Raw genomic sequence first — 230,686 nt, forward strand, 5'->3', positions numbered from 1 at the left:
GATTTCTGCCAGTCCTTTTCGCACTTCCTGATCCCGTTCCGCCCCGTTGCAGACATCCAGTGCAGCCATTTGCTGATATTTAAGTCTTGCTTCCTCAAACTTTTTATCCTGAGTTAACTTTTTGGCATCCGTCAGATAACCTTCAAGAGTACGCGCAGTTGCACCCATTTGACTGATGGAATCCTGCAGACTCTGGTAAGATTCGAGCAGGTCGTTTTTCTGTTCGCAATTTCCAAGCTGCCTGGAAATATTGTCCCATATTCTTTTGGCCTCAGACGGCTTGCATGCTTTCAGGTGCTCTCTTACGATGATGATTCCGCGGTTAAAAGCAGGTGCCCCGGCACACGGCGCCGGCGCTGCATCGATATTTACTTCCTGGCCTTGTGCAATGGCTTCGTACTTTCTGGCAACACTCACATTGCCCGATTTCCGTGCCTGATCCGCATATGCTTCAAAAGTCCTGGTTTTGTCATTTCGAATGCATTCCTCAAGACTGGCTTTTACATCTTCCGGCAGTTCTTTAATGGATCTCACCATACTGTCAATGCTGAAATAGGCACTTTTTACCGTTCTGGAATTTTCCGCGCTGGACTTTAACATGCCTATTTTATACTGGATGCTTTTGTACTGGCTCAGTGTATTGACGAGCGATTGGGAATACGCAAGCTGCGACTGGTTCTGGCTGATGTAATTCAGCAGCAGATCGGTTTCGCAGTTTTGTGCATAGCTCAGCATGGAATTGCTTCCTTCTATTTTTGCAATAATTTCCTTGGTCTTAGTTTCCACCGTATTAATTACCGGAACGCCCTTGATTCTGCGGTAACTTTCCAGCAGTTCCTTTTCCTGTTCAAGCGACAATTTCTGCGTCTTCAACATCCTGTATTTCTTTCCCCATTCGCGCAGTTCTCTTGTAATTTTCAGACCTTCTTCATACTGCTCCTTCAGCGTTGCTGAAAAATTGCCGCCGTACTTTTTAGCCATGCTGTAATCTCTTTCCGCGCCCAGCGTATCCAGATCGCGAAGCTTTTTCTGGCCTTTATAAGCCAGTTCGCTGGCCAGGATTCTTCTTTCAAAATCTTTTGTGCCCGAATTGTTCGGGCCTGCCATTTGTGCAATACATTCTTCAATTTTCGTGTCAAATGCCGTCAAACTGCCTACGCCTTCAAAATTCCTGTGTTTTTTATAAACATTAATCGCCTCCGGGTATTTGCCTGCTTTCTGAAGTCTTTGTCCTTCAATGTAAAGTTTTTTCAACCCTTCGGCTTGTTTCAGCCGGTACGAAAAACTGGGTTCGTAAGCGCGGTATAAAACAATGGCATTGTCAAACTGACCGGCTTCCAGCTTCTTTTCGGCTTCTTCCCATACTGCCCACAATTCGCCGGATTTGTTAACCGGCTTTTGCGCCATACCCGAATTGATCCACAAAAACATTCCGGCAATCACGTAAATTACTACTCGCATACTTTTGGTTCAGAATGGGTTAAAGAAGCTGCATATTCGTAATATTCATTTGCGATATGATACAGATGCGGTGCATTTGCAGCTTTAAATGCCTGACATTTTTCATCTCCCTGTTTGTTGTAAAGTTCTGCCAGTTCCTCTTTGGAAAGGCTTTTGTTTGATTCTTCAATGGAACTGATCCGGCTATCGACCGGAGCTTTCACAATATTTTTCTCGCTTTCCATTTTCACTGCATCCGGTTTTTCACTTTCTTTTTTTACCGCATTTTGTTTTATACTTTCCGTTTTCACTGCATTCGGCTTTTCCGCAGGACGCTCCACAGACGTCAACGACGCAATCTGTTCTTCTTCTTCAGGAAGCCACGTTTTCAGATCCTGCTTTTGCTTGTCGTTCAATGCAGTTGCCGAAAGTTTTTGCTCGATTACATTTTTCCATTCCGGATTGTCCACCAGATCTTCTTCATATTGCTGCCATACGCCTTTTATTTCTCCGTATGATCTTGCTTCACCCAGCTTTTCCTTTGCCATTTCCAGTACCGACGGACGCACAAAAAGCCAGACAACAAAGCCAAGCATGATGAACAATGAAACTAAATACTTTAAATATCTTAATCTGAAACGCATGTTGGTTAATTGTTGATTGACAATTTAAAATAGCAGACTATTCCAGTTGCCAAATATTACTTTGAATTAGGTACTTTAAAAAAATTGCAAACCTGAATTTAATATGACTTTTTGTTATACTGAATTTTGAATATTTGCAGAAATACGTTGAATTATCGAACTAGTTAGCATTATAGATAGTAATATTTTTACAATTTATAATCTTAGTTTTTAATCATTCATAAAGATTGTTTTACACCATTCAATTAACTGTAACTTCCTCACAACCAGCTTAAAAAACCATTCCTTGTTCAATTATAAAGCGTAGGAAGCAAAAAAATGTATTTCAAAAAACAAAAGTAAAATATATCCGCCAGAATGATTCCGAAATAAACAATTCATATTTCATATACAACGGTTTATTTCTGGCGATAAAAGCAATTTGTCCCAGCTTAATCTTTTACGAATTGATGCCGTCTGTATTGTATTGATTTACGTTTTTCAGCCTCAAAACGATCTTTGTTTATCATTTTAAAACCCGGCATTTAATCATTTTACTACGAAAAGCAGCCGGTAAAGCGAATGTCAGAACCGGATAAATCAGATCTTTTTTTTGTAAAAGAGACACCAATATTTAATAAATAGTCAAAGCAGACATTGGAGCTGAAAAACAGGATTACAAAAAAATTTCCCTGATTTAGCTGCTGACCAATCAGGGAAATCAGGGAACAAAAACTAAGTATAAAGAAGCAGTTCAGAATTCTTTTTCTCCGAATTCGCTGGCTGGAAGTTTTGATTTTCTGGAAGTCTGGTTCAGGTTAAAAACAAGGTTCAACTGAAAAATATCCGTTTCCTGAATGTAATTGGTTGTCGTAAAAAAATCGCTTCCGGATGTTGTAATCTGCTGCTTGTTCGTACCGAGCCATCCGAGATCTATATTTTGCCATTGCAGCGTTGCAGCGAGTTTTCCGTTAAGAAATGTCTTTCTGGCCGAAATTCCCGGTGTAATAAACCGCGAGTCCTCCCCCTGCGCAGTCACTCTTCTGGAAAGGTAATTATACGATCCCTGAAGCTGGAAAGAGGACGAAATCCTGAACGTTGTATTGGCATTGACCGTGTAAACCAGACTGGCCGTATTTACCTGGACATCCTGGTTAAACAAAGAACCTTTTATACGGTATTGATACACATTTGCACCCGCATAGAACTGCCACCACTTTGCGATATTCAGCGTGCTGCCTGCTTCCAGCCCCCACGAGGTGGCCAGGCCGGCATTGGTATAAATCCGGTTCAGAATGGTGTCATTGTAGACAGAATTCACGCGGTTCACAACGTTTTTTATTCGCTGGTTGTAAACGGTTGCAAAAACGCTTCCTTTGCTGAAATCCTTGGTTATGCCCACTTCGCTCAGGTCAATGAATTCCGGCAGGACATTAGGGTCGCCGGATTCGAGCGTCTCGGAATGTTCGCGCTCGGGAAACGGATTGAGCTCACTGTTTGTCGAACGCTGCACTCTTTTGCTATACCCGGCTTTGGCTCTGAACGACTTGCTGAACTGGTATTGCACATTAAGCGTCGGAAAAAGATTGGACAGATCAAGATTGCGCACAGGCGCACTTCCGGCTGTAAATGCGCGCGTGGCATACTCGTAACGAAATCCGGCGATATATTCCAGTTTTCCCGATTTGGCAGCATACTGGCTGTAAACCGAATGAATGTGATTGACAACCTCAGTGTTGCTGCTGAACTCCGGAACAATCTGAAACAAACCGCTTTTCATATCCAGGTCGAGGTACTGAAAATTCCCTTTCTGATCCTGATTTCTGAACTGATAACCTGTTTCCAGCTTGCCTTTCCCCAAGTTCAATGTGTAATCCGCTCTGAGCCTCCACGCATTCAGCGGATTTTTGCTCGGGTTTCTGCTGCTCTGCAGTATTTCCTGCCGGCCAGGCAGTGAAAGATTCTGATTGGTTGTCAGCCCGTCCAGATCCGCTTTTTCAAATAACCCGGAAAGTGTCAGCGCCGATTTATTGGCAAAAAAGTGTGTGTAGTCCAGATTTCCCAGCATAATATCGCCTGATTTTTCGGCTACATTGGAATTGAAATACGTAATCTGTCCGATGGTTTTGCCCGTTAAAAGATCCGTTTTGGTATTGTTATAAACAATGTCCGCGCGTCTCGATTGTGAACGGAAACCTTTGTAAAAACCGGCTGAAAATACATGGCGCGAACTGGGCGTGAAGGAAACAGCAGCACGCGCAGTGTAGTTATACCTTATAAAACTTCTTTCGCCCTCGGATGGAAATGTGGTCAACACATTCCCGATTGTCGTATGCACGTCTCCGATCCGGCGGCCGGCGATGTCATTGCGCAGGTAATTGGCGCTTGCGCTGAAATCCCATTTTTCAGAACGGGCGTTAAAAGTGGCATCCGCTCCGAAACGAAGCGGATGATGAAGGTTGCTATACGTATACACTGCCGGCAACCCGCCCATTATGCCCGCTGAAAACGAACGTCTGCCAGGCTGTGCTGTTTTCGTGGAAATATTGATGATTCCTGCTTTTCCATCCGGATCAAAACGTGCCGAAGGCGAAGTAATCACTTCCACATTTTCGATCGTATTGGCCGGAATCTGGTTCAAAATGGTTGCAGCATCGGCCTGAACGGGATTTCCGTTCACCAGTACCAGAAATCCGGAAGATCCGCGCAAAGTAATTTCACCTTCACTGTTAACCGTCACAGAAGGCGTATTTCTGAGCACGTCAATGGCCGTACCGCCCTGACTGTTCAGGAATTTATCCGCGCGGTAAACCTGACGGTCTATTTTGTTTTCAACGGTTTGCCGTTCCGCCGTAACGTTCAGTTCCTGAAGTGTCCTCACATCAGGTTCCAGAACAATGGTTGGCAGATCAACGACGGGTTTTCCAGGTGACATTTCAGGCAATGCGACAACGGATTTGCTGTATCCGATATACTGCGCTACTATATAATATTTCCCTGAAGGAACGCTTTCAAAAACAAACCGGCCACTTTCGTTCGCAAGCAGGCCGTTCACACTGACTGAATCCAGTGCTTTAAAAAGTGCAACGGAGCAATACGCAAGCGGTTGTCCGGAACGGAGGTCGGTTACTAGTCCGGTTATGGTAAAATTTCCCTGTGCATGGACTGATAAAGCAGGAACAAAAATGCCAAAGATCAGCAGAAGTAATTTCATTGCGGGTAAAGGGTAAGTTGCCTTGTATGGTGTTTCATAGAATGGCAAATATAACCCTACCGAATCGCTAGACTTTGTACAATCGTGCCGATTTCTGGTATATTCAGGAAATTCCCCTGCGGTAAATACCCGGCAATACGCCCGTCTGGCGTTTGAAAAACTTGTTGAAATGCGATGGATCTGTAAATCCAAGCTCGTACGCAAGCTCGGTCAGATTTTTGTGCGAATACAAAAGCTGCTTTTTTGATTCTACGGTTAACCTTTCATTGATCATGGCACCGGCCGTTTTTGCAAGATATTTTTTGCATGCAGCATTTAGTGTCTTGGCCGTCACATTCAGCTGATCCGCATAAAATCCGATCTCATGCCGGGTTCTGAATTCCAATTCAAGCAGTTCAAAAAATTTCTGCAGCAATAAAGGATAAGGCAGCGCATCATCCGATTGGATATGCCTTTTCAGGAGATTGAACAACAGCAACAAATAAGTTTGAATAACCGCCTGATAATTGAATTCGCGCCGGTTATACTCAGCTTCCATGTCATTGAAAATCCGGGCAAATGCTTCATTTTCGTCACCTATCTGAAAACCGCTTGGAAATGGCAATGGAAAAGCCTGAAACAAGGCGTTATACAACGGATGATCCAGCAGAAAATCCTTTTGCATCATGGCCACAAACCCTTTTGGAATTTCGGTTAATTCCCAGCTGTGAATCTGCCCGGGCATCACCAGGTAAAGGCTGTTTGGCTGAACGGGAAAGCGGTTAAAATCAATCTGGTGAATTCCGGCCCCTTGCTGAAGATAAATAATTTCTAGATAATCCTTATGTCCGTGCGGATCAGTCGTTTTTATTACTTCCTTCATTCTTTTGATCCTGAAAAGCTCATTTTCATGAAGCTTGTTCTTTATTGGAACGTCCATCGGCAACTTTTTGGAAGATATAATCATTTCAGAATTCAACAGGGATTACTTTTACAAATGACTTCAAAATTCAGGATTTAGCATGAACAATTTCTGTTCCAATGTGATTATGCATGCATGATTTTTGCTAATTGCTCATAGCGGTCAGCGAATTGCGATTAGCTTTTTAAAAATATAATGATGCATGATTCAATAAGATTTACTCGTAGCTATCAGCTTATAGCTTTCTGTTTGTAGCCAATTGGATACGGTATTTTATTTTTTGCTCCGCAGGAGCATTCTGTTCATTGCAAAAGAAAACCCCGTCCGGGGTTGCGGTTCACATTCATGCATTCTTTTTTCTATAAACAGGATACCGCTCCGCGGTATTAAAAGCTCCGGAGAACGCTGAACAAAATGGTCCGTTTTTCCAACTTACTCGTAGAATAAGGGCCTGCCAAGCACAAACTTGCCTATATTCATTATCCGTTCGCCGAAGTGCAAACGCAGCCTTCGGATGCAGCGGCGCATTACAAACTGTTGAAAAACATTATTCTTCCGGATGAAACGCGCTTTGTTGCCGGATTTGTTCACGAAAAAAACGACCTTGACAGAAACCGTCTGATCAGAGACAGCATTGAGGAAGGAAGAGGCCATCCGGTAGCTATTGCATCCAGCTGCGGGCCGGGCCGCCGTTCGCCGGAAGACTGATGCAATACATGGAAAGGCTTTGTGACTAAAAGCTTATTTTAGATCCGGAAATATCAGAAGACGCTCTGAAAAAGCTGTTTAAGGTTTGTTAATCGGTTGCCAAACTTTTTACGGGGTTCATCAATGCTGCTTTTACTACCTTGAAACCGACGGTCAGAAAGGTTACAGATAAAATCAAAATTCCGCCCAACGCTAAAATCCACCAACGCAATTCAATCCGGTATGCAAAGCCGTTGAGCCAGTTATTCATTACATAATAGGCGATCGGTGCCGCTATGATGAATGCTATTGAAACAAGAAACAAAAACTCTTTTCCAAATAGTAAAATGATATTGTTTACGCTCGCGCCAAGCACTTTCCTGACGCCGATTTCCTTTGTTTTTTGCGTAACCATAAAAGAAATCATTCCATATAAACCGAGGCAGCAAATTAAAATCGCAATCAGTGCAAAAGATCGGATCAATGTGGCAAGCTGGTCTTCCTTTTCGTAAAATTTTTTAATTTTTTCGTCCACAAACTGATAGGTAAAAACCGCTTGCGGATAGATTTTCTGCCAGGCGTTTCGAATATGCAAAAGCGATCTGGAAAAATCTTTAGTATTCAGCCTGATCGCAGCTTCCTTGTAAAGTTTGGGATAGTGAAAAATAGCACATGGCTGAACTTCTTCCTGTAATGATTTCAGATGAAAGCTGTTTGCAACACCAACAATTTTACCTTCCAAACCGGAATTGCCATCCACAAGCTGCTTTCCGAGCATGTGCTCCGGATTACGGATTCCTGCCTTTTGCATAAACTCCTTATTCACCACAAATTCAGTAACGGAATCACGTATGATCAAATTACGTCCGGCCAGCAAAGGGATTTTGTATGTATTCAGATAACTTTCATCACCAAACCGGTCACTGATCATAAATTTTTCCCAATCTGCACGATGATCAAACCGGACAGAACCGCCGTAACCCATCGTGGACATAGGTGCTTCATGCTGATAACTGACCGATTTGATATCCGGAAATTGCAGCAAACGGTTCTTTAATGACGACCTGATCTCCTGAATGGAATCACTGGCAGGAAGCGGAATTGTAATGACTGCATTTTGGTCAAAACCCGGATTTGCATTCCGGAAAAAATTCAGCTGAAGAATCAGTACCAATGTACCAATTACCAGAATTTGTGCAATAATTAATTGCAACGCAATGAGAGAACGTCTTAATCCAAAACTCCCTGACTGCTGGATTCCTGCTTTATTTTTCAATGCAATTACCGGATTAAAACCGGAAATAATTACAGCCGGATAAAACCCCGCAGCCATTATCACAATGATCGTTGTTAATAGCCAGAAAAGCAGAAGTCCGGGCTGAAACAATACTGCGGAATCAAAGGCATATGTATTTGTCCAATCATTCAAAAAGGGTAAAAATACGGCTGAAAGCGCAAGTGCAAGCAACGCCGAACCTGTTGTCAAAATGGCCGTTTCCAGCATGAATTGCCAGAATAGCTGACTACCGGTTCCGCCCAGAACCTTTCTGACTCCAATTTCCCTCGAACGTTTCAATGCCTGCGCAGTTGCCAGATTTACAAAATTGATGCATGCGATCAGCAGCAGAAATCCTCCGACACCGGCCAGAATCCACAGGATGGAGCGACGTATTTTTCCGTCATATCTTTCATCAAAATGCACTTCGGACAAAGGCTGTAATTTATGATTGTAATAGCTTGCAATTTCACCGTAATATTTATTTCCATTGACACGGATCTGCTTTTCCGTTCGTGCAGCTTGATCTGCATTTTTCAGTTTTACAAACGTTTCGTTACGCGTGCTTAACCAGCTGAAATTATCCATTTCATACGATGGATCAAACTTTTTCAATGTGGGTAGTGAAATGTAAATTTCATTGTTCAGATCGGTTGGAAATGCATTGTTTTTAATGATGCCCGCAACGTTCAGAACCAGTTTGTTATTCAGTCGTAAAGTCTGGCCCAACACGTTTTTATTTCCGAAATATTTCTTTGCCTGCTTTTCACTGATGACAACATGATACGGTTCTTTCATGATTGCAGGACCTGACTTTTCCAGCCATTCAAAGGCAAACATGTCCATGAAATCCTGATTGGCAAAAGCAATTTTATCCTTTTCGATAAAGCGGTAAATACCATTTTCCTGAACCGAAGAAAGCGTAGCATCCGGCAATTTCCGGATCAATCCGGCCCGTTCAATCTGTGGATAATCTTGCGCTAGTGACATGGCTAACGGAACAGAAGAATCCGTTCCGCGCTGTATTCCTTCATCCAGCATCATATCCAGAACTACCCGGTATATACGGTCAAAATCCGGCTGATGCTTGTCTGTTTTTAAATGAAACTGCAGGAATAAAAAGATGAGAACGGCACTGCACATTCCCATACTCAGGCCTATTGTATTCAGCAGAAAATAGGATTTGTTTATCACCAGATTCCGTACTGCAATTCGAATGTAATTTTTTATCATTTTTTTGGATCATGATTAAATCAGGCCGGTGTACAATGATAAATATATTCTATTCGGCATCCGAAGCTGAGCAGTTTGGAAAGCCGTTTTTAACATGATTTAACAGAACAAATACCGTTTATACCTGTTTTATGCTGCTCTTTTAGAATCCTGAATTTTTATATGCTGCAAGTTCCGCAGGCATTTTGTTTCTGCTATTTACCACCATACCGGATACAGCAGGACAGTCGGCTGACTTTATACCAATATACTTACAAATAATATAATTCCAATCTTTAATAGAACTATATTTATCCAACTTATGAATAATATCATTATTCAATGATTTAGCATTCATTATTTCTACTTCGCATTTTCATAATCATTACCTAAATCCTTAACAATGAATAAAAACGTATTCAGAAATAAATCAGCTTCCATCAGAATTATCATTATTTCAAGAACAAGTATTCATGTTTGTTAAACCTTAACCTTTCAAGCGTATGAATTTACATCGACTTTCCAAATTCAGACCGTCTGCCAAAACTTCAGTTATGCCGGCACTTTCATGGATATGGCTGTTACTGACAACCATTCCGGTGAGCGCGGCAAAGGAAAATCCCGGCATCAAAAAAATGGAGCGTATAAACCTGATCGTTGACAAACCCATTTCCGGTAAAGTCAGTGATGAAAAGGCAACGGGTTTGCCGGGTGTCAGTGTGATTTTAAAAGGTACGAGTACAGGAACCGTGACGGATGCGGAAGGAAATTACTCCATTAATGTTCCCGAAACCGGAAGTTCCGTTCTTGTTTTCTCGTTCGTCGGGTACCTACCCAGAGAAGTTCCGGTCGGCAGCGGATCCACCATGGATATCCAGATGACCGTGGATAACAAGGCCTTGGAAGAAGTGGTGGTGGTCGGTTACGGAACGCAGCGGAAACGGGATATTACGGCCGCTGTTTCGGTCATCAGCATGGAAGATATCGGCGAGGTTCCCAAATCCAACGTCACAAGAATGATTCAGGGACAGGCTCCGGGCGTCATTATCAAGCAGAAAAGCGGCGCGCCCGGCCAGCAGTTCGAAGTAAAGGTACGCGGGATCAGTTCGCTGGGCGCAGGCAGCGACCCGTTGTATGTAATCGACGGCTTTCCGGTCGGGATTTCGGTCGGGCAAAATCTTAACCCCAATGATATTGAAACGATTACAATCCTGAAAGATGCGGCTTCCACGGCCATTTACGGTGCGAGAGGCTCCAACGGCGTGGTGCTGATTAAAACAAAAGGCGCAAAAGCTGGAAAAACAAGTCTGAATGTTTCTTTTGATTACGGCGTCCAGAATGTTCCGGATTCCAGAAAAACGCATGTTCTGAACGGACGGGACTTTGCGCAGTTCAAAAAGGAAGTTTTTATCGGGAGGTACGTGCTTGCCAACAAAGTGCAGCCGACCAACGACCAGATTCCTGAAGATTTCAGAAATCCTGAAAACACAAAGTACTCCACAAACTGGTACGACCTTATCCTGAATAACAATGCGCCTTACAAGGACATTAACGTAACGCTGACTTCGGGAAGCGGGCCGGTGAAGTCGATGATTTCCGCAGGTTATTATAAAGAGGCCGGCTCGCTGCAATACACCGGATATGACCGTGCCTCCGTCCGTGCAAACCTGGCCGGCGATGTGAACAAATTCATTACGCTGGGCCTGAATGTTGCCGGAAGCTACTCCAAGTCCAGCCTTGCCAATACGGACGGCCGCAGCAATGTAGTCGGTCTGACGCTCATCAGTGACCCGCGTTATCCGGCGTATGATGAAAAAGGAGAACTGATCCCGTACTACAACGGCGTTGGCGATATTTTCGGATTTCCGAACCCTTTGTACATGCTGAAAAACATCAAGAGAAACCGCTATATCGCGGACGTTCTTGCAAATGGATACGTAGAAGTCAATATTGCCAAAGGTCTGAAATTCCGGTCATCGCTGAATACCAAGATCAATTACAATACTTATAAGGAATACGTGCCTTCCACCATCGGGCTTGCCATTGCAACCGGCAGTGCCGGTGCACCGCCAAGGATCGCCACCGAACGGGACGACTCGGAAGAGCTGATCAATTATTCTGCCGATCAGCTGCTTACTTACAATACGAACTTTGGCGAGAATCACCATTTTGATGCATTGCTGGGTTATACCGCACAGCAGGAAACGGTAAAAGGGCTTTATGGCTCGGGCAATACTTTTCCCGACGACCTTACACCCTATCTCGGCAACGCGACCATCCGTTCCTCCAATTCCATTGAAAGAAAATGGACGATGATTGCTTACGTAGCCCGTCTGAATTACTCCTTCAAGGATAAGTACCTGCTTTCCGCCACCATGCGCCGGGAAGGAAGTTCAAGGTTCAGTGAAGGACATAAATTCGGGAATTTCCCGGCAGTTTCACTCGGATGGAGACTTTCAGAAGAATCCTTTATTCCAAAAGCGGCCTGGCTGACGGATTTCAAACTCCGGGCCAGCTGGGGTATGACTGGAAACAACAGCTACTCCGTCAGTGCAAACAACAACTTTGGCATCGGACAAAATGCCGGTGACGACGGCAACTATGCAAGTCTGGCTTTTCTGGGAATCAACAACTACATTCTCGGAAATACGCTTGCATCGGGGAAAACGGTGACACGCTTTGCAAATTCGGAACTTACGTGGGAAAAATCGGATCAGCTGGACGTCGGCTTCGACCTTTCCACATTCAACAACCGCCTGATCTTTACCGTGGAATATTATAAAAAGATTACAGACGACATGCTGCTGGGTTACAACATTCCCGCTGTTTCAGGATTTACAACTACTCTGAAAAATCTGGGTAAAGTTCAGAATCAGGGCGTCGAAATTGCAGCAACGTACCGCATTAAAGTCGGGGCAGTTAACCTGAGAACCAACGCGAACATTACTTTCAACCGAAACAAAGTACTTGCGATCCGGGGCCAGAACGATTTTATTCTTCAGGGAAGCCAGTACGGCGGGTACAATATCCAGCAGGTCGGACGTCCGATCGGGATGCTTTTCGGTTATAAAAAACTGGGCATATTCAACACGCAGGCAGAAATTGACGCTGCGCCAAAACAGGACGGCGCGGTTCCGGGTGCCATGAAATTTGCCGATCTGCACGGCGCACCCGACGGCGGTCCGGACGGGATTGTTTCCTACGACACGAAGGATATGACCGAAATCGGTAACCCGAATCCCAAGTTCAACTGGGCCTGGACCGTAGGCGCAGATTACAAGCGCTTTGACCTGAATGTCCTTCTGATGGGCGCTTACAAATTTGACGTTTACCGGAATATCGAAGCCTCCACGATGAACATGGACGGCGTTTTCAACGTGCTGGAAAAAGCCAAAGACCGATGGAGATCGCCTGAACATCCGGGCTCCAACCCGAATGCCAAAAACTCGCAGGGCGGAACCGATTATTTCAAATGGTCGCGCGAAAGCAGCGAGCGGTATGTTTACGACGGCACGCATATGTGGATCAAAAACGTCACAATCGGCTATACGCTTCCGAAACTGGCAAATGTACTGTCGGATGCGCGTGTGTTCGTGAATGCGGCAAACCTGCTGATCGTAACCAAATATCCCGGAAACAACCCGGATGCAGGCGTAAGAGGCGGAACGGAACTTAACAATGACGACGAATCCTACCCTGTTCCAAGAACATTCTCTGCCGGTATCAAACTTAATTTCTAACCTTGATGAACATGAAAAATATAACCGCCATTGGTATCATTGCATTGATGCTGCTTCATACTTCATGCAGTGAGGATTTTCTGGATCAGACCGATCCGACGAAAGTGGGCGTTGACCTGTTTTATAAAAATGAAGCGCAGGCAAAACAGGCGCTGAACGGCGTTTACGGCTCGCTTCAGAATATTACAAATAATGCGTATCTGTTCGGTGAATTTCAGACGGACAACACCACCGTGGACCTCAATCCTTCTGACCGCGGCGGTGCCGGCGGCTGGGAAGCTTTTGAATTTTCGACTGTAAATTCCGGAAACGGTGAAATTGCAACGCTCTGGAATTCCTATTATGCGGCGTTGTACAACCTGAACCTCACGCTGGAAAAACTGGCAACGGCGACGATGGATGACACACCCAAAAAGGAAATTGAAGGGCAGCTGAAATTTCTGCGGGCATACCTATACTTCAATCTTGTCCAGTACTTCGGTGACGTTGTAATTGTTACTTCTACTTTGGCCGTGCCCGATCCGGCATTTGATCTGGTTCGTTCGCCGCAGGCGGAAGTATGGGCGCTGATCGAGAAAGACCTTTCCGAAGCCGTTGCCCTGCTGCCGGCTGCTTACTCCAGTGCTGCGGACAAAGGAAGGGCTACAAAAGGCGCTGCGCTTGGCCTGCTCGGAAAAGTGTATCTCACCAACAAGAAATATGCCGAAGCCGTAACAACCCTGAAAGAAGTAACAACCCTGGGCTATTCCCTGAACGCGAACTATGCGGACAACTTTGATCCGTCACCGGCCAAAAAAAACGGTCCGGAATCCTTGTTTGAAATTCAGTATCAGGGCGATAACGATCTTGGCGAACAAAGTTCATTTGAATATGTATTTGCGCCGAGGGTTTCCAAAGGTGCTGTGACCGGTTATTCTGCCGGGGCCAATGGCGGCAGAAATGCACCGACAAACGACATCATCGCGGCTTATGAAAAAGGGGATCTGAGAAAAGACCTGTCACTGAAAACCGGATTTACACTCGACGGCGTTTTTTACCCTGTGACGTATGTAAGCAAATACAATTATCCGCATACCATTGTACAGCGCACCAATACGAACTGGCCGGTGCTGCGTTATGCCGATGTGCTTTTAATGCTTGCGGAAGTCATCAACGAACAGTCCGGGCCTACTGCCGAGGCACACGGTTATCTGAATCAGGTCCGGAAACGTGCAGGGCTGGCTGATGTGACCGGGCTTGATAAAACAACTTTCAGAACGGCCGTTCTGAAAGAAAGAAGAGTGGAACTGGCATTTGAAAACCACCGCTGGTTTGATCTGAAAAGAACGATGACACCGGCTGAATGGGCTGCGTTCATGAATGCACATGGCGCTAAAGAAAGAGCAAACCCGACCATTGCAAGAGGAAATGTACCTTTTAACACAACCGATTATGTGTATACCGAAAACGAATATTATCTGCCGATCCCCGCTCCCCAGATCCTGATCAATGCCAAGCTGACGCAAAATCCGGGTTACTGAAAGGATGCTCATTGTGATTAGATTACGCATAAAAATGCTTTTGAATGGATATAGCCGGGAGAAATTTCTCCGTTCCGGATTTCTCCCGGTTTTTTAAACTATAATGAAATTATTTCGTTAATAATTTATATTCTTCAAATAGCTGTCCGAGAATAATTACTAACGGGCAAATTCATTAAGATCCTAAAACCCTTAACTTTTATTATTGTGTTACTTCAGGCAAACGAAACTTTCTGGCTCTGGCAACTTTTTGGAAGATTACACCCGCTGTTTGTGCATTTTCCCATCGGGCTTCTGTGTGTCGTACTTTTACTTGAAATCCTGGAATGGAGAGGCAAATCGGGCCGTTTGCGTGATGGCATCCGGATCCTGGTCTGGATCGGTGCAGGAAGCTCTGTATTGGCCGTTATTTTCGGCTGGCTGCTCGCCAGTGAAGGCGAATACAGCGGCGACAGCCTGGAAATTCACCGCTGGGCGGGAATTGCCACGATGGTTTTGTCCGTTATAACTGCTTTTTCACTTCGCACCAATCTTTTTGGAATTTACCGTTCGCTTCTGTTTCTGACTGTTTTCGGTGTTTCCTTTGCCGGGCATTACGGCGCCATGCTGACGCACGGCGACGATTATATTTCAAGCGTGCTGCCTTCTTCACAAAAATACCTGGCGGCCACCACCGAAGTTGATTTTGTCGCAAACAATTCCGGTCCGATGAGCGAGCAGCAGATTCAGGACCTGAATGTACAGGTACGGACCATTCTTGCGCATAACTGTTACAGCTGTCATGGCGAAGGCAAAAGCAAGGGCGACCTGCGGCTGGATTCCAAGGACGGCATCATGAAAGGCGGGGAAAACGGGTTTGTAGTCATAAAAGGCCATCCGGAACAAAGTGAGCTGATCCGAAGGGTTTCACTTCCCAAAAGCGACAAGGAAGCCATGCCGACCAAGGGCAAACGTCTCACAGAACAGGAAATCAAGGTTCTTCAGTACTGGATTGAGAAAGGCGCTGTATGGCCGGAAGGAAAGGAAAAAAGTATTTACCGCGTCGCTGCGCTTGAACCGCGCATGCCTCAGGTTCCGGCTGCAACGGGCGATCTTGTAAAACCCGTTGACCTGCTTGTGAATGCTTACTTTGTCAAAAACAAAATCGGCTGGAAACCGGTTGTGGACGACCGGATCTATATCCGCAGGGTTTATCTGGATATCATCGGTTTGCTGCCGCCGCCGGAAAAAGTGGAAGCATTTGTTGCCGATACCCGCCCGGACAAGCGCGAAATCCTTGCGAAAGAATTGCTGAACAGAAATGACGATTACGCCCAGCACTGGATGTCGTTCTGGAACGATGCATTACGGAACGATTATTCCGGAACGGGCTACATTACAGGCGGAAGATTCGACATTACCAAATGGCTTTACAGATCTCTGCAGGTCAACAAGCCGTATAACTGGTTTGTAAAAGAACTGATCAGCCCGAACAAGGCGTCGGAAGGATTTATAAAGGGCATCAAATGGCGCGGAACGATCAACTCCAGTCAGCGGACCGAAATGCAGGCGGCACAGAATGTTTCGCAGGTTTTACTGGGCCTCAACCTCAAATGCGCTTCCTGTCACGACAGTTTTATCAGCGACTGGAAACTGGAAGATTCGTATGCATTCGCCAATATTTTTGCAGATACTTTACTGGAAATCAACCGCTGCGACAAACCCACAGGAAAGATCGCCGGCACCAGAATGCTGTTTCCGGAACTTGGCGAAATCAGCGTAAATGAAAGTACGGAAAAACGCCTGCGCCAACTGGCTGATTTTCTGGTGCAGCCGAAAGACGGACGGCTTTACAGAACAGTTACGAACCGTATCTGGGCGCAGCTAATGGGCCGCGGCATCGTGGAGCCGGTCGATATGATGGACAACATGCCGTGGAGCGAAGATTTACTCGACTGGCTGGCGTCCGATTTTGCGGCCAACGGCTACGATATTAAAAAGCTGATTTACACGATTGTTACTTCCAGGACGTATCAACTGCCTTCTACTTCGGTCAAAGAAGCCGGGGATATCATGGCCAATGAATACAAATTTACGGGAATGGTCAGGCGCAGGCTTACTGCGGAGCAGTTTACTGATGCGATCAGTTTTGCATTCAATCCGATGTATGCGGATACCGCCATTGTTACCGATCTTTTGCCAAAAGACATCAAGAAAAAACTGCCATTTCCACGTGCCGGGTTTGTCAAGAACGATCCGTTCCTGACCTCACTCGGAAGGCCGAACCGTGAAACCGTAAGCACAAGCCGGACTTCACAGGCTAATTTGTTGCAGGCACTGGAACTCACCAACGGCAATAAATTTACCGAAACGCTGAAAACCGGTTCCAAACAATGGCGCGAAAAATATCCTACTTCCGAGCTGCTTGTGACGGAACTATACAGAAAATCACTGGGACGAACGCCTTTGCCAAAGGAAATTGCCGTAGCAAAAAAGATTCTGGGACCGGTACCAAGCGAGGAAGGAATTCAGGATCTGATGTGGGCAATCGCACTTATTCCGGAGTTTCAACTGATTTATTAAGTACAGAAATAAAAAAGACATTTAGCTGACTTTCAAGCATTCACCATCATGAATACCAACTGGAACCGAAGAGAATTTTTACAGCGTGCCAGCGCAGCGACCATGGCGGCACTGGCTGCAGGTGCTCCCGTTTCGGGTCTGCTTTCCGGGTGCAAGCGTTTTTCCGGACCTGATTCCACGGCCGATACCGTTATTTTGTTATGGATGGCCGGCGGGATGGCGCATACCGAAACTTTCGATCCGAAGCGTTATACGCCTTTTGAAAAAGACATGGAAGGCAACCGCGTGCTGAGTACGTTCAAATCCATGCCGACTATTCTGGACGGAATCCATTTTTCGGACGGACTGCAATCCATCGGGAAAGTAATGGATAAAGGAACGCTGATCCGCTCGTATGTAGCAGCCGATATGGGCCATATTCTGCATTCGCGGCATCAGTATCACTGGCATACGTGCTATGAACCGCCGCAAACCGTTGCCGCGCCGCATATCGGTTCGTGGATCGCAAAAGAACTCGGGCCGAAAAATCCGGTTATTCCGGCTTTTGTAGACATTGGTCAGCGCTTTACGGTGGGCGAAGCTGAAGAACTTAAAGCTTTTCACACAGCGGGATTCCTTGGAAATGAGTTCGGGCCGTTTTTTATTCCCGATCCCAGTCAGGGCCTCGACAGCGTGCGACCGCCCGTAGGAATGGATGCCAAACGTTTTGAAAGGAGAAACCAGCTGTATAACGAACTGGTCAACAACAGCCCGATCGGGGAATTTGGCAGTGATTATCAGCGTGAATCTTTGAAACGCTCGATGGAACAGGCTTATGCATTGCTCAATTCACCGGAATCCAAGGCATTCGACCTGAGTTCTGAACCCAAGGAAAGCTATAATATATACAATACGGGAAAGTTCGGGCTGGGTTGCCTGCTTGCACGCCGCCTGACCGAACAAGGAGCCCGGTTTATCAGCGTGACAACTGAATACGAGCCGTTCAAAGGCTGGGATACACACGAAAACGGCTACACGCGGCTGATTGAAATGAAAAAGCAGATTGACGGCCCGATTGCGCAGCTTGTTAAAGACCTCGATCAGAAAGGCCTGCTCGACAGAACCATGATTGTACTGGCCAGTGAGTTCAGCCGCGACATGATGGTGGAAGGGAAACCGGATGCAAAAGTGCTGGAACAGGTTAATCAGCCGGACATTTTATCCGATCTGAAATTTTACGGCATGCACCGCCATTTTACGGATGCCGGTTCCATGCTGCTATTTGGAGGCGGGATCAAAAAAGGGTTTGTGTACGGAAAGACAGCCGACGAGCGGCCTTGCAAAACGATTGAAAACCCGATCAAAATTGATCAGGTGCATCAGACGATCTATCATGCGCTGGGCATTACGGGCGATACGCATTACGAAGTTGAAAAACGGCCATTTTACACCACTCCCGACGGAAAGGGAATGCCTGTGATGGAATTGCTGGCATAACTATCAGAATTTAGCTTTCAGCTTTTAATTATTGATACTCCTGTTTTATTCCTATTATTCTTATGAAAGCCGGCTTCAGATGCCGGTTTTTTGCGTTAATAATACACATTATTGGGTTAACCCCATTTATTACGGTAGTCACCACAGTAATTACAGGTTTGAACAATCTATGCAATATCTTTCTGAAAGTAAACCACCCGCAGCTATTCTGTAAATCCTCTTTTCAACAAAATCACCAATGCAAATCATCAACGCTTTACTAGATCCGGCCCGCTTGTTTTTTCACCAGTATTACACTGAAGTGTACTTTGCAACGTGTGCAATTATGCTGTCTTTTTTTGCAGTAATGGCAATTTTTGCAAATTCCGACGGGAAAAGAGTTTGAAAGTCTCATGCACTTTTCAGTTTCGTGCAAAAATAATCAGCTCCACGCGGCAACTGTATTTTACTTAAAACAATTACATTCACAACGTTTCCGCTGAGGAATCAGATACTGTATTCCTCAATCTTGCGGTAAAGCGTAGCAATGCCGATTTCCAGCAAACGCGCCGTTTCAGCTTTGTTTCCTTTACAGTGATTCAAAACTTTCTGAATATGCAGTTTTTCGGCACTTGCCATTGAAAAAGCGGACATGTATGTGTTCCTGGAAGAAATGGATTGCTGGATTTCAAACGGCAGGCTTTCCGGCTGCAGTTCGCCGTCACTGATGATAATGGACCGCTCAATGACATTTTTCAGTTCGCGGATATTCCCGATCCACTCATAATTTTCCAGCAGTTGAAGGAATTCTCCTGAATAGCCGGGATTCTTTTTGTTTGTCTGCCTGGCAAAGTAATTCAGGTAATATTCAACAAGCAGCGGAATGTCCTTGACCCTTTCCCTGAGCGGCGGCAGCATAATCTGGAATACGTTCAGCCGGAAGTACAGATCCGGCCTGAATCTTTTCTGTTCGGACTCCACCTTTAAATCACGGTTTGTAGCGGCAATCAGGCGAAAATTGGATTTAATCGGTTTTGTATCACCCAATTTAATGAATTCGTGCGTTTCCAGCACACGAAGCAGCCGCGCCTGCAGTTCAAGCGGAAGTTCGCCGATCTCGTCCAGAAACAAGGTGCCGTTATGCGCTTCTTCCAAAAGGCCCTTTTTATCTTTAAGTGCACCGGTAAAAGCGCCTTGCCTGTAACCGAACAGCTCACTTTCCATCATTTCCCGCCCAAATGCGCTGCAATTGAGCGCAACAAAATTCTTGTCCGCACGGGAGCTTCCGTGATGAATGGCCTGTGCAAAAACTTCTTTTCCGGTTCCTGTTTCGCCGGTGAGCAATACAACCGTATCGGTAGGCGCCACTTTTCTGGCAAGATCAATCACATTTTTCAGCGTTTGGGAATGCCCGATAATGGCGTCGAATGAGAATTTGCTGGAAACCAAGGATTCCAGCTTCTGAAGCTTTTTCTGCAGATGCGCTTTTTCCACCGCTTTGGCAAGTAGCGGCAGGATTTTGTCGTTGTCATCCCCTTTCACAATGTAATCCATCGCCCCGTTTTTCATTGCTTTAACGCCATCTGCAATATTTCCGTTGGCCGTTAAAAGGATGATTTCTGCATGCGGATTTTTTGCTTTCAGCAACCCGATCATTTCGACTCCGTTCCTGTCCGGAAGCCTTACATCACAAAGCACGGCATCTATTTCCTGATTCTCAATCTGTTTAAGACCGGAATGGCCGTCGGCGGCTTCCACCACCTCGAACCCTTCGCCTTTTATGATCCTTGCAAGCAAAGACCGAAGTTTGTCCTCGTCATCAATGATTAGTACGGTCTTCAATTTTTGACTGTTAAAGGTAAAATCTTATTAAACGGTTCTGTAAACCGCAAAGCTGGTTTACAACCATGCAAAGATTGTGCAAACCGGCCGGAATATTTTATCATAATCCTCATTTCATGACACATTCATGCATTTTACACCCAACTTTTACATTTTCACCTCCATACCCGGCCACTGCCGTGCACAATTTAATCCAATCATACAACCAAACTATTTTTCGGAACTCATATCCAACAACTTTTATAACGTGTAGAATTATTACTTTTTCAATAATTCATATAATAAATTCAATTGCGTATAGCGTTTTTATTGCTATTTTTATTTTGAAATCACTCAACGTCTATTTTGGCAAACTTACTTACATCCAGCCGGGGTACTTTATTATTGTCTGTTATTCTGTTTGCCTTTGTATTACTGACCACTTTTCCGAAATACCTAGAAATCCTTGCTGACCCTTCTCCTTTCAATACTTACTCCTATTTTTTTCATAAAGTAAACGAGCCTTTGAAAGCGGTTCAGATTGCACCGGACACGCACGGTGGCAAAATCGCATTCAGGCTGACCGTACCGTTGCTGGCGAAGGTACTTTTCGCCGGAGATTTCGGCAGTGGCCGCAGGATTGTTTTTTTATATCTTATCCAGTCTTTTCTGCTCATTCCTTTTTTTTATGTACTGATCAGGCTTTTAAAAAGATTTACCAATTCCTCCACTTTACTTTATTTTTCAATTGCCTGTTCGTCGGTTTATTTATCGAAAGCGTTTTTTTGGGATTATGATTTCTGGTTTGACGGATTCGCCTACTTTTTTCTGTTGCTTGGCATGTATTTCCGTAATAAAACAGGCATTTTTTGTGCCTTGCAACTGGCTTGCTGGACCGATGAGCGTGCCGTCATTGCATTGTTTTCCATTTATCTTTTTCATTTGCTTCAGGAAAACAATTTCAGTTTATCCGGTGCCGGGCAGCTATTCAATCAGGAAAGTTTTAAAAAACCCTCTTTCATAGTTATACTCGCCGGCCTGACTTATGGACTTACGCGTATCCTGCTTGCTTACCGGTTTGACCTGCATACGCCATACGGAGAAGGTTCGGGCGTGGCATTAAGCCTGATTCCCTATCAGTTCAAACATCGTCTGATCGGGATTTTTCTTGCATTTGAAGGATTGTGGCTTTTGCTTTTGTCGGCGGCACTGATCATGTATAACCAGCGCAGATCGTTGCTGCTGCTGTTGCTTACGGGTATTTTAATCCTGCATATTATTGTTGCTTACAGCGTCTTTGACATTACAAGAAGCTTGTCGTATGCCTTTCCGGTGTTTATCATTTCCGGCATTTACGTTTCAATAAACCGCACCCAGGTTCACCAACGGATATTTCTGATTACTGCGGCACTTTGCCTTTTAATGCCAACCCAGTTTCTGATTTATTTCCCCCGGCAAATTCCTTGGACAATCCTGTCGTATACGGAAATAAAAAAGATTTATGACTCCAGTCATGAAAACGGGGAAGGGTATATTTCCGGAAGTTACAAGAAGTAACGTTTTCCAAATCAGGTGAAGGTTGATCAAAAAACGGTTTCAAACCAATCGGCCAAACAAAAAAACAGGCTGCTTTCATTGAACGAAAGCAGCCTGTTTTTGTAAATAATTTAAAGGAATTTGCGGCTATTCTTTTACCACTTTCAGGATTTTCATCTCTTCACCGATCATTACATTCAGCAGATACATGCCTGGTGCAAGCTGCGGTAAACCGTTCAGTACCGCTTCACCCGAAACGGACATGCCGGAAATAGGACGCCGGAAAATCTCACGTCCGTTCATGCTCGTTAACCAAACCTGCCCGGTTCCGGTAAGCGGCGTCTTTGCAAAGCGAAGTGTAAGAATGCTGCTGCTGCCAAATGGATTTGGTGACACGGAAATGGCCTGATCCGCCAGAAGATCATTTGGTCGGATGGCAATCATTTTGGTATAATCCTGTTTTCCGTCTGTATCCTGTTGCCTGATCCTGTAATAAAGCGTGGCTGTTCCTTGCGGCAGCTGGCTGTCCAGAAAGCGGTAATATTGCACCTGATTGCTATTGCCAGCCGATTTTACACGTCCGATTTCTGAGAAGTTCCTGCCGTTTGCCGAACGTTCCACTACATAAATATCTGCATGGTCCTCCGTTGCAGTGGACCAGTTCAGGATATTTCCTTCTATGGAAGATTGGCCTTCAAATGAAATCCAGGTAACCGGCAGCGGCTGCCCGTCCAGTTTCAGAACCGTGGCTTTTCCCTCATTGCCGTAATCCGCATAAGCAACATACGGCGTACCTGTGCTGTTTATCGACATGGACAAATAATCTGCTTCTCCTGCTGAAAATGCTGCGGAAGCAACGGTTTGCCAGCTTGTGCCGTTGAATCTTTTTACGGTTGCCTTGGATGCATTGGTAACTTCGGTATAGGCAACAAACGGAGTTCCGGAAGCGTCCAGCGCAAGTGTTGAGAAATCTGCGCTTCCTTCGGAAATGCTCTGAGCGCCTACTGCCGTCCACTCCGTGCCACTGTATTTCAGCACCGTAACTTTACCCTCATTTCCATAATCCTTAAAAGATACGTAAGGTGTGCCGGAAATATCCAGGACCATAGTGATGTAAGAAGCACTGTCAGCCGATAAACCGGCTTTGCCCAACGTTTCCCAATCGGTACCGCTGAATTTGGCCACTGTCACTTTGCTCCCGTTTGCTGCATCGGAGTAAGCCAGAAACGGCATTCCGAAGCTGTTTACAGAAAGCGAAACGTAATTGGCATTTCCTGCCGAAAAGTCGGAAGTACCAACCGGCACCCATGCTGTGCCGTCGAACTTCATGATGTTGATCCGGTTATTGTCTGCCGCATTGGTATACGCTACGTAAGGAATACCCGAATTATCCAGAACCAGCAAAGTTCTGGAAGCAGTGCCGGTCGAAAATCCTTGTGCCCCGACAGCTTCCCAACTGCCGCTTCCAAACTGCATTACGGTAACTTTATTATCGTTTGCGGCGTCTGTAAATGCCACAAACGGCGTACCGGATGCATTCAGCGCCAGCGTGGTGTAGCCTGCGGAATCCATGGAAATGCCCGGTGTCCCCACCGGCTCCCATGCATTTTCGCTGAACTTCATGACGGTTGCCCTGTATCCATTTCCCTGATCGGAGTAAGCCATATACGGCGTGCCGGAAGCATCCAGTGCCAGCGAGGTATAAAGTGCCGTTCCTTTGGAAAAACCTGCATTTCCGGTTACCTGCCATGTCCTTACATTATTGAAAGCCGGCGTATTTACGGTTAATGCCGCTGTATCAGAAATCAAAACATTGCCGTTGCTTACCTGTACACGAAACTGGTATCCGTTCAGGGAAACCGGTGCGTTGATTACATTCAGAGTTGGAAGATTGGCCCCGCTGTAAATACCGCCGTTGCTGATGTTGGTAAATGTGTTGCTGTTGTCGTAGCTGACTTGCCATTGATACGTCAATGCATCATCGTCTGCCATTGCGTTGACTGAAAAACTGGTACCTTGTCCGCCGGTAATGGTTCTGGCAACCGGCTGTGCCGAAATGGCGGGCATGACCGGCGTCACCAGTTTCATGACCGTTGCTTTACCGCCGTTACCATAATCCGAATAGGCAACGTACGGAATATCAAAGTTGTTGATCACAAGCGAGAAGTAATAGGCTTCCCCTGCTGAAAATCCGGCTTTACCGACGGTTTCCCATGCCGCTCCGTTGTACTTCATTACCGATGCTTTGCGGTCATTGATAACTTCGGTATAAGCTACATAAGGTATGCCGGATTTGTCCAGCGCAAGTACAGGATAATCCACGTCGCCTTCCGAGAAGCCGGGTGAGCCTACCGTTATCCAGCTGTCGCCGTCAAACTGCATGACGGTCACTTTACTGTCGTTTGCATCATCTCTGAAAGAAATGTAAGGCTTTCCGGAATTGTCCAGCACCAGAGAAGTATAGGGTGAGCTGCCGGCAGAAAATCCAGCCTTGCCTACTGTTTCCCAATCGCTGCCGTTATACTTCATAACTGTGGCTTTATTGTTGTTGCCGTAATCAAAATAAGCAACATACGGCGTTCCGGAACCATCCAGTTTAAGGGAAACATAACCGGCATAATTTTCGGAAAACCCGGCCATGCCCACCGGAACCCATGCTTCTCCGTCAAATTTCATGACGGTTGCCTTGTAACCGTTTCCTGCATCTGTATAAGCTACGTAAGGTGTGCCGTTAGCATTCAGAACCAGCGATGTACTGGAAGCATTGCCGTTGGAAAAACCGGGCGTTCCAACCGGCTCCCAGTCCGAACCGTTAAACCGCATCACCGTTGCCTTGTTGTCGTTGCCTGCATCTGTAAATGCCACATAAGGAGTTCCTGATTTGTCCAGTGCAAGGGAAGTATAATACGTCTCGCCGATTGAAAAGCCGGGCGTTCCTACGGCATACCATTTGGAACCGTCAAATTTCATAACCGTAACTTTATAGCTGTCTCCTTCATCGGAGTAAGCTACATAAGGCGTTCCGGAATTATCCAGAACCAGCGATGTATAATATGCCTCGCCTGTGGAAAAACCGGCTTTGCCCGCAAGCTGCCATGTTTGCCCAAAAACCTGACCATCAATCAGAAACAAAAAGAAGAGCGGTAAATAAACGTGCGTAAGCGGCCTGCATACAGACCTAAAAAAAAGGGGTACTGATATGTTCATGTTGAGTAAGTATGTATTGATTACACAAGTTAGATATTGTTCTACAAATTATTACAAAGTATTAGATTTTATACAATCTATTCTACAATAAATACATTTATTACGATGTAGCAAACGGCCACTGCGCTGTCTTTATATACACACCGGATCATACGCTACAATCACTCTTTTCAATGCTTGCCTTTTGGTGCACAGAATTCTCTTTGTGCACAAAATGATTTTCCGGGAATTTTTATACAAGATTAATCAAACATGTAAATACAAAAGTCCGGCAGCCGGAAAAAACTAATCAATGTCGGTTTTCAACGTGACCGAAGTCATAATTTCAGTTCTGTTGCATAACTAATTTTGATGCCATGCCTGATACGATATAATAGTTGCTGACAGGCATAAGTATCAAATAGAAACGGACTCATCATTAATGAAAACTATGACACATGAAAAAATAATTACCCTCAAAACCGGCAGATCGGTGAAGGTGATCGTCCATGAAACAAAGCAGCTGGAAGTTTCAGAATTAAATATCGATGTGTTGATCAAGGAACCGAATGAACCCGAATTCAGGCGGCCCATTAACGATATTCATCCGCAATACTGGAAGCTCCGGAAATTGGATCATCAGCATGCCAGCAAGTTACAGATCGTGTACAGCGGCATCAAGAAAAAACATATCAAATCGGCTATTAATGAATTTTATGCCGTAAATAACTGGGACAGTTACATGCACCGGAATTAACCATTTCTGACATTATTTCTTGTATTACCCTCCTCTACTTTTTTTCAGAAAAATATTACAACATTACATGGATTTGTTTTCTACTTTGAAAATAAGGTGCATTCTGTTTTTTTTACTTTTTGTATTTGTCCTGCGTACTTATGCTCAGAAAGAAACGGTTATCTGTGGGCTAAAAGATGATGTTCCTACAAAAGAAATAGCCGCTCAAATGCAAATGCTTTCCCAGATCGTAAAGCAGCAACAGGCAAGAACTTCAGCAGGGGAAATGATGATATGCCGCTTTGCAGTTGACATTGATTCTGACACCTATCTCGAATATAAAAAAGATACCGCAGCCATTATTCACAAGGTACTTGACAATATTGAGAAATGCTCTCAGATTTTCGAGAAGGAGATAAATACCCGTCTTGTCGTCACACAAATCAGAATATTCAAAGACACAGAAGTAGATCCTTACAGAAATGACAATGTGAGTTATTCGCTGCTGAATATTTTACAAAGCAGAGATCATGGCATTCAGAACTGGGATAAAAGGCTTTATCTGTACACTAAACCATTGTACGGTTATGAAACAGGTGCAGCCAATCTTGCCGGTGCCTTTATGATTTCCCAGCTTGAATATGTGCCATCCATTTTACATGAACTTGGCCACGGCTTCGGATCACCTCATACCAACAGCTGCTACTGGCCCGGCGGCCCTATCGATTACTGCGCAAGTATCGAAGGGAATTGTTATGACAAAAGCCTGGAAAGCAATTCAAATGGCACTATAATGAGTGCTTGTTCCGGTAAAAAGACTTTTCATCCTTTAAGCAGGGCTCTGATGAGGAATCATGCTGAAAGCACATTAATGAAAATAACAGCTGCTCCAAAGGCGGTGATACTTGGTGGAAACATGACCATTGCAAAGGGTGATTTTTATACTTGGCCGGCATCCGAATCAGCAAATTCCTATCAGTTCTGTTTTTCAAAAAAGTCCAACTTCGAAGGGCAGACGATACAGGATTCTCCTTATAATGGTCTGTATTTACACCAGATGGCCCATGGCAGCGAATACTATGTCAGAGTTCGTTCTGTTAATTTGTCCGGAATTTCATCCTGGTCCAATACAATCAAAATCAAGATTGATCCCGATCAGCCCGATACGCCTGCGCCGCTTGCTCCTGAATACGGGAAAAGGGTAGCAGGGTTCGAACCATTAACCATTTCATTTTCTCCTGTTTCAGGTGCAACCAGTTATCAGGTTCAGATTGTAACTGTTGAAGATGTTGACTTTAAATATTCTTTAAACCTAACGATTTCGGAAAATCAATTCACTTACAATCCTGAACGGGGTGCAATAAAATGGCGTGTAAAAGCAATTCAGGGAAACAAAGAAAGTAAATGGTCTGCCATTTCTGTTTTCTATGCCAATCCAAAATTGAATCACGTTGGCTTGTTTATGCCCATTGCGCCCAGTTTGACAGATGTTCCACGAACGGTTCCGTTTCTTTATTATGCTTCCTATCAGGCTGATGTCCGGATTACAGTAGCAGATAATGAAAAGTTCACCAAACCGTTGTTTCAAAAAGATTATACAGCGTATGCGGAAATATCAGATGTACTGAAAAATCTTCCGGCAAATAAGGCTATTTACGTCAATTTAAAAGAGCATAACAGTGACCGCAGTGTTTTTCCGGATGCGGTTATTGCAGACTATACATTCAAATTTACAACCGGCAGCAGATCCGTGCCCGCAGGTCTGACCATGATGAATGAACTGCACCCGTCTGCTTTCGCAATTACGCTTCCAAAAATTGTCGTTTCAAATGAAAATATCTGGTTTGCAAAACCGAATCACGGATACATTAAGCTGAACCAGGAAAATCTGACTTTTAATATTTACAACAGGACCAATACAGACGGGCTTTTGGGTTCAGGAAACGACATGAGCCTTCATACCGACTCAAAGTCTGACCTGCATATATTAAATATCGGAGGTTACAGTGCATATCGAAAGATAAAGCTGGAAAATGAGGTTCCGACGTCCAGTTCCGAAGTCAGACAATTTTACTCAAGTGATTATTTCCAGGATTTCAACCCCGAGTATAAGCTATACTGGACTCAACATGAAATTTACCAGGATTTAGGCGACCGCTTGCATTTACTGAAACAGATTCCCGATGACCAGTTTATTTATAAAGTTAAAGTCTATGATAACAAGGCATGGATCATTTTGATCAACTATGCCCCTTATTCAAGCGAAGTCATGTACATGGATCTTGCCAGTCCAGACAATAATCAGTATTTCAGCAGCAAGACCAACCCGATATTTGCTTCCTTTATATACGATATACAAATTCAGGGCATAGGAAAAATATGGCTGAGACAAACCGATGAAAGTACCGGTCAAAATTCAATAGCTTACCTGAACGGTGTGACATGGACCGTTTTTAACCAATTCAATTCACCTTTGGGCAATCAGATATCGAGTATCTGCCTTTCGCCGGCAGGTGTTCCTTACGTACTTACCAGTGATTCTGAATTGCGGATTTTCAAATACAGTAATTCGGCATGGGAAAAGGTTGGAGAATCCTTGCCATACAATTACCTGTATGGCGAGCTTCAGATTGACAAGCATGAAAATGCCTGGATTTCAACCATCTATGGTTTGGCCCGACTTACAACATCGTCGCCTCCGCTGCCGGTTACAATTGTCCGGTTCGATGCAGAGAAAGAATCCGGCTCTATTTTGCTGAACTGGAAAGTTGCTGACGAAATCAATATTGCAAAATACGTAGCAGAGCACAGCAACGATGGTAAAACTTTTTATCCGATCTCAGAAACTACTGCTATGAACAATACTTTTTACAGCGCCACTCACCGCAACCCGGCAAACGGTATCAACTATTATCGTCTGAAATCTGTTGAAACTGACGATCAATATGCTTACAGTAAAGTTATTGCTGTTCATTTTTCCAATCCTAGTGAAACCGCTTTCTTTCCAAACCCGGCTGTCAATCAACTTAACGTCAGGATAACGCCGGATCTGATCGGCCATTCGGGCAGGATTAAAGTAGTTGCTACAAACGGGAAAGAAGTAATAAGTAAAAGGATTGCAGAGATGAAGGAAACGGAAACCGTTGATCTTGTAAATGTACCAAACGGTATTTATGTCATCCAGGTCGAAAATAACCAGGGAACCACTGCACGGACTATTCGAGTGAATAAATAATCTGCCGGGGTCTTACATTTAAATACCAAAAAGCCGGCTGTATCTTCTGAACATCCAGAACATACAGCCGGTTTTTTATTTACAGAATCTTTATTCCGTTGGTGGAAAACCTTTTTTCAATAAACCTGCCAGTTCTTTTGATATAACAGATTGCGAACTGTCCTTGGCCAGATTATTGAATTCATCCGGGTCATTCTGATGGTCGTAAAGCTCCACTCCTGCTCTGCCTTCGTCCCATTCTGTATACCTGAAACGTTCCGTACGTACGCTGCGTCCAAAGATCTGATTTCTTCTGACCTGTGTATAAGCTGGTTTGTCCCAGGCCGCCTCCGGATTTTCAAGCAGCGTAACCAGACTTTTCCCCTGTAATTTTTGCGGCGGAGCAAGGCTGCACAGCTCGGCCAGTGTCGGGTAAATATCCAGCAGCTCAACCGTCCGCCCCGAAGCTTTTCCTTTTGTTCCGCCCGGAACGGAAATAATCAGCGGGACCCGTGCCGAATTTTCAAAAAGGCTCTGCTTCATCCATTGTCCATGCTGCCCGACATTGTATCCATGATCGCTCCAGAAAACAATGATTGTGTTATCCGTCAGCTTGTTTTTTTCCAGCGCGTCCAGCAACTTGCCGACTTGCGCATCCATAAAGGAAATCGTTGCATAATAAGCACGCAAAGCTTCTCTTCTTTCCGGTTCGGCCAGTCCCCAGTGTGCGGGTTTGGTGAATAATGCCGCTTCCGGCACATCGTCAAGGTCATTGGCAATTTCTTTCGGCAGCGGTACTTTTTCTACGGGATATAACTCAAAATACTTCTTTGGTGCAACATAAGGTGAATGCGGCCGGTAAAAGCCAACGGCCAGAAAGAACGGTTCTGACTTCTTTTCTTCCATGATCCTGATGGCTTCATTGGTAACCATGCCATCGGTATGCTCGTCGTCTGTACCTTCGGTGGCAAGGTATGCAAGCGCACTGCCCAGCGGCCGTGCAGGCGTCAGATTTTTGACAAGCGACTCTTCTGTTTTGTCTCTTCCCTTCGGGTTTACTTTATGGTCCCATGAAACCGGATCATCCAGCCCGTCTGTTCCGATCTGTCCCGGAACGCCGTAATGATATATTTTGCCGACGCGTGCACTGTAATATTGGTTGTTTTTAAACAGCTGAGGCAATGTTACTACATCGGGAAGGTTTGTACGAAAATGGGTTTGCAACTCGTAAATTCCGGTAACATCCGGCCGCTGACCGGTCAGAAGCGAAGATCGGCTGGGACTGCAAAGCGGAAACTGGTTATAGGCGCGGTTAAACCGGACCCCCATCTTTGCCAGCCTGTCAATATGGGGGGTTTTTACAAATGTATTGCCATAGCATCCGATATCATTATTCAGATCATCCGCAGCGATGAAAAGAATGTTGTATTTCTTTTTGGACTTCTCTTCTTTTTTCTGCGCCGAAATTTCTGAAAAAGGGAATAAAATCAATGCATGGATCCCAAATGCAACGGGTATAATTTTCGGATTTTTTTTCATTTATATGGATAATTTATTTTTTCAAATTATGCCGTATACATCATTTTTAACGGAATTTGGCGGCTCTGCGTTTAATTTGTTTTTTCGTTTTCTCTAACGAGATTTGGCCGCTCTGCGGCTGGTTGGTCTTTTTTGCCTTTATTCCTTTTGCCCATTCATCCTTTTTTCTAACGGGATTTGGCCGCTCTGCGGCTGGTCTTTTTATTGGCCATATTGGTGCTGCTACTTGGGTGGTTGAAGATAAATTTGGTCCGGGAATACGGATCAATGTATAACAGATTAACGGCAGAAGTTACACCCGCTGCCGTAACTTGCTATACGCAGCATTTCAAAATAATCTGTTTAATTAAAAATAATGTGTTTTAGCCATTGCCGGACCAATCTTATTTCACAGCCGAGAATCTTTCCAGCTTTTCCTTTTCATTCTGGAGACGTTTTGGTTCCGGTTTCAGATAACCAAACTGGCGAAGGTCCTGCTCACCGTGCGATGCAACCCAAAGCAGGAATTTTTTTGCTTCCGGGTTGCTGTTGTTTTTGGCAATGGACAAATGAATGTATTCAACCGGAACGTTCCTGACCTTGTCGGTTTCGAGTTTGTCAATAATCTGATCAAGATTGTCAACCTGTTTTTCTTCCTTCGTAATCCGGCCGTTATTATCCTGATCAACCGGAATGACCGTGATTCCATCCACCGGTTTGCGGGTATTCAGGTCATAGGCAAGTCCCGGAACTGTGTATGTAATGCCGGTTTCATCTTTCAAAAGCGCTTTGATCAGGTGTTCGTCAGCGCCTGCAATGGTTTTCCCTTTGATCTGCTGCTGTTCGTAGCCAAAGTACTTGGCAAAGGTTACCGGCGCACCGGCTTTCTGCAAACGGGTATAAACCGTAAAAGGAGTTGTAATGGATTTATCTTTTTCAGCATAGATATCATGAAAAAACAGTTGTTTGTAAGTCTTTTCATTTAACCCTTTTTCGGCATACTCTTTGGCAAATTCCGATTTTGAATTGGCAACGGGCAGCAATGCATACCGGCCTATCGAAATCACTTCCCTTTCTTCCTTTATAATACGTTCCTGATCATACGCTTCAATCAGAACGTCATATTTTTCCGGATCAGTAATCGTCCGTGTTTCAATGATAAGTTGTGCCTGAGGATTTTCTGAAGAATAGGCCTTGATCCATTTTTCAAGCAGTGGATACGCAAAACGAACACCGGTAATAACTACTTTGTTCTGTGACAATTCTTGCGCATACAGGAACGGACCGGACAGCAGAGCCAGGCCGGCAGTGAACAGGAGTGAATTCAGTTTTTTCATGATGTTATAGCAGATAAAATGATATGTGGTAAGGACCGGCAATTTTATAATGACCGGCTAAACAGATTTAAATAGATTGAAGTATAAACCGCAGAAACGGTCAGAAACGGGTATCAGCAACAACAGCTGGTGCAGAAAAGTCTGAAAGCTGAAACCACCCGGGGCGCAAACATTTGCTGCGAAGAACATGTATTCATCGTTATCCTGTTTTTTAAACGAATTCCGGAATGCTCTTTCTTACCGGTGGTTAATAAGAGGAACAATACCCTACTATATTGATAGACAAAGTAAGTTTATTGCTTTTTTATAAACAAATGTTTTTTTGCTTTTGTTTGATGACGGAACAAATTGAGTCGTCCGGCATTGGCTAACTGGGAAATGTTAAACGGATTCAATCATACATTTGTATATTAAGCGGAAACATGGGTGCTTGAAATCACTCAAAAACGGCATTTAAGACTAAGCCAGCTTGGACAATACAAAAGCAGTAAGAAACCCGATGACCGTTATGATTCCAATGATGTTATGGCCCTTTTCAAAAGCTTCCGGAATCATGGTGTCTGAAAGCATTGTCAGGATTGCTCCTGCTGCCACGGCAATGGTTGCCGCAACAATCGTGTGCGGCAACTGGCTGAAAACCGAATAGCCCAGGACTGAAGCAATGCCGGTCAGGATCGCTATGATTCCCCAAACGCCAAATATAAAGAGCTTTGACCTTCCTGCATCTTTCATACCGGCGGAACTCGACAAGCCTTCCGGAATATTGCAAATGAAAATGGCTATCACCGTGGCGAAACTTACTGCGCCGCCTTCAATCATGCTTATTCCAATGGCAATAGCCTCAGGAATTCCATCCAGCAATGCACCCAATGCAATGGCCAGCCCGCTTCCGGACTGATTCTCTTCAGTAGATTGATGCGCTTTGCTTGAACGCTTCCGATGTTTTGCTCCTTTTGCGGAAAGAAGATAGTTAGCCGCGGAGTAAATGATGGCACCGGACAAAAATCCAATGGCCGTTGAAGAAAAACCTCCTGTTTTATAGGCTTCATCCATTAATTCAAAAGACAGTGCAGATATCAATACGCCTGCGCCAAAGCCCATGATAATCGCTATGAACTTCTGGGAAATGTTCAGGTAATATCCTGCCAAAGAACCTAAAACCAGCGCCGAGCCGGACAAAAGTCCCCAGAAGCCAGCCACCATCCATTTTTCCATACTTCCAAAATTTATTATTCTGTTCTGTTCAAAGTTTTCTGTACGAGATTATGCTGTACAAGATTATTGAAAGCGCTTTTCTCAAAATATTCCCGAACTGCTTTCACGATAGTCCGGCCTACTTCTCCTGCTTTCATTAATGCTTCTTCTGTTCCATCCAGCGTCTTTGCTCTGTAATGTTCTTCATAATTTTTTTGAATATTGATCTTGTTCCGTACGCAGTCGCAACTTTTGTTATGTCACCAGCCATTGCTGCAGATGTTAAATGTTCCAACCTGCTATCAAAAAGTATACCCTGACTTCGTATTATTCGGGCGGGAAACTGGTTAGTACTGCAATTCCTAGGGTCCTATTTACCGGTTATATGGTGGGAGTAACAAAATAATACCTATTTTGCTTATATCCTTCCAATTAAAATATATTCATTATATGATACCGGCTGAACACCAGAATTTTGTCGATTCTCTGGCTGAAATACTGATCCATGATGCTCAATATGTAGGGCTGGCAGCTGGCAGTTCCTGGATCGACGGTCAAATGGATCATTTTTCAGATGTTGATCTGGTTATCGTTCACAAAGCCGATTTTCTTTCCCTTTCAGAGCGCAAGTCGCTCGCCGGATCTGCGGGCAATTTACTGGCTGGTTTTACAGGTGAACATGTCGGAGAGCCAAGATTGCTGATTTGTCTGTACGATGATCCTCTTCTCCATGTTGATCTCAAATTTGTTTCCTTGTCTGACATGCATACCCGTGTGGAAGATCCGGTTATCATCTGGGAACGAGATGAGGCGATTACGGCTGTTTTACAAAATTCCGGAGCAGAATTTCCGCATCCCGACTACCAATGGATTGAAGATCGTTTCTGGGTCTGGATTCACTATGCCGCTGCCAAAATCGGACGGGGTGAACTTTTTGAAACATTGACTTTTATTTCTTTCATGCAACAAAATGTATTGGGTCCGCTGGCATTGATAAAGAACGGGTATTTACCCAAAGGTGTACGCAAACTGGAAATGCACTTGCCCGAATCTGATTTACTCGTCATGCAATCAACCCTGGCCCGTTACGACCGGTCTTCCTGCCTGAATGCATTGTATCGGATTGTAGATTATTACAAAACCCTGCGAGAAGCCGTTATGCCCGATACGGTTGAACGTAATTTGCCTGCAGAAAGACGCGTCATGCTTTATCTCAAGGAAACAGATTCAGTTCAAAAATAGCTTTTCAGGTAGATTTTACTCCTGGATACGGATTAAATTAAACTGTCACTATAATTCCATTGCATGTGAACTTGCTGTTAATTATCGCCACATTTCGCCTTATCGGGTACCTTGTAACCATGGTTTTATAAATTTGGTAACCTGCGGCATAACGATCCATGTTAACAGTCCAACCATGCAAGCAGCAATGATCAGCGCACGTAGCATAACCGGAAAGCTTTGAACAAAAGGTCCTATTGTAAACGTTAAAAACAAGCTGGCAGGATAAACACCGCATAAAGTAGCCACAGCCATTTTCCATCTCGGAGGCGGTACCGGCGAGCGAAACCATGCTTCCAATCCGGTTAGCTGACGATACTCAGGTTCTTCAGTAAGCGTGGACGCATAAGCTTCCCATTCTCTGAACAAATCAGAATGGTAGAATGTGTCACGTTCTGCCTCATCCGCAAAAGTTCGGAGAATGCCTATTTCCTGTGCATCCGTTCCGGGTAAAGAAGTAATCATCGCTGCTCCCTGTACGCCACCGTGCAAAAAAGATTCTCCGAGAAAGCGACGGAGCGCCTCCTTGAACTCCTCTTCTTTTCCCGGAAGTACCTTTCGCGTAATTGCAACATGTATGGGCATTTGTCCTTGCTTTTTGACTTTCGATTTTAGGATGCCGCAGAAGTAATACTGATCATCCAATTCACTCCAAAGGGGTCGGTAAGCATTCCAAAGAAATCACCCCAGAATTGTTTGACAAGCGGCGCATTTACGTGGCCGTTTTCAGATAGTTTTTTAAAATAGCCGGTTAATAAGGATTCATTCGAACCTTCCAGAGATAAGCTGAACTGGCTTGTACCGGAACCCGGCGTACTGTACGGACTATCGCTGGCCAAAATCACAAAATCACCATTCAGTTTTGAGTACATGATTTTGTCTTTCATCTCGTTACTATTTGCCTTTGGATCCTGATGTGCATCGGCAGGGCCTTCACCATAAGTAGAGAACGTCAGTTCTCCACCGAAAACGTCCTGATAAAATTCCATGGCCTGGCGGCAATTTCCTCCAAAAAAAAGGTATGGATTGAGTTTTGTAGTTCCCTGAGTCATGATTAACGGTTAGATGCGTTGGTTTGATCAAGTAAATGTATGTTCCCAGTTTAATATACTATAAAAAACGTATATTGATTTACAATATCCAAATCTTGCCTGGATTTCATACTGCATTGTGGATCAGCAAATATTCAGGAGGCTCCTCCGGAGCGCAATAAATGGTCTGGTGAATTGCTGTATGACTACAAACAGAAGGCCGCTCTGCGGCCGTAACCTGATGACCCAAGCTCCGGAGCAGCAACCTGTCTGTAGATTTTTATTTTGCATGACTGAATGGGGCTCCGCAGGAGCCTCCTGATGGATGCATTTGGCCTTCAAACACTTGCCCGGCTTTTCTCCGGCAACTTTTCTGTCCCGGATACTTTTTCCGCCACTATTCTTTTCATGATCCGATTCGTTGATTCTGAATAGGTTGATCGGTAGCTTATCAGATTGAAGTTACCTCCTGAAGCGGTACGACATTAGTTATTGTTCCGTCTACGCTAAAAAAGATTTATCTGCGACTTGCGGCATCTAATTTAAATTGTAGTTTTGCATCACAAATCACGGCCAGGTGGTGGAATTGGTAGACACGCTACTTTGAGGGGGTAGTGCCCGTTCGGGTATAGGAGTTCGACTCTCCTTCTGGTCACAAACCGCGTCAGGAATTTCTCCTGCGCGGTTTTTTTATGCTGTATTCTGCGTATTTGATGATGATTTCCAAGGACAATCTTCTGATTCTGAATTATACAACAGAATAATTCTGCTTTTGCCAATGCTGCATTAAACCTGAAAAAGCATCCAGATTATAAGCCTTGATGTAACTAAATACAATTAACTTTATCCGTACATTTCTATTTTACCGGATTAATTTTATAATTGTATCAACCCTGTTGAAGACATCAGGCTCAAAAGAAAATTCGCTATGAAAAAACTTTATTTATCCGGCTTCCTGATGCTGCTGACATTCCAGTTCAGTCATGCTCAATGCAAGGAAAAGACAAGCAGATCAACCAAGCAGAAGATTTATTATCAGGATGTATTACTTTCCGGAACACATGAATTCATTACGCTTTCCAAAACCGGAGAAGAAAAAATATTTACCTATAACAATAAACTGATTGAACTCATCTTCCACGTTCAGACTTTCACAGAAATCAAATTTACTTCCACAAAAGGGAATTTCACCTTGTTTACAACGGCATCAAACCGGAATTTCTGGAATAGTTCATTCACGCTTTCTTCACCTGTTACCCCTGATGAAATTGAAAAAATGAAAGGCGCAGTCAAGATCGAAATCATGCTTCCGGAAGAAACCAAAATCTATTCGATTGGAAGTCAGAAAAACAACTTGCTCAATAAAGCTTTACAGTGTATTATTTGATGAACCGGGGAAAATTTAACTTAAATGTAAAAAAGTTCTTTACTCAGTTTTGAAACAATGAATTGAAAATCGTTCGGATTAGAAGCAAAATCCATCTGGTTTACGTCTATTTCGATGATTTTTCCGTGATCGTAATTCTTTGTAAAATCTTCATAATAGTTGTTGAGGTTCTGCAGGTAATCAACCGAAATATCCGACTCAAATTCTCTTCCTCTTTTCCTGATCTGCGCCACAAGCTTTGGAATATCCGCTTTCAGGTAAATCAGAAGGTCCGGCTGTGAAACTGTTTTGATGATGGTTTCAAAAAGCAGTAAATAGGTTTGATAATCCCGTTCGGTCAGTACGCCGGAATCATGCAGATTTCTCGCAAATATAAAGGCATCTTCGTAAATGGTCCGGTCCTGAATAACGGTCGAATAGGTTGCGGAACGGATTTTCTGGACTTGCGCAAACCTGCTGTTCAGGAAATAAATCTGCAGATTGAAAGCCCAGCGTTCCATATCCTGATAAAAATCAGCCAGATAAGGATTGCCCTCTACTGCTTCATACATGACTTCCCACTTGAAATATTCTCCGAGCATCTGGGTTAAAGTCGTTTTCCCCGCACCGATGTTGCCAATGATCGCTATATGCATAAGGTTTGAAAAGTTAATTAAATTTCGGAACGGATGATTGCAAAAGTATGGATTTCACCACAGAATTTCCCCGGAATCCGGCTGTTTTTTGATTTCCTATAAAGCGCAGCAAGTTGTATATTTGTGGTTAATTTCAGAAAGAGAATTCGGTTAAACGACACTCTTTTTCTTTGTTCAATATATCCGAATTAAAATAATGAAGCCTTTCCGGGTAATACTATATTACTATTATGCACCGATTGCGGATACCGAAACGTACCGCGACGAGCATCATTTATTTTGTGTGGAACATCATTTGCTGGGCAGGATCATCATTGCTCCCGAAGGACTTAACGGTACGGTTTCCGGAACACCGGAAGATTGCGAATCCTACATGAATTACATCCGTTCCGATGAACGGTTCAGAAATGTGCAGTTCAAGGTGGAAGAGCATGACAAAATTGCTTTTCAGAAACTGCATGTCCGTGTAAAGGATGAAATAGTCAATTCCGATCTGAATGTCAATCCGCTCGTGCGTACGGGAAAACATCTAGAACCTTCTGAATTCAAACAAATCCTCAATGATCCGGATGTAGTGCTCGTGGATATGCGGTCGGATTATGAACACGAAGTCGGGAAATTCAAGGGCGCTGTTACTTTCAACATGCACAACCTGCGCGAACTTCCGGATCATGTTCATGAAATCGAGCATCTTAAGGATAAAAAAATAGTTACTTATTGTACCGGCGGTATCAAGTGTGAAAAAGCAAGCGCATACTTGCTTGAACAGGGTTTCAAAGATGTTTACCAGCTGCATGGCGGCATCATCCGCTACGGACTGGAAGAAGGTGGCGAGAATTTTGACGGAAAATGCTATGTGTTTGACAACAGGATTACGGTAGACGTAAACAGTGTCAATCCGACTGTAATTTCAAAATGCTATATCTGCGGAGAGCCTTGTGACCGGATGATCAATTGCTCCAATGCGGAATGCAACACGCACGTACCGGTTTGCCATAGCTGCGCGGAGCAGATGGAAGGTGCCTGCTCGCCCGAATGCAAGGCGCATCCCGGCAAGCGCGCCTATGACGGAACGGGTTATTATGTGAGCAACAGCAACCATTACCATCCATTGCAGGGACTCAAAAGTCAGAAGAAGAACCTGAAAAAGATGAAACTGGCTGCCAGAACCGAAGCGTAACAATCAGCTCAGGTCTTTTTCCAGAATGTAGTCGTTCATCCAGTACGGGCCGAATGGAATGTCCTTTTCTTCCGTTACGTAAAAGCCCATTCTTTCGTAAAAAGATCGGGCTTTGTTAAACCTGTTTACGTTGAGTATCAGCTTGCTTCCTCCTTCGGAACGGATGTAATTCTCAATTTCATTCAGCATATATTTCCCGGCCCCGGAACCCTGCAATGACGGAAGTACATAGATTTTATGTAATTTGAAAGTTTCGGGACTTTCTTTGGAAACCGATGCAAAACCTTCGGAATTTCCGTTATTTTCAAGCATCAGAAACCGATGCTTTTCGTTGAGCATCTGATGGTTCAGCGAATCAGGCGAATATATTTTTTCAAACATATAATCAATCTGCTCTTTGCTGAGAATATCCTTGTAAGTAGTTTCCCAGGTCTTTTCCTGTATTTTAATAATGTCAGGAATATCATCAACGGATGCATGCTTTATTGCGAATGAAGGCATATTGCTTAATTTTGGCGTACAAGGAATGCAAATAAATAGTTTTCACTCTTAAAAACCACACGGCTATTCAGCAAATCAGAACTTAGCTGTTACGAGCCTGCAAGCTGACAAGTAGAAATATATGAAACCCCTTATTTTAGTTACAAATGACGATGGAATAACGTCCAAAGGAATCCGGACTCTGGTGGAAATCATGCAGACAATTGGTGAAGTGATCGTGGTTGCCCCGAACAGTCCGCAATCCGGTATGGGCCACGCCATTACGATCGGTGAACCTTTACGGCTTTATTCCACGCACATTTTTGAAGGCGTTACCGAATACGAATGCTCCGGAACGCCGGCCGATTGTGTCAAACTTGCAAAAAATTACGTTCTACAGGACAGAAAGCCCGACCTTGTTGTAAGCGGCATCAATCACGGAAGCAACAGTTCCATCAGCGTGCTTTATTCGGGTACGATGTCGGCAGCCATTGAAGCAGCCATTGAAGGTATACCGGCAATCGGATTTTCTTTATGCGATTTCCGCGAGGATGCGGATTTCAGTCATGCGGTTCCTTTTATCAAATCCATCACGGAATCGGCGCTGAAAAACGGGATTCCGAACGGCATCGCACTGAATGTAAATATTCCGGAGAAAACCAGTTTGCCCTTGAAAGGCATTAAGGTATGCCGTCAGGCTCATGCCAAATGGCAGGAGAAATTCGATTACAGAGTGGACCCGAACGGAAGAGGATACCTCTGGATGGCCGGAAACTTCGTCAATTTTGATACTGAAAAGGAAGATACCGACGTATGGGCTTTGGACAACAACTATATTTCAGTCGTTCCGTGTCAGTATGACCTCACCGAGTACAAGGCACTGGAACAGCTCTCGACGTGGGATTTATAATTAAATAATCAGCTATGGCATTAGTAGGCAGTTTATTAAAAAGAGGAATCCATTTCAGCAATATTGTTGCCAACCGCAGAAAGGCGGGACTTCATCAGCAGCAGAAAAAAACGCTGGCCAAGCTTCTTGCCAAGGCGAGATACACCGAATTTGGTGAAAAGTATAATTTTGACGAATTGCTTTCTTCCATTTTGTTCGGTGAAAAGGGCGCGTTTTATGAACTTTATAAAAAATCGGTACCTGTTTACGATTATAATAAAATATTCAACGAATGGTGGCATAAATCACTTGAAGGTAAAAAAGATATTTGCTGGCCCGGTCAGATCAAATATTATGCGCTGAGTTCCGGCACGTCCGAAGCTTCTACCAAACATATTCCGGTCACAAAGGCCATGTCACGGGCCATTCAGAAGACCAGCATCCGGCAGATTCTTTCGCTTGGCCATTATAAAAACCTTCCGGACAACCTGTACGAAAAGGGTTTTCTGATGCTGAGCGGAAGCACGAACCTCAACAATCAGGACAAGCATTTTGAAGGCGACCTCAGCGGAATTCAGGCCAAACAGATTCCATACTGGTTCCGGCCCTATTACAAACCCGGCGAAAAAATAGCCGCTCAGAAAGACTGGGGCCTGAAACTGGAAGAAATTACAAAGCAGGCCCACGAATGGGATATCGGCTTTATCGTAGGCGTTCCGGCGTGGATCCAGTTACTGATGGAAAAAATCATTGCGCACTACAATGTAAAAACGATCCACGACATCTGGCCCAATCTTCAGGTTTTTGCACACGGCGGCGTTTCTTTCGAGCCATACCGCAAAGGATTTGAAAAGCTGCTTGCACGGCCGTTGATTTACATCAATACGTATCTTGCTTCCGAAGGTTTTATTGCGTATCAGACACGCCCGGGCGCGACGGGAATGGAGCTTGTTTGCGACAACGGCCTGTTCTTCGAATTTATTCCTTTCAATGAAAAAAACTTTGATTCGGAAGGAACGCTTCAGGCGAACCCTGAAACGCTGATGGTGGATCAGGTGGAAGAAGGCAAGGAATACGCACTGCTGCTATCCACTTGCGCAGGCGCATGGCGGTATCTGATCGGCGATACGGTTAGGTTTGTGGATAAGGCCAAAGGGGAAATCGTCATTACGGGCAGGACAAAGCATTATCTCAGCCTTTGCGGCGAGCACCTTTCGGTTGACAATATGAACAAAGCCGTTGATCTTGTTGCGGATGAAATGGGCCTTACGGTAAAGGAATTTACGGTTTGCGGCGTGGAATACGAAAGTCTGTTTGCACATCACTGGTATATTGGTGTGGAAGAAAACGATGTGGATGCCGAGGTTCTAAAATCAAGGCTGGATGCGAGACTGGCAGAACTGAACGATGATTATGCCGTTGAGCGCAGGCATGCGCTGAAAGAAATTTTCGTTACCGTGCTTCCGAATAAAGCATTTTACGACTGGATGAAATCAAAGGGGAAAATGGGCGGACAGCATAAATTTCCCAGGGTTTTCAAAAATTTCCTGATCGATGACTGGAAAGGCTTTCTGAAAAACAGCGGGTATACCGCTTAGCTGAAAATAACTATTTTATAAAATTCGCGTAGGCAATCTGGCAGGCAATCAAAATAAAAACGATGCCTGTCACTTTGTTGAAAATCGTGACAACTCTCGGTGTAAAAACGCGTTTAAGCCGGTGCGCAAATACTGCAATGGCACATTCCACCAGAAAAACGGCAATCACGCTCGCACCAAAAAAAAGCAGAACCTGATTGTAATTGTAGTGCAGATTGGTGCGGATATAAGATGCAATCGTGACCCAGCTGATAAAATTGACGGGATTGAGGCCGTTCAACAAAAAACCGGTTGTAAAATAGTACAGCAGGTTTCCGAGACTCGTTTTGGGATAAGCCACTTTCGGCTGGCCTTTGATCAGGTTGCTCAATCCCAGAATCAGCAGAAAAACGACGCCGGCGCCGGCCATCCATTTTTTAAAATCCGGAATGTCGGGTAGCAGCGAGGTTCCGAAAATGGCAAAAAATACAAAGATCAGATCGCATATAAATACGCCGGCTGCAATTTTGATCCCGGTTTTGTAACCATTGTCAACGCTGTTCTGAACGAGTGAAAAAAATACCGTCCCAAACGTAAGGCACAAGGCTATTCCCGTAAGCGTACCATAAAACAAAGATTCCAGCATATCAGATTCCCCTCAGCCTTGCTGTCATTAAAATGGCACAAACGGAAAGTGAATCGGTTATTTCAGAGCGCATGACCATTTCCACAGCTTCTTTCAACGGTACTTTCCGGATCTGAAGATCTTCCGTGTCTTCCGGCTCGGCTTCTTTTTGAGTCAGTTCTTCGGCAATGTACAGGAACCCTTCTTCGTTGGTTGCGGAGTTGGAAGTATGGATACGTGCCAGTTTGGTCCATTTGTTTGCAAAAAGCCCGGTTTCCTCTTTCAGTTCCCGCCTGGCAGCTTCCAGCGGATCGGTACCCAGCAAACCGCCGCCTTCGGGGATTTCCCAGGAGTATTCGTCAATGGCATAACGGAACTGTCCGACCAGATAAATATTTTCTTCTTCATCCATCGGAATTACGCCGATTGCCTGATTTTTGAACTTTACAAGCCCGTAAATACCTTTATTTCCAGACGGGTTAATGACATCACGGTGACTGAGTTCCAGCCACGCATTTTCATATACAGTTTCGGAAGAAAGCGTTTTCCAATTATTTTCTGTGGACATAACCCGTATTTTCTTAGTATTTTTAACGCCTGAATAACAAATCCCAAATGCAAATAAACCAAAATAAGCTTAAACAACGTCTCATCCTGCTGTCTTTTATAGCCAGTATCCTGCTGACGGGCTTGAAGTTCTTTGCTTATTATCTTACATCTTCCAATGCCATTCTGAGCGATGCGCTGGAATCCATTATCAATGTGATTGCAAGTGGTTTTGCCTTTTACAGCATTTACCTTTCTTCACAGCCGAAAGACAAAAATCATCCGTACGGACATGGAAAAATAGAATTCTTTTCAGCAGGTTTTGAAGGAGCGTTGATCATGATCGCCTCGCTGTTCATTATTCTGGAAGCAGTAAAAAGAATCATGGACCCCGCTCCCATCCAGAATCTTGCGCAGGGTTCGGGTTTTATCCTTTTTACGATTGTGGTCAATACGGCCATTGGCTACAAACTGCTGAGCGAAGGAAAAAAGGCCAATTCGCTGGCGCTTGTTGCCGACGGAAGGCATCTGATGACCGACAGCATCAGCAGTCTGGTGCTGATCGTCAGCGTCGGGCTTATTTTACTGACAGGATATGTCTGGATCGACAGCGTTGCTTCGCTGCTCTTTGGCATTTTTCTGGCTTACAACGGATTCAAGCTCGTCAGCAAATCGGTAGCCGGATTAATGGACGCCAGCGACGAACATTTGCTGGAAAAAGTTGTCAATACGCTGCGCAGCCACAAGAATCCCGCATGGATCGACGTTCATAATCTTCGCGTACAGCAATACGGCTCCGACCTGCATATTGATTGTCATCTTACTTTGCCGTATTATTGGGAACTGCAGAAAGTGCATGAAACAATTCATGATCTGGAAAATATTTTAAAAAACAGCCATAACGGTGAAACGGAGGTCTTTGTACACGCCGATCCGTGTTTGTACCAGTGCTGTTACTTCTGCCGAATTGAGAATTGTCCTGTACGGCAGCACGATTTCATTCAGGATATTGAATGGGATGCGGCCAATCTGGTCAAAAATGAAAAACTATATACCGAAGCAAGCATTCATATTCAGGAATAATAATCAATCTAAATTCTAACCAAAATGTACTTTTCGCGACGCGATTTTCTGAAAAAAGCAGGCGTTACCGCACTTGCCGCTACGACAATGACCGATTTGCTGGCAGAATCTGCCGCTAAAAAAATGTGGTTTGATATTTCACTGGCCGAATGGTCGCTGCACAAAGCACTTTTTGCAAAAAAACTGACGAACCTTGACTTTCCTGAACTGGCAAGAAAAGAATTCGGGATTTCAATCGTGGAATATGTAAACCAGTTTTTCAAGGACAAAGCGGAGGACAAAACGTATCTTGCCGATTTGCTGAAAAGATCCAAAGATAACGGCGTAACCAATAACCTGATCATGATCGACGGCGAAGGCGGATTGGGCGAGCTGGATGCTGCGGTAAGGAACAAAGCCGTTGAAAATCACTATAAATGGGTGGAAGCTGCAAAATATCTGGGCTGTAAAACCATTCGTGTGAATGCATTCGGAAAAGGTTCGGATGAAGAAATTGCGAAAGCTGCCGTGGACGGTTTGAGCAAGCTCGGAGAATTTGCCGCCAAAACCGGCATCAATGTCATCGTTGAAAATCATGGCGGTTCTTCGTCCAACGGACAATGGCTTTCAGGCGTTATGAAGCAGGTGAATCTGAAGAATGTGGGTACGCTTCCGGATTTCGGGAATTTCTGTATCGTGAGAAAAGAAGGTGGCTGCGCAGAATCTTACGACCGTTATCAGGGCACCAAGGAACTGATGCCATTTGCAAAAGGAGTCAGTGCCAAAACGTACGATTTTGACGAAAAAGGAAACTGCATCGAAACGGATTATACGAAAATCCTGAAAATCGTGAAGGACAGCGGCTTTAAGGGAATTGCCGGCATTGAATACGAAGGAAGCAAACTTTCCGAATACGATGGCATCAAGGCTACAAAAGCATTGCTTGAAAGAGTAGCACCAACCGTTTAGAAAAATAGATTTTTTATTGAAAAGATGTCAGCTCAGGACTGAAATATGTTCCTGAGCTGACATCTTTTTATTTTCCAAGGTAACTCAGAAACTCCTTTCGGGTGTTTTCATCCTGAAATTTTCCGCCGTAAAAAGCCGTAACCGTTGAACTTCCCGAATCACGGATTCCGCGGGACTGCACGCACATGTGCTGCGCATCAATTACAACAGCAACATCTTCGGTTTTCAGTGCACGTTTCAGTTCATCGGCAATCTGGACAGTCAATCTTTCCTGCACCTGCGGGCGTTTGGAAAAATATTCAACGATCCGGTTCAGCTTGGACAACCCGATCACTTTTCCGCTGGAAATATACGCGATGTGCGCTTTTCCATAAATGGGGACAAAATGGTGCTCGCAATTGGAAAAAACGGTTATATCTTTCTCAACAAGCATCTGATCATACTTGTATTTATTATCAAACAACGTGACAGAAGGCTTGTTTTTGGGATCAAGTCCGCTAAAAACTTCTTTGATATACATTTTGGCAACACGTTTCGGCGTGCCTTTGAGGCTGTCATCGTTCAGGTCGAGGCCCATGATTTCCATGATGTGCCGGAAATGCTTCTCAATCAGCTCTATTTTCACCTCATCTTCCATGGCAAATGCATCTTTCCGCATCGGCGTCTCCAAGGAAGACTGTAAATGATCGTCGCCGATTTCTTCTGTTTCGATCATGTCATTCAACTGGATATTCGACAAAGTTCCGTTCCGTTTCATATAATCTTATTTTCAGAGCAAGCCCCGGATCAATTTTATTTCTCAAAATAGTATAAATGACAATGGCGATATTCTCCGCTGTCGGGTTCAGTTCACGAAATTCTTCCACATCCAGATTCAGGTTTTTATGATCCAGCCTGTCCAGAACCAGTTCCTTGATATACGCACTCAGCAATTTCATATCCATAACAAAACCCGTTTCCGGATCAACCTCGCCCGTTACCTGCACGATGAGTTCATAGTTATGACCGTGAAAATTGGGGTTATTGCATTTGCCAAAAACAGCTTCGTTCTGTTCGTCCGACCATTGCGGATGATGCAGACGATGAGCCGCGTTAAAATGTTCTTTGCGGAACACCGCCACTTTATGTGCCATATTTCAAATCACTTATGTATAATGCTGCCTTAAATGTCGTAACAAAGTATGTGTTCAACACACTTAAAGCCATTGAGCGCAACAGAAATGCCCATGGAAGTCACTTGCTTTCCTGTAACGCCATATGATTTCAATTTGTTCACTGTACTGCGAATTCGTTCAGACATCAGACGACAGCGAATCTGTTTTAATAAATTAAAAAAAATTAAAAATCTCGTTATTGAGTGTAAATTGCAAAGCTGGAAAGATTTTATCCACGGCTTTTCCGTATTCCTATTTCAACCTTTCTATGGATAGACGCCATTTTATTCAAAAAGCTACTCTGGCAGGATCCGCCGCAGGAATCTTTCCATCGTTTATATACAAGGAAAACAAGCCGCTTGACAAAGTCCGCATGGGCTTTATCGGCGTGGGTTTGCGGGGGCGCAGCCACGTTGAGCAGGCATTGTACCGCCCGGACATTGAAATCAATGCGATTTGCGACATTGATCCGGCTGCCGTTGACATTACATTAGATAAGATCAAAAAAGCCGGCAAAAAAGCGCCGGCCGTGTATTCCAAAGGCGATGAAGATTTTCTGAATCTTGTCAAACGGGACGATCTGGACGGAATTCTGATCGCAACGCCTTGGCACTGGCACGTACCTATGGCCGTAGCCGTTATGAATGCCGGCAAATACGCCGCCGTAGAAGTTTCCGCAACGGTTACGCTGCAGGAATCGTGGGACCTGGTTAATACGTATGAAAAAACCGGCTCCCATTGCATGATCCTGGAAAATGTATGTTACCGCCGGGATGTCATGGCCATTCTGAAAATGGTGCGCGAAGGCATGTTCGGTGAAATGACTTACGCGCATTGCGGTTATCAGCACGATCTGCGGAGCGTGAAATTCAATAACGGGAAAAGTGACGGCGGTGTAGGCGCGGAATTCGGTGAGAAAGGGTTTTCCGAAGCAAAATGGCGTACGCAGCATTCCGTGGACCGGAACGGCGATATTTATCCGACGCACGGACTCGGACCCGTTGCGCACTGGCTGGACATCAACCGAGGAAATTGCTTTACGCATTTGACTTCTACTTCTACCAAATCGCGCGGACTGCATAAATACGTTGTGGATCACGGCGGAAAAGATCATCCGAATGCCAAAGTCAATTTCAAACTGGGCGATATTGTTACAACAGTTATTCAGTGCCATAACGGCGAAAATATCGTTCTGATCCATGATACCAATTCTCCGCGTCCCTACTCGCTCGGCTTTCGTGCACAGGGAACCAACGGAATCTGGATGAACGATGGCAACAGCATTTATCTGGAAGGCATATCGCCGAAAGAACATACTGCCGAGCCCGACAAGGCATATCTTGAAAAAAACGATCATCCGCTCTGGAAAAAGCACGCCCGGGAAGCTGAAAATGCCGGACACGGCGGCATTGATTACTTTGTTTTAAGAGGCTTTGTGGAAGCCATCAAAAACAAAACGGCTCCGCCGATCGATGTGTACGATGCGGCAGTATGGAGCGCCATAAGCCCGCTTTCCGAAATGTCCATTGCACGCGGAAGCGCACCGGTCGAAATTCCGGATTTCACGCGTGGAAAATGGAAAACCAATCCGCGTATTTTCGGACTGAATGATGCTTTTTAAATTATAAAATCACAAGATATCCTTCATACTTTTTAACCCTGACCAACCCAATTTATCAAATTAAATGAACAACAAGAACAACAACTACCTTGGCCCTCTTTTAATAATCGGACTTTTATTTTTTGTTATGGGTTTTATCACCTGGGTAAACGGTACGCTCATAACATTCTTTAAAAAAGCATTTTCACTGGACAACACGAGTTCCTACCTCGTTACCTTTGCCTTTTTCATTTCCTATACGGTCATGGCGATTCCGTGTTCCATGGTTGTAAAAAAGACAGGCTTTAAAAACGGCATGTCGCTGGCATTGCTGGTCATGGCCGCCGGAACGCTGATTTTTATTCCTGCCGCTGAAATGGCATCTTATCCTCTTTTCCTTGTCGGACTTTTTACGATCGGGATCGGGCTTACCGTTCTGCAGACTGCTTCTAACCCATACGCTACGATTCTCGGACCGCGCGAAAGTGCCGCGCAGCGGATCAGTATCATGGGGATTGCAAACAAAGGAGCCGGAATTATCAGTCAGATCGTGATCGGAAAACTGCTTCTGGCCGGCGCCACTTCCGGAGATCCGAAAGAGCAGCTGGATAAAGTAGTCGTTCCATATCTGATTCTCACGGCCGTTCTTGTAGGATTTGCGCTTCTGATCTGGTTTACAAAAGGGCTTGTGGAAGTAAGCGAAGAAGAGGAGGAGCCTTCCGCAACACAACAAACTGCGGTTCAGAAAACAAGTGTATTCCAATACCCAAACCTTGTGCTGGGTGTCCTTGCATTGTTTTGCTATGTTGGCGTGGAAGTAGTTGCGGCGGATACCATTATCAATTACGGCGTTTCGCTCGGTATTCCGGAAGATGAAGCCAGGATATTCGGAGCTTATACGCTGGGCGGAATGATGTTCGGTTATGTACTGGGCATTGCGCTTATTCCAAAATTCGTTTCTCAGCAGGCATACATGATTTTCTCGGCATTTCTGGGCGTAGCTGTTACCGTTATTGCCATTTTCACAAGCGGTTTTACTTCGGTGATGTGCATTGCCGTTCTGGGGTTTGCCAATGCGGTAATCTGGCCGGCATTATGGCCGCTTGCATTAAGCGGATTAGGCAAATTCACCAAAATCGCTTCCGCACTGCTTGTTATGGGTATTTCGGGCGGTGCCGTTGTTCCGCTCATTTATGGCGGTATTGCCGATTCCATTGGCAGCACGCAGAAAGCATACTGGATTCTGGTTCCGCTTTATTTATTTATTCTGTATTTCGGTCTTGTCGGCCACAAAAAGAAAAGCTGGTAATTCATGAGGATTTCGACTCCGGGCCGTATTTGTTTGTTTGGCGAGCATCAGGATTATCTTGGACTGCCCGTCATAGCGGCGGCAATTTCGCGCAGGATTGGTATTGACGGCGATTACAGGAATGATGAAAATATTATTTTGCATTTGCCCGATCTCGGCTTCCAGATTCAGTTTTCTTTAAAAGAAACTTTCCCGTATGTAATCCAGCGTGATTATTTTCGCAGCACCATCAATGTGCTGAAAAGGAAAGGACTTACTTTTTCAAAAGGGTTTGAGTGCGTGATCCGTGGAAATATTCCGATCAACTCGGGTACTTCGAGCTCGTCTGCACTGATTGTTTCATGGGCGCATTTTCTGGATAAAATGAGCGATAATCCGTTTAATTTTTCCCAAAAGGAACTGGGTGAAATCGCGAATGCGGCAGAAGTGCTGGAATTCGGCGAGCCCGGCGGAATGATGGATCATTATTCCACGGCTATTGGAAACGTGATTTATCTGGAATCCACACCGGAAATCAAGGTCGAAGCACTGACACCCAAACTGGGAACGTTCGTCCTCGGCGATTCACTCGAACCTAAAGATACGCTTGGAATCCTGGCCAGATGCCGTTACGGAATGGAAGATGTGATCCGGAAAGTAAAAGCGTACGATCCTGAATTTTCCATTTTCAACACGCCGATTGAGAAAACAGCCGACTATTTACACGAGCTTACAGAAGACGAAATGAGCCTTTTAAGAGCCAATGTAGAAGACCGCGATATTCTGATTGAAGGGAAATCTCTGTTAACAAAAGGCAGTTATTCTTCTGTTAATGAAGAGTTTGACGATCAGTTCGGAAACCTGCTTTATAAACATTACAAAAATCTGCGCGACCATAAAAGGACTTCAACACCAAAAATTGAACGCATGATGAATGCCGCCCTGAATGCCGGTGCGCTGGGCGGGAAAATCAACGGTTCCGGCGGTGGCGGCTGCATGTTTGCCTATGCGCCGTCGAAAGCGGAGGAAGTGGCGGAAGCCATTGAAAAGGAAGGCGGGAAAAGCTACATTATCACCGTGGATTCAGGAACAAGAATTGAATTATGAAGCTTAAAATGCACGAATGTAATTCCGATTGTGTTTTACTTTTATGACATTTGCATACATTACGTCCGACGATCAGCAAACCAATCGGGATGCCGGACGTAAATCATTTATGACAATTCCATGAAAGTGAACACAGCTCCTGAACAAAATTCGAATCTGTACTGCCCATCTCTGACAGCTTATCAAAGACGTGAAACAATCACGATAAACATTGGCGATATTCCGATGGGTTCTGCCTATCCGATCCGGGTGCAGTCCATGACCACCGTGGATACCATGGACACGCAGGGTTCTATTGAAGAAGTGATCAGAATGGTCGATTCGGGATGTGAATACGTGCGGATTACAGCACCCAGTGTTAAAGAGGCACAGAATCTGGAAAACATACGGAACGGTTTGCGCAGGTCTGGCATTCATGTGCCGCTGATTGCCGATATTCATTTTACGCCCAATGCGGCTGAACTGGCTGCACGCATTGTGGAAAAAGTCAGGATCAATCCCGGAAATTATGCGGATCGCAAACGCTTTGAGATCATCGATTATACCGATGCATCCTATGCCGCAGAACTGGAAAGAATACGGGAAAAATTCATTCCGCTTGTCAAAATCTGCAAGGAATATGGTACGGCCATGCGCATCGGTACCAACCATGGTTCCCTTTCCGACCGGATTCTGAGCCGTTACGGAGATACACCGCTCGGTATGGTGGAATCGGCACTGGAATTTCTTCGGATTTGTGAAGAATTCAATTACTTCAACATTGCCTTGTCCATGAAATCCAGCAATACGCAGGTGATGGTGGAAGCGTACCGCCTGCTTGTGCAAAGACTGGATCAAGAAGGGCTGAAACCTTATCCGCTGCATCTGGGTGTTACCGAGGCCGGCGAAGCCGAAGACGGCCGGATCAAATCGGCGGTGGGCATCGGAACGTTGCTGGAAGACGGCCTTGGCGATACGGTGCGTGTTTCTCTAACCGAGGCGCCTGAAAAAGAAGCGCCTGTGGCGCGTGCTTTGATTGAAAGATACACCATGCGTACTCCGCACGATTTTATAGAACCCGTTGAATCCTGCCCGATCAATCCGTTTCAGTATGCCCGCCGCGATACGGTCGAAGTGTACAATCTGGGCCATATGAACGTTCCGCGCGTCATTGCAGATTACTCGCAAATCAAAGTGCAGGAATTGAGTGATTTGAAAAGTATCGGGCATTTTTTTCTGCCTGTTCCGGACAAATGGGCTATGAATGATCAGGGTGCGGATTTTATTTATTCAGGCAAAAATCCGGTTCCTTTTATGCTGCCGAATGGCCTGAGAGAAATCCTTGATTTTGAACATTGGCGAATTCATTCGGAGCAACCTAATAAATTTCCTTTGTTTACTGTAAATGAATGGCTTGAAGCAGAATCTGAAAAGGTTTCTTCTTCACTTAATTTCATCAGAGGAAATATACATACGCTTAATACCGACTTTCTTGATAATATCCGATCCGCCGGCAATGTTGTTTTGATCGTGCAAACCGACAACGCACATGCCATGCCGGAACTACGTAGATTTTTCTACAAACTGGTCGAAATGAAGATCAGGGTTCCGGTAATTATTCAGAGAAAATACCCTGTTTCCAGACCCGACGAGCTGACCTTATATGCCGCAACGGATATCGGCGGATTATTGGTGGACGGCTTTGGCGACGGCACACTTTTGATGCCTCAATTCAATGGCTTTGAGGGTCATGCAGAAAAACTGGGTTATGCTGCCGGTTTCAACAGCATTGCATTCGGAATTCTGCAGGCAGCCCGAACCCGGATGTCCAAAACCGAATACATTTCCTGTCCTTCATGCGGCAGAACATTGTTTGATTTACAGGAAACAACAGCCATGATACGCAAGCATACCGAGCATCTGAAAGGCGTGAAAATCGGCATTATGGGCTGTATCGTAAACGGTCCCGGTGAAATGGCCGATGCAGATTATGGATACGTAGGCATGGGAAAAGACAAAATTGCCTTGTACCGCGGTCAGGAAGTAATAAAAAGATCTGTAACGGCAGCAAAAGCAGTAGAAGAACTCATTGAGCTGATCCGGGAAGACGGAAGGTGGATTGAACCGGAAGAACGCGAAATTCTGGTTTAGTGTAGCTTGTTCACAGTTAACTATACAATTAATCATATGAGAAAATACTTTCAGTTAGGTGCAGTATTTTATTATTTCGTAAGGGTTTTCAAGAAAAAAGACCCCAATGCACCGGATTCCTTTAACCTGCGCATGATGCATGGCATCAACCGGATTTCCATCATTATGTTTCTGATTTGCGTTATTGTGATGATCGTAAGAGCAATCATGCGATGAATCTGGAATTACTGCGCGATTTTGCACTTGCTTTGCCGGGCGTAACGGAAGAGCTTCCGTTCGGACCGGATATACTGGTTTTTAAGGTTATGGGTAAAGTGTTTCTGCTTGCTCCGCTGGATTCAGCAGACTTGCAGTTTAATGCCAAGTGCCATCCTGAAAAAGCCGATGAATTGCGGTCCCGTTATCCGGATGTGAAACCGGGTTATCATATGAACAAAAAGCACTGGAATACCATTATCGTCACTGGAAGTATTCCAGGTGACTTATTGTTCAGCTGGGTAAAAGATTCCTATGATCTTGTAGTAAATAACCTGCCAAAAAAGCAGAGAGAAGAACTGGCGGCTGGTGTTTAGCCATTAGCGGTTAGCTGTTAGCGACTGAATTTTTACAAACTGCTCGTTACGTGTGTTTAGCAATTAGCTTTTAACAATAGAATTTCAATCTGAATTCGAAGCTAAAAGCTAATCGCTATGAGCTAACAACTCTCTACTTGGCAGCTTTCATTTCCTCGTCCAGACGTTTGCTAAGCGTCTCACAAACGCCTTCAATGGCTTCTGCCATGGCGTTGTCGTTGGTTGCAGTCAGTAAAGTATCTGCAATGCCGCTCATCAGTTCTATGTAGAAACGCTTCATTTCAAACACTTCCATATCTTTTGTCCAAAGGTCAATTTTCAGCGTGCCTCTGTGGTAATGATCCCATACCGCAATTGCAATTGCCCTTGTATCGTTGATTCCTTCGTTCGGATTGTCCGTCGCTTCCCAGAAAATCTTATCGGGTATATTCTGTTCGTCCAGCTCAACGGTAAAATGTATTTCTGACTTTTTCATAAAGGTGTTAAATTTTCTATAAAAGTAACCAATTGCCCGATAACTAGCGTCCGGAAGTTACTTTCCTGCCTGACTGAACACTTTTTTAAGCAAAGCAGTTACCCGTGCACCCGGATTTTCACGTATTTTTTTCTCTTCCTGCGCGATGAGCGTATACAATCCGTCAATCGTTTTTTGCGTTGCATATTCTTTCAAATTCGGATTTACCTTCTTTACAAATGGCAGCTTGTTATAGGTATTGACAATATCCGTGTAGTATTCCGTGGTTTTATTCAGGTTCAGCGTACTGTCCACGACCGGGAAAAATGTTTTGAACAATTCATCGTTCGTCGATTTTTTCAGATACTGCGTAGCTGCATCGTCCGTTCCTTTCAGAATGCCCAGTGCATCCGGAACCGTCATGGAAGTAATGGATTTCACAAAAATCGGTTTCGACTTTTTAGCCGCATCTTCGGCCGCACGATTGAGTGACAAAGTGAATTTATCTACTTGCTCGCCCAGGCCCATCTTACGCAACGTTTCGGCAACTTTCTGCGCCTCCGGCGGAACTGCAATTTTAATCAGTTCATTTTTAAAAAAACCGTCTACTTTCGAAGCTTCTGCCGAGCCATTGGTTATGCCCACATTCAAAGCTTCTTTCAGACCGTTCACAATTTCATTTTCACTAAGCTTTCCGGATTTCTTTCCAAAGGACTCCATTACTCTTCCCAAATTGAACTGAGCGTGTGCCATCGTGCTGCAAAAGAGCCAAAATAAGGTAACAGATAAGATTTTTTGTTTCATTACGATTCAGTTTGTTAATGCTGCAGTACGGTTTAAACGTACTCAATAACGATTAATTTTACTTATTTTTGAGAAAATAACGGTCTTATTCAATCAACGTTGCACTATGGTTTCCACAATCCGGGCAGAAATATTAACGATCGGAGATGAAATTCTTTTCGGACAAATTACAGATACCAACACGCAATGGATTGGTGCTCAGTTAACTGATATCGGCATTCGTCCGGTCAGAAAAACATCTGTCGGCGATAACAGACAGGATATTCTGGATGCATTCAAAGAAGCAAGCCAGCGGGCAAATGTAATTATCGTAACAGGCGGCCTCGGTCCTACCCGGGACGATATCACCAAACAGACTTTCTGCGAATATTTCGATACGGAACTGCAGATTAACGCAGCTGCACTGGAACTGGTTACCGGTTTTTTTGCCAAAAGAGGCAGAACCATGACCGAGCTGAACATTCAGCAGGCCGCACTTCCTCTGAATTGTACCTACATTCCGAATCTGTGGGGAACTGCGCCGGGCATGTGGTTTGAGAAAGACAATGTGATTTACGTTTCGCTTCCGGGCGTTCCGTATGAGATGAAAAATCTGATGGAATTTGAAATCCTTCCCAGGCTGAAATCCAGATTTGTTACTACTATTATTCAGCATAAATCGGTTCGTACCATCGGGATCGGCGAATCTTTTCTGGCTGAAACCATAGCCGGTTGGGAAGATGCGCTTCCGGAACATATCAGGCTCGCTTATTTGCCGCATTTTGGACAGGTAAAATTACGGCTGACCGCAACCGGAACGAATCAGCAGCTTATTGATGCGCAGCTTCAGCAACAAGTCGATTTGCTGATGCCCCTTATTGAAGAGTACGTTTTCGGATTTGATCAAGATGAACTGGAAATGGTGATCGGATCGTTACTGATGAACAGCAATGCAACGCTGGCCACTGCGGAAAGCTGTACAGGCGGATATGTGGCCAGTCGGATCACGAGCGTGCCGGGTTCCTCGCGCTATTTTGAAGGATCGGTTGTAAGTTACAGCAATGTTATCAAAATGAATGTATTGGGTGTTTCTGCAGAAATACTGGAACGTTACGGGGCAGTAAGCGAGCAGACTGCACGTGAAATGGCGGAAGGTGTACGAAGGACTTTAAATACAACCTTCGCCATCTCGACAACCGGCATTGCCGGACCGGACGGCGGAACAGCTGAGAAGCCCGTAGGAACGGTGTGGATTGCATGTGCAACGCCGCATGAAACATTTACACAGCTGCTGACATTAAGAAATGACAGAAAAATCAATGTGGAGCTTACAAACTCATACGCATTGAATTTGCTCAGAAAATCCATTTTAAAATATAATCCGGCTGTGAAAAGCGGATCGTAAGTTACAAATACAGGCAGCCTGGCCAAAGTAAACGGTTGCCGGCGAAAATATGCAAGTATGAAAATTGTTGAAATGGTAATGCCTCCGATGGGAGAAAGTATAATGGAATGCACCGTGCTCAACCTGCTTAAAAAAACAGGTGAAACCGTGTCTGCAGACGATTCCGTACTGGAGGTTGCAACGGATAAAGTGGATACGGAAGTGCCGTGTCCTTTTAACGGCAAACTGACGGAATGGCTTGTAAAGGAAAATGATGTAGTTGCCATTGGCAGCGTTGTGGCACATTTTGAAGTAGAGGACGACGTTCCGGCATCCGACAAGCAACCTGCAGCCCCTGAAACGCAGGAAGAAATCCCTGATGCGGAAACCATGGCTGCCATGCTGGAAAATGACTTTCTGAAAGCCGTTGACAAAACTCCCGAGCCAGTTTCTGATCACGTGAAAAACGATCTGCAGGGAAATATTTTTTACTCACCGCTGGTTCTGAGCATTGCACGGGAAGAAAATATTTCTGCCAGCGAACTTGCCGGCATTCCGGGAACCGGCGCCGAAAACCGCGTTACCAAGAATGATATTTTTGCTTTTATCAGTAACCGTAAAAGTACACCTGTAAAACCGGCACCTTCCGCCGCCGTTTCGCTGAACGGCAGCAATGAAATCATTGAGATGGACCGCATGCGCAAAATGATTTCCCAACGCATGGTCGAGTCAAAAAGGATTTCAGCCCATGTTACTTCTTTTATAGAAACAGACATGACGCCTATTGTTAACTGGCGGGAACAGGTGAAGACGGAGTTCAGGAAACAAACGGGCGACAGCATTACGTTCACGCCGATTTTGATTGAGGCCGTTGCCAAAGCAATCAGGGACTTTCCAATGATCAACATTTCGGTGGACGGTGAAAAGATCATCCGTAAAAATGACATTAACATCGGCATGGCCGTCGCTTTGCCGGACGGGAACCTGATCGTTCCGGTCATTCACCATGCCGATCAGTACGATCTGCCCGGTCTCGCACGCAAAGTCAATGAACTCGCCAGAAGAGCAAGGGAAAACAAGCTGAAAGCGGATGATCTCGCCGGCGGTACTTATTCTGTTTCCAATATCGGTGCTTTTTCCAATCTGATGGGAACGCCGGTTATTGTTCAGCCGCAGGTCGCGATTATGGCATTCGGTGCCATCAAAAAGAAACCGGCTGTGCTGGAAACCCCGCAAGGTGACCTGATCGGGATTCGCAGCATGATGTTCATTTCACATTCCTATGATCACCGCGTTGTGGACGGTTCCCTCGGCGGCATGTTTCTGAAAAGGGTCAACGATTATCTGGAAAATTTTGACATTCACAGATCTTTAATCTGATGCTGAGACTTACTCTGGATATGGATGACGTGCTGGCTGACACCCACGAAAAGCTTGTGGAAATCATTCTCAATGACTTCGCAACAATCCGTACCGAAAAAGAGTTAAAATCCAAACCGTTACGCGAGCTGCTGCATCCCAAGCAGCTTGCCAAGCTGCACAAGATCATGGATACGCCGGGTTTTTTTGCAGATATCAAAGTAAAGGAAGACGCAGTGGAAACGGTAGCACGGCTCTCGAAATTTTACGAGATATTCATCGCAACCGCATGCATGGAATTTCCGACTTCTTTCCATGATAAATTTGAATGGCTGCACCGGCACTTTCCGTTTATTCCCTGGACCAATATTATTTTCTGCGGTTACAAAAGCATTATCCAGTCTGATTATCTGATTGATGACCATGTACGGAACCTGACTTCATTCAAAGGCAAAGGCATTCTGTTTACAGCACCGCATAATCTTAAAGATACCTCTTTTCAACGTGTTTCAAGCTGGAAAGACGTTTCTGAACTTTTTCTCCCGATTTCATGAAATTACTGCTGATCGAAGACGAGCCCAAAACATTACAGTCTATTAAACAGGGACTTGAAGAAAATGGATACGAAGTGGACATTGCATATGACGGGCTGATCGGCAAGCAACTGGCTAAAAATAACACGTATCAGCTCATCATCAGCGACATTATCATTCCCGGTATTAACGGCATTGAGCTTTGCAGGGAAATCCGCAGCTGGGGCGACGAGACGCCGATTCTGATGCTTACTGCTCTGGGAACGACAGACGACAAGGTAACAGGACTGGATGCCGGTGCAGACGATTATCTTGTAAAACCTTTTGAATTCAAGGAACTTCTGGCCCGCGTGCGCGCCCTGACCAAACGCGGAACAACCGTTTCACATACGGCACAAGTTCTCCGTTTCGCCGATCTGGAAATTTCACTGGACGCCAAGACGGTTCACAGGTCCGGAAACAAAATCAATCTGACAGCAAGGGAATTCAACCTTCTGGTTTATCTCATCAGAAATCAGGGGCGCGTCATTTCCAAAGTCGAGATTGCGGAACAGGTCTGGGATATCGGTTTCGACACAGGCACCAATGTGATTGAGGTTTATGTAAATTATCTTCGTAAAAAAATCGATAAAGATTATCCTGTCAAACTGATCCATACGCAGTTTGGAATGGGTTATGTGCTTAAAATAGAGTAGTATGCAGATCCGCACCCGACTTACGGTCCAGTTTTCCCTGTTGGTGAGCGGGATTCTGCTGATTACGTTTCTGGCCATTTACTTTTTTTCTTACTATAACGTTACCGAAGATTTCTACGACCGCTTGCGTTCCAAGGCGAAGTCACAGGCCGAGCTGCTGCTGAAAGTCCCGCAGGTTAATACGGAAGTGCTCAAAGCACTGGATGAAACGAACCGCGATCTGATCTATGATGAAAACACATTCATCTTTGACGAAAAAAACCGTCTGATTTACAGTAATCTAACCAATGCGGACAAAAAATCCATTCATGTCTCCAATTACTGGCTGGACGAAATCCGGAAATCCGGACAAATCCGCTATAACGATGGCGATTACAAAGTTGTAGGGCTTTATTACAAATATCCTTTCAACCGGGCTGTCGTGATGCTCGGCGCCAAAGACTTGTACGGCCAGGCCAACCTTTCCAACCTGAGTACGCTGCTGACGGTCCTGTATTTCATTGTAACCATTATTGTGGCTATTGTTGGCTGGATCTTTTCCAAACGTGCATTAAGGCCCATTTCAAAAGTGATGAATGCAGTGGAAGGAATTCTGCCGCAAAAACTCGACACAAGACTGGAAGTTCCGAATCAGAAGGACGAAATCGGCCGGTTAACCACAACTTTCAACAAGCTGCTTGACCGAATTGAAACGGCTTTTCAAATGCAGAAAATCTTTGTCGCCAATGTTTCGCATGAACTGAAAAATCCTCTAACAAAAATCAGGTCGCAGCTGGAAGTAAGTATGCTCAAAGAGCGTAATACAGCGGATTATCAACTGACGATCCAGTCGGTACTGGAAGATATCCAGGAACTTGCGCAATTGTCAAATACTTTGCTCGAACTTGCCAAAGTCAGCGAAGACCAGCGTGATCTGCTGACGGAAACCGTGCGTGTGGATGACCTTATTCTGGATTGCCGGCAAAATCTGGCGCAGGCCAACCCGAATTACAACATCCTCCTGAACTTTGACGAACTGCCCGAAGACGATACATGGCTTGAAATAACCGGAAACTCCACTTTGCTGAAAACGGCATTCATCAATCTGATGGACAATGCGTGTAAATTTTCGGATAACAATACGGTAAGTGTCAGTTTGCAGTCGTCTGGAAACTCGTTAAAACTTCGTTTTTCGGACAACGGCAAAGGCATTCCGAGTGAAGACCAGAACCTGGTTTTTCAACCCTTTTACAGAAGCGATAACACGGCCAACATCAAAGGTTACGGAATCGGGCTTTCATTGGTGGAGCGGATCGTCAAACTGCATAACGGAACCGTAACGATTAACAGCAATCAGCCGAAAGGCACTACTTTTCTGGTCACATTTTCCCGGCTCTAAGTAAATTCTAACTTTGTATTAACCTCATTTTAAGTATTGTAATTTTACTTTGTATGGTAAGCAGCGCATGTGTTGCAAAAGACTTTAAGAGATTTCATTTTTTGTGGTGTTAATAAGCAAACTTGGCAGGTGTTTCTCACATCTGCCAAAGTTTTTTACAGGGTATATCCAATTGTATGGAACAGCTGGTCTAATTAAAATTTTGTTTGCAGCAAAAGCCTTTTTTAACATCGGAACAAAAATCCGATCATAAAAAAACCCTTCGATTATCAGATGATCGAAGGGTTTTTCGCAGGAAGTTATATATTAATGCTTCTTTCGGATTTCAATAATTTTAAGCTTGTTCAGCAACTTGATGACCGGATAAGTCGGGTCCACTTCAAACCATTTTGCACCGAAATTGATGGAATTAGGCTTTTTATGATGATTGTTCTGGAAAAGCTCGCCCATCATCAGAAAGTCAAAAATCAGCGAATTCTTGGATTTGTCGTCATTATCGAAGTTCTGATAACCGTATTTATGGCCACTCCAGTTTACGATAGCACCGTGAATCGGGCCCATCAGAAAATGGATCGGAAGCAGAAAGAAAAATGCCCAGTGCATATCCAGATAAATATACGCAAGCACATAGAATGCAAGATAAAGCAAAGCCCATCCCGCTCTTGAAAACCATGAATCGCCCAGTTTTTCAATAAATCGCCATTCCGGATAATTTCTTTCAAACTGTGATTCAATCGCTCTTTTCCGGTTCAGAACGGCATTATAAATATTCTTGGTTTCCCACATCATGGTAAAAACGTTTTTTGTATGATGCGGTGAATGCGGGTCACGTTCGGTGTCGCTGAAAGCATGGTGCATGCGGTGCAAAATCGCGTATGCTCTCGGGCTCAGATAGGAAGAACCTTGCGAAAGATAAGTAAGAAGGTAAAAAAACCGCTCCCAAGGTTTGCTCATTATGAACATTTTATGAGCGGAATAACGATGAAGGAAAAAAGTTTGACAGAAAAGGGATAAATACCAGTGTAAAAAAAATACAGCAAGAACTATATACATATGCGGATGAAATTTTAGGATATTAAACTTTGTACAAAAGTAAGTGTATGCGGTCAGAAAAACGAAAGAAGGAAAGCCAATTTGTAATATATTTATAATCTGACTGCATTTATTTTTTTATTTAAAACACTGAACCGCAATCGGATTACAATATCATAAACGCATAGCTCAGAAGATTAGCGCCCATCTGCAATGCTTTTCTGCGCATTTCCTCCGGATCGCCATAAACGCTCTGATCTTCCCAGCCGTTTCCAAGATCGGTTTCGTAGCTGTAATAGCAAACCAGCCGTCCCTGCCAGATCAGCCCGAAGCCTTGTGGCTGCTTGCCGTCATGCTCATGTACTTTCGGAAGCCCTTCCTGAAAATTGTATTTGATATGATAAACCTGATGATCATACGGCAGTTCCACAAACGACAATTCGGGAAATACTTTTTTCATTTCCCGGCGAATGAATTGATCCAAACCATAATTGTCATCAATATGCAGAAATCCGCCGGATAACAGGTAATTACGCAGGTTCTGAGCCTCGGCATCGGTAAAAACCACATTGCCGTGCCCCGTCATGTGAACGAACGGATACGTAAAAATATCCGGACTTCCGACTTCCACAACATCTTCAACCGGATTGATATTCATTTTTAGTTCTGAATTGCAAAAACGGATCAGATTGGGAAGCGAAGTTTTATTGGCATACCAGTCACCGCCGCCGCCGTATTTCAGCTTGGCAATTTTAAGCGAAGACTGCGCATTCGCACTTTGTAAAATGCCTGTTACTGCGATAAGAAAAATAAATGTTATAGCAGAAAATGATCGGAGCATAAAAATTCAGGTTTAATTTAAAATCTGCGCCAGATTGATTGCGTGGCAGCCGGCAATGGCAGCAGTTTCCGTCCGTAATCTGGTCGGCCCGAGTGAAACGGTTGAAAAGCCGTTTTCCATGGCAAAGGCAATTTCCTTTTCGCTGAAATCACCTTCGGGACCAATAAGCAAAGACGTGCTGCTGTCCTTTCTAACCTTACTAAAAACGTGTTCCACGGTATTCTGATCCGGAACATAGGCAATCAGTTTTACATCTTCCTGCCTGCTTCTGATAAACGAATCATATTTGTTATTTACTGTGATCTCGGGAAGATAAAATTGCTGCGACTGTTTCATGGCGGCAGCCGCAATGCGGTTCAGTCTGTTCAGGTTTACAACGCGGTTCAGCGTTTCCGGATTGGTATGTTCCGTAATCAGGAAGTCAATGCGTTCTACGCCTATTTCCGTCATTTTTTCCACCATCCATTCATTTCGTTCCGCTTTTCGCGTCGGAGCAATCGCAATGTGTACGGCAAAGCTTCTTCTCGGGATCATTTCCGATCCGATCACTTCATAACCTGCTTTATTCTTGTGCATATTCAGAACACATTTCTGAAGCAGTCCTTTTCCGTCCGTGACATGAATGATATCACCCGAATTAAGCCTCAGAACTTTTGAACTGTGCCTTGTTTCCTCTTCGTCCAGTTCATAAAGATTTTTGTTTGGCTGATAGAATAAATGCATATGAAAGTAGTAATAATTTAATGCAACTAAGAACAATCTTTAATCAAAAATAGGGAATAATAAAAGCGGTCGTCAAACTATCCTCTCAGAATTACTTAAATTCCAAAAATGCAGGCTTTCAAGCACATTTCTACAACTAATTTCAACAAAAAAGCGCTGCAATTAAAATATTGTCAATAAACGCACAGATGCGCAATCTAGGATTTTTTGGCATTTGAGAGTTCAAAACCCGGGATTATTAAAATAATACAGATTTTAATGCAAATACTGATATACTCCTAATATTATTCTGCATAAAGTGAATTTTTCTTATTATTTGTTTTTGGGAAATACATTTTTACATTAATATTGTGCCGTTATAAATATTCGTCACCACTTTATTTAGTACTGTTATGTCAAAATCCAAGCTGGAATATATTTGGTTGGATGGCTATAAGCCGACCCAAAGTTTACGCAGCAAAACCAAAATTGAAAATGATTTCAGTGGCAAACTGGAAGATTGCGGAATGTGGTCGTTTGATGGTTCATCCACTGAACAAGCTCCTGGTGGTTCTTCAGACTGTTTGCTAAAACCTGTTTACATTATTCCGGATCCGCAACGCAAAAACGGCTATCTGGTAATGTGCGAAGTATTGAATGCCGACGGAACTCCGCATGAATCCAACGGCCGTGCAACAATCGAAGATGATGATAATGATTTCTGGTTTGGTTTCGAACAGGAATATTTCCTTTGGGATGTTGAAACCAACAAACCGCTTGGTTTCCCTGTGAACGGATATCCGGCTCCACAAGGCCCTTACTATTGCTCAGTGGGTGCTAAAAACGCATTTGGACGTGATATAATTGAAGAACATCTTGACGCTTGTCTGGAAGCCGGCCTGAATGTGGAAGGTATCAACGCAGAAGTTGCTGCCGGACAGTGGGAATTCCAGATTTTCGCAAAAGGTGCACAAGAAGCAGGTGACCAGATCTGGCTTGGACGTTATCTGCTCGAAAGAATCGGTGAAAAATACGGTGTTTCAATCAACTGGCATGCAAAACCGCTTGGAGCACTTGACTGGAACGGAAGCGGCATGCACGCCAACTTCTCGAATTCAGCATTGAGAACCGCAGGAAGCAAGGAGGTATTTGATAAAGTTTGCGAATCTTTCCGCCCGGTTGTAAAGGAACATATTGAAGTTTATGGTGCTGATAACCATTTGCGTCTGACCGGAAAACATGAAACGGCAAGTATTCATGATTTCAGCTACGGCGTTTCTGACCGCGGTGCATCCATTCGTATACCCGTAACAGTTCCTGCAAAAGGATGGAACGGCTACCTTGAAGACCGTCGTCCGAACTCTGCTGCCGATCCTTATAAAGTAGCAGCGCGTATTATCAAAACCGTAAAATCTGCTTTGTAATACAGGTTTTAAGATATACTACAAAAAAAGCCACGCTAGCGTGGCTTTTTTTGTAGCTCCAATCATTTTATGATCAATCTTCTTCTTCGCTTCCGGAAAAAGAATACAAGGTCGGATCAAGCTGTAATCTGCCGGTGTTGAAACGGAGAATGAAATCATTGATCACTTTCTCGTTGATCTCGGTTTTGTTCAATCCGACTTCCAGCCCGACACCGTATTCAAATTCGTCGTCCACTTCAACGTGCTCACGAACGGTAATTTCTTCGTTTTCTTCGATTTCTTCGATGAATTCGGTCAGCAGCAATTCCGCTTCTTCATCGTCTTCCTCGCTGATATTCTCGTTTCCGGTTCTTTCGTCCCTGGATATATAGCCAGGAATTTCCTTTTGCACCCTTTCCAGCGCCGCGTCATAAACCAGCGTAGAATGATGCAGCCTTAATGTATAGATGAGAGCGTCATAGATAACTTCCTTTTCCTTGTAAAAACCGACAAACTGAACATGCGCGTGTTCGCTGTTTTCATCTTCTTCCTCTTCCAGCTCGTCATCAACATAAATAAAGTTCAACCGCTCAGCCTTACATTCGTTTTTAAGCTGGGCAATTTCTTCTGGATCAAATCCCGGATTCATAATCGTTGTTATAGTTTGTTTTAAAGAATCTCTGCAAAATTACTCCAAAAATAACATTTCGCGGTACTTTGCCAAAGGCCAGTCTTCGTCATCGATCAATAATTCCAGCTTATCCACGTGATACCGGATATTTTCGAAGTACCCTTTTACCTCCGAACCGTAGAATTTGGCCTTTTCCAGCAGGTCCTCCATGCTGTTTGCCGTTTTCCTGCTTTCGGTCATTTCATGCACAAGGCGCTTGATAATCACGATGTGCGAGGAAATATCCTTGATGATTTCCTTGATCGGCTCCGCTTCTTCCAGCATTTCCAGATCGGTGAGCGAACGTGCCGTCTGCGCCAGCTTGAACTGGTATTTTACAACCGTTGATACAATATGGTTCAGAGCCAGATCGCCAATGACACGTGATTCGATCTGAAGTTTTTTGATGTAGTTTTCAAGTTCGATCTCATACCTTGCATGCAATTCCCTCGAACTCAGGATACCCATTCTTTCAAACACATGGACCGTCTTGTCGGTAATATAAGCATGCAATGCCTCGTACGTTGCACTGATGTTGCTCAAACCCCGTTTTTTAGCCATTTCAATCCATTCTTCGGAATAGCCGTTTCCTTCAAACAGGATATTTTTTGATTCAGTAAAATATCTTTTCAGGATTTCAACCGTAGCGACTTTTTTCTCTTCTCCCGCCGCAAGCCTTTCGTCCATTTCTTTTTTGAACTCCATCAATTGTGCCGCTACAATCGTATTGAGGACAATCATTGGCGAAGCGCTGTTCTGTGAACTTCCGACTGCGCGGTACTCAAATTTATTTCCGGTAAAACAGAACGGAGAAGTACGGTTCCGGTCCGTGTTGTCGCGCTGAAGATGCGGAATACGCGTAATGCCGAGCTTGTAATAGAAATTTTCGCCTTTTTCCAGCGTAATCTCGCCTTTGCTGACGAGTTCTTCCAGCATAGCCGTAAGATCTTTGCCGAGGAAAACAGAAACAATGGAAGGCGGCGCTTCATTGGCGCCAAGACGGTGTTCATTGCCCGCAGAAGAAATCGAAGCCCGGAGCAGATCCGCATGATCGTGCACGGCTTTGACCACATTCATCAGAAAAGTAAGAAACCGCAGATTTTCCTTCGGCTTAGATGTAGGCGCAAGCAGATTAATGCCCGTATCTGTGGAAAGGGACCAGTTATTATGCTTGCCGCTGCCGTTTATTCCTGCAAAAGGTTTTTCATGAAAAAGCACCTGAAAATTATGTTTGTCGCCAACTTTCTGCATCAGGTCCATCAAAAGGGCATTATGGTCAATGGCCAGATTGATTTCTTCAAAAGTCGGTGCGCATTCAAACTGTCCCGGCGCCACTTCGTTATGCCTTGTACGTACCGGAATTCCCAGTTTCAATGCTTCAAACTCAAAATCGACCATAAACGCATTGACGCGCGGCGAAATGGAACCGAAATAATGATCGTCCAGCTGCTGCCCGCGTGCCGGACTATGCCCGAAAACCGTTCTGCCGGCCATCAAAAGGTCCGGACGCGCATAATAAAGCGCTTTATCAACCAGAAAATATTCCTGCTCAATGCCCAGCGTCGGTGTCACTTTATCTACATCGCGGTTGAAAAACTGGCATACGGCCGTTGCAGCTTTATCCAGCATCACCAGCGAACGCAACAGCGGTGCCTTGTAATCCAGCGCCTCGCCGGTATAGGAAATAAAAACGGACGGAATGCAGAGCGTCTTCCCTCCTGCCCCGTTATCCATCAGAAAAGCCGGCGAACTCGGGTCCCAGCCGGTGTAGCCTCTGGCTTCAAACGTTGCGCGAAGTCCTCCGCTCGGGAAAGAGGACGCGTCCGGCTCCTGCTGCACCAATGCACTCCCTTTAAACTTTTCTACGGCTTTCCCGTCGATCGTCAGATCAAAAAATGAATCGTGTTTTTCGGCTGTTGTACCCGTTAACGGTTGAAACCAGTGTGTATAATGCGTGGCTCCTTTGGAAATGGCCCAGGATTTCATGGCGGCGGAAACTTCGTCGGCAACTTCCCTGTCGATCGTGGAACCGGAACGGATGGCATTCGAGATCTTTGTATAAGCCTCTGCGGAAAGCAAGGTTCGCATCACATCGTCACTGAATGTATTGCTTCCATAAAGGTCCGCAACTTTTTCGGCGGGAGGAGTTAAAACGGGGGAAATACGTCCCTGAGCAATCTCAAAAGCTTTGGATCGAAAAGTCATTATGTATTGATTTATATTAATTCTCCTCAAAATTATTTATTTAACCGTACGAACAACAATTATGCGGTACATTTTCATTTATTGTCTTTTCTGTTATCATTTGATTAAGCATTTTTCGGAACTTTGCAGATTCGTTTATTTGCCATGATTAAAAGATTAAAGTTCCTTTTTATATACGGATTGACCTGGATTGTCTTTTTCCAGTTTCTGCGGGTTATATTCTTTGCCTATCACTACAAAAAAGCGCTTGAACTTCCGTCCTATCTATGGGTCAGCAGTGCTTTTCACGGTTTGAGAATGGATGTTTCTTTTGCCGCATACATGCTGGTGATACCTACGTTACTGATTGCATTCACCGCAGGAAAGTGGAACTGGTACAAAAAAACAGCCATTATTTACAGCATCATCATTTCGTTTCTGATCACTTTGCTTTCCGTTGCCGATCTCGAACTTTTTCGTGCATGGGGATTCCGGATCGAAGGTTCCATTCTGCAGTATCTGAAGACGCCGACCGAAGCGCTTGCTTCCATGGGCGCGGCGCCTGTCTTTCCGCTTGTACTTCTGTTTGCATTCATTTTTGTCCTCATTTCAAGCCTTTTAACAACGGTCATCCGCAGAAGCGTAAGTGCATTTGAGCGATTCGGCTTTTACTTCACGATTCCTGCTTTTATTCTTCTGACAGCCAGCCTTATCGTTCCGATCCGCGGCGGATTTCAGCTTGCTCCGATGAATGAAAGCGCGGTTTTTTTCAGCAACAAAAGCTTTGCAAACTATGCGGCCGTGAATGTGCCGTGGAATTTTATGAGCTCGGTTATAAACGCTACGTATAGTACGAAAAACCCGTTTGTTTACTTCAAGGAAAATGAAGCAGAAAAAATGGTTTCCTCCTTGTATGGTACCGGCGGGGAAACGGAAAAAATCATCAGGTCCGGAAAAGATGTAAACATCATTCTCATCATCTGGGAAAGTTTTACGGCCAAAGTTGCCGGAAATCTGGGCGGCATGAAGAACGTTACGCCGGAATTTGAAAGATTGTCGAAGGAAGGAATGCTGTTTACAAACATTTACGCAAGCGGCAACCGCAGTGACAAAGGAATGGTGGCCATTCTCAGCGGATATCCGGCACAGCCGACTACCTCGATTATCAAAATTCCGAAAAAGACCGTTACGCTTCCGTCTTTGCCGGGCGTATTTCACAAAAATGGCTGGAATACTTCATTTTATTACGGCGGTGAAACGGAGTTTGCAAATATGAAATCCTATTTTCTGCAGCAGGGTTTTGATAAAATCACAGACAAGGAACGTTTTGATGCATCGGAAATGAATTCCAAATGGGGCGCGCATGATCATATTGTCTTAGACCGTCTGTTAAGTGATCTTGATACCCAGAAACAGCCGTTCTTTTCAACACTTTTTACGCTGAGCAGCCACGAACCTTTTGAAGTCCCGGTAAAAACCGTCATTCCGGGCAACGATCCGGAACATCTTTTCCTGAATGCGCATCATTATACCGATGCATCCATCGGCAATTTTATTGAACAGGCCAAAAAGAAACCGTGGTGGAAAAATACGCTGGTCGTCATCATTGCGGATCATGGCCATCCAATGCCTGAAACGCATAAAACAAAACCCAGCGAATTTTACATTCCGATGCTATGGCTCGGCGGCGTGCTGGAAAAAAGAAATACAAGGATCGATACACTGGCTTCACAAACAGACCTGGCTGCCACTTTGCTGAACCAGTTTCATTTGCCTTCTTCCGAGTTTATGTGGAGCAATGATATTTTTCGCAAGAACAGGATTCCGTTCGCCTATTTCGCGTTTAATAATGGGCTGGGCTGGATGAGGCCATCCGGTTTTCTGGTGCGTGACAACCTCGGGGGAAATATTACCGAAGAAAAAGGGAAACCGGAGAAGTCTGAAGAAGCGTTGGGAAAAGCTTATTTGCAAGCTTCTTTTACGGATTATTTAAAGCGTTGATTATAAAAGATGTAATTTTGCAGAATATTTGATAACAATGAAAAAAGTCGCTTTTTATACATTAGGCTGCAAACTCAATTATTCCGAAAGTTCTTCCATCGCCAGGATGTTTGAGCAGAAAGGATATTCCAAAGTGGAATTCAACGAGTCGCCCGATATATTTATAATCAATACATGTTCTGTTACCGAAAATGCGGATAAAAAGTGCCGCAAGATCGTTCGAGAGGCACAAAAGATCAATCCGGACGGCTATGTGGCCATTATCGGCTGCTATGCACAGCTGAAACCAAAGGAAATTTCAGAAATTCCGGGTGTTGACGCGGTTCTGGGTGCTGCTGAAAAATTTCGCTTGGCCGATCTGATCGGGACATTTAAAAAAACGCCTTCCGGACAACCTGCGCAGGTGCTTGCATCACATATTGACAATGCTGTTGATTATCATACTTCTTATTCCTTAAACGACCGCACGCGTACATTTCTGAAAGTACAGGATGGCTGTGATTACCCGTGTTCTTACTGCACCATTCCATTGGCGCGTGGAAAAAGCCGTTCCGATACGATCGGAAATATCGTAAAGGCCGCTTATGAAATTGCAGCACGGAACGTAAAGGAAATTGTACTTACCGGCGTTAATATCGGTGATTTTGGGTTGCAGAATGGAGAAAGAAAAGAAACTTTTCTGGACCTTGTAAAAGCTTTGGACGAAGTGGAAGGCATTGAACGTTTCCGGATTTCTTCCATTGAACCCAATTTACTGACGGACGAAATCATTGAATTTGTGGCACAGTCCAGACGTTTTGCGCCGCATTTCCACATTCCGCTGCAATCGGGTTCCAATAAAGTGCTGGGACTGATGAAGCGGCGTTACAAACGTGAACTGTATGCCGAACGGGTGGCGAAAATCAAGTCGCTGATGCCGGATTGCTGCATCGGTGTGGATGTGATTGTCGGGCATGCCGGCGAAACGCAGGAATATTTTGAAGAAAGCTACAAGTTCCTGAACGAACTGGATATTTCCTATCTGCATGTTTTTACGTATTCGGAAAGGGAAAATACGGCTGCGCTGGCCATCCGCCCGATTGTACCCAAAGCAACACGAAGTGACCGTTCCAAAATGCTTCACATTCTGTCTGAAAAGAAGAAGCGCCATTTTTATGAACAGCAAATCAATAAAAAAGGAACCGTACTTTTTGAAGATGAAGTTGATAACGGACAAATGCTCGGGTTTACAGAAAATTACATCCGCGTTGCCGTCAAATATGATCCTTTATTGATCAACGAAACCAAGGAAGTGCTTTACAGCAGCCTGAATGAAAACGGATTCATGGAAGTTCAGGAAGTGGAAGAAGTGCTTTTGCATGTATAAAAGCCTGATTACTGATAAGATTCCCGATTTGTTATAAAAGCAAAAAGCCCGCAATCCGGGCTTTTTGCTTTAAACGTCAAGTAAATTTATGCTTCTACAAGAAACTCATCGTGCTGGCTGATATCCAGACCTGCTTTTTCGTCAATTTCAGATACACGAAGCGGCAGGATCAGATCTGTAATTTTAAGCAATGCCAGTGATCCGACAAATGCGAACACCGAAACGCCGACCAATGCAATCACGTGATTGATGAACAAAGTAGTTTCACCAAATGCCAGTCCCTGATCCGTAACCAGTGCATTAACGCCACTTGTCGCAAAAACGCCTGTCATCAGCATACCAACCATACCGCCTACGCCGTGGCAAGGAAATACGTCCAGCGTATCGTCCAAAGTAGAACGGGTGCGCAGGTGAGCAATATAATTACTGATTACCGCTGCAACCGTTCCGATAAACAATGCGGCAGGAACGGTTACAAAACCGGCAGCAGGTGTAATGGCAACCAGACCAACAACTGCACCGATGCAAAAACCAAGTGCGGATACTTTTTTACCTCTTGCCACGTCAAACAATACCCACGCCAGACCAGCAGCACCGGCAGCTGTATTCGTTGTTGCAAAAGCGGAAACGGCAAGCGGAGAAGCAGATAGTGCGGAACCTGCATTGAAACCGAACCATCCGAACCAAAGCAAACCGGTTCCCAAAAGTACAAACGGGATGTTTGCAGGAGGCAATACATGATCTTCCATTAAAGATCTGCGTCTTTTCAGATAAAGTGCGCCGGCGAGTGCAGCCCAGCCAGCAGACATATGTACAACGGTTCCGCCCGCAAAATCAAGTACGCCCATTTTGAAAAGGATTCCTTCCGAATGCCACGTCATATGCGCCAGCGGAGAGTAAATAAAGATACAGAACAGGATAATAAACAATACATACGAACGGAAATTGATACGTTCGGCCATTGAACCTGTAACCAGTGCCGGCGTAATTACCGCGAATTTCATCTGGAACATGGCGAACAAAGCGAAAGGGATTGTTCCGAAAACCGGTCCGTCCAGAACGCCTTTAAACATGAAGTGTGTCGTCGGACTGCCGACAAACCCGCCGATGTCATCACCAAATGCAAGGCTGAAACCAATTACGACCCAAAGCACACTGATGACACCCATGGCAATAAAACTCTGAAGCATGGTGGAAATAACATTTTTGTTATTAACCATTCCACCGTAAAAGTAAGCAAGTCCCGGAGTCATCAACAATACAAGTGCAGCAGACACGAGCAGCCACGCAGTGTCACCTGCGTTGATGCCTTCGGTAATGATTTTAGTAGGAACTTCTCCCGCGAATGCACCTAACATGCTGATAGCGAGTAGAATAATTAATGGAACTAAATTACGTTTTTTCATTGTAGTAAATTGTTATTATAATAATAGATTAAGAAGGTATATGATTAAAATTTGTAGATAAATGCGAGTCCGAAAGTGGTCTGGCTGTTCTTGGTATAAAATCCTTTGGAATCCTGAAATTGCTGCCTTTCGCCTGATCCATTCACTTTTGGATATGCATCCAGACGAAATTCCGGTTTCAGCAGAATGTGTCCGTCTGCAAGGCTGATGTTTCCTGTCAGCGTTACTGAATTTACGCTTGTTCCGGCACCCGAACCGGTAACCAGTCCGCGTACGGCATTGTCATTGTTGAAATATTCGTAACGTGCACCGATTCCGAAGTGGTCGGTAACCGCTGTATTCGCATAAACTGCTACGCCGCCCCAGGTTTGTGCATCAGCTGGTCCGCCGTATCCTTGATAATCACCTTTTTGCGAGCCGTAAGCGGCATTTAGTCCCAGCAGAAATTTTTCAGTGATCTGATAACTGGTTGTAATATCAAAAACACGGTAATGTGCATCCGGCTGATTTCCAGCACTGTCCGGATTGGCTTCATTGCTGTTGATGAAATTCAGGTAAACGTTCCAGTTGCTTGCAGGAGAAAAATAAAACTGTCCGATAATTCCCTTTTTGCGGTTGTTGTCGCCAAGTCCGTCCACATTATTTACAACGCCGAGCATTAAAGATGCCTTGTCGGTAAAAGCATAGGTTGCTTTCACACCCGCATGATAAAATGGTCCGTTATTAAAAAGATTGGAAAGCGAATAGTTGAAATTGGCAGGTGCATCAATCACTTCATAACCGATATGCGTTCCGAACTGGCCCGCAGTCATGGAAAACTTGTCGGTGAATTTATAAGTAAAATAGGCTTGTTTGATGGCGAGCGCCGTACTTGTACTGATGCCGTCCATCGGGCTCAGTACATTTCCGTAATTGCCGTAATCCGCATTAGGGCCGAAAGTAAGGTCTACAACGGCTTCCGATTTAGCGTTTGCATATGCAACTCTTGCCTGAACAAGTCCGAGTGAAAACTGGCCGGCTTTGCGGTCAAAAACCCGCGCCGTTCCTGCAACACCCATATTGGAACGTGAAGCGGGCTTATTGAAGTTGGCCATATAATAGGAATCCAGGTAACCTGTAAAGGCAAATGCACCTTTGGCTTCTTCATCTTCCTTCACCTCCACTACTACTGTCGTATCTGCTTTTACTGCTTTTTTGTCTTCCTCCGTCTTGGCAAAACCAAGTAAGGGAAGCATCAAAGATAATACTGTACAATAGACTTTTCTCATAATTATATTCTGTTTAAGTTAATATTACGCTCCGGCAGGATTATCAGATCAAATATTGTACTTAAATTATATTTTTCAAATATAAAGAACATAATTAATGAGTTTTAGTCAAAAAATCATGGTTTTTTACTCTTTTTTATATCTAAAAAGCTAAAAAATGATAAAAAAGCTGTTTTATGGATATAAATTAATATTCTGTATTTTGTAACCAAAACAAAATATTATTACAAATGACAGCTACCCGTTATTAAGAAATTTTATTAATTTATTTACATTTTCAGGTAGCAGGAGCAAAAAAAAAGCCTGCTAATCAGCAGGCTTTAAAATCTTGATGGTTCAGCAGGTACTATTCACCATGCATCCATGCTTTCTTTGCAAGCAATGTATCTTCCTCTTCTTCGTTATCCGGATCAGGAACGCAGCAATCCACCGGGCAAACCGCAGCACATTGTGGTTCTTCATGAAAACCGACGCATTCGGTACATTTATCTGAAACTATATAGTAAAACTCGTCTGAAACCGGAGATTGTTTTTCTTTGCCGCTGACAACGGTTCCTTCGCCAAAATCCACTTCGTCCAAACTTGTTCCATCTCCCCAGGTCCATTCCACGCCTCCTTCATAAATTGCCGTATTCGGGCATTCTGGCTCGCACGCCCCACAATTTATGCATTCATCGGTTATCATTATAGCCATAGTCGCCGGATTGTTTATATTTGTTGCTATTTCTTCTGTTTAGAATAACAAATATAAATATTTATAGTTTCCCGGCAATCACAAAATTTAACATGCCGTTTTTAATTAAATAATTCAGAGCTACCCTATAATGATATCAAGAAACCAACGAATAAATGCCTTTGTAAAGCTCGGAAAATTCATCAGCAACCCGCAAAATGCATCTGTCATCGAAAACTGGATTGATCATGCAAAAAGCAAGAACAACTGGTTTACACCTGAAAATACCGCGCAGTCGCTGAATGCAATTGCTTCACAATACCTGGATGAAGACAAACTGACCCAGTGGGCTGCACAATATCCGGAACCGGAATCTGCCAGGAAAATCGGCATTGTCATGGCCGGAAATATTCCTGCGGTGGGTTTTCAGGATGCGCTTTGTGTACTCATCAGCGGACACATCCTGCTGGCCAAACCCAGCTCGGACGATTTTGTGCTGATCAATGCACTTCTGAACAAACTGATTGATCTGGAACCGGCGTTCGAAGATTACATCCGCTTTGTGGAGCGCCTGAATGATGCAGATGCGTACATTGCCACCGGAAGCGACAATACTGCCCGGTATTTTCATTATTATTTTGCCAAAAAACCGCATATCATCCGCAAGAACAGAACTTCTGTGGCTGTACTGACAGGCAATGAAACGGATGCAGAACTGAGTGCGCTTGGCCATGACATTTTACAGTACTTCGGGCTTGGCTGCCGCAATGTTTCCAAATTGTATGTGCCGGAAAAGTATGATTTTACCAGGTTCTATCATGCCATTCAGGAGATGGACAAAAACTATCTGCATCATCACAAGTACTTTAACAATTACGAGTATAACAAATCCATTTTTCTTGTAAACGCCGTTCCGCATTACGACAATGGCTTTCTTTTACTAAGTGAAAGTGAAGTGCTTGTGTCGGCCATAAGCGTGCTGCATTATGAAACGTATCGCACAATGGATGAAGTAAGCGGCAAGCTGGCAGCTTCTTCGGAAAAAATCCAATGCATTGTCGGAAGCAGCCATCCGCCTCTGCCACAAACCGTTGATTTCGGCAAAGCGCAGATCCCCGGTCTTTTGGATTATGCCGATGCCGTGGATACGATGGCTTTTCTGGCTGCTTGCTGATTACCGGTTTTCCTTTCCGAATGCCCATTGCAAAAACTCGGGCAGAACCGCTGACCAGGTTTTCTGGTTATGTTCCCCGAGTTCCACTTCTGTGTAAAATACATCTTTTTGCCAGACAAAACCTTTTCGTTCCAGTTCCGAAATGCATTCCAGCGTATCCTGAATGGAATCAATAACGCCGTCATTATCGCGGTCGTCGTATTCGTCCAGCGATCCGCACTGGAACCAGATCTTCAGCGCTGGCTTTGATGCCGTATTCCGGATCTGCGCATGCATAATGCGGTCGGCATCGCTGTAACCTTCGTGCAGTGCTTTTTGACGCCACCATAACGCGCCTGAAAATATTCCGGCTTTCGAGAACAGTCCGGAATGGTTCCAGGCCATATCCAGCGCCATCAATCCGCCCAGCGAAAATCCGGCATAGGTGATTCCGGATGATTTTATATGAAAATGTTCCTTTAAATAAGGCAGCAGTTCATCCGTAACAAAGCTCGTAGTTGCCTGCGCTTTGCTGCCCCGCCCTGCATAATCGGGCATCATAGCAGTCCCGTACTCAAATATCCTTTCCTGGCCGGCGTGAATTCCGGCAACAAGCACCGGAGCCATACGGTTCTCCACCTGCATCCGGGTCAGGATTTCATGCATATGCAACGCCTCGAAATCCTGCCCGTCGTTAAACAGCAGCAAAGGATAAGTTACAGACGGATTGTAATCCAGCGGAAGAAAAATGGAAATGGCCACTTCTCTTTCCAGAAAAAAGGAATACAGGTTTTTATGCTGGAATAGGATTTGCTGTTCAGAAAAACTCAAACGCACTGCCGGTTAATGATTCTTGAAAAAACGGACGGCAAGTTATTAATTTGCTTCCTATGATTTGTTTTGTATATTTCATTTATCGTCGTATTCTGTAAAATTTGTCATCTATTGGAAGAGAAGCATTTTAAATATTACTCTCATCATCTCGACAGAGACGTTGATATGCTTGTTTACGGAAGCTGGGGCTATCCGGTACTTGTTTTCCCTACAACCCTCGGCCGCTATTATCAAGCCAAAGATATGGGCCTCATCGACAGCGTGCGCAAACAGATTGAGTCCGGAAAATACAAGCTGTACTGTGTAGATTCCATAGATGCGGATTCCTGGTATGCAAAGCATCTCAATCCGCAATATCGGGTTCTGAATCATATGCAGTACGACAAATTCCTGCACAACGAACTGGTTCCTTTTATCAAAAACGAATGTAAAGTGGAAAAAATCGGCGTTGCGGGATGCAGCTTCGGAGGTTTTCATGCTGCCAATTACGCCTTCCGTCATCCGGACATGGTCGCTTATCTGATCAGCATGAGCGGTGCATTCGATATCAGGAGCTTTACCGATGGATTTTACGACGACACGGTCTATTTCAATAATCCCGTCGATTTTATGCCGAATGAACAGGGCTGGCGGTACGGGCATATGAAAATCGTGCTCGGAACTTCGGACTGGGACATTTGCCTGGACAGCAATTTGAAAATGTCAGGCATTCTCAGCAACAACGGAATAGATCACTGGCTGGATGTGCGCGGCTGGGAAAAGCACGATTGGCCGCTCTGGCATAAAATGTTTCCGGATTACTTGTCACGTATCATGTAAAACCGTATTTACAGATATTTCCATTAAAAAGTGAAAATGCTGGCTTAAACATAACAGTACTATTGTATGAAAAAAATCGGAATATTGTTTGGAATGGAAAATACGTTTCCGAACGCATTTATTGAAAGAGTAAACAGTAAAGCCGTGGACGGGATTATTGCCGAAGCTGTATCCATTGATAAAGTTGTTCAGGCGGATCCAACGGAATATGCCGTTATCATTGACCGTATTTCACAGGACGTGCCGTTTTACCGGGCATATCTTAAAAATGCAGCCTTGTCCGGGACTGCAGTTATCAATAATCCGTTCTGGTGGAGCGCCGACGAAAAGTTTTTCAACAATGCACTCGCCGAAAAAATCGGGGTTCCGGTTCCAAAAACCGTACTGCTGCCTTCCAGGGAACGTCCTGAAAATACTTCCGAAACTTCTTTCCGAAACCTTGCCTATCCCATGGCCTGGGAAGAAATTTTTCAGTATGTAGGTTTTCCGGCCTATATGAAGCCGCATGACGGCGGAGGCTGGAAAAGTGTTTATAAAGTTGTGAACCCGCAGGATATGTGGCACAAACACCAGGAAACCGGACATCTTGTTATGATGTTGCAGGAAGAAGTTGTTTTTGATGACTATTTCCGCTGCTACTGCATCGGGCAAAAAGATGTGCTCATTATGCCTTACGAACCCAGAAACCCGCATCATCTGAGGTATGCTGCCGAAATAAAAGCCACGGGCGAAGAAAGAGAAAAACTGCTCGAAACCGTTCGTGATTATACTATGAAGCTGAATGTGGCCTTGGGCTATGACTTCAATACCGTAGAGTTTGCAGTACGCGACGGCATTCCGGTTGCTATTGATTTCTGTAATCCTGCACCGGACGCGGACATTTATTCCGTAGGTCCCGACAATTTTGAATGGGTTGTGGAAGCCGCGGCAAACATGGCCATTGAACGTGCTCAAAAGCATGTTCCCGGACAATCAAACCTGACCTGGGGAACATTTGTGAAAGATGCAATTGGCACGCCGCAGATGGCTGCCCAGTCGACGGCTGCACCGGCACCGGAACCGTCTGCAAAAGAAGTTAAAGTAAAATCTGTCGCGCCTAAAAAAGCACTGAAGCCGGTTGAAGACAAAGGATTTGAAACAATTACGGAGCCTGCTCCTAAAATTCCAACCAAAAAGGCAGCTGCTACCAAAGCGCCGGCAGAAAATTCCAAGTTGAAAAAATCCTAACCAATCATTTCAGCGCAGCTTTTTATTATGGCAACTTTCACTCTGGGAATTGAAGAAGAATTTCAGACCATTGATCCCGTCACGCGCAATTTGCGGTCGCATATGTCCAAGCTTGTGGAGGACGGGAAAATCACACTTAAGGAAAGAGTAAAAGCAGAAATGCATCAGGCGGTTGTGGAAGTAGGGACAAATATCTGCCATAATATTCAGGAAGCGCGTGAAGAGGTCACTTACCTAAGGAAAATGATTCTGGACCTTGCGGAAAAACAAAATCTGCAGGTTGCCGCAGCCGGAACGCATCCTTTTGCCGACTGGGTGGAACAACTCATTACGCCCGATCCGCGCTATGACGAGATTATTGATGAAATGCGCGATGTCGCTCGCGGAAATCTCATCTTCGGCCTGCATGTGCATGTCGGGATTGAAAGCCGGAACGAAGGCATTGAGATTATGAACGCCGTACGGTATTTTCTGCCGCATATTTATGCATTATCGACCAATTCGCCATTCTGGTGCGGCAGAAATACCGGTTTCAAATCCTACCGTTCCAAGGTTTTTGATAAATTTCCAAGAACCGGAATTCCTGATTTTTTTGCAAGTGCATCGGAATACGATGAATATGTCGCATTGCTGATCAAGACCAAATGTATTGACAACGGCAAGAAAATCTGGTGGGATATCCGGCTGCACCCGTTTTTCAACACCATTGAATTCCGTATGTGCGACGTTCCCATGCGAACGGACGAAACCATTTGTCTGGCCGCCATTATGCAGGCGCTTGTGGCCAAAATTCATAAACTGCACCGTATGAACCTCAGCTTCCGGCCTTATCACCGGATGCTGATCAATGAAAACAAATGGCGCGCTGCACGGTACGGAATTCACGGCAAACTCATTGATTTCGGTAAACAGGAAGAAGTCGAATACAGTATTCTTGTGGAGGAACTGCTGGAATTTATTGATGACGTTGTAGACGAACTCGGCAGCAGACATGAAATCAGTTACATCCATGAAATCATGCGCATGGGCACCGGCGCGGACCGTCAGCTTGCTGTTTTTGATCAAACCGGAAATATGAGCGCCGTTGTGGATTATATTGTTTCTGAAACCAAAGTCGGGTTGTATTAAAATTCAATCGGAGTGTGAATTTATTGACCATAAATGTGTTAACCTTATTTACACTTTCTTAAAACTAAAAGCTGAGTGCATTGCATTCAGCTATTATAAAATGAACACGAACCATAAACATTTCCATATTGCGATCCTCGATATGTACAGCGGGGTGGACAATGAAGGAATGCGCTGCATCAAAAAGATCATTACGGCATTCGGTGAGCAGGAAGCCATTCCTGTAACTTATACAATTTTCGACGTACGACAGAAGCTTGAAGTTCCGGGCATGGAATTCGATGCCTACATTTCAACCGGCGGGCCCGGAAATCCGTCGCCAGTCGGCGAAGCATGGGAACGCAAGTTTTTTAATTTTCTGGACCAGCTTCTGCACTTTAATCAAAACCGCCGCAACCGCACCAAAAAACATCTGTTCCTGATTTGTCATTCCTTTCAGATGGCATGCATTCACTGGCAGCTTGCAGCAGTAAGCAAAAGAAGAAAAACGTCATTCGGTACTTTTCCTGTGCATAAGACACTTGCCGGCAGAAAAGATCCGCTTCTGAACGCACTTGAAGACCCTTTTTATATTGTCGATTCCAGAGATTTTCAGGTGACGCAGCCGAATCAGCAAGTGTTTGAAAGCATGGGCGCCAAGCTGCTTTGTCTTGAAAAAATCCGTCCGCATGTCCCGCTGGAACGCGCTGTGATGGCGATCCGGTTCAGCAATGAGATTGTGGGAACGCAGTTTCATCCCGAAGCAGATGCCGAAGGGATGCTGCGGTATTTTTTAAGAGAAGACAAAAAAACAAGTATCATTGCCAATTACGGCGAGGCCAAATACAGTGATATGATCCGTCATCTGAATGACCCTGAAAAAATTGTGCGGACCGAAGCAGTTATCATTTCGTCTTTTCTGAAAAATGCTTACCTGAAAACTGCTGTTCCGCCAGTAGACGCACAACTGGCTCAAACTTTGTAATCAATTCAAGCTGATAATATGCAAAAGGAAGCACGCGAGGCTTACAATCAATCGTTTACGGAAAACAGATATCAGGAATTTCTGAACGCTTTTGAAGTTGATTTTCCCGGACAGCTGGATTTCAGAATTGCAGAAACGCCTGTTTTTATTCCCGCTGAGCTCAAAAACAAGATTATACAGGCTTCGGATGAAATTATAGATTCGCTACTGTCGCCGGACTTCAAAGAAAAAACAGACCGTGCAGTTCCTGTAAATGAATCGGTGCCGAATGAAAATGCGCATACTTCTTTTCTGGCCATTGATTTTGCAATTTGTAAAAACGATTCCGGCGAATTGTTTCCCCAGCTGATCGAGCTTCAGGGATTTCCGTCTTTATACGGTTATCAGGCTTATTTGTCTGAACAGTTCCGAAAATACTTTGATACGCCTGCCGATTTCCAGTACTGCTTCGGCGCAGAATCCTATGAAGCATATGTAAGTAAACTACGGAACCTGATCGTTGCCGGCGAAAACCCGGAAGAAGTTATTTTACTTGAAATTTTTCCGGAGAAACAAAAAACCCGCATTGATTTTGCCATTACGGAACGAATGCTGGGCATCAAGGCGGTTTGTTATACCAAGCTGATCCGCGAAGGAAGGAAGTTGTATTATGAAAGCAACGGAAGAAAAATTCAGGTCAAAAGAATTTATAACCGGCTCATTTTTGATGATCTAAAAAATTATCCGGACCTGGAAACCAGCTATCGTTTTACCGATGATGTGGACGTGGAGTGGGTCGGGCATCCCAACTGGTTTTTTCGGATCAGTAAATTTGCCTTGCCGTTCCTGAAAAGCAGTTTTGTCCCGGAAACCGATTTTGTCAGCAATTACAACGGCCGCTTTCCGGCAGATCTGGAAAGTTATGTGTTGAAACCATTGTTCTCCTTTGCCGGCTCCGGCGTTCAGCTGCATGTCTCGCAAGAGCTGCTCAGAGCAATCCCAGACCCTGAAAATTACATTCTGCAGAAAAAAGTAAGATACGAACCGGTTATTCAGGCCCCGGACGGACTGGTCAAATGCGAGATCAGGATGATGTACGGCTGGAACGATTCCGCAGAAAAACCGGAATTGCTGATTAGTTTAAGCCGTTTGAGCCGTGGAGAAATGATCGGTGTGGATTATAATAAAAATTTCACCTGGGTCGGAGGAAGCGCTACATTTTTCGAAAAGTAACATCATGCACATTACACATCGCCAGCATTTTTTTGATCATTTGGCACAAACATCTGATTATCCGCTGGCACTGGAAATTGATAAAGCCGAAGGCATTTACATGTATAGTCCGGATGGAAAGCGTTACATGGATCTTATTTCCGGAATTGCCGTCAGCAACGTCGGGCACAGGCACCCGAAAGTGCTTGAAGCCATTCATAATCAGCTTGACAAACACATGCATTTACTGGTTTACGGCGAATTTGTCCAGAGTTCCCAGGTGCAGCTTGCAGCTTCTCTGGCCAGTACACTGAATTCTGCACCGGAAACTATGTCGCCGTTCGGAGCTATTGATAATGTCTATTTTACCAATTCGGGAGCCGAAGCGGTGGAAGGCTCCATGAAACTGGCCAAGCGTTTTACCGGACGTTCGGAATTCATTTCCTGCTACAATGCCTATCACGGCGCGACACAAGGCGCCCTGAGCCTTGCCGGAGCCGAGTTCTTTAAAAACAGTTTTCGTCCGCTGCTTCCGGAAACCAAGCATATCAGGCATGGATATATACCGGATATTGAAAAAATCACTGAAAAAACAGCAGCTGTTGTCATTGAAGTAATCGGCGGCGAATCAGGCGTAAGGATTCCTGGCTCCGAGTATTTTCCGGCATTGCGCGCCCGGTGCACGGAAACCGGCACGTTGCTGATCGTGGATGAAATCCAGACCGGATTCGGACGTACGGGCACTTTCTGGGCATTTGAACAATTCGGTTTTTACCCTGATATTTTGCTGAGCGCCAAAGGCATGGGCGGCGGAATGCCGATCGGCGCCTTTATGGCTTCGCATGAAATTATGCAGGTTCTGAAATCGAAACCTATTCTCGGGCACATTACTACATTCGGCGGCCATCCGGTAAGCTGCGCTTCTTCACTCGCCGCTCTGAACGTCACGCTGGACGAAGATCTTGCTGCCAAGGCAGTGGAAAAAGGGGCGCTTTTCAAATCCCTGCTTGTTCACCCGAAAATCAGCGAGGTAAGAGGAAAAGGGCTGATGCTTGCAGCGCAAATGGACTCTTTTGAAATCTTGAAAGATACGATCGATCAATGCATTGAAAAAGGCGTGATTACGGACTGGTTTTTATTTTGTGACAATGCCATGCGCATTGCGCCTCCGCTGACTATTTCAGAAGAGCAGATTACCGAAGCGTGCCATGTTATTCTTGAAGTTCTGGATAGCTGAAAATGTGTTACTGCAGGCGGCCATGAGGTGTCTTCACCGAATGTGTTCGCCGCGTAAATCACAAACAAACTAAAGATCATTTATAAGCTACAATTCATTGTCAAAAACATGGAACATTCGATTGAAAACGACTTTTTAAGAATTTCAGTTAAGCAGGCCGGAGCTGAACTTTGCAAAATTCAGTCCGTAAAATCCGGAAAAAACTTTATGTGGAATGCCGATCCGGATGTTTGGGCAAGTTCTGCACCTGTCCTTTTTCCGGTAATCGGAGCAGTCAAAAACGGGTTTGTAAAGTACAAAGGCAATGATTTTGCAGTTCCCAGGCACGGCATTATCCGGAATAATGCCCGGGTTGAATTGGTTCATCAAACGGAAAATACCCTGACTTTCGGAATGAAATACAGTGAGGAAACCTTAAAGATTTATCCTTTCGAATTCGAGTTTCAGATATCATACCGGCTTGAAGCGCATATAATAGTTGTTAGCCATCAGGTTATTAATCATGGAACGGAAGAAGTGCTGTTTTCCCTGGGCGGGCACCCGGCATTTAAATGCCCTTTGCATGAAGACGAAGTTTATGAAGATTATTATCTGGAATTTGAAGCGGTTGAAACCGATTCAACGTGGCTGCTGGAAGACGGACTGGTGAGTAAAAATACAAAGCCCGTTCTTGAAAACACCAATGTACTGCACCTTCACAAGCATTTGTTCGATCATGACGCTCTGATATTCAAGCATCTGGTGTCGAAAACGGTAAGCTTGCGCAGCACCAAGTCGCCGGAAGTGGTAACGGTGCATTTTAATGACTTTCCTTATCTTGGAATCTGGGCAAAGCCGCAAGCCAATTTTGTATGTATTGAACCCTGGCTTGGCATTGCCGACAGTATCGATTCTGACCAGAACTTTGAAACAAAAGAAGGCATTTTAAAACTGGCTCCCGGTCAGACTTTCGAGGCTTCTTTTACGATTGCGATATACGAGTAATTTATAGTTCAATAGCCAGCAATTCATTTCCGAGACGGTGTAGCGCCGTCTCAATTTTTTTGATCTGTACAGCCCGTGGTTTTTTCAAACCGGAAGCATAATGATTCAACTGCTTTTCATTAATACCGGTCAGTTTGGCAATGCCCTTTTGATTGAAAATTCCTTTGTAATATTCAAGGAGACTTTCAACATCCAGTTTCCAGACTATTTCGTATTCACCTTTAAGAACCGCGGGAATATTCTTTGCCGGAAAAGTTTTAATCAATTCAATGCATTCCAGTACTGAAGCTTTTGCCTCCTGTACGGTATCCCCCGCTCCGGTAATCATTTTCACATTTTCAGCAAATGCTGCATAATTATCTTTCCCGCGACTGATGATAACTTTTATTTTCTTCATAACTCATTTCAAATCCATTTCCTTCAAAATCTTTTTCCTAAGCCCTTCATGCATTTCCTTGGCGCCGTGAAAAGGTACCGGATAAATCATTTCATTCTTTTGATACACGTAATGGCTCCCTGATGTACGGATATGTATCCATCCATTTTTCTTGATAAGCCTGTGAAATTCTGAAGACTTCAAAAATAGTGTGCTGTATGGTATTCCTTCAAAGATATACAATTATATACCTTTTTTAATATGAAAAATCAACAGATTAGTGTATTAAAGTGATTTAGTAAAGGCATAAAACAAAAAAGGCTCCAAACGGAGCCTTTTCATTATCTCAAATTGCTGTACTTATACAGTAGCAACGATCTGAGCATTCAATTTATCTTCCAAAGTTGTTTTTGGAACTACACCGACAACTTTGTCAACCAATTGTCCGCCTTTGAAAATCATCAATGTCGGGATGCTGCGAATACCGAATTTAGCAGGTATCGATGAGTTCATATCCACGTCCATTTTACCAATAACGGCTTTTCCATCATACTCGCCGGCCAGCTGCTCTACAACAGGTCCGATCATCTTACATGGGCCACACCATTCTGCCCAAAAATCTACAAGTACTGGTTTGTCGCCCTGGATAAGTTCTTCAAAGGTGCTATCGGTAATCTCAATTGCTTTTCCCATGTCAAAAATTGTCTAATGTTTTTTTATTAATCTGATGCTATAAGGAAATATACGGACTAAAAGTTCCGGATTCCTTCAATTACAAACTTAGTTTAAAGAGAATTTTACGCCGTGAACTCCGCTTAGTACTTTGAAGAGTTCGTTGGACGGAGAAACCCTGTAACCGCGTGATACCATTTCTACTTCCAGATGCGTTTCCGGATCCGTAACCACCATATTTACAGCGCATTGGCCCGGATGATTACCAAAAGTATCATTCAGCAAATGAATAAACTGCGCATCAATCTGATCCAGTGCCAGGTTGATTTTTATTTTTCTGCACATTTTCTCACGGATTTCAGGCAGCAGCTGAATCTGTGTGATCTTGAACTCAAACTGATCTTCTTGTTTCCACCGGTTCTGGACTTTTCCTTTGATGTACAGAAACTGCCCGACCTGAAGATAATTCTTGAAACGGATGTAATCCTCGCCGCCCAAAAGCATTTCCATGGAACCGCGGTAATCCTCCAATTTAAAGATCATGAAAAGACTTCCGTTCCGGGACATCCTTTCCATGGCGCTCGTAACAATTCCGCCGACGCTGATTTCCTTGCCAAAATATTTGGGTGACTTCTCGCCTTCGGCTATTTCCATCACCTTGTCCAGCGTACAGTTGCAGAAGTTGTCGAGTTCCACCCGGAAAGTATCCAGCGGATGACCTGAAATATAAAATCCGACCACTTCCTGCTCGTAACGAAGCTTTGTCAGATCGTCCCACGGCATTACTTCGGCAGCTCTTGGTTTGGCCAGCATGGAACTGCCCATTCCCATCGAACCGAACAAGGAAGCCTGAGCCGAAGATTTTTCCGCATGATAATTATTGGCGTATTTGATCAGGCGTTCGATAAATGTCCCGTTTTCTCCGGGTTCAGCGGCAAAATACTGTGCACGGTGATATTCCGGAAAACAGTCAAAACTACCCGCATAAGCAAGGCTTTCCAGTGTTTTCTTATTAACCGTCCTTAAATTGACCCGGGTTATAAAATCAAAAATATCTTTATAAGGCCCGTTTACATTGCGTTCTTCGATAATCGATTCCACCGCCGCATCTCCGCTACCTTTTACGCCGGCAAGCCCGAAACGTATTTCATTCTTGTTATTGGCATTGAACTGCCGGTCCGATTCGTTGATATCCGGCCCGAGCACTTTGATTCCCTGCGCCTTGCACTCTTCCATAAAGAAGGTGATCTTTTCAATGTTTCCCAGTGAACTGGTGAGTACCGCAGACATGTATTCTGCCGTATAATGCGCTTTGAGGTATGCAGTCTGATACGCAACAAAAGCGTAACACGTTGAATGTGACTTGTTAAAGGCATAAGACGCAAATGCTTCCCAGTCCGTCCAGATCTTTTCCAGCTTTTTGGCATCCAGCCCTTTTGCAGTTCCGCCTTTCATGAAATCGCCTTTCATTTTGTTCAGCGTTTCAATCTGCTTTTTACCCATGGCTTTACGCAAAGTATCGGCTTGTCCTTTTGTAAATCCTCCGAGCTTCTGGGACAAAAGCATCACCTGCTCCTGATAAACCGTAATCCCGTAAGTATCAGCAAGATATTCTTCCAGTTCGGGCAAGTCATATGTAATTTCCTCCTGACCGTTTTTTCGGCGAATGAAGTTCGGGATGTAGGCAATCGGGCCGGGTCGGTACAACGCGTTCATAGCGATAAGGTGCTCAAACCGGTCTGGAATAAGGTCGCGCATGTGCTTTTTCATCCCGTCTGATTCAAACTGGAAAATGGCGTTGGTTTCTCCACGCTGGAACAGCTCAAAAACCTTCGGATCGTCCAGCGGAATGTCGTCAATGACAATATCCACGTCATGATTTTGCTTGATGAGCCGCAACGCTTCCTTGATAATGGTCAGGTTTCGGAGCCCCAGAAAGTCCATTTTGATTACACCGGCATCTTCAATGATTTTTCCCTGATACTGCGTAATCAGGAAATCGGAATCCTTGGAAGTACTCACCGGGATAATTTCGGTAAGATCACTCGGCGCGATGATAATTCCCGCAGCGTGAATTCCGGTATTCCGTACCGTTCCTTCCAGCCGACGAGCTTCCTGCAAAACACTGGCTTGCAAATCGGTTCCGGAAGCAATCGCACGCATTTTCTTGACGTTATCCAGCTCATCGGGCTGAATTCCTTCTTTCTTCATCAAGCTTCCCTCTCCTTCCAGCGGCGCAGTAAATATGCGGTTCAGCGTCATGTTGTAAGTCGGCTTGTCCGGAACCAGTTTGGCCAGTGCATTCGCATCGGCAAGCGGAAGATCCATCACGCGCGCCACATCCTTGATCGCCGATTTGGCAGCCATGGTACCATAGGTTACAATCTGTGCAACCTGGTTATAACCGTATTTTTTAACCACATAATCGATTACTTTCTGCCGGCCTTCGTCGTCAAAATCCGTATCAATATCGGGCAATGAAATCCGGTCCGGGTTCAGAAAACGCTCAAAAAGCAGATCATACTTGATCGGGTCGATGTTCGTGATTCCGGTACAATACGCCACCACGGAACCCGCCGCGGAACCACGGCCCGGACCTATAAATACGCCCATATTCCTGCCGGCTTCAATAAAATCTGCAACGATCAGGAAGTAACCGGGAAAACCCATGTTCCGGATCGTGTCCAGTTCAAAGTTGAGGCGTTCTTCAATTTCGGGTGTTACCGTGCCGTACTTTCTGCGCGCGCCTTCAAAGGTCAAATGCTTCAGATATTCCCACTGGTTCAGAACATCAGCCGTAAGCTCTTTTTTTCCGGCCATTTCCGACAGCGTATGCGTCTTGAATTCCTCGGGAATCGGAAAGTTGGGCAGCAGAATATCTTTTCTTAAATCAAGCGTTTTTATCTTGTCAACGATCTCATTGGTATTATCCAGCGAGTGAGGCAGGTCGTTGAACAGCTTCATCATTTCACTGGTGTTCTTGAAATAAAACTGGTCGTTGAAAAACGCAAAACGCGAACCTTTCGGAATGCCTTTGTCGTCATCAAAATCCTTGGCCGAAGGCGTACTCTGCTTGTCGCCGGTATTGATACAAAGCAGAATATCGTGCGCGTTCCAGTCTTCCTGATCTACGTAATGCGAGTCGTTTGAAGCAATAATCTTAACATTATATTTCTTGGCAAACCTTACAAGCACTTCATTGACAATGTACTGATCCCGGATTTCATGGCGCTGCAGTTCTACATAAAAATCATCCCCAAAGAGATTCAGCCACCATCTGAACTCCTTTTCAGCTTCTTCTTCGCCCTTTTTGAGAATGGTTTTCGGGATAATGGCACCAATGCAGCAAGTAGTTGCAATAAGCCCCTGATGGTATTTGACAATCACCTCTTTGTCGATCCGCGGGTACTTGCCGTACATGCCCTCGATAAAGCCGAGCGAACACATTTTCACCAGGTTTTTATAGCCGATTTCATCTTTTGCAAGTAAAAGCTGATGATGGCGAACGTCCTTTTTGTCTTTTGTAAACTGACGCACATGCCTGTCTTCCACGACGTAAAACTCGCAGCCTACAATCGGCTTGATGCCTTGCTTGTTGCCTTCCGCAACAAACTCGAACACACCGAACATATTGCCGTGGTCTGTAATGGCAACAGCCGGCATGTTGTCTTCCTTGGCCTTTTTAAATAGTTTCTTTATATCCGCCGCACCGTCCAGCAGTGAAAACTGGGTATGGCAATGTAAGTGGGAAAACTGCATGTTATCAGATAAAATGAGTGAACTGCGGACTTTCAGAACGAAATTTCAATGACCTGAAATCATTGCTCCGTATGCTGTTCATATAATATATAATTCATATAATCGGTAAAAGGTTTAAGGATTCGAACACCTTTTAACACTTTTTCACCAAAATCTTTGGAAGCCACTTCCTTATCCGTAAAACGGTGCATAAAGAAAAGCTGTTTACGTTTGAGCAGCTCAATTTCGGGATGATCTTTCGGGTAACCTTTGGGCATGGTCTTGAGTGACTCGCCGGATATTTCAGGAAAAAAATCTCTGAATTCCTTTTGCTCGATAATGGTTTTCAGTTCGTCTGCATTATAATCGATTTCCTGACGGTAGCGTGCAATCTGTTCGGAAGTGGTTTCCCACATTCCTCCGCCCAGAAAAGTCTGATCGTGCGGCTGGATCTGAATATAGTAATCAATTTTGCCCGAACTTTTACCGCCCGGACCAATTCCTGCGCTGAGGTTATTTTTATACGGTGCCTTGTTTTTGGAAAACCGGATATCGCGGTTTATGCGCAAAAGGCATTCTTTTACCTGAAGATTTCCAAGGTCCTGAAACTTTCCGATCTGCTGAATCAGATAACCCACCAGACTTTCCATGTCTGCTTTGGCGGCGTCGTAATCTTTCCGGTGCTCCTGAAACCAGTCTCTGTTGTTATTTTCTGCTAATTGGCTGAGGAAGTGAAGTGTTTGGGATTCCATTGTGATTTATTGCAACTATAAAATTCAAATCTACTACGTTTTCTTGTTCAATTTAACGAATTTTGGCAAATAGAAGCAGGAATGTAATCCTCAAAAATGCTAACTGACTGAAAGATATGAACGTCCAATTTTTGTCAAACGAAAAAGGAAAAAAGACCGCCGTTGTGATACCGATCAAGGATTGGGAAGAGATTCAGAAAAAGCTGAAGAAAGAAAAACTCGTTGAATCTTTAAGCCAGTCTGTCAAGGAAATGAAAATGATGAAAGCAGGCAAAATGGCAGAACCTGAAATTAACGATCTGTTTGAATGATTAAAATCACTTACACACCAGAATTTAAAAAAGAATACAAAAGACTTTCTAAAAAATTTCCATCTCCTGAATCTGATATAAAACTGCTTATTGAAGAATTGTATAAAAATCCGACACTTGGAAAATCACTCGGATCGCACGCTTACAAGATAAGATGTCAGGTTAAAAGCAAAGGAAAAGGCAAAAGCGGCGGAGTAAGGATTATCACGTACTATCTTGAAGAAGATTACAAAATTTATTTATTAAATATCTACGACAAATCTGAAAGACAGTCGATTTCAGCCAAGCAGATTCGCGATCTGATCCAATCTGTAACGGATTAAAGTAAAATACCAATAACAAAATTATCTAAATGGCCAGAATCCTTACAGGCATTCAAAGCAGCGGGCGTCCCCATCTGGGAAATATTTTGGGAGCGATCCTGCCCGGAATCGAATTATCAAAAAATCCTGAGAACGAGTCGTTTTTCTTCATTGCAGACCTGCATTCGCTTACTTCGCTGAAAGACGGAGCACTGAGAACGGAATATGTACGTGCCGTTGCTGCGGCATGGCTTGCACTCGGGTTTGATTACAAGAAGAATGTATTCTGGCGGCAGTCGCGCATTCAGGAACATACGGAACTGGCCTGGTACCTGAACTGCTTCACGCCTTTTCCCATGCTGGCGAACGCAACTTCGTTCAAGGAAAAATCGGAAAAACTGGCTGATGTAAATGCCGGGCTTTTTACATATCCTGTTCTACAAGCCGCAGATATTCTGCTTTATGACGCCAATATTATACCGGTCGGCAAGGATCAGAAGCAGCATCTGGAAATGACCAAAGACATTGCAAACCGTTTCAACCAGCTTGCAGGAGAAGATATTCTGATATTACCGGAACCACAGATTGACGAAGCAGTCATGACGGTACCCGGCATAGACGGACAAAAAATGAGCAAGTCATACCATAACTACATTGACATTTTTGTGCCGGAAAATGACCTGAAAAAGGTTACAAAAAAGATTGTTTCCGATTCGACGGCACTGGAAGATCCCAAAAATCCGGAAACGGATATTACTTTTAAACTGTACAGTCTGGTTGCATCGCCGTCCGACGTAGCTGCCATGCGTCAGAACTATGAAAAGGGCGGTTATGGATACGGACATGCCAAACAGGCACTGTTCGAATGCCTGCTGGAAAAATTTGCCGAACCACGCAAGATTTTCAACTATTATATGGAAAACGAAAGCGAACTGGAAGCAATACTGAAGGAAGGCGAAGAAAAAGCCAGAGCCATCGCACAGCAAACCATTACCAAGGTCCGTAAAGTTCTCGGATTCAGCTCATGATGCATGCAATTGATATGTTGATCCGTTCCGATCAGGAATTGTTCCTGTGGCTGAACAGCATGCATACGCCGTGGCTGGATACGCTGATGTACTGGATTACATTCAAATATACATGGATTCCGCTCTACCTTTTTCTGATTGTACTTACGATGCGCTATAACAGAAAAGAAGGTTTTGCAACGATTGCAATGGTTCTGATTGCTGTGATTATTGCGGATAAAATTACGTCAGGATTTATGAAGCCGTACTTCATCCGCTTCCGGCCCTGTCATGAGCCTTCTTTACGGGGCTTGTTTAATCAGGTAACGGACTGCGGCGGACTCTACGGGTTTGCCTCTTCGCATGCTTCCACCAGTTTTGCAGTGGCTTTTACATGGTTTGCTTTTCTGAAAGAAAAAGTCCGTTATATGGGCCTGATTTTTTTATGGGCTATCGTATATTCATACAGCAGGGTATATGTAGGCGTGCATTATCCGGGCGATATTCTGACCGGTGCACTGATCGGAATGCTGATCGGATGGCTTTGTGTTAGGCTCTACAATACTTTTTTGGTAAAATATTACCGCAATTAACTGATTTTACTTAATTTTGCGCAAATTTTAGTTTGGCCAATGGGTTCATTCAATACAGTAAAAATATTCTCGGGAAGTCAATCCGAGTATTTGGCCAAAGACATAGCCAGGTATTATGGCAAGGAACTGGGTGGATATACGTTAAGGAAATTCAGCGACGGAGAGTTATCCCCTAGTTTTGAGGAATCAATCCGGGGCTGCGACGTTTTTCTGATCCAGTCCACATTTCCTCCGGCCGATAATTTACTTGAATTATTGCTGATGGTCGATGCGGCCCGTCGTGCTTCTGCGCATTATGTAACCGTTGTAATTCCTTATTTCGGCTATGCAAGGCAGGACAGAAAAGACAAGCCGCGGGTAGCGATTGCTGCTAAGGTTGTAGCAAATCTGCTGACGTCCGTAGGCGTTGATCGATTAATGACTGTTGATCTGCATGCCGGACAAATCCAGGGCTTTTTTGATTTGCCCGTGGATCATCTGGAAGGAACTTCCATTTTTGTTCCTTATATCAAATCCCTGAACCTTAAAAACCTGCTGATTGCATCTCCGGATATGGGCGGCGCTGCGAGGGCCAGAAATTTTGCAAAGTTCCTGAATGTGGACATGATCCTTTGTGACAAACACAGGAAAAGAGCCAACGAAATAGCCAGCATGCAGGTAATCGGAGACGTGGAAGGCATGGACGTCGTGCTTGTCGATGACCTTATTGACACCGGCGGTACGCTCTGCAAAGCAGCCGAAATAATTCTTGGAAAAGGCGCCAATTCGGTAAGAGCCATTAGTACTCACGCAATTATGTCCGGAAAAGCGCACGAAAATATTGCAAATTCTGTTCTGGAGGAGCTGATCATTACAGACACGATTCCGTTGAAGCAACAGAATGCAAAAATACGCGTATTGTCCGTTGCTGAGCTTTTTGCAAAAGCGATCGGTCGTATCCGTGATCATGAATCTATTAGTTCATTGTTTATAAATCATCAGTAAATTTATTTTTAACTATATTTTAATTTAATATTCTTATGAAAAAGCATGAGATTGTAGGGTTTAAAAGAGCGAATCTCGGCAAGATGGAGGCCCAGGAATTACGTTCACAGGGTTATGTTCCATCTGTGCTGTACGGAGGTAACGAGCAGGTACATTTTTATGCACCGGCCATGTTGTTCCGTGAATTGCTTTTCACACCGGATATTTTTAACGTGACGCTTAATATTGAAGGTACATTATATAATGCCATTCTTCAGGAAAAACAGTATCACCCGGTTAACGATTCTTTGATCCACGCGGATTTTCTGGAAATCGTTGACGGAAAAGAGATAAAAGTGGAGGTGCCGGTAAAACTGACAGGTACTTCAACCGGAGTAATGAAAGGTGGTAAAATGAACCAAAAATTGCGTAAATTGCGCGTACAAGGTCTGGCCGAGAACATTCCGGACTATGTTAATGTTGATGTAACAGAACTGGATTTAGGAAAATCTGTGAAAGTGGGAGCTATTAAGGCAGAAAATTTTGTTATATTAACAGCCGGAAGCAATCCGATCGCTTCGGTAGAAATCCCTCGTGCACTTCGCGGTACACTGGGCAAGTAAGTATTTTATTTTTCATGGCTAATAGATGCAAACGTGCCGACCTTTGGTCGGCATTTTTGTTTGATAACTGTCAGCTTGTGATTTTTACTTTAAAATACAGGCGTAGCGACTTTCAGCCATTCTGCAATCTGTTGCACAAGAACTTCATTGATCCGTACATAGCTTTCATGTGTCCAGCCGCCGATATGTGGCGTGAGCACCACCTTATCCGAAGTACGCAGGTAATCAAACGCAGTTTGCTGCGCCGGAGACAACTTGCTGATTTTTTCGTTTTCAAGAACGTCCAGACAAGCGCCTTTTATTTTTCCTGACTGAAGTCCGTGTACAACCGCATCCAGGTTCACGATTTCTCCGCGTGAAAGATTCAGCAGATAAAACGGTTTTAAGAAATTTCCAATAAAATCCTCATTGATCAGATACCGGGTTTCTTCGGATAACGGAATGTGAAGGCTGAGTATATCGGCTTCTTTGGTCATTTGTTCAAGCGTACATTCCGCTGCAAATTCGTCTCCGTAATGATCCCGGTATTTGTCATAAGCCAGAACGCGGCAGCCAAAACCGCTCAGCCTTTTTGCCGTTGCCGAGCCGTTGTTTCCATATCCGATTATCCCGACTGTTTTGTTCATCAGTTCCACACCGCGGTTTCCCTCCCGATCCCAGATTCCCTGACGCACTTCGCGGTCTGCTTTGGTGATGTTGTTAAACAGGCTCAGCAGCATTCCAAGCGCATGTTCCGCTACGGCATCACGGTTTCCTTCTCCTGCATGAAAAACCTGTATACCGCGTGCTCTGGCTACATTCAGGTCAATAAGGTCCAGGCCCGCTCCTGCCCTGGCAATGAACCGCAGCTTACCGGCGGGAGCCAGCATTTCTTTGTCCAGAAAAGTTTTACTCCGGATTACAATTCCTTCATAGTTTGAAATAGCCGCTTTTATGTCTTCCCGACGATATTCCGGATGATATGTAAAATCCCAGCCTTGCTCCTGCAGCATGGTAAAAAGAGAAGAATGCATCGTGTCTGCTATCAGGATTTTCATGGGAGCACAGGATTTTTTGTAACTTGCCGGTCAAACGTTTGGCAAAAGTAATACAGAATTACTCAGAAGCACAGTTACAACCGCATTTTACCTCCATGAGCGATCAAAATACCGATAAACCAATTATAGGAATAACCCTTGGCGATTATAACGGCATCGGGCCCGAAGTAATCCTGAAAGCACTGGAAGGCAACCAGCTGGCAAGATTATGCACGCCTGTCATATACGGTTCGCTGCGTGTGCTAAATCAGTACCGGAACCTGTTTGAAATGAAAGACTGGACTTTGCACGGGATCCAGCGGCCGGAACAGGCCAACCCGAAATTAACGAATGTCATCACCTGCTGGCCGGATCAGCAAACGGAAATCCAGCCGGGCAAGATCACGCCTGAAGCCGGACAAGGTTCCCTTGCAGCTCTTAACCGGGCCGTTGAAGACCTTAAATCGGGCAGCATTCAGGCTTTGGTTACCGGTCCGATCAATAAAGACAATATACAAAGCGAGACATTCAAATTTCCAGGCCATACGGAATACCTTGCCGAAGCTTTTAACAAGAATGAAGCCCTGATGTTTATGGTCGCAGGAGAACTGAGAGTCGGTGTTCTGACAGGCCACATTCCGCTTGGAAAAGTAGCTTCACAAATTACACCTGAGAAACTGAGCGCCAAGATTGAACAAATCCTGCAATCCCTGAAAGGTGATTTTGGCATAAAAAAACCTAAACTGGCCGTTCTCGGACTAAATCCGCATGCCGGAGAAAACGGTTTGCTCGGCAGTGAAGAAATTGAAATTATTCAACCGGTAATCAGGCAGTTCAAGGAAAAAGGGCATCTTGTCATCGGACCATTTCCAGCGGATGGCTTTTTTGCGGCCGGCACTTACAAGCAGTACGACGCCGTACTGGCCATGTATCACGACCAGGGCCTTGTTCCTTTCAAAACACTGGCCTTTAATGAAGGCGTTAATTTTACTGCCGGACTTTCCATTGTGCGTACATCGCCGGATCACGGAACAGCATATAACATTGCCGGAAAAAACATTGCGGAGCCCGGCTCTTTGTTACAGGCCATTTACCTTGCATGCGACGTTTCGAGGTTCAGGATCGTTAACAGTGAACTAAATAAAAATGCCCTGATCTCCAAACCACAGCCTTCGGAAAGCCAGCATCCTGCAAAAGCGGGCGGCAAGCAAAGGTTTTAAGCCGATTCATTTCTGCCGCTGGATTTCAGTACCAAACAACTTCTTTTTTTAAAAGCGATTCATCATGTTAAAATCAATGACCGGATACGGTGTATCCAACATCGAGTCCGACTCAATCAATGTAACGGTTGAAATAAAAACCCTTAATTCCAAATTTCTGGATATTTACTGCCGCATTCCCAGAAATTATTCGGACAAGGAAATCGAAATACGAAACCTGATCACGCAATCGCTGGAAAGAGGAAAGGTTGAATTTACGCTTTCCGTGCAGCCAGTCGGCAAAACCGTAGCTTCGACGTCTGTCAACAAGCCGCTTGTCAATGCTTACTTTGCGGATCTTTCAGCCACCGCAACGGATCTGGGATTTTTACCTGACATGACCGAGCTGTTACGCATTGCGCTGCAAATGCCAAATGCCTATAATAACGAAGCTGCGGAAGATTCGGACAAGGAAAATGACTGGGCACAGATTAAAGTAGCCGTCATGGAAGCACTCCGGAAATGCAACGTTTTTCGTGAACAGGAAGGCAAAATGACTTCCGACAAGTTTGTTGAGTACATCAAAACGATCAGCGGTTTGCTGGACAGCGTTTCCGAACAGGATAAATTACGGATCCCTGCCGTTCGTGAACGCCTTGAAAAACAAGTAAGGGAACTGCTGGCTGACGACAATTTTGATACAAACCGTTTTGAACAGGAACTGATTTACTATGTTGAAAAATTTGATATTTCAGAAGAAAAAATACGGCTTGCCAATCACCTCACCTACTTTACCGAAACATTGAAGGCAAGTGAAAGCAACGGCAAGAAACTCAATTTTATCGCCCAGGAAATAGGCAGGGAAATCAATACGATCGGATCAAAGGCCAACGATGCAACCATTCAGCATTTTGTAGTGCAAATGAAAGACGAACTTGAAAAAATAAAGGAACAAACCATGAATATCATTTGACCTTCACACGAAAAAGTGGGTACTTATCATCCTTATTGTTATTTTAAAGGCGCGGTTTGAACCATTTTCCGGATTTAGCACAGCAACCAGACAGTACCTGATCCTTAATTCATGACATGCCGAAAACGCGAATAATGTTCCCGATTCATTTTCTATCTTTGACATGTCAAATAAAATACCGGATGTGTACCATGAAAATCCTTTACAATACGCGGCCTGCCTTTAAGCCTGCCCGATACGGTTTTCCTCTTTATGGCTAATCTATACAGGCTGACTACTCTTTTTCTTTTGACCCTCTTACTTTCAGGAAGCCAATGCAGTTTCTTTCAGAAGGATGAGAATCATACGGCTAAAAAGTCAAACATTGTCGCTGCGCTTCCGCGTGAAAATTTTGCGGAGGATACCCTATTGATCCTGAAATACCACAAACTCTCCTCGACTTACCTTTTTCAGGATGCCGAAAGAGCCATGTTTTATGCCAAATATGTATTGCGCCTTTCACAAAAGCATGAGTGGAGCAAAGGTAAAATACTGGCATACAACTTGTTGAGCACCTATTATTTACTGGATGGAAGTTACGACGTGCTACGGGAGCTTTCCAATGAAACAATGATTCTGTCCAGACAGATCGGTATGCCGTTCTATACGGCACAGGCAATGCGTTTTCTGGCCGACAGTTATTCCGAGTACCGCCAATGGGATTCTGCAAGAGTCAATTACAGTCATGCCATCCGGATTTTTAAAACATTGGGTGCGGACAGCGCCAGAGCCATATGCCTTGAAAATATGGGCAACAGTTTTCGGGAAAAAAAGATGTACGATGAAGCTATACCGTACTATGATCATGCCTATGCATTATTTGATACGCTACATTCGGACTGGGGAAAAGCTACGGTACTTCAAAGCAAGGGTTATTTGCATGTCCTTCAAAGTGAGCATGCACAGGCGGAGGAATATTTTGAAAAATCGCTGGTTTTGTTTCAGAAAATCAATAATCTGTACGGTGAACTGAACGTATTGAATGATCTTGCAAACACATATGCGCTCAGCGGCAAGTATGATGAAGCCATTAAAACTTCGCTGAAAGCACTGGATTACTCCAATATCTACCACTCTTCACAGCAAACCAACTGGGCATTGTTATCGCTTTCAAAAGGGTATAAAGGGAAACACATGTACTTGGAAGCACTGGACTATCTGGAAAAAGTCATTTTTAACCGGAGAATGCTTCATAATGAAACCGTTCAGCGGCAGTATACCATGTATCAGCTCAGCTATGACAATCAGCTGATGGATTCCAAGTATCAGGAAAAACTGGTTAGCGAACAGCGAACAGCGCTTCAGATTCTGATTGCATTTTCCATACTGATTATCGGTTTTGCAGCTTTTTTATGGTTTAACAACAAAAAGCTGAGAAGAAAGAATGCGGAAATCAATGAAGCGCTGATCCGCGGGCAGGCTATTGAAAGAAAACGCGTGGCCGCAGAGCTGCATGACAATCTGGGCGGTACGCTGGCTTCACTGAACTGGTACTTGTATGGAATTGATAAAAAAGTTTTATCATCCGAAGAAGAAAAGATTTATGACAGTGTGCATCAGATGGTAAGATCTGCTTACAGGGAAGTAAGAAGTCTGTCGCACAACCTGATGCCGCAGGAACTGGAAGAACACGGGCTTGTCATGGCCATGCACCGGCTAATCGACAAGCTGAACGAGAACAAGAATATTTCATTCATCCTGAACATTTCGGGGCTGGACCAGCGGCTGAATAACAAAATCGAATTTGAACTGTACAGCATTGTTCTGGAATTAACGAATAACATCATCAAACATTCCGGAGCAACGGAAGCTACTGTAGTACTTAAGGAAAATCTCAAGAGCATTCAGTTGGTAATCCGTGATAACGGCAATGGAATGATGGATCAGTCGAAACAGGGAATCGGACTCAGAAACATTAAAAACAGGCTTGACAGCCTGCGCGGAAAACTGAATATCCACTCAGAAAAAGATATAGGTATTACCGTGGAAATAGAGATTCCCAAGCCTGCCATAAAATGAAATCCAGATCCGGATCAAACTGTACAGGAGCTTTTGATGTTACAGAGAGGAAAGTAAAATACAACTCATGAATATTGCTGAAAAGAAACAGGATTATATAACTGCGTTCGAGCAAAGTCTTCAAAATGATACCTTCATCAAATTATCACTTGGCCATTACAAAGGCGCAGAAGAAAATCTTAAAAATATCTATATAAAAAAGACGCTGATCAAAAGGGAAGAAAAATGCAGCTTCACATTCCGGTACAAAACCAAGGACATAGTTAAAAATTTCAGTCTGCAGGAAACGGTGGCGTATGTACTGAACAAACTCGCAACCGACTTCCATGCAGCAACGCTGCAGACCACTGCTTCCGACCTGCAATTTGAACTGCTCAAGAATCAGAAAGTTTTGTTGAAAAAGACGGACACGGCTGTGAGGACACAGCCTTCACTTGAACACGACAAAGCTAAAAACCGCCTGCTTACTTCCAAAAACAAGCCGTATTTGCACCAGCTGAAAATAACGGACGAAAACGGGAATGTTTACAAAAATGCGCAGGACAAATACCGCCAGATCAATCATTACGTAGAAATCCTGAGCAGCCTGATCCGGGACATTCCGACCGAGGGAAAGCTGAAAGTGGCCGACATGGGCTCGGGAAAAGGTTATCTGACATTTGCATTGTACGATTATCTGATTAACGTCCTGAAAGTGGATGCCCATGTAACGGGCATTGAATTCCGGAAAGACCTTGTGGATTTGTGCAACCAGATCGCCGGAGAAAGCGGTTTTGAGCAGCTTCATTTTGAGGAAGGGACCATTGCAGATTTTAACAGCAGCGGAACAAACATGCTGATCGCGCTGCATGCCTGCGATACCGCAACGGACGATGCGATTTACAAGGGGATTACAGCAGGGTCCGACCTGATTGTGGTTGCGCCGTGCTGCCACAAGCAGATACGCAGAGAAATCGAAAAGAACAAAGCAGAAAATGATATCGGCTTTTTAACACGATACGGTATTTTTCTGGAAAGGCAGGCAGAAATGGTTACGGACGGAATCCGGGCTTTGGTACTCGAATATTTTGGTTACAAGACCAAAGTTTTTGAGTTTATATCCGATGCACATACGCCTAAAAATGTTCTGATCGTTGGAATCCGAAATCAGCGGGACGTGCCGAACCGGGACATGATCCTGAAAAAAATACACGAAGCCAAACAGTATTTCGGCATTGATTATCATCATCTGGAAAAAATAGCCGGAATCTGAAAAAGCCTTTCAGGAGCTGATTTTAAAACGGTTTAACTGATTTCAATTTCTGGATCATAATTTGCAGGTTCAGGTTTACGATTTATAAAAACCCGTTATAATCTTTAAATGCCTGCCTCGTGCGTATATTTGCAACTTTTTGTGGAAACCTGATTTATTTATATGTGGAATAAAATAGCGACTTACATTATCCGCTACCGGCTTTTGTGGGTTGCATTGGTGTTGGTATCAACAATCTTCATGGCTTATGAAGCCAGCAAAATCGAACTCTCCTATCAGTTTGCGAGAATACTTCCTTCCAGCGATCCGGTCGAGAAAGAGTATCAGGATTTTCGGAAGTTATTCGGTGAAGACGGCAGTGTCATGGTGATTGGCTGGCAGGACCCGCAGCTTTTCGAAATCAACAAATTTCGTGACTGGTGCAAGCTTTCGCAGGAAATCAAGGAAACACAAGGCATCAAAAATGTGCTTTCACTTGCCAATGTTTATAAAATTGTCAGAAATGACAGTCTTCAGCAATTTGATTTCTCACCCGTAATCCGGCAGATCCCGTCTACACAGCAGGAAGTGGACAGCCTGAAAAAAGAAATTGCAAACCTGCCGATCTATGAAGGATTGGTGCTGAACAGCAAATCAAACGCCACGCTGATTGTAGTTACCTTCAACGACAAAGAGCTGAACAGCAAACGTCGGCTTACGATTGTAAGCGACATTGAAGCTATGGCTGAAAAGTTTGCCGAGAAATACAATACAGACCTGCACTATTCCGGAATGCCCTATATCCGGACGGTGAACATGAAGAAAATATCGGGTGAAATGAAGCTGTTCATGGGTCTTGCCGTGTTTGTAACACTCCTGATCCTGTGGGCTTTTTTCCGTTCGCTGCGGCTTACCTTGCTTTCCATTGTTGTTGTGCTTATCGGGGTGATATTTTCCGTCGGGATTTTACACCTTTTTGATTACAAAATTACCGCATTGACCGGCCTGCTTCCGCCGCTGCTGATTGTAATCGGCGTTCCGAACTGCGTTTTTCTGATCAACAAATATCAGTCGGAACTCAAAGCGCATAATGACAAGGACGAAGCGTTGCTGGAAATGATCCGTCAGATCGGGTTGTCAACTTTTCTGGCCAACATGACAACGGCAATCGGGTTCGGGGTTTTTTATTTTACAAACAGCATTCTGCTGGTCGAATTCGGCGTTGTGGCTGCCATCAGCGTGATGGTTACGTATGTGCTGTGCCTGCTGCTGATTCCGATAACGCTGCATTACATGAGCACACCGAAGCCACGACACCTCAAACATCTGGAAGGAAAATGGGCATCCGGTTTTTTGAAAAAAATAGATTTTCTGGTTCATAACCGCCGCAAACAGATCTACATGGCCATGGTCCTGCTGATCATCATTTCGGCCATCGGCATGACCAAGATCAAAACGATCGGGTACGTTGTGGACGACCTTCCGAAAAAAGATGTGGTTTATACCGACTTGCGGTTTTTCGAAAAAAACTTCAATGGCGTGCTGCCGTTTGAAGTGATGATCAATACTAAAAAACCTAACGGTGTTTTTGCAGATCAGGCGCAGACTTTATATAAGATCAAGGCATTTCAGAACGAAATGGCCAAGATGCCGGAATTTTCAAAACCGATTTCAGTCGTTGAAGCTTCGCGCTTTCTTTACCAGGCTTATCGTGGCGGCGACGCCCGGTATTTTGCTTTGCCGGGCGTACTGGAACTGAATAAACTGACCAATTATGTTCAGGGAAAACAAAATGCATCCAAACAGCTCAATACTTTCCTGAACGAAGACAAAAGCATTACAAGGGTCAGTTTTCAGATGGCGGACGTAGGCTCCGAGCGAATCAAGGAACTGATGCAAAAAATCAGGCCGAAAGTGGATTCCATTTTCAGTCCGGAGCAATACAAAGTCAGTCTGACCGGACACAGCCTCGTTTTCCTGAAAAGCAATGATTATCTGCTCAGCAATTTGTACGAAAGTCTTTTAATTGCCATTTTACTGATTGCCATTGTGGGCATGGTACTGTTCCGTTCCATCCCCATTATCCTGCTTTCCAAGCTGCCGTGCCTTATTCCGCTTGCATTGACGGCCGGTATTATGGGTTATTTCGGAATTTATTTCAAGCCGACAACGATCCTTATTTTCAGCATCACATTCGGGATTGCTTCGGATGGAACGGTTTATTTCCTGACGCGTTACAGGCAGGAATTGTATAATAACGGCTTGACGCCGTCACAGGCGGTTACACAATCCATTTTCGGAACCGGATTGAGCATGATTTATACGGCTGTGATCCTGTTTTCCGGTTTTATCATTTTTGCAGCATCCAGCTTTGGCGGAACCGCCGCAATGGGCGTTATGGTTTCCATTACCTTGCTTGTCGCCATGTGCACCAATCTGATTTTATTGCCTGCACTGCTTTTATCCATTGCAAAAAGACAAGGCAAGAATGTAAATCCTTCATAAACAGTATATCTGCTACTCTTCGTTAAACAATACGTTTCATTAAACAAAAAGAACTGGCTCACAGGAACCAGTTCTTTTTGTTTGTTTTACAGGATTGAAATCGCATTTCAGCCATTATCAATAACCTCAAACGGCTTATCCATCCAGTCTTCCGGAATATCGTCGAGTGCCTGCTTTAATTTATCAGCCCATATCTCGGATATTTTTTCCATATCCTTTTTCTCATACCGGTGCTCGATGATGGAAAAACTGTCTTTTTTGTAAAGTACAATGTCAATCGGGAAATCAACGTCGTTATTGCTCACACGCGTGGAATCAAAAGACAGAAATCCGGCTTTAAGTGCCTGTTTCATTGTAGAATATTCGTTCAGTACCCGGTTCAGGATCGCTTTGCCCTGACCGGAATTCCCGATGATCACATAAGGCGAACCTTCATCCAGCTCCACCCAGTTTCCTTCCGAATAAAGCAGGAACAGCTTGTGTTCGGCATCGTCTTTCAGCTGGCCGCCCACAATCGTGTTCAGGTTAAACTTAAAACCCGAGCGTTCCAGATTGGCCCTGTCCTCTTCCGCAACGCGTTTGATCTGTTCGCCAAAGGCATTTACAGCTTTATACAGTTTGTTGTAAACAACGCCTTCGTTGATCAGCTCCTCAAAATAATGCACCGCCTTGTCCCGCACGGAACGAAGTCCGCTGGTCATGATAAACAGCGAGTAACTATCCTTTTGCGTTACATACATTTTCTTTTTGACCGTCGTGTTGGTTCCTGCTGTAATGCGGGTATCAGCCAACGCAACCAGTCCTTCTTTTACTTTTATTCCCAGGCAATAAGTCATTTTTATCTCTGATTAGGTTAAAGCAATGGCTGTTTTCTGTCAGGACAACATCGCTTGTAACTACTTGAATCCGGTCCAAATGTACCAAAATGAGCGGTTTGGATTTAAAACTCAGCCTTTTACTTTTTGAGTTTTGACAATAAACAAAATACAGAATGAACTAAATGCCTTCTAATCAACAAGTTGAACAATACACCTTTGTGTACTAATCTTTACAGACTCAACCAGTTCCCATGCAGATTTGAAATGTGGTCATTGTTTCCCTGCATTACCCAATAACAGCATCATGATAAAACTAAAAACCTTCGCAGAGGATCAGCGAAGGTTTATGTACTATTATTCCAAAATTCTAAAATCTTAATTAACTATCCTGCAGTGCTTTTATGCGGATCACAAGTCCGTCCATATGATCATCCGGCCTGAGCTGGCAGGAAAGGCGGCTGTTTATGTCCACATCCGGCAAAGTATCCAGTGTAGCCAGTTCGCTGTCGTTTGATTCCGGCAGTTTGTCTGCTCCTTCCAGCACTTCAATATGGCATGTGGCGCAAAGTGCCATTCCACCGCAAGTGGCCTGGATATCGTATTCATATGCTTTGAGAACCTCCATCAGGCTCAGTCCCATATCCACCGGAACTTCCAGCTTCCGCCTTTCGCCGTTATATTCTTCAACTGTTATACTGATCATGACTAAAAAGGATTGACCCCGTTAACGGTCGTGTATTTAAAACTTAATTTCTGATCGGGATAAATGTATTTGAAAGCGCTCTGCATCATGATTGCCGCTTCATGAAAACCACATAGAATCAGTTTCAGCTTTCCGGGATACGTATTGATGTCACCGATTGCATAAATGCGCTCAATGTTTGTCGAGTAATCGAAAGTATCGACTATAATTGCTGACTTTTCCACGCCCAGGTTCCAGTCAGCAATGGGGCCGAGTTTCGGACTGAGGCCGAACAACGGAATAAAATGATCTGTCGGGACTTTGACAACCGACTTGTCATTTCCGGTAATGGAAACCTCCTTAAGAACGCCATTGCCGCCCAGGCTGCTGACCTGCGCTTGCAGGATCAGATCAATTTTTCCTTTTTCAGCAAGTTCAAACACTTTTTCAGCTGAATCCGGAGCGCCGCGGAATGTGTCGCCGCGGTGTACAAGCGTTACGCGAGACGCAATGCCGGCCAAGAAGACAGTCCAGTCCAGTGCCGAATCGCCTCCGCCTGCAAGCACAACGTTCTGATCTCTGAACTGTTCGGGTTTCCTGACCATGTAATGAACGCCTTTTCCTTCAAAGTATTCCAGTCTTTCAACCGCCGGTTTTCTGGGCTCGAAACTGCCGAGCCCCGCTGCAATCACAACAACCTGGCAATGAACTTCCGTACCTTCGTTTGTTTTTACGAGGTAACTTTCATCTTGCTGTTTTTCCAGAAATTCCACTCTTTCACCCAACGTAAAACCCGGCTTGAACTCTTCAATCTGCATGTACAGGTTTTTGACAAGATCCTCAGCAATGATTCCCGGTGCACCCGGAATGTCATAAATAGGTTTCTGCGGGTAAATTTCGGCAAGCTGGCCGCCGATAACAGGCAACGCATCTATCAAATGGCAGCGCATTTTCAGCAATCCTGCTTCAAAAACAGCAAACAGGCCGACAGGTCCGGCGCCTATGATGCAAATATCGGTGGTTATCATGTTCAGTTTCTGTTTGAATTCCGGAATAATATGCTACAAAAGTACCTTGTGAATGTCGTCCGTTCTAATCACAATTGGTTATCTACGATAACCTGAGGTTATGGAAAATCCTTTTTCAAATGGTTTCCGGATCAGGCAGAATGCGGGATTTAACAAGCGGCTGCTGGTATAAAGTATCCTGCCTCCTGACAAAACTTCGATTAAATGCGTTATTTTTATTGCTGTCTTTCCGGCTCGTTTAAGGGGTAGAAACCTGAAAAGCCCGTCTTCTTCGGTGACAGACATTCATTTTACATCTGAACCCGAAGAAATTTTTAATCCTCACTATGAAACAAACCAAAATCGGCAACTATCGTTGGGTAATCTGTGCTTTATTATTCTTTGCAACTACAATCAATTACATCGACCGGCAAATTCTCGGACTGCTGAAACCTACGCTGGAACTTGAATTCAACTGGTCGGAATCGGATTACGCCAATATTGTCATGGTATTTGCCGGCTGTTACGCACTGGGTTATCTTATTTTCGGGAATTTCATTGATAAGATCGGTTCCAAAATGGGTTATTCCATTTCCATTATCGTCTGGAGCATTGCTGCCATTCTGCATGCATTTGTAAAAAGCACATTCGGGTTTGGAGCTGTACGGGCACTTCTGGGACTGGGTGAATCGGGCAATTTTCCGGCTGCCGTAAAAGCAACGGCAGAATGGTTTCCGAAACGCGAACGTGCACTTGCCACCGGCATTTTCAACTCGGGAACCAGCATCGGAGCAGTAGCAGCGCCTATTCTGGTTCCGTGGCTGCTGGGCGCTTACGGCTGGCAGGAAGCCTTTCTGATTACCGGCGCACTTGGTTTTATATGGCTTGTTTTCTGGTGGCTTCTGTATGAAATTCCGTCCCGTCACAAGAAACTGACCGCAGAAGAAAATGCCTACATTCACAGCGACAACGAACTTTCCGACGGTGAAAACCAGGCTCCTATTCCCTGGTCAAAACTGCTGCAATTGCGTCAGGCGTGGGTTTTTATCATTGGCAAGATACTTACTGACCCGATCTGGTGGTTTTTCCTCTTTTGGCTTCCGTCCTACTTTGCAACTACTTTTTCCCTAGATCTGAAAAAGCCGAGTCTTCATCTTGCGATTGTTTACACGGCCACTACTTTCGGCAGCATCGGCGGCGGTTATTTGTCTTCGTATCTTATCAAGAAAGGCTGGGCGCCGCTGAGAGCAAGAAAAACAACTTTACTGATTATGGCATTTGCGGTCATGCCGATCATTCTGGCCAAATATGCTACGGATATCTGGGTTGCAGTAGGAATAATCAGTATTGCGGCTGCGGCGCATCAGGCGTGGAGTGCCAATATTTTCACGATTGTTTCCGATATTTTCCCGAAAAGAGCCGTCAGTTCCGTGGTCGGGATCGGCGGGATGGCTGGTTCCATCGGCTCCACTTTGTTTCCGTTACTCGTTGGTTCTCTGCTGGATTATTACAAAGCAGCAGGAAATATTAGCGCAGGATACAACGTTCTGTTTATAATATCCGGCCTTGCTTATCTGGTCGCATGGCTTATCATTCATTTTCTGACTTCCAACATGAAACCGGTTGAAGAATCAATAAGGAAATAACGTTCCTGAAAGTAAAATTCAGCCTGATTCGCAGCTTCATTAACCATCGCCTGACAGATCAATTTCAACAATGAAAAAGTACGGTTCTCATTTTCTTTTCCTTGCCATTTCCATTACCCTGTTCTATTGTAAAACAAACAAGAAGGTTGTCACGCAGCAGACTACGGCTACTACGGAAATTGTAAAACCCGATACCGTGGCGCCTGTTCCCGGAACATCCCCTTTTATCCGTCCTGAAAATACGATTGCCAGAATGCAGGTTGAAAACGGGTTTGAAGTAAAGCTCGTTGTGGCCGAACCGCTTGTCAGTGCGCCCGTAGCCATGCAGTTTGACGACAAAGCCAGAATGTGGGTCGTGGAAATGACCGGCTACATGCCGGATACGATCGGAACCGGCGAAGATATCCCGAACGGTAACATTGTGATTCTGGACGACAGGAACAAGGACGGCGTGTACGACGAACGGATCGTTGTTGTGGATTCCCTGGTGCTTCCAAGAGCGATTTGCCTCATTGAAAATGGCATTCTGGTTGCGGAACCGACCAATTTATGGTTCTACGAAATAAAAAACGACAAAGCGGTCAAGAAGACTTTGGTAGATGACAAATATACCGAAGGCGGCAATGTAGAGCACCAGCCAAACGGCCTGTTGCGTGCCATGGATAACTGGATCTACAACGCCAAGTCGGATAAACGCTATCGTAAAAGAGGGAATAAATGGGAAATCGAGCATACGCATTTTCGCGGCCAGTGGGGCATTACGCAGGATAATTACGGACGACTTTATTACAACAACAATTCACAGAACCTGCTCGGCGACTACTTTCCGGCGGGACTTGGCGCTTTTAACAAAAACCAGAAAGGCGTTGCCGGCTATAATGAAAAATCAGTTGCCAATAACAAGGTTTATCCGATCCACCCGACTCCCGGCGTAAACCGAGGGTACATGAAAAATATCCTCGACGACAGCCTGCGGCTGAACGACTTTACGGCAGCTGCCGGACCGGTTATTTACCGCAGCGCCTTGTTCGGTCCGTCTTACGAGTTCAACGCGTTTGTGCCGGAACCGTCTGCCAATCTGATCAAACGGAATATTCTGGATGAAAGAGGCTATGTTGTAAAAGGAGAACAGGCATATAAAGGAAAGGAATTTCTGGCCAGTACCGACGAACGTTTTCGTCCCGTAAGCCTTTACAATGCACCCGATGGCGCCATGTATGTGCTGGATATGTACCGCGGAATCATTCAGCATAAAACATACCTCACGCCTTACCTGAAAGACCAGATCGGGAAAAGAAACCTTACGCAGCCCCTTTCCAGCGGACGCATTTACAAGATCGTTCCGAAAAATACAGAATCCAGGCCCGTAACCATTCCTGACAAAGCGGACGAACTTGTAAAGCTGCTCGGACATGCCAACGGATGGGTACGCGACAGGGCGCAGCAGAAACTGATTGACGGAAAATACAACCAGACGCTCCCTGCACTGCGGGAAGCTGTAAAGCAAAAAAACAATCCGCTACTTGCCATTCATGCATTATGGACGCTGGAAGGACTTAATTCGCTTAAATCCGAAGAGGTTGTGGCCTGGCTTTCTTCGCCGGAATGGACCTACCGGATGCAGGCACTTTCCGTGGCGCCTTACATGATGAATCCGTCCTCGTACCGGCAGTTTGCCTCGGCTTTTGAAACTATGGTGAATGAAAATGACACGCTTTCAGCGCCGTACATAGCTTTTATCTGCAAATCAATGGAAACCTTTGATTCGACTGCTTCGCATAACCTGCTGACGAAACTGGCTGTCAAATATCCCTCCAACCGTTATGTTTCCGATGCTGTGATCAGCAGTCTTCAGGATAAGGAAGAATTGTTCCAGAACGAGATTACAGCCTCGCTTGCCGATCCGAACATACTGTTCAACAAACAGCTGCAAAAAGCCATTGCCGGTATTAAAAATGCGCAGGGAAACCGGAACCCGGAAACGCTGAAAAAAGAATTCCCGAAAGGCGAAGCGTTATTTACTTCCATTTGCCAGACTTGTCACGGACCGGATGGCGGCGGCGTCCGGTCACTTGCGCCGCCTTTGAACCAGTCGGAATGGGTCACTGGAAACAAGGATAAGCTGATTTCTATTGTACTATTTGGTCTTACAGGCCCTGTAAAGGTGAACGGACATGTGTACCAGACCCCGGAAGTGAGCGGCGACATGCCGGGAATCGGATATGACAAAGACATGCCGAACGAAGATATTGCGCAGCTTTTGAGCTTTATCCGCAAATCCTGGCGCAACAATGCGGACAAAGTTACAACCGAAGAAGTTGCCCGCACACGCCAGAAACTGACAGGCCGTGAAAAAGCCTTTACAGAAGCCGAACTGAACGGAATATAAGTTTAAGAATAATGATTTCACAAGGCTGTTTTCTTTCAAAAGGAAGCAGCCTTTTTATTAATAAGCCGGACACTTTCGTATTAACTTTCATTAAATCTCTTTTAATGATCAGATTTGGTTTTCTAAACCGCTAAGTTTGCCGGTATAAATACAGCTTTGCCGTTATCAGGTTATTGATTAAAATTAGTTAAGCATCTTGATTTTGTAATTTGCTCTTTTCAAAACATGAACTTCTTAACAGCTAACAGCTGATTGCCAGTAGCCACTTAGCAGATTTCACATGTCTTTTTTTACAACTTCCGCGCCGATCACCATTACTTGCCACAAACGCCTCGCGCCGTATCTGGAGCAGGAAGTCAAAAACCTGGGATTTGTTATCGAGGAAGCGTTTGTAACAGGTGTCCGCATCAAGGGAACCATCAACGATTGCATCAAGCTGAATCTCAATCTTTACTGCGCCAGTCAGGTTTTGTACAGCCTGGGAAGTTTTACCGCCAGCCATCCGGATGATGTTTACAACTATGTCCTGAACGTAAATTGGGAAGACATTCTTGAAAACGAAGGTTATTTCTCAGTGACGAGCAACGTTCAGAATCCGACGATCAACAACAGCATGTTTGCCAATCTGCGCGTGAAAGATGCCATTGTAGACCGTTTCCGCGAACAGAAAGGAACGCGTCCTTCCACCGGATCCGATCTTACAGGCGCTGTTGTGCACTTGTTCTGGAAAAATGAACATGCCGAACTTTTTATGGATACTTCCGGCGATTCACTGGCGCGGCATGGTTACCGCAAAATTCCCGGGCGCGCACCGATGCTGGAAGCCCTTGCTTCGGCCACCATCCTGGCAAGCCGCTGGGACCGGGCTTCTGCTTTTATCAACCCGATGTGCGGTTCGGGAACGCTGGCGATTGAAGCCGCTTTGATTGCCACCAACAGCCGTCCGGGTTTGTTCCGCAACAACTATGCGTTCATGCACATTCAGGGGTTTGACGAAGAAATCTACTTTGCCGAACAGGATTTGCTGGACGAGCAGATTATTGAAGTTCCCGGCCTGCGGATCATCGCAACGGATTACAGCAATGTAGCCATCGCCAATGCCAAAAAGAATGCCATTGCTGCCGGCGTTGCGGATCTGATCGAATTTGCAGTGTGTGATTTTGCCGATACCGAAGTGCCGGCTGAAAACAAAGGTGTATTTTTCATCAATCCTGAATACGGCGACCGGCTTGGAAATCTGGATGAACTGGAAGATACTTATGCGCGAATAGGCGATTTTATGAAAAAGAAATGCGGCGGCTATTTTGGCTACGTATTTACCGGAAATCTGGAACTGGCCAAAAAAATCGGGTTAAAGGCAAAGCGCAGAATTGAATTCTATACAAGCACCATTGACTGCCGTCTGCTGGAATATGAACTGTACGAAGGCACCAGAAGAGAAATGGCAAAGGAAAACGGACTGGCATAATATTTTTTGATTATCATTCAGAATCAAAATTCTGAACTCATGAAACAGTCACAATCGGGAAACGGGCAACAAAGCCAAAGTTCCCAAACCAGAACTGAAAACAAGGATAATCTGGACAGCAGACATCAGGAAGAAGAAACTGTAAAAGGCGATCATATTACGCATAACAAACAAGAACAACATAGTTCCGGTAAAAGCCAGAAACAGCAGCAGAGCTAAGGTCAGGCTTTACATTTCGGAGTTGATTATTTAAAAGAACCGGGCAAGAACATTCACTGTCCGGTTCTTTTTGTAAAATCTTTAAATCAGAACAGAATCAACAATCCAGTACTCTACTTTCACATCTCACATCTCATTTTGTAAAAAACATGATCGTCAATTATCAGGAAAAAGGCTGGCAGATTATTTCACAACGTGCACATGGCTTGCTAGCCGGACAATTCTGCTTCTACTGGAAAAATGACATGCGCCCGGAACGCTGGCTGGAAACGATTATTGCTACCACAGAACATGACGATGCATTCAACGAATTTGTGAATGACGATAACCTGATCAATGAGAACGGCGGGCCGATCAATTTTAAAATGCGTGTGTTTGAAGAGGCAAAATGCGATGAACTGCTGCAACTTGCGTTATCCAAAAGTCGTTATATCGCCTTGCTGACTTCACGCCATATTCAGTTTTTATACCAGCATTCGGATCAGAAAGATGCAAGGGAATTTTGTAAAATGCTGGAAAAATGGGACCGCAAATGGCTGAAAGAAACAGGCTTGAAAAAAGAGGAAATTACATGGGCTTACGCTGTTCTGGAATGGTGCGACGCACTTTCGCTATTGATTTGCCAGCAGCTGATCCAGCCGGAAAACAGAAAAATTGAAATCAGCGGCGGTCCGGACAATCTGCAGTATCAGTTATGGTCCAAGAATGAATCCGAGCTTACAATTGAGCCCTGGCCTTTTATAAAGGACAGCTTCACCATTACTTACGAATCGAAACTGGTTTCCAAACTGACCTTTAAAGATGTGAAGGAATTCAGGGAAGATCTGAAAGATGCGCCTTTGACGATACACACCTTTCAGATTTCCAGACGTTGACTTTATATGCCGGAAAACAATGTGAATGATTCCGGCTGCACATTTACAGCATTGGCATCTTCGTTGTCCGGCAAGGTTCCCAAGCCGTTCCATTCTTCATCCGACGACGCGATCAGCTTCTGCCACTGACTTACAGCTTCCGGCAAAATAACCGAACGAACGGACTTTGAAAAGTTGAGAACCCCGGCAACATGCGTATCTCCGGACCAGCGGTGAATAATGATTGTTTCTTCTTCAGGATTTGCCTCCACTTCAATGGCATTTCTGTCCGGGCTGTTCAGTGCCGGCATTTCTTTTCTCAGCTCAATCAGTTTTTTGTAATACCGGAACATGGTCTGATGACTTTCTTTTTCCAGTAATTCCCACTGAAGCTTCGAGTTGTTGAAGGTTTCTTCCGAAACCGGGTCCGGTGCTTCACCTTCCAGATGAAAGGCTGCGAATTCGCTTTTTCTTCCTTTTCTCACTGCTTCTGCCAGTTCCTGATCGGTATGGCTCACAAAGTACTGGAACGGGTTGCTTTCGCTCCACTCCTCGCCCATAAAGAAAAACGGCTGATACGGACTAACGATCACAGCGCCGGCCAGCAGTTTCTGCATTTCATAACTTACAAGCTGGCTCGTTCTTTCGCCAAGCATGCGGTTGCCGACATGATCATGGTTCTGTGAAAAAACCACAAACTGGCTGCCCGGATTTCCTTCTGCTTTTACTCCGAACTTCCTTTTGCGGTGTTCCGAAAATATTCCGTCAAATACATATGCGTCTTTGTACGATTTGGCAAGCGAAGTAATGGGTTCAAAATCAGAATAATAACCATTTCGTTCCTGACCGGACGAAACGCGCAGCGCATGATGAAACTCATCAATCCACTGTGCATCCATTCCGTAGCCGCCTTTTGAGACCGGATTGATGAACCGCGTATCATTCAGATCCATTTCCACAATCAGGTAATGCGTTTTTCCGGATTCTTCCATGTATTCGTCCAGCCTCGTCCTGATTTCTTCCAGCAGATGCACCGGACTGAAATCCTTGATGGCATGAACGGCATCCATACGCAGCGCGTCGATATGAAAATCGCGGAACCACATCAGCGCATTTTCGATGAAATATTGTCTTACGCCATCGCACCACGCGTCATCGAAGTTGATGGCATTTCCCCACGGCGTATTGTATTTATCCGTAAAGTAAGGTCCGTACTGTGAAAGAACGTTTCCTTCCGGCCCGATATGGTTGTAAACAACATCCAGAATAACAGCCAGTCCTTTGCGGTGACAGGCATCCACCAATTGCTGAAGACCTATTGCGCCGCCATAGGAATCCTGCACACAATAAGGAAAAACACCGTCGTAGCCCCAGTTTCTGCCGCCGGCAAATTGTGAAACCGGCATGATTTCAATGGCTGTGATACCCAGTTCTACCAAATGATCCAGCTTTTCCTCCATCGCCGCAAACGTACCTTCCGGTGTGAAAGTGCCGGTATGCAGTTCGTAGGTGATATAATCTTTGAGAAATGGATTTTCCCAGTCATGGTCATGCCATTTGTACGCCTGAATGTCAATGGCCTCCGATGGACCATGAACACCTTCCGGCTGCGAAAGCGTTGCCGGATCGGGAAGCGGATCTTTTCCGTCTATGATAAAATGGTACAGATCACCGGGCCGTACGCGTTCGGTTTCCAGCTGCCAGTAACCGTAACTTTCTTTCCGAAGCGGTAGTTTCAGTTCTTTATTAACAAGCTGGATTTGTACCTGCTCTGCTTCCGGTGCCCATACAGCTATGGTTGCCTGTCCATCTTCATCAAACCTAACTCCGGGTATTTTATATAGTAATTGCTCTGAATTCATTTTAAAACAAGATATTTTTAAAAACCATAACGGATCTGCTGTCAACGGTCACTTCTGCACCTGCATGAAATACCGGCCCGTTCTCATCGATTGTTCCTTCACTGGTATCAATCACTTTATGCCATTCCTGACCGTATTTTTCAGGAGGCAAAACATACGTAACGGGTTCGTAATGCGCATTGAAAACCAGATAGAAATTGTCATCGTAAATAGGTTCACCTTTTTTATTTACGTGGCGGATTCCTTTGCCGTTCAGGTAAATTCCAAGCGATTTGGCATAATCATGGTTCCAGTTTTCGTCGGGCATCTCTGTACCTTCAGGCAGAAACCAGGCGATGTCTTCGAGTCCGACTCCTTTGATCGGCAAACCTCTGAACCAGTCTTTACGCCGGAACGAACGGTGTGCTTTACTGAATGCAACCAGTTTCTGTGAAAACTCAAGTAGTTTCGTATCCACATGTTCCCAGTTAAGCCACGAAATCTCATTATCCTGGCAGTAAGCATTGTTATTTCCTTGCTGGGTACGTCCCCATTCGTCACCGGCGACAAGCATCGGAACGCCTTGGGACAAGAAAAGTGTAGTCAGGAAATTTCGTTTCTGCTTGTTTCTCAGTTCAATAATTCCGGGATCGTCCGTCGGGCCTTCCACGCCGCAGTTCCATGAACGGTTATGACTGTCGCCATCCATATTGTTTTCGCCATTTGCAATGTTACGCTTTTCATTATACGAAACCAGATCATTAAGGGTAAATCCGTCATGTGCCGTAATGAAATTGATACTTGCCGTCGGGCGTCTGTATTCCCCTTTGTAAAGATCTGAGCTTCCTGTAAAGCGTTCTGCAAATTCGGCAAGCATGCTGTCTGCTCCGCGCCAGAAATCCCGCATACAATCGCGGTACAGTCCGTTCCATTCCGCCCAGCCGATCGGGAATTTACCGACCTGGTATCCGTTATGGCCAACGTCCCACGGTTCGGCAATCAGTTTTACCTGCGAAATAATCGGGTCCTGATGTATAATATCGAAGAAAGCACTCAGTCGGTCCACTTCATGTAGCTCTCTGGCCAGCGTGGATGCAAGGTCAAAACGGAATCCGTCCACATGCATTTCCGTGATCCAGTAACGCAGACTGTCCATAATCAGGCGCAGAACGCTCGGAAGCCTTGCATTGAGCGTGTTTCCGGTACCGGTATAATCCATGTAATAGCGTCCGTCCAAAAGCCGGTAATAGGATGCATTGTCAACACCTTTGAACGAAAGTGTCGGGCCCATGTGGTTTCCTTCACCGGTATGGTTGTAAACTACATCCAAAATAACTTCAATTCCGGCCTTGTGAAGTTCTTTCACCATGTTTTTAAATTCCAGCACCTGATCGCCGTGTGTTCCGGAACTGCTGTAGCGTACATCCGGCGAGAAAAAGCCGATGGAATTGTATCCCCAGTAATTGGTAAGTTCGCGTTCTTTCAGATGGCGGTCTGCAATGAAATGATGCACCGGCATCAGCTCAACGGCATTTACACCCAGATTCTTAAGATATGCAATCGTGGCCGGATGGCCCATGGCTGCGTAAGAACCTCTGATTTCTTCGGGTATTTCCGGGTTCAGGTACGTAAAACCTTTTACATGGGTTTCATAAATGATGGTGTCATGGTACGGAATATTGGGCGACTGTACACCTTCCCAGTCAAATTCCGGGTCCACAACAACCGATTTTGGAATATAAGGTGCACTGTCCAGTTTACTGTAACTCAGATCTTCGTTCTCATCTCCGATGACATAGCCAAAAAGCGCATCGTGCCACTGGATTGTTCCCGAAATGGCTTTTGCATACGGATCAATCAATAATTTATTCGGGTTAAAGCGGTGGCCTTGTTCGGGTTCAAACGACCCGTGTACGCGGTAACCGTACAATTGTCCGGGTTTGAGGCCCGGCACATAAACATGCCATACGTGATGCGAGACTTCCCCAATTTCAATTTTAATATTCTCAGACAGGCTTTCCGGGCTATCAAACAGACACAAATCCACGCCAGTCGCATTTTCTGAATACAAGGCAAAGTTCACTCCGATACCGTCATATGTTGCGCCTAAGGGGTAAGGTTGCCCGGGGTAAACAATTACATTGTCCAGTACGGATTGGTCAACTACTTTCTTGTTAGAAATTTTTCTCATTTTATATCATTTTAATCCCAAAAAAACGATTTCGACAACGTGTCTAAATCTGCTTTTCCAAATAGCTTGCTCACTTTAATCATGAGCGAAAATTCTTTGAGTACACCTTTTGCTATAAAATTATGCCAACGGTCGGAAAAGATCGCAGGGAAGAAATTCCACAATCACCTAACAACTAATTGGAAAAATGAATCAGGAAATACAGGAAGCACTCAAATTGTTCAGAGTAGCCAATCCGCTCATGCTGTCGCACTTGCCCGAATGCACTGAAGATGATTACCATAATGCAACGGAATTACTTGCAGAACACGGACTGGCAAATGTCCACAAATCCGAGATTACACTTAAAAACAGAACCGCAAGCCTTACAGAAGAAGGAGAACAAGCCTTGCAGTCCATGAACTAGCCACATAACCCCATTTCACATGCCCGTTCCAACCAACCTTTCAGAAGATCTTCTTTCGGAAATGTACCTGTTTCTTGAAGAAGTAAGTGAAGTCAACGAAGATACCGAATATAATCCTTCCAAAGAATATCTTGTCAAGGCCATCCAGCAACTTGTCAGGGAAAAAGGACTTACTTCCATTGATGAGGATTTTGAAACGCCTTTCGTTCATCCGATGATCACGATCCAGAAATGGGTGGAGGAGTTAAAAACCGCTGTCAAAGAAACTTTACTGAAAAACCCGCATTAATCAGGCACAATGCAGCATCCGCTAAAATGCCCTGGATCGATGTTTTTTGGTATGGTTTTTATGGAATTTTGAATGGTTCCAAATAGATTCGGAACGGAAATATCCTGGTTTCAAGAAATCGAATTTACTGCACCTGGTTAGCAAGGTTCATACGGGCTGGGCAAATTTTGCATTTTACTTAGTATGAAAGCTCCGGGATTTGCTACTTTCGCACTTTATCGCAGTCATCGATTTCAAGAAATTAGCATTTTTACCAACAATTTATGATTCTGATTGTCGACGACAGGCCGGAAAACATTCTTCCTTTAAAAAAGATACTTGAACTGCACCAATTCAAAACGGATAGTGCAGGTTCAGGTGAAGAAGCATTAAAAAAGATCCTGAACCAAAGCTACTCCGTAATCATCATGGATGTGCAGATGCCCGGTATGGACGGGTTTGAAGTAGCAGAAGCCATTTCAGGGTTCAGCAAGGCAAAAGACACACCGATCATTTTTCTATCAGCGGTAAATAAGGAGAAGAAATTCATTACAAAGGGCTATTCCTCAGGCGGTATCGACTACCTTACAAAACCGGTTGATCCCGATATCCTGCTGCTGAAAGTCAAAACGTTCAACAAGCTTTTCCAGCAGCAGCAGGAACTTAAGGCCATCCAGCATTCGCTTCAGAATGAAATCGAGATCCGTAAAAATGCGCAGGAAGAACTTGCATTCCGGATGCATGAACTGCGTTTTATACTGGAATCCCTGCCCCAGATTGCGTTTACCGTCAACGTGGAAGGCAATATTGATTTTGTGAACGAACATTGGTTTCAATTTTCGTCCCTGGCCAGCGTATTTCCTGAAATGCACCCCGAAGACTATTTCACAGAACGTTGGTCTGAGCACTTTGCTGCCGGACAGGAATTTACACGTGAAGCCAGACTTAAGGCCCTTGAATCTGCCGAATACAAATATTTCTTGCTTAAAATCATTCCGATTGTCCAGAATGGAGCCATTGTGCGGTGGGTGGGAACATTCACCGATATTCATGAACAGAAAATGGCGAACGAACTGCTGGAACACAAAGTGGAATTGCGTACGCGCGAGCTGCTGGACAAAAATACCGAACTGGAAACCACCAATCATGAACTTCAGCAGTTTGCATGGGTCGTGTCCCACGACCTTAAAGAACCGCTCAGGAAAATTCAGACGTTTAACCATCTGATCAAGGAAAAATTTCTGACCGGGAATGAAGAAGCCATTTCTCTCCTGAACCGCTCGATCAACTCCTCGGCAAGAATGTCGCGGCTGATCACCGATCTGCTGGAATATTCCAGGCTTTCTGTTAAAGCAAACTTTCAACAAACTGACCTTAACTTCCTGATTGAAGAGATTTTACTGGACTTTGATGAAGTTATTGAAGAGAAAAATGCATTGGTTCAGGTTCATCCGTTACCTATTATAGATACCATTCCGAGCCAGATCAGACAAGTATTTCAAAACCTGATCGGCAATGCCCTTAAGTTTTCCAAACCGGGAACGCCACCCTTGATCACGATCTCGTCGGAATTCATTGAATTCAAAGAAATGGCCGGGCCTGCGGTAACAAACGGAAATTTCTGCCGGATTGTCATCGCCGATAACGGGATCGGGTTTGATGAAAAATTTCTGGACCGGATATTTGTGATCTTTCAGCGGCTTAACAACATCAGCACATACGAAGGGACCGGCATCGGACTTGCGATTGCAAAGAAAATTATGGAGAAACACAACGGTCTGATTTCTGCCCGAAGCATGGAAAACGAAGGTTCACAGTTTATCCTCGTACTGCCGCTGGTTCAGGAAAATGACATCACCGAACCTTAAATCAAATTGAAATTCAGCATTACAGTACCTATGACAAAAACCTCTAATTCAATCATACAGCAATTACGGATTGTATTTTCCTTTTCCGTCCTGCTTTTGTTTTTCAGCCTTCTGGCATCGTATTACAGCACACAGAAACTGATCAATAATTCCCGGCTGGTAAATCATACAAACGAGGTACTGATTGAAGCAGAAAGCATTATTTCGCATATGAAGGACGCAGAAACCGGCCAGCGTGGATTTCTGATCACGTCCGATCCGGCATTTCTTGATCCTTACAAAGGGGCCTACGAAAAAACCACCGACAGCTATAACAACCTGCAGGAACTGACTTCCGAAAATCCTGTACAGCTTAAAAACCTGCGTGAAGTAAAAGCGCTGTACGAGGCCAAATTCGGCCAGATGCAGTACATCATTGATCAGGCCAGAAAAAATTCTTCTTACGTCGATGATACCGATGCGCGTTTAAGGGAAATGCTGAAAGGAAAGAAACTGATGGATGACCTCCGGTTAATGATTGACAGGATCAAAAAGGAGGAAAACCAGATTTTACAGAACAGACTGGAACAACAGCAGATTTACATTACATACACGCCGGTTCTGTTGATCATTGCCGCTCTGATTTCCATACTGATTACCTTCTTTGCCTATATCCGTATTAAAAACGATATGGATAAACGCATTGCCATTCAGAAAGTTGAAGAGGAAAAATACAGGGAAACGCAAAAAAGGATCGCGCATATTGAACAGATTACCCAGGAAGTTTCAGCCGGGAATTACGATGCAAAAAGCCTGGATGAAAATGAGGACGAGCTGGGACGGATCTCCTTGGCGCTGAATTCCATGACGGAATCGCTGAAAGTGACTTTTGATGATCTTAACCGCCAAAACTGGTTACAGAAAGGCACTGTAAGCATCAGCGATGCGATCCGTGGTGAAAGAGTACTTAAAAAGCTGGCTGCCAATCTGATGAAAACAATCACGGATTATGCCGGTGCGCAGATCGGAACCATTTACATTGTAGAAAACACCTGGAACTATAAACTTACCGGTTCGTACGCCATACAGCATGCACCTGAAAACCTGAAAACAGGCGAAGGGCTTGCCGGACAAGTGATTGAAAGCAAAAAACCGCTTTTTTTACAGCATATTCCGGAAGATTATCTGAAAGTGACTTCCACACTCGGAGAAACAAAGCCCGCTGCCATTGCTATTCTGCCGCTGACTTATGCTTACGAATGCATCGGGATTATTGAACTTGGCTTCCTGGAAAAGCCTGAACCGATTGTGGTTAAATTCCTGGAAGACAATCTTGAATCCATGGCAACCGGAATCAACTCAGCGCTGGATTATCTGAAACTGCAGAACTTCCTGGAAGAAACGCAGACACAGGCCGAAGAACTTCAGACGCAGCACAATGAACTTGAAAATCTGAATGCGGAACTGGAGGCGCAATCGCAAAAACTGCAGGCTTCCGAAGAAGAACTCCGCGTGCAGCAGGAAGAACTTCAGCAAACCAATGAAGAACTGGAAGAAAGAAGCGGGCTCCTCGAAGAAAAGAATTTTGAAATCCAGAAAAAAGCCGAAGAACTTGAACTTACAACCCGCTATAAATCGGAGTTCCTGGCCAATATGTCGCATGAACTCCGTACACCGCTGAATTCCATTTTGCTTCTGAGCAGATTGCTGGCAGAAAACAACGATGAAAACCTGAACGACGAACAGATCGAGTATGCAACCGTCATCCAGTCTTCGGGCAACGGACTGCTCGGTCTGATTGATGAAATTCTGGATCTTTCCAAGATTGAGGCGGGCAAAATGGATCTTGAATATGCCAGGATTTCGGTCAGCGATATCAGTACGGATATGAACGCCTTGTTTGCTCCGGTAGCAAAGCAGAAAGGGCTTGATTTCAGAATCAACATTGCATCCGGAGTTCCGCAGGTCATTGAAACGGACAAAATGCGTCTGGAGCAGATCCTTAAAAATCTGATTTCCAATGCACTTAAATTCACTTCAACCGGATTTGTAAAGGTTAACATGCAGCTCAGGGAAGACGATCAAGGCATACTCTGTATTTCTGTAACCGATTCGGGAATCGGCGTTGCACCCGAAAAACAGCAACACATCTTTGAAGCTTTCCAACAGGCAGACGGTTCTACCAAAAGAAAATATGGCGGCACCGGACTGGGCTTGTCCATCAGCCGCGAACTTGTAAAACTGCTTGGCGGTGAAATCACCCTGACCAGCGCTGTGAACGAAGGCAGCGAATTTGCCCTTTGCATTCCGCTTGAAAGAAGGGATGAAACGGAAGAATCGGTACCTGAAAAAACCACTTTCCCGATCAGCCACAAAGACGAACCGCAAACCAAAATAATACCGGACTTTCACGCACAGTTCAGAAGCTTGGTTATTCCGCCTGACATTGCAGACGACCGGGACCAAATTGAAGAAAATGACAAAGTAATCCTGATCATTGAGGACGATACGGTTTTTGCCAAATCCTTGCTTGAATACACCCGCAGGCACAAGTACAAAGGCATCGTATCGGTAAGAGGCGATGAGGGGCTTTTACTTGCCGAGAAGTTCAGGCCGATGGGTATTCTGCTGGACATACAGCTGCCGGTTATGAGCGGATGGGAAGTAATGGACAAGTTGAAGGAAAACCTAAATACGCGGCATATTCCCGTTCATATCATGTCGTCACACCGCATGAAAAATGAAAGTCTGATGAAAGGTGCAGTCGATTTCATTGACAAGCCCGTTGCACTGGACAAAATGCAGGAAGTATTTAAAAAGATTGAATACATCATCAGCCGGAAGACGAGTAAAGTACTGATTGTGGAAGACAATTCCATGCATGCCAAGGCACTTGCGTATTTTCTGGGAACTTTCAATATCAACTCCGAACTGAAAAGCAATATCAATGAAGGTGTACAGGCGCTGAAAAACAACGAAGTGGACTGCGTGATCCTGGATATGGGCATTCCCGACAAGAAAGCTTACGATATGCTGGAAGAAGCCAAAAAGAATCCGGGGCTTGAAAATATTCCCATCATCATTTTTACCGGTAAAAGCCTTTCCATGCCGGAAGAACTCAGGATCAAACAATATGCAGATTCCATAATTGTCAAGACAGCTCACTCCTATCAGCGCATGCTGGATGAAGTTTCGCTGTTCCTGCATGTGGTGGAAGAAAATAAAATTAATTCCAAAAAAGCCAATGAACAGAAAAAGCTGGGCGGACTTAGTGAAATCCTGAGTAATAAAACGGTTCTGATCGCAGATGACGATGTCAGAAATATTTTCTCGCTGACCAAATCGCTGGAAAATTACAAGATGAACGTCATTACTGCACTGGACGGAAAAGAGGCTTTGCAGAAACTGAAAGAAAATCCCGCAGTAGATGTGGTGCTGCTGGATATGATGATGCCGCAAATGGACGGTTATGAAACGGCCAAACGCATCCGTGAGAATTTCCAGTGGCGCAACCTGCCGGTTATTGCCGTTACTGCCAAGGCCATGACGGGCGACAGGGAAAAATGCATCAATGCCGGCGCTTCTGATTATATTACCAAACCGGTGGATATCGATCAGCTGATTTCCCTGTTACGGGTATGGCTTTATGAAAAGTATTAAACCAAGGCAATTGCCGGAAAAAGGAAAAATGAACAGCTTGAATAATTTTGTTTACTGAACATTATTCCAAAAAGCCAAAAGCTAATAGCTAACAGCTAACAGCCAACAGCTGCATAAACCAATTTATATACAACGAAAACTTGCGGAAACGAAGCCGACGGTATGGGTAAAAAAAGAATACTGATAATTGATGATGATGCAAGAAACATTTTTGCCCTTAAAGCTACTTTAAAAGCAAAATCGTATGACTGCTTTTCCTGTACAGGTGCTCCCGAAGCACTGGAACTACTGCGTACAAACGAAACAGTTGACGCCATTCTGATTGATATGATGATGCCTGAAATGGATGGTTATGAAGCCATTCCATTGATTAAAGGCATGGAGGGCCGGAAAAATATACCTGTATTTGCAGTCACTGCACAGGCAATGGTCGGAGATCGGGAAAAGTGTCTCCAGGCCGGTGCAGACGGATATATCTCAAAACCGATTGATGTGGAAAAACTTTTACAGCTGCTTGGCGATATATAACTGTGCATAATGATTGAAGATGAAGATATAGCTATTTTGCTAAACGACTTGTTCGATATTTACGGATATGATTTTACGCGCTATTCCAAGGCATCGCTGAAAAGACGTATCATCAGGCTGTGTGCGCTGGATAAAATTCCGAGTTATGCCGAACTTCGTTACAGGGTCAGAACGGATGAAACGTACTTCAAACGCTTTGTGGAAGAAATTACGGTGAACGTTACCGAAATGTTCCGTGATCCTTCTTTTTACAAATCCCTGCGGGAAGATATCCTACCGGTGCTGGGAACCAAGCCATTTATCCGTATATGGCACGCGGGTTGTTCCACCGGTGAAGAAGTTTATTCCATGGCTATTCTGCTGAAAGAAGCAAACCTGCTACGGAAATCTCTTTTGTACGCTACGGACCTGAATCCCAGTGTATTGGAAAAGGTACGAAAAGGAATTTTTCCGTTGAACCAGATGAAGCAATACTCTGAAAGCTATATTGCATCAGGCGGCATTCATGATTTTTCAATGTACTATACAGCCCATTACGGACAGGCAAAATTCGATAAGGAACTGGCTGAAAAAATCATTATTTCCACGCACAACCTTGTTTCCGACAGTTCATTCAATGAATTTGACCTGATCCTCTGCAGAAATGTGCTGATCTACTTTGACAAGGAATTGCAGGACAGGGTTTTAAAGCTTTTTGATGAAAGCCTCGGAACGTTGGGCTACCTTGCACTCGGCACAAAAGAAACTCTCAAATTTTCAGCTGTCCAGAGCAAGTTCAGGCAGCTGAACCGCGAAAAAATATGGAAGAAAATCATTTAAAAAATTCTTGCAGGGCTCTGCTGATCGGCGGCTCAGCCGGAAGTCTGCAGGTATTGTTCAACCTGTTTCCGGCCATAAAGCCTGACTTTACTTTTGCTGTTATCATTGTACTTCACCGCCGTAATTCCGGAGATTCTGCGCTTTCCGAACTGCTTTCCACCAAAACGCTTGCCCATACACTGGAAGCCGAGGACAAGGACCCCATCCTTCCCGGCAAATTTTATCTTGCTCCGGCTGACTACCATTTGCTGATTGAAAAAAACGGTACCTTTTCGCTCGATTATTCCGAGAAAGTCAATTTCAGCCGTCCGAGCATTGATGTTACGTTTGAATCGGCTGCCGAAATCTATGGCCCTTCGCTCGTCGGAATGCTGCTTTCCGGCGCTAATGAAGACGGAACCAAAGGACTTTTAACAATCAAGAAAATGGGCGGAAAAACAGTCGTGCAAAATCCGGAAACGGCTCAGATGCCGTTTATGCCGCAGCATGCCATCAGTCATCATGCTGCCGATTATATTTATAATATCATTGAAATGGCTGATTTTATAAATAACCTCAGGTAAAATTTATACACGATTGCCAGCATTACGGCAACAAGGCACATCTTTTTTATATATTAAAGACTTCTCTGGAATGATCCGTTGCTTTTCAGAGGTTTTCACCATCAGTCATTAATTATCAGCGATATGTCCAGGCATAGCAAATTGTACAGTGTGTTTTTCAACAAATGCCCAAGATGCGGGATTGGCGATTTCTTTGTTACCAAAAATGCCTATAATCTGAAAAACTTTGATAAAATGCACAAGCGCTGTCCGCATTGCAATGAAAACCTTGTTCCTGAACCGGGATTTTATCAGGGTGCATTATATATGAGCTACTCGTTTTATGTAGCTTTTATGGTCATTTACTTTCTGATCTTTGTCAATTTTTTTGAAAAGTACATCGATTATTTTCTGATCAGCATCATACCGATCCTGATTATTCTCACGCCTTATTTCTATCGTCTCGCACGCAGGGCATGGCTTGCACTTTTTATAAAGCCTTCGTCCAACGAACTATCATCCTGAAAGAATACAGTTCAAAAAGCAGAAAATGCGATGGATACATTCCGGATCTAGCCGGCCTGTACCTATCGCATTTTCTGCTTTATACTTTGTGTTTATACCAGACTGGCTTCCTGTTCTGCGGTAACAACTTCCGGATTTTTCCTTATATAAACGAATTTGTTGCTGCCTGCATTTTCAACCATTTTTTCTATCTGGATTTGTCCTTTCCGCAAAGCATTTGCAGAAGGCTCGTGCAGGATACGTACGGAAATATCACCCGACGGATCCGTATCCCATATTCCTGAATGATGCCAGTGATGAAGATGATCCCAGTCCGGACGGTCAATAATCGGGTAATAGCATACGCCCCAGAGCGGAACACCATCCTGAATCAGCTTGCTGGTTTCATCCGCAACCATTTTGATCCACAGCGGTCTGTCTTCCAGCGGATGACTGGTTTCAGTCAGTACTACCGGAACGTCATACCGTACATGCGCCTCTTTCATCAGCTCCGACAAAGATCTCATACGCGCATCCAGATGTTTATCATTCCAGCCTAAAACCTGATGCGAACCGGCAACCCACTGATTATCATAATAAAAGTTGAAGCCCAGCATATCCAAGCAATCCGGACTTCCGCCCAGCTCGGGACAAATTCTGCCGCACAGCATGTCCACAGACTGATACTGCAGTTCGTGCTCCCACCGTGCTTTATCTATTTGTTCCCGTGTTGCGTTCAATGGCGGAACAACATTGATTAAAGGCTCTGTAGTCATAATCCGTATACTCGGATCAAAAGCTTTCAATGCTTTTACCCCGGCAATGTATGCACGCATCAGGCCATACTTGACTTCCCAGCCGTTGTGCCTGCAATACGGAGCAGTAGCGGCAGCGTCGCCGCCAAGCCAGGATATAAAGCTGACTTCATTGATCGGCGTAACAATCAGTGTCTGTTCCGGGGCAATATCGTTGTAAAAAGCAGCAAATGCTTCACAAAGTGCTACAAATCGGCGTGTGAAATGCGGATGCAGCGGACTCAGGTCGTCCGGATAACCGAAATGGCATATGTCCCAGACTTGCTGTATTCCGCATGCTTTTCCGGCCAGAATCATTTTCTTTACGTCAGAAAAATCATACTGATAGGGTTCGTATTCTACCTTGCTCCATCTTATTCCCTCACGAACAGTATTGATGTTCAGTGTTTTCAATAATTCATAATCCTCATGGATCAACTTGAAATGCACTGTTTCATTTAATAAATCCACTCTGTTGCCATAAAAATTGAGCTGATCAGTACACTCAAATCCGCCCATCCAGAATGATTTAAATGGATTTTCTATAATTGTCATAAGGGTTTTTTATACCAGGAATATCTTGGCTGATTTATGAATTTTTAAGTAAGTTCTGCATGTTACCCTGTACTTTTGAAACACTGCTTCTTGGCATGGTCACTACTTTCTTGTTTTTAAATGTGGTAGTCATATAATCCACCATATCCGCGCAAGTCAGATCCCATGAATTTGTCAGCAGAAAGCGGTCTACTTCCGTTAACCAGTTTACTTTATCTTCCAGAGCAAGCCAGTTTTCGATTGCAGCAATAAATTCCTCTTCATTATGCGCAATGGTAACCAGTTTGTTTTTCTCGTAAGGATTGATCACATCACGGATGGCTGTGGAAACAACAGGCTTTCCGGCACACAGGTATTCCGGTGTTTTGGTCGGGCTGATAAAGCGGGTCGATTCATTCAGCATGAAGGGAACCATCGCAACGTCCCATCCGGACAAGTACTGCGGAAGCTCGTCATACGATTTTGAACCCAGATAATGAATATTCGGATTTCTGGGCAGTGCACCCGGATCAATTTTCACAACCGGTCCGATCAGGATGATGTTCCAGTCAGGTCTTGCATCGGCAACGGCCCGGATCAGGTTAATATCAAAACGTTCATCAATAACGCCGTAAAAACCGATTTTCGGACCTGCAATGCATGCCTGGTCAGCTGGCTCCGACTTCTGCTTGCGCGCTTTGCCGAAATGCTTTTTATCTATACTGCTTGGAAACGGGTGAATATTGGAATGTAGATGTTTTTTATGCTCATACAAGGAATGGCCGCCTGTAAAAACGATATCGGCATTGTTGATAAGATCTTTTTCCAGGGTTTTAAGTTCTTCCGGTGCAAATTTGAAAGCGGATAACTCGTCCATACAATCATAAACCATCAGGCCAGGTGTAATATGACTGGAGAACTGAAGAGCCATCGGCGTATAATACCAGAAAATGAATTCTTCCGCATTTTTGTTGATAAAGAAAACTTTAAGCAATTCTTTCAACTGCAGGTTTATTTCTTCTTTGCTCAGTCCGTGGGAAAGATGCGGCACACACACCCAAAGGTCGGGAAGACGCTGGGAAAAGGTTAGATACGGAATATCCGTAGATCCGAAAATCGGCTCTTCCAGAAAATAGACCGCTGAAATGTCTGAAAACCGGGTCAATAAATGTTGTGGACGTTGGTATACGAAATCCCACCGCAGATGCGAAAAGCACAACAGGTTTTTTGGTAACGACTCCAGACTGGTCTGGTCGTCTAAAGATAAATGATCACTGGTTGCGATGTTTGAAAAACCCATATGTATATATTTCGTGAAAGTGAAACAGCTTTATACTGAATTTTAAATTCAGACAGAATTTGTAAAAAACAATTATGCCAGATTATTAAATGCTTAATTTATCCTCCGGCGCAGCAAAAATCACACTAAATCCACAGCCTGCTTGCTGAACAGGTACTGGTTTGTAGATTGGTTTACACAATTAAACGAGTTCGACTGATTTTATGGCGCAGTATGACTTGTTTCAGGATTGTGCATCCGGTCAGAAATATTTTTTATCCGGAATCATAACGAAAAACGCAGCTGTATATACGCAATATAGAATTTGTTTAGATAACATATATAATTTATAAATTGAAAAGTAGTAATTATTCTATACCATCGCCTTTTCGGAACTTTATTCCCGGTCATTTTCGAAATGATAGCCTTTGGATGCATCGTCGAGCACCAGTATCCAGTCTTTTCCATATCCGGAAGTCGGCGGCTTGAAAAGGTGACGACCTGTATTTGGAAATTTACCGATCAGACTGCTTTTTCCGGTTCTCGGATCAAACCAGTATGCATTCAGCTCTTTTCCTGTGATTTTTCCTGTATTCACATGGAACGGCTTACCCGCAGCGGTATAAATAAACGCATAATCCTTGCCATGGGTGGCTTGTATCCGCTCTGCCGATGCCAGGTTACTTTCCTCAACAAGGGATTGATCGGGAATCCGGTCGAGCAACGGCCTTGATTCCATCAGCTTTCTTACAAAAGTCATCTGTTTTGCACCCGGCAGATCCAGCGCCTCTTTCCAGGTAAAGTGCGGCCCGTTCACCGGTTCCTTGCCTGTATCAAACATCTGCCATACCGCATGGCAGCCGTATGTATGCCCGAAAGCGCCTGCAAAAAGATCAAGATAGGCAAATTTTCTCACATCATAAGCATTGGAAATGCCCAGATCCGCGGCATTGAAGCATACCGGATGGTCTTCATAGATTGGTTCTGAATCAATTACAGGCTTTGCGGGTTTGCGGTTGTAAACAAAAGAAACTTTGTCATATGTAATTTCGTCACGGCAATGGCCATCCTGCAGCATATTGAAGTCCAGCCATTCATCCTGATGAAACCAGTTGGAAGAACCTCCCATTTGAACGCCATTCGGCTGGGGATGGAAACTCATCAGTGCATGGCTGTTGCCGCCGGCTCCTCTGGCAATTCCTTCCGCCATTTGCCTCCACACTTTTACATCGTCCGAATCCTTGCGCGGCGTACGGTCGCCGCCCAGCACCCAGACTACATTTTCACGGTTCTGATACCGCTTTCCGATCCACGCTCCGTAAGCGGCGGCATTGCTTACATTAAAAATTTCCGGGCCTTTTCCCCACGTATCTTTATTCAGCTTGTCGCCCCATGTTGGCAGCAGCGCGATAACAATTCCATACTCAGCCGCTTTATCTATAATGTAATCCACATGCCTGAAATAGGCTTCGTTCGGTTTTGCAGGGTCATTGTCTGTCAAAGGCCGGTCGCCAAGTGCATTCGGCGTGTTCAATCCGTCGAGTTCGGCAAGTGCAACGGCCTGCACTACCGTGAACCCCTGTTCAGAACGTTGTTTCAGGTATGCGTCTGCTTCCTCTTTATTCAGCCGGTGAAAAAGCTCCCAGGCTGTATCGCCCAGCCAGAAAAATGGTTTTCCGTCCTGATGTACAAGGTAACGCTGATTTTCCGCAACTTTCAGGCGTCCGTTTGCGAATGGCTTTTGTGCATTTACAGACAGGCAGCACAAAAGCAGGCCTGCTGTCAAAAACTGCTTTTTCATCTACATAATGATTATTTAAAACCAAAAGGCAAAAACAAGCCGGATTTACCATTTTGCAAACAATCATAATGGCATTCCTTGCACAATACCGGTACCGACGAAAAAAGCTAAACGGCTGGCTCCTACCTTCGAAACGCATGCAACAACATTGCAAAATACTGATATTCAGTACTTGTAACCCTGTTGCACACGTTTAGCAGCTATCTTTGTTCAGGTTCCGGCAACGGCAGTCCATATTTATATTTACAACATACCGGTTGCAGCAATGTGATTAAAAGATGATAACTCACCGTAACAAGCCTGTAAAACACCATCATGAAGACGAATGCTGTTCATCGGATGTACCCGCCGGTAACGGGCAGGAACACAAGCATGATGATCATGACCACGATCATGGCGATCACAGCCATGGCGGCGGCGGAGATTCCGGTATACTGAAAAGCCGCTGGATGCTCTGGCTGAGCCTGTTGATCCTTGCCGTTTACCTCATCACCACTTTTTTGTTCGGAATAGCCATCAACCGCATGGCGGAAGTGAGCATGATGCTTGCTGCCTATGTGCTTGCCGGCAACAAAACCATTGCCATCGCATTCAGAAAAGCAGCACGCGGCGATTTTTTTAATGAATTTACTTTGATGACTATTGCAACGCTGGGCGCTTTTTACATCGGGGAATTTAGTGAAGGCGTGGCGGTGATGATCTTTTATGAAATCGGAGAGCTTTTTCAGGATTTGGCCGTAAGCCGTTCCAAACGTTCCATAAAAGCTTTGCTCGACATTCGCCCCGAAGCCGTAACGGTAATCCGGGACGGTAAAGATCAACCGGTAGCGCCGGGTTCGGTTCAGATCGGGGAAACGATTGTGGTGAAAGCCGGAGAAAAAGTAGCGCTTGACGGCATTCTGAAATCCGCAGCGGGCACATTCAATACCGCCGCACTCACTGGCGAATCCAGGCCCGATGACAAGGAACAGAACGAGCAGGTTCTTGCCGGCATGATCAATATGTCCAAAACGGTTCAGATTGAGGTAAAAACGTTGTTCAAGGATTCCAAGCTGTCGCGCATTCTGGAAATGGTTCAGGATGCAACGGCCCGCAAGGCTCCTACGCAGCTGCTGATCAGCAGGCTTGCCAAAATTTATACGCCGGTTGTTTTTCTGCTGGCCGTTCTGATTATCCTTCTGCCGTACTTTTTTGTTGCTGATTATAACTTTAATCAATGGCTTTACCGAGGTATGGTGTTTCTGGTCATTGCCTGTCCGTGTGCACTGACGGTTTCCATTCCGCTGGGCTATTTTGGCGGAATCGGCCTGGCTTCCCGGAACGGGATCCTGATCAAAGGCGCTAATTTCCTTGATGTAATCACCCGAATCGATACGCTGGTTTCGGATAAAACCGGTACGCTGACCAAAGGTGTTTTCAAGGTTCAAAAGGTACAGACTGCCCTGGATGAAAAAGATTTTCTCACTGCGGCGGCATCGCTGGAAAGTTACTCCACACACCCCGTTGCGAAAGCCGTTGTACAGCACGCCGGCTCTCTGAATCTGCAGAAACCTGAAGATGTGGAAGAAATTTCCGGGCACGGACTGAAAGGAATAGTCAATGGCAAAACCGTACTCGCAGGAAATCTGAAACTGCTTGACAAATTCTCCATCCCCTATCCCGAAGAACTTAATGAAGTTGCCGAAACCATCGTAGCCGTTGCCGTCGGTCATTCCTATGCAGGTTATCTGACCATTGCGGATGAAATTAAAGACGATGCGGCTGAAACAGTTGCGAGCCTTAAAAAACTGGGCATTGAAACCATCATGCTTTCCGGTGACAAGCAGGCCGTTGTTTCGCATGTCGGCGAGCAGTTGCATATAAATAAAGTTTACGGCAACCTGCTTCCCGAAGACAAGGTAACGGTTGTCCAGAAACTGAAAGACGAAGGAAGACGAATAGCATTTGCCGGCGACGGCGTAAACGATGCGCCGGTAATAGCGCTCGCGGATGTGGGCATTGCCATGGGCGCGCTGGGCTCCGATGCCACCATTGAAACCGCGGATATTGTGATTCAAAATGATCAGCCTTCCAAAATTTTGTCTGCGATCAGAGCGGGGAAAGTTACAAAACAGGTTGTTTATCAGAATATTGGTCTGGCAATGGGAATCAAAATCGTTGTGATGCTGCTTGGCGCAGGCGGAATTGCCACGCTTTGGGAAGCGGTTTTTGCAGATGTTGGCGTAGCTTTGTTCGCGATTCTGAACGCTTTCAGGATCCAGGGAAAAAAAATTTAACAAACATACGGCTCAATATCGCTTGAAAAATCTGATTGTCATATTGTCTGTTTACATGCTTTTGCTTTCGCTGCTTCCATGCGGCGATCCGGCGGAATGCAAGGATGAAAAACAGGCTGTTGCTTTCAGTTCAAACACGCATGCCGATCATGACAATCATTCTGAAAATTGTCCGCCATTTTGCAGCTGCACCTGCTGCGGACAGTTTCTGAGTATTTTTACTGCCCATTCCTTTCTGGTAAAAACGGTTGCTTTGCCTGCTATGGGCAAAGCTTTTTATCAGGACTTTTACTCCGGCCTTATACCTTCTGCAATCTGGCAGCCGCCGCAAACAGACTTAAATCTCACCGTCTGAACATTTAAAAGTTTTCACAAGATTTAATTTCCACAATGCAAAAATCCATATTGCTTGTGCTGGCCATGCTATACGCATGTTTTTCGCAGGCACAAAATACGTTATCCGTTGTCATCAAGGACAAGCAAACTGATATGCCGCTTCCCGGCGCTACGATAAAAATCAAGGAAAGCACATCGGGTTCTGTTACGGACGAAAACGGATTTGCTGCCATCTCAGGAATTCAGAATGAAGCGGTAATCATAGAAAGCTCGTTTATCGGTTACCGTAAACGGACGGATGAAATCCGTTTTCCAATGGCCGATACGCTCACTATACGGCTTGAAAGCGATGCCGAGGAAATGGGAGAAGTCGTGATTTCCTCCACACGAAGTTCCAGAACCATTCAGGATATTCCCACGCGTGTGGAATTCATTGCCGGAGAAGAACTGGACGAAAAAGCGAACATGAAGCCCGGCGATATCCGCATGGTCCTGAGTGAAAGTACCGGCATACAAGTGCAGACGACTTCGGCGACCAGCGCGAATGCAAGCATCCGGATTCAGGGTCTGGACGGACGGTATACGCAGATTCTTAAAGACGGATTTCCGCTTTATTCCGGAGCTTCCAGCGGATTGGGATTGCTTCAGATTCCGCCGCTTGACCTGAAACAGGTTGAAGTTATCAAAGGCTCCGCTTCAACGCTTTACGGCGGTGGCGCCATTGCCGGACTTGTCAATCTGATTTCAAAAACGCCCGGAAAAGAACGGGAACTGCGTTTTCATCTGAACGGCACGAGTGCGGGCGGGTTTGATGCCAACGGCTTTTACTCCAAGAAATTCGGTAAAACAGGACTGACGCTTTTTGCTTCACATAACCGCAACGCACCGTACGATCCCGCCGGCATTGACCTTACGGCCATTCCGAAATTCCAGCGTTTTACGTTCAATCCGAAGCTGTTTTTTTACCCGACCGAAAATACAACCGTCAGTTTAGGCGTCAATACGACGCTTGAAGACCGTACCGGCGGAGACATCCATTTTATCAAAGGTCAACAGGAAAACGGCCATACCTATTTTGAAAAGAACAAAACCGGCAGAATAAGTACGCAGTTTGTGCTGGACCATATCTTTGGAAAGCACGAGCATTTTATTGTAAAAAACAGTCTGAGTTACTTCAACCGAAAGCTGACAACGCCTGGTTACCAGTTCAACGGCACGCAATATGCCTCATTTACAGAAGCTTCCTATGCCAATCACGGCGACAAAATGGAATGGATTGCCGGCGCCAATCTCTGGACGGACCAGTTCCGGGAAAAAGCCTTTCCGGGAACTTCAAACCGGGATTACTCACTGAATACGTTTGGCGCATTTGTACAAAATACGCTGAAAGCAGCAAAATGGCTGCATATTGAAAGCGGCGTCCGCGCTGATTATATCATGGATTACGGATTTGCATTTCTGCCGAGGGTTTCCGCACTTTTCAAATTCGGTCCGGCATTCACTTCGCGTTTGGGCGGCGGGATTGGCTACAAAGCACCGACTATTTTCACGGAAGAAAGTGAACGCATTCAATATCAGGGCGTTTTGCCGGTCAATAAAAACACAAATAGCCTGGAACACAGTTATGGCGGCAACTGGGACGTTAATTATCAGACTTCCATTTTTGACGAGCGTCTTTCTGTTAGCATCAATCATCTGTTTTTTTATACGTATCTGACCAAACCGCTGATCCTGAAAAATACAGGCTCCGGTTTATATCAGTTCAGAAATATTGACGGCCATATCGATACGCGCGGAACCGAAACAAACATCAAGCTCGGCTATGCAGATTTTAAACTTTTTCTGGGCTATACTTTTACAAATTCCAGAATCAGCGAAAGCGGACTGCACCGGGAAAATTACCTGAATTCGCGGCACCGGATCAATTCCGTCCTCTTTTATGAAGTGGAAGAAAAATGGAAAGCAGGGCTGGAAGCCTATTATTTCAGCAAGCAGGAACTCAGCGACGGCAAAACCGGCAAGGAATACGTCATTCTGGGATTTATGGCTGAGCGTTTGTGGGAACGCTTTTCGGTTTATATCAACTTCGAGAACTTTCTGGATGCAAGGCAAACACGTTTTGACACGATTTATACTGGCTCCGTCACCAATCCTTTTTTCCGCGACATTTACGCGCCGCTGGACGGATTTGTTTTCAACGGCGGCATCAAAATCAGATTGTAAAAACGCAACTTTTGCATTCCTATCGCTTTCAAGCCATTAAACTCATTCGCAGAAATGCACTCAAAACAATGAAACAAGAAGAATGATCATGTTGAGTAAATCAGGAATTTCAAACTTGGAATTACTGCAGCAAAAGCAAAATCCAAAAAACATTATGACAAAAAATGACAACTTCATGACGTTAATTTCAACACCAAAAAGTAACAACCCCATGACAACTCCATGACGTTCCTTTAAACAACCGGAATTAACTACTTCATGACAACCTCATGACCATAATCTGACAACAAGTAACTGCGCTATCCAGAAAGAATCAGCGCAGTTCCAAATTCTCTTTTCCTTAAACAACCGGATTCGAAGTGATTCCGGCCATTTTTTCCAGCGCAAGGGTCACCCTTTCGATGCGGTCTACATTTCCCCTGCTGTGATCCGAAACCGCCTGTGCCACTGACGTAAGGTAATCGCTTCCGCGCTTGGTGTTAAAGAACGGGTCATTTGCGGCGAGTACGCCACGCCAGTTTTTCCCGACAACATTTCTTGCCCTTATAAACCGTTGCAAAAGGCGTTGTTTAATAGTCAGTCTTCCGAACTCTGCGACTCTTGATTGTAGTTCTTCCATCGAAATTTAGTTGTGTGTATAAAAAAATTAAATTATTCAAAACTCATGCTGCATTAAACAAGGACTTCTGAACGGCAACAATAGACGCCAGGCTTTTTGCTGCAAGATGATAGTTTTGTAATTTGCGTATTACGAAAAACACTATATACAAAAGTATAGTTTTATGAACATAAAGTCAAGTAATTTTATACTTTAAACTAAAAAAATGAGTACAGTTGGTAAAAGAATCAAAAAATGCAGGGAAAATTGTAATTTAAGTCAGGAGCAGCTGGCAGCCATTATGGAGAAAGCAGGCAAAGCGACGATCTCCAACTGGGAAACGGGCAGGAACGAACCGACCCTTACGGAGTTCAAAAAACTGGCGGAAGTGTTAAAAACAACCGTTTCCCACCTGATCGGCGAAACACCGATGTTTGAAGAACCCAGAGAAAATTACGTTCTGGTAAAAAAGGACGATCTGATCGAGCTGCAGCGAAAAGCACTGGAAAGAGAATCCGAAAGAAACCGGGAACTCAAAGAACTGCTTGAAAATTCCAAAAAGACGGATCAGCAGGAATAAAATCCCATCAACCTAACCGCACACTGCTTTGAAACAAAAAACGAAAACCCAGCGCACAGCCAAAACTTAGCAGCACAAGCGCCAGCCAGAGTACATCATATCCCCAGTTTGCTGCAATGAAACCGCCCGCAGCCGGCCCGATAATGGAAGCAGCCGCCTGCGAAACGGAATACGCTGCGGAGTATTTCCCACGATTCATCTCGCTTGCACGGCTTATAACGAACGTGCTGATATACGGCAAGGCAAGCATTTCTCCGGCCGTAAATAAAAGGACGGCCACCGCAGCCGGCACAAGCGGCATCACGGCCGGAACGACGAGCGCCAGAAAAGCAAGCGCACTGAAAACGGTTCCGGATATGATGAAGAACGAATCGGGTTTGCGATGCGCAAAGTTCTGGATAATGACCATTTCAAAAAGTGCAATGATGATTCCGTTCATGCCGAGCAGCATGCCGATAGTGGATTCTCCAATGTGCATTTCTTCTTTCCAGTAAACCGGAACAAGCCTGAACAGCAGCACAAAACAGATCATGTACATGGTAACCAACATCAGAAAACGAACAAAATAGGCATCTTTCCAAGGCGACTGACCGGCAGACTGACTGACCTCATGCGCATTTTTGCTGATCTTTCTTCCTTCCGGTAACAATAAAGTAATCAGCAGTCCGGCCAGTATGTAAACCAGCCCGTCGACCCAGAACAGCAATCCGTAATCAATTGCGGCCAGAATCCCTCCTGCCGAAGTTCCGAAACCAAAACCGATGTTCATGGCCAGGCGGTTCAATGCGTAAGAACGAGTTAAATTCACGGGCAGCGAGTAAGATGCAACAGCCGTATTGTTGGCTGGCTTGAATGCTTCCACAAAAAAGCTTAATACGAGAATAAGGACACATATGCCCGTAAAATCGGTAACAAAACTGAAAAGTACAAACAACATTCCGCTAACCAGAAGACTGATAATCTGGACCGGCCGAAATCCCCATTTGTCCGTAACATACCCGCCAGCCATGGCGCCCAGCACCGAACCCACTCCGAACAAGGTAATGACAAGACCGGCATCGGCAATGCTCCGGTGCAGACTTTGTGTAAGGTACATGCTCATGAACGGCACAGCCATGTAGCCGCAGCGGTTTATAAGAATGACGGCGCTAAGCAGCCATGTTTCCCGGCTCAGCCCACTGAATGCTACTTTGTAACTTTGTAAAATTTTGTAAACCATATTAATCAACCATTTTGCAGCCACAAATCTTACAACAAATTCCTGATTATCCCGACACTCTCTTCCAGTTCTTCCGGCGTGGACGATGCGAACCCGAGCCTTACAGCATTTCGCGGTTGTTCGAGCAGCGTATTTGCAGCGCCATTTGCAATGTAAAGATCCCGCGTCAACGCCTTTTCTGCCAGCCGTACAAGGTCAATAGCCGGATCGAATCTCGTCCAGACTGCCATTCCGCCGTCTGGAACCTGAAAGTCCGCATAATCCTGCAAATGAATTTTCATCAACTCACAAAAAAGGTCACGCCGTTGCCGGTAAACCCTAACCGATTTTCTTAAATGCCGCTGAATAATGCCGTTATGCAGTAGTTCCGCCATGGCGTTTTCGAGCATCTGATCACCCTGCCTGTCAACAATTCTGCGGTATGCGGCCAGGTGATCAATTACATCTTCAGGGCCGACAAGGTACCCGACGCGAAAAGCGGGTGAAATCGTTTTGGTAAATGAGCCGCAGTAAAGCACCATTCCGGCAGGATCACTTCCGGCCAGCGGAAGCAACGGTTTGCTCAGGTAATGAAAATCGTAGTCGTAATCGTCTTCCAGGATAATGAATCCGTATTTTACCGAAAGCTCCATCAATGTAAGCCGCCGGTCTGCCCGGAGTGCCACGGTTGTCGGATAATGATGATGCGAAGTAATGTAGACCAGACGGATCGGTTGTTTTTTACACAAATCTTCCAATGCATTTACGTCCATGCCAGATTCGTCAACCGGCACATGCAGGACCTTTGCACCGGCCTGAACAAAATTCATGTTTGCCCCGTGCCAGGCGGCCGCATCGGCAACAACATGATCGCCGGGCTGCAGCAAACCCGTACTGATCAGAAAAACACCCATAATCACACCGCGTGTAATGAGAATATTTTCAGGTTTGGTCTTCAGTCCCCGGGTCTCGTTCAGATAAGCGGAAAATTCCTGCCTTAACCAGTAAGAACCTTTGGTATCGCCGTAACCCAGACGGACATACGAATTTCCGTTCAGCAACTGGCTCCGGTAAGCGCGCGAAAGTGCTTCAAGCGGTGCGAGCCTCGCATCCGGGAAACCGTCGTCCAGATGCAGCCGGGTTCCTGATTTCAGAACAGGTTTGTTTAAATGAGAAGCTGTTTCAAAGCTGAAACCTGCTTTCTTAAGAGCATTTAATGTTTCCGGTCGTTCGTCTATTGGTTTTCTGATTTGTATTTCGGGTAAATGCCGGGCAACAAAAGTACCGTTTCCGACGTGACTTTCCAGCCAGCCCTGCGCCAGCAATTCTTCAAATGCCTGAACAATGATCCTTCTGTGTACCTGCAGGGTTACGGCGAGCTGCCTTGTACTCGGCAGCTTGTAACCCGGCTGCAAAGTGCCGGCACGCACCAGAACAGCAATCTGATTGGCTATCTGCAGGTAAACAGGCAACTTCCCTCCTTTCTCGACAGACAACAACGCAGTAAGTAAATTCACCATGAATGGACTACATTAAATTTTGATATTGGATCATTCCGACGTTCCAATTAAAAGCTAGTTTTGCTAAAAAACAACTTACCATGCAACCAGCTCCATCCCATCTTGTTCCAAGCCGCCTGGCCAAGCGTGCCCGTTATGATGCTGAAACGATCCATCCCATTCTGGATGAAGCATTATTTTGCACCATCAGCTTTTGCAGCGAAAACAGGCCATTTTCCATTCCGACTTCTTTTGTACGGCATGAAGACAAAATCTATATTCACGGATCGGTAGGCAGCCATTTCATACGTGAAATTGAAAAGGGGGTTCCTGTTTGCATTACAGTGATGCTCATGGATTCGCTTGTTGTTGCCAAATCTGCATTCAGCCATTCCGTAAATTACCGTTCGGTCATAATTATTTCAAATGCTGAAAAGGTTGAAGACCGGGAACTGAAAACAGCGTCATTTGAATGGCTGACCAATAAGATTGTCCCCGATAGCTGGGATTATTTACGTCCGATAAAAGAATCCGAAATCCGGAAAACGGCTGTTCTGGCATTTTCACTGGAAGAAGCCTCTGCAAAAACACGTTCAGGAATGCCAAAAGATGAACCGGAAGACCAAATATTGCCGATCTGGTCCGGATTAATCCCTTTGAATAACTCAAGAATGCCGGCAATTGCAGATGAATCGAGTGAAAATATTCCGCTGCCTAAACATTTGCGCTGACCCATGCAACTTTTGATTAAATCTGTACATCTTTTCCCTACTACATGTCCGATTTAATCAAAACTGCAATCCAATGACAGGAAAAGAACTATTTGACCGCTACCAGTCGGCTGCTCTCAGAAACGGACTTGGCTCCCGCGAATTCCATTACGGAAATATTTTGTTTCAGGCACTTCGCATTGAAGGCGAGGAAAAACTTTTTCAGTTGCTCGAACTTGCAGAAAATACAGGAAAAAAAATTGAACTCGGCTATTCTCAATCTGTTGAAAATACGTTTCAGGACCCGGACGTGGCCATTCTGGTATAAAATCCCGCAGCCGGAAGACAGGGTTTACAATAATTTTGGACAGTAACTAAATAAATGCGTACAAATCATTGTTGAAACTAAAACAATGAAGCGTAAAGAATGGAATTTCTGATTGTACTGGCATTTTTTGGTTATATCTATTACCTGAAGAACTACGCAGACCTTCGAACCAAAACGGAAAAAGAACAGGCAGCGCTGCAGGAAGGCATTGCACTTTATGAAAGCGGAAAGCTGCATGCGGCTTTTGCTTATTTTGATCAGCGTATAAAGTCGAGGCCGGCTTCATGTGCGGCTTATTTGTACAGGGCACTTTGTTACAAAGATCAGGGAAATGCGGAAGCTGCATTCAGGGATCTGCAAACGGGAATGAGCTACGACGATTCGCTTTATACGCTGCATCTGGAAACAGGCAAATTGTACTATGAAAAAGGTGAATATGATCACGCCTTGGCTTCCTTTGACAAAGCCGTGTTACATGCCGGAAACCTCGCCCCGGAAACCTATCGCTGGCGTGGACTGACATATCAGAAACTGAACCGCCATGCAGAAGCGGAGAGTGACTTTGATCAGGAACAGCAGATTATTAACGATAAAAAGAAGCAAATTTTCACATCCGGCACCGTTAGCGATCCGTTTCTGAACCGCAGGTTTCTGGTAAATATGATACTGATTATTTTTACGAGTGCCCTGCTGATTGCAGTGATAAAACAGGCTGAAAGCATTCACCTGCCTTATATGGTGGCTGTTTTTTCTGCCATTTGCATTGGATTTGTGGAACCCCGCAAAGGCTGGCTGCTGGCTGTCTTGCAATCCCTGTTCCTGGTTTCAGGCTACTTTTTATTTACCCAGCTGCCCGAAAGCGGCGGCAGACAGGAAGTGGAAAATTTTAGTCTTTACGGTTCCGTTATCCTGACATTCGCCGCAAGTTTTCTAGGATCGTTTCTGAAACGGGCGATCAATACGGAGTAAGCAGGCTTTAAGCCCTGTAATCCATTGTTTTCGGAATTTTGGTAATTGTATTCCAAAAATGAAGCAGTTTTTTGCAAATTGCTTTTTTTACCTAAAAACAGACCTGCATGCCACAAGATATCAATGCCCGAATTAAAGAATTACAGGAAAAAATACTTTCCAAAAGGCAGCAAATTGACTTTGAAAGGTTAAATCTGGCCAATGCCGCTCAGCTTTCGGATGAAAACAGAGAAAATCCGGATAGTATGGAAGAAGCCAAAAACTTTAATGACCCGATTGAAAATGCCGTGGACAAAGGTGAAGTAAAATCACTGGATAAATCTGAAAAGGAACTTGATGAACTGATCAATGAACTAAACACGCTTAGAAAGAGCTGATCTGATCTTTCGGATCTTCCGTTAAGGATGTCAGGTCATTTTCGAGCATGCTCTTGGTTCGGACCAGCTGCGAAAGCAGTTCGTTCCACTTGTTTTCCTGCTTAAGAAACGGATCATAATTGACATGCAGCTTGCCGACTACATTGAAAAGATTATTGGATTTTTCCCTTACTGCAGATACAAGTCCAAGCACATTGAACACGTCAAGAATTTTACTGGCGGTCTGATACGGATAGTTCTCCGTGGTACAAAAAACAAGAGCTCCGTCTTTATAATGGCATTCAATGTGCTTTTTCATGGCTTTAATGTGCTATTTCTGTATCAATTACAAAATATCATACCAATTTTTAACGTCCGGGCATTTTAAGGCTGATATAGAGTAAATCGGTTCAAAAACGGGGTAAACAGCTGTATTTTTGAGATAATTAAAACTTCTACTTCCACAGTTGTAGAACTAAACGTATAGCCAGCTGCTTCTCCTGTGAAGGAACAGGGCATTTATCCCGTTTAAACTGAAAAGCTTGTGGAAACCCGTATCATTCCGGCTTCGGATTACGGTATTTACTGAACGGTTGATTATCAAGGCTTTGAAGAAACCTTTTTATGTAATTTTACAGCCGTTCTGAACAGGATTACCGAACTCCTGCAACTCAGGACGCTGCAACATAAAAGTTTAAACATAAGCCATGAAAAAAATTTTTAAATGGGCCGGTATCGCACTGGGCACAGTAGTTCTGCTGTTACTGATCGGGTATACAGTCATTGCAATGCGTGTTAAAGCACGGATCGGGAAGAATTATTCCTTTGCAAAAGAAGAAATCCTTTTCTCCAGAGACAGTTCAACATTGGCGCGCGGCAAGCATCTTGTCGCCATCAAAGGCTGTCAGGATTGTCATGGAAATGATCTTGGAGGAAAAGTAATGAACGACGACGGCGCCATAGGAAGACTTGTAGCCAGCAATCTTACAAAAGGAAGCGGCGGATTGCCGCAGGATTACAGCACTGCCGACTGGCTTGCTGCCTTGCGCCACGGCGTAAACCACAACGGGCAACCGCTCATTTTTATGCCTTCGCATGAAACCACGCTGCTTTCCGAACAGGATATGTCGGCATTGATCGCCTATTGCGAACAAGTTCCAAACGTGGACCGTACGCTGCCGGCCAACGATCTCGGACCCATTGCCATTGTTATGAGCCATTTTGACAAAATGCCATTATTGTCTGTTGAGAAAATAGACCATAACAAACCAATGATTGCAAAAGCAGATACCGTAACCGGCGCTGCACAGGGAAAATACCTTGCGGTTTCCTGTACGGGCTGCCATCGTACCAACCTGAAAGGCGGCGAGCCGCTGGCGCCGGGATTCCCTCCCGTTCCCGATATTACAAGTTCCGGGCATGTAGGCAAATGGTCGGAAAAGGATTTTCTGACAACGCTTACGACGGGGAAAACGCCGGAAGGCCACATTCTGAAAAACGAAGATATGCCCTGGAAAATGACCGCTCAATATACAAAACCGGAACTGCAGTCACTTTACCGGTACCTGAGTTCCATTCAGTAAATGCGAAGGCCACTGCGGGATTTTTCAATTCATCTGCAGTGGCTTTTATAAAATTTTGAAATCAGGAATTTGCGGTTGCAATCGGCCGGTCATTTCTGGACCATTCGCTCCACGATCCTACATACAGGCCCGCGCCTGAAAATCCTGCTTCTTCAAGCGCCAGCAAAGTATGGCATGCCGTTACACCCGAGCCGCAGTGAACAATTACATTTTCAGGATTTCTTCCGGCTATTGCACTGCTGTATCTTTCAGCCAGTTTTTCTGCTGAACGGAACGTTCCGTCCGCTTCCAGATTGGACATGAACGGAATATTGACTGCCCCCGGAATGTGGCCTGCAACCAGATCGATCGGTTCACTTTCACCCAGATAACGATAATTTTCGCGTACATCAATAACCAGAAATTCAGGGTTTGAAGCGGCCTGCGCAACGAAATCGGCATGGACAATCGGCCAAATCCATTCTGTTACCGGATAATCATTGGCTGCCTGCGTCTCCGTAATTTGCTGCGTTACAGTAAATCCTGCACTGACCAGAGCATCCAGCCCGCCACTTACAACATATGCTTTTTCATGTCCGGCGGCTTTCAGCATCCACCAGAAACGGGCGGCTGCGTTTGCACCTTTTTTATCATCGTATGCAATGACCGTTTTTTCCGGTGAAATTCCCAGTCTGCCCAGCAATTTCCCGAATGCTGCAGGCTCAGGCAAAGGATGTCTTCCGCCATTTGCCGGATTGTCTGTCTTTTGTGAAAGGTCCGTTTCGAGATCAGCAAACAACGCATTTTCCAGATGTCCGGCACTGTAACGGTCATAAGCATCGGCGCCGCCTCTTGCATCCACAATAACAATAGCTTTATTTTCCTGTAAATCCCTGAGCTGGTGTGCAGAAATAATGTTCATACGGGCAATGTATTTTGGTTCAACGTAAAATTATCAATCGCGGCATCAAACTTCCGAATATTTCATATAAATGACATTTATCAAAAGCAACTTGGGCTGGTTTTCTTTCTGTCTGAAATGCCGGATAGCACAAATAATCATTTTCTGATGTGTATTCATACTTTTTGTTAACCAATCCTTGATAAATTAGCATCTCAGAATGTACCGAATTTATGTCAACCGATATTTCTACTGCATTTCTTTCCGCCGATCTCGAACAGCTTCCTGCCCTGCAGCCGCCGGATTGGGGCAATCTGATTCCGCGGTTCAGCTATTTTATAGAATCCCCGTTTTGTGAGCCTTTGAAAATTACGGAAAACGGGCAACTGGCGGCGATTGGAAGCAGCATTATGCATGCGGAAACCGTGTGGCTGGCCTGCATTGTCGTTCATCCGGAGCATCGGAACAAAGGTTTGGGAAACCGGATTACGTCAGCGCTGATCGGGAATATTGACCGGAATATTTACAAATCCATTTATCTGGACGCGACTGAATTCGGCTTTCCGGTCTACAAAAAGCTCGGTTTTGAAGTAGAAACAGAATACATCCACCTGCACAGGGAAAAAGAAGCGCCCGGCTTTCCTATATCCGAATGCATTGTGCCCTTTGATGAAAAATACCGGCAACAGATTTTTGAAACAGACGAGTTCGTTTCAGGGGAAAAACGGAGCGGCGTACTTGGCGGTTTCCTGACCAATGCCCGCATGTATGTTTCCGGTTCGGAAGTGCAGGGATTTTACATTCACGACTGGGGCGACGGGCCGGTGATTGCGAAAAGCCCGACGGCCGGAACGGAACTGCTCAAACTGCGCATGCAGCAGTTTGATACGGCCGTTGTTCCCGCAGAAAGCCGTACAGCATCCGATTTTCTGAAAGCCAACGGCTATAAAATATACAAGACTTCCAGACGCATGTATCTCGGCAACAAAACAGAATGGAAAAGCAATCTCGTTTTCAACTGGATCAGCGGCCAATTAGGTTAAGAGAGATCGCTTACCTTAAATTCAGTTCGCTGATTTTTGAAAATTCGGTATGCGGCGCCATGGCCTTTATAATGCCTTTTCTATCGACCAATATGAAAAACGGTGTTTCACTGATTTTATAACGATGGTTGAATCCGTACGATTCCGGAACGGGAACAAAGCCGCAATTCCGTTTCGGGATTGCTTCAAGACATTCTTCTTCGGTATTTAATGTAGTTCCAAGAGAAATGATTTCAACTCCTTTTCTGCGGTTTTCCTCCATAAATTCCGAAATCACTTTGGTACTTGCCTGCGTGTAAAGCGGTTTTTCATATTTTACCCAGAAACCCAGCAGAATGTATTTGCCCCGGAGCTTTTCCGAATTGTATTCCTTCCCGTCAAGGCCCGTCATGACGAACGGCGGCAACGGCTCTCCTACTTCCGGCATCAGATCCGGATTCTGCATCACGGCACCGTTACTTTGTATCAGCAGCTGACTTTTTTTGATCAGTTCAAAGGACGACGGCTTTCCGTATTTATCAAAAACGGGCTGTGTTTTATACGTGCCCGGATTTTTTCTGAGGATTTCGTTATAGGCTTCATAGCTGATTTTTCGGCCCGTTGCATGATCAATGATCGGCGTTTCGCGGTTCATTGCAAACTGCTGGCTTACCTTTCCGTTGTATCGTGTGACCTTCGGTTCCTGCGTCTGGGCGCATACGTTGTCGGAAAAAAGCAGGCAAAATGGCAGGATAAAAATCAAGGTTCTGCTGAAATTCATCTTGAAAAATGATGTAGGAAATTAACTGTTATAATGGGTAAAAAGACCGTTTTTACAGCACTAAAAATGTGCGTCCGGTGTTAATATAACTACTAATCCTGCCTGATATTTTAAGCCAAAACAACTTAATATTTATTTATGTTTGAACGGATTCGAGAGAAGCTGGAAATATTGGCTGATGCCGCAAAATATGACGTTTCATGTTCATCAAGTGGAAGCAACCGGAAAAATACCAACAAAGGTCTGGGCGACAGCGAGGGCAGCGGAATCTGTCATTCGTACACCGAAGACGGCCGTTGCGTTTCACTGCTGAAAATTCTTTTAACCAATCATTGTATTTACGACTGTGCGTTTTGTGTTTCGCGCAAGAGCAATGATATCAAGCGTGCTGCCTTTACGGTGGAGGAAGTTGTGGAACTCACCATGAACTTCTACCGCAGAAATTACATTGAAGGCCTTTTCCTGAGTTCGGGTATTTTCAAGAATGCCGATTATACGATGGAGCGGCTTGTCAGGATCGTTAAAAAACTGCGTATTGAAGAACGGTTCAATGGGTATATACACTTGAAAACCATTCCCGGAGCCAGTGAAGAACTGCTTAAGGAAGCCGGCCTTTATGCCGACAGAATGAGTATCAACCTTGAAATGCCGACGGAATCCGGACTAAAATTGCTGGCTCCTGAAAAGTCGCATGAAGATGTTAAAAAGCCGCTTGACTTTATTCAGAAGAACATTGTCCAGCTGAAAGACGAAAAATCACTGATCAAATCAGCGCCGAAGTTTGTTCCGGCCGGTCAGAGTACGCAAATGGTGATTGGCGCTACGCCGGAAACGGACAAGGAAATCATGCATACGGCAAGTAATTTCTACAAGGACTTTTCGCTTAAAAGAGTTTACTATTCCGGCTATATTCCGATCAGTACCGATACAAGGCTGCCGATAATCGGTTCACAGCCGCCGCTGATCCGGGAAAACCGTTTGTATCAAACCGACTGGCTGATGCGTTTTTACGGCTTCGACGTGCAGGAAATCCTGAACGATGCCAATCCGAACCTTGATATCGATATAGACCCGAAATTAAGCTGGGCTTTACGGAACCTCGACCAGTTTCCTGTGGATGTGAACACGGCTGATTACAAAATGATACTGCGCGTTCCGGGAATCGGTGTTGGTTCGGCAAAAAAAATCGTCCAGGCCAGAAAGTTCGGGCGTCTGCATCAGGACCAGCTGAAGAAGATCGGGATCGCCTTTAAAAAGGCAAGGCATTTTATCCGTTATGCGGACAGCCCTTTGCAGTTACGGGATTTTGAAGCAAGCCATCTCAAAGGCGTTATTCTTTCGGAAAGTACCAGCAAATATCTCAAAACTCCCCAGAACCAGCTTTCTCTGTTCTAAATGGAACTATATGTTTTTGACGGCACACTGGAAGGTTTGCTGACTGCTGTTTTTGACTGTTACCAGAGAAAAGCCGGTACAGTGAAAATTGTCAGTCAGGAAAACTTTCATCCGGACGTATTTCAGGAAAGTTTTACGGTTGTCAGTGCGGATGAAAAAGCCAACCGGGTTTGGGCCGGATTGAGAAAAAAGCTGGATAAAGACTGGATGCTGCGATTTTATAAATCGTTTTTATCTGAAAACCCGGATACTTTTCAGGACCTGCTGGAATTTTCAAGGTATATTCTTGATAATCCGGCAGGTGCCGGAGAGAATTTTGGCAACAAGCATGTGCTGGCCGTTTCCCAAATGGCGCAGAAAGTACATCGTGAAAAGCACAGAATGGAAGCATTTATCCGTTTTCAGCAGACGGCGGACGGCATTTTTTACGCGCATATCGAACCGGATTTTAACGTTCTGCCACTTATTTCGGATCACTTCAAAAATCGTTATGCCGATCAGAAATGGATTATTTATGACCTGAAACGCAAATACGGACTTTATTTTAATCTTGAAACAGTAGAAGAAGTTGCTTTTGATTTTACAACGGAAATGTCGCCCGCGCTGAATGCATTGCCAGAAACGCTTCTTGACCCGAAAGAAGAATTATACTCCTTGCTTTGGAAAGATTACTTTCGAAGCACCAATATTCCTGCAAGAAAGAACATGAAGCTTCATATCCGGCATATTCCAAAACGTTACTGGAAGTATTTGTCGGAAAAACAGGTTTAGACAAGTTTGTTACTTTCCTGACATTGTTTTTGACAATTTCGTCGAATCTGTTCCATATCTAATGAAAACGACGCTGCAATTGTCTTTTGAAAGGAATTATTGTTTAATTTTTCAGCAAAAAATCTTAAACCTGAAAGATCAGAATACGTTCATGAAAAAAGCTTTATGCATTTGCGCTTTCTTTACCTTGCTGTTTGCCAATCCAATACTGGCTCAGACGAAATCTCTTTTTAATGGTAAAGACCTGACCGGCTGGCATACGGATGTTCCGGAAATGGACAAAGATCCGAAACAAAGAAATCCGTTCCTGGTGCGTAATGGCCTGTTGGTCAGCTTGGGAACACCCGGCGGACATTTGATTACAGATGAGGAATATCAGAATTTCAGGCTGACTTTTCAGTACCGTTTTGCAGGAAAGCCAGGCAATTGCGGGGCGCTGGTTTTCGTTTCCACTTCACGCGCTCTATACGATATGTTCCCAAAATCCATTGAAATCCAGATGATGAACCAGAATGCCGGCGATTTCTGGTGCATTCAAGAAGATATTACGGTTCCCAATATGGAAAAAAGACGCGGTCCCAAGGAAAAATGGGGCGTAAACGGTGACAAACTGCGCAGGATTCCAAACCTGACCGATGGCACCGAAAAACCGCTTGGAGAATGGAACAGCATGACGATTGAATGTCTCAAAAATTCGATCAAGGTCTGGCTGAACGGTGAACTGGTCAATTACGGCTATAATGCAACGGCAGAGAAAGGAAACATTGCATTGCAGTCGGAAGGATCGGAAGTGGAGTTCAGAGAAGTAAAAGTTGCACCTATTAAAGCGTTGACGAAGTAAATGCAAAAGTTAAAGTCGGACCGTGTTGCACGCAATATAGCCATTCTGATCATTCTTGTTGCCAATATAGGATGTGATCAGATTTCCAAAAATGTGATCAGGAAGCATGTAGGTTTTTACGAGACGATCAGTGTTATTGAAAATTATGTAACGATTACTTATGTTGAAAATACGGGTGCTTTTCTGAGTATTGGCAGCACATTGCCGCAGTCGGTAAAAATTCTGGTGTTATCCGTTATTCCTTTGATCGCATTATTTTTTGGCATCGCCTACATTTTGCTGAAAAGAAATCTGACCTTAATGAGTGCGCTAGCGCTCAGCTTTGCTATTGGTGGCGGGATCGGCAATATTTATGACCGGCTTGTTCATGGTTCGGTTACAGACTTTCTGCATATCAACTTCGGTTTTTTTCAAACGGGGATATTCAATATGGCGGATGTTTCCATTATGACCGGCATGTTCATTTTTTTGATCCAGTCCTATAATCGGCAGTTAAAACGTTTTTTGTAGGTATTCAGAAGCAGGAGGCTCCTCCGGAGCCGGCTTGTCAATTACGTGAACATTTTTATTGCTACAAACAGGGGGCTCCTATGGAGCCGGCTTATGAATTACTGACACTCTTATTTCTATAAACAGGAGGCTCCTCCGGAGCGGGTTTGTTAATTACTTGAACATTTCTATTGCTACAAACAGGGGGCTCCTATGGAGCCGGCTTGTCAATTACCGACATTTCTATTGCTATAAACAGGAGGCTCTTCCGGAGCTGGCTTGTGAATTACGTGAACATTTCTATTGCTACAAACAGGGGGCTCCTCTAGAGCCAGCTTTTGAATTACGTGAACATTTCTATTGCTATAAACAGGGGGCTCCTCCGGAGCCGGCTTGTTAATTACTTGAACATTTCTATTGCTACAAACAGGGGGCTCCTCCGGAGCCGGCTTGTTAATTACTTGAACATTTCTATTGCTATAAACAGTTTGGCTCTTCCAGAGCCAATTCCAAAAAGGCTCCGGAGGAGCCATACTGTTTGTAGCAATGACAAATGTGAAAAACAATTTCTTAGCTCCGGAGGAGCTTCCTTGCATGCACCAATTACCAAACGCGATAATCATCAAACAAAAAACCTCCTGTTTTTGTAACAGGAGGTTTTTTGTTTGAATTTATTTAGAAGCCAATCTACACGCTTGCTCCGACAGACTTGCGAATAATATTCAATGCAGAACCTGCCTTGAACCATTCAATTTGCTGCTCATTGTAAGTATGGTTAACCGGGAACTCCTCAGTACTTCCGTCGCTGTGATGCAGAACGATCGTCAATGGCTGACCTTCTGAAAAACTTTGCAGGCCAAGAATATCAATCAAATCGTCTTCCTGAATCTTGTCATAATCAGCCGTATTGGCAAAAGTCAATGCAAGCATTCCTTGTTTCTTAAGGTTTGTTTCGTGAATACGGGCAAATGATTTTGTCAGAATGGCACGAACTCCAAGGAAACGCGGCTCCATGGCAGCATGCTCACGGGATGAACCTTCACCATAGTTTTCATCACCTACCACGATGGTTCCGATTCCGTTTGCTTTATAATCGCGCTGAACAGCCGGAACTTCGCTATACTGGCCTGTAAGCTGGTTTTTGACGGTATTGGTTTTCTCGTTATAGTAATTTACCGCACCGATCAGCATGTTATTGGAAATGTTATCAAGGTGTCCGCGGTATTTCAGCCATGGTCCGGCCATGGAGATATGATCCGTTGTACATTTACCTTTCGCCTTGATAAGTAATTTCAAGCCTTTCAGATCGGTTCCTTCCCATTCTGGAAAAGGAGCAAGAAGCTGTAAACGGTCAGAAGTCGGGCTTACCAGAACCTGAACCTGGCTTGGGTCTTCGGCCGGAGCCTGATAACCTGCGTCCTCCACGGCATATCCTTTGATCGGCAATTCCAGTCCGCTTGGTTCGTCCAGCATGACTTCTTCACCATCTTTATTGATCAGCTTATCCGTACGCGGGTCGAACGTCAGTCGTCCTGCAATTGACATTGCAGTCACGATTTCCGGCGAAGCTACAAATGAATGCGTATTCGGGTTTCCATCTGCACGTTTTGAAAAGTTACGGTTAAAGGAAGTAATAATGGAGTTTTTCTCTCCTTTTTCTGCACCATGACGAGCCCACTGACCGATACAAGGTCCGCATGCATTGGCCAGTACAACACCGCCGATTTGTGCAAACGTATCCAGGTAACCATCGCGGTCCACAGTATAGCGCACAAGCTCTGATCCCGGTGTAATGGTATATTCTGAACTAACCGCCAGCTTTTTATCCACTGCCTGCTGTGCAAGGGAAGCTGCACGGCTCACATCTTCATAAGAAGAGTTTGTGCATGATCCGATCAGACCTACCGAAAGTACTTCCGGCCATCCGTTTTCTCTTACTGCTGTTGCAAACTTGGAAAGCGGCCATGCCAGATCCGGAGTAAACGGACCATTGATGTGCGGTTCAAGCGTGGAAAGATCCAGTTCAATCAGCTGGTCAAAATATTTGGCAGGATCTGCATAAACTTCTTCGTCGGAACGAAGATTTTCTTTTACTGCGTCTGCTGCATCGGCAATATCCGCTCTTTCCGTTGCTCTCAGGTAAGCTGCACTTCTTTGATCGTAGGCAAAAATCGAAGTTGTAGCTCCAATCTCAGCACCCATGTTACAAATGGTCGCTTTACCAGTTGCCGAGATGCTTTCCGCTCCTTCGCCGAAGTACTCAACGATATAGCCGGTACCGCCTTTTACAGTCAGCTGGCCTGCAACCCAAAGGATTACATCTTTTGCAGCCGTCCAGCCGCTCAGTTTGCCTGTAAGTTTCACACCGATCAGTCTCGGCATTTTCAGCTCCCACGCAAGGCCGGACATCACGTCACTTGCATCTGCACCGCCTACACCGATAGCGATCATTCCCAATCCGCCTGCATTCGGCGTATGGGAATCCGTACCGATCATCATACCACCGGGAAATGCATAATTTTCCAGTACAACCTGATGAATAATTCCGGCGCCTGCTTTCCAGAAACCTAAACCATATTTGTTTGAGACAGACGAAAGAAAATCGTAGACCTCTTTATTTTTATCAACTGCATTTTTCAAATCCTGCGACGCACCCACTTCAGCCTGAATAAGGTGATCACAGTGTACCGTTGAAGGAACTGCAACCTGCGGTCTTCCGGCCTGCATGAATTGCAAAAGGGCCATTTGGGCGGTAGCATCCTGCATGGCTACCCGGTCCGGAGCAAAATCCACGTAAGATTTGCCACGCTCATAAACCTGCGTTGGCGTTCCTTCCCACAAGTGGGAATATAAAATCTTCTCTGCCAAGGTTAAAGGCCGCCCTTCAATTTTACGAGCAGCTTCTACTCTTTCCTGCATACGGGCATAAACGCCCTTAATCATGTCTAAGTCAAAAGCCATAGTAATTAACTATATTGGATTATCTGTTGTCAATAACACGCGAAAGTACGAAATTACCGAATATCCGAAGGTATCCGTCCGGTTTTTCAGTACTATTTAGCATCATTATATACTAATGTATCATTAAGATAACCGTGGTGTAATTTTTTTTGTTCTGGCAAGCGATATATTTAAGAAATTATTTCAAAAACAAGCTGGCAGAATACCCTGATCCGCCGCTATTTTAAAATACCTTTTTAACAGCACTTTGATTTTTTGCTTTATTGTAACCTATATTTGGACATTCAAAGTGCTACCAGATCCCTTAAATCCAAAGTTATGTCAAAAAATCTGGTGATCGTAGAGTCACCGGCGAAGGCCAAAACCATTGAAAGTTATTTAGGGCAGGACTTCACTGTCAAGTCTAGTTTCGGACATGTCCGTGACCTTCCCGAACATGATATGGGCGTGGATGTAGAACATGAATTCCAGCCTTCTTACGAGATATCTTCTGATAAAATGAAAGTTATCTCTGAATTAAAGAAGCTGGCCAAGGATGCGGAAGTATGGCTGGCAACGGATGATGACCGCGAAGGTGAAGCCATTTCATGGCACCTGAAAGAAGCATTGGGACTTCCCGACGACACCAAGCGGATTGTGTTCCGCGAGATCACAAAAACCGCTCTTCAGAATGCGATTTCCAGTCCGAGAACCATTGATGCCGATCTGGTGGATGCGCAGCAGGCAAGAAGAATCCTGGACCGACTGGTGGGTTACGAGTTGTCTCCGGTACTCTGGAAAAAAATACGCATTGGCAAAACCAACCTTTCTGCCGGACGTGTACAATCCGTAGCGGTCCGGATTATTGTGGAAAGGGAACGGGAAATCGATGCATTTAAAAGCAAGAGCAGCTTCAAGGTAACGGCGCGTTTCGATCTGGGAAACGGCAAAATACTCAACGCCGAACTTGCCAGAAATTTTGCAAATGAAGCCGATGCAGTCCAGTTTCTTGAAAAATGCACAGGTGCAGAGTTTTCCATTAAAAACCTGGAAGTCAAACCAGCTAAAAAAACGCCGGCACCGCCATTTACAACTTCTACTTTACAGCAGGAGGCTTCCAGAAAACTGAGTTTTTCGGTGGCACAGACGATGTCCGTTGCGCAGCGGCTTTACGAAGCAGGGAAGATTTCCTATATGCGTACGGATTCCACCAATTTGTCGGAAGAAGCACTCGACAAGGCCAAGCAGCAGATTACCAAAGAATACGGCAACGATTATTATAACAAAAGGGTTTTCAAAACCAAATCCGAATCTGCGCAGGAAGCGCACGAAGCCATCCGGCCAACGGATTTTTCAACGTTAAATGCGAGCAGCGACCGCAATGAGCAGCGTTTGTACGAACTGATCTGGAAACGCGCCATTGCTTCCCAGATGTCGGATGCACAGCTGGAACGGACAACGGCAACAATCCGTATTTCCACCACTTCAGAAGAACTGGTTGCGCAGGGCGAAGTGATCAAATTCGAAGGGTTCCTGAAAGTTTACATGGAATCCAGTGATGACGAAGGAGACGAAGAGCAAAAAGGAATGCTGCCGCCTTTGAACATAAACCAGATCCTGAAACTTTCGGACATGAAAGCGACGGAACGTTTTACGAGAAACCCGCCGCGTTATACAGAAGCGAGCCTTGTAAAAAAGCTGGAAGAAATGGGAATCGGCCGTCCTTCCACTTACGCGCCGACGATTTCAACGATTTTGAAACGGGAATATATTGTAAAGGAAGACCGGCAGGGAACCGAGCGTGATTTCAAGGAAATTACACTTGCCAATGATGAAATCAAAAGCAGGGTCAATAAAGAGATATATGGTTCGGAAAAGGCCAAGCTGTTTCCGACCAGTGCCGGAATGGTTGTGAATGATTTTTTGGTCAGCCATTTTAACAATATCATTGATTATTCCTTTACGGCAAGTGTTGAAAAAGACTTTGATCACATTGCAGAAGGACAGCTTCCATGGCAGCAGATGATCAAGGATTTTTATACCCCTTTCCAGAAAAAAGTAGCCGAAGCACGTGAAGAAGCCATTGACCGCAGCCTGACTTCCAGAGAACTCGGGGAAGATCCGGCGACAGGAAAAAAGGTCTCCGTAAGGATCGGGAAATATGGCCCTTACGTACAGATCGGTGATGTGGAAGATGAAGAAAAACCCAAGTTTGCAAGTCTGCAGAAAGGGCAGCTGATGGAAAGCATTACTTTGGACGAAGCGTTTGAGCTTTTCAAACTACCAAGGCAAGTAGGGATTTTTGAAGATAAGGAACTGATTGTCAACATCGGAAAATTCGGGCCATATGTAAAGCATGACAACAAATACTTTTCACTTGCGCGGACAGATGATCCCATGGCTGTTACCGAAGAAAGGCTGATTGAAATCATTACAGAAAAACGGCAGCAGGACAGTAACCGGACGATAAAGGAATTCAGTGAAGATGCGGAGGCAAAGGTTCTGAACGGAAAATACGGACCGTATATCGCATTTGGCAAAAAGAATGTAAAAATCCCGAAAGGAACCGATCCGGCCGCTCTTACTTACGAGGAAATTGTAAAGCTTGCTGCTGAAACACCGGACAAACCGGCACGGCGCGGAGCGAAAAAACCGGTTGCCAAAACGCCGGCACCAAAAGCGGCTGCGGCAAAAGCGGATGCACCGAAAGCGGCCACGACAAAAGCAACTTCAACGAAAGCAACTGCGCCAAAAGCAACTGCGCCAAAAGCAACCGCGGCAAAAACCGCCACTGCAAAAAAACCGGCCGCAAAGAAAGCAACCAAAAAAAGCTGATTTTATCACATTAAATTTCAAAAGCCACCAATACACCGATTGACACGAATATAAGTAGCCGATTGCAACAGCCTTCAATCAAGGGCATTTACAAGCTAACCTTTAAGCAATGAATGTTTTCCGACAGCTTAGAGCCTATTGCCAGAAACTACTTGTTACCATTTAAACCAACATCTGAATTAAACCATGAAGAAACTTGTCGTTCTTTCCGGTGCGGGCATCAGTGCAGAAAGCGGGATCAGTACATTTCGCGACAACGGAGGGTTATGGGATAATTACCGGATTGAAGACGTAGCGACGCCGGAAGCATGGCATAAAAACCAGGAATTTGTCCTTGATTTTTACAATCAGCGCAGAAAACAGGCATCCAGTGTAAAGCCCAATCCGGCGCATTATGCATTGGCTGAACTGGAAAAGCACTTTGAAATAACGATCATCACGCAAAATGTGGACAACCTGCATGAAATAGCAGGATCGACGAACGTAATCCATCTGCATGGAGAGTTATTCAAATCCAGAAGTACAAAAAATCCGGATCTGGTTTATGAAATGAAATCGTGGGAACTGAAAAAAGGCGATTTATGTGAACTTGGAAGCCAGCTTCGGCCTCATATCGTATGGTTTGGAGAAGAAGTCCCGATGATGGAAACGGCCATTGACATCACCGAACAGGCAGACCTGTTTCTGGTTATCGGCACATCGCTGGCCGTTTATCCGGCTGCCGGACTTGTCCATTACGTTGGTTCCTCCAGGCCGATTTACATTATTGATCCTGCAAAACCGGATATCGGTCTGAAAAAGAACATGACCTTTATACAGGAAAAAGCAACAACCGGAATGGAAATCCTGACAAAGAAATTGATTGACGAGCAGCAGATCTGACTTTAATAATCAGCTGTTTACATATAAATACACAACAGAACAGAATGCAACTACTTGACGGGAAACTGATTTCTTCCCAAATAAAATCAGAAATAAAGGCAGAAGTTGAAAAATGGATCGCGGATGGCGGTAAAAAACCACATCTGGCAGCTGTACTCGTCGGGCAGGACGGTGCGAGTGAAACTTATGTTGCTTCCAAAATCCGGAGCTGCGAGGAAATCGGGTTTACTTCTACCCTGCTTCGGTTTGGTCCCGAAATATCCGAAGAATCGCTACTTGATGCAGTTGAATCATTGAATAACGATCCGGATGTGGACGGTTTCATCGTTCAGCTGCCGCTTCCCAAGCATATTTCCGAAAACACCATTATGGAAGCCGTAAATCCCGCCAAGGACGTAGACGGTTTCCATCCGGTAAATGTGGGGAAAATGTGCAAAGGACTTCCGTCATACATTTCTGCAACGCCTTTCGGCATCATTGAAATGCTGATCCGGGCCGGAATCGAAACCAGCGGAAAACATTGCGTAGTAATCGGAAGAAGCCAGATTGTGGGACTTCCAATGAGTATTCTGATGCAGCGCAACGAGTATCCGGGTAATTGTACGGTAACCATAACGCACAGCAAAACGCATAATCTGAAAGAAATTTGCCAGACTGCGGATATACTCATTGCTGCTTTGGGAAGACCGGAATTTGTAACAGCCGATTATGTAAAAGAAGGTGCAGTTGTAATTGATGTAGGTATTTCAAGGGTTGCGGATGCAAGCAAAAAGAGCGGGTTTGCAATAAAAGGCGACGTCAATTTCAATGACGTGGCTCCAAAAACCAGCTATATAACTCCCGTTCCGGGCGGTGTCGGGTTGATGACCATCTGCGGCTTGCTGACGAACACCTTTAAGGCAGCCAAAAAGGAAATTTACAGGTAACGAAGTAATTTTACCTCTTTACAGGTACTTTTTTACATAAAACGCTAAAAAAGACATTATAAAGTTGCTGAATTCGTTTTTTACTGAAAGATTTGTCAATTAGTTGTACTTTCACGGAAAGACCATTTTATGAGTATTGTCAGCAATAATATCAAATATCTCAGAAGGCTTAACGGCCTTACACAAGAGCAGTTTGCAAGAAAAATTGCGATCAAACGCTCGTTGCTGGGAGCCTATGAAGAAGCGCGGGCCAATCCCAATCTGACGAACCTTAAGAATATGGCAGCCGCGTTTGGTATTTCTGTGGACAATCTGCTGAAAAACGATTTAAGAAAGCTGCGGGAAACGCCTGATTTGTCATTGCCGCTCAATGCAGCCCGGCCAATGACTGTTTCGCATTCAGGTTCGGTGCAGGCAGCAGCACCTTCCAGAGTCCCGACATTTGCTGAACCTCAGCCGCTTTCCACCATTATTGACAAGTACAAACAACCGGAACCTGAAATCAGGATGGTTTCAAGACAGGTTAATCTGAAGCCGGTAAACGGCGAAGTGCAACCTGCTGCAAATCAGCTAAACGGCCTTTTTGCCGAACAACGCAGTACGGCTTCTAAAAAACCGGATGCTGTAAATGACGCCAGCGCGCAGATTCCGGTTTTTAATAATAGTTATCCGGCAAGTCCGTTTAACAATGCCATTGAAGACAGAACGGAAAACTATCCGACCATTCAATGGGTTGCCAAAAATCTTCAGCTTGACTACATTCAGAACTGCCAGAATCCGTCCTATCTGAATCAGCTGCCTTCATTCCAGCTTCCCAATTTGCCGGCAGGTTATTACCGCGCTTTCGAAAGCGGCGATGATTTCATGTATCCGGGCTCTTTGCTTGTTGGAACGTTTGTGCGAAACTGGTACGATATCAAAGACGGCATGCAATACGTGTTTGTGCTGCGCCAGCACGGGTTTATATACCGAACTGCATTTAACCACGTAAAAACAAATGGCTTTCTGCTGTTGACTTCCGACGACGCGTCCGTCAACGATCTGGAAGTACCGTTGCAGGACGTGCTCGAAGTATGGGAAATCAATGCATTCATAAGCTTGCAGATGCCCGTTCCGCAGCCTTCTCTGGAACGAGTAAGCCAGCTTGTGGATGAATTGCAGATGGAATTAAGCCAGTATAAACAATAGTTTTTTACTTGGCCAGTGTTTTGAACAAAGCTTCGATCTTGGGCAGATCTTTACTTTTTGCCGTTGTTTCCAGAACAGCAACGCCCAGCTGATACCAGAGTCCGTCGCCGGCCGTAATGTACAATCCCTTTTGAGATGGTCTGGATTCAGATGCATTTTCTGCAACGAATTCAGCTTTATAAACGGTATCCATCATCCGCTGTAGTTGAGCCCATTCCAGCTGCCTTGCAGGATTTTTGCCTTTGCTTAATGTAAAGGTTTTCCGGGCAAATGAAGCTATAAGGTCTACTTGCGTCTGTTTTTTATCTGCATCAATTTCCAGGAATGTCAGTTCAAATGGTTTTTCTCTACCGCTGGCTTCAAAAATCGCCTGCATGAATTCCTGTAGAAAATAAGACCAGCGTTCTTTGTCGACCGGATAAATGGTTACCATTTTTCCATTTTCTTCCAGTTCCAGTTCAATAAAGTCTTCAAACTCGCTTTCTTCTCTTTTCCGGATGGTTTTGGAAGATGAAAAAATTTCTTCAAATTCATTGATCCAGTTTGCCGGCAGCGCTCCTTTCCATTTATAATCATCATCCGTGGAAAAACCTTCGTCCAGCAAGTCATCTTCATCCATTTCTTCCCGATCCGTATAAACGATACTGAAATCTACGTTCAGCTGATTTGCGGAAGCGATTCCCAGCTGTAAGGTATAAAAATGCGAAAACGGAGCCGGGACAACCGGCGCGGTCTGAAAACGAATGATATATTGTCCGGGTATCTGAATGTTTTTATCCATGTGAAGATTCTGAAAGCGATTGTACTGTTCTGCGTTTATCCACCTTGCCGGTGGCTGTTCTTGTAAACTGATTCACAAAGTAAACACGTTTAGGCGTTACATAAGCCGAATTCTGCTTCCTTATTTCAGCAAGCAACGATTCGGACGTGATGGCAGCGATTGTTCCTTCGATAATCAGGATGAGCATCTGGCCCAGTTTTTCGTCCGGGCGGAACCAGGCAAAAAACGGATTTGGAATTTCAAGGTTATAAAATACTTCTGCCAGGCGTGCATCCACTTCGTCCAGCACCATTTTGATGCCTCCGGAATTGATGATATTGTCCGCACGCCCGATCCATTTAAACGTATTTCCATGGATTTCGGCCAGATCATTGGTCTGTACTTTTTCGCCGTTTGTAACAGCGCCTGAAACATACAGGCAGTTTCTTTCATCAAGACCAAATTCAATTCCGGGCAAAAAAGTGTAATGCAGTTCCGGTTTTTCTCCGTTCAGCCGGCGTAATGCAACATGCGAAACGGTTTCCGTCATGCCGTAACTCTGATAAACGGGAACAGCAAGATTCAGGACTTTCCTTTGCAGTGCAATGCTGACGGGCGCACCGCCAAGTAATATTTTACCCAGTTTATACACCTGGTTTTCGGTTTCCGGATTTTCCAGAATTCCGGAAAGCTGCAACGGAACAAGTGCGGTAAAATCAAATTCTTCATGGTCCAGATTGAGCAGCGGATTGGAAACGGGTTCAATCACAGTAAGTTTCCAGCCGAGTTCCATGCCGCGGACCAGCATCATCAGGCCGGCTATATAGGAAATGTTGAGACAAACCAGAGCACGTGTTCCGCTTCCAAGTCCAAGCGTCTTTCCCGTCATGGCTGCGCTGCTTGTGAGCTGATTTCTGGAAATTGCAATGGGCTTCGGCGTTCCCGTCGAGCCCGATGTATTCAGCATAAATTCTCTTTTACCGCCCAGCCAGGATTTGATAAAGTCGTATGCCGCGGCAAAATAAGGATGCTCCGGCCTTTGCTGCTGTCCAAAATCGTTTATATCCGTTGTCCACTGCATTCGGAAAGTTATTTATTTGTTTTTGAAGGAAACCCAAACAATCTGTAATTTCGCAAATTGTCGCAAATGAGCCGCATGTATTTTTTAGTGCTCTTTGCATTGGTTTTACATCTACATTTTGATTCTATGTCCAGTTCAGTTCAATGGGAAACCATCAAGGAATATGAGGAAATCCTCTTTACACTTCATGAAGGAATTGCAAAAATAAGCATAAACCGTCCGCACAAGCACAATGCATTTACGCCGCTGACGGTGACGGAAATGATCGATGCCATGCATATCTGCCGCGAAGATCCGAGAATTGATGTGATTATTTTAACGGGCGAAGGTGGAAAAGCTTTCTGTTCGGGAGGCGATCAGTCGGTGCGCGGACATGGCGGTTACATCGGCGATGATCACGTGCCGCGCCTGAACGTGCTGGATCTGCAACGCATGATCCGCTCGATCCCGAAAGCAGTCATTGCCATGGTTGCAGGCTGGGCAATCGGCGGCGGACATGTGCTGCATGTGATCTGCGATTTGTCTATAGCAGCAGAAAATGCGCGTTTCGGGCAAACGGGTCCGAAAGTAGGAAGTTTTGATGGCGGTTTCGGTGCTTCGTATCTGGCGCGCGTCGTTGGTCAGAAAAAAGCTAGGGAAATATGGTTTTTGTGCGATCAGTACGATGCACAGGAAGCTTTGCAAATGGGATTGGTCAATAAGGTAGTTCCGCTGGAAGAGCTGGAAACGACTACAATCGAATGGTGTAAAAAAATCCAGGAAAAAAGTCCATTATCCATCCGGATGCTGAAAAGTTCGTTCAATGCCGAACTGGACGGACAGGCCGGAATCCAGGAACTTGCCGGAAATGCAACGTTGCTTTATTATCTGAGCGAAGAAGCGAAAGAAGGCCAGAATTCATTCCTTGAAAAAAGAAAACCGGATTTCAGCAAGTTTCCAAAATTTCCATGATCGTTGTAAAGGTCCGTATTTAGAGACCTTTTTAAAATAAAAATTTGAATCAATGAATTACTGGCTTGTAAAAAGTGAACCTTTTAAATACTCATGGGATCATTTTGTAACTGAAGGTGAGGCTGTATGGGACGGCATCCGCAATTATCAGGCGCGCAACAACCTGATGAGCATGAAAACGGATGACCTCGTTCTTTTTTATCACAGCAATGAAGGAAAAGAAATTGTAGGGTTGGCAAAGGTTTCAAAAGAATTTTATCCCGATCCGACAACGGAAGAAAAAGGCTGGGTAGTTGTCAATCTGGTTCCGGTCGCAAAATTTCCCAAAACGGTAACGCTTGCCGAGATAAAAGCAGACAGACGTTTGCAGGATATGCTGCTGATCCGCAATTCCAGATTATCCGTTATTCCGGTACGGCTTGAAGAATTTGACTTAATCGTAGCATTTGCGCATGAAGTGTAACCGGCAATTTATTTTCAATATTACGTTGGTACTGTTTTTCAGTGCGTTATCGTTGCAATGCGTGCTTTCGCAAGGCGTAAAAAGAATTGAATTGCCGCTATCCGGAAACGCAGCATACCAGACGGTTCCGCTTGGCGAACAAGGTGTTCTGCTGATTTCCAAGCCTGACAAAGGAACTTTCAACGTACAGAAATTTGACGCGAACCTCGACCGGATCTGGTCGATTGACGGTCCGATCGAATCCAATCTGGATTATATTTCATCATCATTTGACGGCAAAGCGGTGTTTCTGCTGTTCAGCAAATACCGCAGTTCCCTGTACCAGATCGTAAAAGTAAATATCGGGCCGGGGTTTGTGGAAACATTTATGATCAATACGCTGGACCGTTTTGAAATCACTGATTTTAAAACACTCGGCTATTCGGTTTTCATGGCCGGAATGGTCCGGAATGAACCGGTTCTGATTTTTACGCAGCTTACCAATGCGCAGACCAAAGTACTGCCGTCGGCAATCAAAGGTTCCAATGCCATTCAGACCGTAGAAGTGGACACGGCGCATCATCTTGTCAATGTAAGTTTTGCCGTAAAAAAAGGCCGTCAAACGCGGATTGTGGCGCGCTCTTACGAAGAAACCGGCGAGCTGTACACGCAGGTTTCCGTTGATCCGGAAGATGATTATTCCCTGCTGAGCGGAAGAATGCAGGTCCTGAACGATTCCGTTCGGATCGTGATCGGTACTTACGGGTACAGAAACATGCAGAGCAGCAACAATGCAGCGTCGCAAGGATTATATATCAGCAAAATAGTCCGTGACGAGACGGTATTTACCCGGTACCACAGTTTTACCGATTTCAAGAATTTCTTTAATTTCATGAATGAGCGCCAGCAGGAAAAAATCGAAAGGCGCATCCGTAAAAAGAAAGAAAGCGGTGACGACCTGAAACTGAATTACAGGTTGCTTGTACACGATATCGTACCGAAAGAAAACAATTTCTTGCTCGTTGCAGAAGTTTTTTACCCTGAGTACCGCTATCAGAATCCGGGTATGCTGGGCGGAATGGGTTACGGCGGAATCATGAGCTATCCGTTTGGAATGGGCCTTTACAATCCGTACTTATGGAACCCGATGTATGGCGGCCGCGGTTATAATCAGCAGGTTTTTGACGGATTCACGTACACGCATGCCGTGATTGCCGATGTGGACCAGAACGGGAAACTCATTTGGGACAACAGCATTAATTTTGATCATGTAAAAAGCATGGAACTGCGTGAAAAGATCAAGATACAGACGTTCAATAACGGAAATTCCAAACTGGTTTACAGCCATAACGGTGCCATACGCAGTAAAATCATCAAAGGAAATCAGGTTATTGACAGCGACCGCGTGATCCCGAACGGCACCAATGTAGAAGGCGACAAAGTAAGAAAAACCAGTACGGATGACATTGATTACTGGTATGGAAACTTTTATCTTGCATGGGGCGAACAGAAAATCGTCAACGCTGCCGGCGATCCGCAGACAAGAGGAAGAAGAAATGTGTTTTATCTGAATAAAATCGCGTTCTGATCCCAAATTATTCAGTTTCCGGCCAAAAGCCAAAATAATTCGCCGATAGCCAACAGCTAAAAGCCAAAAGCTAAAAAAAACCCACAACACCTTGATACTACTTTCACCCGACCAGCATACCGATTATCAGCTCATTGATACCGGCGGATTCGAAAAGCTGGAACGTTTCGGCCCTTATATTCTTTCACGTCCGGAGCCGCAGGCAATCTGGGACAAATCGCTTTCTGAACAGGAATGGGAAAAACAGGCGCATGCGGTTTTTAAACGCGATAAAAATTCGCAGGAAAAAGGACAATGGATTTCAAAAGCCGGAATGCCGGACAAATGGGTTTTCCAGTACAGAACAAATGCCTTGCACCTGCGTGCAAAACTGGCACTTTCCTCTTTCAAGCACGTCGGGCTTTTTCCGGAGCAGGCGACAAACTGGGATTATATTTCAAAAAAACTGAAACAGATTCCTGAAACGAAGCCGTCCGTTCTGAATCTTTTTGCCTATACTGGCATTGCGTCGCTGGCAGCCAAAGCGTCCGGCGCGGATGTTACGCACGTGGATTCGGTCAAACAGGTCATCAGCTGGTCTCGGGAAAATATGGAACTGAGCGGGCTTGACAACATTCGCTGGGTTGTGGAAGATGCACTGAAATTTGTTCAGCGGGAAGTACGGCGCAATAACCAGTATAACGGAATCATACTGGATCCGCCGGCATACGGGCGCGGGCCGGATGGCGAAAAATGGCTGCTGGAAGAAAGCCTGAACGAAATACTGCGTTTGTGTGCGCTGCTTTTGAAAAAGGAGAATTTCTTTTTCATCATCAATTTGTACTCACTCGGATTTTCAGCACTTATCGTTGAAAACCTTATCAAAGCGCATTTCGGCACACAAATACATCATGAATTCGGCGAACTTTTCATTCCGGACTCATTCGGGAAAAACCTGCCGCTCGGTGTATTTTCCCGATTTTCGGATCAAAGTATTTAAATTACGTTCAGATTGTTCAATTTTGTTGTTGAGCGTGCCCAATGACTGGCAATCCAAGTTGCGCTTTTTCATCACATGAAATTCTGTTGTTTTAAATACTTCTGTCTGTTCCTGATTACTTTGCCGGTGCTGATTTCAGGCTGCCAGAGTGATGCAAGAAATGCTACGCGCATTCCGCCCGTGATTAAAAAGTCCAGAGCACAATGGCAGAACGACGCCATTCTTTCACTGACCGATCTGATCAACCGCAATATTGATGTGGACCTTAATTATTACAAAAGAGCCCGTATCTATTTTGAACGCGAACAGTACACGCTTGCGCTTGCGGATATCAATGAATCCATTTATGAAAAGAACAATGCAAGCGACTACTTTTTACTGCGCGGAAAAATCAACCGCGAACTCGGAAAGATGGATCCCGCGCTCGAAGATGCACAGCGCGCCGAAGCATTGCAGCAGAACAGCCCTGACCTTTACATTCTGCTGGCGGATATTCTTCAGGTAAAAAACAACTTCCGGGAAGCGGCCGGTTATCTTAATCAGGCCATGAAAATGGCGCCTTACGACGGATCGGCGTATTATGTAAAAGGCATGCTGCAGGCCCGCCAAGGCGATTCACTTGCCAGTATTTCCAGCTTTAATTATGCAATCAGTGTAAATCCGAGGCTGTTGCGCGCATACGAGCAATGCAGTTTTATATTACGGAAATTAAATAATCCGGATCAGGCGCTTGTTGTGAACCGGAAGGCAATCCGGCGTTTTCCGAAAGCAGCAGAACTTTACTTCGAAAGAGGCGAAATATTTGCAACGAAACTAAGGCCGGACACGGCACTGATCAATTACAAGAAAGCGGTTGCTTTGAAACCGGACTATGAAGAGGCATTGTACAAGGTGGCTACAACGGGCATCGAGCTGAGAGAATACAATCAAGCGCTTCCGGCCTTAACGCGTTTGTACCGGATGAATCCGAAGTCAAAGGAAATCAACAATATGATTGGTTTCTGTCATGAAAAAACGGGGGATTACGAAAGGGCAAAAGTATATTATACGGATGCGCTTGCGCTCAGTCCGGGCGATCAGGATGCACGTTACGGCCTGTATCGCATTCGTCAGCGGGAAGGTGCCGGGCTTTATTCCGCCTATGATGCAGACAATGGGAACGGATCGGGTTACAAGCTTCTGGACACGTCGCGGGTCAAGATTAACAAAATCCAGCCGAGAGGAACCACAAATATCCGCATCGATTCTACGCGAAAAGCTAAAATTGAATAGATTTGCACTTTGCCGCACAGCGCAAAGATTTTGAACAATTGTCATCGAATGATTTCTGAATGAAAGACGAGTCTCAAGTAAAAATTACCCTGCCCGACGGCAGTGAACGTTATTACCCTAAAGGTATTACAGCACACGGCATTGCACTCAGCATCAGCGAAGGACTGGCACGTAATGTCATTGCCGCCAAAGTCAACAATGAAGTATGGGACCCGACGCGGGAAATAACGCAGGATTCGCTTGTGAAGCTGCTGACATGGAATGATGAAGACGGCAAAGCTACATTCTGGCATTCTTCGGCGCACTTGCTGGCCGAGGCGCTGGAAGCCTTGTATCCGGGTGTAAAATTCGGGACCGGGCCGTCTCTTGAAAAAGGGTTTTACTACGACGTTGATCTGGGCGATAAATCCTTGTCTCAGGATGATTTTCCAAAGATCGAGGCCAAAATGCTGGAACTGGCTCGTCAGAAAAACGAATACATCCGAAAGCCGATCAGCAAAGCCGATGCCATACAATATTTTACTGAAAAAGGCGACGAATACAAGCTGGAACTGATCGACGGACTGGAAGACGGCTCCATTACACTTTACGAGCAAGGAAATTTTACCGATTTATGCCGCGGGCCGCATATTCCGAACACCGGAATTATAAAAGCCGTTAAACTGACCAACATAGGCGGCGCTTACTGGCGCAACAAGCAGGAAAATAAAATGCTTACCCGCATTTACGGGATTACTTTTCCAAAACAGAAAGAACTCGAAGAGTATCTGACTTTGATGGAAGAGGCCAAAAAACGCGATCACAGACGCCTGGGCAAAGAGCTGGAACTGTTTGCATTTTCCGAGAAAGTCGGGCAAGGTTTGCCATTGTGGCTTCCGAAAGGCGCCATGATCCGCGAACGGCTGGAATCGTTTTTGAAAAAAGCACAGTCGAGAGCAGGTTATCTTCCGGTTGTGACACCGCATATCGGCAGCAAGGATTTGTACGTAACTTCCGGCCACTGGGACAAATATGGCAAGGATTCCTTTCAGCCGATCAAAACGCCAAACATCGGTGAAGAATATTTGCTGAAACCGATGAACTGCCCGCATCACTGCGAGATTTACAAGACTTCTCCCCGCTCCTACAAGGATCTTCCGCTTCGTTTTGCTGAGTTCGGAACGGTTTACCGCTATGAGCAAAGCGGTGAGTTGCACGGACTTACACGCGTTAGAGGTTTTACACAGGACGATGCGCATATATTCTGCCGCCCGGATCAGGTGAAAGAAGAATTTATCCGGGTTATCGACCTTGTACTTTACGTTTTCAAGTCGCTTGGATTTGAAGATTACAGCGCGCAGATTTCGCTTCGTGACCCCAACGACAAACAGAAATACATCGGCAGGGATGAAGACTGGGAACGTGCGGAAAGCGCCATTATTGAGGCCGCTGCCGAACGGAATCTGAGCACGGTTACCGAACTGGGCGAAGCTGCCTTTTACGGTCCGAAGCTCGACTTCATGGTGCGTGACGCATTGGGCAGAAAATGGCAGCTTGGAACGATTCAGGTCGATTATCAGCTTCCCCAGCGTTTTAATCTGGAATATACCGGCTCGGATAACCAGAAACACCGTCCGGTTATGATCCATCGTGCGCCGTTTGGTTCCATGGAACGTTTCATTGCCATTCTGATCGAAAACACGGCCGGACAATTTCCGCTGTGGCTTTCTCCGGACCAGATTGCCATTCTGCCGATTTCTGAAAAATTTGCCGAATATGCTGAGGATGTGTTTTTCCAGTTACAGGATCATGACATTCGTGGATTTGTGGATCACCGGGATGAAAAGATCGGACGGAAAATACGTGATGCCGAGGTTACAAAGGTTCCGTTTATGCTGGTAGTAGGTGAAAAAGAAATGGCAGAAGGAAAATTATCCGTGCGCAGAAAGGGCGAAGGTGACCTTGGAAGCATGACTGTGGCAGAATTTACGAATTATTTTAAAAAAGAAGCCAGTATTAGTTGATGTTTTTATAACTTTTTGTTATAATTCCCGCAGCAAGGCACTATTTTTGTGACTTCGATGTTATCTTTTTTGATTTTCACCAAAAAACCCAAAATACACCAATCCAAAGTTATATGGCATTAAGACCCCCGAGTGGACGGTTAAGAGTTCCCGAAGAACCTTATAAAATTAACGAACGAATTACAGCAAAAGAAGTACGCCTGGTTGGAGAAAACATTGAACCGGGAATAGTGGATATTAATACTGCCAGAGCAATGGCAAAAGCACAAAGTCTTGATCTGGTAGAAATTGCACCGACGGCAGTTCCTCCTGTTTGTAAAATTGTAGACTATTCGAAGTTTAAATACGAGCAGAAGAAAAAACAGAAAGAAATCAAAGCCAAGGCACAGAAAGTGGTTATCAAGGAAATTCGCTTTGGTCCGAATACGGATGACCACGACTTCGAATTCAAACTGAAACACGCCATCAACTTTCTTAAGGAAGGTTCAAAAGTAAAGGCATATGTTCATTTTGTAGGTCGTACGATTGTGTTCAAGGAACGTGGTGTAAACCTTCTGAACAAATTTTCGGAAGCACTTTCCGATTACGGCAAGCTGGAAATGGAGCCTAAACTGGAAGGAAAAAGAATGACAATCATTCTGGCACCGGCACCTGCAAAAAAATAATTCCTGAGTTTACTGATATATTAAGTTATAAAAAGCTTTATAAAATCGTGTTTCCGGCCATAGCGGGAAACACGATTTTCATTTTCCGATCCTTTTAATTAATTTTGCGCGCTGTTTTATAATTATCAATTAATGTTTATTTGAATCATGCCTAAAATGAAAACCAATTCCGGAGCTAAAAAGCGTTTTGCGCTTACCGGCACCGGCAAAATCAAGCGTAAGCACGCATTTCACAGCCACATCCTGACCAAAAAATCCAACAAGCGCAAACGCGGTCTGGTTAAAACAGGTCTGATCGATGAATCCAATGTGAAGCAGGTGATGGCAATGCTTGGAAAGTAATTCCGAAGCCATTAAAATTAAATACCATTCTGGTTTTTTGTTCCACCCGATAGAAGGCTTTGTAAGACTCAAAAGAGCGCCGACCATCAAAAACAGTTAAATTATGCCACGTTCAGTAAATCACGTAGCGTCACGTGCAAGACGTAAGAAAGTATTAAAATTGGCGAAAGGCTATTTTGGCCGTCGCAAAAATGTATGGACCGTTGCCAAAAATGCGGTAGAACGCGGTTTGGCTTACGCATACAAAGGCCGTAAACAAAAGAAACGCAATTTCCGTGCATTGTGGATTCAGCGTATCAATGCAGGTGCACGCATCCACGGATTGTCGTATTCTGCTTTTATCGGCAAACTGAGTTCAAAAGGCATCGAGCTAAACCGGAAAGTACTTGCCGATCTGGCAATGAATCATCCGGAAGCTTTCAAGGCAATCGTTGATCAGGTAAAATAAAACAGCATCCCGCCTCTCTGGCGGGATTTTTTTATGCATATACTCCAAGTGCAGCAAAAAGATTGCTGCTTGTTTCAGTATTCATGCATAAAGACATAAAACCATGTTAGATCAATTATTAGGCCTAATCCAGCAAAATTCCCAGCAAGCCATTGTTCAGAATCCCGAAGTTCCCAATGAGCATAATGAGGATGTCATGCATACCTTGATGGGATCCATTACAGGCGGTTTGCAGCAGCAGGCACAAAATGGAAACATTTCAGAAATTTCGAATTTATTTTCAGGAAGTCATGGCGCTTCAGGCAATGCACTGATGAACAATCCAATGGTTTCTTCTATTGCGTCCAATGCAATCAGCGCCATTATGCAGAAGTTCGGCCTCAGCAATCAGGTTGCCGGCGGAATTGTAAGTTCGGTGCTGCCGGGGGTATTGGGCGGACTGATCGGAAAGTTAGGCAACAACAACAGCAACAGTTCCGGTATGGACCTTGGAGGTTTGCTTGGCGGACTTCTAGGCGGTTCAAATCATTCAAATCTGGGCAGAGATATGGCGGATGGAAAGCAGAGCACAGACTTGACAGGCATGCTGGGCGGTCTCTTCGGAAACAAATAAATAAAAAGTATAATATCCCGGTAAAATCGATCATTTGAATTGAAAGTACATTTGTATAAATTGATGTACCGAAATAACCCTTATACCGAGATATTATGGATTCCAGAAGAGAATTTATAAAAAAAGCAACCATGCTTACCGGTGCTGCCGGATTGTTCAGCACCCTGCCCGCTTCCATTCAGAAAGCACTTGCAATCGATCCGAAAAAAGGCAGCACTTATCTGGATGCGGAACATGTAGTTATCCTGATGCAGGAAAACCGCTCCTTTGACCATTGTTACGGAACTTTGCGCGGAGTACGGGGATTTAACGATCCCCGTGCTATCCAGCTGCCCGATAAAAACTCAGTCTGGCTTCAGACCAATGCCTTTGGTGAAACATACGTTCCGTTCCGGCTTAACATGAAGGAATCCAGGGCAACCTGGATGGGTTCGCTTCCGCATTCATGGACCAATCAGGTAGATGCGCGCAACGAAGGAAAATATGACCAGTGGCTTGTCGCCAAACAGCCCGGACATAAGGATTATACCCGGATGCCTTTGACACAAGGCTTTTACAATCGCGAAGACATTCCGTTTTACTACGCACTGGCCGATGCTTTCACCGTTTGCGACCAGAACTTCTGCTCTTCACTGACCGGAACCACGCCGAACCGTCTTTATTTATGGACGGGAACGATCCGCGAAAATCCGGAACCTACACATTATGCAAATGTCCGCAATGAAAATGTCACGGATCATGCCGAAGCGTCCTGGACAACATTTCCGGAACGGCTTGAAGACCATCATGTTTCCTGGAAAATCTATCAGAATGAACTGAGCATTGATACCGGCCTTACAGGTGAAGAAGATTCATGGCTTGCCAATTTTACGGATAACCCGATTGAATGGTTTACACAATATAATGTCCGATACCATACCGGCTATCAGAAACACCTGAAAGAAAGGCTGGAAAAACTTCCTTCTGAAATCAGCGAACAGGAAGAAAAGCTCAGACATTTTTCCGGCGATGAAAAAGAACTGGCCGCACTGAAAAAATCAGTCAGTAGGAAAAAGGCTGATCTGCAGACTGCGAAAGAGGAACTGAAAAGATGGAGTCCTGAAAACTATGCAAAACTTTCCGAGCGGTCAAAGAACATTCACGCCAAGGCATTTACAACCAATAAAAACGATCCGGATTACAGGAAGGTAACAACCGTCCAATACAATGACGGCGACATCATTAATGAAGCCAAAGCACCACAGGGCGACATTTTGCATCAGTTCAGAACCGATGTAAAAAAAGGAAATCTGCCCATGGTTTCCTGGCTCGTTGCACCTGAAAACTTTTCGGACCATCCTACTTCTCCGTGGTACGGCGCTTGGTATGTGTCCGAAGTTATGGACATTCTTACTTCTGATCCCGAGATCTGGAAAAAGACCATTTTCATTCTTTGCTACGACGAAAATGACGGCTACTTCGACCATGTTCCGCCATTTACAGTTCCTAATCCGTACAAAACCGATACCGGTGCAGTCTCTGAAGGGATAGATTGCAAAACGGAATTTGTCACGCTGGAACAAGACATGACGAAAAAGGATGAAAAAGAATCCAGACACAGTCCGATTGGTTTGGGTTACCGTGTTCCGTTGATCGTCGCTTCGCCCTGGAACCGCGGCGGTAATGTTTGTTCAGAAGTTTTTGACCATACTTCCATTTTACAGTTTCTGGAAAAATTTGTCAGCCATAAATCAGGAAAGCAGATCAAAGAAACCAACATCAGTGAATGGCGACGGACAATCTGCGGCGATCTTACTTCCACATTTACACCTTATAACGGAGAAAAAACGACTTTGCCGACGTTCGTGGAAAGAAACGAGTTTATGGAAAGCATTTACAATGCAAAGTTCAAAAAGCTGCCGAACGGCTATCAAGCGCTAACAAAGGAGCAGATCGCGGAAGTAAATCAGGACCCGATTGGCTCTTCCATATTACCGAATCAGGAAAAAGGAACGCGTACAGCATGCCCGATACCTTACGAACTCCAGGCCGACGGAGCAGTGAACTCTGACAAAAGTGCATTCGAAATCGCGCTGGAAGCCAAAAATGACATGTTCAAAGATAAGTCTGCCGGTGCTCCTTTCATGGTTTATGCGCCGGTCAAATACAAAAATGAGTCTTTCAAAGTCTGGAATTATGCCGTAAAAGCAGGCGATATGCTGAAAGGTTCCTGGCAGATCAGTGATTTTGAAGATGAAAAATACCATTTGCGTGTGTATGGACCCAATGGTTTTTACAGGGAATACGCGGGTAACAAGAAGTCCGGAACGGTAAAAGTGGGTGTACGTTACCAAATTGACAAGAACAAAAAATCACAGGCGTTTATCGTGTTCAGCCTGGCGGTTTCTGATGCGGACGAAACAAGCGTTCTGACCATTACAGATCATGCATACGGTACTGAGAATAAGGTTATTGATATTTCAGGATTATCAACAGACAATGAAGTACTTGTTCCGTTTGATCTGAGCAAAAGTTCGAACTGGTACGATTTCTCGATTACAACTTCAAACAGCCGTGATTTTCTGCAACGCTACGCAGGCCACATTGAAACGGGCAGCATGAGCCAGAGCGACCCGTACATGGGACAAATGCTCAGCTGATTTCCATCCTCGTCAGGCCGAAATTCCGGCCTGACACTTTGTCACTTCTGTTTTCTCTTCCGGACGCTGGTACGAGGTTTTTAATAATCCCGTAGAAGCCTGACTTGGCAACCCAGATCAGCAAACTGAAAGAATCAAATCATACTTAACTTTATATATAGAACGATGGGAAAAATTATTGGCATAGACTTGGGAACAACGAACTCCTGCGTGGCTGTCATGGAGGGCAATGAGCCGGTTGTAATTGCAAACAGTGAAGGTGCACGTACAACTCCTTCGGTAGTTGCATTCATGGATAACGGCGAACGTAAAATCGGTGCACCAGCTAAACGTCAGGCGATCACCAATCCCAAACATACTATCAGTTCCATAAAACGTTTTATGGGAAAAAAATACGATGACACAACCAGTGAATTGAAAACGGTTGCGTACAACGTAGAAAAAGGACCAAACAACACACCACGTATTCCGATCGGTGACAGATTATATACACCTCAGGAAGTTTCTGCTTTCATTTTGCAAAAAATGAGACAAACTGCAGAAGATTATCTTGGGCAGGAAGTAACAGAAGCTGTAATTACCGTTCCGGCCTATTTCAACGACGCAGAACGTCAGGCGACTAAAGAAGCCGGCCAGATTGCAGGTCTTGATGTAAAAAGGATCATTAACGAACCGACAGCAGCAGCGCTTGCATATGGCCTGGACAAGCAGCATATCGATATGAAAATTGCTGTTTTTGACTTGGGCGGCGGTACTTTCGACGTTTCCATTCTTGAACTGGGCGACGGCGTTTTTGAAGTAAAATCCACAGACGGCGATACGCATCTTGGCGGTGACGACTTTGACCAGGTGATTATCAACTGGCTAGCTGACGAATTCCAGAAAGACGAAGCCGTAGATTTGAGAAGAGATGCAATGGCTTTGCAACGTCTGAAAGAAGCTGCTGAAAAAGCAAAAGTTGAGTTGTCAAGCTCTACACAGACAGAAATTAACCTGCCTTATATTTTCCCTGTTGACGGTATTCCAAAGCACCTTGTACGTACTTTGACTCGTTCGAAGTTTGAACAGCTTGCGGATACTTTGTTCCAGAGAATGATGGAACCTTGCAAAAGAGCCATGAAAAATGCAGGTTACTCCAACAGCGATATCAATGAAGTCATTCTGGTGGGTGGTTCTACGCGTATTCCAAGAGTACAGGAAGAAGTAGAGAAGTTCTTCGCCAGAAAACCTTCCAAAAACGTCAACCCGGATGAAGCGGTTGCAGTAGGTGCAGCCATTCAGGGCGGTGTTTTGACAGGTGAAGTAAAAGATGTCCTTTTGCTTGATGTTATTCCATTGTCTTTGGGTATTGAAACATTGGGCGGTGTTTTCACTAAACTCATCGATGCAAACACCACAATCCCGAGCAAGAAAACAGAAGTGTTCTCAACGGCTGCGGATAACCAGCCATCCGTCGAAATCCATGTACTGCAGGGTGAACGTCCGATGGCAACCCAGAACCGTACACTTGGACGTTTCCATCTTTCTGACATCCCGCCTGCACAGCGCGGTACGCCTCAGATCGAAGTAACATTCGATGTGGATGCAAATGGTATCCTGCATGTTTCTGCAAAAGACAAAGGCACAGGAAAAGAACAGAAAATCCGGATCGAAGCTTCCAGCGGACTGACCGACGCCGAGATCAACCGGATGCGCGAAGAAGCGAAAGCCAATGAAGCGGCTGACAAAGCGGAGCGTGAAAAAATAGAAAAAATTAATGCAGCAGACAGTCTGATTTTCTCCACAGACAAGCAGTTGAAAGAATTCGGTGATAAACTTTCGGCTGGAAACAAATCCGCGATCGAAGGTGCTTTGAGCGAGCTTAAAACGGCACATTCAAGCCAGGATCTTTCCGGAATTGATACGGCAATGGAGAAACTGAACACTGCATGGCAGGCTGCATCTCAGGAAATGTACGCACAAGGCGGTGATCCTCAGCAAGGTGCTCCGGGCGGAAATGCGCAGGGCAATGCACAAGCCGGCGGAAACGGTGCTACCGACGATGTAACAGATGTTAATTTTGAAGAAGTTAAATAAGTCGTTCAGCTTCTGAAAAAATCCCCGTCTGAATAGGATGGGGATTTTTTTTACACGCATTTTGGCCAAAGTGGGTAATAAGATTCTTTCTCGGGAAAAATCCAAACTGCTCCCATACTGGCATCAAATTTTATAAAAAGAGACAAGCACAATCATCAATAATAATAACCTTACTGACTAAAATTCAAACAGAAATGGACACAAGGATCGCATTGCCAGAGTTGATGTATTTATCCCCGACGACCCGTGAAAAAGCGGTTACGATTGCACAGGAACTTTTAAAAGCCGGTAATATTTCTCCTCGCGAAGCAGTTGCAAAGGCAATTCTGATTGCTAAAAACTGGGCGGTTAAAAATGTTAATCGCAGTGTCTGGAAAAAGTTAAAGTCGTTTGAAAAAGAAATTATATGACCGATTCAAGTCTGAAATTTAAAGAGCAGGTTGCCATTGTTACCGGTGCAAGTTCCGGAATCGGAAAAGCATGCGCCATCCATCTTGCCAACTTGGGCGCACACGTTGTTGTGAATTATAGTTCCAGTCAGGATGAGGGTCAGAAAACGGTGGATGAAATTACTTCGAATGGCGGAAGTGCAATCCTTGTTAAAGCGGATGTAAGCAATGAAGAGGAAGTAAAAGCAATGTTCAACGAGACCATCAGTAAATACGGAAAGCTGGATATTCTCGTAAGTAATGCAGGTCTGCAGCAGGATGCGCCATTTCTGGAAATGACCTTGAAACAATGGCAAAAAGTAATTGATGTAAATCTTACAGGTCAGTTCCTTTGCTGCCGTGAAGCTGCCAGAATATTTGTGGAGCAATCAAAAAAACCGCAGGAAAACAATCATAACGAGCTTTCAATCGGAAAAATAGTCCTGATGAGTTCGGTCCACGATGTGATTCCCTGGGCAGGACATGTAAACTATGCCGCTTCAAAAGGCGGTGTGATGATGTTCATGAAAACAATTTCTCAGGAACTGGCACCTCATAAAATCAGGGTTAATTCAGTAAGTCCCGGAGCTATCAAAACGCCGATTAACAAAGAAGTCTGGTCTGATCCGCAGAAATACGACGGATTAATGGACCTGATTCCATATAAAAGAATCGGAACGCCGCGGGATGTTGCCAAAGCAGTTGCATGGCTGGCATCCGATGATTCCGATTATGTAAATGGAGAAACATTATATATTGACGGCGGCATGACACTGTATCCGGAATTTGCCGACAATGGTTAAAAACAAATTATACTTCATCAATAAAGAAAAACAACGCCGGACCTGAAAAATCCGGCGTTACTTATTTCAATCAGCAAAGAGTTAATTATTTACGAATTCCCCTTTTTCCACACTCCAGTCATTTCCGAAAAAACCAGCCATCTTCACGCCCTGTATTCCTTTTGTAAGCATGTCAAGTGAATAAATCATTAAATCCGGGAAACCGCTTCCACCGCTGAAATACTGGTTTGCGTTAGCCGCCAGAAAACCTTTCTTTCCCGTTCCGGAAATTACCGCAACCGATGCATTTTCACTGTCCGATCTTGGCCAGATAAAACATGCGGCCAAATTATCGCCTGTGTAACTTTTGTCTTTTACGGTCATTTTCCCGTTTGAAACATGTACCGGACAATCTTTGAGCAGCTTGTTCCAGGCTGCACTGGTATCTTTATTTCCATATAGCACTACGCCCCTGTTTTTATACTGCTCAGGATTAAAGTCTTTGTCAGCTATGATTTCAACAGCCCCGTTGCCGCGATAATACCACGTTTCTGCATCATACTTCGCTTTTTCCAAAGCCCAGCCTGCTTCCTCTTTTGATCCGCCGGTTGCATACACCAAAACCATATTATTTTGAAAGGCTTCCTTGAATGTTCCGTTTCTTCGCGGATTTTTGTTCTGCTTTTCAGATGTTGAAACGGTCCAGCCTGAAACCTTTTTGAGATAAACTGTTTCATTTTGCTGTTTTACTTTATAATTCACAGCAGCCAGGCTATCCAGCGTAATCTGTACTTCTGTTCCCGGTGCAAATGCGCCCAGATGAAAAGACAGTGCCGCAACATTACCTGTTGAACCGAAAATCCGGTTTGATTTCTTGTCCAGGCTGATCTGGATTCGGCTGTACTTCAAAGGCGTGATTTGCTGCTGAATTTCTGCCCACCGCATTTTGGAAGATATGCCGGGATTTGCCGTAGTAAAATCAACAAAGTTCACAGCCGTATCCGCAGGAATGGAATGCCAGCTGAAAAAGTCGAAGATCGGCGGCCAGTCTACGCTGATGTCGCCATACCAGTGCTCGCCGCCGATGTGTTCGTAATAGCTGAAATCACGGTGAAATTTTCCCAGAATATCGCGCATTTGCCGGGCGTATTTTACAGAAACGGTTTTGTCCGCATCGCCATGCGCTACATAGACGCCCAGACTTTTGTAATTGGAAGTCAATGCGAGCACATTGCTTGCATTGCTCGATCGCAACAGGATGGATTCCATTGGAGAGCCCGCGCTATCGGGAATGACGCCGTCGTGCGAGCCGTAGGAAGATAGTGTCGGATAACCGGCAGACGGTGCAATGGCTGCCCATTTTTCCGGATAGGTAGCGCCGAGAAACCAGGTTCCGTGACCGCCCATGGAATGGCCTGTCAGATAAATGCGCGAAGAATCGGGTTGAAACTGCTTCTTGGCAATTTCCAGCACTTCCAGTGCATCCAGCCGGCCCCAGTCTTCCCAGTTAAATCCTCTCGGACGCCGGTTGGTCGGAGCTACAACCACGCCCCACTCTTTCGGCTTGTACGCTCTTGCCTGACTGATCGCCTGCACTTCCGCTCCGTGAACGGAGAAAAACAAAGCCGGCTTTTTGTCGGATTTCGGTTTCAGCTGCGGACTTACGGCATAATACTGAACGCTTCCGTCCAGCTCGCTGATGAAAGTCCGGCTGTACTGTTTTCCTTCTTCAACAGACTGAATGGCAATACTGGACTGATCAATCTGTTTGCCTTCTTTCAGCAAGGTGACGGCAACATCCTGCTTTCCGGGAACAGAAACATCCGCCGCATTGATCAGTATGCCTACTTTCCGCAATCCGTATGCCGGAACTGCAGGAATCGTTGTAATGGTCTCTTTGCCTGAAACGGAAGATTTTACCTGAAAATCTTTTAACACTTTTGAACTTGTGTTGACAACGACAAGTCCGGCCCATAAGGAATCATTTTTCAATCCGGGAACAACATCCGGAATGGTCAGGTCTTCGGTACTGAGGTAAACCGGTTTTTCTGGAAAAGAAAGGTTGGCCGTTACGCCGCCGTAACTTCCAAACCGGGCCACACGTGCATAAATTTCATTGTTCCCTTTTTTTAACCGTACCGGCAAATGCATCCAGCCATACCGGTACATATCGCCTGCATGCGGAATGCCGTTTACAAATGCCATGTCATGCCCGGTCATGGTCAGAACCGCCGTTTGCTCCCTGGGCGAATGATAGGTCAGATAAATGTACCCGTTTGTAAATGCACTGCCGCGAAAACGATGCAAGGAATCCGCCTTGACCTTCTGCCATTTGATTTCTGCTCCTTTATCATTTGTAAACAGCAAATTACCCTCAGCCGGTCTGGAAAGCGTTCCGTTATAAAACTGATATGCAAGTTCATCTTTGTACAAGGCTTCACGCCCATACTGATGGCTGGGACCAACGCCCAAACCTTCATCAAAATAGTATGTTTTTTGAGAAAAAGCCTGAAAAGCAAGGCTGGTGAGTAAAACAAGGGCAAGTAAGAATCGCTTCATTGATAAGTTCAGGAATAATTTAAAAGATTAAACTTAATAAGAAATCTTAAAAATTACTTTCTACTATTTAATAAAACAATTTAAATCCTTCTATACAGTGTATTTACGGATGAACTGCAATTAATTTACATCTGCTGAAATCATTTCCTGAATAGGCCCTAAATTTGCCGTATAACCTTTCTGTACACAATGGAAAAATTAATTGGCTCGCTGATCAGGCTCTTCTCCGGCAAACCCTGGCTTGGAATTGTATGGACTATTCTGATACTCGTAGCCTGCACATGGCCGGGGAAAGATATTCCGGCAGCGCCGGTTGTAGGATTTGACAAATTGGTGCACTCGGGACTGTTTACAGCCTGGACTATTTTATGGCTGCTCGCCTATCCGCAAAAAAGCCGGACAATCGTTCTGACCGGAATGGCTTACGGACTCGGTCTTGAATTTTACCAACAGCTCCTGCCTTTCGACCGCACTTTTGACTGGTGGGACGCCGTAGCAGATGCTGTTGGTGTTTTGATCGGATATGGAATAACTACTTTTTTGCTGAATCGTTACCGCCAGCGTTTGTACTGATTGATCAGGCCGTTGGTAGAACTGTCATGGTTGGTAACCGGCCAGTCGTTTTGCAGTTCGGGATAAATCTTGTTCGCCAGCTGCTTGCCGAGTTCCACGCCCCATTGGTCGAAACTGAATATATTCCAGATAATACCTTGGACAAAAATCTTGTGTTCGTACATGGCAATCAGGCTTCCGAGCACTTTAGGCGTTATTTTCTTCACAAGAATGGAATTGGTCGGACGATTTCCTGAAAACATCTTGAAAGGAACCAGGAAATCAATTTCCTCCTTGCTTTTTCCGGAAGTTTCAAGTTCAGCTCTTACTTCTTCTTCTGTTTTTCCATTCATCAATGCTTCTGTTTGTGCAAAAAAGTTGGAAAGCAGCATTTTATGATGATCGCCAAGCTGGTTATGGCTGATGGCCGGCGCAATGAAATCGCATGGAATCAACTTGGTACCCTGATGAATCAGCTGATAAAAAGCATGCTGCCCGTTGGTGCCCGGCTCGCCCCAGATAACAGGACCTGTCTGATAATCAACCGGTTTTCCGTCGCGGCCTGTACTTTTGCCGTTACTTTCCATATCGCCTTGCTGAAAGTAGGCAGCAAAACGGTGCATATACTGGTCATACGGCAGAATGGCCTGCGTCTGTGCATCGTAAAAATCGTTGTACCAGATTCCCAGCAATGCAAGAATAACCGGAATGTTCCGCTCGAATTTGGTTGTACGGAAATGCTTGTCCATATCATGCGCACCCGCCAGCAGCTGTTCAAAGTTCTGAAAACCGATGAAACACGCAATGGAAAGACCGATTGCAGACCATAAGGAATAACGGCCGCCCACCCAGTCCCAGAACACAAACATATTATCCGGATCGATACCGAATTTCTCAACTTCGGACTGATTGGTTGAAATGGCTACGAAATGCTTCTTCACATGCTCTTTGTCAACGGCCTTATCCAGAAACCATTTGCGTGCACTGTGTGCATTCGCCATCGTTTCCTGCGTTGTGAACGTTTTGGAAGCAATCATGAAAAGCGTTGTCTCCGGGTTCAGCGACTTCACCGTTTCGGCAATATGCGTTGCATCCACATTGGAAACGAAATGAACGTTCAGACCGGGTTTACTGTACGCTTTCAGCGCTTCGGTGACCATCACCGGTCCAAGGTCACTGCCTCCGATCCCGATGTTTACAAGATCCGTAATTTCCTTTCCGGAATATCCTTTCCAGCTTCCTGACCGGATTTTTCCTGAAAATTCCTTCATTTTGGCCAGTACTTCATTCACTTCCGGCATGACGTCCTTCCCATCCGAAAGGATCGATTCGTTGGAGCGGTTACGCAATGCTACATGCAAAACCGAACGGCCCTCTGTCGCATTGATTTTTTCTCCGGTAAACATCTGCTCAATGGCATCGGACAAGCCTGCTTCTTCGGCCAGCTGCACAAGATAGGAACGTGTACGCGTCGTAATTCTGTTTTTGGAATAATCGAGCAGAATATCACCAAAACGAATGGAAAATTTTCTGTGACGGTCCGGATCTTCCTCGAACAGACTTCTCAGATTTTTCTGGGAAATGGACTTGTGATGCGATTTCAGCTTCTTGTAGGAAGCCAACCGATCAAAGGGCACATTTTTAAGCATGTTTTATGGTGTTATGGTTTAAAATCTACCTTTCCTGCAAAAATATGACTTTACGGCACTTTAAACGCTTTTTTATGGCTAGCCCGCATCACAAACTCCTCTGAAGTAACCGACAGACTCCGCAATGCCCGCCAGCGGATCTTTCATATCTTTCTCATATTCAAGGCTGCATGCACCTGCATATTTGATTTTACGCAGCATTTTCACAAAAAGGGAAATATCAATAATTCCGCGTCCCAGTTCGCATGTTTTTCCGTCCTTGTTTGCTGCGGTTACATTTTTAAGGTGTATGTCAAAAATTCTTTTCGAGTATTTCCAGAGGTCATTGGACGGGTCCTGATTATCCCGCTGATTGTGCCCCATATCAAAACAAAGCCCTACTCTTTCGTCCAGGTCTTTCACCAGCTTGTAAACAGAAGCTGCATTCGGGTAAAGTTTGTCCTCCGGGCCGTGATTATGAATCGCAAATTTGATATCGTATTCCTTTACTTTCTTTTCCACGTATTTCAGGTCTGCATGCGCAGGAATCCCGACAATGAGCTTTACGCCTACTTTCTTCGCATATTCGAATGCATTGTCAATGTCTGCCGTGGTTTTGGTATAAATGGGCCCGACGGCGTAACCCTTTACGTCAGCTTCTTTCAGCTTGGCATGAAAAGCCTGGATCTGCTCCGGCGTGCTGTTCAATGGCAAATGGAAATCCTTGATACACAAATAATGCACATCCGTTTTCTTCATCATTTCAAGCGACTGATCCAGATTGAAATGTACGAAACTATATCCCGCCATGGCAAGGTTAAATGTATCCGGTGTCTTTTTTACCACGCTGCCAGCCTCACTTTTTTCCGGTACTGAAATCATATTGGCTGCAAAAAGACCTGCTACGCTCTTCTTTACAAATCCTCTTCTTGTATTCATTTATTTCCGAGTTTGATAAAACACTATATTATTCAAAGACGAGGAAACCGGAATTTACCACCTCTTTTTTAGATCTTTAATTTGATCCCAATCCGGTTGATGAGCCCTGTTACAACAATCACGAGCAGTGAAAACAATGCCGATTTCAATAACCCGATCATGCCGGTGCGTAAATCCATTGGAAGTTCAATATGCAGCAGTGTAATAAATGCATACCAGATATAGGGAACAAGGTAACAGGTGAGCGTTGCCGTTCCCGCCGGACGGATGACAGCAGCCCAGTTTTTCTTTCCTTTCAGATCCACGAGCCAGAACATAAAAGCAAATGAAAGGAAACTGATCCCGCTGCAAATTCCTACCCAAGCCGGCGTTGCTCTGATTTTTGATATTCCCCAGAACGGCCGTGTACCGAATCCGTACAGCAATGCGACGATGCCCAGCGCAAGCAAAATGAGAAGATAACGGTTTCGGAGTGTACTGCTTTTTGTATAAAGCCGGTACATAACGGATGCGACCACGCCTGCCATTGTAAATGCCGGCATGGAACCGCTGCCCACGATCCATACATATTGTTTTACAGGATCAAGAAAGTCGAGTACACCGGCAAAGTCGGCCAGATTAAACAGTACAAAGAACAGCCATGCCGCGATGATCAGCGGCAAACGGTCTCCGGCAAAAAGATAACACACGGCACAAAGCAGATACGACCAGCCGATAAGACCGAGAATTCCGTACCAGTGCGTTTCCATCCAGGAAGGGTTTTCCGGATTCCCGCCTTTGTAAACGGCAGCCATGACGGCCAGCAAAACATATCCGGCTACTTTCAAGCCTGTATAAAGTGTTTTTTTCTCAGGATTTTCAGGATAAACGTTCCAGATCAGAAAGAATGCAGCGACCACCAGTATTTCCCAGACATACTTGCTGATGACCATGCCGGAATCCACGGCATTTTCCAGATTAACAAGGTAAATACCCATCAACAGCAAGGCAAATGTACGTTCGGCTATGTGCCTGAGAATGGTTCCATTGCTGTCGCCTCTGGTTTTTCTGTTGGAAATGGCAAACGGCAGCGAAAGTCCGACGATGAATAAAAATCCCGGAAAAACGACATCCGAAAGCCCCATTGCATCATCAGCGCCTTTGCTGTGTTCCATCCACTGCGGCACGCCCTGCAAGGTCCAGAAATCATTTACAAATATCATGAGAAACATGGTTACTGCACGGAAAACATCAATGGAGTCCAGTCGCAGTGAAGAAGGTTTAGGATTTTGCATCGGGTTTGGTTAACCTAAGAATGAATAAAAGGTTAGTTGTAAGGTGTGAAAGGTTGGATGTTCAACTGGAAGCGTTCCGGGTTTTAGATGGCCGCTTTTGATTGGAACCGGATTTGTATAATTTAAAAAATGGTATAATCCGGCGGGATTTCTTGCCGGACTATACCAGATTTTTTTTGCTGTTTGGCAGCTTTATCCTTGTGTAAAAGCTTTTTTATACCGCTTTTACCACTTTCATTTCCTGCGGGTCCCAGCTTACGACGGTGTTTTCAAAATAGCTTTTATTCGAAAGCAATGCCGGGCCGGCTGCACGGAAACCGAAAACGGCATCTTCCAGCACAGGCTTGTTGGTACGCATGGATTCGAAGAAATTGGCAAAATGGTCCAGACGGTCATCATACCCGTTCGGTGCTTTGTACTCTTCTGTTTCCGGCTCCGACATTTCCGGTTTTGAAGGATATTTGGCATTGTAATCAACGAGGAATTTTTCCTGCAGTGCTTTCGGGAAAGTATCGATGGTGTAACCCGGTGCCTTGGACATCTTTTTCCTTTTTACCGTAACGGTATTGCCCATCAGCGTGATCTGGCCGTCTGTTCCTACAAAGCGGAAACCGGAGCCGCCGCCCGAACCGTCTGCAAAATTCACACGCAACGTAAGGTTGAACGCCGGATGTGAAGCGGTTTTCGGATAATCGTAAATCCCGACCATGAAATCCGGAACATCGCGGCCGTCTTTCCAGTAACGAAGTCCACCGCTGGTCATTATACGCGTTGGGCCTTTGGAATCCAGAATATAGTGCATTCCGGAGAAAAGGTGCACAAAAAGATCGCCTGCAACACCCGTTCCGTAATCCTGATAATTTCTCCACCGGAAAAAGCGAAGCGGATCATAAGCTATTTTGGGTGCTTTATTGCTCAGGAAACGGTTCCAGTCCACCGTAGCAGGCGATGCATCCGGCGGAATGGAATACTGCCATGCACCCTGCGCGGAATGTCTGTCGTAAAATACTTCCACGAAATTCAGCTCACCGATTACGCCTGCCTGATAAAGTTCTTTCACTTTGGTATATACAATGGAGCTTACGCGCTGACTGCCCACCTGAAAAACTTTCTTGGAATCGTTCTGCGCCTTGATCATATCATAACCCTGCTCGATTTTATGCACCATCGGTTTTTCACAATAAACCGCTTTGCCTGCTTTCAGTGCTTCGATGCCGATCTGCGAATGCAAATGGTCCGGCGTGGCCAGAATAATGGCATCAATATCTTTTCTGTTGAGTATTTCAGAATAATCGCGCGTGGTTTGTATATCGTTTCCAAACATTTCCTTGGCCCGCACAAGGTGGCCGTCATAAACGTCTGCAACGGCCATCAACTTCACACCCGGCAGCATCAATGCCGTTTTTGTATCGCCCATTCCCATGATACCCGTTCCGATGCAGGCAATCTGGATATGGTCATTTGCAGAAATTTTTTGTTCAGATACCGGAATTTCTCTGGATACGCCGGATTTTCCGGCAAACAATGAATTGACAGGACTTGCAGCCAGCAGCATGCTGCCGGATACTTTTTTGATAAAATCCCGTCGGTTGTTGTCACTAAACTTTGCCATAGCAGAGATAAAAAATGTTATTTGAATTGCTTGTTTACTTCACAAGCTATAAAGTTAACCCTTACAACGCATTTTGTCAGAAGTTTTCTGTGCTATGTTATTAATTTTTGTTTTACGATCGCTTACAAAGAAGATTATTTTCCTTTAATTAATTTAAGCAGAATTTAATATCACTCGGGAATTCGCAACTGTTTTTCAGGAAGAATCACGTGAAAAATGGCGCCGCCTTCCGGATTGGACGTTGCATAAATATGGCCGTGATGGTTCTGGACAATTTTTTTACACATGGCAAGACCGATACCCGTTCCTTCATATTCATTTTTGCCATGCAGCCGCTGGAATATATTGAATATCTGTTCGGCATGTTCCTGACGAAATCCGATGCCGTTGTCTTTTACTTCCAGTTCATAATAAGTTCCTTTTGTAAAAGGCAGCTGATAATGTGCATGCCGGCTTTTTTCAAGAACCGTGCAGGAAACGGCAATGACAGGACTTACATCTTTTCTGCTGAATTTCAATGCATTGGTAATCAGATTCGCAAACAGCTGTAATATCTGCAGTGGCACGCCTTCGATTACAGGCAGATCGTTGTAGATGATTTCAGCCATTTTCTGCTCGATCAGCAAGTCCAGATCGTTTTTAACTTCCTCCATAACCTGTCCAAGCCGGATCGGCTTTATCATTTCAGCTTTTTTGGAAAGTTGTGAATAAGCCAGTACGTCGCGGATCAGAACCAGCATCCGGCCCGCCGAATCCTTGATTTTGCTTACGTAATGCAGCGAACGTTCGTCTGTTTTCTGCAAATTCGTTTCCAGCATCTGTGCAAAGGTGCTTACTTTCCGGATCGGTTCCTGAAGATCGTGCGATGCAATGTAGGCAAACTGTGCAAGTTCTGCATTGGACCGCTGCAGATTGCTGTTTGCTTCTGCCAGTTCTTTGGTACGTTCTGCCACAATTTCTTCAATTTTGTGTCTGGCCAGCACCTGGTCTGTAACTTCCGCAGCCGTGTTCATCACGCCGTATACATGTCCTTCGGAGTCAAAAAGCGGTGTAAAGCTGTAATTAAAATAGAACGACTGAAGTCGGCCGTCCACAACAATGTCTACACGCTGATTTCGGGCATGGAATGCTTTTCCCTGCGTAAATACATGATCGAGCTGGCCGAATATTTCCTGATTGTCCAGCTCCGGCAATATTTCCGAGTACAGTTTACCGATGACATCATTTCCTTTTCCCCAGACATCAATAATAGCCTGATTGGCAAGAGCAATCCGCATTTCCCTGCCAATGTACACACCAATCGGGAAAGGTGCGCTTTCCACAATGGAATGGGCACGCTGCTCACTTTCTTCCATTTTCTTCTGAGCAATCACCTGCTCGGTTACATCCTGACACAGTACCATGATGCCTTCCTTTCCGTCCGGCTCTTTGTACTGCTGACAAATGAGATTAAGAAAACCGCTCTTTCTGTTTCCCTCGTTATGGATGCTATAAGGCTGGTCGAAAGTGGAAAATGATTTTCCCTCGGTTCTTACTTTGTTTGCAATTTGCCGGAAGTAAGGTTCAGCTTCCGGAATAATCTCGAACAGCGATTTGCCGATCAGCTCATCCGGACTTTTATCAATCAGTTTTCCGTAAGCATCATTCACGATTTCCACGGTCATATTCTCATCGCTCATCACGATTATCCCGACTGTTGCTTTCTGAACCAGATTTTGAAAACGTTTTTCCGATTCTTCCAGCTTGTGGACAGCCTGTATCCGCTCGGTTATCTCAATACCGCTTGCCAGCACCCCGTTTACAAGACCGGCTTCATCAAAAACGGGAGAATAGCTCAAAGTCCAGAAATGATCTTCCTTCTTATTATTTTCTGATAAAGGAATAAGCTGGTTTTCTAATTGAATGGGTTCGCCGGTTTCCATTACCTGCATAATGTACGGACTTACTAAATGCCATGTTTCAGGACTGATTTCTTTGTATGTTTTATTGATAGACGGATGTTTTCCTGCTTTGCCCAGAACAGGAATATAGGCATCATTATAAAAGCAAATGCCATCATTTCCCCAATAGAGAAACATTGGAAAACCGGAATTCAAAACAATACCAAGCACAGTACGCAGGCTTAATGGCCACTGCTCAGGCTTACCGAGCGAACTTTGCGACCAGTCGAACCCGCGTATCAACATACTCATTTCACCACTTCCCCGGATAAAATGAAAAACATTGTTTAAAGCCTGCATTTGCAAATCTTTTCTTTATCCTATTTAGTTCTATTCTAGCACCCTATAATAATCACGCCAGCATACACGTACTGTTATTCTGAATCAGTTTCCGAGCAAGGAAAGCAATTTGGAGTTGATGATGCATTCAGTAAAATGCCGAATTTGAATAGGTCAGATTGTTATAAAAATAACTTTTTTCATATGTTGGCTGTAAACAAAAAAAGGCCGTCTCCTTGAAGGAAAACGGCCTTTTAAATTCAAAAGATCAGCAATCGAATGCTTTTTAGCGTATCAATAACCTGGGTTTTGTTGAAGTCCCCAGGTTTGCACTTCGTTCAGCGGAATTGGCAGAACAGGAACCGGATTCACACTTCCCGGAATGGAATGCGCCATTGCACGGGTTTTGATATCACCTGAAAGCGAGTTCATGTAAGTGCCCGTACGAACCTGATCCCAAAAACGAAGCTGCTCCATTCCCAGCTCGACACGGCGCTCGTGCAGAATGGCCTGCAACAAAGCCTGTCCTGTAACCGCACTTGTAATGTCCGGCAATGCAGCAGCAGGAATGTTCGTCGGATCGTATGTCGAAGTTCCTACTTTGGAACCTTTTGGTAAAGTCGATTTGCGTGCTCTCTGACGGATCATATTCACAGCTGTACGCGCTTCGGTTTCGTTGCCGATGTGCGCCGCAGCTTCTGCTTTCATCAGCAATACTTCTGCATAACGCATTTTACGGATATTCTGGCCGGATGCCGATGCCTGTGCAGGCTGCACAATGGCTGCCTTGCGGTTGAGGAAACCAGTCATGTTTTCGTCGGGATAACTTACTTTCTGCACCACACCAAACAGGACGTCATTGTTTCCGTACAAGGTCATGGCTTTGCGCGGATCGTTTGCTTCAAACGCGGATGCCAAACTGACAGTCGGATTATTGAAACCCCAGCCCCATGTAGAACGGTTATTCTGGATCACGTTATTGGTTGTACCCGTTTTGATCGTTCCCCATGTTTGTCCTGATTCCTTTGCCTGCACTTCAAAGATCGATTCGATATTGTTTTCACCTTCCTCATCGAAAATGGCCGCATAGTTCGCAGTCAGACCATACTGGCCGGATTGCGAAATGGCATTGGTCAGGTCGTACACTTCCTGCCAGGTGTGATTGTTGGTATTGTCCATTCCAAGCTGATACATAATGGCGCGTGCAAGATAGCCGCGGGCTGCACCTTTGGTTGCACGTCCCAGATCAACAGCCGTATACTGGTTCTTTTCAGGAAGCAGCTGGATCGCCTGTTCAAGGTCGGCTTCAATAAAGGCGTACGTTTCTGCCAGCGTCGATCTTTTGGTAGCGGAATATTCAGAAGTTTTTACCGGTTCTGAAAACAAAGGCATTCCGCCGAACAAGCGCGCAAGATAAAAGTAATAGTACCCGCGCAGAAAATGTGCTTCGCCTTTTACACGGTTTTTCAGTGTTTCACTGATCGGAGCCGTTTCAATATTTTTCAGAACCCAGTTGGAACGGTAAATACCAATCCACAGGTTTCCCCAAACACCGGACACCGGGCCGTTTGTAGGCAGTGCGCGCCATTCTTTGATATACTGAATATCCAGAAAGTCACTTGGCGTGCTTCCTTTTTCTGCATCGTCGGACAATACATCCCCGAACATCCATTCGTAATTATGCGGCAGGTAATTGCCCAGGCCGTCGTTTCCTTCATCGTAAGAAGCAGCGTCATAGGCTGCATTGATGGCAAGGAGTGTGTTGGTGGAATCGGAAAAATAGTTGGTATCCGTCTCGCGTCCGAGCGGTTCTTTATCAAGAAAATCATTACAGCCCTGCAACAGCATGGTGGCTGTTAATATAAGGCCAAGAACTTTATATTTTTTCATTTTTGAAATCATTATGCTATTAACATTTGTCTTTTCCTTTGAGCAGCATTGTTGAAAAATGCCGCTCAAAAGATTCAGACAAGGATAAATTAAAAGTTTACGCTCAGTCCGATGCGACCTACGCGCGGCTGCGGGTATGCACCCATGTCTACACCGAAATTCAGCGGATTGTTGTTGAATTCACCAATTTCAGGGTCCATTCCCTTGTATTTGGTAAATGTGAAAAGGTTATCTGCCGCCACGTAAACTCTCAGGTTGCTGATGCGTGCCTTTTCAAGTACCGTTTTCGGCAAGGTGTACCCCAGGGTAAGGTTACGGAAACGGACATAATTTCCATTGCTTACAAAACGGTCGCTGAACTGGTCGTTGTTGTTCGGGTTCAGCTGCGTCATGCGGGGCTGGTCTGTATTGGTATTTTCAGGAGTCCAGCGGTCCATGCGGCTTGCCACGGAGTTAAACATACCGTTTGCATTGTTCATCCAGTGGCCCAGACCGTTTACAAGTTCCACGCCGGTAACGCCCTGCAGAAAGAAGCTCAGGTCAAAACCTTTGTAACCCAGACTTGTATTAAAACCGAATGAGAAACTTGGCGTAGCGCTTCCAAGATACGTACGGTCTTTGTTATCGATTACACCGTCATTGTTCAGGTCCACAAATTTAACATCGCCCGGCTTTGCGTTCGGCTGGATCGGTGTTCCTTCTTTTGTATAGGCATCCAGATCCGCCTGTGTTCTGAAAATCCCGTCTGTTTTCAGTCCGTAAAAAACGGCAATTTCACGTCCTACTTCCGTACGGGTTGTTTGTCCAAGCCCGTTCACATCACCGCCGGCAATGGGTTCGCCGCCGCCAAGATCCGTAACACGGTTCAGGATTTTGCTTGCATTGACACCGATATCATAGGTAAAATCTTTTACGGAACTTCTGTAATTCAGTGCCAGTTCCACTCCTTTGTTGCTCATGCTTCCTGCATTCACGTACGGAGGCCCTACCCCGGCGAATACCGGAATCGGAACACGCACGATCATATCCGATGTATTCTTGATAAAGTAATCTGCAGTAAGCGAAAGACGGTTGCTGAAGAAACCGGCATCGATCCCGAAGTTTGTACTCGTTGTCGTTTCCCATTTAAGATCCGGATTGCTGGCGGTTGTCGGGGCAAATCCCTGAACGGCATTGTCACCGAATACATACATGTTGTTTCCCGAAACCGTAGTTACATACCCGTAATTGGCAGCACTGTTCTGGTTACCAACCTGCCCCCATCCTGCACGGAGTTTCAACTGACTGATCGCAGGGATGCTTTTGATAAAAGATTCTTCTGCAAGGTTGTATCCCAATGCAAACGACGGGAATGTTCCCCAGCGGTTATCCGGAAGGAAACGGGAAGAACCGTCTCTTCTCAACGTGGCTGTCAAAAGCAAACGCTCGTCAAAGTTATAGTTCACGCGTCCGAAATACGACTGGATCGACTCGTCAGACTGACCGGTTTCCAGCAGATAATCCGTGCTTTTGGTTGCCGAAAGGTACCATTGCGACTTGTCATTCGGAACGTCCAGTACAGTCAGACGCATATCGCTGAATGTCGAACGCTGGCTTTCAATACCGGCCATGGCCGTAACATTGTGCTTTCCAAAGGTCTTGTTATAGGTAAGATAATTGGTCCAAACCCAGCCAAGTCTTTCGCCTCTTCCTTCGCGCAGGCTGCTGTGCTGGCGCTGATCGTCATTGGCAAGGTAATACTGAGGCAAATACCGCTTGTCGTGCGTTGTAAGCCAGTTCATCCCGAACTGCGTGCGGAAAGAAAGATCCTTGCTGATTTTGGCATCCAGAAAAAAGTTGGAATTCACCAGCGTCTGATAAGCCTTGTTGTTTTTGTATTCGCTTACGATACGTGCCGGGTTGTATGCGCCGCCCTCTGGAACCGGACGTTTTCCCCAGAAATTGGTTGCCGGATCCCAGGCTTTTGCCAGGGATGAAACCGATAAAGCACTTGTAAGCACGCCGCCGTACTGATCGCCGAAATAAGGTGTTCTGTCTGTATTTGCATAGGCAGCAGAAATACCCGCGTTCAGCCATTTGGTTACGTAAAAATCGTTGTTGAAGCGAAGGAACAGCTTTTTCATCGGCGTATTTTTTACAATTCCCTGCTGATCAAAATAAGTTCCTGTCAGGCTGTAACGGTGTTTTTCATTACCGCCCATGATATTCAGGCTATAATTCTGCATAACGCCGGTCTGCATGACTTCGTCCTGCCAGTTGGTTCCTTTTTCACCGCTTTGCTTGAAACGGTTCAGCGTCTGATAAAGCGTTCCGTCCGTAGGCAGAACCGTTCCGTCATTGGCATAAGATTCCAGTCTCAGCGTAGCATACTGGCTGGCGTTCAGCACATCCACTTTGTTCCATGCTTTCTGCACGCCTGCATAAGCATCAAAAGAAATTTTCGGTGCGCCGCTCTTTCCTCTTTTGGTCGTGACCAGAATCACACCGTTTGCACCGCGTGAACCGTAAATGGCCGTTGCCGAAGCATCTTTCAGGATTTCCATGGAGGCAATGTCGCCGGGAGCCAGAAAGCTGATATCGTTGGTCTGAAAACCGTCCACAACATACAAAGGATCACTGTTGTTAATGGTACCGACCCCCCTTATACGTACACGCACACCTGAACCCGGCTCTCCGGACTGGCTTGTAATATTGACACCAGCCACACGGCCCTGAATGGCCTGAAGCGGGTTTGCCGTTGCAATCTGCGTGATCTGTTCTGCTTTTACAGATGCCACCGCACCCGTAATATCACTCTTTCTAGTCGTACCGTAACCGACTACAACTACTTCATTCAATGCACGTTCATCCGACAGCATTGTAATTGTAAATACGGTTTTTCCATCCACAGGCACTTCCATCGACTTCATTCCAACGGAACTTAAAACCAGCATTGTGCTATTTTCCGGTATCCCAAGGGTGAATTTTCCCTCTACATCCGTGGTTGTCCCTATTGTTGTACCTTTTACTACGATCCCTACTCCGGGCAGACCTTCTCCCTTTTCATCCGAGACTGTCCCGCTGATATTCTGGCTTTGCGAGAAGGCCATGAGCCAGCTTACCAGAATAAGTGAGACAGTCATACATGCACTTTTGAACATACTTATGACTTGTTATTGGTTTGTGATTTATAGTACAAATTAAAGTACTTTTTAAATCCAAAACATAGTACTATTTTAACTATTTCTTGAAGTACAATAAAGTACCAACAAAAATTAATTTTGTATAATCATAATCGATATTAAAATTGTATTATTCCCACCCCGATAATAGCACTATTTAAAGAGTAACTTAAAATATTATAAAGCTTACGGAAGTTACCTATACGTAATACTATTTATGCATTATTCTTAGGTTGATTTTATAGATGTTAATACTTTCGTATACTTCATGATTTTACTATCTGCGCTTTTTTCACGTTGAATTTTTTGAAGCCGGCTGTTCAGACAACATTATATTCGGACAATACGGAATTTACCTAATCATTGATGATCCATCAAAAACGCTGTCAGCATAACATCTCATAAAAGCCGGAACGGATATTCCGGATGGATCTCGCAACTTAAGTTTGCCCGAATAATCGGATAGATTGTATGGTTCAAAATGGAATCCAGTTTTATCTGCATTTAACCATATGCGATTACCGAGCAGAAAACCGGCGGGCACTTTGAAAAATTTTATGAAATTGAGAAGCCCAGGGATAAGATAATACCATAAAAACGGGCAGCCTGATTTCACACCATGCTGCCCGTTTTCGAAGTTTAATGTTCATTAGGCTAGTTTCAGGGCAACAGGCTTTCCGGTGCGGGCAGCCTCGTAAATGGCCATCAGGATTTTTACATCGCGCAATCCCATTTCACCCGGTACCCGGGTCGGTTTTTTATTGGCCACGCAATCTGCAAAGTCGTCCATTTGCAAAGCCTGCTGATTTACGTTTTCAATATCCATATCGCCCTTGCTGGTTTTTCCTTTCAGCCCGTCGTATCCATATGCCGGATCCAGCTCAAACCAGCCTTTTTCCGCTTCTGCCCTCAATGTATTTCCCTGTTCCGCATAGCTAGTATGACAGTTTGCAACGGCACCTCCCGGAAATTCAAGCTGAAAATCAATGGATTGTTCAACTTCGGCAAACCGTTCCGTATCTGTTTTTTCACCTTCTTTTGCAGAAACGCTGACCGGATTTTCACCAACTGTATAAAGAGCTCCCTGAACGCAGTAAACCCCGAGATCCATTAAAGGTCCGCCGCCTGCTCGTTCCCGGTCCAGCCGCCATGCTCCGGCCTCCATTTCCTGGCTGTCTATCGCAATGATCTTTTTAACTTTTCCAAACGTTTTTTTACTGCCGTAATTTGCCATTGCAATGTTATGCGGTTCAAAATGAAGCCTGTAACCAATCGACAACATTTTTCCGGCTTCTTTGCAGGCCTGGATCATGGCCTCGCAGTCCTTTACGGATGTAGCCATCGGTTTTTCACAAATGACATGCTTGCCCGCTTTTGCTGCACGGATTGTATATTCCGCATGCATGGAATTCGGCAGTACAATGTATACAATGTCAATATCGGAGTTGTCTTTTATCGAATCGAAGTTCAGATAATTATAGACGTTCTTATCGGGTATATTATATTTCTCCTTCCATTTGCCGACTTTATCCGGCGTGCCGGTCACGATTCCGGCGAGTCTGCAGTTTTTTGTTTCCTGCAATGCAGGAGCGAGCTGCTCTTCACTGTACTGTCCCAATCCGACCAATGCGATGCCGAGCTTTTTTGCCTGCTTGTTATCTGCTGTCAGCTTGTCCTCAGCGGAAATCAGGGACTCGCTTAATGCATCAAAGCTTAACATACTTAATCCCGGAACGGCAACAGCCGCCTGGCCCATATGATGCAGAAACTGACGTCGTTTATAAGATGATTTCATAACCTGTTGATTTTAATTGTTTTCAGTGTTCACTTGTTTTCTTCCAGCTCACCAATATTTATGCCAGAGTAATTTGACTGGATCCGGAAGTAGTTCGCAGTCCCGGCTTTTCCCTGATTTTACATAGGTTTTACATGTCAGAGCAAAGGTTGCCCGGCCATGACATTGTCATTCTGCAGGACTGCAAGTGCAGCCTGAAATCTTCTTTATTTCACAAAAAAAGAGGGCTTTGCGGGCCCTCTTCCTGTTCTAAGTTATTTTTTGAAACTGCCTTTTAACTACTTGATCTGTTTCTTACCTGTTTCCTTGGTGCTTGCTGTAACTTCCGGCTCCGTAACCGGTTCCGGTTTCACACGCAAAAGCGTGATCCGTGCAGCAAGGTTCGGGCTGTCGTTCCAGTTGTACTCGATTACATACAAATTGCCGTTCACCTGATCTTCTACGATATCCAGCGGGTTTCCAAAACCGGAAGCACCGACAAGGCCGTTGTTTCCAGAACCGGTATTGACCTTCACAATGTCATAAATGCTGTCATCGGCAGGATTGGAAGTCTTCACCATGGACCCCGGTTCCATGACGGCAATATCGCCGCCGCCCGAAAAACGGCAAACCAGTAATTTGCCTTTCAGCGCCCCGTTGAAAGTATTGCTTTTGTACTCGATAACACCATTTGGCGACTTGTTGAGGCCAAAGTTATAACCCTGACGGTAATTCGGATCTGCCGTGACAGATGGCAAATAAAGGGGGTTATCTTCATGGCCCCGGTTGATTACGTACTCGCCCCGCAACGGGTTCGGATGGCCAAAGTAACCAATCGGTTTGTTCGGGTTGATCCTGAAAAGCCAGTCATTCTGTGCCTTTATACCAAATGTCGCCGGAATTTCGGGTCCGTGGTAAAAAGTGCCGTCCGGTTTTCGGGTACCTGCAACGGATTCGGGTGAATTACCGCCGCCGCCGGAACCGTTTGTTGGAAGATAAAGCTGTCCGTTGGAATGCCACAACAAGTCAAATGCATTGCGTATGCCGGATGCGTAAATGGTCAGCGGCGCACTGCTGCCGTAAGGATTGTAAGTTCCGTCACGCATGGTTGCAGCTTTTGCCGGTGCCTTGTTGATGATGCTTTGATCCGCCGTTGTCAGTACATTCAGCGGCAGTTTGAATCCTTTAAGCTTTTTCAGGTCGAGCCGCAAAATGGTTCCGGACAAAAGACTTTCATTCCGCTGCCAGTCTTCGTCATACGAACCGGCGGAGCTGTTGCTGCCCTGTGACATGTACAAAGCGCCGTCCGGCCCGAAAGCAAGGCTGTTGATCAGATGGTCTCTTTTTGACCTCGGAAGACGGATAATCACCAGTTGTTCCTTTTGCAGCTCAGGACCTTCAAGCCGTGATATATTGCCGTCGAACGCCGGTGCCACGGAAAGGCCGGGCGATGAATGTGAAATCCAGAGTACCAGATTGGACGGCGTTGATTTAGGGTCAAAAGCCAGGCCCACGGCTGAGCGGTTGCCATATTTTTTCACAATCGTATTGATCGTTTTCAAATTGGACAGCATGCCGCTGGAATGATTGATATCAAATCTTTCAACGATACCGTCGAGACGAAGTGCATAAAGCTTTCCGTCAGGACCAATGGTCAGCGAACAGTATTTTTTATTTTCCGTACCCGGAATCCCGACCTTAATAAACTGGGCATTCAGGAAATTACTGGAATCAATCTTTGCCTCATCTGTTGTAAAAGTAGCCTCATACGGAGCAAAAGACGCCCCGGTATATGATTTCACACCCGACGTGATCACGAACTTGTAAATGGTGTTCGGTTCCAGGCTGCCGACAGGTGAAAAGCTGATGGCGTCACCACCGCCTGTTCCCTGTACAACGCCGTTGACCGAAGTGGAAACGTTGTCAGAAAGCTTGAAAAGTTTGACGGTATTGTTGGTGATTGTGGAATTATCCACACCTCCTTTAAAGCCTTTTGCTTCCGGAACATTCAGGTTGTTTGCTGCAATGCTTACCGTATTCAGATCCACTTTTACCGAACCGTTCAGCGGATTGGACGAAACAACGTAAGGTTTGGAAGGATCAACAACATTCAGCAGTATTTCAAATTCCTGGCCTGTAAATTGCGGAGAAGTGGCTTTTACAAATGCCTTGTAAATACCAACCGGCAGATTTTCCGCTCTGGAGTAGTCAAAAACAACATTCGGCTGGATTCCTTTCGGGTTCGGATCGTATTTAAGCCAGCCCGGCAAACCCTGACAATACCGCACAGAAATCCTGAACGAAGTGGCAAGATTATTGGAACTGCCCAGAACGATTGAGGTTGAACTGTTTTCCTTTATTCCTTTCTTAACAATGATGTTCTGGGTTTTGGAAGCCCAGTACACGTACGGATCAATACTGACCGGGACAATGTTTGTAAATGTGATTTTGGTACTCGTCCCGCCGTTTGCATCAATGGTCAGCAGCTCGTCTTTTACATTCACCCGCACTGTAACCGTTTTAAACCGGCTGATCGTACCTTTTTTCCCGTTTGGTATGAATCCTGAAATCGCTTTTACGCCTTCCACATTAATGGAATGTTTTTCAGGTTTTTTATTCGGATTTCCGTCGCCTACCGAAACCGTAACATCATAAACCCCGTTTGGCACTTTCATTTCCCAGTAACCTTCTTCCTTTACGCCCGGCCAGTAATCATTGTCGATATGCACCGCCTGCATGTGCATCAGCGTCGCAAGAAGTACATCCTCAGGCGTATAGCGGTTACGTCCGTTTGCAGTCAGATCGAGCAGACTTCCGTCGGCGCGGTTTTTCCAGCCAAACTGAAACCCTGCACCCTGATGCGCGCCGCTTCTTTGTCCGAACGGCTGCCCGTAGTCTTTAAGATAACCTACAGGCGGAATGGATTCCGAATCCGCAAAATCAATGTTTACTTTCGGAGCATCAAGCGGTTCCACCACATGCAGGTCGATAAGCATCGTAGCCGAACGAAAGCCTCCTCCGGTGCGAGTTACCAGAACCTGATAATTGCCCGGTTCCAGGTCCGAACTGATATTTTCGGGACCGAGCTGCAAGGTATTGGAAACGGTTTGCGGCAATGTAAGCCAGTCCGCCTTTGTTTTGGACAAACGGAAAGTGGCGTTTCCGGAACCCGCATTCAGATTGATTGTCTGCGGAATGACCGGTTTGCCCTTTAAAACTGTAAACCGGATCTTGTCCTGCGTAAAAGCCAGTTTTTTGACAGCCCGCGGCTTGACGCTAAAATGATAGGTTCCGGTAACCGTTTCGTTATTGCTTGCATCAATGGCCTTGACTTTCAAGCTGTACTCGCCTTTCTTTTTTATTACAAATGGAATAGTATAATCCTTAAACTTGCCGTCGTTCAGCGCATACTGGAATTCACTTAAACCGGAGCCGCCTTCGTCCGATGCAGAAAGAAATAACCTGACCTCCTTTTCGTAACCGCCCCGCGAACGCTTTTTTCCTTCAAACCGGACGTTTGCTACCGGAGCGATCGTATCCAAAGCCGGAACAGCCGGATCAATGGTTATGTAATTCATCCGGGTATTGAGCCCGCCCAATGCATCCACAGTCAGCTTTCCGTCATTTACCGCTACGGTAGCTGTTCCGACACGGTACTGATCGGTTTTGGAAGAAGCAAAATCACTGATTGCGGGCAATCCTTCCACATTGATCTGATGACGGCTGTTGTAATATCCGCTGTCACCTGCGCTTACCGTCACCCTGTAAAATCCGTTTGGAACCGAAAGTTCCCATGCAGTTTCTTTTTCTTCCTGGTTGTCAGCCTGCATTTCTACGGCAGAATGCAGCTTGCTGCTACCGGTTTCTTTTTTGCGCAAGTGCACTTTATGCTGGACACTTACCGGCTGTTTTGTTTTTGTGCTAACCCAGCCGTACTTCCGGATCTCATCGTAAGGTAGGCCGAAATCGGCGATATGCCCGTGCAAAACAGCAGTTCCTTCAGGCTGGAAATCAGCCTGGATACCCCGGAACAAGGTTACATTAACGTTATTTACAGCAAAGTCGTCAAAATGATCGTCCGACATCTGTGTAGCCTTTTTGCCGGAAGTATACACACCTGCATAAACCATGCTGTCCATAATGTCCAGCTCGCTGATGTTCAATGCCGGAGACGAATACGACGATCCTGTGTTCACGTAATTCACACCGTCGGTTGAATAAAAGCCCTCTACCGTTTTGGCAGCAGAATCAATAACCATTTTCAAACGCAGCGTTTTTGAATCAAACCCGCCGGCTACTTCTGTCATGCGCTCATTATCGTTGCCATTCAGTGCGTCAGCGGATGAAAAATGCTTTTCTTTCGTCAGTCCGATTTTATTTCCTGCAATGCCTAGTTTGATGAATGTCTTGTCTTTAAGTCCGTAGAAAAGGCCGCCATGCTGTGCAGAAACTTTTTCCGGATCGGTCACACTGACTTCCAGCTGCATTTTCTTTTCAGCCATGACATTCACACCCAGTACATTTACTTCTTCATCCACTTCTTCCGCCGCCGTATTCAGTACTTCCGGTTCGTTTTCTTCAAAAACAATTGCCTTCTGAACATATGCATTCAGGTTGTGACCGGACTTGCCAAGCTGCGCGTAACGATTTGTTTCTTTGCCGGAAACGCTTTTGTTCGTTATGGTATCACCAGAAACCGGCTGATGTTCCGGCAATATGGAAAGAGCCTTTTTTTCAGAAATTGAATATGGTTTTGCTGAGATTTTATTTTTACCAAATGCAGATTTAAAGCAAATTAAATGAAAAGAAATACTTAAAATAAACAGAATCACCCATTTGTCTGAAATGCGTGACCTGAAATGAAAATGTTTAGTGTGCCTAAATTTTATCATGGTAAATTTTCAAGAGATTGATGAGTAAAATGCATTTATATGTCTGTCAGCACAGGAATTCCGCTCTTTCATAAATGGAAGTATTGCCAAATCAGCTGACGATTTTAATGAAGTGTAAATTTGGGATTGCAATATGAGCAGGCATCAAAGAATCAAATGTCCGGTTATAATCGGGAAAGGCACTTACACCTGTATTTTGCATAAATTGGAGAGAGTAAAACCAGAAATTGCAGAATAGGTTCATAGAATTGTTTATTAACAACTGTGTCCGTTACGGTTTGAAAACTAGCCCGAACCGAGCTAATTCATTAATGGAATTGCCCCCTGATCCTGTATCAAGGAACTTCAAAATGTCATGTGGAGGTAATTAATTTAATCAAATTTGCACAGAATTGAGACAACTATAAATATCAAGGTATTCAAACGGACAAATGTACTGATAAAACAGACATTAGGTTTGTTTTACATGACAAAAATAACAGGCTGAATCGGCATTATATCATGAAAATGTACAATTAATATTGCATTTGCTTCATCTGATATTCCTATTCCTGAACATATCTCCTTTTTCCTCCGAATCAACTGGATTTTGGTTTTACGTGCCTCATTATACGCCCAAAATTAGCGTTTTAATGGCTTTTCAACTGCAAATCAAAATCAGGAATCGCAATGATTTTAATCAGTTTCCGCGCACAGAGTAAAGATTTCAATAGTTGTTTTATCGGGGCGTTGGAAATACCTCTTTTCCAGTTATTTCCAACGCTCCTTCATGTGCTTTTCAGGATTTCAAACCCAGTGATGACAGCAGACTGTTTTGCGATTTGATTTCGGCTTTTCTTTTTTCGACAACTTGCCGGATCATGTTTTCCAGTCCTGCATTGAATTTCAAAAGTTCGGCTTTAAGGTCATTTTGCTGCTGCATGAGATCCGTCACGTAATTTTTGTGTTCATGGATTATGGTTTTGGAAGTTTTGCCATACACCGCATATTCAATTGCCAATTCGCCGGTTTTTGTATCGACCGTCCATTCTTCAGACTTGAAGCCCTGGTTTGATGAAACTGTGCAGGCCAGCAGATTGGCGTCACCTTCGAACGGAATGCGGTATTCAATTACATTCACTTTTATTTTCATGTCGGAAGCGCTTCCGGGTCGAAGTACTGCATTGGAGAATATTTTACTGCTCGTCTTTGATTCCGACTTTTCAAAATGAATTTCCGGTATGCTAAGCGCTTTTTCTGTTCTCAGGTTTTTTACACAACCTTCAATCTGATCCTCTGCAAAGTATTCCTGCGGCCATTTATTGATCTCTTGATTAATCTCCATGCCGATTTTGTAAAATAAGGAATTTGTATCGTACAAGGAAAACAGTTTGACTTTTCGCATGATCTTTAAATTAGTTATGGATGGGTACGACGCTTCATCTTCGGATGTTTTTACGCTGCAAAAATTGTTCTAGAATGCATAATATGCTACATATCCGGACCTTATTTTATCATACGGGATTATACAAAGTATCCTTTTATTCATTTTAAATGCCATTATTGCCCATAAAGTTTTCTTCATTTCAGTTTCAAATACCGATATGGCCTGATCAGATGCGAACAACGTGAAAATCCTGAAGATTGTAATAAAAAAAAAGGTCCGAAGCAGTTTTCGAAGGCCGCTTTTGGATCAGTACTTTAAAGAATGATTTGATGATAACGGCATTCCGTAAACAGGAAAATTGACAAGAAAACCGGCATTGTACCCTTGTGTGGAGACACACAAACACCCGAAAGCAAAAAACAAATAGGATCCATGGTTGAAGTCCGGTTCAGGCTCATCATTAAACAGGCTTGTTTTTCCGGAATATACTTTTCCAATCAGCTTTTTGCCACCGATTCAATTAATCCGCGCATGTAACCGATTGCAAATAAAGCGCCGATGTTGCTGTAACCCGGATGCTCGTTGCTGTCTTCGGACATGGTCGGCACGTGATCCGGACGGATCGGGCCTTTGAACCCGATTTCATAATACGTTTTCATCGCTTCGTACATATCCGTTTTGCCGTCATCGTGGAAAGTTTCCTCGAAATTCTGGCGGCTGCCGCGTACATCTCTGAAATGTACAAAATGGATCTTTTCACGTTTCCCGAAATAGCGGATTACAGACGGAATATCTTCGCCCATGGTCGCAAAAGTGCCCTGACAAAGCGTAATGCCATTGCTCGGACTCGGAACGATGTCAATCAGCCTTTTGAATGCATCGGCAGAAGTCATGATCCGCGCAATGCCGCGGATGGAATCCACCGGCGGATCGTCGGGATGCAGCGCCAGTTTGACACCCTGCTTTTCAGCTTCCGGCACAACGGCTTTAAGGAAGTATTCCAGATTTTTCCACATCACATCCTTTGTAAATGTGCCGTAATTCGTCACAGACGAATCCTTAATATCGTCATAATCAAATGCACTAACCAAAGCGCCGCCTCTGCTCGGCCGGTCCATTGTCGTTCGTGCCCAGCTGATCACCGGCATCCAGTTATAGCAGATGGTATCAATGCCTAGTCTGGAAATATTTCGGATCAGACTGATGAAGTTGTCAATTTCCTGATCTTTTCCATCCAGTCCAAGTTTGGTCTTTTCGTACAAAGCCGGAGGACCTTCGATAACTTTCAACTTCAGGCCTACATTTTCCCACGCTTCCTTCACAGCCTTCACGGCAGCGTAGTCCCAGGAATTGACACCGGAAAGACCGACGCTTTTGGGATTGATCCCTCCTACCGCGCCAAGCACTTTCATTTGCTTCGACAATTCAATCCGTCGCTTGTCCATTCCGAAAAAATGCGCAAGACAAAACTGCATTCCACCGTCCTGCACGTATTCCTTTTTAAGCAGCGGTGTGTTGTTCAAATCAGGCTGGCCGGAAACAGTAACTGCGGCTAGCGCGGCACTGTTGCGTATGAATTTACGTCTGGAGCTTTCCATGAATTCAAATCGAATTTTCTACTAGAAAGCAGATTCGGGCTCCCGGCTACTTTTCCGGCTCCGCATCTCTTTGCAACTTCACCGCACGGTTCAGGATATCTGTTGCCTGTAATACTTTGTTTTTCAGATAAAAAGGATATTCAGGATTATCGCGTAAAAAATCCTGAACAATTGCTGCGGCTTCCCCGGAATGATGTCCTGCGTAAATCGTATGGACCCAGCGTGTCGGAAAGAAAATATCGCCGGTCAGCTGAATTTCCTGAAGCATGTCCAGCGAAGGCCGCAGATAAGGAATGGCACTTTTCGCCCTCAGCGGATGATGAAGGTAAGCCAATGCTTCCAGCACCCAGGCTTCTTTTTCACGGTTTTCAGGTTTTTTCAGCGACTCAAAAAATGCATTGCGCTCGGCAATATTTTTACTCAGCGAAGGAATGACAAATTTCAGCTTTGCCTTGCGATCCGGATTTCCGGTATTTTCCAGTTGTTTGTTGAAAATCGGATCGTTGTCCCCGCTTCCTTTCAGAGCCAGTTCGCAGGCCAGCGATATTTTATCATCTTCCGATAAAACCAGATCTTTCACAACCAGCTTCTCATTCCAGAGCAATTCCAGTTTCTGCAGTCCGTCCGGCGTAAGCGCCACGTTTTTGAACGCCCGGAAATAGGATGTTTTGATTCCCTTGTCACTGGTCTTTTCCAGTAAATCCCAAAGGACCCGTTCTGCTTTGTTCTGTAAAATAGACCGTTCTTCTGGTTCAAGAAACGTCCACCAGACTGTTTGCATGTTGGAAAGCAGATAATCCACAAGCAGCGGATTTTCTTCCTTTGGTAAAATGGTGAAGATATCATTTACAAATTTTTCGGATGAAGGCCCGTTTTCGCGAAGGAACGCTTCCCAGCTATTTACAAGCATGGCGCCTCTGAAAACCGGGTTTTGCCTCACGGTGTCCGCAACTTGATTATAGTTCTGGATGAAGTCCGCTTTGCTCGCAGTATCCATTTTGAAATAGCCATAACTGACACCATCAAAATTCGGGAATACGAGCGTTTCGGGCTGTACGTCAAATGTTTTAACCTGCTTGTCGGTAAATGTAAATGCCGTGTCGCGGTAAGACTTACCGGTTGTCCATTTTACTGCAAGTGGCTGCTGCCAGATACGGCCTGAAACCGGATCTATTTCTTGGACAACCTGCATTTTTCCACCTTTACGCACCAGATCGTACGCAGGCATTCCGGGTGTTTTTACCCAGACGGCACTCCAGTCCGAAATGTTTTGTGGTGTTTTTCTATCAATAATCCGGATCAGATCGTCCCAGCGTGCATTGCCGTACGCAAAGGTTTTGAGGTACTCGCGCAAACTTTCCTGCATCCTTTTTTCCCCGATTTTGAGTTCAAGATGCTGCATGACAACCGGCGCTTTCAAGTAAATAATGGCTCCGTACAGCGTGCCGGCATTTTTGAGGTTTCCAAGTTCCTGAAGAACAGGATTCGTGCCTGCACTTCGATCCACTTCATAAGCGCCGGGATAATGTGCCAGCAGGAAACGCAGCCGGTGATTGATTTCAGGAAAACTCGGATGGACGATTTTGGCCGCCATGAAGTTGGCAAAAACCTCTTTGAGCCAGACATCGTTAAACCAGTCCATCGTCACCAGATCGCCAAACCACATATGCGCCGATTCATGCGCAATCACGCTGGCTCTTGACAGCTTTTTGTTAACCGACGCATTTTCATCCAGAAACAAAGACGATTCATTGTAAAATACGGAACCCGGATGCTCCATGCCGCCGTACTGAAAAGACGGGATCAGAACGAAATCAAACTTTTCGAACGGGTATGAAACGGACGTGTAATTTTCCAGCCACGACAAGGCTTTTGCATGCAGCGAAAACACTTCATCGCTGTTTTTCCTGACTTTGACCGTATCCGTCTCGCGGTAATACATCGTCATTTCACGGCCGCCGACTGTTTTGACGGTTTTAAAAAACTTGCCTGCGGCAAACGCAAAAAGGTAAGAACTGATCGGCTGGGTTTTATTGAACCGATAAATATTCCGGCCATTTTCCGACCTTTTGTATTGCAGGCTTCCGTTGGAAACGGCTTCCCAGTTGGCCGGTGTTTTCAGCGTAAGCGCATAAGTTGCTTTCAGATTGGGCTGATCGAAAAGCGGAAAACACGTTGAAGCGCGGTCCGGAACAAAAAGCGTGTACAAGTATTCTTCGCTCCTGTTCAGCGAAAGATCGCCTGCAACAAACTCGATGAAAACTTCATTCCGTCCTTTTACAAGACTGGCAGATTCAATAACAATGTGCTGATTTACAAACTCGTATGCAATCGCTTTTCCATTTGACTGTACCGAAATCACATGCGAACTGTCGGTACTGAAATCAAGAACAAGAGCGGAATCCAGCGAATTCAGGTTAAAGGAAATGCGTTCTTTGCCTTTGATCCGCTCGTTTTTACCAGACGGAATGTCCAGTTCAATCGCATAATGAATGCTGTCGATGGATTTTTTACGTTGTTCGTTCAATGCATAGGAAACTCCTTTTTCCGGCCGGTAACGCTGATTTTTTTTACAACTGAAAACAAGAAAAATACCGGCAATGAAAAGGATGCTAAAAGGAAACCTCATGAAAAAACAATCGTTGATTTGAATATGTTACTTGTTGCGCACAGCCGATTCCTTTTCTTCCAGTAAAATGATTTGTGTCCGCTGCTTGTTTTTGGCACCCGGATTGTCGTCACTGATCACAACGAGTTTTCTTTTCCCGTTTTCGGACGGCCACCAGGCCATTCCTTCCAGGTTATCAGGCACAAACTTCATTCCGGCATTGAAATCAAAAGCAGGCGCAGGATCTTTTTTCAGATGCTGGCCGTCGGCTGTAACCTTCCACAATTTAGCCTTAATTTTGTTTGTACCACCATTTCCTTCGTCAAAACATCTTTCCAGCACCAGCAGCTCGTCCTCACTTACGGTTAAAATCTCGGAAATTCCACCCCGCGTTTCCACCGTTCCATACGGGCATCCGCTGCGGTCAATGACGTAGCTGTACGTCTGAAGCTGCTCATAATGGGAATCCCTGTAAAATTTGAGAAAATGAATCGTATCGTTCCCGACTTCGGTTTCTCCTTTCCAGCCGACTTCCGGCGCAACCCATACGTTTCCGTTTTCGGTAACGGCAATGGCTTCAATGCCTTTGTTATCAGCAGGAAGCGGCATAGGCGGAACCAGATAAAACGGGTTTGGCCTTGTCGGCGGAAAAGATTCATAAACAGAAACCCAGGTTGTGGTGTCCGTATTTTCGTCATTCGCCTTGTACTCATTTTCGATGGCATAAAAATAATTGCCCGTCATGGCATCATACCGCACGGATTCAAACCAGCTCCAGTTATTTTTCACAAGTGAAGCCGTACTTTTCCGGTCAAAGTCACGGATATTTTGAATGCTGTCAAAGACAAAATAATTTCCACGGTCGCTCGCCAGATGCCATTGTTTTTTGGACGGAATATATTCAATGGCCGAAATGCCGTGCAGCAGTCCGGCGGGTTTCAGTGGAAGAATGGTGCTGTCCGAAAAAGTAAATTGCATGGACTGCGCTTCGCACTGGAAAATCCGGAAGATAATCAGAATGCTTAGAATTGTTTTTTTCATGGTTGAAATGATCCTTTTTTATGGCTAATTTTTAATAAAATCCGTATTGCTGAAAATTTATCAGCATATTGGGCAAAGATGATGAAATATTTAAAAACGAGACTTTCCGTTCACTAAACCGCATTTTTTATCTTTTTGCGAACCACTTTGCATGTATAAAATCCTTGAAACTGCATGAATTACCGCTTCCCTTTTTTCCTGTTCCTGTTATTTACAAATGCCTCGCTTTCCGCACAGTCTCTTGCTCCGCTTACTGTTGAAAAAATCATGAGAGATCCCAAAATGTGGATCGGAACGTCGCCCTCGGACATAACCTGGGCGGACAATTCGGCTTCGGTTTATTTTGAATGGAACCCGGATAAAAATCCGGGCGATTCCTTATATAACTATTCGCTTGGCACTAAAAAAATCAGTAAAGTCACGCTAGAAGAACGCAAAAGAATGCCCGGAAAAAACGGCGTTTACAACCGGCTTCATACCGCAAGACTGTATGAAAAAAAGGACGATATTTTTCTGATCAGCTATAAGGATTTCAGCATTCGGCAGCTTACAAACACAGTCGAAAAAGAACAGGACCCTGAATTCAGCGGCGATGAAAAAAGTGTGATTTTCAAACGAGGCAACAATCTTTTCAGCATTTCGCTCTCGTCCGGACTTCTGTCGCAGCTGACGGATTTCAAAACCGGCAATAAAAAGTCCGAACCCAAACCGGACGAGTCTGAGAAATTCCTGGAAGCCGAGCAACTGGCGCTTTTCAAGGTTTTACAGGAAAGAAAAAGCAAAAAAGAGGCAGGCAAAAAAATTTCGGAAGCAGAAAAACCCGCGTATCCAAAGGAAATTTATTTAGGAGAAAAAGCCGTTTCCAATCAGCAGGCTAGCCCGGACAATCACTTTGTAACGTATCGTCTGACCAAACCGGATAAATCTGCCAAAACCACAAACATTCCGGAGTACGTCACCGAATCAGGCTTTACGGAGGATATTCCGGGCAGGACAAAAGTCGGGGCACCGACTTCCGACTATGAATTCTGGGTTTATGATGCAAAAAAAGACACGGCCCGGATGGTAAGTGCAAAAGACATCCCGGGCATCCGCGATAAACCGGACTTTCTTAAAGATTATCCGAATAGGGATACCGTACAAATGGACAGAAAAGTTATTTTTCACGGTCCGTACTGGTCTGAAAACGGGCAGCAAGCCGTCGTGATTATCCGCTCCACGGACAACAAAGACCGATGGATTATGGCTTTTGATCCGGATTCGCTTTCGCTGAAATTGCTGGACAGGCAACGCGATGAAGCATGGATCGGCGGACCGGGAATCGGAAATTATCCGATGAGCGCAGGCGTTTCCGGCTGGCTCGACAACCGTACTTTTTATTTTCAGAGTGAAGAAACAGGCTATTCGCACCTGTATGCAGTAGATGTACTTACGGGTGTAAAATCAGCATTAACTGCCGGAAAGTTTGAAGTGCAGAATGTGATTCTTTCTGCCAGTAAAAAGCAATTTTACCTGATAACCAATGAGGTACATCCCGGCGAGCAGCATGTATACCGGATGTCGGCCAAAGGCGGAAATCGCATCCGCCTCACGCACAATCCCGGTGCGCATGAAGTAACCTTGTCACCGGATGAAAGTAAGATCGCACTGCGTTACTCCAACAGCAATACGCCATGGGAACTGTATATTATGAATAATCCAAAGTCGGACGAAATCATCAAACCGGAACTAATTACACGTTCCACTTCAGCAGAGTTCAATTCCTATGCATGGCGGAAGGCAAAGATTGTAACTTTTAAAACCGGTGATGAAAAAGAAGTTTATGCAAGAATTTACGAACCGGTGAAGTCCAACGGGAAAGCAGTGATTTTTGTCCACGGTGCGGGCTATCTCCAGAATGCGCACCATTGGTGGAGCCAGTACTTCCGCGAATACATGTTCAATAACCTGCTTACCGATCTGGGTTACACCGTACTGGATATGGATTACCGGGCAAGTTCCGGCTACGGGCGCGACTGGCGTACGGGAATTTACAGGCATATGGGCGGAAAAGATCTGACGGACCATACGGACGGCGCCAAATGGCTGATCAGCAATTACAAAATCAATCTTGAAAAAATAGGAATTTACGGCGGCTCTTACGGCGGGTTCATCACACTAATGGCCTTGTTTACAACGCCGGATGTTTTCAAAGCCGGCGCCGCTTTGCGGCCTGTAACAGACTGGTCCGCTTATAATCACGGGTACACTTCCAATATCCTGAACCTGCCGCAAACAGACAGTCTGGCTTACAGAAGAAGTTCTCCGGTTTACCATGCAGCCGGTCTAAAAAGTCATTTGCTGATCTGTCACGGTATGCTTGATGTGAACGTGCATTATCAGGATGTGGTGCGATTGTCGCAAAGGCTGATTGAGCTGGGGAAAGAGAATTGGGAACTTGCCTCCTACCCGATGGAAGATCATGCATTTACAGAAGCCTCTTCGTGGACGGATGAATACAAACGGATTCTGAAATTGTTTGAGGAGCAGTTAAAATAACAGCCGGCACAAGTTGCCTTTGCTGGCTGTCTGTATTTTTATGCAGCGTGACTGATTTTTCTCACAAGCGGAAATCCGCCGTAATATTCCCAAAGATTGATGATGTAATTTCTTTCGCTCACCGTATGCAGGTTGAAATCAATCAGGATTTCACCTTCCTTGATACGACTCTGAAAATAGGCCGCATATTCATCCGACATGACCGAGCCGGAAAGCGCCCGGAAACCGCCGTCGGTAAAATTGCCGGCTACAACCAGCGAAAGTCCGGGAATGGCAACGAACCTTCCGAACACATCCAGTGCATCGGAAATACTGGAAACTTCCGGTTCCCTGCCGTTTTCTCTGAACGAATTGCTGTTCAGGTAAAAATCTATATCATGCTGAGTAAAAAGCTTCTGATGCGTTTCTTCTGACATGATGAGGGTGATTTCGTATGGTTTGTAACCAAATTCCAGTAAAGCATGATATGCATTATCTGCGTCTTGGATCGTGGAAAAAACACCGGTGATTGTGTTGATGCTTTTTTTGTTAAGTATAGTATTCATAGCGGTTCGGGCGATAGTTCAGGATATGTTTATTCAGGATTTAAGTATATATAAAAGTGTTCCCGGCAAACGGACTTTCAAACCGCTTTATTTGGGCCAAAATCCGTGTGGCTTAAGTTCCACATCACCATTTACGGAAATTCCGACCCGAGAATGAGGAGCTTTTGCAATAAATTGCGGCGATTGAGTATTTATAAATTGACTTTGTCTTATACCCGTCAGCAACAGATCTTTGTAACATCCAATAATCAATATTTCAGAATGACTATTTTTTTCAACAAAAAGACCGTAATATTTTTCCAGACCATGCTTGCGGTTGCAGTTGTTTCTGCGGCTCATGCTCAGGTCGGTGTGGGAACAAAACCACCGAAAGGTGCAGAAGTATATATGGACGGCAGCCGTAAAATGCTCGACGAAAAGTGGATTTACTGGAACGGGCCAAGACTCGCAGCCAAGCCGCCGATCAAATGGACGGTTGTAAATGATCCTGTGGATAAAGGAACGGTTATCAACTGCAACGATCCGGCATCACAGGGCGGCTTGTACGGCTCGGCTGATATTGTAACCAAAAAACAGTTTAAAGATTTTCGTGCGCATGTGGAATTCCTGATTACCAAGCCCGGCGGCAATAGCGGCGTTTATCTTCAGAACAGGTATGAAATTCAGGTACTGGACGGCGATTCCACTTCACACGGCATGGCAGCCGTCATCAACGAATCCAAATCGCCCTATTATGCTTACAACGGCGTTGGAAAATGGAATGCATACGATATTCTTTTCCGTGCGGCGCGGTTCAAAGACGGCAAACTGACGGAACAGCCTACGGTTACTTTGTATTTCAATGGAAAAAAGGTGCATACCAACCAGAAAATCAGTCAGGTATGGGGCGGGCCGAATTCCGGAATTGACGGCGGCAACGATGGTGGCAAAGGCATTACGGACACACCCGGAGGTTTGAAATTACAGTCCGAAGGTCACGACGTGTATTTCAGAAATATCTGGATCAAGGAAATGGAGCTTGTCAGCCCGGACACTGATTTCTGATTAACAAATAAAAAGCATTTCAACCGGCAGGCATTTTTTGGGCTTTGCCGGTTTTTTTGGCTATTAGCTTTTAGCTTTGGGTTTTTGATATATTACGGTTTAAACTAGCAGCAAAATGTCACATTGTAAGCGTTCAATCATTAACCGCTAATAGCCAGCAGCTAACAGCTAATAGCCAGAATCCAACCGCCACTAACTACTTTAATCATTTTTTCAGCTTTGGCTTTTCACAATTTAGCTTTTAGCTTTATCATGGATTAAAGTTTAAACCACCAGCAAATCGCAAACGGCTAACCCCTAAAAGCCAATAGCCAATAGCTAACCGCCAATAGCCAGCATCCAACCGCCATCATTATGAGAAAAACCGTTTTGCTCAGCCTGATCCTTTGTTTATTGTTTTCTTTAAAAGGCTGTACCCAAAGTCTGGATTCAGACAAACTCGACAGCTTGCTGGATCTTCTGGAAACAAACAACAAGGCTATGGTCAGCGTGGCGATCAGTAAAAACGGGAATGTTCTTTATTCAAAAGCAACAGGCTACGCCTCGATCAGCAGCAAAGAAAAGATACCCGCGACAGTCCATACGCTTTACCGCATCGGTTCCATAACCAAGATGTTTACGGCAACAATGATTTTTCAGCTGGTTGAAGAAAAGAAACTCAAACTGGATGCAACGCTGGAAACCTACTTCCCGACCATTCCCAATTCCGGACAGATAACCATTGAAAACCTGCTGAATCACCGAAGCGGAATCCACAACTTTACCGATGAAGCCGGTTTCGAGGATTACATGACGCAAGCCAAAACACAGCAGGAAATGGTGGCGATTATTGCCGCCGGAAAATCAGATTTCAGCCCCGGACAAAAAGCATCTTACAGCAATTCCAATTACGTCCTGCTCGGTTATATAATCGAAAAAATAACCGGAAAATCGTATGCCGAGAACCTGAAAAGCCGGATTTTAGACAAAATTCAGTTGAAAGAAACGTACTATGGTGGAAAAATCAATCCTGCAAAGCATGAAAGCTACTCGTATACTTTCAATGGAAAATGGACGCAGATGCCTGAGTCGGACATGAGCATTCCGGCCGGCGCAGGCGCACTTGTGTCCACGCCTACTGAACTTAACAAATTCATTACCGCACTTTTTTCAGGAAAACTGATTTCAGAAGCAAGCCTTAATCAAATGAAAACCATTACGGACGGTTATGGAATGGGGCTTTTTCAGGTTCCGTTTGAATACAGAAAAGGATACGGGCACAACGGCAAAATCGATGAATTTGCTTCCAGCCTTTACTATTTTCCGGACGACAGCCTAGCCGTTGCCATATGCAGCAACGGATTATCATACGCCATGAACGACATCCTGATCGCCATGCTCGGTACGTATTATAAAAGACCGTTTTCACTTCCCGAATTCAAAACCATCAGCCTCAAACCGGAAGCGCTCAATCCGTATCTCGGGACTTATTCCTGTCCGCAATTGCCGTTTATGATCACGGTCGCAAAGGAAGGCAATATCCTGACGGCCAAGGCAACCGGCCAGCCGTTGCTTAAACTGGATGCAGTAAAACCGGACGTTTTCCGGTTCGATAAAGCAGGCATTGAAATGGAGTTTTTTACCGCAAAAAGCGAGTTTGTATTAAAGCAGGCGGGCGGCACATACGTGTTCAAAAGAGAGTATTAAGCTGCTTATGGCATGAAATTAGTGTCTGGCAAAGCAAAAATCCTTTTACAATATGCTTTCAGAAAAATTCAGTTTATCCGGTAAAACAGCACTTGTTACCGGTTCAAGCCAGGGAATCGGCGAGGGAATCGCACTTGCTTTTGCAGAAGCCGGAGCTAATATTATCCTTCATTGCAGAAAAGACAAATCCGAAGCGGAAGAAACAGCTTCCAAAATCAAGGCCTTTGGCGTCCGCTGCTTTGTTGTGCAAGGCGATCTTACCAGAACGGATGCTGTTTCAGAAATTTACGACGAAGTAAAATCATTTACAGACAAACTGGATATCCTGATCCTGAATGCATCCGTGCAAATCCCGAAAATATGGACCGAAATAACAGTGGAAGATATGGACGATCAGCTGAATGCCAACTTCAAATCATCTTTGCTGCTTATGCAGCGCTTTGCCCCTGAAATGGTTTCCAACGGCTGGGGAAGAATCGTGACGCTGGGAAGTGTTCAGCAGGTGAAACCGCATCCGTCTATGGCCGTTTATGCAGCAACGAAATCGGCGATGCTCAATCTTGTACAGAACATTGCCATGCAGCTGGCCGATAAAGGTGTGACAGTGAACAACCTTGCCCCCGGCGTGATCGGGACACCCCGTTTGGAAGAGGATGTCCCGGAACCGGAAGAACGCATTAATAACCGGCTTATGACGCCTTCCGGACAAATCGGTGCGCCGGAAGATTGTGCTGCTATGGCTGTTTTGCTCTGCTCGGAAGCAGGAAGGTTTATAACCGGGCAAAACATTTATGTAGACGGCGGAATGAGCCTTTGAATTATTTTTTGCTGTAATCGATTTTAAATATCGTACCGTTCAGATCGTCGGTCACGTATAATGCACCGTCCGGGCCTTGTGCCAGTCCGCAAGGTCTGTGTTCTACAGGACCGGATGGTTTTGCAAGATCAATGCCTGCAAAGTTGTCCGCAAAGATTTCCCATTTGCCTGCTTTTCCATTTACAAAAGGCACAAACGCGACCATATAACCTTTTTTCAGTTCGGCCGACTGGCTGTGAAAAGCAATGAAAGCGCCGTTTTTATAACGTGCCGGAAATCGGTTTCCGGTGTAAAACAGCAGCGCGTTCGGGCCTAGATGCGCCGGAAATGCAGCAACCGGATTGATTGCCTTTTCGCCGGCTGCCTTTTTTCCGTCACCGCCGTACTCAGGCGCCATGATTTTCTTGTTCTGGATATGATCGTAATATATGTACGGCCAGCCGGCATCGTCGCCTTCTTTCAGACGGTAAAGCGTTTCGGCAGGAAGTTCAGCGCTTTGTTTCGGCGTGTAATATTGCGGGTAGAAATCATCGAATTTCCCTCTTCCGTGAACAGTTGCATACAATGCATCGGTTTTGTTGTCCCAGTCTATTCCGACTGCATTTTTCAAACCGGTTGCATACCGTACGCCGTCCGCAAAAGTCTGGTTCAGTTTGTCGGCTTTGAATTTCCATATCCCGCCGGCAGAATCCAGAATTGTACACGGCGACATGCCTTTTCCTGAATTTGGCTGTCTGCAGTTATCGCTGTAAGAACCGACCGTAACGTACAGATTGCCGTTTTTGTCCAGTGCAAGCGGCTTGGCATTGTCACGCCCGTGATCCACAAGGCCGTCTACGATTTTTTCCGGATTTTCAAAATCAATGATTTCTTCCTTTTCATTCAGTTTGTAGCGGTAAACACCTTTGTTGGACGAACTGTACAAGTAACCATTCCGGATCGCGATGCCGGTTCCTGCAAAATCCCCGAAAAGTTTCTGTTCGTCAATCGTGCCGTCATGATTGGTATCGCGCAGCAGATACGTTCCTTTGCCATCTTTCAGCTTGGATAATTTTACGTACATATCGCCGTTTTTGCCAATAACCATATGCCTTGTTGCGCCCAGATCGGACGCCAGGATTTTTGCCGAAAAACCCGCGGGCAGTTTCAGGTCTTTTGCCTCAATGTACGTTTTTCTTGTATGGTCAGGAAACTGGGCTTTGTAAGCAAACAAGCCTGATGTTACGGTTAGAACTGCCAGTACGCCCGCAGCCTTTGTTAATTTACTTTGCATGTAAGAAAATAATTGTGAAGTTGTTTTTCAGAGATCAATAACCATGTTGTTCTGCGTGAAAAGGATGCAGAGGTTCATTTATTACTTGGTCCGCAAGCTGAATTTCCTGAATAATCCGGGCTGGAATGATCTTTTTATCCGCTTTCGTTAATAGCAAGATCGGAAGGATCTGAAAATTTATTACACCAAAAACCTTTAATACTATGAGTCCGCTAGATGATGATAACGATTTATACGATGACGACCTGCCTGGAAATTATCCGCCTGAAGAAGATGTTTTCCGTCAGGGGCTGATCGTCGATGATATTGACCCCGAAGATGTTACCAGATTGAAACGTGAAGTTGAAATGGACGCGGACGATTGGAATGAAAAAACGTTTGCCGATGATCTTACCGGCGATGACCTTGATGTTCCCGGCTCGGAAGATGATGATTACGATGAAATGATCGGGAAAGAGGATGAGGAAAACAATTATTACAGCCTCGGCGGTGACAATCACGAAAACCTGGAAGAAAATCAGGGTGACTAAACCAAAACGTAGCACTTACATGAGCCTGATCGTTTTTGACGGTCGGGCTTTTTTTATGTGCAGGATGTTTTTTTAAAAGCGCAGAAGCTATTCTTTGTTACTGATTGTCATTCTTTGTCATTGATTGCCATGGGTGGTTGCCGGTTGTCATTCTTTGCCAATTTTAGTCATTGATTGTCATTTTTGTCATTGATTTTTATCCTTTGTTATCGATCGTCATTTTTTAAATCGTTGCTGGTTTTCTTTTGTTCGGCCGTCCACTTGGAATGGCGGGAAATGAGGTTTGATTCGGGCATAAGTATGAAATTGTTTAAAGTTGCTTTTTCCTAGAAACAAACCCGATTATGGCTGCATTTACTGCGGAAGCGTTTAAGAAAGAGCTTTTGAATATCCTTGATTACTGGGAGAAATACGGGCCGGATCCTGAAAAAGGAGGATTTTACGGCCAGGTTACTTATGAAAACAAACCGGTTAAAGATGCTGCGCGTTCAGTTGTACTGACGGGCAGGATATTATGGACATTTTCGCTGGCTCACCGCCTTTTCAAAGATCCGAAATACCTCACGCTTGCCGACCGGGCATATCAGCAGCTTGTAAAGTATTTCTTTGATGCGGAACATGGCGGCGTTTACTGGACTGTTAAGGCAGACGGCTCGCCGCTGGAAACAAAAAAGCAGATTTACGGCAATGCATTTGCCATGTACGGCCTTAGTGAATATTATCGTGTAACGCATTATGCGCCGGCACTGGAAAAGGCAAAAGAACTTTTCAACATCATTGAAAAACATGCATTTGATTCCGTAAACGGCGGTTATCGCGAAGCATTTTCCCGCGACTGGTCGGAAACGGATGATTACATCCTGAGCAAAAAGCCTTGGATCAAAAGCATGAACACGCATCTGCATCTGGTGGAAGCTTATACAAATCTGTACACCGTATGGCCGGACGAAAAGCTGAAAAAGCAGACTGCAGACATGCTGGAAGCTATTTTAACGCACATTGTAAATGCGGAAACAGACAGTATGCAGCTGTTTTTTGACGAAAAATGGAAAGCCAAGGACAACATTGTTTCCTACGGACATGATATTGAAGCTTCATGGCTGCTTTTTGAAACCGCAGAAGTGCTGCACGATGAAAAGCTGATCGAAAAAGTAAAGGAGAAATCCATCGAAATGGCTGTTGCCGCCAGCAAAGGCCTGAGCCCGGACGGTGCGCTGAACTATGAATACGATCCCGAAACAAAGCATTTGCAAACCGACAGAAGCTGGTGGGTTGCTGCGGAGCAAATGGTCGGGTTTTACAATGCTTTTCAGCTGACAAAAGAGGAACAGTACAAGGTGAAAGCGCAGCGAAGCTGGGATTACATCGTTACCAAATTCGTCGATAAAGACAAAGGCGAATGGTTCGGAACGGTAAAAGCAGACGGAACGCAGATCAAAGGCGACAAAATAAATGCCTGGAAATGTCCGTACCACAACGCCCGCGCATGTGCCGAAATGTGGCGCCGCATTCAGAAAGCGTAAGTTTCAGCTTTTAATTCAGGAACATTTCATCTACAAGCAACAATGCTTTATTGCCTTTGCTTTTATGCCATTCCGGAATTTTATTCAGCGGCTTTGCGACTATTTTCAGACAGGAAACGGTTTGCGGTTTGAACTTGCCTTCCATCGTTTTCAACGAAGGTTTGTCGCCTTTTGCAGGCATTTCCGTTTTGAATTTTGACAGCAACTTCATGCTTTCCGCATCTTTTCCACCCCAGACTTCCACGATTTCAGGAGGAAAAATGCCGGTATCTTCTTCAATCATATAGTGAATACCGACTGAGGAAATCAGCGCAGGTTTTTTGAATTCCGAAACAAGGACCATGTCATTATCCTTTACGCCGGCCCAGTTATTTGCCCAGGCTGGATTATTGGCACCGATAACGCCCAGTTTCTGGTCAAAAAAGGTTTTGGCACCCGTTGCCTGATGCACGCGGTTCAGCGGGGCAAGCAAATGCACGCTGTCGGGCTGGAAACTGCATTTGTACACTTCAAATTGCACCGTTTCACTTCCGTACCAACCGTTTTTAAATGCTTTTGCCTTTATATTTTCACTTTTCGCAAGCAGCAATTTATCGTTTGCCAATGGTGATTTCACACTGTCGGGTTCGCTGCCATCCATTGTATAACGGATTTCCACACCGTTTATCGGATGTTTCAGCTGCAAAGCCATCGTTCCGGCAAATACGGGCGAACTATTTTTCATCTGCGGCGGATTGAGCCGGAGCATATTCTTTCCGTCATCTTTAAAACCGCCGATAATGGCCATACTGCCGTTAGCTTTCTGAAGCTGTACAATTTCCGGTTCTGATAACGGCGTGTTCCAGACGGAAACTGATTTCAGGTTTTTGAATGCCGGCAGCAATGCGCTGAGTTCACTGTATTTGATCTTCGTTCCGGAAATTGCCAGGCTCGAAAGGTTTTTCAATCCGGTCAACGCTTTCAGTCCGCCAGCTGAAATTTCGGTAAAGTTCAAGTTCAGTTTTTGCAGGTTTTCAAACTTTCCGATGATTTCAAGGTCCGCATCATTTACAGGCATTTTGTTCAGGTTCAATGCAATCACCTGTTTTCTGATCCCGTCAAGTTCATTCAATTGCTTTGAAGTATAGGTTGCCCGGTTGTAAATGTTGACGGCCAGCGCAGGAGAATTTTTGGCCAGCGGCACAATCGTACGGTAATCTGAATTGAGCGCTGTAATTTCAGCTTCATCGGCGGACGGAAAATCAAATTCAGTTTCCCGGGATGCAGGCTTCAGATAAGCTGCTGCTAAAATCTGCAGTGAATCTCCGCTCGGGTATGACGCCAGTTTTTTATCAAATTTTGCCTGATCTTTAATCCATAAATGAAGAATTGCCGTTTCCTGTGGCGTAAGCTGCGGTTTTCCGGACGGCGGCATGTGTTTTTTTTCTTCCGTCGGCATATGGATACGTTCCAGCAGCAAACTGATTTCAGGATTTCCGGGAACCAGTACCTTTCCTGATTTACCGCCTTTCAGAAGCGATTGCGCGTCTGTAAGGCTGAGCTGCCCTTTCATTTTGTCCGCATTGTGGCAACTTGTACATTTTTGTTCCAGAATCGGCTGCACCACATGCGTAAACACAACGGCTTGTTCCGGAGCAATACTTGCTGCTTCCTTCCGGGCTTCAATCGGTTCCCAGATAAAGTTCATGCCGTGCGTCAATGCGGCGCCGTAATGTCCGGTTACAACCAGTGCCGCAACGGTCAGCAGCGAGCCGGCTTTTGCAACCGGCGCTTTATACCAGGTCGAACTCCGAATGAAGTAAATAAATGATGCAAAGAAAAAAATGCCGGCTCCGGTCCATTTATGATAATTCAGTATTTCACCTTCATACCCTTCTTCCCTGGAAAGGAATAACCCCATAATAACCGTGACGGCAGCCAGCAGCGATCCCGCAAGCAGCAGATTATGAAGGAAATTGCGGTAAAACTGATTTTTGGCATATTCCGGACGAAAGCTGAAATATTCCAGCAGCATGGCCAGCAAAAGGATGACAATCGGGAAATGCAGGATCAGCGGATGCATGCGTCCGATGGTCTGAAGCCATGCCGGAATCACCAGTTTATTTTCAAAAAAAAGCAGAAACAGAATGAAGATATTGGCGGCGATCAGAAGCTGTCCGGCAAAAGTCCTGAATTTCGAATGCATTTAAATCCTTTATTAGCTGATAATATCTTTGATAACTTTGCCTGAAACATCGGTCAGCCGGTACCTTCTGCCAAGATGCCTGAAAACCAGTTTTTCATGGTCAAGCCCAAGCTGGTGTAAAATAGTTGCCTGAAAGTCATGCACATGCACCGGATCTTTTATGATGTTGTAGCCAAGTTCATCCGTTTCTCCGTACACCATACCCGGTTTGATGCCGCCGCCTGCCATCCAGATCGTAAAACAGCGCGGATGATGATCCCGACCGTAATTATCTGCTGCCAGCTTGCCTTGCGTGTAGCTTGTACGGCCAAATTCCCCGCCCCAGATCACAAGTGTTTCATCGAGCAAGCCTCTTTGTTTCAGATCTGTAACCAATGCTGCCGAAGCCTGATCCACATCCATGGCCTGTTTGGTTATTTCAAATGGAAGGTTTCCGTGCTGGTCCCAGCCCTGATGATACAGCTGTACAAAACGGACGCCGTTTTCGGAAAGCTTGCGTGCAAGCAGGCAATTGGCGGCATAAGTCCCCGGAACAAGACATTCCGGTCCGTATAGTTTAACAATATCATCTGATTCGCGGGACAAATCCATAACTTCCGGAACGGCAGTCTGCATGCGGTATGCCATTTCGTACTGCTTTATTTTTGCTGCAATTTCCGGATCACCAAATTCCTGATAGGAAAGATCATTGAGCTGCGCCAGATTGTCGAGCATGTCGCGACGGTCCTGCCGGTTCATGCCGTCGGGATCGCGGAGGTACAACACCGGGTCTTCTCCTTTGCTGAACTGAACGCCCTGATGAACCGAATCCAGAAAGCCGTTGGACCACAATTTGGAATAAACGCCCTGTCCGTTTCCTACGCCGCGCGAAAGCAGTACGGTGAAATTCGGAAGGTTTTTATTTTCATTTCCCAGCCCGTAACTCAGCCATGAACCCATGCTCGGCCGGTTTCCCTGCTGTGAACCCGTTTGTAAGAAAGTCAACGCCGGATCATGGTTAATGGCTTCCGTATACATGGATTTTACAAAGCAAAGGTCATTAACGATTTTGGCCGTATAAGGCATCAGATTACTTACCCAAGCCCGAGAATCGCCGTATTGCGCAAAATCCACGAACGATCCCACCAGCGGAAATGATGCCTGATTGGCCGTCATACCGGTAAGCCGCTGCATGCCGCGTACCGAAGGCGGAATTTCCTTGCCAAACATTTCGCGCAGTTTGGGCTTGTAGTCAAACAGTTCCTGCTGCGAAGGCGCGCCGTTCTGGAACATGTAAATGACCCGTTTTGCTTTCGGGGCGAAATGCGGAATGCCGGGCGTGAGTCCCTCTTCCTCCCTGTTTCCGCCTTTCAGCAGATCAGGCATGAGCAGCGAGCCGAGTGCCACACTTCCCAGTCCGAGGCTCATGCCGGACAAAAAACGTCTTCGGTTAAAACTGAACCCGTGTTCAAGAATTTCTTTTTCCATGCTTCGGACGGTTGGCTCTCGGCATCAGGCTTCAAGCTTTCGGATGATTTTCAGTTATGATTTGGTGATCGTTTCTTCCAGGTTGTAAATGGTCGAAATCACACGCATGAAGGCAGCTATGGCCTTTTTATCCAGATTCTTGGTCAGCGGGTACTCTCCTGCCGCAAGCATTTTTTCAGCCGACTGCGGCTGGATGCTTTTCAGCTGCTTTTCATAATATGCGGTCAAAATATCCAGTTCCTTTTCACTTGGCGTCCTGCATACGATCAGCCGGAAAGCTTTGATTATTTTATCTTTATCCTGACTTTTTTCCTGTAACAGTTTTGTAGCCAGCACTCTGGATGCTTCCAAAACGGCCGGATCGTTCATCATCACCAGCGCCTGAAGCGGCGTGTTGGTTTTTAGCCGTTTTACCTCGCACAAATCCCGGTTACTCGCATCAAAAATGCTCATGGTCGGTGGCGGGACCGTCCGTTTGATCAGCGTGTACATGCCACGGCGGTACAGCGCAGAACCGTGATCCTGATTGTAAACCGAAAGCAAACCTCTTCCCGAAGTGGCGCCTTCCCACAAGCCCGCCGGCTGATAGGGTTTCACACTCGGGCCGCCGATCGTTTTGTTCAGTAGTCCGCTGCTTGCCAGTACGAGATCTTTGATGTACTCTGCATGGATGCGATAACGCGGGCCTCTTGCGAGTAGAATATTGTCGGGATCTTTGGCCAGTTTTTCCTTGCTCACAACAGCCGATTGCCGGTAAGCAGCCGTAGACACCATTTGCTTTACAAGCCGTTTGATGTCCCAGTCATGTTCCATAAAGTCGGTGGCAAGCCAGTCGAGCAAGGCAGGATGCGACGGCAGTTCGCCCTGCATGCCAAAATCACCGGAGGTTTTTACAATTCCTTTTCCAAAGAATTCCTGCCAGAGCATATTTACATAAACCCGCGCAGTCAGCGGATTACGCTTGTCGAAAAGCCATTGTGAAAGTCCGAGCCTGTTTTTAGGATATTTTTTATCAAATGGCAAAATGGAAGCCGGCGTTCCGGGCTGCACTTCATCGCCGGGTGCATCGTACACGCCGCGGTTCAGAATGTACGTTTTGCGTGTCGTATCCAGATCGCCCATCACCGATACAATCAGCTGATTGGTGTCCGTCTTGTTCACAAAGCTCAGAATGCCTTTCACATCCTCATCGCTGATCTCCATCAACGGTTTTTTGGCGTACGTTTCCGGCCCGCCGATAACGGATTCAATGCCGACTTCTTTTACATTGTTGAAAAACGCAAACATCTGATAATATTCTTTTTGCGAAAAAGGGTCGTACTTATGATCGTGACAATGCGCGCATTCCAGCGTAATGCCCAAAAGCCCTTTCCCAAACAGATCGTTACGGTCGGTTACATACATGATCCGGTATTCTTCGGGAATAACCCCGCCTTCTTCGGTGATTTTGTGGTTCCGGTTAAACCCGGTTGCAAGCAGCTGTTCCTTGCTTGCATTGGGCATGAGATCGCCCGCAAGCTGCCAGCTTACAAAATCATTATAATGCATGTTGTTGTTAAAAGCATGGATTACCCAGTCACGCCAGGGCCATTGCGTACGGTAACCGTCATCCTGATAGCCGTGCGAATCGGCATAACGTGCCAGATCCAGCCAGTGCAAGGACATTTTTTCACCATAAGCCGGATTTTTCAGTAGCTGATCGATCATGCGATCGTATGCATCAGGCCGTTTGTCTGCCAGAAATTGGTCCATCATTTCAAGTGTGGGCGGCAATCCGACCAAATCAAGGCTCAGCCTTTTCAGAAGCCGTTCCTTATCTGCTTCTTCGTTGGGCTCCATACCGTTTTCTTCCAGCTTCTGCAGGATAAAATAATCGATTTCATTCACCGGCCATTTCTTGTCCGACACTTCCGGCAAAGCAGGTTTTTGCGGCGCTACGAATGCCCAGTGCTTTTCATACCTGGCACCTTGCCGGATCCATTTTTCAATCAGGCCGATTTCACGCTGCGTGAGTTTCAGATTGGAAGCCGGCGGCGGCATCAGCAATGCCGTGTCTTTGGTCGTTATGCGCAGATATGCCTGTGAAAATTCAGGCTTGCCTTTTACCAATGCATGGGCTCCCGGATTTTCCTGCAATGCTTTAAAAGCACTTTCCTCCACATCCAGCCGGAGACCGGCTTCACGTTTATTGGCATCAGGACCGTGACATGCGAGGCATTTGTCGGAAAGGATTGGTCGGATATCAAAATTGTAACTGACCTGCTCAGGTAATTTTTCCGTTACTTCCTGATAGCCAGTCTTTTTATTGCAGGACTGTATGACAAGCGCAATTCCGGCCGTGAGAAGCATGGTGATAAATCCTGTCTGCAGTTTCATAATCAAGGGTTCAGGAATGTGTCAGGACATTTTTTCATTAATATAATTAATTAATTAAAAAAATGTACATTTAATGGTACAATTTGTCTTTTCTAAATGTTACAACTGTCCTGCTCTGTACTGTTCCATCTTTTACAATGTTCAAACCGGTTATGAAGCAACGCTCTGTTTTAGGTTTTTTACTGATTATTAATGCATTGGCCGGTTTTGCTCCTTCCAGGATCGGGCAGTTTGATAAAAGCATGGATATCGGCAGTCCCAAGCTGGCCGGAACTTCGGGTTATGATGCCGGAAGGAAAGAATATACACTCAAAGGCTCGGGTTACAACATCTGGTTTGAACGGGATGAATTTCAATATCTGTTCCGCGAGCTGATCGGTGATTTTGTTGTCACGGCCGATTTTGAATTATCCGGAAAGGGAACGGACCCGCACCGGAAAGTGGGCTGGATGGTGCGTGAATCCACCGCAGACGATGCATCACATGTAAGCGCAGTGGTGCATGGCGACGGACTTACCGTGTTGCAATGGCGTGTTGCAAAAGGTGAAAAAATGCGTGATCCGGAAGACGAGATTTTCAGCAAAGAGAAAAATGTTCAGACGGTCCAGGTGGAACGCAAAGGGGCTGAATACACCATGCGTACAGCTGCCAAAGGCCAGCCATTGCAGCCCGTTGGTTCACACGTGATGAAAAATCTGGATGGCAAAGTTTTGGTTGGATTGTTTATATGCGCACATAACCCGGACATCGTGGAAGAAGCCCGGGTCAGGAACGTAAAAATAATCCAGAACAAGTAACAGTCTGTAACTGGAAAAGCTTTCAGACAACTGATAGCTAAATGCCAAAATCTAAAAAATCAATAGCTAACAGCCAACAGCTTATTCAACTGGATCACCCTTTGCTGGCGATCCAGCGATTCACTTTATCTTCCAGAATTTCCAGCGGAACGCATCCCGATTCAAGAACCAGATTGTGAAACTCACGGATCTGAAATCCGGAACCCAGTTTCTTTTCGGCTTTTGCCCTTAACTGACGAATCTTAAGCTGTCCGATTTTGTAAGACAAAGCTTGTCCGCCGCCGGCCATATACCGTTCGATTTCCGCCGTAATACTTTCCTTGGACTCCGCTTCATGATCCAGCGAATACTTGATGGCCTTTTCCCTTGTCCAGCCTTTGGAATGAATTCCGGTATCCACAACCAGACGGATGGCGCGGTGCATCTCACCGCTCAGCATGCCGAAATACTGGTACGGATCGGTATAAAGTCCCAGTTCCCTGCCCAGTGATTCTGCATACAGCGCCCAGCCTTCGCCGTAGGCGCTGTACCAGAGATTTTTACGAAAATCGGGAAGCGCTGTATTTTCCTGCTGAAGAGAAATCTGATAATGATGCCCGGGAATGGCTTCGTGCAGGAAAAGGCTTTCATCCGAAACTATATTGTACTTTTTCACATCCGGAATCGGAACGTAGAAGACACCCGGTCTGGAACCGTCCGGCAAGCCAGAATTATACTCTGCTGATGCCGACGCCTCGCGAAATGCTTCCGTTCTGCGTACCTCGAAAGCGGTTTTGGGAGTAAGGTCAAACAGCTTTTTCAGGTTCGGCTTCATGACCTCATGTATTTTGTTGAAATGGGTAATTACTTCTTTCGGCTCTTTGAACGGCATCAATTTCGGATTGGCGCGCACAAAGTCGAAGAAGGATTTCAGATCACCTTTGAAGCCGACCTGTGCCTTAACTTTTTCCATTTCAGCAGAAATTCTTTCTACTTCGCTGAGTCCGAGCTTATGAATTTCGTCGGACTTCATATTGGTTGTCGTGTAGTATTTTATGTAGTAGTTGTAAAGATCTTCTCCGTTGGGCAGTGATTTGAACCCGTCTGTTTTCCTTCCGGCAGGCAAGTACTCTTCTTCTACAAACGTATGCAGCTTTTTGAACATCGGAATGACCTTGTTTTCCACCATGTCCGCATATTCCTTTTTCAAACGGGATTTGTCCTGTGCTGAAAAGTCTTTCGGAAACTTTTTTACCGGCGCATAAAACAGATGTTCATTAGCCGGCCCGTGATTCATTCCGGCCAGCTGCGGTATCATTTTCCGGATCAGGGAAGCCGGCAGTACATACCCTTGCTGGATTCCTTTACGCATATTTACCTGAGCCGTATCGCACCAGACGACAAACCCGTCAACGCGTTTCTGCCAGTCCTCGTAATCTTTTACCGTTTTAAATGGCTGGCTGCTGCTTCCGCTGGCCAGTTGGGAAATAAACAGATGCTTGGAAAAAATCTGGTTTAAAGGCATCAGTTCGGTCGGGTATTTTAGTTCTGCCAGGTTAATATTGCATTCCCACAGCAGAATATCCCAGCTGGTCTTGTCTTCATCCGAAAGCTTCTCACGGTCGTACCTTGCCAGTTCGGCCTTGTATTTTTTATAAAATTCCTTCAGTTTAGCCCTTCCTTCTTCCGTAAGTTCGTCAGACATGCGGTCATTGTAACGGTTATCCCCGTTTATCGTAGCTTCCAGCGGGTACAGCTGAAGTCGTTCTTCATAGTAGTTTGTAAATACAGATTTTACGGGAGGCAAATAGGCTTCATTGGCATTTTTATGCTTGCAGGATTGCAGTGCCGTAACAATAATAAGGAATGCTAAGAACAGATTTTTCATGCGGCTGACGATTTTTAAATCGCTGTAAAATAACACAGAAGAATATTATTAAGGCCGCTTTTATACAAAAAATGCCGGAAAGAAGGCAAATTCCACCATCATTCAGCCATATTCCGCAGTTATATTGATCAGCCTGTCATATTTATTTTATCGACATTAAAAAGCTTTAAATAATCCATTCCAAGCTATATTGATATGATTTAACGTAGTATTTTGGTACACGGGAATATGAAACCCATAACTAGTTTAATTGCCTTTATTTTGTAGGGTCTTCCCGTTTGAAGTAGAAGTCGGTTTTTGGCCCCGGATCTACGTATCATCCTGTTTGCAAACCTGGAAAAAGAAGTACTTTCCTGAAAGTCAGAATGCCGGATGGCTGCCGGCCTGAAGCATAAACCTGAACCATGCACAAAAATCATTTACAACAAACGAATCTGTTACTATTTTTCTTCCTTTTTAAAAAGGATAAGTGTATAATGTAGCATATTGCACAGATTGTCATTTGCCCGGCAATGCCGCTTTACCGTTTTACCATCAAAACAGCCACAGACATGGGACTAAGAACTTTTATAAGTGATCATTTTATTAAAGACATCGTACCGTACAAACCCCTGAAACTCACCAAGCCGGAAAAAACGCTGGAAATTGTGTCGGCCTGGAAAGGTCTGGAAATGATCATTGCGGATATTATAGAAAGATTCGGGCTTAAAAATGAAAGCTGTATTGAATTCGGCGTCGAGTTCGGTTATTCGGCTGTTGTGTTTTCCAATTATTTCAAGTCTGTTACCGGCGTGGATACGTTTGAAGGAGACATTCATACTGAAAACAAGGCTGAACATTATCTGGAAACAAGCAACAGGCTGGCTGAATACAAGAATATTGTGCTCGTCAAATCGGATTACAAAGACTGGATAAAACGCGACAACAAACGTTACGACCTGGCACATGTGGACATTGTGCATAACTATAAAGAAACTTTTGAATGCGGATTATGGGCTGCACAGCACAGCAGTTGTACCATTTTTCATGATACCGAAAGCTTTCCGGAAGTAAGAAGGGCTGTGAAGGACATTGCAGCCGAAACGGGCCAGAAACTTTACAATTACCCTTATCATTATGGATTGGGAATTCTGGTGGATAAAAAGTCAATCGGTAAAAAGTAGTAATTTCTGCATTTCAGGCATATGGTTAAGAAAATTCCGGTAATTATTGACTGTGACCCGGGGCATGACGATGCACTGATGCTGATGCTCGCATTTGGCAGCGGCCGTTTTGATGTAAAAGCAGTGACTATTTCTGCCGGAAACCAGACGCAGGAAAAAACACTGAACAATGCACTGAAGATCCTGACGCTGATCGGTGCACGTGTGCCCGTTTACAGAGGTGCGGAAAAACCGATGTTCCGTCAGCTGATTACGGCAGATTTCGTGCATGGCGAAACCGGGCTGGACGGACCCTCACTTCCGAAAGCCACCTTTCAAGCGCAACCCGTAACGGCATGTGAAGGCATGGCGGAAATCCTGACCCGTGCTACTGAAAAAGTGACGCTTGTACCGACCGGACCGCTGACGAACATTGCCATTTTCCTGCTTGCTTATCCGCATCTTAAAAATAAAGTGGAAAGAATTTCCCTGATGGGCGGCGGCATATTCCGGGGCAACATGACGCCGCTTGCGGAATTCAACATTTTTGCTGATCCGGAAGCGGCAGCTATCGTTTTTTCATCCGGAATCCCGATAGCCATGTGCGGGCTTGATGTTACGCACAAGGCACTGGTTTTTCAGAAAGATATAGATGCGCTGAGAAAAATCGGGAATAAGTGTGCTGTTGCAGCCGCAGATCTGATGGATTTCTTTTCCATCTTTTACAGAAAACACCGTTCCGAGCTGGACGGCGGCGCTGCACTGCATGATCCGTGTGCCATTGCATGGCTGATTAATCCGGATATTTTCCGGACCAAATCCTGCTATGTTGCGGTAGAAACAAAAGGAGAACTGACCAGAGGAACCACCGTTGTTGACTTTTATGATGTACTGGAAATGGAGCCGAATGCCGAAGTTGCGTATGACATTCGACGGAACGAATACATTGCCATGATCCTGGATGCCGTTCGTAATCTGCCCTGAACAGCTTGCTCTACAACAATACGGAAACTTTCTCTTCCACCTTTCTCCGGCTCGAATGATACCTTACGACCGCATTGCCCGTATGCAGAATGAACAAGCCGCCCAATGAACAAAAGGCCATCATCCCGACCATTGGCAAGGCCGTATTGTTATGCAAAAAACTCACAACAGCAGAAATAACAGCTCCTGAACCCATTCTCCAGCTTCCCATTAATGCAGATGCGCTCCCGGTATGTTTGCTGAAAGGTGCCAGCGACAACGCAGAAGTGTTCGGGCCGGTAAGTCCTTGTCCCGTAAGAAAAACGAACATCATTCCAATAAGCGAATAAAGTCCGAACCAGTGGTTATAAACACCCGCGATCAGGATCAGCCCGACAATGCTTTGATAAAACAACGTTGTTTTGATGATCTGCTCGCTCCTGTATTTTTTAAGAAGAAAATGGTTCAGCTGCGTTGAACCGATCATGGCAAATGCAAGGAACGCGAAAATCCAGCCGTATTGCTGTTCGCTTACTTTGTAAATGTTCATGAATACATCCGAAGAACCGGCAATGTATGCAAACGGAGCAGCCGTTGCCAATCCGCCGGCAAGCGTGTAAATCAGGAACTGAGGCTGCCTGATGACAGTGAAATAGCCGGACAATACTGCTTTGGGCCTTAAAGAAACCGACGTATCCGCCTGACGTCCCGTTGGCAGGAAGAAATAAATAGCTGCCATGATCATGGTAACGATCCCGGCCAGAATTATAAAAATCCAGTGCCACGAAATGACGCCCGTAACATAGCCGCCTACCGTTGGAGCGATCATCGGGGAAACGGCAATCACCAGAGTAATCATTGAAAAAACCTCTGCCCGCTTTTCAGAAGGAAAAAGGTCGCTCACCAGTGCCTGTGATGCCACAAGGCCTACGCACCCGCCCATGGCCTGAAAAAAACGCATCAGAACAAGTTCATCTACAGAAGCAGTAAATGCACAGCCTACTGACGCCAGCACATACAATGCAAGTCCGAAGAAAAGCGGTTTTTTGCGCCCAAAACGGTCCAGCAGAGGTCCGTAAAGCACTTGCCCGATACATATTCCGACGAGATAACTTGTTAAGGATAATTGTACTTTATCAATAGTTGTTTTAAGATCGGCGGCTATCCGGGGAAAGCCCGGAAGGTACATATCAATGGAAAAAGGGCTGACTGTCGCCAGAAAACCCAGTATGAGTATGATAAAAAAATATTGCTTGCGATTCATGACCAAATATAAACTACTGAATATTTAACGGGCGCGCAGCGGCATTAAGTTCCTCTCTTTTAATAAGTACAATATTTTCATCAATGATGAATACTCTTGCATGCCGATTAATCCTTTCTTACAAATTGTATGGCTCTGCCTGCATGCGGCAGGACTTCAGTTCTGTTTTAATTTACATATATTTAAGCCAGAGATATTTTCCAAACTTTTAAGCCTTGACAATGAGAACCATTTTTATTCTGCTGACCATCTTCATGTTCAGGATGTTCCTGCCTGAACCTCAAACAAAGACGCTGACAATTCCTGTTTGTCACACGCCTGCTGCTTCCAATGACATGTCTGAGCTGGCTGCAAATCCTGCATTTCAGGCTCTTCATGAAATTCCCGTTCCTTTCAACTATCAGGGAAATGGCGAAATGATCAGTTTTCCGACACCTGACGGTAAACCTGCTTCCGGTTTTTTGATAAAATCGCCTAAAAAGTCGGATAAATGGCTTTTGGTATATCAGGAATGGTGGGGACTGAACGATCATATCAAGCAGGAAGCAGCCAAACTGCACAAAGATCTGGGTGATGTAAATGTGCTCGCACTGGATATGTACGACGGAAATGTGGGAACCACACGCGAAGAAGCCGGCCAGCTTATGCAGAATGCATCCGCAGACAGACTTGCTTCCATTACAAAAGGAGGACTGAACTATGCAGGAAAAAATGCCCAGATTGCCAGTATCGGATGGTGTTTCGGCGGAATGCTTTCATTACAGTCGGCCATTGCAAGCGGCAAACAGGTTGCAGGCTGCGTTATGTACTACGGCCGTCCCGAGCAGGATGTAGAAAAACTGAAAACACTGCAAACGGATGTCCTGGGTATTTTCGGCTCGCAGGATCAGGGCATCAACCCGGAAGTTGTGGCTAAATTTGAAAAAGATATGAAGGCCGCCGGCAAGCAGGTTACCATTAAAATGTACGATGCCGTTCACGGTTTTGCCAATCCGAGTAACCCGAAGTACGATGCCGCCGCTACCGAAGATGCTTATAAACTGTCACTGGCTTATCTTAAAAAGAAACTCGGATAAACCGGATGCATTATCCATAAAAAATCCCGGCATTGCTGTCCGGGATTTTTTATTTTGTTAATAGGAAAGGCAGATTAATCCTGTGCTTTCTTCTTTACCTTTTTCGCTTCGTCTTTTGTAGCATCGTATGCTTTTTCAGCACCTTTTTCTACTTTCTTGGCGCCTTTCTTTACACCTTTGCCCACCTTTTCTGCGCCTTCGCTGGTTTTGTCACCAACTTCCTTTGCATCTTTTTTAATTTCCTGACCAGCCTGTTGTCCGGCAGCTTTTGTTGAAGCTACGGCTTTGTCCGTTTTTGTTTTAGCTGATTCCTGTGCAAATGCCGCTGTTGATAATCCAATCAGTGCAGCCATAACCAATATCTTCTTCATGATCTTCTATTTGGTTGAGAATGAATATACTTAATCATTGATCAGCTTTTCTGCAAAAGCTGCATGTCCGTATATTCCCGAACAAAAATCATTCCAGGATCTGAAATCAAAATTTTTATGGATGCTGCAAACGGTTTTTCGCAAGCTGCACGGCATATTCAGCGGTTTCTGCTTTACCGGTTTCTGCCGGTTTATATTTTTCCACCTTTTCAATCTTATGCATTTCATTAATTAAACGGCCTGACTCCGTGTTTTCCACCGCAATGTGCGGTGCAATGACGAGTGAGACTATGGACATCAGTTTGATCAGGATATTCATGGACGGACCCGAAGTATCTTTGAAAGGATCACCGACAGTATCGCCCGTAACCGCAGCTTTATGCGGCTCCGACTTTTTATAGTAAGTAACGCCATTGATAACCGCTCCTTTTTCAAAGGATTTTTTGGCATTGTCCCAGGCGCCTCCGGCATTGTTTTGGAAAATTCCCATCAGAACGCCTGAAACAGTAACGCCGGCCAGCGTTCCGCCCAGCACTTCAGGCCCGAAAATAAATCCTACGATCACGGGAACAATCAGGGCGATCAATCCCGGAGCAACCATTTCACGTATAGAAGCCTGTGTAGAAATGGCGACACATTTATCGTATTCAGGCTTTGCCGTTCCTTCCATGATGCCGGGGATTTCACGAAACTGACGGCGGACTTCCTCAACCATTTTCATGGCCGCGCGGCCAACCGCCGCTATGGCCAGCGAAGAAAATATGAACGGGATCATAGCGCCTACAAACAAACCGGCGAGCACGTTGGCCTTGTAAATATCGATGGAATTAATTCCCGCCACACCGCAGAATGCTGCAAAAAGGGCCAGTGACGTAAGTGCCGCAGAAGCAATGGCAAAGCCTTTTCCCGAAGCGGCAGTCGTATTTCCCACCGCGTCCAGAATATCTGTACGGCCGCGTACTTCTTCCGGCAGATAAGCCATTTCTGCAATTCCTCCGGCATTGTCGGCAATGGGACCGAACGCATCGATGGCCAGCTGCATGGCCGTTGTAGCCATCATGCCGGCAGCTGCAATGGCCACACCGTACAATCCTGCAAATTCGTAGCTGATAAATATCCCGGCAGCCAGCACAAGCGTCGGAATAACCGTTGATTCCATGCCCACAGAAAGTCCGCCGATGATGTTTGTCGCATGTCCGGTTGAAGACTGATTAACAATGGACTGAACCGGGCGTTTTCCCATAGCGGTATAATATTCCGTAACCGTTGACATAATGGCACCGACAATGGAACCCAGTAAAATAGCCCAGAAAACATCTATTGCCGTAAAATCAACACCTCTGATCGTGAGCGTGCCTTCGGGCAGCATCCATAAAGTAAGCGGATAACTTGCGATAAGTACAATAATAATGGAGCCCCAGTTGCCGCGGTTCAACGCAGCCTGCACATTGCCTTCATCGTTACTGACGCGTACGAGCAGCATTCCGATGATGGATGCAATAAGCCCGATGCCGGCAATGACCATCGGCAGCAAAATCGGTGAGATACCGCCGAAGTTATCCATCGATTCGGAAATGATTTCACGACCTAAAACCATCGTCGCCAATATCGTCGCCACATAGGAACCAAACAGATCGGCGCCCATTCCGGCAACGTCGCCCACGTTATCGCCCACGTTGTCGGCAATCGTTGCGGGGTTGCGCGGGTCATCTTCCGGAATGCCGGCTTCCACCTTGCCGACAAGATCCGCACCTACGTCAGCTGCTTTCGTATAAATGCCGCCTCCAACACGCGCAAACAATGCAATGGATTCGGCTCCCAGTGAAAAACCGGCCAGTACTTCCAGTACTTTTTCCATGCCCAGCCCGTTTACATCGCTGCCGTCGGTTACAAAAACAGAGTATAAAATGATAAACAAGCCGCCAAGTCCGATTACGGCAAGACTGGCAACGCCGATCCCCATTACCGAACCGCCTGTAAATGAAACTTCCAGCGCTTTGGTCAGACTGGAACGGGCGGCCTGCGTGGTGCGAACATTGGATTTGGTGGCTATGTTCATTCCGATGTAGCCGGCAAATGCAGAAACAAACGCGCCGATTACGAAAGATATGCCGATAAATGCACTGGAATTTTCAACAAGTGTGCCTGAATAACCTAACAAAATACTGACTATAATACCGAATACAATGAGCACGCGCCATTCGGCTTTCAGGAAAGCCAGCGCACCGTCTGCAATGGCGTCCGATATATTTTTCATTTCCGGGCTTCCGGCATCCTGACGGACAACCCAGCCTCTTTTGAAGAACATCACCAGCAAGCCTACAAGGCCAAGTGCCGGCACCAGATAAGTAATGTTACTCATACGCTATTCAGAATTTGATTAAAGGTTTTATAATTCTCGTAAATATAGAGAATGGGACCTCATATCAAAGTCACAAACGGCTTATTTTAGATTAATTCGTATAGATTTTATAAAATTTTCCAGAAAGATTGTAGTCCAAAAAGGACTGGCATGCTACAAAGAACTTAGAACCAATGATTTATAACTTTTAACTTCATTAAACAACGAATATCAATTTAGAACGATATAATTGTTATAAATACAGAATTACTTGTTAAAACCAGTAAAATCAACCGTTTTTTCTTTCTTTCTCGTAACGGATAAAAGCAGGTAAGTAATCAGAAACCCGAGTATGCCTGCAACAACGGCGAGCAGTGCACCGCCGATAAAATATTGTAAAAAATTAACGTGGACGGATTCGGGCGTGAGATTTCTGAAACTGTTCAGCTGCGTACCATTTTTGTAAAACAGGCCTCCGAATTTGTAGCTTCCGAAAATAATAAACGGTATGACCGGCGGAATGCTGATGTGGGCCGCTGCCAGAAAAAGGACTTTGTTCATTTTGAAATAAACCGCAAGTGGAATCCCGATCAGCAGCTGAAATCCCCAGACCGGGAAAATTCCCATGAAAAAACCAAACCCTACCGAACGGGCTTTACTGAGATTGGATTCTTCAGGTTTTACAGCTTCATGCCGGATGATATTCCAGAGCCCTTTCTTTTTTACACGGATAAAGATTCTTTTGGGCAGATAATACAGCAAAGTAAGGATCACAAACCATGTGTTCAGGATGCTGATCCGGGTAAAATCAATGAACGGCCGGAAATGTGTTACCCTTTCTTTTTTGTCATAAATCACATGAATATGAATCGGAACGACCGGAACATTTTGCCATGCCATTTTCACGATCACTTCAATTTCTGTTTCAAAACGGGTAGTAAACAAGCGTATTTCCCGAAGTGGTTCCAGCGGGTACAGGCGGTAACCCGTCTGCGTATCCGGCAAAGTCAGGCCGGTTTCGACTTTATACCAGAAATTTGAAAATTTGTTTCCAAACGAACTTTTTCCCGGCACGCCTTCCTGCTCCATATCCCGCGAACCCATTATCAGCGCACCCGGATGCTGGCTGGCGGCTTCTGTAAAAAGCGGAATATCCGAAGGAAGATGCTGTCCGTCCGAGTCAATCGAGATAGCGTTTGCATAACCCAGTCTTATGGCTTCCCGGAATCCCTTCCGCAGCGAATAGCCTTTTCCGGAATTGCGGGCATTGTTCAGAATGATGATTCTGGAAGCAAATTCCGCCAGAATCCTTTCCGTTTCATCCGTCGAGCCGTCGTTGACAATGATAACATCTTGTCCGTCTGAATACCTCAGAACCTCAGCAATGACATTCCGGATTGTTTTCGAATTGTTGTAAGTCGGGACAATGATACAGCAATGGATATCCTTAAGGGTCATTTTAGAGATGGATTGGTCTGGAAAAACGGACAATTCGCATCCAAATGTAAGCACACTGATGACTTTACAGATAAGTTGCCTGCACTTTAAAAAAAATCGTTTCGCCGGATTCCGCGCTTGCAGTCACTTCAATAGTTTCCGAAATACGCCATTTTATATGGATTTGTATCCGCGGGTTTTCCACGGGATTCAATATGTGAAGGAACTTGCATGTACGCAGCGTATCAAGCCTGATATTTTTATGAAGATGCTGTTCCAGCAATTCCTTTGCAATCTGAAGCTGTACAACGCCCGGCGTCACCGGCATACCCGGAAAATGTCCCTGATACAAGCGATGCGAAGCATTCAGCCTGATTTCAGAAATCAGTTCATCTTCCAAGCAGTTAAAATTCAGGATGTTATATAGATCGTTCAGAAACATGCAAGGATCGGATCACACTTATAAGTTTTGAAAAATGTTGTCGTTCAAAGGCTGATTTATTTTCTCATTCTGGAATTTCATGATGCTTTTGTCGCCGTTCTTCTCGAAAAAGGAAAGCTCTTTCAGACGCATCGTATTTCTGGAAAATACCAGCTTTACATTGGCATAAATGTTTTTCAGACGACGGTTAACGGGCGTAAGCACAACCATATACTGATCTTCGCTTTCCATACAGCTTTGTGCAAAAGCCTTGTTCTGCTGAAAGTCGCCGTTGACAAGCCCGATCATCAGTTCCTTGATCTGGCCGGCCATTTTGCCCGCCTGCCCTACTTTCTTTTCTTTCTCGCCTTCCTGAATCCTAAGATTGTCGTCGCTGATCAGAATGACGTATTTCGTTGGAAGTTTTTGTTCCCAGCGCATTTTATCCTTCTTTTTATAATAGAATACGCCGGACGAACGCTCCGGTTCTTTCAAAACTGACAGGTATTTTTCTTCGGAGAAAGAGGCCTGAATGGATGAAGTCGTTTCAGAAGCTTTTCGCAGCTCCTGCAGAATTTTGTCGGGCTGGGCGGCAGGTTTAAAGTTCTGGGCATGCAGCTGAAAAAACCCTGAACAGATCAGTAAAAAAGGAAATAACCTATCCATTTTCATAAGGTTCTTTCTGAATAAGTTTGGAAAGCGATTCAATGCGGATTCCCTTCTGCCGGCAATGTTCAATGACATCTTCCAGCGAATCAGCCGTTACGCTCCGGTTATCGTGCAGCAAAATAATATGTCCGGTTTCAACTTCAGAAATGATCTTGTTGATGATCTGATATTTGTTTTCCGCTTTGGTGTCGAGGCTGCGCAAAGACCAACCGATGGAATTCAGTCCGAGCTCTTTCAGAGCGGTTGCATACCTCGGATTGGTAACACCGAACGGCGGCCGGAAAAACAAAGGCTTTTTACCAAGGATATCGGCGATAACCGCATTGCATTTCAAAAGTTCGGCCTTCAGCTTCTGGGTTGAGAAAAATGCCGTAAAATAATGGTGATTAAACGTATGATTGGCAACAATGTGACCTTCTTTATCCATTTGCCGCAGCAGTTCAGGATATTTTTCCGCTTTTTTACCGATCACAAAAAATGCAGCCTTGATGTCTTTTTCTTTCAGAATCTGCAGAATTTTCGGTGTGGTATCCGGATCAGGGCCGTCGTCAAATGTAAGTGCAATGGCATTTCTTTTACCATAATTAATAGATCTGAGAAAGTAGTTTGTCTGAATATGAAAGGAACCGTAAGCGGTCAGACCCAGATATAACAGTACGATCATCGCAAAGACGATCAGAACAAGTCCTGTTTCCCAGAATATGATTCCACTCAGGGCAAAAACAGTAATGGCGGTAAAGGTTACAATATTATGCTTCAACGGATTGTACGAGAATAAGACCCAGATTATGCTGAATCAATGAATTACAAATCAGAATATTCTTTATTGATCGTGTGTGCTGCATTTGGTCAGCGGCCATATGCAAGGCAAAGGCCGATGCCGTCGGATAAATGCCCGAGTATTTCATATAATCCAAAACAGGAAGGTTTTTCATCTTCAAAAGTGACTGAAAATCCTTTTCTCCATCTTCCGTTCCGGCGACGGAACCCGCATATAAAATCAGATCCAGATCGTCCGGATTTACATTGTTTCTGTCCAGAAACGCCGTAATTTGTTCCGGTATGTTCTTCACAAGGCCTAGTGCTTCTGCATCTTTAATTCCGGCCAACGTTTGATCCGACTTTTCAGCAGAAAGTATAAAAAATGATGCCCCGGAAGTAAGTCCGCAATCGGATTGGATATTTAACTGCGCTGAAATTTCGTCCAGCAAGGCGATATGCTCATCCGCAGCACCGACGAGTATGTGTTTTTCGCCTTCATCAATCAGCAGCATGGCGTCCAGCAAAGCATTCTCGAAAGATATGGAATTCTGCGTATGCGTCATGTTATAGCCGTGATTTCCAAGACTCAGCGAAATCTGTCCGGCCATGGTATTATGCGTAGACTGGATAAACGAGGTCGGAGGCAACAAACCTTTGACCGTTAAGGCGTTGTTCAGAAACTTTTCCGTATCCAGCAGGCAGCCCAATCCCGTTCCGACCACAATGGCATCCGGCTGTTCAATTCCGCCTTGTTTCAGGCAATCGCCGGAACAGGCAACGGACATACGGAGTATTTTACTCATTCTGCGCAGCAAGCCGGGTTCAATGTATTCTTTGTAATCAGGATTAATCAGTGCAGAACCGGCATGCAGCGGCTCGATAACGCCGGAAAAACCGGCATTCCGAAACGCAGGCTGATGTGAAATCGTGGAAGCGGCAGAAATGTAATACAAGTATGTAATGCTTAAATGTTTGGGATTTCTGTTAGCGGAAAGATAGAAAATGATTATGCATGATCTGAAAAAACCAGTGAA

At 45.0% G+C, this 230,686-nt stretch carries 187 protein-coding genes and 1 tRNA gene (2 of these 188 running past the window's edge); 106 read left to right on the forward strand and 82 right to left on the reverse strand.

The window, feature by feature from the left end; all coding sequences use genetic code 11:
* The 4 genes from FEM55_RS05875 to FEM55_RS05890 all read right to left on the reverse strand — a co-directional run.
* Positions 1–1,461, reverse strand: partial view of a hypothetical protein gene (locus tag FEM55_RS05875; protein WP_138280345.1) — the 5' portion only. Its footprint begins 600 nt before the window's first position; 1,461 of the gene's 2,061 nt are visible here — the first part of the coding sequence; it begins with the start codon at positions 1,459–1,461; its stop codon lies beyond the left edge, outside the window.
* Positions 1,452–2,036, reverse strand: a complete 585-nt coding sequence (locus FEM55_RS05880) for a hypothetical protein (protein ID WP_138280346.1) — start codon at positions 2,034–2,036, stop codon at positions 1,452–1,454. The genes FEM55_RS05875 and FEM55_RS05880 overlap by 10 nt, the downstream gene beginning before the upstream one ends.
* Positions 2,037–2,817: 781 nt before the next feature.
* On the reverse strand, positions 2,818–5,277 hold the full coding sequence (locus FEM55_RS05885) for a TonB-dependent receptor domain-containing protein (protein ID WP_138280347.1): 2,460 nt from the start codon (positions 5,275–5,277) through the stop codon (positions 2,818–2,820).
* Between the two features lie 103 nt (positions 5,278–5,380).
* Complete coding sequence (locus FEM55_RS05890) at positions 5,381–6,196, reverse strand: helix-turn-helix domain-containing protein (RefSeq protein WP_138280348.1); 816 nt, start codon at positions 6,194–6,196, stop codon at positions 5,381–5,383.
* A 477-nt stretch (positions 6,197–6,673) separates the two neighbouring features.
* Between FEM55_RS05890 and FEM55_RS05895 the strand changes: the two genes are divergently transcribed.
* Positions 6,674–6,886 carry a hypothetical protein gene (locus FEM55_RS05895; protein WP_138280349.1) on the forward strand — a complete coding sequence of 71 codons (213 nt, stop codon included), beginning with the start codon at positions 6,674–6,676 and terminating at the stop codon, positions 6,884–6,886.
* Between the two features lie 88 nt (positions 6,887–6,974).
* Here the strand turns inward: FEM55_RS05895 and FEM55_RS05900 are convergent, their stop codons facing one another.
* A complete protein-coding gene (locus tag FEM55_RS05900) occupies positions 6,975–9,374 on the reverse strand; it encodes an ABC transporter permease (protein ID WP_138280350.1) in 2,400 nt (799 codons plus the stop codon).
* A 142-nt stretch (positions 9,375–9,516) separates the two neighbouring features.
* On the reverse strand, positions 9,517–9,711 hold the full coding sequence (locus tag FEM55_RS24900; RefSeq protein ID WP_171036479.1) for a hypothetical protein: 195 nt from the start codon (positions 9,709–9,711) through the stop codon (positions 9,517–9,519).
* 145 nt (positions 9,712–9,856) lie between these two features.
* Here FEM55_RS24900 and FEM55_RS05905 point away from each other — a divergent pair, with 145 nt between their 5' ends.
* The 4 genes from FEM55_RS05905 to FEM55_RS05920 all read left to right on the forward strand — a co-directional run bounded on the left by FEM55_RS05905 (position 9,857) and on the right by FEM55_RS05920 (position 18,651).
* Entirely contained in the window at positions 9,857–13,093 is a 3,237-nt protein-coding gene (locus FEM55_RS05905) for a SusC/RagA family TonB-linked outer membrane protein (RefSeq protein WP_308420190.1), read from the forward strand.
* 11 nt (positions 13,094–13,104) lie between these two features.
* Positions 13,105–14,613, forward strand: a complete 1,509-nt coding sequence (locus FEM55_RS05910; protein ID WP_138280351.1) for a RagB/SusD family nutrient uptake outer membrane protein — start codon at positions 13,105–13,107, stop codon at positions 14,611–14,613.
* Between the two features lie 207 nt (positions 14,614–14,820).
* On the forward strand, positions 14,821–17,175 hold the full coding sequence (locus FEM55_RS05915; protein WP_138280352.1) for a DUF1549 domain-containing protein: 2,355 nt from the start codon (positions 14,821–14,823) through the stop codon (positions 17,173–17,175).
* Between the two features lie 48 nt (positions 17,176–17,223).
* On the forward strand, positions 17,224–18,651 hold the full coding sequence (locus tag FEM55_RS05920) for a DUF1501 domain-containing protein (RefSeq protein ID WP_138280353.1): 1,428 nt from the start codon (positions 17,224–17,226) through the stop codon (positions 18,649–18,651).
* A 486-nt stretch (positions 18,652–19,137) separates the two neighbouring features.
* Here FEM55_RS05920 and FEM55_RS05925 read toward each other — a convergent pair whose 3' ends face one another.
* Complete coding sequence (locus tag FEM55_RS05925) at positions 19,138–20,472, reverse strand: sigma-54-dependent transcriptional regulator (RefSeq protein ID WP_138280354.1); 1,335 nt, start codon at positions 20,470–20,472, stop codon at positions 19,138–19,140.
* Between the two features lie 345 nt (positions 20,473–20,817).
* Between FEM55_RS05925 and FEM55_RS05930 the strand changes: the two genes are divergently transcribed.
* Positions 20,818–22,008, forward strand: a complete 1,191-nt coding sequence (locus tag FEM55_RS05930; protein WP_138280355.1) for a hypothetical protein — start codon at positions 20,818–20,820, stop codon at positions 22,006–22,008.
* 126 nt (positions 22,009–22,134) lie between these two features.
* Here FEM55_RS05930 and FEM55_RS05935 read toward each other — a convergent pair whose 3' ends face one another.
* Entirely contained in the window at positions 22,135–25,194 is a 3,060-nt protein-coding gene (locus FEM55_RS05935) for a hypothetical protein (protein ID WP_138280356.1), read from the reverse strand.
* Between the two features lie 421 nt (positions 25,195–25,615).
* Here FEM55_RS05935 and FEM55_RS05940 point away from each other — a divergent pair, with 421 nt between their 5' ends.
* On the forward strand, positions 25,616–25,930 hold the full coding sequence (locus FEM55_RS05940; RefSeq protein WP_229209106.1) for a hypothetical protein: 315 nt from the start codon (positions 25,616–25,618) through the stop codon (positions 25,928–25,930).
* A gap of 208 nt (positions 25,931–26,138) precedes the next feature.
* Positions 26,139–29,144, forward strand: coding sequence for a T9SS type A sorting domain-containing protein (locus tag FEM55_RS05945; RefSeq protein WP_171036480.1), 3,006 nt, complete (start codon positions 26,139–26,141; stop codon positions 29,142–29,144).
* 90 nt (positions 29,145–29,234) lie between these two features.
* On the opposite strand, the gene FEM55_RS05950 is transcribed toward FEM55_RS05945, so the two are convergent.
* Positions 29,235–30,662 (reverse strand): sulfatase, encoded by a 1,428-nt coding sequence (locus FEM55_RS05950; protein WP_138280358.1) that lies wholly within the window; start codon positions 30,660–30,662, stop codon positions 29,235–29,237.
* A gap of 56 nt (positions 30,663–30,718) precedes the next feature.
* On the opposite strand from FEM55_RS05950, the gene FEM55_RS24905 reads away from it, so the two are divergent.
* Positions 30,719–30,937 (forward strand): hypothetical protein, encoded by a 219-nt coding sequence (locus tag FEM55_RS24905; RefSeq protein WP_171036481.1) that lies wholly within the window; start codon positions 30,719–30,721, stop codon positions 30,935–30,937.
* 108 nt (positions 30,938–31,045) lie between these two features.
* Here the strand turns inward: FEM55_RS24905 and FEM55_RS05960 are convergent, their stop codons facing one another.
* Positions 31,046–31,978 (reverse strand): type 2 periplasmic-binding domain-containing protein, encoded by a 933-nt coding sequence (locus FEM55_RS05960; protein ID WP_138280360.1) that lies wholly within the window; start codon positions 31,976–31,978, stop codon positions 31,046–31,048.
* 459 nt (positions 31,979–32,437) lie between these two features.
* Positions 32,438–33,193 carry a ZIP family metal transporter gene (locus tag FEM55_RS05965; RefSeq protein WP_138280361.1) on the reverse strand — a complete coding sequence of 252 codons (756 nt, stop codon included), beginning with the start codon at positions 33,191–33,193 and terminating at the stop codon, positions 32,438–32,440.
* A gap of 429 nt (positions 33,194–33,622) precedes the next feature.
* Between FEM55_RS05965 and FEM55_RS05970 the strand changes: the two genes are divergently transcribed.
* Complete coding sequence (locus tag FEM55_RS05970) at positions 33,623–34,414, forward strand: aminoglycoside 6-adenylyltransferase (protein WP_138280362.1); 792 nt, start codon at positions 33,623–33,625, stop codon at positions 34,412–34,414.
* 99 nt (positions 34,415–34,513) lie between these two features.
* Here the strand turns inward: FEM55_RS05970 and FEM55_RS05975 are convergent, their stop codons facing one another.
* Complete coding sequence (locus FEM55_RS05975; protein ID WP_138280363.1) at positions 34,514–35,038, reverse strand: putative antibiotic biosynthesis monooxygenase; 525 nt, start codon at positions 35,036–35,038, stop codon at positions 34,514–34,516.
* Positions 35,039–35,064: 26 nt separating this feature from the next.
* Complete coding sequence (locus FEM55_RS05980) at positions 35,065–35,505, reverse strand: VOC family protein (RefSeq protein ID WP_138280364.1); 441 nt, start codon at positions 35,503–35,505, stop codon at positions 35,065–35,067.
* A gap of 550 nt (positions 35,506–36,055) precedes the next feature.
* Here FEM55_RS05980 and FEM55_RS05985 point away from each other — a divergent pair.
* Both FEM55_RS05985 and FEM55_RS05990 read left to right on the forward strand, forming a co-directional pair.
* Positions 36,056–36,139: transfer RNA gene (locus FEM55_RS05985), tRNA-Leu, on the forward strand.
* 273 nt (positions 36,140–36,412) lie between these two features.
* Positions 36,413–36,871, forward strand: a complete 459-nt coding sequence (locus FEM55_RS05990) for a hypothetical protein (protein ID WP_138280365.1) — start codon at positions 36,413–36,415, stop codon at positions 36,869–36,871.
* A 20-nt stretch (positions 36,872–36,891) separates the two neighbouring features.
* On the opposite strand, the gene FEM55_RS05995 is transcribed toward FEM55_RS05990, so the two are convergent.
* Complete coding sequence (locus FEM55_RS05995; RefSeq protein ID WP_138280366.1) at positions 36,892–37,506, reverse strand: deoxynucleoside kinase; 615 nt, start codon at positions 37,504–37,506, stop codon at positions 36,892–36,894.
* 196 nt (positions 37,507–37,702) lie between these two features.
* Between FEM55_RS05995 and trhO the strand changes: the two genes are divergently transcribed.
* Positions 37,703–38,686 (forward strand): oxygen-dependent tRNA uridine(34) hydroxylase TrhO, encoded by a 984-nt coding sequence (gene trhO, locus FEM55_RS06000; RefSeq protein ID WP_138280367.1) that lies wholly within the window; start codon positions 37,703–37,705, stop codon positions 38,684–38,686.
* 3 nt (positions 38,687–38,689) lie between these two features.
* Here trhO and FEM55_RS06005 read toward each other — a convergent pair whose 3' ends face one another.
* The gene (locus tag FEM55_RS06005; RefSeq protein WP_138280368.1) at positions 38,690–39,187 is read right to left on the reverse strand and encodes a GNAT family N-acetyltransferase; all 498 of its coding nucleotides are present in this window, start codon (positions 39,185–39,187) and stop codon (positions 38,690–38,692) included.
* A gap of 121 nt (positions 39,188–39,308) precedes the next feature.
* On the opposite strand from FEM55_RS06005, the gene surE reads away from it, so the two are divergent.
* A complete protein-coding gene (gene surE, locus FEM55_RS06010; protein WP_138280369.1) occupies positions 39,309–40,076 on the forward strand; it encodes a 5'/3'-nucleotidase SurE in 768 nt (255 codons plus the stop codon).
* A 14-nt stretch (positions 40,077–40,090) separates the two neighbouring features.
* Positions 40,091–41,653 (forward strand): GH3 family acyl-acid amido synthetase, encoded by a 1,563-nt coding sequence (locus FEM55_RS06015; RefSeq protein WP_138280370.1) that lies wholly within the window; start codon positions 40,091–40,093, stop codon positions 41,651–41,653.
* Positions 41,654–41,663: 10 nt separating this feature from the next.
* Here the strand turns inward: FEM55_RS06015 and FEM55_RS06020 are convergent, their stop codons facing one another.
* Together FEM55_RS06020 and FEM55_RS06025 are read right to left on the reverse strand one after the other, a co-directional pair.
* Complete coding sequence (locus FEM55_RS06020; protein WP_138280371.1) at positions 41,664–42,278, reverse strand: LysE family translocator; 615 nt, start codon at positions 42,276–42,278, stop codon at positions 41,664–41,666.
* Between the two features lies 1 nt (position 42,279).
* Positions 42,280–42,825, reverse strand: a complete 546-nt coding sequence (locus FEM55_RS06025) for an NUDIX domain-containing protein (RefSeq protein WP_171036482.1) — start codon at positions 42,823–42,825, stop codon at positions 42,280–42,282.
* A gap of 47 nt (positions 42,826–42,872) precedes the next feature.
* Between FEM55_RS06025 and FEM55_RS06030 the strand changes: the two genes are divergently transcribed.
* Together FEM55_RS06030 and FEM55_RS06035 are read left to right on the forward strand one after the other, a co-directional pair.
* Positions 42,873–43,886 carry a cation diffusion facilitator family transporter gene (locus tag FEM55_RS06030; RefSeq protein WP_138280373.1) on the forward strand — a complete coding sequence of 338 codons (1,014 nt, stop codon included), beginning with the start codon at positions 42,873–42,875 and terminating at the stop codon, positions 43,884–43,886.
* Between the two features lie 24 nt (positions 43,887–43,910).
* Positions 43,911–44,834, forward strand: coding sequence for a sugar phosphate isomerase/epimerase family protein (locus FEM55_RS06035; RefSeq protein WP_138280374.1), 924 nt, complete (start codon positions 43,911–43,913; stop codon positions 44,832–44,834).
* Positions 44,835–44,901: 67 nt separating this feature from the next.
* Here FEM55_RS06035 and folE read toward each other — a convergent pair whose 3' ends face one another.
* The gene (gene folE / locus FEM55_RS06040; RefSeq protein ID WP_138280375.1) at positions 44,902–45,591 is read right to left on the reverse strand and encodes a GTP cyclohydrolase I FolE; all 690 of its coding nucleotides are present in this window, start codon (positions 45,589–45,591) and stop codon (positions 44,902–44,904) included.
* Positions 45,551–45,967: a 6-pyruvoyl trahydropterin synthase family protein gene (locus tag FEM55_RS06045; protein WP_138280376.1), complete on the reverse strand. Its 417-nt coding sequence runs from the start codon at positions 45,965–45,967 to the stop codon at positions 45,551–45,553. The genes folE and FEM55_RS06045 overlap by 41 nt, the downstream gene beginning before the upstream one ends.
* Before the next feature lie 289 nt (positions 45,968–46,256).
* On the opposite strand from FEM55_RS06045, the gene FEM55_RS06050 reads away from it, so the two are divergent.
* The 6 genes from FEM55_RS06050 to FEM55_RS06075 all read left to right on the forward strand — a co-directional run bounded on the left by FEM55_RS06050 (position 46,257) and on the right by FEM55_RS06075 (position 52,685).
* The gene (locus FEM55_RS06050) at positions 46,257–47,609 is read left to right on the forward strand and encodes a Gfo/Idh/MocA family protein (protein ID WP_138280377.1); all 1,353 of its coding nucleotides are present in this window, start codon (positions 46,257–46,259) and stop codon (positions 47,607–47,609) included.
* 64 nt (positions 47,610–47,673) lie between these two features.
* On the forward strand, positions 47,674–48,897 hold the full coding sequence (locus tag FEM55_RS06055; RefSeq protein WP_138280378.1) for a sugar MFS transporter: 1,224 nt from the start codon (positions 47,674–47,676) through the stop codon (positions 48,895–48,897).
* Between the two features lie 3 nt (positions 48,898–48,900).
* A complete protein-coding gene (locus tag FEM55_RS06060; protein WP_138280379.1) occupies positions 48,901–49,983 on the forward strand; it encodes a mevalonate kinase family protein in 1,083 nt (360 codons plus the stop codon).
* A 120-nt stretch (positions 49,984–50,103) separates the two neighbouring features.
* Positions 50,104–52,113 (forward strand): (E)-4-hydroxy-3-methylbut-2-enyl-diphosphate synthase, encoded by a 2,010-nt coding sequence (gene ispG / locus FEM55_RS06065; RefSeq protein ID WP_138280380.1) that lies wholly within the window; start codon positions 50,104–50,106, stop codon positions 52,111–52,113.
* Between the two features lie 36 nt (positions 52,114–52,149).
* On the forward strand, positions 52,150–52,329 hold the full coding sequence (locus tag FEM55_RS06070; protein WP_138280381.1) for a DUF6728 family protein: 180 nt from the start codon (positions 52,150–52,152) through the stop codon (positions 52,327–52,329).
* Complete coding sequence (locus tag FEM55_RS06075; RefSeq protein WP_138280382.1) at positions 52,326–52,685, forward strand: MmcQ/YjbR family DNA-binding protein; 360 nt, start codon at positions 52,326–52,328, stop codon at positions 52,683–52,685. The genes FEM55_RS06070 and FEM55_RS06075 overlap by 4 nt, the downstream gene beginning before the upstream one ends.
* Before the next feature lie 133 nt (positions 52,686–52,818).
* Here FEM55_RS06075 and gldC read toward each other — a convergent pair whose 3' ends face one another.
* Positions 52,819–53,160, reverse strand: coding sequence for a gliding motility protein GldC (gene gldC / locus FEM55_RS06080; protein WP_138280383.1), 342 nt, complete (start codon positions 53,158–53,160; stop codon positions 52,819–52,821).
* A 57-nt stretch (positions 53,161–53,217) separates the two neighbouring features.
* Entirely contained in the window at positions 53,218–53,943 is a 726-nt protein-coding gene (locus tag FEM55_RS06085; protein ID WP_138280384.1) for a DUF4197 domain-containing protein, read from the reverse strand.
* 106 nt (positions 53,944–54,049) lie between these two features.
* Between FEM55_RS06085 and FEM55_RS06090 the strand changes: the two genes are divergently transcribed.
* Genes FEM55_RS06090 through FEM55_RS06110 form a run of 5 tightly spaced genes read left to right on the forward strand, consistent with a single transcriptional unit; the run spans position 54,050 to position 59,271 of the window.
* Positions 54,050–55,327, forward strand: a complete 1,278-nt coding sequence (locus FEM55_RS06090; RefSeq protein ID WP_138280385.1) for a competence/damage-inducible protein A — start codon at positions 54,050–54,052, stop codon at positions 55,325–55,327.
* 57 nt (positions 55,328–55,384) lie between these two features.
* Positions 55,385–56,686 (forward strand): dihydrolipoamide acetyltransferase family protein, encoded by a 1,302-nt coding sequence (locus FEM55_RS06095; RefSeq protein ID WP_138280386.1) that lies wholly within the window; start codon positions 55,385–55,387, stop codon positions 56,684–56,686.
* Positions 56,686–57,219 carry a 5' nucleotidase, NT5C type gene (locus FEM55_RS06100; protein ID WP_138280387.1) on the forward strand — a complete coding sequence of 178 codons (534 nt, stop codon included), beginning with the start codon at positions 56,686–56,688 and terminating at the stop codon, positions 57,217–57,219. Before FEM55_RS06095 ends, FEM55_RS06100 begins: the two co-directional genes overlap by 1 nt.
* Complete coding sequence (locus tag FEM55_RS06105) at positions 57,216–57,893, forward strand: response regulator (RefSeq protein ID WP_138280388.1); 678 nt, start codon at positions 57,216–57,218, stop codon at positions 57,891–57,893. Before FEM55_RS06100 ends, FEM55_RS06105 begins: the two co-directional genes overlap by 4 nt.
* A 1-nt stretch (position 57,894) precedes the next feature.
* Entirely contained in the window at positions 57,895–59,271 is a 1,377-nt protein-coding gene (locus tag FEM55_RS06110) for a sensor histidine kinase (protein WP_138280389.1), read from the forward strand.
* Positions 59,272–59,577: 306 nt separating this feature from the next.
* On the opposite strand, the gene FEM55_RS06115 is transcribed toward FEM55_RS06110, so the two are convergent.
* From FEM55_RS06115 to FEM55_RS06125, 3 genes are all read right to left on the reverse strand, one after another.
* Entirely contained in the window at positions 59,578–60,324 is a 747-nt protein-coding gene (locus tag FEM55_RS06115; protein ID WP_138280390.1) for an acyl-CoA desaturase, read from the reverse strand.
* Between the two features lie 145 nt (positions 60,325–60,469).
* Positions 60,470–61,144, reverse strand: a complete 675-nt coding sequence (locus FEM55_RS06120; RefSeq protein ID WP_138280391.1) for a DUF4159 domain-containing protein — start codon at positions 61,142–61,144, stop codon at positions 60,470–60,472.
* Positions 61,145–61,156: 12 nt separating this feature from the next.
* Positions 61,157–61,867, reverse strand: coding sequence for an RsmE family RNA methyltransferase (locus FEM55_RS06125; protein WP_138280392.1), 711 nt, complete (start codon positions 61,865–61,867; stop codon positions 61,157–61,159).
* A 392-nt stretch (positions 61,868–62,259) separates the two neighbouring features.
* Here FEM55_RS06125 and FEM55_RS06130 point away from each other — a divergent pair, with 392 nt between their 5' ends.
* Positions 62,260–63,270, forward strand: a complete 1,011-nt coding sequence (locus FEM55_RS06130) for a glutamine synthetase beta-grasp domain-containing protein (protein ID WP_138280393.1) — start codon at positions 62,260–62,262, stop codon at positions 63,268–63,270.
* A 73-nt stretch (positions 63,271–63,343) separates the two neighbouring features.
* Here FEM55_RS06130 and FEM55_RS06135 read toward each other — a convergent pair whose 3' ends face one another.
* Positions 63,344–63,898: a hypothetical protein gene (locus FEM55_RS06135; RefSeq protein WP_138280394.1), complete on the reverse strand. Its 555-nt coding sequence runs from the start codon at positions 63,896–63,898 to the stop codon at positions 63,344–63,346.
* A 39-nt stretch (positions 63,899–63,937) separates the two neighbouring features.
* Positions 63,938–66,127 (reverse strand): glutamine synthetase III family protein, encoded by a 2,190-nt coding sequence (locus tag FEM55_RS06140; protein WP_374756474.1) that lies wholly within the window; start codon positions 66,125–66,127, stop codon positions 63,938–63,940.
* A 141-nt stretch (positions 66,128–66,268) separates the two neighbouring features.
* Between FEM55_RS06140 and FEM55_RS06145 the strand changes: the two genes are divergently transcribed.
* Together FEM55_RS06145 and mtaB are read left to right on the forward strand one after the other, a co-directional pair.
* Positions 66,269–68,104, forward strand: a complete 1,836-nt coding sequence (locus tag FEM55_RS06145; RefSeq protein ID WP_138280396.1) for an LTA synthase family protein — start codon at positions 66,269–66,271, stop codon at positions 68,102–68,104.
* Positions 68,105–68,141: 37 nt separating this feature from the next.
* The gene (gene mtaB / locus FEM55_RS06150; protein WP_138280397.1) at positions 68,142–69,470 is read left to right on the forward strand and encodes a tRNA (N(6)-L-threonylcarbamoyladenosine(37)-C(2))-methylthiotransferase MtaB; all 1,329 of its coding nucleotides are present in this window, start codon (positions 68,142–68,144) and stop codon (positions 69,468–69,470) included.
* An 86-nt stretch (positions 69,471–69,556) separates the two neighbouring features.
* On the opposite strand, the gene FEM55_RS06155 is transcribed toward mtaB, so the two are convergent.
* The 3 genes from FEM55_RS06155 to FEM55_RS06165 form a co-directional block, all read right to left on the reverse strand.
* Positions 69,557–70,876: an ammonium transporter gene (locus FEM55_RS06155; protein WP_138280398.1), complete on the reverse strand. Its 1,320-nt coding sequence runs from the start codon at positions 70,874–70,876 to the stop codon at positions 69,557–69,559.
* A 44-nt stretch (positions 70,877–70,920) separates the two neighbouring features.
* Positions 70,921–72,144 carry a porin gene (locus FEM55_RS06160; protein WP_374756469.1) on the reverse strand — a complete coding sequence of 408 codons (1,224 nt, stop codon included), beginning with the start codon at positions 72,142–72,144 and terminating at the stop codon, positions 70,921–70,923.
* 346 nt (positions 72,145–72,490) lie between these two features.
* A complete protein-coding gene (locus tag FEM55_RS06165; protein WP_138280399.1) occupies positions 72,491–72,838 on the reverse strand; it encodes a 4Fe-4S binding protein in 348 nt (115 codons plus the stop codon).
* 130 nt (positions 72,839–72,968) lie between these two features.
* Between FEM55_RS06165 and FEM55_RS06170 the strand changes: the two genes are divergently transcribed.
* Complete coding sequence (locus FEM55_RS06170; protein WP_171036483.1) at positions 72,969–73,991, forward strand: acyl-CoA reductase; 1,023 nt, start codon at positions 72,969–72,971, stop codon at positions 73,989–73,991.
* On the opposite strand, the gene FEM55_RS06175 is transcribed toward FEM55_RS06170, so the two are convergent.
* Positions 73,992–74,801: an alpha/beta hydrolase gene (locus FEM55_RS06175; RefSeq protein WP_229209107.1), complete on the reverse strand. Its 810-nt coding sequence runs from the start codon at positions 74,799–74,801 to the stop codon at positions 73,992–73,994. It lies immediately after the preceding gene.
* Between the two features lie 114 nt (positions 74,802–74,915).
* Here FEM55_RS06175 and FEM55_RS06180 point away from each other — a divergent pair, with 114 nt between their 5' ends.
* The 7 genes from FEM55_RS06180 to FEM55_RS06210 all read left to right on the forward strand — a co-directional run bounded on the left by FEM55_RS06180 (position 74,916) and on the right by FEM55_RS06210 (position 82,354).
* Entirely contained in the window at positions 74,916–75,623 is a 708-nt protein-coding gene (locus tag FEM55_RS06180; protein WP_138280400.1) for an esterase family protein, read from the forward strand.
* A 66-nt stretch (positions 75,624–75,689) separates the two neighbouring features.
* Complete coding sequence (locus tag FEM55_RS06185; RefSeq protein ID WP_138280401.1) at positions 75,690–76,850, forward strand: ATP-grasp domain-containing protein; 1,161 nt, start codon at positions 75,690–75,692, stop codon at positions 76,848–76,850.
* A 27-nt stretch (positions 76,851–76,877) separates the two neighbouring features.
* Positions 76,878–77,978, forward strand: a complete 1,101-nt coding sequence (locus FEM55_RS06190) for a carboxylate-amine ligase (protein WP_138280402.1) — start codon at positions 76,878–76,880, stop codon at positions 77,976–77,978.
* Between the two features lie 100 nt (positions 77,979–78,078).
* Entirely contained in the window at positions 78,079–78,942 is an 864-nt protein-coding gene (locus FEM55_RS06195) for a type 1 glutamine amidotransferase (protein WP_138280403.1), read from the forward strand.
* Positions 78,943–78,960: 18 nt separating this feature from the next.
* A complete protein-coding gene (locus FEM55_RS06200; protein ID WP_138280404.1) occupies positions 78,961–80,154 on the forward strand; it encodes a hypothetical protein in 1,194 nt (397 codons plus the stop codon).
* Between the two features lie 4 nt (positions 80,155–80,158).
* Positions 80,159–81,370, forward strand: coding sequence for an aspartate aminotransferase family protein (locus tag FEM55_RS06205; RefSeq protein ID WP_138280405.1), 1,212 nt, complete (start codon positions 80,159–80,161; stop codon positions 81,368–81,370).
* 108 nt (positions 81,371–81,478) lie between these two features.
* The gene (locus FEM55_RS06210; protein ID WP_138280406.1) at positions 81,479–82,354 is read left to right on the forward strand and encodes an aldose 1-epimerase family protein; all 876 of its coding nucleotides are present in this window, start codon (positions 81,479–81,481) and stop codon (positions 82,352–82,354) included.
* 1 nt (position 82,355) lies between these two features.
* Here FEM55_RS06210 and FEM55_RS06215 read toward each other — a convergent pair whose 3' ends face one another.
* The 5 genes from FEM55_RS06215 to FEM55_RS06235 all read right to left on the reverse strand — a co-directional run bounded on the left by FEM55_RS06215 (position 82,356) and on the right by FEM55_RS06235 (position 87,892).
* The gene (locus tag FEM55_RS06215) at positions 82,356–82,751 is read right to left on the reverse strand and encodes a type II toxin-antitoxin system HicB family antitoxin (RefSeq protein WP_138280407.1); all 396 of its coding nucleotides are present in this window, start codon (positions 82,749–82,751) and stop codon (positions 82,356–82,358) included.
* 3 nt (positions 82,752–82,754) lie between these two features.
* Positions 82,755–82,973 carry a type II toxin-antitoxin system HicA family toxin gene (locus tag FEM55_RS25390; protein ID WP_212748296.1) on the reverse strand — a complete coding sequence of 73 codons (219 nt, stop codon included), beginning with the start codon at positions 82,971–82,973 and terminating at the stop codon, positions 82,755–82,757.
* 117 nt (positions 82,974–83,090) lie between these two features.
* Positions 83,091–83,423, reverse strand: a complete 333-nt coding sequence (gene trxA / locus FEM55_RS06225) for a thioredoxin (RefSeq protein ID WP_138280409.1) — start codon at positions 83,421–83,423, stop codon at positions 83,091–83,093.
* A gap of 87 nt (positions 83,424–83,510) precedes the next feature.
* Complete coding sequence (gene dnaE, locus FEM55_RS06230; protein ID WP_138280410.1) at positions 83,511–87,161, reverse strand: DNA polymerase III subunit alpha; 3,651 nt, start codon at positions 87,159–87,161, stop codon at positions 83,511–83,513.
* 59 nt (positions 87,162–87,220) lie between these two features.
* The gene (locus tag FEM55_RS06235; RefSeq protein WP_138280411.1) at positions 87,221–87,892 is read right to left on the reverse strand and encodes a DUF2461 domain-containing protein; all 672 of its coding nucleotides are present in this window, start codon (positions 87,890–87,892) and stop codon (positions 87,221–87,223) included.
* A 116-nt stretch (positions 87,893–88,008) separates the two neighbouring features.
* On the opposite strand from FEM55_RS06235, the gene FEM55_RS06240 reads away from it, so the two are divergent.
* From FEM55_RS06240 to FEM55_RS06265, 6 genes are read left to right on the forward strand one after another with little or no spacing between them, the layout of a single operon-like run.
* Positions 88,009–88,203, forward strand: coding sequence for a hypothetical protein (locus FEM55_RS06240; RefSeq protein WP_138280412.1), 195 nt, complete (start codon positions 88,009–88,011; stop codon positions 88,201–88,203).
* Entirely contained in the window at positions 88,200–88,526 is a 327-nt protein-coding gene (locus FEM55_RS06245) for a type II toxin-antitoxin system RelE/ParE family toxin (protein ID WP_138280413.1), read from the forward strand. The genes FEM55_RS06240 and FEM55_RS06245 overlap by 4 nt, the downstream gene beginning before the upstream one ends.
* Before the next feature lie 29 nt (positions 88,527–88,555).
* Positions 88,556–89,533: a tryptophan--tRNA ligase gene (gene trpS, locus FEM55_RS06250; RefSeq protein WP_138280414.1), complete on the forward strand. Its 978-nt coding sequence runs from the start codon at positions 88,556–88,558 to the stop codon at positions 89,531–89,533.
* On the forward strand, positions 89,530–90,105 hold the full coding sequence (locus FEM55_RS06255; RefSeq protein ID WP_138280415.1) for a phosphatase PAP2 family protein: 576 nt from the start codon (positions 89,530–89,532) through the stop codon (positions 90,103–90,105). The genes trpS and FEM55_RS06255 overlap by 4 nt, the downstream gene beginning before the upstream one ends.
* 39 nt (positions 90,106–90,144) lie before the next feature.
* The gene (locus FEM55_RS06260; RefSeq protein ID WP_138280416.1) at positions 90,145–91,089 is read left to right on the forward strand and encodes a ribose-phosphate pyrophosphokinase; all 945 of its coding nucleotides are present in this window, start codon (positions 90,145–90,147) and stop codon (positions 91,087–91,089) included.
* A gap of 35 nt (positions 91,090–91,124) precedes the next feature.
* A complete protein-coding gene (locus tag FEM55_RS06265; RefSeq protein ID WP_138280417.1) occupies positions 91,125–91,691 on the forward strand; it encodes a 50S ribosomal protein L25/general stress protein Ctc in 567 nt (188 codons plus the stop codon).
* Between the two features lie 89 nt (positions 91,692–91,780).
* On the opposite strand, the gene FEM55_RS06270 is transcribed toward FEM55_RS06265, so the two are convergent.
* Positions 91,781–92,728: a 2-hydroxyacid dehydrogenase gene (locus FEM55_RS06270; protein ID WP_138280418.1), complete on the reverse strand. Its 948-nt coding sequence runs from the start codon at positions 92,726–92,728 to the stop codon at positions 91,781–91,783.
* 95 nt (positions 92,729–92,823) lie between these two features.
* Here FEM55_RS06270 and pdxA point away from each other — a divergent pair, with 95 nt between their 5' ends.
* From pdxA to FEM55_RS06295, 5 genes are all read left to right on the forward strand, one after another.
* Complete coding sequence (pdxA, locus tag FEM55_RS06275) at positions 92,824–93,927, forward strand: 4-hydroxythreonine-4-phosphate dehydrogenase PdxA (protein ID WP_138280419.1); 1,104 nt, start codon at positions 92,824–92,826, stop codon at positions 93,925–93,927.
* A gap of 64 nt (positions 93,928–93,991) precedes the next feature.
* Positions 93,992–94,879 carry a YicC/YloC family endoribonuclease gene (locus tag FEM55_RS06280; RefSeq protein WP_138280420.1) on the forward strand — a complete coding sequence of 296 codons (888 nt, stop codon included), beginning with the start codon at positions 93,992–93,994 and terminating at the stop codon, positions 94,877–94,879.
* A gap of 252 nt (positions 94,880–95,131) precedes the next feature.
* The gene (locus FEM55_RS06285; protein ID WP_138280421.1) at positions 95,132–96,937 is read left to right on the forward strand and encodes a tetratricopeptide repeat-containing sensor histidine kinase; all 1,806 of its coding nucleotides are present in this window, start codon (positions 95,132–95,134) and stop codon (positions 96,935–96,937) included.
* Positions 96,938–97,004: 67 nt separating this feature from the next.
* Positions 97,005–98,189, forward strand: a complete 1,185-nt coding sequence (locus FEM55_RS06290) for a class I SAM-dependent methyltransferase (RefSeq protein ID WP_138280422.1) — start codon at positions 97,005–97,007, stop codon at positions 98,187–98,189.
* 162 nt (positions 98,190–98,351) lie between these two features.
* Entirely contained in the window at positions 98,352–100,673 is a 2,322-nt protein-coding gene (locus FEM55_RS06295) for an efflux RND transporter permease subunit (protein WP_138280423.1), read from the forward strand.
* 107 nt (positions 100,674–100,780) lie between these two features.
* Here the strand turns inward: FEM55_RS06295 and FEM55_RS06300 are convergent, their stop codons facing one another.
* From FEM55_RS06300 to FEM55_RS06310, 3 genes are all read right to left on the reverse strand, one after another.
* Positions 100,781–101,509 (reverse strand): proteasome-type protease, encoded by a 729-nt coding sequence (locus FEM55_RS06300; RefSeq protein WP_138280424.1) that lies wholly within the window; start codon positions 101,507–101,509, stop codon positions 100,781–100,783.
* Between the two features lie 361 nt (positions 101,510–101,870).
* Entirely contained in the window at positions 101,871–102,194 is a 324-nt protein-coding gene (locus FEM55_RS06305; RefSeq protein ID WP_138280425.1) for a 2Fe-2S iron-sulfur cluster-binding protein, read from the reverse strand.
* A gap of 2 nt (positions 102,195–102,196) precedes the next feature.
* Entirely contained in the window at positions 102,197–103,201 is a 1,005-nt protein-coding gene (locus tag FEM55_RS06310; RefSeq protein WP_138280426.1) for an NAD(P)/FAD-dependent oxidoreductase, read from the reverse strand.
* A gap of 326 nt (positions 103,202–103,527) precedes the next feature.
* On the opposite strand from FEM55_RS06310, the gene FEM55_RS06315 reads away from it, so the two are divergent.
* The 5 genes from FEM55_RS06315 to FEM55_RS06335 all read left to right on the forward strand — a co-directional run bounded on the left by FEM55_RS06315 (position 103,528) and on the right by FEM55_RS06335 (position 109,777).
* The gene (locus FEM55_RS06315) at positions 103,528–104,826 is read left to right on the forward strand and encodes an MFS transporter (protein WP_138280427.1); all 1,299 of its coding nucleotides are present in this window, start codon (positions 103,528–103,530) and stop codon (positions 104,824–104,826) included.
* Between the two features lie 70 nt (positions 104,827–104,896).
* Positions 104,897–107,215, forward strand: a complete 2,319-nt coding sequence (locus FEM55_RS06320) for a DUF7133 domain-containing protein (RefSeq protein WP_138280428.1) — start codon at positions 104,897–104,899, stop codon at positions 107,213–107,215.
* Positions 107,216–107,495: 280 nt separating this feature from the next.
* Positions 107,496–108,683: a THUMP domain-containing class I SAM-dependent RNA methyltransferase gene (locus FEM55_RS06325; protein WP_138280429.1), complete on the forward strand. Its 1,188-nt coding sequence runs from the start codon at positions 107,496–107,498 to the stop codon at positions 108,681–108,683.
* Positions 108,684–108,722: 39 nt separating this feature from the next.
* On the forward strand, positions 108,723–108,902 hold the full coding sequence (locus FEM55_RS06330; RefSeq protein ID WP_138280430.1) for a hypothetical protein: 180 nt from the start codon (positions 108,723–108,725) through the stop codon (positions 108,900–108,902).
* Positions 108,903–109,051: 149 nt separating this feature from the next.
* The gene (locus FEM55_RS06335) at positions 109,052–109,777 is read left to right on the forward strand and encodes a DUF3891 family protein (RefSeq protein ID WP_138280431.1); all 726 of its coding nucleotides are present in this window, start codon (positions 109,052–109,054) and stop codon (positions 109,775–109,777) included.
* Positions 109,778–109,779: 2 nt separating this feature from the next.
* On the opposite strand, the gene treZ is transcribed toward FEM55_RS06335, so the two are convergent.
* Together treZ and glgX are read right to left on the reverse strand one after the other, a co-directional pair.
* Positions 109,780–111,618, reverse strand: a complete 1,839-nt coding sequence (treZ, locus tag FEM55_RS06340) for a malto-oligosyltrehalose trehalohydrolase (protein WP_138280432.1) — start codon at positions 111,616–111,618, stop codon at positions 109,780–109,782.
* Position 111,619: 1 nt separating this feature from the next.
* Entirely contained in the window at positions 111,620–113,788 is a 2,169-nt protein-coding gene (gene glgX / locus FEM55_RS06345; protein WP_138280433.1) for a glycogen debranching protein GlgX, read from the reverse strand.
* A gap of 187 nt (positions 113,789–113,975) precedes the next feature.
* Between glgX and FEM55_RS06350 the strand changes: the two genes are divergently transcribed.
* From FEM55_RS06350 to FEM55_RS06385, 8 genes are all read left to right on the forward strand, one after another.
* Positions 113,976–114,194: a hypothetical protein gene (locus tag FEM55_RS06350; RefSeq protein WP_138280434.1), complete on the forward strand. Its 219-nt coding sequence runs from the start codon at positions 113,976–113,978 to the stop codon at positions 114,192–114,194.
* Between the two features lie 19 nt (positions 114,195–114,213).
* A complete protein-coding gene (locus FEM55_RS06355) occupies positions 114,214–114,483 on the forward strand; it encodes a hypothetical protein (RefSeq protein ID WP_229209108.1) in 270 nt (89 codons plus the stop codon).
* Between the two features lie 263 nt (positions 114,484–114,746).
* On the forward strand, positions 114,747–116,330 hold the full coding sequence (locus FEM55_RS06360) for a hybrid sensor histidine kinase/response regulator (RefSeq protein ID WP_138280435.1): 1,584 nt from the start codon (positions 114,747–114,749) through the stop codon (positions 116,328–116,330).
* Between the two features lie 30 nt (positions 116,331–116,360).
* Entirely contained in the window at positions 116,361–119,969 is a 3,609-nt protein-coding gene (locus FEM55_RS06365) for a response regulator (RefSeq protein WP_138280436.1), read from the forward strand.
* Between the two features lie 162 nt (positions 119,970–120,131).
* The gene (locus tag FEM55_RS06370) at positions 120,132–120,497 is read left to right on the forward strand and encodes a response regulator (RefSeq protein WP_138280437.1); all 366 of its coding nucleotides are present in this window, start codon (positions 120,132–120,134) and stop codon (positions 120,495–120,497) included.
* A 9-nt stretch (positions 120,498–120,506) separates the two neighbouring features.
* Positions 120,507–121,316 carry a CheR family methyltransferase gene (locus tag FEM55_RS06375; protein ID WP_138280438.1) on the forward strand — a complete coding sequence of 270 codons (810 nt, stop codon included), beginning with the start codon at positions 120,507–120,509 and terminating at the stop codon, positions 121,314–121,316.
* Complete coding sequence (locus FEM55_RS06380; RefSeq protein ID WP_138280439.1) at positions 121,298–121,879, forward strand: chemotaxis protein CheB; 582 nt, start codon at positions 121,298–121,300, stop codon at positions 121,877–121,879. Before FEM55_RS06375 ends, FEM55_RS06380 begins: the two co-directional genes overlap by 19 nt.
* Positions 121,880–122,002: 123 nt before the next feature.
* A complete protein-coding gene (locus FEM55_RS06385; protein ID WP_138280440.1) occupies positions 122,003–122,383 on the forward strand; it encodes a DUF983 domain-containing protein in 381 nt (126 codons plus the stop codon).
* 92 nt (positions 122,384–122,475) lie between these two features.
* On the opposite strand, the gene FEM55_RS06390 is transcribed toward FEM55_RS06385, so the two are convergent.
* From FEM55_RS06390 to FEM55_RS06400, 3 genes are all read right to left on the reverse strand, one after another.
* On the reverse strand, positions 122,476–123,711 hold the full coding sequence (locus tag FEM55_RS06390) for an amine oxidase (RefSeq protein WP_212748297.1): 1,236 nt from the start codon (positions 123,709–123,711) through the stop codon (positions 122,476–122,478).
* Positions 123,712–123,745: 34 nt separating this feature from the next.
* Positions 123,746–124,990 carry a glycosyltransferase family 1 protein gene (locus FEM55_RS06395; RefSeq protein ID WP_138280441.1) on the reverse strand — a complete coding sequence of 415 codons (1,245 nt, stop codon included), beginning with the start codon at positions 124,988–124,990 and terminating at the stop codon, positions 123,746–123,748.
* Between the two features lie 376 nt (positions 124,991–125,366).
* On the reverse strand, positions 125,367–126,770 hold the full coding sequence (locus FEM55_RS06400; protein WP_138280442.1) for a glycoside hydrolase family 140 protein: 1,404 nt from the start codon (positions 126,768–126,770) through the stop codon (positions 125,367–125,369).
* A 278-nt stretch (positions 126,771–127,048) separates the two neighbouring features.
* On the opposite strand from FEM55_RS06400, the gene FEM55_RS06405 reads away from it, so the two are divergent.
* The 3 genes from FEM55_RS06405 to FEM55_RS06415 are packed head-to-tail and all read left to right on the forward strand — an operon-like array spanning position 127,049 to position 131,605.
* Entirely contained in the window at positions 127,049–129,046 is a 1,998-nt protein-coding gene (locus FEM55_RS06405) for a heavy metal translocating P-type ATPase (protein ID WP_138280443.1), read from the forward strand.
* Positions 129,047–129,068: 22 nt separating this feature from the next.
* Entirely contained in the window at positions 129,069–129,401 is a 333-nt protein-coding gene (locus FEM55_RS06410; RefSeq protein WP_138280444.1) for a DUF6660 family protein, read from the forward strand.
* A 35-nt stretch (positions 129,402–129,436) separates the two neighbouring features.
* Complete coding sequence (locus tag FEM55_RS06415) at positions 129,437–131,605, forward strand: TonB-dependent receptor (protein WP_138280445.1); 2,169 nt, start codon at positions 129,437–129,439, stop codon at positions 131,603–131,605.
* Between the two features lie 340 nt (positions 131,606–131,945).
* Here FEM55_RS06415 and FEM55_RS06420 read toward each other — a convergent pair whose 3' ends face one another.
* A complete protein-coding gene (locus FEM55_RS06420) occupies positions 131,946–132,224 on the reverse strand; it encodes a hypothetical protein (protein ID WP_138280446.1) in 279 nt (92 codons plus the stop codon).
* A gap of 205 nt (positions 132,225–132,429) precedes the next feature.
* On the opposite strand from FEM55_RS06420, the gene FEM55_RS06425 reads away from it, so the two are divergent.
* Positions 132,430–132,783, forward strand: a complete 354-nt coding sequence (locus FEM55_RS06425) for a helix-turn-helix domain-containing protein (protein ID WP_138280447.1) — start codon at positions 132,430–132,432, stop codon at positions 132,781–132,783.
* Between the two features lie 7 nt (positions 132,784–132,790).
* Here the strand turns inward: FEM55_RS06425 and FEM55_RS06430 are convergent, their stop codons facing one another.
* Together FEM55_RS06430 and FEM55_RS06435 are read right to left on the reverse strand one after the other, a co-directional pair.
* Positions 132,791–134,002 (reverse strand): MFS transporter, encoded by a 1,212-nt coding sequence (locus FEM55_RS06430; protein WP_138280448.1) that lies wholly within the window; start codon positions 134,000–134,002, stop codon positions 132,791–132,793.
* 29 nt (positions 134,003–134,031) lie between these two features.
* On the reverse strand, positions 134,032–135,501 hold the full coding sequence (locus tag FEM55_RS06435; protein WP_138280449.1) for an aminotransferase-like domain-containing protein: 1,470 nt from the start codon (positions 135,499–135,501) through the stop codon (positions 134,032–134,034).
* Positions 135,502–135,581: 80 nt separating this feature from the next.
* On the opposite strand from FEM55_RS06435, the gene FEM55_RS06440 reads away from it, so the two are divergent.
* The 4 genes from FEM55_RS06440 (at position 135,582) to FEM55_RS06455 (ending at position 137,864) form a co-directional block, all read left to right on the forward strand.
* A complete protein-coding gene (locus FEM55_RS06440) occupies positions 135,582–136,211 on the forward strand; it encodes a pyridoxamine 5'-phosphate oxidase family protein (RefSeq protein ID WP_138280450.1) in 630 nt (209 codons plus the stop codon).
* A 73-nt stretch (positions 136,212–136,284) separates the two neighbouring features.
* A complete protein-coding gene (locus tag FEM55_RS06445) occupies positions 136,285–136,518 on the forward strand; it encodes a hypothetical protein (protein WP_138280451.1) in 234 nt (77 codons plus the stop codon).
* Between the two features lie 99 nt (positions 136,519–136,617).
* Positions 136,618–137,487 carry a tetratricopeptide repeat protein gene (locus FEM55_RS06450; RefSeq protein WP_138280452.1) on the forward strand — a complete coding sequence of 290 codons (870 nt, stop codon included), beginning with the start codon at positions 136,618–136,620 and terminating at the stop codon, positions 137,485–137,487.
* Positions 137,488–137,594: 107 nt separating this feature from the next.
* A complete protein-coding gene (locus tag FEM55_RS06455; protein WP_138280453.1) occupies positions 137,595–137,864 on the forward strand; it encodes a hypothetical protein in 270 nt (89 codons plus the stop codon).
* Here the strand turns inward: FEM55_RS06455 and FEM55_RS06460 are convergent.
* A complete protein-coding gene (locus tag FEM55_RS06460) occupies positions 137,851–138,162 on the reverse strand; it encodes a hypothetical protein (protein ID WP_138280454.1) in 312 nt (103 codons plus the stop codon). The two genes, FEM55_RS06455 and FEM55_RS06460, sit on opposite strands and share 14 nt — an antisense overlap.
* Positions 138,163–138,550: 388 nt before the next feature.
* On the opposite strand from FEM55_RS06460, the gene FEM55_RS06465 reads away from it, so the two are divergent.
* Entirely contained in the window at positions 138,551–139,426 is an 876-nt protein-coding gene (locus FEM55_RS06465; RefSeq protein ID WP_138280455.1) for a c-type cytochrome, read from the forward strand.
* Positions 139,427–139,487: 61 nt separating this feature from the next.
* Here FEM55_RS06465 and FEM55_RS06470 read toward each other — a convergent pair whose 3' ends face one another.
* The gene (locus FEM55_RS06470) at positions 139,488–140,327 is read right to left on the reverse strand and encodes a sulfurtransferase (RefSeq protein WP_138280456.1); all 840 of its coding nucleotides are present in this window, start codon (positions 140,325–140,327) and stop codon (positions 139,488–139,490) included.
* Between the two features lie 212 nt (positions 140,328–140,539).
* On the opposite strand from FEM55_RS06470, the gene FEM55_RS06475 reads away from it, so the two are divergent.
* Positions 140,540–141,349 carry a GNAT family N-acetyltransferase gene (locus FEM55_RS06475; protein ID WP_138280457.1) on the forward strand — a complete coding sequence of 270 codons (810 nt, stop codon included), beginning with the start codon at positions 140,540–140,542 and terminating at the stop codon, positions 141,347–141,349.
* Between the two features lie 10 nt (positions 141,350–141,359).
* On the opposite strand, the gene FEM55_RS06480 is transcribed toward FEM55_RS06475, so the two are convergent.
* The gene (locus tag FEM55_RS06480) at positions 141,360–142,109 is read right to left on the reverse strand and encodes a TlpA family protein disulfide reductase (RefSeq protein WP_138280458.1); all 750 of its coding nucleotides are present in this window, start codon (positions 142,107–142,109) and stop codon (positions 141,360–141,362) included.
* 138 nt (positions 142,110–142,247) lie between these two features.
* Between FEM55_RS06480 and FEM55_RS06485 the strand changes: the two genes are divergently transcribed.
* The 4 genes from FEM55_RS06485 (at position 142,248) to lspA (ending at position 145,626) form a co-directional block, all read left to right on the forward strand.
* Complete coding sequence (locus tag FEM55_RS06485) at positions 142,248–143,504, forward strand: putative DNA modification/repair radical SAM protein (protein WP_138280459.1); 1,257 nt, start codon at positions 142,248–142,250, stop codon at positions 143,502–143,504.
* Complete coding sequence (locus tag FEM55_RS06490; RefSeq protein ID WP_138280460.1) at positions 143,505–144,275, forward strand: TIGR03915 family putative DNA repair protein; 771 nt, start codon at positions 143,505–143,507, stop codon at positions 144,273–144,275.
* Between the two features lie 151 nt (positions 144,276–144,426).
* On the forward strand, positions 144,427–145,116 hold the full coding sequence (locus tag FEM55_RS06495) for a 3-keto-disaccharide hydrolase (RefSeq protein WP_138280461.1): 690 nt from the start codon (positions 144,427–144,429) through the stop codon (positions 145,114–145,116).
* Positions 145,117–145,626, forward strand: coding sequence for a signal peptidase II (gene lspA / locus FEM55_RS06500; RefSeq protein ID WP_138280462.1), 510 nt, complete (start codon positions 145,117–145,119; stop codon positions 145,624–145,626). It abuts the gene before it with no gap.
* Positions 145,627–146,292: 666 nt separating this feature from the next.
* Here the strand turns inward: lspA and FEM55_RS06505 are convergent.
* On the reverse strand, positions 146,293–148,566 hold the full coding sequence (locus FEM55_RS06505) for an aconitate hydratase (RefSeq protein WP_138280463.1): 2,274 nt from the start codon (positions 148,564–148,566) through the stop codon (positions 146,293–146,295).
* Between the two features lie 318 nt (positions 148,567–148,884).
* On the opposite strand from FEM55_RS06505, the gene topA reads away from it, so the two are divergent.
* From topA to FEM55_RS06525, 4 genes are all read left to right on the forward strand, one after another.
* A complete protein-coding gene (gene topA / locus FEM55_RS06510) occupies positions 148,885–151,380 on the forward strand; it encodes a type I DNA topoisomerase (RefSeq protein WP_138280464.1) in 2,496 nt (831 codons plus the stop codon).
* Between the two features lie 186 nt (positions 151,381–151,566).
* A complete protein-coding gene (locus tag FEM55_RS06515; RefSeq protein ID WP_138280465.1) occupies positions 151,567–152,262 on the forward strand; it encodes an SIR2 family NAD-dependent protein deacylase in 696 nt (231 codons plus the stop codon).
* Between the two features lie 44 nt (positions 152,263–152,306).
* Positions 152,307–153,188, forward strand: coding sequence for a bifunctional 5,10-methylenetetrahydrofolate dehydrogenase/5,10-methenyltetrahydrofolate cyclohydrolase (locus FEM55_RS06520; protein ID WP_138280466.1), 882 nt, complete (start codon positions 152,307–152,309; stop codon positions 153,186–153,188).
* 129 nt (positions 153,189–153,317) lie between these two features.
* Entirely contained in the window at positions 153,318–154,376 is a 1,059-nt protein-coding gene (locus FEM55_RS06525) for a helix-turn-helix domain-containing protein (RefSeq protein ID WP_138280467.1), read from the forward strand.
* Between the two features lie 4 nt (positions 154,377–154,380).
* Here the strand turns inward: FEM55_RS06525 and FEM55_RS06530 are convergent, their stop codons facing one another.
* Together FEM55_RS06530 and FEM55_RS06535 are read right to left on the reverse strand one after the other, a co-directional pair.
* Positions 154,381–155,157, reverse strand: coding sequence for a hypothetical protein (locus FEM55_RS06530; RefSeq protein WP_138280468.1), 777 nt, complete (start codon positions 155,155–155,157; stop codon positions 154,381–154,383).
* Positions 155,150–156,217, reverse strand: a complete 1,068-nt coding sequence (locus FEM55_RS06535; protein ID WP_138280469.1) for an AMP-binding protein — start codon at positions 156,215–156,217, stop codon at positions 155,150–155,152. The genes FEM55_RS06530 and FEM55_RS06535 overlap by 8 nt, the downstream gene beginning before the upstream one ends.
* 126 nt (positions 156,218–156,343) lie before the next feature.
* Between FEM55_RS06535 and menB the strand changes: the two genes are divergently transcribed.
* From menB to FEM55_RS06605, 14 genes are all read left to right on the forward strand, one after another.
* On the forward strand, positions 156,344–157,168 hold the full coding sequence (gene menB, locus FEM55_RS06540) for a 1,4-dihydroxy-2-naphthoyl-CoA synthase (RefSeq protein WP_138280470.1): 825 nt from the start codon (positions 156,344–156,346) through the stop codon (positions 157,166–157,168).
* A 52-nt stretch (positions 157,169–157,220) separates the two neighbouring features.
* A complete protein-coding gene (locus FEM55_RS06545) occupies positions 157,221–157,631 on the forward strand; it encodes an EVE domain-containing protein (RefSeq protein WP_138280471.1) in 411 nt (136 codons plus the stop codon).
* Positions 157,621–159,198 carry a hypothetical protein gene (locus FEM55_RS06550; protein WP_138280472.1) on the forward strand — a complete coding sequence of 526 codons (1,578 nt, stop codon included), beginning with the start codon at positions 157,621–157,623 and terminating at the stop codon, positions 159,196–159,198. The genes FEM55_RS06545 and FEM55_RS06550 overlap by 11 nt, the downstream gene beginning before the upstream one ends.
* A gap of 91 nt (positions 159,199–159,289) precedes the next feature.
* Positions 159,290–160,177: a class I SAM-dependent methyltransferase gene (locus FEM55_RS06555; RefSeq protein WP_138280474.1), complete on the forward strand. Its 888-nt coding sequence runs from the start codon at positions 159,290–159,292 to the stop codon at positions 160,175–160,177.
* Positions 160,178–160,252: 75 nt separating this feature from the next.
* Positions 160,253–161,449, forward strand: coding sequence for a tetratricopeptide repeat protein (locus FEM55_RS06560; RefSeq protein WP_138280475.1), 1,197 nt, complete (start codon positions 160,253–160,255; stop codon positions 161,447–161,449).
* 59 nt (positions 161,450–161,508) lie between these two features.
* Positions 161,509–163,452, forward strand: a complete 1,944-nt coding sequence (gene thrS / locus FEM55_RS06565) for a threonine--tRNA ligase (RefSeq protein WP_138280477.1) — start codon at positions 161,509–161,511, stop codon at positions 163,450–163,452.
* 113 nt (positions 163,453–163,565) lie between these two features.
* Positions 163,566–164,117 carry a translation initiation factor IF-3 gene (infC, locus tag FEM55_RS06570; RefSeq protein ID WP_138280478.1) on the forward strand — a complete coding sequence of 184 codons (552 nt, stop codon included), beginning with the start codon at positions 163,566–163,568 and terminating at the stop codon, positions 164,115–164,117.
* A 147-nt stretch (positions 164,118–164,264) separates the two neighbouring features.
* Entirely contained in the window at positions 164,265–164,459 is a 195-nt protein-coding gene (gene rpmI, locus FEM55_RS06575; protein WP_138280479.1) for a 50S ribosomal protein L35, read from the forward strand.
* 103 nt (positions 164,460–164,562) lie between these two features.
* A complete protein-coding gene (gene rplT / locus FEM55_RS06580; protein ID WP_138280480.1) occupies positions 164,563–164,907 on the forward strand; it encodes a 50S ribosomal protein L20 in 345 nt (114 codons plus the stop codon).
* 103 nt (positions 164,908–165,010) lie between these two features.
* Positions 165,011–165,520 (forward strand): hypothetical protein, encoded by a 510-nt coding sequence (locus tag FEM55_RS06585; RefSeq protein ID WP_138280481.1) that lies wholly within the window; start codon positions 165,011–165,013, stop codon positions 165,518–165,520.
* A gap of 95 nt (positions 165,521–165,615) precedes the next feature.
* On the forward strand, positions 165,616–168,159 hold the full coding sequence (locus FEM55_RS06590; protein WP_138280482.1) for a phosphocholine-specific phospholipase C: 2,544 nt from the start codon (positions 165,616–165,618) through the stop codon (positions 168,157–168,159).
* 165 nt (positions 168,160–168,324) lie between these two features.
* The gene (gene dnaK / locus FEM55_RS06595; RefSeq protein WP_138280483.1) at positions 168,325–170,235 is read left to right on the forward strand and encodes a molecular chaperone DnaK; all 1,911 of its coding nucleotides are present in this window, start codon (positions 168,325–168,327) and stop codon (positions 170,233–170,235) included.
* A gap of 194 nt (positions 170,236–170,429) precedes the next feature.
* Positions 170,430–170,645: a hypothetical protein gene (locus FEM55_RS06600; protein WP_138280484.1), complete on the forward strand. Its 216-nt coding sequence runs from the start codon at positions 170,430–170,432 to the stop codon at positions 170,643–170,645.
* Positions 170,642–171,466, forward strand: a complete 825-nt coding sequence (locus FEM55_RS06605; RefSeq protein WP_138280485.1) for an SDR family oxidoreductase — start codon at positions 170,642–170,644, stop codon at positions 171,464–171,466. Before FEM55_RS06600 ends, FEM55_RS06605 begins: the two co-directional genes overlap by 4 nt.
* A gap of 81 nt (positions 171,467–171,547) precedes the next feature.
* Here the strand turns inward: FEM55_RS06605 and FEM55_RS06610 are convergent, their stop codons facing one another.
* Complete coding sequence (locus FEM55_RS06610) at positions 171,548–174,004, reverse strand: carboxylesterase family protein (RefSeq protein WP_138280486.1); 2,457 nt, start codon at positions 174,002–174,004, stop codon at positions 171,548–171,550.
* Between the two features lie 189 nt (positions 174,005–174,193).
* Between FEM55_RS06610 and FEM55_RS06615 the strand changes: the two genes are divergently transcribed.
* Entirely contained in the window at positions 174,194–174,577 is a 384-nt protein-coding gene (locus FEM55_RS06615) for a VanZ family protein (protein WP_138280487.1), read from the forward strand.
* On the opposite strand, the gene pgi is transcribed toward FEM55_RS06615, so the two are convergent.
* The 13 genes from pgi to FEM55_RS06680 all read right to left on the reverse strand — a co-directional run bounded on the left by pgi (position 174,556) and on the right by FEM55_RS06680 (position 200,558).
* On the reverse strand, positions 174,556–176,205 hold the full coding sequence (gene pgi / locus FEM55_RS06620; protein WP_138280488.1) for a glucose-6-phosphate isomerase: 1,650 nt from the start codon (positions 176,203–176,205) through the stop codon (positions 174,556–174,558). The genes FEM55_RS06615 and pgi overlap by 22 nt on opposite strands.
* Positions 176,206–176,283: 78 nt before the next feature.
* Positions 176,284–177,123, reverse strand: a complete 840-nt coding sequence (locus FEM55_RS06625; RefSeq protein ID WP_138280489.1) for a sugar phosphate isomerase/epimerase family protein — start codon at positions 177,121–177,123, stop codon at positions 176,284–176,286.
* Between the two features lie 68 nt (positions 177,124–177,191).
* Complete coding sequence (locus FEM55_RS06630; protein ID WP_138280490.1) at positions 177,192–178,397, reverse strand: heparan-alpha-glucosaminide N-acetyltransferase domain-containing protein; 1,206 nt, start codon at positions 178,395–178,397, stop codon at positions 177,192–177,194.
* 214 nt (positions 178,398–178,611) lie between these two features.
* A complete protein-coding gene (locus FEM55_RS06635; protein WP_138280491.1) occupies positions 178,612–180,009 on the reverse strand; it encodes a Gfo/Idh/MocA family protein in 1,398 nt (465 codons plus the stop codon).
* 170 nt (positions 180,010–180,179) lie between these two features.
* On the reverse strand, positions 180,180–182,249 hold the full coding sequence (locus FEM55_RS06640) for a PAS domain-containing sensor histidine kinase (RefSeq protein WP_138280492.1): 2,070 nt from the start codon (positions 182,247–182,249) through the stop codon (positions 180,180–180,182).
* Positions 182,250–182,522: 273 nt separating this feature from the next.
* On the reverse strand, positions 182,523–184,118 hold the full coding sequence (locus FEM55_RS06645; RefSeq protein WP_171036484.1) for a RagB/SusD family nutrient uptake outer membrane protein: 1,596 nt from the start codon (positions 184,116–184,118) through the stop codon (positions 182,523–182,525).
* Positions 184,119–184,207: 89 nt separating this feature from the next.
* Complete coding sequence (locus FEM55_RS06650) at positions 184,208–187,240, reverse strand: SusC/RagA family TonB-linked outer membrane protein (RefSeq protein WP_171036485.1); 3,033 nt, start codon at positions 187,238–187,240, stop codon at positions 184,208–184,210.
* 688 nt (positions 187,241–187,928) lie between these two features.
* A complete protein-coding gene (locus tag FEM55_RS06655; protein WP_138280495.1) occupies positions 187,929–189,074 on the reverse strand; it encodes a Gfo/Idh/MocA family protein in 1,146 nt (381 codons plus the stop codon).
* 278 nt (positions 189,075–189,352) lie between these two features.
* The gene (locus tag FEM55_RS06660) at positions 189,353–193,768 is read right to left on the reverse strand and encodes a PQQ-dependent sugar dehydrogenase (RefSeq protein WP_171036486.1); all 4,416 of its coding nucleotides are present in this window, start codon (positions 193,766–193,768) and stop codon (positions 189,353–189,355) included.
* A 955-nt stretch (positions 193,769–194,723) separates the two neighbouring features.
* Complete coding sequence (locus FEM55_RS06665) at positions 194,724–195,329, reverse strand: hypothetical protein (RefSeq protein ID WP_138280497.1); 606 nt, start codon at positions 195,327–195,329, stop codon at positions 194,724–194,726.
* A 479-nt stretch (positions 195,330–195,808) separates the two neighbouring features.
* The gene (locus FEM55_RS06670) at positions 195,809–196,909 is read right to left on the reverse strand and encodes a mannonate dehydratase (RefSeq protein WP_138280498.1); all 1,101 of its coding nucleotides are present in this window, start codon (positions 196,907–196,909) and stop codon (positions 195,809–195,811) included.
* Positions 196,910–196,955: 46 nt separating this feature from the next.
* Positions 196,956–199,538: a M1 family metallopeptidase gene (locus FEM55_RS06675; protein WP_138280499.1), complete on the reverse strand. Its 2,583-nt coding sequence runs from the start codon at positions 199,536–199,538 to the stop codon at positions 196,956–196,958.
* Between the two features lie 27 nt (positions 199,539–199,565).
* A complete protein-coding gene (locus tag FEM55_RS06680) occupies positions 199,566–200,558 on the reverse strand; it encodes an esterase-like activity of phytase family protein (protein WP_138280500.1) in 993 nt (330 codons plus the stop codon).
* A gap of 174 nt (positions 200,559–200,732) precedes the next feature.
* On the opposite strand from FEM55_RS06680, the gene FEM55_RS06685 reads away from it, so the two are divergent.
* Entirely contained in the window at positions 200,733–203,096 is a 2,364-nt protein-coding gene (locus FEM55_RS06685) for a S9 family peptidase (protein ID WP_138280501.1), read from the forward strand.
* Between the two features lie 38 nt (positions 203,097–203,134).
* Here the strand turns inward: FEM55_RS06685 and FEM55_RS06690 are convergent, their stop codons facing one another.
* Entirely contained in the window at positions 203,135–203,641 is a 507-nt protein-coding gene (locus FEM55_RS06690; RefSeq protein WP_138280502.1) for a hypothetical protein, read from the reverse strand.
* A gap of 261 nt (positions 203,642–203,902) precedes the next feature.
* Between FEM55_RS06690 and FEM55_RS06695 the strand changes: the two genes are divergently transcribed.
* The 3 genes from FEM55_RS06695 to FEM55_RS06705 all read left to right on the forward strand — a co-directional run bounded on the left by FEM55_RS06695 (position 203,903) and on the right by FEM55_RS06705 (position 207,188).
* On the forward strand, positions 203,903–204,685 hold the full coding sequence (locus tag FEM55_RS06695) for a 3-keto-disaccharide hydrolase (RefSeq protein ID WP_138280503.1): 783 nt from the start codon (positions 203,903–203,905) through the stop codon (positions 204,683–204,685).
* Between the two features lie 354 nt (positions 204,686–205,039).
* Positions 205,040–206,371 (forward strand): serine hydrolase domain-containing protein, encoded by a 1,332-nt coding sequence (locus FEM55_RS06700; RefSeq protein ID WP_138280504.1) that lies wholly within the window; start codon positions 205,040–205,042, stop codon positions 206,369–206,371.
* 52 nt (positions 206,372–206,423) lie between these two features.
* Complete coding sequence (locus tag FEM55_RS06705) at positions 206,424–207,188, forward strand: SDR family NAD(P)-dependent oxidoreductase (RefSeq protein ID WP_138280505.1); 765 nt, start codon at positions 206,424–206,426, stop codon at positions 207,186–207,188.
* A 1-nt stretch (position 207,189) separates the two neighbouring features.
* On the opposite strand, the gene FEM55_RS06710 is transcribed toward FEM55_RS06705, so the two are convergent.
* Positions 207,190–208,461, reverse strand: coding sequence for a PQQ-dependent sugar dehydrogenase (locus FEM55_RS06710; RefSeq protein ID WP_138280506.1), 1,272 nt, complete (start codon positions 208,459–208,461; stop codon positions 207,190–207,192).
* A 203-nt stretch (positions 208,462–208,664) separates the two neighbouring features.
* Here FEM55_RS06710 and FEM55_RS06715 point away from each other — a divergent pair, with 203 nt between their 5' ends.
* Complete coding sequence (locus FEM55_RS06715) at positions 208,665–208,991, forward strand: hypothetical protein (RefSeq protein ID WP_138280507.1); 327 nt, start codon at positions 208,665–208,667, stop codon at positions 208,989–208,991.
* A gap of 344 nt (positions 208,992–209,335) precedes the next feature.
* Positions 209,336–210,514, forward strand: a complete 1,179-nt coding sequence (locus tag FEM55_RS06720; protein ID WP_138280508.1) for an AGE family epimerase/isomerase — start codon at positions 209,336–209,338, stop codon at positions 210,512–210,514.
* A gap of 10 nt (positions 210,515–210,524) precedes the next feature.
* On the opposite strand, the gene FEM55_RS06725 is transcribed toward FEM55_RS06720, so the two are convergent.
* The 3 genes from FEM55_RS06725 to FEM55_RS06735 are packed head-to-tail and all read right to left on the reverse strand — an operon-like array spanning position 210,525 to position 216,542.
* The gene (locus FEM55_RS06725; RefSeq protein WP_138280509.1) at positions 210,525–212,699 is read right to left on the reverse strand and encodes a c-type cytochrome domain-containing protein; all 2,175 of its coding nucleotides are present in this window, start codon (positions 212,697–212,699) and stop codon (positions 210,525–210,527) included.
* 12 nt (positions 212,700–212,711) lie between these two features.
* The gene (locus FEM55_RS06730) at positions 212,712–214,166 is read right to left on the reverse strand and encodes a DUF1501 domain-containing protein (RefSeq protein WP_138280510.1); all 1,455 of its coding nucleotides are present in this window, start codon (positions 214,164–214,166) and stop codon (positions 212,712–212,714) included.
* A gap of 54 nt (positions 214,167–214,220) precedes the next feature.
* Complete coding sequence (locus tag FEM55_RS06735; RefSeq protein WP_138280511.1) at positions 214,221–216,542, reverse strand: PSD1 and planctomycete cytochrome C domain-containing protein; 2,322 nt, start codon at positions 216,540–216,542, stop codon at positions 214,221–214,223.
* Between the two features lie 152 nt (positions 216,543–216,694).
* Here FEM55_RS06735 and FEM55_RS06740 point away from each other — a divergent pair, with 152 nt between their 5' ends.
* Positions 216,695–217,339: a hypothetical protein gene (locus tag FEM55_RS06740; protein WP_138280512.1), complete on the forward strand. Its 645-nt coding sequence runs from the start codon at positions 216,695–216,697 to the stop codon at positions 217,337–217,339.
* Between the two features lie 94 nt (positions 217,340–217,433).
* Here FEM55_RS06740 and FEM55_RS06745 read toward each other — a convergent pair whose 3' ends face one another.
* Positions 217,434–219,206 (reverse strand): DUF885 domain-containing protein, encoded by a 1,773-nt coding sequence (locus tag FEM55_RS06745; protein WP_138280513.1) that lies wholly within the window; start codon positions 219,204–219,206, stop codon positions 217,434–217,436.
* A gap of 551 nt (positions 219,207–219,757) precedes the next feature.
* On the opposite strand from FEM55_RS06745, the gene FEM55_RS06750 reads away from it, so the two are divergent.
* A complete protein-coding gene (locus FEM55_RS06750; RefSeq protein ID WP_138280514.1) occupies positions 219,758–220,369 on the forward strand; it encodes a class I SAM-dependent methyltransferase in 612 nt (203 codons plus the stop codon).
* A 21-nt stretch (positions 220,370–220,390) separates the two neighbouring features.
* Positions 220,391–221,332, forward strand: a complete 942-nt coding sequence (locus FEM55_RS06755; RefSeq protein WP_138280515.1) for a nucleoside hydrolase — start codon at positions 220,391–220,393, stop codon at positions 221,330–221,332.
* Between the two features lie 10 nt (positions 221,333–221,342).
* Here the strand turns inward: FEM55_RS06755 and FEM55_RS06760 are convergent, their stop codons facing one another.
* The gene (locus FEM55_RS06760; protein WP_138280516.1) at positions 221,343–222,575 is read right to left on the reverse strand and encodes a multidrug effflux MFS transporter; all 1,233 of its coding nucleotides are present in this window, start codon (positions 222,573–222,575) and stop codon (positions 221,343–221,345) included.
* 221 nt (positions 222,576–222,796) lie between these two features.
* On the opposite strand from FEM55_RS06760, the gene FEM55_RS06765 reads away from it, so the two are divergent.
* Positions 222,797–223,651 (forward strand): dienelactone hydrolase family protein, encoded by an 855-nt coding sequence (locus FEM55_RS06765; RefSeq protein WP_138280517.1) that lies wholly within the window; start codon positions 222,797–222,799, stop codon positions 223,649–223,651.
* Positions 223,652–223,725: 74 nt separating this feature from the next.
* On the opposite strand, the gene FEM55_RS06770 is transcribed toward FEM55_RS06765, so the two are convergent.
* The 8 genes from FEM55_RS06770 to FEM55_RS06805 form a co-directional block, all read right to left on the reverse strand.
* Positions 223,726–224,022, reverse strand: a complete 297-nt coding sequence (locus FEM55_RS06770; RefSeq protein ID WP_138280518.1) for a hypothetical protein — start codon at positions 224,020–224,022, stop codon at positions 223,726–223,728.
* Positions 224,023–224,137: 115 nt separating this feature from the next.
* On the reverse strand, positions 224,138–226,384 hold the full coding sequence (locus FEM55_RS06775; protein WP_229209110.1) for a sodium-translocating pyrophosphatase: 2,247 nt from the start codon (positions 226,382–226,384) through the stop codon (positions 224,138–224,140).
* Between the two features lie 246 nt (positions 226,385–226,630).
* Positions 226,631–227,821 carry a DUF2062 domain-containing protein gene (locus FEM55_RS06780; RefSeq protein WP_138280519.1) on the reverse strand — a complete coding sequence of 397 codons (1,191 nt, stop codon included), beginning with the start codon at positions 227,819–227,821 and terminating at the stop codon, positions 226,631–226,633.
* Positions 227,822–227,885: 64 nt separating this feature from the next.
* Entirely contained in the window at positions 227,886–228,242 is a 357-nt protein-coding gene (locus tag FEM55_RS06785) for an ApeI family dehydratase (protein WP_138280520.1), read from the reverse strand.
* Between the two features lie 18 nt (positions 228,243–228,260).
* On the reverse strand, positions 228,261–228,887 hold the full coding sequence (gene lolA2, locus FEM55_RS06790; protein WP_229209111.1) for a flexirubin biosynthesis/transport protein LolA2: 627 nt from the start codon (positions 228,885–228,887) through the stop codon (positions 228,261–228,263).
* Positions 228,880–229,650 (reverse strand): polysaccharide deacetylase family protein, encoded by a 771-nt coding sequence (locus tag FEM55_RS06795; protein WP_138280522.1) that lies wholly within the window; start codon positions 229,648–229,650, stop codon positions 228,880–228,882. Before FEM55_RS06795 ends, lolA2 begins: the two co-directional genes overlap by 8 nt.
* Positions 229,640–230,605: a beta-ketoacyl synthase chain length factor gene (locus FEM55_RS06800; protein WP_229209112.1), complete on the reverse strand. Its 966-nt coding sequence runs from the start codon at positions 230,603–230,605 to the stop codon at positions 229,640–229,642. Before FEM55_RS06800 ends, FEM55_RS06795 begins: the two co-directional genes overlap by 11 nt.
* A 53-nt stretch (positions 230,606–230,658) precedes the next feature.
* On the reverse strand, positions 230,659–230,686 hold the final stretch of the coding sequence (locus FEM55_RS06805) for a beta-ketoacyl-[acyl-carrier-protein] synthase family protein (protein ID WP_138280524.1). The gene runs 1,157 nt beyond the window's last position; only the last 28 of its 1,185 coding nucleotides appear in the window; its start codon lies beyond the right edge, outside the window; it ends in the stop codon at positions 230,659–230,661.

The organism is Dyadobacter sediminis, assembly GCF_005860765.1.
In the GTDB taxonomy this organism is placed as follows: Bacteria; Bacteroidota; Bacteroidia; order Cytophagales; family Spirosomataceae; genus Dyadobacter; species Dyadobacter sediminis.

Excerpts from the sequence above, each read along its gene's own strand:
- FEM55_RS05880 (WP_138280346.1), bottom strand. The coding sequence starts at position 2,036 with ATGCTTGGCTTTGTTGTCTGGCTTTTTGTGCGTCCGTCGGTACTGGAA.
- FEM55_RS05885 (WP_138280347.1), bottom strand. The coding sequence starts at position 5,277 with ATGAAATTACTTCTGCTGATCTTTGGCATTTTTGTTCCTGCTTTATCA.
- FEM55_RS05890 (WP_138280348.1), bottom strand. The coding sequence starts at position 6,196 with ATGGACGTTCCAATAAAGAACAAGCTTCATGAAAATGAGCTTTTCAGG.
- FEM55_RS05900 (WP_138280350.1), bottom strand. The coding sequence starts at position 9,374 with ATGATAAAAAATTACATTCGAATTGCAGTACGGAATCTGGTGATAAAC.
- FEM55_RS24900 (WP_171036479.1), bottom strand. The coding sequence starts at position 9,711 with ATGAATGCTAAATCATTGAATAATGATATTATTCATAAGTTGGATAAA.
- FEM55_RS05905 (WP_308420190.1), top strand. The coding sequence starts at position 9,857 with ATGAATTTACATCGACTTTCCAAATTCAGACCGTCTGCCAAAACTTCA.
- FEM55_RS05910 (WP_138280351.1), top strand. The coding sequence starts at position 13,105 with ATGAAAAATATAACCGCCATTGGTATCATTGCATTGATGCTGCTTCAT.
- FEM55_RS05920 (WP_138280353.1), top strand. The coding sequence starts at position 17,224 with ATGAATACCAACTGGAACCGAAGAGAATTTTTACAGCGTGCCAGCGCA.
- FEM55_RS05935 (WP_138280356.1), bottom strand. The coding sequence starts at position 25,194 with ATGAACATATCAGTACCCCTTTTTTTTAGGTCTGTATGCAGGCCGCTT.
- FEM55_RS05940 (WP_229209106.1), top strand. The coding sequence starts at position 25,616 with ATGAAAACTATGACACATGAAAAAATAATTACCCTCAAAACCGGCAGA.
- FEM55_RS05945 (WP_171036480.1), top strand. The coding sequence starts at position 26,139 with ATGCAAATGCTTTCCCAGATCGTAAAGCAGCAACAGGCAAGAACTTCA.
- FEM55_RS05950 (WP_138280358.1), bottom strand. The coding sequence starts at position 30,662 with ATGAAAAAAAATCCGAAAATTATACCCGTTGCATTTGGGATCCATGCA.
- FEM55_RS05960 (WP_138280360.1), bottom strand. The coding sequence starts at position 31,978 with ATGAAAAAACTGAATTCACTCCTGTTCACTGCCGGCCTGGCTCTGCTG.
- FEM55_RS05965 (WP_138280361.1), bottom strand. The coding sequence starts at position 33,193 with ATGGAAAAATGGATGGTGGCTGGCTTCTGGGGACTTTTGTCCGGCTCG.
- FEM55_RS05970 (WP_138280362.1), top strand. The coding sequence starts at position 33,623 with ATGATACCGGCTGAACACCAGAATTTTGTCGATTCTCTGGCTGAAATA.
- FEM55_RS05975 (WP_138280363.1), bottom strand. The coding sequence starts at position 35,038 with ATGCCCATACATGTTGCAATTACGCGAAAGGTACTTCCGGGAAAAGAA.
- FEM55_RS05980 (WP_138280364.1), bottom strand. The coding sequence starts at position 35,505 with ATGACTCAGGGAACTACAAAACTCAATCCATACCTTTTTTTTGGAGGA.
- FEM55_RS05990 (WP_138280365.1), top strand. The coding sequence starts at position 36,413 with ATGAAAAAACTTTATTTATCCGGCTTCCTGATGCTGCTGACATTCCAG.
- FEM55_RS05995 (WP_138280366.1), bottom strand. The coding sequence starts at position 37,506 with ATGCATATAGCGATCATTGGCAACATCGGTGCGGGGAAAACGACTTTA.
- trhO (WP_138280367.1), top strand. The coding sequence starts at position 37,703 with ATGAAGCCTTTCCGGGTAATACTATATTACTATTATGCACCGATTGCG.
- FEM55_RS06005 (WP_138280368.1), bottom strand. The coding sequence starts at position 39,187 with ATGCCTTCATTCGCAATAAAGCATGCATCCGTTGATGATATTCCTGAC.
- surE (WP_138280369.1), top strand. The coding sequence starts at position 39,309 with ATGAAACCCCTTATTTTAGTTACAAATGACGATGGAATAACGTCCAAA.
- FEM55_RS06015 (WP_138280370.1), top strand. The coding sequence starts at position 40,091 with ATGGCATTAGTAGGCAGTTTATTAAAAAGAGGAATCCATTTCAGCAAT.
- FEM55_RS06020 (WP_138280371.1), bottom strand. The coding sequence starts at position 42,278 with ATGCTGGAATCTTTGTTTTATGGTACGCTTACGGGAATAGCCTTGTGC.
- FEM55_RS06025 (WP_171036482.1), bottom strand. The coding sequence starts at position 42,825 with ATGTCCACAGAAAATAATTGGAAAACGCTTTCTTCCGAAACTGTATAT.
- FEM55_RS06030 (WP_138280373.1), top strand. The coding sequence starts at position 42,873 with ATGCAAATAAACCAAAATAAGCTTAAACAACGTCTCATCCTGCTGTCT.
- FEM55_RS06035 (WP_138280374.1), top strand. The coding sequence starts at position 43,911 with ATGTACTTTTCGCGACGCGATTTTCTGAAAAAAGCAGGCGTTACCGCA.
- folE (WP_138280375.1), bottom strand. The coding sequence starts at position 45,591 with ATGAAACGGAACGGAACTTTGTCGAATATCCAGTTGAATGACATGATC.
- FEM55_RS06045 (WP_138280376.1), bottom strand. The coding sequence starts at position 45,967 with ATGGCACATAAAGTGGCGGTGTTCCGCAAAGAACATTTTAACGCGGCT.
- FEM55_RS06050 (WP_138280377.1), top strand. The coding sequence starts at position 46,257 with ATGGATAGACGCCATTTTATTCAAAAAGCTACTCTGGCAGGATCCGCC.
- FEM55_RS06055 (WP_138280378.1), top strand. The coding sequence starts at position 47,674 with ATGAACAACAAGAACAACAACTACCTTGGCCCTCTTTTAATAATCGGA.
- FEM55_RS06060 (WP_138280379.1), top strand. The coding sequence starts at position 48,901 with ATGAGGATTTCGACTCCGGGCCGTATTTGTTTGTTTGGCGAGCATCAG.
- ispG (WP_138280380.1), top strand. The coding sequence starts at position 50,104 with ATGAAAGTGAACACAGCTCCTGAACAAAATTCGAATCTGTACTGCCCA.
- FEM55_RS06070 (WP_138280381.1), top strand. The coding sequence starts at position 52,150 with ATGAGAAAATACTTTCAGTTAGGTGCAGTATTTTATTATTTCGTAAGG.
- FEM55_RS06075 (WP_138280382.1), top strand. The coding sequence starts at position 52,326 with ATGAATCTGGAATTACTGCGCGATTTTGCACTTGCTTTGCCGGGCGTA.
- gldC (WP_138280383.1), bottom strand. The coding sequence starts at position 53,160 with ATGAAAAAGTCAGAAATACATTTTACCGTTGAGCTGGACGAACAGAAT.
- FEM55_RS06085 (WP_138280384.1), bottom strand. The coding sequence starts at position 53,943 with ATGAAACAAAAAATCTTATCTGTTACCTTATTTTGGCTCTTTTGCAGC.
- FEM55_RS06090 (WP_138280385.1), top strand. The coding sequence starts at position 54,050 with ATGGTTTCCACAATCCGGGCAGAAATATTAACGATCGGAGATGAAATT.
- FEM55_RS06095 (WP_138280386.1), top strand. The coding sequence starts at position 55,385 with ATGAAAATTGTTGAAATGGTAATGCCTCCGATGGGAGAAAGTATAATG.
- FEM55_RS06100 (WP_138280387.1), top strand. The coding sequence starts at position 56,686 with ATGCTGAGACTTACTCTGGATATGGATGACGTGCTGGCTGACACCCAC.
- FEM55_RS06105 (WP_138280388.1), top strand. The coding sequence starts at position 57,216 with ATGAAATTACTGCTGATCGAAGACGAGCCCAAAACATTACAGTCTATT.
- FEM55_RS06110 (WP_138280389.1), top strand. The coding sequence starts at position 57,895 with ATGCAGATCCGCACCCGACTTACGGTCCAGTTTTCCCTGTTGGTGAGC.
- FEM55_RS06115 (WP_138280390.1), bottom strand. The coding sequence starts at position 60,324 with ATGTATATAGTTCTTGCTGTATTTTTTTTACACTGGTATTTATCCCTT.
- FEM55_RS06120 (WP_138280391.1), bottom strand. The coding sequence starts at position 61,144 with ATGCTCCGATCATTTTCTGCTATAACATTTATTTTTCTTATCGCAGTA.
- FEM55_RS06125 (WP_138280392.1), bottom strand. The coding sequence starts at position 61,867 with ATGCATTTATTCTATCAGCCAAACAAAAATCTTTATGAACTGGACGAA.
- FEM55_RS06130 (WP_138280393.1), top strand. The coding sequence starts at position 62,260 with ATGTCAAAATCCAAGCTGGAATATATTTGGTTGGATGGCTATAAGCCG.
- FEM55_RS06135 (WP_138280394.1), bottom strand. The coding sequence starts at position 63,898 with ATGAATCCGGGATTTGATCCAGAAGAAATTGCCCAGCTTAAAAACGAA.
- FEM55_RS06145 (WP_138280396.1), top strand. The coding sequence starts at position 66,269 with ATGATTAAAAGATTAAAGTTCCTTTTTATATACGGATTGACCTGGATT.
- mtaB (WP_138280397.1), top strand. The coding sequence starts at position 68,142 with ATGAAAAAAGTCGCTTTTTATACATTAGGCTGCAAACTCAATTATTCC.
- FEM55_RS06155 (WP_138280398.1), bottom strand. The coding sequence starts at position 70,876 with ATGAAAAAACGTAATTTAGTTCCATTAATTATTCTACTCGCTATCAGC.
- FEM55_RS06160 (WP_374756469.1), bottom strand. The coding sequence starts at position 72,144 with ATGAGAAAAGTCTATTGTACAGTATTATCTTTGATGCTTCCCTTACTT.
- FEM55_RS06165 (WP_138280399.1), bottom strand. The coding sequence starts at position 72,838 with ATGGCTATAATGATAACCGATGAATGCATAAATTGTGGGGCGTGCGAG.
- FEM55_RS06170 (WP_171036483.1), top strand. The coding sequence starts at position 72,969 with ATGATATCAAGAAACCAACGAATAAATGCCTTTGTAAAGCTCGGAAAA.
- FEM55_RS06185 (WP_138280401.1), top strand. The coding sequence starts at position 75,690 with ATGAAAAAAATCGGAATATTGTTTGGAATGGAAAATACGTTTCCGAAC.
- FEM55_RS06190 (WP_138280402.1), top strand. The coding sequence starts at position 76,878 with ATGGCAACTTTCACTCTGGGAATTGAAGAAGAATTTCAGACCATTGAT.
- FEM55_RS06195 (WP_138280403.1), top strand. The coding sequence starts at position 78,079 with ATGAACACGAACCATAAACATTTCCATATTGCGATCCTCGATATGTAC.
- FEM55_RS06200 (WP_138280404.1), top strand. The coding sequence starts at position 78,961 with ATGCAAAAGGAAGCACGCGAGGCTTACAATCAATCGTTTACGGAAAAC.
- FEM55_RS06205 (WP_138280405.1), top strand. The coding sequence starts at position 80,159 with ATGCACATTACACATCGCCAGCATTTTTTTGATCATTTGGCACAAACA.
- FEM55_RS06210 (WP_138280406.1), top strand. The coding sequence starts at position 81,479 with ATGGAACATTCGATTGAAAACGACTTTTTAAGAATTTCAGTTAAGCAG.
- FEM55_RS06215 (WP_138280407.1), bottom strand. The coding sequence starts at position 82,751 with ATGAAGAAAATAAAAGTTATCATCAGTCGCGGGAAAGATAATTATGCA.
- trxA (WP_138280409.1), bottom strand. The coding sequence starts at position 83,423 with ATGGGAAAAGCAATTGAGATTACCGATAGCACCTTTGAAGAACTTATC.
- dnaE (WP_138280410.1), bottom strand. The coding sequence starts at position 87,161 with ATGCAGTTTTCCCACTTACATTGCCATACCCAGTTTTCACTGCTGGAC.
- FEM55_RS06235 (WP_138280411.1), bottom strand. The coding sequence starts at position 87,892 with ATGGAATCCCAAACACTTCACTTCCTCAGCCAATTAGCAGAAAATAAC.
- FEM55_RS06240 (WP_138280412.1), top strand. The coding sequence starts at position 88,009 with ATGAACGTCCAATTTTTGTCAAACGAAAAAGGAAAAAAGACCGCCGTT.
- FEM55_RS06245 (WP_138280413.1), top strand. The coding sequence starts at position 88,200 with ATGATTAAAATCACTTACACACCAGAATTTAAAAAAGAATACAAAAGA.
- trpS (WP_138280414.1), top strand. The coding sequence starts at position 88,556 with ATGGCCAGAATCCTTACAGGCATTCAAAGCAGCGGGCGTCCCCATCTG.
- FEM55_RS06255 (WP_138280415.1), top strand. The coding sequence starts at position 89,530 with ATGATGCATGCAATTGATATGTTGATCCGTTCCGATCAGGAATTGTTC.
- FEM55_RS06260 (WP_138280416.1), top strand. The coding sequence starts at position 90,145 with ATGGGTTCATTCAATACAGTAAAAATATTCTCGGGAAGTCAATCCGAG.
- FEM55_RS06265 (WP_138280417.1), top strand. The coding sequence starts at position 91,125 with ATGAAAAAGCATGAGATTGTAGGGTTTAAAAGAGCGAATCTCGGCAAG.
- FEM55_RS06270 (WP_138280418.1), bottom strand. The coding sequence starts at position 92,728 with ATGAAAATCCTGATAGCAGACACGATGCATTCTTCTCTTTTTACCATG.
- pdxA (WP_138280419.1), top strand. The coding sequence starts at position 92,824 with ATGAGCGATCAAAATACCGATAAACCAATTATAGGAATAACCCTTGGC.
- FEM55_RS06280 (WP_138280420.1), top strand. The coding sequence starts at position 93,992 with ATGTTAAAATCAATGACCGGATACGGTGTATCCAACATCGAGTCCGAC.
- FEM55_RS06285 (WP_138280421.1), top strand. The coding sequence starts at position 95,132 with ATGGCTAATCTATACAGGCTGACTACTCTTTTTCTTTTGACCCTCTTA.
- FEM55_RS06290 (WP_138280422.1), top strand. The coding sequence starts at position 97,005 with ATGAATATTGCTGAAAAGAAACAGGATTATATAACTGCGTTCGAGCAA.
- FEM55_RS06295 (WP_138280423.1), top strand. The coding sequence starts at position 98,352 with ATGTGGAATAAAATAGCGACTTACATTATCCGCTACCGGCTTTTGTGG.
- FEM55_RS06300 (WP_138280424.1), bottom strand. The coding sequence starts at position 101,509 with ATGACTTATTGCCTGGGAATAAAAGTAAAAGAAGGACTGGTTGCGTTG.
- FEM55_RS06305 (WP_138280425.1), bottom strand. The coding sequence starts at position 102,194 with ATGATCAGTATAACAGTTGAAGAATATAACGGCGAAAGGCGGAAGCTG.
- FEM55_RS06310 (WP_138280426.1), bottom strand. The coding sequence starts at position 103,201 with ATGATAACCACCGATATTTGCATCATAGGCGCCGGACCTGTCGGCCTG.
- FEM55_RS06315 (WP_138280427.1), top strand. The coding sequence starts at position 103,528 with ATGAAACAAACCAAAATCGGCAACTATCGTTGGGTAATCTGTGCTTTA.
- FEM55_RS06320 (WP_138280428.1), top strand. The coding sequence starts at position 104,897 with ATGAAAAAGTACGGTTCTCATTTTCTTTTCCTTGCCATTTCCATTACC.
- FEM55_RS06325 (WP_138280429.1), top strand. The coding sequence starts at position 107,496 with ATGTCTTTTTTTACAACTTCCGCGCCGATCACCATTACTTGCCACAAA.
- FEM55_RS06330 (WP_138280430.1), top strand. The coding sequence starts at position 108,723 with ATGAAACAGTCACAATCGGGAAACGGGCAACAAAGCCAAAGTTCCCAA.
- FEM55_RS06335 (WP_138280431.1), top strand. The coding sequence starts at position 109,052 with ATGATCGTCAATTATCAGGAAAAAGGCTGGCAGATTATTTCACAACGT.
- treZ (WP_138280432.1), bottom strand. The coding sequence starts at position 111,618 with ATGAATTCAGAGCAATTACTATATAAAATACCCGGAGTTAGGTTTGAT.
- glgX (WP_138280433.1), bottom strand. The coding sequence starts at position 113,788 with ATGAGAAAAATTTCTAACAAGAAAGTAGTTGACCAATCCGTACTGGAC.
- FEM55_RS06350 (WP_138280434.1), top strand. The coding sequence starts at position 113,976 with ATGAATCAGGAAATACAGGAAGCACTCAAATTGTTCAGAGTAGCCAAT.
- FEM55_RS06355 (WP_229209108.1), top strand. The coding sequence starts at position 114,214 with ATGCCCGTTCCAACCAACCTTTCAGAAGATCTTCTTTCGGAAATGTAC.
- FEM55_RS06360 (WP_138280435.1), top strand. The coding sequence starts at position 114,747 with ATGATTCTGATTGTCGACGACAGGCCGGAAAACATTCTTCCTTTAAAA.
- FEM55_RS06365 (WP_138280436.1), top strand. The coding sequence starts at position 116,361 with ATGACAAAAACCTCTAATTCAATCATACAGCAATTACGGATTGTATTT.
- FEM55_RS06370 (WP_138280437.1), top strand. The coding sequence starts at position 120,132 with ATGGGTAAAAAAAGAATACTGATAATTGATGATGATGCAAGAAACATT.
- FEM55_RS06375 (WP_138280438.1), top strand. The coding sequence starts at position 120,507 with ATGATTGAAGATGAAGATATAGCTATTTTGCTAAACGACTTGTTCGAT.
- FEM55_RS06380 (WP_138280439.1), top strand. The coding sequence starts at position 121,298 with ATGGAAGAAAATCATTTAAAAAATTCTTGCAGGGCTCTGCTGATCGGC.
- FEM55_RS06385 (WP_138280440.1), top strand. The coding sequence starts at position 122,003 with ATGTCCAGGCATAGCAAATTGTACAGTGTGTTTTTCAACAAATGCCCA.
- FEM55_RS06390 (WP_212748297.1), bottom strand. The coding sequence starts at position 123,711 with ATGACAATTATAGAAAATCCATTTAAATCATTCTGGATGGGCGGATTT.
- FEM55_RS06395 (WP_138280441.1), bottom strand. The coding sequence starts at position 124,990 with ATGGGTTTTTCAAACATCGCAACCAGTGATCATTTATCTTTAGACGAC.
- FEM55_RS06400 (WP_138280442.1), bottom strand. The coding sequence starts at position 126,770 with ATGAAAAAGCAGTTTTTGACAGCAGGCCTGCTTTTGTGCTGCCTGTCT.
- FEM55_RS06405 (WP_138280443.1), top strand. The coding sequence starts at position 127,049 with ATGATAACTCACCGTAACAAGCCTGTAAAACACCATCATGAAGACGAA.
- FEM55_RS06415 (WP_138280445.1), top strand. The coding sequence starts at position 129,437 with ATGCAAAAATCCATATTGCTTGTGCTGGCCATGCTATACGCATGTTTT.
- FEM55_RS06420 (WP_138280446.1), bottom strand. The coding sequence starts at position 132,224 with ATGGAAGAACTACAATCAAGAGTCGCAGAGTTCGGAAGACTGACTATT.
- FEM55_RS06425 (WP_138280447.1), top strand. The coding sequence starts at position 132,430 with ATGAGTACAGTTGGTAAAAGAATCAAAAAATGCAGGGAAAATTGTAAT.
- FEM55_RS06430 (WP_138280448.1), bottom strand. The coding sequence starts at position 134,002 with ATGGTTTACAAAATTTTACAAAGTTACAAAGTAGCATTCAGTGGGCTG.
- FEM55_RS06435 (WP_138280449.1), bottom strand. The coding sequence starts at position 135,501 with ATGGTGAATTTACTTACTGCGTTGTTGTCTGTCGAGAAAGGAGGGAAG.
- FEM55_RS06440 (WP_138280450.1), top strand. The coding sequence starts at position 135,582 with ATGCAACCAGCTCCATCCCATCTTGTTCCAAGCCGCCTGGCCAAGCGT.
- FEM55_RS06445 (WP_138280451.1), top strand. The coding sequence starts at position 136,285 with ATGACAGGAAAAGAACTATTTGACCGCTACCAGTCGGCTGCTCTCAGA.
- FEM55_RS06450 (WP_138280452.1), top strand. The coding sequence starts at position 136,618 with ATGGAATTTCTGATTGTACTGGCATTTTTTGGTTATATCTATTACCTG.
- FEM55_RS06455 (WP_138280453.1), top strand. The coding sequence starts at position 137,595 with ATGCCACAAGATATCAATGCCCGAATTAAAGAATTACAGGAAAAAATA.
- FEM55_RS06460 (WP_138280454.1), bottom strand. The coding sequence starts at position 138,162 with ATGAAAAAGCACATTGAATGCCATTATAAAGACGGAGCTCTTGTTTTT.
- FEM55_RS06465 (WP_138280455.1), top strand. The coding sequence starts at position 138,551 with ATGAAAAAAATTTTTAAATGGGCCGGTATCGCACTGGGCACAGTAGTT.
- FEM55_RS06470 (WP_138280456.1), bottom strand. The coding sequence starts at position 140,327 with ATGAACATTATTTCTGCACACCAGCTCAGGGATTTACAGGAAAATAAA.
- FEM55_RS06475 (WP_138280457.1), top strand. The coding sequence starts at position 140,540 with ATGTCAACCGATATTTCTACTGCATTTCTTTCCGCCGATCTCGAACAG.
- FEM55_RS06480 (WP_138280458.1), bottom strand. The coding sequence starts at position 142,109 with ATGAATTTCAGCAGAACCTTGATTTTTATCCTGCCATTTTGCCTGCTT.
- FEM55_RS06485 (WP_138280459.1), top strand. The coding sequence starts at position 142,248 with ATGTTTGAACGGATTCGAGAGAAGCTGGAAATATTGGCTGATGCCGCA.
- FEM55_RS06490 (WP_138280460.1), top strand. The coding sequence starts at position 143,505 with ATGGAACTATATGTTTTTGACGGCACACTGGAAGGTTTGCTGACTGCT.
- FEM55_RS06495 (WP_138280461.1), top strand. The coding sequence starts at position 144,427 with ATGAAAAAAGCTTTATGCATTTGCGCTTTCTTTACCTTGCTGTTTGCC.
- lspA (WP_138280462.1), top strand. The coding sequence starts at position 145,117 with ATGCAAAAGTTAAAGTCGGACCGTGTTGCACGCAATATAGCCATTCTG.
- FEM55_RS06505 (WP_138280463.1), bottom strand. The coding sequence starts at position 148,566 with ATGGCTTTTGACTTAGACATGATTAAGGGCGTTTATGCCCGTATGCAG.
- topA (WP_138280464.1), top strand. The coding sequence starts at position 148,885 with ATGTCAAAAAATCTGGTGATCGTAGAGTCACCGGCGAAGGCCAAAACC.
- FEM55_RS06515 (WP_138280465.1), top strand. The coding sequence starts at position 151,567 with ATGAAGAAACTTGTCGTTCTTTCCGGTGCGGGCATCAGTGCAGAAAGC.
- FEM55_RS06520 (WP_138280466.1), top strand. The coding sequence starts at position 152,307 with ATGCAACTACTTGACGGGAAACTGATTTCTTCCCAAATAAAATCAGAA.
- FEM55_RS06525 (WP_138280467.1), top strand. The coding sequence starts at position 153,318 with ATGAGTATTGTCAGCAATAATATCAAATATCTCAGAAGGCTTAACGGC.
- FEM55_RS06530 (WP_138280468.1), bottom strand. The coding sequence starts at position 155,157 with ATGGATAAAAACATTCAGATACCCGGACAATATATCATTCGTTTTCAG.
- FEM55_RS06535 (WP_138280469.1), bottom strand. The coding sequence starts at position 156,217 with ATGCAGTGGACAACGGATATAAACGATTTTGGACAGCAGCAAAGGCCG.
- menB (WP_138280470.1), top strand. The coding sequence starts at position 156,344 with ATGTCCAGTTCAGTTCAATGGGAAACCATCAAGGAATATGAGGAAATC.
- FEM55_RS06545 (WP_138280471.1), top strand. The coding sequence starts at position 157,221 with ATGAATTACTGGCTTGTAAAAAGTGAACCTTTTAAATACTCATGGGAT.
- FEM55_RS06550 (WP_138280472.1), top strand. The coding sequence starts at position 157,621 with ATGAAGTGTAACCGGCAATTTATTTTCAATATTACGTTGGTACTGTTT.
- FEM55_RS06560 (WP_138280475.1), top strand. The coding sequence starts at position 160,253 with ATGAAATTCTGTTGTTTTAAATACTTCTGTCTGTTCCTGATTACTTTG.
- thrS (WP_138280477.1), top strand. The coding sequence starts at position 161,509 with ATGAAAGACGAGTCTCAAGTAAAAATTACCCTGCCCGACGGCAGTGAA.
- infC (WP_138280478.1), top strand. The coding sequence starts at position 163,566 with ATGGCATTAAGACCCCCGAGTGGACGGTTAAGAGTTCCCGAAGAACCT.
- rpmI (WP_138280479.1), top strand. The coding sequence starts at position 164,265 with ATGCCTAAAATGAAAACCAATTCCGGAGCTAAAAAGCGTTTTGCGCTT.
- rplT (WP_138280480.1), top strand. The coding sequence starts at position 164,563 with ATGCCACGTTCAGTAAATCACGTAGCGTCACGTGCAAGACGTAAGAAA.
- FEM55_RS06585 (WP_138280481.1), top strand. The coding sequence starts at position 165,011 with ATGTTAGATCAATTATTAGGCCTAATCCAGCAAAATTCCCAGCAAGCC.
- FEM55_RS06590 (WP_138280482.1), top strand. The coding sequence starts at position 165,616 with ATGGATTCCAGAAGAGAATTTATAAAAAAAGCAACCATGCTTACCGGT.
- dnaK (WP_138280483.1), top strand. The coding sequence starts at position 168,325 with ATGGGAAAAATTATTGGCATAGACTTGGGAACAACGAACTCCTGCGTG.
- FEM55_RS06600 (WP_138280484.1), top strand. The coding sequence starts at position 170,430 with ATGGACACAAGGATCGCATTGCCAGAGTTGATGTATTTATCCCCGACG.
- FEM55_RS06605 (WP_138280485.1), top strand. The coding sequence starts at position 170,642 with ATGACCGATTCAAGTCTGAAATTTAAAGAGCAGGTTGCCATTGTTACC.
- FEM55_RS06610 (WP_138280486.1), bottom strand. The coding sequence starts at position 174,004 with ATGAAGCGATTCTTACTTGCCCTTGTTTTACTCACCAGCCTTGCTTTT.
- FEM55_RS06615 (WP_138280487.1), top strand. The coding sequence starts at position 174,194 with ATGGAAAAATTAATTGGCTCGCTGATCAGGCTCTTCTCCGGCAAACCC.
- pgi (WP_138280488.1), bottom strand. The coding sequence starts at position 176,205 with ATGCTTAAAAATGTGCCCTTTGATCGGTTGGCTTCCTACAAGAAGCTG.
- FEM55_RS06625 (WP_138280489.1), bottom strand. The coding sequence starts at position 177,123 with ATGAATACAAGAAGAGGATTTGTAAAGAAGAGCGTAGCAGGTCTTTTT.
- FEM55_RS06630 (WP_138280490.1), bottom strand. The coding sequence starts at position 178,397 with ATGCAAAATCCTAAACCTTCTTCACTGCGACTGGACTCCATTGATGTT.
- FEM55_RS06635 (WP_138280491.1), bottom strand. The coding sequence starts at position 180,009 with ATGGCAAAGTTTAGTGACAACAACCGACGGGATTTTATCAAAAAAGTA.
- FEM55_RS06640 (WP_138280492.1), bottom strand. The coding sequence starts at position 182,249 with ATGCAGGCTTTAAACAATGTTTTTCATTTTATCCGGGGAAGTGGTGAA.
- FEM55_RS06645 (WP_171036484.1), bottom strand. The coding sequence starts at position 184,118 with ATGAAAAAATATAAAGTTCTTGGCCTTATATTAACAGCCACCATGCTG.
- FEM55_RS06650 (WP_171036485.1), bottom strand. The coding sequence starts at position 187,240 with ATGACTGTCTCACTTATTCTGGTAAGCTGGCTCATGGCCTTCTCGCAA.
- FEM55_RS06655 (WP_138280495.1), bottom strand. The coding sequence starts at position 189,074 with ATGAAATCATCTTATAAACGACGTCAGTTTCTGCATCATATGGGCCAG.
- FEM55_RS06665 (WP_138280497.1), bottom strand. The coding sequence starts at position 195,329 with ATGCGAAAAGTCAAACTGTTTTCCTTGTACGATACAAATTCCTTATTT.
- FEM55_RS06670 (WP_138280498.1), bottom strand. The coding sequence starts at position 196,909 with ATGGAAAGCTCCAGACGTAAATTCATACGCAACAGTGCCGCGCTAGCC.
- FEM55_RS06675 (WP_138280499.1), bottom strand. The coding sequence starts at position 199,538 with ATGAGGTTTCCTTTTAGCATCCTTTTCATTGCCGGTATTTTTCTTGTT.
- FEM55_RS06680 (WP_138280500.1), bottom strand. The coding sequence starts at position 200,558 with ATGAAAAAAACAATTCTAAGCATTCTGATTATCTTCCGGATTTTCCAG.
- FEM55_RS06685 (WP_138280501.1), top strand. The coding sequence starts at position 200,733 with ATGAATTACCGCTTCCCTTTTTTCCTGTTCCTGTTATTTACAAATGCC.
- FEM55_RS06690 (WP_138280502.1), bottom strand. The coding sequence starts at position 203,641 with ATGAATACTATACTTAACAAAAAAAGCATCAACACAATCACCGGTGTT.
- FEM55_RS06695 (WP_138280503.1), top strand. The coding sequence starts at position 203,903 with ATGACTATTTTTTTCAACAAAAAGACCGTAATATTTTTCCAGACCATG.
- FEM55_RS06700 (WP_138280504.1), top strand. The coding sequence starts at position 205,040 with ATGAGAAAAACCGTTTTGCTCAGCCTGATCCTTTGTTTATTGTTTTCT.
- FEM55_RS06705 (WP_138280505.1), top strand. The coding sequence starts at position 206,424 with ATGCTTTCAGAAAAATTCAGTTTATCCGGTAAAACAGCACTTGTTACC.
- FEM55_RS06710 (WP_138280506.1), bottom strand. The coding sequence starts at position 208,461 with ATGCAAAGTAAATTAACAAAGGCTGCGGGCGTACTGGCAGTTCTAACC.
- FEM55_RS06715 (WP_138280507.1), top strand. The coding sequence starts at position 208,665 with ATGAGTCCGCTAGATGATGATAACGATTTATACGATGACGACCTGCCT.
- FEM55_RS06720 (WP_138280508.1), top strand. The coding sequence starts at position 209,336 with ATGGCTGCATTTACTGCGGAAGCGTTTAAGAAAGAGCTTTTGAATATC.
- FEM55_RS06725 (WP_138280509.1), bottom strand. The coding sequence starts at position 212,699 with ATGCATTCGAAATTCAGGACTTTTGCCGGACAGCTTCTGATCGCCGCC.
- FEM55_RS06730 (WP_138280510.1), bottom strand. The coding sequence starts at position 214,166 with ATGGAAAAAGAAATTCTTGAACACGGGTTCAGTTTTAACCGAAGACGT.
- FEM55_RS06735 (WP_138280511.1), bottom strand. The coding sequence starts at position 216,542 with ATGAAACTGCAGACAGGATTTATCACCATGCTTCTCACGGCCGGAATT.
- FEM55_RS06740 (WP_138280512.1), top strand. The coding sequence starts at position 216,695 with ATGAAGCAACGCTCTGTTTTAGGTTTTTTACTGATTATTAATGCATTG.
- FEM55_RS06745 (WP_138280513.1), bottom strand. The coding sequence starts at position 219,206 with ATGAAAAATCTGTTCTTAGCATTCCTTATTATTGTTACGGCACTGCAA.
- FEM55_RS06750 (WP_138280514.1), top strand. The coding sequence starts at position 219,758 with ATGGGACTAAGAACTTTTATAAGTGATCATTTTATTAAAGACATCGTA.
- FEM55_RS06755 (WP_138280515.1), top strand. The coding sequence starts at position 220,391 with ATGGTTAAGAAAATTCCGGTAATTATTGACTGTGACCCGGGGCATGAC.
- FEM55_RS06760 (WP_138280516.1), bottom strand. The coding sequence starts at position 222,575 with ATGAATCGCAAGCAATATTTTTTTATCATACTCATACTGGGTTTTCTG.
- FEM55_RS06765 (WP_138280517.1), top strand. The coding sequence starts at position 222,797 with ATGAGAACCATTTTTATTCTGCTGACCATCTTCATGTTCAGGATGTTC.
- FEM55_RS06770 (WP_138280518.1), bottom strand. The coding sequence starts at position 224,022 with ATGAAGAAGATATTGGTTATGGCTGCACTGATTGGATTATCAACAGCG.
- FEM55_RS06775 (WP_229209110.1), bottom strand. The coding sequence starts at position 226,384 with ATGAGTAACATTACTTATCTGGTGCCGGCACTTGGCCTTGTAGGCTTG.
- FEM55_RS06780 (WP_138280519.1), bottom strand. The coding sequence starts at position 227,821 with ATGACCCTTAAGGATATCCATTGCTGTATCATTGTCCCGACTTACAAC.
- FEM55_RS06785 (WP_138280520.1), bottom strand. The coding sequence starts at position 228,242 with ATGTTTCTGAACGATCTATATAACATCCTGAATTTTAACTGCTTGGAA.
- lolA2 (WP_229209111.1), bottom strand. The coding sequence starts at position 228,887 with ATGGATAGGTTATTTCCTTTTTTACTGATCTGTTCAGGGTTTTTTCAG.